Raw genomic sequence first — 225,922 nt, 5'->3', positions numbered from 1 at the left:
CTGGGCGCGATGCGAGGATGGCTGGTCCTGACCTTCCTGATGGGTCTGGGGTTCCTGTTCATGGAAATCCGCGAATTCTCGCATATGGTGGCTGAAGGCAACGGCCCGGATCGCAGCGCGTTCCTGTCGTCCTTCTTCACCCTGGTGGGAACGCACGGCCTGCACGTGACCTGCGGCCTGCTGTGGATGGCGGTCCTGATGGTCCAGTCGATGGGCCAGACCGTCCTGTCCGAGCGGATGATGAACAAGCTGACCTGCCTCAGCCTGTTCTGGCACTTTCTGGACATCGTCTGGATCTGTGTCTTCACCTTTGTCTATCTGATGAGTGTGATCTGATGGCTGACGCGCACACTGCCCATTCGGGCTCGAGCCACGGAAGCGTAGGGTCTTACCTTACCGGGTTCGTGATTTCCGTCGTGCTGACGGCGGCGGCCTTCGGCGTCGTCATGGCGCACAGCTTCTCGCCGTCCGGCACGATTGCCGCCATCGCCATCCTGGCGGCGGTGCAGGTCGTGGTTCATCTGGTGTTCTTCCTCCACATGAACACGTCGTCCGAGCAGCGTTGGAACGTGATGGCCTTCGTCTTCACGGTTACGGCGGTGCTGATCCTGATCGTCGGCACCGTGTTCATCATGCACGACACCGCGATCAACATGATGTCGCGGTAACAGCCATCATCCAGGTGCCCCCGGGCACCTGGGTCCTGGACTGTCCGCATGGAGAGCGTGACCGGGTTTCGGCCCGGTCACGTTTTTCATTGAAAAAGGCCGGTGAGGAGAAATCCTCACCGGCCTTTTCATGTGTCCGGGGCGGGCCCTGTGCCCCGCCGGGTATTATCCCGACGGGGTGTCGTCTTCTGCTCAGTCCTTGTGCGGCTCGGGGGACAGCAGGTCCTTCTTGCCCGGCTTGTCCTTCCATTCCTCGGCATCGGCCGGGGCGGTACCCTTGCGGGTGATGTTGGGCCATTTGGCGGAATAGGATGCGTTGATCTCGGCCCAGGCCGCGGCGCGGTCGTCGCTGTCGGGGACGATGGCTTCCGCCGGGCATTCAGGCTCACACACGCCGCAATCGATGCACTCATCGGGGTTGATGACCAGGAAATTTTCGCCGGCATAGAAGCAGTCGACCGGGCACACCTCGACACAGTCCATGAATTTGCAGCGGATGCAGTTTTCGGTGACCACGTAGGTCATCGCTCGTCTCCGATTATCTGATGCTGGGGATGGCATCGCCTGTTGATGACATCGGACCAGCCTGGGGCCGGCGAGGGGCCGTTTGCGGGTCCTCGCCTACGATGCGGGCAGGTATGAAAGCCTTTTGGCGCCATGGCAAGTCAAAGGGCGAGCCAAAGACGACCTGGATGGCGGGCCCGCTTATGGCACTATCCAGCCTCTGCCTGCTCGGGCACTATATCATAGAGCAGGCGGGCAAGCGTGGCCGATCCGCGTCGCGGTACCAGGCCCAGGACCCGCACGACCATCACGCCATGATCCCCCGCTCCCGGCAGGGTCAGGACGTCCCCCCGCCGCACCAGGGCGTGGGCTTTCTCGGTTCGCTGGCGGTTGATGCGTACCAGCCCATCCTGCGCCATGCGGGCGCAATCGGGGCGATGTCGCGCGAACCGGGCGCACCACAGCCACAAATCCAGCCGCTGCGCCGCGATCGCGGCGTCATCCGCCCCGCTGGCGGCTGGGTGGCGGTCTTCCTTCATGACCGGCGCTGTTTCAGCACCGCCAGTGCGGCGAAAGGGCCGTCCGGGACATGCGTCGCCGGCCGGCGCTCGCCGCCGGGCCGGGGCGCGGGGCGGGATCGATCCGCCACCGCGAATCCGGTGGCGGGCCCGGCGGGACGGTCCATTTCGACCGGGACGGGGCGTGTGCGCTGTTGCTGTTGCCGCTGGCGCCGTCGCGCGTCCTGGGTGACGGCCAGCATCGGCGGCGCGACGGGGCCGTATTCGCTGTCCTTCAGCGGGCGGGCCGCGCGGACGGGAATATCCAGCGCCTTCAGGATCGCGGCCACGGCCTCGGGCCGGACGCCCAGGCGCGACGACAGGCCGTCGGGCAGCGGGACCGGGCCGTTGCGCGCCCGCCAGCGCAATTCGGCGGACATCTTTTCGGCAATGTCCAGGCGCAGCCGCACCGGCCCCGCCACGATCCAGCCCAGCGGCGCCAGCAACAGGTCGCGCGGGTCGTCCACCGGCACCGACACCGCGCCAGCGGACGGGATGGCCGGGATCGGCCGGCCGGCGCGCACGGCCAGCAGGATAGCGCGCAGGCGCATGGCATGGGGGCGCAGCAGCGCGGGCATCAGCACCGCGTGCCGCCCGACCCGTACCCCCAGCGTCTTCAGCCGGGCCCGCAACACCGGGGACAGGGGGCCGACGTCCGCGACCACGCCGCCCTGTTCCATCAGGCGATGCATGACGCCGCGCAGCGCCGGGTCCTGCTCGACGGCGGCGCGTGCGGCGAACAGGGGTGCCATGACGTCCTGCACCTGGCGGTCCAACCAGGCGGCCAGGCGCGCGCGGACGCGTTCGCGCTGGACACCGTCCAGGAAGGCATTGTCCAGCACCTCGATCCGCGGGCGCAGCATGTCCTCGCCGCCGCGCAGCCGCGCAATGGGGGCATCGTCCCAGACCAGGAACCGCCCGTCGGCCGAAAAATCGAACTCGCCGTCATCCGCCGCCGTCAGGACGCGGACGCGACGGGGTATTTCGGACCGCAGGGCCCGGCGCGCGGCGCGCAGCAGCAGCCGCCGGTCCGGATGATCGCAGTCCGGGTCGGGCAGCAGGTCCAGGCCGGCGACGCGCCCCACCGGGTGGCCCTCGACCACGACCTCGCCTCGGCTGGTGACGGCGGACAGCAACTCGTCATCGCCCGACGATTCGTCCAGGCGGCGGATCAGCGATGCCGCCCGCCGGTCCACGAAGCGCGCCGTCAGCCGTTCATGCAGCGCGTCCGACAACTGGTCCTCGACCACGCGCGCACGCTCCTGCCAGCGCGCGGCATCGCGCACCCAGTCGCGGCGCGCGGCGATGTAGGAACAGACGCGAATGCCCGACAGGCGGTGCATCAGCGAATCGATATCGCCTTCGGGGCGGGCAAAGGCCGCGATCTGCGACTCCATCCAGGCCTCGGGAACATGTCCGTCGCGGATGACATGGGTGAAGATTCGGGCGCACAGCCTGGTGTGCGTCTCATCGCCAAGCTTGCGGAAATCCGGGATCTGGCAGGCGTCCCACAGCAGCCGTGTGGCGCGCGAGGACCGGACCAGCGCCCGGATGTCCGGCACCGACGCCAGGCTGGACAGGGTCATCACGTCCGATGCCTCATTGCCCGCCGTCAGGCCATGGGTCGGCGGGGGGCGGTTCAGGCTGGCCAGCAGCGCGTCGGGGCCGGCGAAATCCAGGTCGCTGTTCCGCCAGAACAGCCGCTCGATCGGGTCGAAACGATGGGTCTCCACCGCTTCGGCAATCTCGTCCGGCAGGGCGGGGCAGGTGCCCGTGGTGCCGAACGTGCCGTCGCGCATGCCCCGTCCGGCCCGCCCCGCGATCTGCGCGATTTCCGCCGGCGACAGCGGGCGGGCGCGGGCGCCGTCGAATTTCGACAGGCCGGCGAACGCCACATGGTTGACGTCCATGTTCAGCCCCATGCCGATCGCGTCCGTCGCCACCAGGTAATCGACCTCGCGATCCTGGTACAGCGCCACCTGCGCGTTGCGGGTGCGGGGCGACAACTGGCCCATGACCACCGCGCATCCGCCCCGGCGGCGGCGGATCAGTTCCGCAATGGCATACACTTCGGTTGCCGAGAACGCGACGATGGCCGATCGCGGCGGCAGGCGTGTCAGCTTGCTTCCGCCCAGATGGGTCAACTGGGACAGGCGCGGGCGGCTTTCGATTTCCACCCCCGGCACCAGCCGGCGCAGCAGGGGGCGAATCGTTTCCGCGCCCAGGAACATCGTTTCGACGAGTCCGCGGGCGTGCAGCAGCCGGTCGGTGAAGACATGCCCCCGATCGGGATCGGCGCAGAGCTGGATTTCATCGACCGCGACGAATTCCGCCATCTGGTCCAGGGGCATGGCCTCGACGGTACAGGAAAACCAGCGGGCGTTCGGCGGGACGATCTTTTCCTCGCCCGTGATCAGCGCGACGGAGGCGGCCCCCTTGGCGGCGACCATGCGTTCGTAATTCTCGCGCGCCAGCAGCCGGAGCGGAAAGCCGATGATGCCGCTGGAATGCGCCAGCAGGCGTTCGATGGCGAGGTGGGTCTTCCCTGTATTGGTCGGACCGAGAATCGCCCTGACACGCTGGGCGGTCATGGGGTTGGAGGAGCGTCGCACGGCGCGAAGGGGGCCAGCCCCCGAGGGTACACCCAGCATGGGTACATGCTCAGATGGCGCCGGACGGATTGCAAGCAAAACCCGCATGGGAAACGTGGAATTGCGCGCCGGCGGTTGCGTTGCCGCCGCCAGGGACGCACGCTGGCGGCCACTGGATCGCGGAGATCGCTGATGTCTATCGAGGAATTTCCCTGCCTGTTGCCCCCGACGCGGGGCCGCCGCGCCGGCGTGCGGACGATTCACGCCCTGCCGCAGGCCGAACTGGGCACCCTGGGCGAGCGAATCGGGGCAACGGGCGCCGCCTTCGCGCGGGATACCGGCTTTCAGGCCCGTCCCGGAGAACTGGCGCTGATTCCCGGTGCCAACGGCGTGGCGGCGGCGGTGCTGGGTGTGCGCACGGGGGCGGACGGCGGGGCGGCCGATCCGTTCCAGTTCGGCGGTCTGGCCGGGTCGCTGCCGCCCGGGGCGTGGAAGATCGCGCTGCCCGATGGTGTGGCGCCCGCGACGGCGGTCCTGGGCTTCTGCCTGGGGGCCTATCGCATGCCGGCCTTCGGACGGGCTGAGGCGTCGCCGCCGGGCAAGGACATCGCCCGCCTGATCGTGCCGGCGGGCGGCGGGGCAGGGGCCGAAGTGGCCCATGCGATCCGGCTGGGCAGGGACCTGATCAACACGCCGCCCAACCTGATGGGCCCGGCCGAACTGGCCCGCGCCGCCCGCCATATGCTGAATCCGCTGGGCGCGCGGGTCGAAACGGTCAAGGGGCGTGACCTGGCCCGCGCCTATCCCACCATCGCGCATGTCGGCGCCGGATCGGCCCGGGCACCGAAGGTCGTCATCGCGCGTTGGCAGGGCAGCGCCGCCGGTCCCGATGCCCCCCTGCTGTCGCTGGTGGGCAAGGGCGTGTGCTTCGATACCGGCGGGTACGACCTGAAGCAGCCATCGGGGATGCTGCGCATGAAGAAGGACATGGGCGGTGCGGCGGTGATGCTGTCGCTGGCGCACCTGATCCTGACCCGCGACCTGCCGATCCGCCTGGAACTGCGGCTGGGCTGCGTGGAAAACAGCGTGTCGGGCGAGGCGATGCGGCCCTCGGACGTGGTCGTGACCCGCTCGGGCCTGACGGTGGAAATCGGTAACACCGATGCCGAAGGGCGCCTGGTCCTGTGCGACCTGCTGACCGATGCCTGTGCCGCCGCCCCGGACCTGCTGATCGACGCGGCCACCCTGACCGGCGCCGCGCGGGTGGCGCTGGGTCCGGACCTGCCGGCCCTGTTCAGCCCCGACGACGCCGTCGCCCAGGCGATCCTGGAAGCCGGCACGGCCCAGTGCGATCCGCTGTGGCGGCTGCCGCTATGGGACGGATACGCCGACTGGCTGCGGAGTCCGGTGGCCGACCTGAACAACGTATCGGCCAAGCCGATGGCCGGATCCGTCACGGCGGCGCTTTTTTTGCGAAATTTTGTCAAAACAGACGTGCGCTGGGCACATATCGACCTCTACGGCTGGAACGATCATTACAAACCCGGACGGCCCGAAGGAGGGGAAACGCCTATTTTGCGGGCAGTTTATGCCTCATTGTTGCGAATCCTTAATGTCGCGGACAGGGTGTCACACTAAAGTAACGATTTAGGGAATGAACTATATGGCGGCTCGGACTTATATATGCCGCATTCTGAAACTATATAGAGCATTGGAATGACTGAGGGGCTCCGGCAGCGCCGGCCCTCAGGCTTGAACGTGGGGCCTTCCGACGGCCCGTCAGGAAAGGTTTTCATTATGGCCCAGAATTCGTCCACATCTGATCAATTGATCAGCACCCTGCGCGACACGGTGGTCGCGATGGTCCGCCGTGACGGGCCCGACCTGTCGGCTCGCCAGCTTGGCGTGTTCCTGACCTGCTACCTGCAGGAAGGGGCCCACACGGTGCGCGGCCTGGCCTCGACCCTGAACGTGTCGAAGCCCGCCATCACCCGTGCGCTCGACCGGCTGGGTGAACTGGATCTGGCCCGCCGCAAGGTGGACCCGATGGATCGCCGCTCGGTGCTGGTGCAGCGCACGCTCAAGGGCGCGGCCTACCTGCGCGAACTGCGCTCGATCATGAACGAAGCCGCCGGCGTCCCCGCGACCGCCCGTACCGGCAAGGTCGTCCGGGGCGAGGAACGCGCCCCGCGCCGCGCCGCCGGCTAAGAAATCCGGTCTGGCGGCTGTTCCCGCGGGGATGGCCGCCGGTTCCGGTCGGCTGGAACCATGGAATGGCGCGTGTATTCGCCGCCTGTCGTTGCCTTGAGGGCAGCGGTTGGCGAACTGTGCCCGAGACAATGCGCCCGGCACAGGCAGGTGCACATCGCAACGACGGGCCGCACGGGTCCGCCGCGTGGTTCCGCCCCTGTACCCCGAGTTATTCATCCGACAGACAAGGATAAGATCATGCGACTGGCAACACGCGTGGCTGCCGCAGCCGTTCTTGCGACTCCGTTTCTGGCGGCGTCCCTTCCCGGGTCGGCGGCACGGGCCGCCGACGACCTGGGGACGCCATCGGGGCATATTCGCCTCGTTGCCAAATCGGCCGATGTCGGCGTCGGCTGGACCTGGGGCAACGGCACCCTGACCTATGGCCACCATACCTATCATTTCACGGTCAAAGGCGGGTCGATCGCCGCTGTGGGCTATTCGTCCGTTGTCAGTACCGGCACGGTCTACAATTTGAAGCACCTGCATGATTTCGACGGGACCTATGTGGCCGCGAATGGCGAGGCGACGCTGGGCAACGGGGTCGGCGGCACGTTGATGCATAACGGCAATAACGTGACGATCCGCATCGAGACGCTGTCCAAGGGCGCACGCCTGGCCGGCGCGGCGCAGGGCCTGGAACTGACCCTGACCAAATAAGGCGGCGACCAGGCGGTCCTGGACCGTCCCGCCGCGCGATGCCGGATCAGGCGTCGCGCGGCGGCATGCGCCGTATCCGGCCCCGGACGATCCCGGTCCAGCCCAGTTGCGGCAACAGGACCAGGACCAGGGCGCCGGCGGGGCCGGTTCGCCCCTGCTGCATCAGCAGGGCCGCGACACCGCCCCACAGTACGAACGCCCATTGCACCAGCGTCACCACGACCGGTGACATCCCGGCCTGGGTGGCAAGCTGATAGAGATGTTCGCGGTGGCTTTCCACCAGCCGCGCGCCGTTCCGCCAGCGGCGCAGCAGGGTATAGCCGACATCGTAGAGCAGACCCGCCATCAGCAGCGGAACCGCCAGCCCCAGCCCGCCCCCGGTTCCCCCGGCGGCACCGGCCAGGCCGAAGGCGCCCATCAGCAGGCCGCAGCTCTGACTGCCGACATCCCCCATGAAAATTCGGGCTGCCGGGAAATTGAACGGCAGGAATCCGGCCAGCGCCGCCGCCAGGATCAGCGCCATGTCGCCCAGCCCGGCCCGATCCGCGCCGCCGGATGCCAGTCCGCCGATGACCAGGCAGGCCAGCAGGATCGATCCCGATGCCAGGCCGTTCAATCCATCCATGAAATTGACGGCATTGGTCATGAACACCAGCACCCCGACCGACAGCACGGCGCCCCCGATCGGCATCGCGATTCCCGTCGGATGCGGGCCGGTGGCCACCACCAGGATCGACGCGGCGAACTGCGCCGCCAGCTTCAGGCTGGGCGGCCATTGATAGACGTCATCCAGCCACGAGACCCCGCCCAGCAGGATGGTCGCGGCCAGCAGCCCCGCGACCGCCGGCGTCAGCATGGGCAGGCCGTGCAGCAGCCGCGCCGCCGGCACCGCCAGCACGAACGCGGTCACTACCCCGATTCCCCCGCCCTTGGGGGTGGGGCGGGTGTGCGAACTGCGATGGCCCGGATGGTCCAGAACCCCCAGGCGGATCGCACCGGCCACCATCAGCGCGGCGCCGGACCAGACGGCGAACAGCAGAAAAGCGAACGGGACGGAGGGGGGAAAAACGAAATGGTTCATGCGCCAGGGGTTTTTGTCGTCATGACTCTATCTAGCACGGAATGGGCTGGGCTATATGGTCGGGACAATGGCCTCGCAACGCCCTGATCCCCCTCTGCCGGCCGACAGGCGGCGCCCGGTCAACCGCATCGCCGTCAATGTCCTGCTGGACGGCCTTCTCGCCGCCCTGTCGGCGCCGCTGGCACGCTGGCTGGCCGACCCGCGCGGCGGCCTGCTGCATCCGCTCTGGTTCGTCGCGGGCGGCGCCATCACCCTGATCATCAGCGGCCTGCCGTTTCGTGTGCAGCAGCAATATTGGCGGTTTTCGGGGGTGGGCGACCTGCTGAACATCGCGGGTGCCTCGGTGGCCAGCGCCATCCTGTTCGCGCTGGGCCTGCATGTCACCGGCTTTCCGATCCCGACCCCGACCTTTCCCATCATCCATGCCCTGGTGCTGCTGACGCTGATGGGCGGGATACGGATCATCTACCGGCTATCCTATCGCCGCACGGCGCGGCGGCAGGCATCCAGCCAGGTGATCCTGGTCGGCTCGGACAATTCGGCCGACCTGTTCATCCGCGCGGTCGAACGCGCGCCCGATCCCGCCTTTCGCGTGGCCGGCATCGTCACCCAGGGGCGGCGGCAGGCCGGGCGGCGCATCCACGGCATTCCCATCCTGGGCCATGTCGAGGGAATGGACGACATCCTGGCCCGCCTGGACGGGCATGGCGGCCGGCCCGAGCGGCTGGTCATCACCGATGCCGCGTTCCGGGGCGAGGACCTGGCCGAGATCATGCAGGTGGCCGAGCGGCGGGGACTGACCGTCCTGCGGGCGCCGGTCCTGACCGACCTGACGCCCGCCGACCGGCTGGAACTGCGCCCCGTCGCGATCGAGGACCTGCTGAACCGTCCCCAGGTCGGGCTGGACCATGACGGCATGGCGGCCCTGCTGGGCGGCCGCACCGTCTTGGTGACCGGGGCCGGCGGCTCGATCGGGTCGGAACTGGCGCGGCAGATCGCGGAATACGAGCCCGGCCGCCTGCTGCTGCTGGACCATGGCGAATTCGCGCTGTGGCAGATCGACGTGGAACTGTCGGAACGCGCGCCCCGGCTGCGGCGCGAGACGATCCTGGCCGATATCCGCGACCGGGCGCGGATCGAACAGGTCTGCGCGCAGTACCGTCCCGAACTGGTGTTCCACGCGGCGGCACTGAAACACGTGCCGATGGTCGAGGCCAATCCGTGCGAGGGGGTGCTGACGAACGTCATCGGCACCCGGATCGTCGCGGACGCGGCGGCGCGGCATGGCGCCCGCGCCCTGGTCATGGTCTCGACGGACAAGGCGGTGAATCCGTCCAGCCTGATGGGGGCCTCCAAGCGCGCGGCCGAGATGTATTGCCAGGCCCTGGATGTCGAGGCCCGCACCGGCGACGAATCCGGCGTGATGCGGTGCGTCACCGTACGGTTCGGCAACGTCCTGGGTTCGACGGGATCGGTGGTGCCCCTGTTCCGCCGGCAACTGGAACGGGGCGGGCCGCTGACGGTTACCCACCCCGACATGCAGCGCTATTTCATGACGGTGTCCGAGGCCGTGGGGCTGGTGCTGCAGGCCAGCGTGCGCGGCACCATCCGCGCCCGCGCGGGCAGCGGCACGGACACGCTGCTGCGCAGCGGCGGCATCTTCGTCCTGGACATGGGCAAGCCGATCCGGATCGTCGACCTGGCGCGGCAGATGATCCGCCTGGCCGGCCTGCGCCCCGACCAGGACGTGCCGATCCGCTTCACCGGCCTGCGTCCGGGGGAAAAGCTGTTCGAGGAACTGTTCCATGGGCGCGAGGCCCCGGTCGCGACCGACCATCCGGGCCTGAAGATGGCGACCCCCCGCATGGTGGACCGTGGGGCCGTCGGCCTGGCGATCGACACGCTGGAAGCCGCCTGCCGCGCCGAGGATACTCCGGCCGTCCTTGCGCTGATCGGGAGCCTCGTTCCCGAATTCGCCCATAACCCGACCGGCGACGTGCGCGATAGGCTCGCGGACCCGACCGACGCCGAAAGGACCATGACCCCATGACCGCCTCCCCCGAGACGCTTTCCCCCATCGCGTTCCTCGACCTGCCCGCGCAGCAGGCGCGGCTGGGCGACGCCATCCGGCGGCGGGTGGATGCCGTCATGGCGCATTGCCGTTTCGTGATGGGACCCGAGGTGGCGGAACTGGAACAGGCCCTGGCCACCTATGCCGGCGCCAGGGAATGCGTCGGCGTGTCGTCGGGCACCGATGCGATCCAGATCGTCATGATGGCCGAGGGCATCGGACCCGGCGACGCGGTCTTCCTGCCGGCCTTCACCTATACCGCGACGGCCGAGGTGCCGCTGCTGCTGCACGCGACGCCGGTCTTCGTCGATGTCGATCCCCGGACGTTCCAGATCGACCCGGCCAGCCTGGAGAAGCGGATTGCCGATGTCCGCGCCGCCGGAACCCTGCGACCGCGTGCCATCGTGGGCGTGGACCTGTTCGGCCAGCCGGCCCCCTGGCCCGAATTGCGGGCCATCGCGGCGCGCGAGGGGCTGTTCCTGATGGACGATTGCGCACAATCGTTCGGTGGCGCGCTGACGGGACGCAAGCTGGGGCGCGAGGCCACGGCCACCACGCTGTCCTTCTTCCCGTCCAAGCCGCTGGGCGGCTACGGCGACGGCGGCGCGATCCTGACCGACGACCCCGAGCGCGCGGACGTCTACCGTTCGCTGCGTACCCACGGCGAGGGCAAGACGCGATACGAGGTCCTGCGGACCGGCATGAACGGCCGCCTGGATACGCTCCAGGCCGCGGTGCTGCTGGCGAAGCTGGAAGGATTCGACGCCGAACTGGCCCGGCGGGAGGAGATTGCCGGCGCCTATGATGCCGGCCTGGCCCACCATGTCACGACCCCCGCGCGCGTCCCGGATTCGCACAGCGCGTGGGCGATCTATGCCGTGCTGGTGGAAAGCGAGGCCGCACGCGCGGCGTTGCAGGAGCGGCTGCGCGCGAAGGGCGTGCCGTCGGCGATCTATTATCCCCGTCCCCTGCACCTGCAGCCCGCATATCAGGCCCATCACGACGGCACGTGCTTGCCTGTTGCCGAAGATCTGTCTTCCCGTATTCTCGCGCTGCCCATTCACCCCGAACTGACGGACGCGGACGTCGCGCGGGTCATCGCGGCGGTTCGCGGATAAGACGAGAGAGACCGAGACCATGAAACGGGAAAACGCGCTGCTGCTGGGGATTCTGGGATGCCTGGCGTTCGCGGTGGCCACTGCGACGGTGGTATGGTCGTTTGCGATCCCCAACTTCCGGCCGCTGACCATTCCCCACATGAACGCGGGCGTGATCAGCGTGGGGCCCATGCGCCAGCAGCGCGCGCTGTCGGCTGCCGAGATCCGGACCCTGAACGACTGGCTGCAGCAGCATCGTGGCGGCTGGGGCCCGCTGGGGCAGACGCCGCCGTCATCGGGTGACGCGACGATCACCCTGACCGCCGACCGCCCGGCCGGCCCGGACGGCAAGCCGGTGCCCTATGTCATCACCCTGTGGACCGGCATCAGCGCCGCCGACTGGAACGCCACCCTGTTCCTGGAGGACAGGCCCGGCGCCGTGATCCGGATCGAGAGGTTTCCGGAAAAGGATTTCGCCGTGCTGCGCCAGATGGTCGACCAGCAGCCCTATGAGCGAACCGCGTTTCCATGATCGTCGTCCCGCCCGATACGACGGCCCTGATCTTCGATTGTGACGGCACGCTGGTCGATTCCCTGCCGCTTTACCTGAAGGCGTGGCTGGGCGCCTTCGAAACCGTGGCCGACCACAGGATGGCGCCCGAGTGGTTCCATGGCCGGGGCGGCCTGTCCGAGCACATGGTGCTGGACCTGATCGAAGCGGAACTGGGCCGCACGCTGGACCGCGCCGCGATCGTGCGCGCCGCGCGGCAGGGCGTGCTGGCCACCATGGCGGAGCTGCGGGAAATCGGCATCGTCGCCGACCTGGCACGGCGCTATCGCGGCCAGTTGCCCATGGCGGTGGCGTCCAGCGGGTCGCGGGAAATCGTCACGGCGGCACTGAGCCATACCGGCCTGATGACGCTGTTCGACACGGTCGTGACCATCGACGACGTGGCCCGCCCCAAGCCCGCCCCCGACCTGTTCCTGGAGGCCGCGCGCCGCCTGGACGCGGCACCGCGCACCTGCCTGGTCCTGGAAGACAGCAACGAGGGACTGGCAGCGGCCGGACACGCCGGCATGCGCGGCCTGGATATCCGCCCCTTTCTATAGGTCAGACGCGGTCCTCCTCATCCAGCGGCGGAGTGGCGCGGTCCATCATGGCCAGCAGGGCCGCGGTCAGCGGCGAGGCCAGGACCAGGCCGGGCAGGCCCAGGATGGTGCCGAACACGGTCTGCGACAGGATGGTCAGGCCCGGCGGCATCTGGACTGCGTGGCGTTGGATCAGCGGCGCCATCACATTGCCTTCGAAAAACTGGATCGCGGCATACAGCGCCATGACCAGCAGCCCTTCGCGCGTGCCCTGCGACAGGCCCAGCAGGATGGCCGGCACCGCCCCGATGAAGGCGCCGATATAGGGGATGAAATTGGCCATGCCCGCGACGACGCCCAGCGCCAGCGCCAGCGGCACGCCGATGAACCACAGCCCCACCCCCGACAGGATGCCGACGACCAGCATGTCCAGCGCCTGTCCCGCCGTCCAGGCCCACAGGGTGCGGCCCGCGACCAGCAGCAGCGTCCGTGCCGCTGGCCGGTGCCCCGGTGGGATCAGCCGCAGCAGTCCGTTGACGTACAGCGCCGGCGACAGCGCGAAATACAGGCCCGCGATCAGGATCACCGCCAGCGTGCCCGCCGCGCCGAAGGCCGAGGACAGGACACCCGTCATCGATCCGGCAATCCGCGAGCCCATGCCGTTATCGCCGCCCCCGGCCTGGTTCCCGCCCAGGGATTGCGGCAGGTAGTCCAATACCGTGCGTCCCATCGTGCTGGCGTTCAACTGGCCGCGCAGCGAATGGGCCTGGGTGGTCAATGCGATGCGCAGCCGGGTCGCCTGTTCGGCAATCGCCGGGCCGCTGCTCCATCCCAGCCCGCCGATGGCGGCCAGCAGCACGACCACCACGAGGCTCAGCGCCAGCCAGTAGGGCAGGCGCGTCCGCCGTTCGACCATGGCCGCCAGATTATGCAGGATCACCGCGATCAGGGTCGCGGCGAACACCACCATCAGCACGTCGCCGATCAGCCAGATCGACAGGACCATCACGGCCAGCAGGATCGCGACCTGGAGCAGGTGATGGATGCGGGCCAGTTGCACGGCGCGCGGGTCCTGTTCCGGCCTGTCCTGTTCCGGTTCGCGCCTGATGGGGCGGGTGTCGGGTCGGCTTTCCGTTACGGCTTTGGTGGGCATGGTCCATCCAGGCTGTGGGGGCGATTGCGATCGTTGGCACATCTGCACGCCCGCGTCGATTCGGGCGACAGCCCCCGGGGGGCGCTTCGTCCCGTCATTCGCACACGCGACGCTTAATGACGGGTTTACCGGCGTGACGCCCACTCGGCATACCGGATGGCGTAACGGACAAGGATGCAGGAATGAACGCCGAAAACGGACAGGACGCGCCCATCGGGTATTACAACGCGCCACATGGCGTCGCGGCGGCGGAACGCGCGCTGGCCCTGGGCGCCTTCGCTATCGGAACCGGCGAATTCGCGATCATGGGCATGCTGCCGGACATGGCGCGCAATCGGTCGGCTGGGCCGGGGCGATCCTGTCGGCCGGCGGCCTGACCATCTTCCTTGGCGGCCTGATGGTGCAGGGGCTCGGGCGGCGGGCCCGGATGCGTCGCGACCGGAGATGGACCTGAGATTTCTGATACGTTAGGGTAACGCAATAGCCGTCAGCCGTCTTAACGCGTGGGGATTTGCGGTTATTTCATGACCTCGCATTCCGCTCCTCTTGCGCGTGTAGCGCCCGTTCTTTTCCTCGGTGGCTGCGCTGTGCGTGGCGCCCCGTCCTTTCCACTGGTCGGGGCCTATTTCCCGGGCTGGATGTTCTGCGCAATGGTGGGTATCGCCGCCGCCGTGGGTTTGCGGGTGGTATTCATTCAGACCGGTATCGACGCGATCCTGAGCTTCCGGCTGTTCACCTACGTATCGCTCGGCGTAATCGCGGCGCTCCTGGCCTGGCTGATCTGGTTCGGGCCATAGCGATGCGAAGGGTTTCCATGTCCGGCAGGAAGCCTGTCGGTCTCATCATCGCCGTGGCCTGCGTCGGGGCCGCTGTCCTGCTGGGCGTCCATGTCGCGAACGAGGACAGCGCCCATCCTTCCTCCGACAGCGGGTCGATCGACGCCGAAATCGTGCACATGGCCTCGACCGTCGGCGGCCGACTGGTCGATCTGCCCGTTCACGTCAATCAGGCGGTGCGCAAGGGCGACCTGCTCTATCGTCTCGATCCCGAACCGTACGAGCTGACCGTGCGGCAGGCGCAAGCCAATCTGGCGCTGGCACAGGCCGAGGTCGAAAACCAGCGACGGCTGGTCTCGGTCAAGACCGCCGACGCCGCCGTGGCACAGGCCCAGACCGCGCGCGCGCGAACCAACCGCGATCTCGCCGCGCGCACGGTCGAACGCCTCTCGCCTCTGGCCGGGCATGCCTATATCCCGTTGCAGCAATATGATCAGGCCCGGGTTGCCCTTCGCGATGCCGAGATATCGCTGGAGCAGGCGCATCGGCAGGAAGCGGCGGCGCAGACCGCAATCGGCGACCTGAACAGCACGCTGGCGGCGCGGGACGCGGCTGCGGCGGCGCTCGATCACGCGCGCTATGAACTCAGGCAGACAACGGTCGTCGCCCCTCTGGACGGCTACGTGACCAGCCTGCGCGTCAAGCCAGGCGAGATTCTGGCGCCGGCGCAAGTGCTCTTCACTCTGATCGCCAACGATGCATGGTATGCCAATGCCAATATCCGGGAGGTCGATCTGCGCCCCATCCGCCCCGGAGACTGCGCGACAGTCCATTCCATGATCGACCGGCACGTGGCCATTCGCGGTCATGTGGACAGCATCGGCTGGGGCGTCCTGTCCGCCGATTCGGCAGGGAGCGCACGCGCCCTTCCCGTCGTGCCGCGCGAAATGGACTGGGTGCACGTGGCGCAGCGGTTCCCCGTGCGGGTCAAGATCGATCGGGCCGACCCGAACCTGCTGCGCCTGGGTGCCACCGCCACCGTCGAGATCCGGCATGGCGCCGCCTGTCCCTGACCGACATATCGCCGATCCCGGGCGCCTGACGCTCGGGCGGGCCTGGAGGCTGGCGTGCGACCCGGAACCGGGGCGTCTCGGCTACGCCCTGCGCATGGCGGCAGCCTGCGCCACGACGGTCCTGGTGGGGGAAATCTGGCAGGTCCCCGACCTCGCCGTGCCCGCCCTGGTCACGATGGCGCTCTGGCAGAAGGACCGCGTGACCAATCTCGTCGCCGGCCTCGCCGTGAATGTGCTGATCCTCGTCATCCTCGCCATGCTGTACGGGCTGATTCGCCTGACGCTCGATCATCCGCTGGGCATCGTCGTCGGCGTGGCGATATTGTCCTTCTGCTTCTTCTTCCTCGGGTCAGCCAGCAAGCTCAAGCCGCTCGCCTATATGCTGGGGCTGATCACCGTCTATGGGCTGATCGCCGTCGATCAGGCGCCGGTCGGCGAGATCGCCACCCGCGCGCTGCTCTACACCGATCTGTTCCTCGCCATACCGGGCCTGGTCATGATCGGGCTCGGACTGATCATCTGCCCGTCGCCCAGGACCGTGCTGATGCGCGCCATCGCAGGCCGCCTGCGCATGGCCATGGCGCTGTTGCGTCATCCCGATGACGCGACGCGCGAGCGCGCCCAGGACATGCTGCGCCAGGGCGACGCGGGCATGATGGCGAACGTGAAGATGGCGGCGCTGGAAAGGATCTGGAACCGGCGCGACCTCGCCTGCCTGAAGCAGGCGGCCTATTCCAGCATCGGCGTCCTTGCCCTGGCCGACGCGGCGGTGCGAGAAGGCGGATCACCTTGCCCGTCTGCCCTGCTGGAAACATTGGAGGAGATGGCGGCGATGTTCGAGGCGGGCGATTATCCCGCCGATATCGCGCCCCCCGCCGTGCCCTCCAACGAACCGGCCCTTGCCGCAATGGCGGCACTGATCGCGATTTTCACGACCCCGGCACCGGAGGAAAAGCCCCCGGAGGAGAAAAAAAGCGGGGGCTTTTTTTTCCCCGACGCCTTCACGAACCCCGACCATGTCCGCTTTGCCGTGAAGGGCACGGCCGCGGTGATGACCAGCTATTTCATCTTCAAGATCCTCGACTGGCCGGGCATCCATACCTGCATCATCACGTGTTTCATCGTGGCCCAGCCGACGATGGGCGAGATGATTTCCAAGCTCATGCTGCGTATCGGCGGCGCACTGCTGGGTGCCGCGCTCGGCATCGGCTCGATCATCCTGCTGATGCCGCATCTGAACGATATCACCGGGTTCCTGGCTCTTGTCTTCGCGGGCGCGTTCATCGCAGCCTGGGTCAAGACCGGTGACGAACGCATTGCGTATGCGGGATTCCAGATCGGGCTGGCCTTCTTCCTGACGGACATCAAGGATTACGGCCCGACCACCGACATGACCGTGGCGCGCGACCGCGTGGTCGGCATCATGCTCGGCAATTTCATCACCTATGCGATGTTCACCAGTTTCTGGCCCGCCAGCGCCTGGGACAGGATCGCGGCGACGTTGCGGGGCGTCGTCAGGGCCCTTGCGGCACAGCGCGACAGTATCACGCCGCAGGCGCGCGTGACCCATGCGGCCGAGGTGTTGGGCGCGATCTCGGCCAGCCAGCGCACGCTTGAATTCGCGGCCACCGAACCCGTCCATATGCGCGCCGATACGGAAAGGATGTCCCAATGCGGCGAAGCCCTGCGGGATGCCTCCCGGCTGGCCGAAGACCTGCTGATTCCCGAACGCGATGCCCAGACGCGCGCACGTTTCGAACGGTTGGAGAGCCTGGCCTCGTGACCCGTCCCGCCTCCCTCGCAACCATCGGGTTCGCCATGCTCGGGCTGGCCGGTTGCGCCACCCAAGCCCTGCATTCGGCGCCGGACCGGCCCGACGCGCCCTGGCGCCCCAATGTCTCGGCTGCCGGCGAGATCATTCCCGGTCCATGCTGCGCGCGCGGGCTTGCGTTGCCCCCGGGCTACAGCCTGCCGTCCAACCGGAATATCCAGGGCCGTCCGGCGCCGCCCGAACTGCAAGGCGCGCATCCCTATTCGCTTGCCGAACTGATCGACATCGCGCAATCCACCAACCCGGACACCAGGCGCGCCTGGAATACGGCGCGCGACGCGGCGCTGGCGGTGGGCATCGCGCGCAGCACCTATCTGCCGCACCTGACGGCCACCGTGGTGGGCGGCTACAATCATGCGCACGATAGCGGCGCCAACGCGGCCATCGGCAACGTCGATATCGGCGGCACAAGCACGCGGGTGGGCAACGGCGAGGTGCAGACGCTCGGCCTGGAGTGGCTGCTGTTCGATTTCGGCAAGCGCGAGGCCACGATCGACGCCGCCAGACAGAGCCAGCTCGCCACCAACATCCTGTTCACGGGCGCGCATCAGAAACTGATCTACGCCGTAACGCTCGCCTTCTATACCCACGCCGCGGCGACCGCGCGGGTCACCCTGCTCCATCAGGCGCTGGACAATGCGCGCAAGGTCGAGGATGCCGCGGACATGCGGTTACGTCGCGGCCAGGGTACCGTCGTGGATGCGACCCAGGCGAGGCAGGCGACCGCCCAGGCCGAACTGCGGCTGGTTCAGGCCGAGGGCGGTGCGGAGAACACCTATCTCGACCTGATGACGGCCATCGGCATCCCGCCCGGCACGCACGTGCTGACGCAGGATATTTCCGACCGGCCGCTCAGCCTCGCCGACGCGCGCCTGACCGACGACATGATCCAGCGCGACGCCGCGCGACGGCCGGACGTCCTGGCCGCCTATGCCACTGCCCGCGCATCACGCAGCGCGGTCGCGGCGGCGCGGGCGGAGTTCCTGCCCAAGATCTTCGTCAGCGGCAATGTGGCATACGCGACCGGGCGTCTGGCCTTGTCCTCCGTGCCCGGAATCGGCGCGAATGCCGCGCCGACGCTCAATCTGTCGTCGAACAATTTCAGCAGCCTGATCCTGGGCGGCATCACCGTGCCAATCTTCGATGGCGGCATGCGTGCCGCGGCATTGAAACAGGCCAGGAATCGATTCGACAGCGCCGAGACGAATTTGCGCCAGACCCTGGATGAAGCGGTCAAGCAATTGGTTGTCGCCGAAAATGGTGTCCACACGAGCCTGAGCGCCTATGCCGCGTCCGGACGCCTGCAAACGGCGGCGCAGACGAGCTTCGACGCCACATTGTCCGCCTACCGCAACGGCGTCGGGTCCATCACCCAGGCCACGCTGGCGCAAAGCGGTCTGATCGATGCAAGGCTGGAGCGATCGGATGCCTATTACGCCGCCCTGATCGCCGCCTCCAGCCTCGCTTTCGCGGCGGGCGCATTGGGGGATGCGTCCCCAACCGAGCAGCCGTGACCGCGTCGGCGGACTGGTCGGCTCACTCGGCGGCGCTTTCCTCGATCGCCGCCTCGGCCAGCAGCCACTCCTCCTCGGCCTCTTCCTGCTCGCGCCCGATGGCGGCCAGCCGCGTGTTGATCGCCGTGACCTCGTCGGCGCCGCCGGCGGCATAGAGCGCGGGGTCGGCCAGCCGGGTTTCCAGCCGGCCGCGCTCGTCGGCCAGGCGGCTCATCCGGGCTTCGGCGTCCCGTGCCTTCCGGCGGAGGGGGGCGATGGCCTTGCGGGCTTCGGCGCGTTCGCGCCTGTCGTCGCGGCGGGGGGCCGCCGGGGTGGCCGGGCGGGTGGCCGCCCGGGCGCGTTCGGACAGCCATGTCCGATATTCCGCCATGTCGCCGTCGAAGGGCCGCACGGTGCCGTCGCCCACCAGCCACAGCCGGTCGGCGACCAGTTCGACCAGGTGCGGGTCATGGCTGATCAGCAGTACGGCCCCCTCGAATTCCGCCAGGGCGCGGATCAGGGCCTCGCGCGCGTCCAGGTCCAGATGGTTGGTCGGTTCGTCCAGGATCAGCAGGTGCGGTGCCTCACGCGTGGCCAGCGCCAGCAGCAGCCGCGCCTTCTCGCCGCCCGACAGGTCCCGCGTCACCGTGTCGGCGCGGTCGGCATCCAGCCCGAAGCGGGCCAGTTGCGCCCGCACGGCGGTGGGCGGTGCCTTGGGCATGACGCGGGTCATGTGATCGACCGGCGTTTCGCCGGGAACCAGTTCCTCCGCCTGATGCTGGGCGAAATAGCCGACGCGCAGGCGCGGACCATGCGCCACGGTGCCCGAAATCGGCGCCAGCCGTCCCGCGATCAGCTTGGCGAAGGTCGATTTGCCGTTGCCGTTGGCGCCCAGCAGGGCGATCCGGTCCTCCATGTCCAGCCGCAGGGTCAGGCCGGACAGGATCGGCCGGCCGCCATAGCCGACCGAAACCCGGTCCAGCGTCAGCATCGGCGGGGGCAGGGGCGCGGGTTCGGGGAAGGCGAAGCGGGTGGGCGCATCCTCGACCACGGTGTCCAGGACCGGCAGCTTCTCCAGCGCCTTCAGCCGTGCCTGGGCCTGCCGCGCCTTGGTCGCCTTGGCGCGGAAGCGGTCGACGAAGGATTGCATGTGGGCACGCTGCGCGGCGATCCGTTCCGCCGCCCGGGCCTGCTGCAGGGCCTGTTCGGTGCGGATGCGCACGAATTCGCTGTATCCGCCCGGCGTCAGCGTCAGCTTGCGTTGGTCCAGATGCGCGATGGCATCCACCGCCCGGTCCAGCAACCCGCGATCATGACTGACGATCAGCGCCGCCCCGGCAAAGCGGGACAGCCAGTTTTCCAGCCAGATCGTGGCTTCCAGGTCCAGATGGTTGGTCGGTTCGTCCAGCAGCAGCAGGTCGGGGTTGAGGAACAGCGCCGTGGCCAGCGCCACGCGCATGCGCCAGCCGCCGGAAAAATCCGACACCGGGCGGGCCTGGGCGTCGGCGTCGAAGCCCAGGCCCGACAGGATGGTCGCGGCGCGCGCGGGCGCGCTGTCGGCCCCGATCGCCCGCAGCCGTTCGTGGATGTCGGCCAGCCGCACCGGGTCGGGGGTCTGGTCGGCTTCGGCCATCAGGGCGGTGCGTTCGGCGTCGCCGGCCAGCACCGTGTCCAGCAGGTTGGCGTCGCCCGACGGGGCTTCCTGCCGGATGCGGGCCATGCGCGCGCGCGACGACAGGTGGATGGTGCCGCCGTCCGGTGCGATATCGCCCGCGATCGCGGCCAGCAGGGTGGATTTTCCGGCCCCGTTTCGCCCGACCAGGCCGATCTTGCGCCCCGGATCGACGGTCAGCGACGCGCCGTCCAGCAGGGTGCGTCCCGCGATGCGAAGGGTCAGGTCGGAAATGACGAGCAGGCTCACGGGATACGGGGCTCCGGAAGAACGGGCCGGCACGCCTGGCCAACCCTTTGATAGTTATGCAATCCCGTGCGTGGCGGGCGTCGTGCTCCGCCACGTGAACGGCGGACGGGACAGGATTCGTGACGCTGTACCTACCAGTCCGGGGGAATATGCTCTAGATGGCGCGCGTAAGGGGCGCCGGTCCGCAAGGGCGCAAGGGGTCCTGGCCACGCATTTCGAGCAATAAGAAGGAGCCATCCCATGGCGACCGAACGTACCCTGTCGATCATCAAGCCGGACGCGACCCGGCGCAACCTGACGGGCAAGATCAACGCGGTGTTCGAGGATGCGGGCCTGCGCATCGTCGCGCAGAAGCGCGTGCAACTGAGCGAAGCCGAGGCCGGCGCGTTCTATGCCGTGCACAAGGACCGTCCGTTCTACGGCGAGCTGGTGTCGTTCATGGTGTCCGGCCCGGTCGTGCTGCAGGTGCTGGAAGGCGAGAACGCCGTCCTGAAGCATCGCGACGTGATGGGCGCCACCGACCCGAAGAAGGCCGCGGCGGGCACCGTCCGCGCGCAGTTCGCCGAGAGCATCGAGGCGAATTCGGTCCATGGTTCGGACAGCCTGGAAAACGCGAACACCGAAATCGCGTTCTTCTTCGCCCAGACCGAAATCCTGCCCTGATCACGCCGGACGGGCACCCGCCAGGGTGCCCGTCATGCTGACCGGGTTCCTACAGGAACAGCAGCGACCCGATATCCGGCTGCGGCACGGCATCGGGCGTCAGGACCTTGCGCAGGGCCGCCGGATACAGGCGGTGTTCCTGTTCCAGCACCCGCGCCGCCAGCCGGTCCGGGGTGTCGTCCGCGTGGACGGGCACGGCGGCCTGGCCCAGGATCGGGCCGTCATCCATGATTTCCGTGACCAGATGCACCGTACAGCCGTGCAGCTTCACCCCGGCCTGCAGGGCGCGTTCATGCGTGTGCAGGCCCGGGAAGGCCGGCAGCAGGCTGGGATGGATGTTCAGCATCCGCCCCGCCCAGGCCCCGGTCAGGAACGGGGTCAGCAGGCGCATGTAGCCGGCCAGGCAGACCAGTTCGACCCCGGCCGCGCGCAGGGTGGCGTCGATCGCGTGTTCATGCGCCGCGCGGTCGCCGCGAAAGGGACGGTGATCGATCGCCTCGGCCCGCAGGCCCGCCGCGCGCGCGACCTCCAGCCCCGGCGCGTCGGGCCGGTTGCTCAGGACCAGGGCGATACGGGCCGGGAAGTCCGGCGCCGCGCAGGCATCGATCAGCGCGCGCATGTTGCTGCCGCGCCCGCTGATCAGAATCGCGATCGGCCGCCGGGCGGCGGCGTGGGTGTCGTGCGTCACAGGCTTATCCGGTGAAGTCGGGCCGGGTGGTGAAGCGCAGGCCGGCGGCGGCGCCGGGCGTGCCCTCTTCCAGCCGGCCGATGACGAACGCGTCCTGACCCGCCGCGCGCAGGGACTGCAGCGCCGCGTCCCCGTCGCGGGCGATCAGCACCATGCCGACGCCGCAATTGAAGACCTTCAGCATTTCGTCGGGATCGACCTGCCCGGTGCGGGCCAGCCAGCCGAACACCGGCGGAATGGGCCATGCGCCGCCGTCGATCAGTGCCGTCAGGCCCGCCGGCAGCACGCGCGGCAGGTTGCCCGGCAGGCCGCCGCCCGTAATGTGCGCGGCGCCCTGGATCAGCCCCTGGCGGTGCAGGTCCAGCACCGCCTTCACATACAGGCGCGTGGGCGCCATCAGCGCCTGCGCCAGCGTCTGGCCGGGCGCGAAGGGGCAGGGGGCGTCCCACGCCAGGCCGCTGCGCGCCACGATGGCGCGCACCAGCGAAAATCCATTGGAATGCACGCCGCTGGCCGGCAGGCCGATCAGCGTGTCGCCCGCCGCGATATCGGCGGGCAGCAGGGCCGCGCGTTCGGCGGCGCCCACGGAAAACCCGGCCAGGTCGTAATGGCCGGGACCATACATGCCGGGCATTTCCGCCGTTTCGCCCCCGACCAGGGCGCAGCCCGATTCGCGGCAGCCCTGGGCAATGCCGCGGACGACCTTGGCCGCGTCTTCCACCGCCAGGCGGCCGGTCGCGAAATAATCCAGGAAGAACAGCGGTTCCGCCCCCTGCACGACCAGGTCGTTGACGCACATCGCCACCAGGTCGATGCCCACCGTCTCATGCAGGCCGCTTTCGATCGCGACCATCAGCTTGGTGCCCACCCCGTCGGTGCACGAGACCAGGACCGGGTCGGTGAAACCGGCCGCCTTCAGGTCGAACAGCGCCCCGAAGCCGCCCAGGCCGCCCATGGTGCCGGGGCGGTCGGTCGCCCTGGCCGCAGGCTTGATGGCATCGACCAGCGCATCGCCGGCCGCGATGTCCACGCCCGCGTCGCGGTAGGTGGCGCCGGCCGCCGGCTGGGGCGGATGGAAAGGGGGGGCGGAGGTCATGTGTCGTGCCTTCGTCGTCGGTGCGCCCCGAATGTCGCCCCCGCGCGGTACGCAGGGGTCGAAGAACGAGGCAAGGTAGGGTAAACGCTCACCGGTTCCTTTACGGCAGGCAGGGCGGCGCGCAAAGCGGTGGTTGAACGGACGGCACAGAATCAGGACGAAACGGCGCCCCGCGATTCGTTCGGCCAGCTTGTGCTGCCCTTCGCGCACCGCACGCGCCATGCGCGGGCCGATTTCGTCGCCGCGCCTTCGAACGGCATGGCCCGGGCCTGGCTGCTGGGCGCCCCCGCATGGCCCGAACACCGGCTGGCGCTGTGGGGCGCCGCCGGAGCGGGCAAGACCCACCTGCTGGATATCTGGGCGCAGGAGCGTGGCGCCGTCCTGCTGACGGGCGCCGATCTGACGCAGGCCACGCTGGGGCGCCTGTTCGACGATGCCCCGGACATGCTGCGGGCCGTGGCGGTCGATGACGCGGACCGGGTGGAGGACCAGCGGGCGCTGCTGCATCTGCTGAATGCGGCGCGCGAGCACCGCGTGGCGGTGGTACTGGCGGCCCGCCTGTCGCCCGCGCGCTGGCCGGTGGTACTGCCGGACCTGGCCAGCCGGCTGCGCGCGACGATGGCGATCGAACTGCGCCAGCCCGAGGACACGCTGCTGCGCATCCTGCTGCTGCGTCACCTGGCCGACCGGCAGATCGTCGTCAGCCAGCCGGTGACGGAATGGCTGCTGCGGCGGTTGCCCCGCACGGCCTCGGCGATCCGCGAGGCCGCGATCCGGCTGGACCACGCGGGGCTGGCCGCCGGCCGGCGCGTCACCCGCGCCCTGGCGCTATCGGTGCTGCACGACATGCTGGCCCATGACGGGGCCCCCGACGAGGCCGACGCCAGGGCCCGATAACGGGCATGGCGGAATAACCGGCGTGACCCATAAACTTCATGGTGCGCCGCGTTGGCATTGCCCCCGTTTTCTGCCTAGTTTGGCAGAATGACGGCGGATTTGTGGTAGGAGACAGGATTGACCAGACCGACGCGCAAGACGCCCGCGCGCCAGCCCTCCGCGCGCCCCGCTCCCAAGCGCTCGGTCCCCAAGCGTACGGGGACGTCCGCGCGGCGGCGCGCCCCGGCATCCGACACGACGCCGCCCGTGCCGCCCCCGCCCGTGGACATGCAGTCACCCACGCGGTTCATCAACCGTGAACTCTCGTGGCTGGATTTCAACCAGCGCGTGGTCGAGGAAGCCGACAACCCCCGCAATCCGCTGCTGGAACGGCTGCGCTTCCTGTCGATCAGCGCCGGCAACCTGGACGAATTCTATTCCGTCCGCGTCGCCGGCCTGGTGGGGCAGGTGCGCGAGGGGCTGGTCACCAGTTCGCCCGATGGCCTGACCCCGGTCCAGCAGCTTGCCGCCGTGCGCACGCGCACGATCCGGCTGCTGCGCGAACAGCAGAGGATCTGGAAGGACCTGCGCGGCCTGCTGGCCGAGTCCGGGATCGTGGTGTGCAGCCTGGACACCATTTCCGACGCCGACCGCGACTGGCTGGACAGTTGCTTCATGGACCGGATCTTCCCCGTCCTGACGCCGCTGGCCATCGATCCGGCCCATCCGCTGCCCTTCATCCCGCATATGGGCCTGGCCCTGTCGCTGCGGCTGATGAGCCGGGACACCGGCCGTTTCGTCATGAGCGCGATGATCCTGCTGCCGGCGCAGATCGAGCGGTTCGTGCGGCTGCCGGCCAACCTGTCGCCGCCCGGCGTGACGCGCTTCATCCTGCTGGAAAACCTGATCGCGTTGTGCATCGACCGGCTGTTTCCCGGCATGGTGGCGGGCGAATGGGGCGTGCTGCGCGTGATCCGCGACACCGACGTGGAATTCGAGGACGAGGCCGAGGATCTGGTCCGGTCCTACGAATCCGCCCTGAAGCGCCGCCGCCGGGGGGTGGTCATCCACCTGGACATCGATTCGCGCATGCCGGCCGACCTGGGGCAGGCGGTGGCGACCGACCTGGCCGTTCCGCCCGACGAGGTCGAGATCCAGCCCGGGCTGATCGGCGTGGTCGACCTGAAGCAGTTGATCGTCGATGACCGGCCGGACCTGCTGTTCCCGCCCTATACCCCCCGCTTTCCCGAACGGGTCGTCGATTTCGGCGGGGACTGCTTCGCCGCCATCCGCGCCAAGGACATGATCGTCCATCACCCGTTCGAAAGCTTCGACGTGGTGATCCAGTTCCTGCGCCAGGCGGCCCTGGACCCGGCGGTGGTCGCGATCAAGCAGACCCTGTACCGCACATCGCGCGACAGCCCGATCGTCAAGGCGCTGATCGAGGCTGCCGAGGCCGGAAAATCGGTCACCGCGATGGTCGAACTGCGCGCCCGCTTCGATGAGGAAGCCAATATCCGCCTGGCCCGCGCGCTGGAGGCCGCGGGCGTGCAGGTCGTATTCGGCTTCGCGGACCTGAAGACCCATGCGAAGCTCAGCCTGGTCGTCCGGCGAGAGGGCGGGTCCCTGCGGTCCTACGCCCATTTCGGGACGGGCAACTACCACCCGATCACGGCCCGGATCTATACCGACCTGTCCTTCTTCACCTGCGATCCCGAGCTGGCACGGGATTCCGCGCGGCTGTTCAACTACATGACCGGCTATGCGCTGCCCACGCGGATGGAAGCCATCGCCTTCTCGCCGGTGACGATCCGCCGCACGCTGGAGGAACTGATCGAGGGCGAGATCGAGCATGTCCGCGCCGGCCGTCCCGGCCAGATCTGGCTGAAGATGAACTCGCTGGTCGATCCCGACCTGATCGACCGGCTGTACCGGGCGTCGTGTGCCGGGGTGCGCATCATGGGCGTGGTGCGCGGAATCTGCTGCCTGCGGCCCGGCGTGCCGGGCCTGTCGGAAAACATCCGCATCAAGTCCATCGTCGGGCGGTTCCTGGAACATGCCCGGATCTTCGCCTTCGGCGACGGGCACCGGCTGCCCTCGCGCCAGGCCCGCATCTATATCTCGTCGGCCGACTGGATGGTGCGCAACATGGACTGGCGGGTCGAAAGCATGGTGCCGATGCGCGACCCCACCGTCCATGCCCAGGTGCTGGACCAGATCATGGTCACGGACCTGAAGGATAACCTGCAATCGTGGATCCTGCAGCAGAACGGTGTATGGAGGCGGCTGGAGCCGGGTGCGAAACCGTTTTCGGCCCATGACTATTTCATGACCAATCCCTCGCTGTCCGGTCGCGGCCGGGCCGCGCAGGACAGCGCGATCCGGGTCAGCACTGCGCTGCCCCGCCACCAGGACCGGATTCTCGATGATTGAGGATGTCGCCATGACGCAGTTCCCGCATCAGGCCAGTTCCCTGCCGCCCGCCCCTCCGTCACCCGCCGCGCGCGCGTGCGGGGCCCGATGACCCGGGCCGGCAGCACCCATCGCCGGTCGGCTGTCGTCGATCTGGGGTCGAATTCCGTCCGGCTGGTCGTCTTCGACGGTATCACCCGCAATCCGATTCCCATCTTCAACGAAAAGGCCGTGCTGCGCCTGGGGCGCGGGCTGAACGCCACCGGACGCCTGAACGAGGAAGGCGTCGGCGCGGCCATACAGGTCATGGACCGGTTCTATGCCATTGCCCGGGGCATGGATGCCGATCCGTTCGAAATCCTGGCCACGGCGGCCGTCCGCGATGCCTCCAACGGGGGGGAATTCGTCGAGACCCTGCGCGCGCGGATGCCGGGCGTGCCGATCCGCATCCTGTCGGGCGAGGAAGAAGCCGATTATTCCGCCACCGGCGTGCTGTGCGGCCTGCCGGAGGCCGACGGGCTGGTGGCCGATATCGGCGGCGGCTCGCTGGAACTGATCCGCCTGTCCGGCGGGCAGAAGCTGGATGCCTGCACCCTGCGGCTGGGCGTGATCCGGCTGAACGACCGGTCCGAGAACGATCTGGCGAAGGCGCGTGCCATCGCGGATGCCGACATCGCGCAGGTCGGATGGCTGGACGACATGCAGGGGCGGCCGCTCTACCTGGTCGGCGGCGCCTTCCGCGCGCTGGCCCGGCTGCAGATCGCCCGCACCAATTACCCGCTGAATATCGTGCATCTTTACACGATGTCGGGCGACGGCGCGAAGGACATGGCCGACTGGGCCGCCAGCACGCCGCGCCGCACGCTGGAACGCCTGCCCGGCGCGCCGCGCAAGCGGCTGGACGACGTTCCGTTCGCCGCCACCGTGCTGCGCCGCCTGATCCGCCGCGTCCAGCCGACCTGCGTGGTGGTTTCGGTCGATGGCCTGCGCGAGGGCTGGTACATGCGCCGCGTCGCCGCATCGGTGAAGGCGCTGGACCCGCAGGAAGCCGTGGCGCATGAGATGTGTACCCGCCTGGGACGCAGCGAGACCCTGCCCGACCGGCTGATGACATGGACCGCGCCGCTGTTCGCCGACGAAGACCCGTCGATGCGCCGCTTGCGCCGTGCCGCCTGCCTGATGTCCGATATCGGTTCGTACGATCACCCGGAATATCGGGCTGAACAGACCTATCTGCGCGTGCTGCGCATGCAGGGGGTGGGGTTCGACCACCCGGCCCGCGCCTTCGTCGCCCTGACCCTGGCCGTGCGGTACGAGGCCGAACTGGGGCAGGAGTTCCTGCAGCCGTCGCGGCTTCTGCTGCCGCCCGAACAGTACGGGCGCGCGGTGGTGCTGGGGCTGGCGCTGCGCCTGGCCTATACGGTCTGCGGCGGGACCGAGGAACTGCTCGACGGAACCTGGGTGGGCATGTCGAAGCAGGGCCTGGCACTGCACCTGTCGGCCGGCCGTGGCGTGGTGCGGGGCGAGAGCGTACGCCGCCGCCTGGACCGGCTGGCCGACGCCCTGTCGCTGCCCGCCCGGATCGAGGAGGCCGCCACGGCATGAAGCGCGTCCTTCTGGGTGCCGCCGTTCCGGCCATGCTGGCGGCGGGCATCCTGCTGACGGTGGCCAGGGCCAGCGGTCCCGCACGGCTGAACAATGATCCGAACGTACTGTGGTCCATCGTCCATGACCGCTGCGTACCCAATCAGGTCGGCGAAAACACGCCCGCCCCCTGTGCCGCCGTCGATACCGATCGCGGCTATGCGGTGCTGAAGGACCGGCGTGGCCTGGCGCAATATCTGGTCATCGCGACCGACCGCGTCACCGGGATCGAGGACCCGTCCATCCTGTCCCCCGCGGCGCCGGATTATTTCGGCGCGGCCTGGCACCAGGTCGACCGGTCCCTGGCGCGGCTGGGCCATACCATGCCGCGCGAGACCATGGCGCTGGCGATCAATTCGCAATATGGCCGGTCGCAGAACCAGCTTCACATCCATATCGACTGCCTGGCCCCGAACATCCGTGTGGCCCTGCACTGGGCGCGGCCGCAGATCGGCCATGGCTGGACCAGGCTGGTATTGAACGACCATACCTATCGCGCGACGCGCATCGACGGGAACAGCCTGGACGGCGCCTATCCGTTCCGGCGCCTGGCGGCGTCGCTGGCCGACCCGGCGCGCGAAATGGGCGAACATACGCTGGTGGTGGTGGGGACCGTCTGGCCGGGCGGCCGACCGGGTTTCATCCTGCTGGACGACATGGTCAAACCCCTGTCGGGCGACCGCGCGGAGGGCGAGGAACTGCAGGACCATGCCTGCCGGATCGGCCATTTCGAACCCGGACGCGCCATCCAGGAGCAACCCTACCAGCAGGCCATGCTGCCGGATTGACCGGGCCCGAATTGACTGGGCGGCGTCACGCGTTTGACAGCGTTGCGGCGTCTTCCGCCGGGTGCGCATCCCGGCGGGGCGACAACGCCAGATAGAGCCCGGCACCGATGGCGACGCCCACGAACCACGCGACCGTATTCAGGCCGGCCAGACCCGGCACGACGTGGCCGGCCGACGCCACCGCGCCGCCGGCGGCGAAGGCGGCCAGGGCCGGGACGTTCCATCCGTTTCGGCCGTCGTACCGGCCGCCATGCCGGTACAGCGCCGGTACATCCAGCACCTGCCGCCGCACGATGTAGAAATCGGCCAGCATGATCCCCGTCACCGGGCCCAGAAGGCCGCTGATCAGGTCCAGCACGCGATAGATGCCGGCGGCTTCGTTGAACCACAGCCAGGGCATGAAGAACACGCCCAGCACCAGGACCAGCCGCGACGCCCGGTTGAAGTCCAGCCGCCGGGGCATCAGGTTCACCAGGTCGTAGCAGGCGGGCATGATGTTCGCGACGACGTTGACCGACAGCGTCGCCAGCACCAGCGTGGCCCCGCCCAGGACGGTCACGACAGGATGGTTCAGCGCCAGAAGCAGGTCCACCGGGTTCCAGATCGGGTGGCCGAACAAGATGATTGTGGCCGACGTGGTGATGATGCCCATCGGCGTGAAGACCAGCGCCGTGATCGGCAGGCCGATCGCCTGGCCGACCACCTGGTCGCGTTCCGAGCGTACGAACCGCGACAGGTCCGGAATATTGACGGCGAAGGTGGCCCACATGCCGATCATGCCGGTCACCCCCATGGCGAAGGTGGACCAGAATGCCGCCCCATGCAGGTGCGACGGCTGCGCGAACAGCGGCCCCAGCCCATGGCCGACGCGCAGCCCCCAGATCGTGGCCAGCAGGCCCACGATGATGACCAGCGGCCCGGCGACAAGCTCGAAATTGCGGATCCGGTGCACGCCGTGGCTGGCGATCCAGGCATGCAGCGCCCAGACCATGGCCATGGCCAGCCACATCCGCGCCTGCATGCCCAGCAGGGACGGGGTCATCGACGCCCAGGCGGGGCTGAGGGTGGACAGCACCGCATCCACCGCCTGCGCCGCCGCATAGGCCTGCACCGAAAACCAGAAGATGGCGCAGAATCCGCGCAGCACGACCGGAAGCTGCGCGCCGTACGGCCCGAAGGCCGAGCGGATCAGCACGCAGAACGGAATGCCGTAGCGCGTGCCGGCACGGGCGTTGAACCACATGGCCAGGAACAGCACCATGTAGGCGACGGCCACGACCTCCAGGCATTCCCAGGCCGACAGGCCCAGCGCCATCAGGCCCGACGCGGCCTCGTACACCACGATGTTGTGGACCATGCCCATCCACACCGTGGCCATGTTCACCCAGCTCCAGTCCCGCCGCTCGGCCGGAACCGGGGCCAGGTCCGCGTTATACAGGCCGGGATCGTAGCCGGCGGCCGTCGCAGGGGGCGGGGTGTCTGTCATTCGGGCCTCGCGTTCCGCGCTATTCGACGGCGTGGATGATGTCGGCCAGGGTGCCGAACACCTGGTCGATCTGCGATTTTTCGATGATCAGCGGCGGCGAGACGGCGACCACGTCGCCGGTGTAGCGGACCAGGATTCCCTTGTGGAACGCGCGGTCGAAGACCTCGTACGCCCTGGCGCCCACCGCGCCGGGACGGGACGCCAGTTCGATGCCGGCCACCAGCCCCACATTGCGGATGTCGATGACATGCGGCAGGCCGCGCAACGCGTGGACCGCTTCCTCGAAATAGGGCGCGATGTCGCCCGCGCGCTCGAACAGGTTCTCCTCGGCGTAGGTGTCCAGGGTCGCGATCGCGGCGGCGCAGGCCACGGGGTGGCCCGAATAGGTATAGCCGTGCGGCAGTTCGATCCCGGTTTCCGGCCCGGTCATGAACGCCGCGTGCACATGGTCGCGCGCGATGGCGGCGCCCATGGGGATGGTCCCGTTGGTCACGCCCTTGGCGCAGGCCAGGATATCGGGCAGCACGCCGAATTTCTCGGCCGCGAAGGGAGTGCCGCCCAGGCGGCCGAACCCGGTGATGACCTCGTCGAAGATCAGCAGGATGCCGTATTTGTCGCAGATCTCGCGCAGGCGCTTCAGGTAGCCGACCGGCGGCGGCAGCACGCCGGTCGATCCGGCCATCGGTTCGACCACCACGGCGGCGATGGTGGATGCGTCATGCAGCGCGACGATGCGTTCCAGGTTGTCCGCCAGTTCCGCGCCGTGGGCGGGCAGCCCCCTGGTGAACGCGTTCCGTTCGATATCCAGCGTGTGCGGCAGGTGGTCGACCCCGGTCAGCAGCGACCCGTACAGCTTGCGGTTGCCGGACAGGCCGCCCACGGAAATGCCGCCGAACCCCACGCCGTGATATCCGCGCTCGCGCCCGATCAGGCGCGTGCGCGCGCCCTCGCCCCGCACGCGGTGATAGGCGAGGGCGATCTTCAGCGCCGAATCCATGGCCTCGGAGCCCGAATTGCAGAAGAAGACATGGTTCAGGTCGCCGGGCGCCAGGGCCGCGATCCGGTCCGCGGCCTCGAAGGCCAGCGGGTGGCCCATCTGGAAGGTCGGCGCGAAATCCAGCGTCGCGATCGTCTTCTGCACCGCCTGGGTGATGCGCGGGCGGTTATGGCCCGCGTTCACGCACCACAGGCCGGCGCAGCCATCCAGCACCTTTCGCCCGTCGTCGGTGGTGTAATACATGCCGTCGGCCGCCACCAGCATGCGCGGCGTCTTGCGGAACTGGCGGTTGGCGGTGAACGGCATCCAGAACGCGTCGTGATTGGTCGGCGGCATCGCGCGAAGCTCCTGCGATCGATGATGGGGAACCGCTTGGCACAGAGAACCTGGCACAGAGAACCCTGTCACGGTTCCGAAATCGTCACGAGGATGGAACAAGGACGCCGCGCTGGACAGATGATTCTTCGAGGCCTCTTCGACTGCCCGATCAGGCATCCAGCCGTGCATCGGCGTCCAGCACCGCCCGCAGCAGCACGTTCGCCCCGGCGGTAACGTCGCCGGGTTCGGCGCTTTCGGCCTCGTTATGGCTCAGGCCGCCCGCGCAGGGGACGAAGATCATGGTGGTCGGCGTCACCCGGGCCAGATAGGCCGCGTCGTGGCCCGCGCCCGATACGATGTCGCGTGCCGGATAGCCGAACGATTCCGCCGCCCGGCGGACGGCGCCGATGCACGCCGGATCGAAATGCACCGCCGGGGAATCCCACACGCAGTCCAGCGCCAGGCCGACGCCGGATTCGGCGGCGATGGCCGCGACCTTCGCCCGCATCGCCTCCTCCATTCGCACCACCACCGTGTCGTCCGGGTGGCGCAGGTCGATGGTGAAGAAGACCTCGCCCGGAACCACGTTGCGGCTGTTGGGGCGGCTTTCGATCAGGCCGACCGTGCCCACCGCGTCCGGACCAAAGGCCAGGGCCACCTGGTTCACCGCCTCGATCATCCGGGCGGCGGCCAGCAGGGCGTCGGCGCGCATCGTCATGGGCGTGCTGCCGGCATGGGAATCGCGGCCGGTCAGCGTGACTTCGTACCACCGTATGCCCTGCACGCCGGTCACGATGCCGATCGTCTTGTGCTGGGCTTCCAGGATCGGTCCCTGCTCGATATGCAGTTCGAAATAGGCCGACACCGGATGCTGCCCGCAGGGCTCGCTGCCGCGATAGCCGATTCCGACCAGCGCGTCCTCGAAACGGATTCCCGCGCGGTCGGTCTTGTCCAGGGCTTCCTGTTCGGTGAACACGCCGGCGAACACGCCCGAGGCCAGCATGGCCGGGGCGAAGCGCGCCCCTTCCTCGTTCGTCCAGTTGATCAGTTCGATCGGATGCCGGGTCTCGTGGCCCGACGCATGCAGCGCCCGCAGCACGGCCAGGCCGCCCAGCACGCCGACGATCCCGTCGAACTTGCCGCCGGTGGGCTGGGTATCCAGATGGCTGCCGATCGTGATCGGCGGCAGGCTGTCGTCGCGCCCCGGGCGGCGGGCGAACTGGTTGCCCAGCGAATCATGGGTGACGGTGCAGCCGACCTGCCGGCAGGCCGCCTCGAACCACGCGCGGACCAGCCGGTCTTCCTCGGTCAGCGTCAGGCGCCTGATCCCGCCCTTGGGCGTGCCGCCGAACCGGGCGGTGTGCAGGATGTCGTCCCATAACGCCGCGCCATTCACGGTGATGTTGTCGCCCTTGCGAAGACCACCCGTGCCGCTCATCCTGTTCCTCCTGCTGGACACCAGCCAAATCAATATTTTAGTGGCCTGCTGATCTCCGAAATTCACATATTAATTTCGGAGGCAGGACACCAGCGTTACGTTTTCGGCAATCCGCCCGGCGCGCAAGCCGCAAAACCGTGAATGCCCGCCCGCGTCTTGTGACACAGAATGGAGGATCGCGATGCTTCTGGTGCGTGGTGGCACGGTCGTGACGGCGGAATGGTCGCGGCGGGCGGACGTGCTGTGCGACGACGCGGGGCGGATCGCCGCCGTCGGGCCGGCGCTGGACGTGCCCGTGGGCTGCGACGTCCTCGATGCCGGCGGGCTTCTGGTCATGCCGGGCGGGATCGACCCGCACACCCATATGGAAATGCCGTTCATGGGATCGGTCTCCAGCGACGATTTCCAGACCGGAACCGCCGCCGGGGTGGCGGGCGGCACGACGACCATCATCGATTTCGTGATTCCCGATCCGGGGACATCGCTGCTGGGCGCCTGGAAGGACTGGCGGGCCAAGGCCGAAAAGGCGGTCTCGGACTATTCGTTCCATGTCGCGGTCACGCATTGGGACCAGCGGGTGCATGACGAGATGGGCATCCTGACCCGGGATTGCGGGGTCAATTCCTTCAAGCATTTCATGGCGTACAAGGGGGCGCTGATGGTCGATGACGGGGTGCTGCTCCGTTCGATCGGCCGCGCGCTGGAACTGGGCGCGCTGTGCAACGTGCATGCCGAAAACGGTGACGCCGTCGCCTACCTGCAGCAGGATTTGCTGACGCGCGGCGTGACCGGCCCCGCCGCCCATCCCCGGTCCCGCCCGCCCGCGGTCGAGGGCGAGGCCGCGCAGCGCGTCATCGCCATTGCCGGCCTGCTGGGCGCGCCGGTCTATATCGTGCATGTCTCGACCGAGGAAGCCGCCGCCGCCATCGCCGCCGCCCGCGCCCGTGGCCAGCGCGTGTATGGCGAAGTGCTGGCCCAGCATCTGGTGATCGATGACGGTGTCTATGCCGACCCGGACTGGCTGGGCGCCGCCCGGCATGTCATGAGCCCGCCTTTCCGCCCGAAACATCACCAGCACGCCCTGTGGGCGGGCCTGGCCTCGGGCCAGTTGCAGACGACGGCGACCGATCATTGCTGCTTCTGCGCCGGCCAGAAGCAGCAGGGGCGCGACGATTTCTCTCAAATCCCGAACGGCACCCCGGGCATCGAGGACCGGATGAGCGTGCTGTGGCACCACGGCGTGCGTACCGGGCGTCTGACGCCGGAGGAATTCGTGGCCGTCACCTCGGCCAATGCCGCGAAGATCTTCAACATCCATCCCCGCAAGGGCACCGTCACGCCGGGCGCCGATGCCGACCTGGTCCTGTGGGACGCCGATTCCAGCCGTACCGTATCGGCCGCCACCCATCACCAGAACGTCGATTACAATGTCTATGAAGGCATGACCCTGACCGGCCTGGCGCGTCATACGATCAGCGGGGGCCGGGTGGTGTGGTCGGATGGCGACCTGCGCACGGTGCGCGGTGCCGGCCGTTACGTCGAACGGCCCTGCTTCGCCCCCGACATGGCGGCCCAGGCCAGGCGGAACGCCGTTGCGGCCGGGCGGTGAAGAGACATTCCTTGCCCTTCGGATTTTGACGCCTAGACTGGGCAGTCGGGCCGGTCTCGGGGGAGGCGGGCCTGATCTGAGTTCCGGTCGCCTGCCCTGAGGGGGACAGGGCGGCCGCAGCGTTACGGAACCGAACGATGCGCGACCATATCCGCTTTTACCTGGGCGACACGCTTTACGACCTGTCGGGCTTTTCCCCGACCCTGACGGTCCTGGACTGGCTGCGCGAGCAGCGCGGCCGGACCGGCACCAAGGAAGGCTGCAACGAGGGCGATTGCGGGGCCTGCACCGTGCTGGTGGCGCGGCTGGACGGCGGCCCCCCCGATGCCCCGCGCCTGGCCTGGCGGGCGGTGAATGCCTGCATCCAGTTCGTGTCCATGCTGGATGGCGCGCAGCTTTTCACGGTGGAGGATCTGCGCGCGTCGGACGGCACGCTGCATCCGGTGCAGCAGGCGATGGTGGACCTGCACGGATCGCAATGCGGGTTCTGCACGCCGGGATTCGTCATGTCGATGGTCGCCTACCGCAAGCAACCGGGCGCGGTGGCCGAGGACGGGCCGATCGACGACGCGCTGGCCGGCAATCTGTGCCGCTGTACCGGCTACGCCCCGATCGTCCGCGCCATGAAACAGGCGATGGCGGCGGGTTCCGACCGGTTCGACGCGCAGGCCGCGGCGATCGCCGACCGTCTGTCGGCCCTGCGGGACGGCCAGACGGTACACGTCTCGGGTCCAGCGGGCCGGCTGACCATTCCCGCCGACGCCGACGCGCTGGCCGCCACCCTGCTGGCCGATCCCGAGGCCACGATCGTGGCCGGGGCCACGGATGTCGGGCTGTGGGTCACCAAGGGGCTGCGCACCTTGCCGCATGTCGTCGCCATCGGCCAGGTCCCCGACCTGAAGCGGCTGGACCGCACGGCGGACGGGCTGCGGATCGGCGCGGCCGTCACATACGAGGACGCGCGCGACGCCCTGGCCGGCCTGCTGCCGGACGCGGGTGAAATCGTGCGGCGGATCGGCTCGACCCAGGTGCGCAACGCCGGGACGGTCTGCGGCAACATCGCCAACGGCTCGCCGATCGGGGACGGGCCGCCGGTCTTCATCGCGGCGGGGGCGACGCTGCACCTGCGCCGGGGCGATGTGCGGCGAAACATGCCGCTGGAGGATTATTTCCTCGCCTATGGCCAGCAGGACCGCCAACCCGGCGAATTCGTCGAGGGCGTGACCATTCCCGCCCTGCGCCAGGGACAGGTTTTCCGGGCCTACAAGGTCTCCAAGCGGTTCGACCAGGATATCTCGGCCCTGCTGGGCGCTTTCGCGCTGACGCTGGACGATGCGGGCACCATCACCGACGCCCGCATCGCCTTCGGCGGCATGGCGGCGACCCCCAAGCGGGCCCGCGCGACCGAGGAAGCCCTGCGCGGCCATCCGTGGTCCGAGGCGACGCTGCAGGCCGCGCGGGCCGCCATCGCTACCGATTTCGCGCCGATTTCCGACATGCGGGCCAGCGACTGGTACCGCCGCACGGTCGCGGCCAACCTGCTGACCCGGCTGTTCGCCGAGACCGCCCCCGGCGCGCGTCGGCCCGAAACCCGGCTGGCCGGACGGAGCGAGGCCGCGATCCATGCGTGATACGATATCGGCCCCCATTTCTGGCGCCCTTCCTGACGCCGTTCCCGGCACCGTCGTGACGGGCGGCGCGTCGCACAGCCTGCGGCACGAAAGTGCGGCGATGCATGTTGCCGGCGCCGCCGCCTATATCGACGACATGCCCGAACCGAAGGGACTGCTGCATGTCGTGCCGGGACTGAGCACGCGGGCGCATGCCCGGATCGTCTCGATGGACCTCGATGCCGTCCGTGCCGCCCCCGGGGTCGTGCGGGTGCTGACGGCGGCGGATATTCCCGGCCACAACCAGGTCAGCCCGGTGGGCCGCAATGACGAACCGCTGCTCGCGACGGACCTGGTGTCCTATTACGGCCAGCCGATCTTCGCCGTGGTGGCCGAAACCCGCCTGCAGGCCCGGCACGCGGCCAGGCTGGCGCGGATCGAGTACGAGGACCTGCCCGCCATCCTGGACATCGCGCAGGCCCGCGCGGCGGGTGGCGCCATGGTCTGGCGGCCCCTGACCATGCAGCGCGGCGATGCCCCGTCCGGCCTGGCCGCGTCGCCCCGCCGCGTGGCGGGGCGCATCACCATGGGTGGGCAGGAGCATTTCTACCTGGAAGGCCAGGCGGCCATGGCCCAGCCTGGCGAGGAGGGCGAGATGCGGGTCTGGTCCTCCACCCAGCATCCGACCGAAACCCAGCATATGGTGGCCCATGTGCTGGACCGGCCCAGCAATCTGGTGACGACGGAAATCCGCCGCATGGGCGGCGGTTTCGGCGGCAAGGAAACCCAGGCCAACACCCCGGCCTGCCTGGCGGCGCTGGCGGCGGAACTGACGGGGCGGGCGGCCAAGATCCGGCTGGACCGCGACGACGACATGATGATGACCGGCAAGCGGCATGATTTCGTGGTTGATTACGATGTCGGATTCGACGATGACGGCCGCATCCGGGCCGTGGACATGGTGCTGGCGGCCCGCTGCGGCTGGTCGGCCGACCTGTCCGGCCCGGTGACCGACCGCGCGCTGTTCCATGCCGACAACGCCTATTACTACCCCGATGTCCGGCTGCGGTCGGAACCGCTGAAGACCAACACCCAGTCCAATACCGCCTATCGCGGTTTCGGCGGTCCGCAGGGCATCGTCGCGGCGGAACGCGTGATCGAGGAAATCGCGTTCGCGACCGGTCTGGACCCGCTGGATGTCCGCCTGCGCAACGTCTACGGCACCGGCACGCGCGACCTGACGCCCTATCACATGACGGTCGAGGATTCGATTTCGGCCGACATCATGGCGAAGCTGGCCGATGACTGCGCCTATCGCGCGCGCCGCGCCGCCCTGCGCGCCGCCAATGAGGGCAGCCCGCATATCAGGCGCGGCATCGCGCTGACGCCGGTCAAGTTCGGCATTTCCTTCACCGCCACGCATTACAACCAGGCCGGCGCGCTGGTGCATGTCTATACCGATGGGTCGGTGCAGGTGAATCACGGCGGGACCGAAATGGGGCAGGGGCTGCACACCAAGATGGTGCAGATCGCCATGCGCGAATTCGGCCTGCCGGCCGACCGCGTCCGCATCACCGCGACGACGACCGGCAAGGTGCCCAACACATCCGCCACCGCGGCCTCGTCCGGCGCCGACCTGAACGGCATGGCGGTGCTGGACGCGGTGCGCCGGATCAAGGATCGGCTGGTGGAATTCGCGGCCGGCCATTGGGGCGTGGATGCCGCCCAGGTCCGGTTCCTGCCGGATGGCGTGCATGTCGGCGCGACCGTGGTGCCGTTCCCGGACCTGACCCGCGCCGCCTATTTCGCCCGGGTGTCGATGTCCTCCAGCGGGTTCTACAAGACGCCGAAAATCTCGTGGAACGCCGAGACCGGGCGGGGGCGGCCGTTCTTCTATTTCGCCTATGGCGCCGCCTGCGCCGAGGTCGCGATCGACCTGCTGACCGGCGAGACGCGGATCGAACAGGTGGACATCCTGCACGATGCCGGACAATCGCTGAATCCGGCGATCGATATCGGCCAGATCGAGGGCGGATTCGTCCAGGGCGCGGGCTGGCTGACGACCGAGGAACTGGTGTGGGACGCGTCCGGCCGCCTGCGCACCCACGCCCCCAGCACCTACAAGGTCCCGGCCTGTTCCGACCGGCCGCGCCGGTTCACGGTGAAGCTGCTGGACCACGCCCCCAATCGCGAGGACACGATCTTCCGGTCCAAGGCGGTGGGGGAGCCGCCCTTCGTGCATGGGGTGGCGGTCCTGCACGCCATATCCGACGCCCTGGCCAGCATCGATGGCTACCGCACCTGTCCCCGGCTGGACGCGCCCGCGACGCCCGAGACGATCCTGCGCACGACGGAGCGGATGCGCGGCCTCGCGGCACCCTGTCCCGTCGGCTGAGCGGTCCCGCGATGGACGAGATCCTGGCCGCGCTTGATCTCTGGCGGCCCGCCGGGCAGCCCATCGCCCGGATCGCGATCCGCGCCGCCCGCGGGTCCACCCCGCGCGAGGCCGGGTCGTTCATGCTGGTCACACCGGACGCGCAGGCCGGGACCATCGGCGGCGGCCATCTGGAATGGGACAGCGTGATCCGGGCGCGGGCCCTGCTGGCCGGACAGGGTCAGGCCGGGGAACATGACGTGCCGCTCGGCCCCGAAATCGGCCAGTGCTGCGGCGGGGTGGTGCGGGTGCGGATCGAACGCGCGGACGACGCGCTGCTGGATGCGCTGGTGCGCGACGGGCTGGCCGCGCGCGCGGCGCGGCCGGTGCTGCTGCTGTTCGGCGCCGGGCATGTCGGGCGGGCGCTGGCCCGCGCGCTGGCCCCGCTGCCGCTGCGCCTGGTCTGGATCGATCCGCGTGCCGCCGAATTCGGCACGGTCCCCGATAGTGTCGAAATCCGCGTCACCGCCGACTGGGAAAGCGCCATTGCCGCCGCCCCGCCCGGCGCCGGCGCCCTGGTGCTGACGCCCAGCCACGCGCTGGATGCGCTGATCGTCGGCGCGGCGCTGGAACGGGGTGATTTCCGGTATGTCGGACTGATCGGGTCGAAGACCAAGCGGCGGCGGTTCGAGGCCGGTTTTCGCAGCCTGGGCCTGGGCGAGGACCGCATCGAGACCCTGGTCTGCCCGATCGGCGATCGCGGCATCCGCGACAAGCGCCCCGAAATCATCGCCGCCCTGGTCGCCGCCGAAATTGTGGAACGATTGTTGCATGACAATGCCGGAATGGAAGAGAGCAACGGGGCGGAAGGGATCGGCATGAGGTACACGGCATGAGGGCATCGGGCCGGACCGCGCATATGTTGCGGCTGCATGCGCGCTGCATCGTGTATTTCAACGCGGTGCGCGATTTCGGGTCGATCCGCGAGGCCGCGCGCCGCCTGAACGTCACCCCGTCCGCCCTGACGCGCCAGATCGCGCAGATGGAGGACGAAATCGGGTCGCCGCTGTTCGACCGGCTGCCGGGCGGCATGGTGCTGACGGCGGTGGGCGAAATCGTCGCCCGCCATATCATCACCGTCATGCAGGACGCCGTGCGCACGGACGAGCAGATCGCGGCCCTGGCCGGCATGCGCGGCGGACGCGTCAGCCTGATGGCGGTCGAAGGCGTCGCGGGCGACCTGATGGCCCGCCTGCTGACGCGCATGACCGAAACCTGTCCGGACGTCCAGTTGCAGGCGGAAACCGGCTCGCCCGCCGCCATCATCGCGGCCCTGTCCGGGGGCACCACCGACCTGGGCATCGCCTTTTCGCTGGACCCGCCGGATGAACTGCGCCGGGTCGCGGTCGCGAATTTCCCGGTCGGCGTCATCATGCCCGCCAATCATGCGCTGGCCGGCCAGCGCCGCGTGCGGATCGAGGAGTGCATCGGCCACAAGCTGATCCTGCCCACCCGGTCGCTGTCGCTCCACCGGGTCATGGAACCCATGCTGCGACCCTGGCGCGACCGGCTGGACGTGGTGCTGGAAACCGGGTCCATCGAACTGACCAACCGCATGGTGGCGGCCGGGGCGGGGCTGGCGTTCCAGTCCCGGCTGGCGCTGGAATTCGACATCCAGCGCGGCGCCCTGGTCCATGTGCCGCTGGCCGATCCGCGTGCCGTGACCGACCTGGGCGTCTATGTCCGCGATGCCCGCTGGCTGCCGCCCGCGCTTGAACGGCTGATCGCCGAAATACGGGCAACGCTGCAGGCGATGTAAGTGGCTCTATCCGTTCCTGTTTCAGCAACGGATTGGTCTTTTTATTATACTGGACGAAACACCGGGCGATCCGGTTAGTTTCGGTTCCGGGATGGTGCGAGTTGGGGAACTCGGTCCGTGTCGGGGGACACGGACCATCCGCCCGGCACGTGGCATGCCTACCGGATCAATATCGACAGAAGGAGCCGAGGATGGCCGCCGACAGCAGTGCTCTTCCATCAGAAGAGGGGCTTGCGGCGCTGACCGCCGCGGTCCGACGCGACCTGGCCGTTATCGGCTACCCCCGTCACGACTGGACGCCGAATTTTTCGCGCAACGGTGAACCGGTGCTGGACGTCGCCATCATCGGCGCCGGGCAGGGCGGACTGGCCACCGCGTTCGCCCTGCAGCGCGGCAATATCACGAATGTCCGTATCTTCGATCGCGCGGCGCGCGGCGGCGAGGGGCCGTGGATCACCTATGCCCGCATGATCACCCTGCGGACGCCGAAATACGTCACCGGTCCCGACCTGGGCATTCCCAACCTGACGCCCCGCGCGTGGTACGAAGCCACCTACGGCGTGCAGGCGTGGGAAGACCTGGACAAGATTCCCCGCGGCGACTGGCAGGCCTATCTGGACTGGTATCGCGACACGCTGGGCCTGCCGGTCGAAAACGACCGGTCGTTCGAGCATGTGGAATGGGTGGACGGCCTGCTGCGCCTGACCTTCCGTGACGCGGCCGGGCGGGAATATCATCATCTGGCCCGCAAGCTGGTCCTGGCGACCGGCATCGAAGGCAACGGCGCGTGGAACGTCCCGGCCTTCATCCGCGAGAACCTGCCGCGCGAGCGCTTCGCCCACACGTCCGAAGACATCGATTTCGCGGCTCTGCGCGGCAAGCGGATCGGCGTGCTGGGGGCCGGGGCCTCGGCCTTCGACAACGCCGCGACCGCCTTGGAACAGGGCGCGGCGTCGGTCGCGCTGTGCCTGCGGCGGCGCGTCATTCCGTCGGTCAACCCGTACCGCTGGATGGAAAACACGGGTTTCCTGGCCCATTTCCCGTCGCTGCCGGATACGCTGCGCTGGCAGTTCATGCGCCATATCTACGAACTGAACCAGCCACCGCCGCAGGATACGTTCTGGCGCTGCCGCCGGCATCCGACCTTCTCGTACCATACCGGATGCGGCTGGACCGGGGCGGAGATGGATGGCGACGAAGTCGTCGTCCGCACCCCGGATGGCGAGAAGCGATTCGATTTCGTCATCATCGGCACCGGCTTCGCCACCGACCTGAACCTGCGTCCGGAACTGGCCTCCTTCGCCGGGTCGGTCGCCCTGTGGCGCGACCGCTTCACCCCGCCGGACGGCGAGGAAAGCGCGCTGCTGGGGGCCCATGCCTATCTGGGCGACGCCTATCAGTTCCAGCCCCGCGATCCGCGCGATCCGCTGGCGACGATGCTGGCGAACATCCATAATTTCACCTTCGGCGCGACGCCCAGCATGGGCCTGTCGGGAGCTTCGATCAGCGGCATGCGATTCGGCGTGGAGCGGCTGGCGCGCGGCCTGGGGCGCGACCTGTTCGTGGCCGACGGCGCCTGGCACCTGGACAATCTGCTCAGTTATGTAACGCCGGAACTGGTCAGCCTCGATCCTCCGGATGCATGATCCGTTGCAGGCCCTGCCGCACGCCATACGATGCGGCAGGGACCACGGAACGAGGACAAGTCGATGACCGACAACCAAGGCGATGCCCCCCCCAAGAGTGCACCTGACACGATACCGGATGCGGCGCTCGTCGCCGCCACGGCGCGCGAGGTCGGCCTGACCATCGCCGACGTCTGCATGCCGGGCGTGCTGGCCAACCGGGCCCTGCTGCGGCGCTATGCCGACCTGGTCCATGGCTTCGCGCTGCCGGACACGTGCGAACCCGCTTTCGAATACCGCCCATGAGCGCGCCCGTTGCGGCCGGTCCGGCCGATGCGCTGGCCATCGCGGCCGAAATCCGCCAGGGGCGGCGCAATGCCGTATCCTTCGTCACCGCCGCCATCGCGGCGATCGAGGTCCGTGACACGCGGGTCAACAGCGTAACCCGCATCTTCGGCCCCCGCGCGGTGGCCGAGGCCGAGAAGATCGACCGCCGCATCGCGGCCGGCGAAGACCCCGGCCCGCTGGCCGGCGTGCCCTTCGGCGTCAAGGACCTGTTCGATGTCGAGGGCGAGGTCACGACCGCAGGGTCCGTCGTCCTGCGCGAGGCGCGTCCGGCGGTGCAGGACGCCACCGTGATCGCGCGGCTGCGCGCGGCGGGGGCCATCCCGCTGGCCAGCCTGAACATGGACGAATTCGCCTACGGCTTCGCCACCGACAACGCGCATTACGGCATCACCCGCAACCCGCATGATCCGGCGCGGCTGGCCGGCGGGTCGTCGGGCGGGTCCGCCGCCGCCGTGGCGGCCGGCTTCCTGCCGTTCACCCTGGGGTCGGACACCAACGGGTCGATCCGCGTTCCGGCGTCGCTGTGCGGCGTGTGGGGGCTGAAGCCCACCTTCGGCACCGTCCCGCGAGAAGGGGCGTATCCCTTCGCCGCCAGCCTGGACGTGGTGGGACCGTTCGCGGGTACGCTGGCCGACCTGCGCGTGGTCCATGAAGCGATGAATGGCGCCCCGATGCCGGCCGTGCCGGTCCTGTCCGACCTGCGGGTGGCGCGGTTGGGCGGCTGGTTCGCCGAAAACGTGTCCGCCCCGCTGGCGGCGGCCATCGACGCCGTGGCGGGCCATCTGGGCCATGTTCCGGTGGTGGAACTGCCGGAGGTCGCGCGGGCGCGTGCGGCGTCGTTCCTGATCACGGCGGCGGAAGGCGGCATGCTGCACCTGCCGCGCCTGCGCCGCCGCGCCCTGCAATACGACCCGGCGACGCGCGACCGGCTGATCGCGGGCGCCCTGCTGCCCGCCGCGACGGTCCTGCAGGCCCATCGCTTCCGTGCGTGGTTCCGCGAACAGATCCACGCCGCGTTCCGCACGGCCGATGTGCTGATCGCCCCCGCCACGGTCGGCGAGGCCCCGCTGATCGACCAGCCGACCATCGTCGTGGACGGGCAGGCCGTTTCCGCCCGCACCAACCTGGGCCTGTATACCCAGCCGCTCAGCCTGGCCGGGGTGCCGATCCTCAGCGTTCCGCTGCTGGGCACCGGGGGTTTGCCGCTCGGCCTGCAATTGATCGCAGCCCCGGGGGGCGAGCCCGCGTTGTTTGCCGTGGCCGCGGCGCTGGAAGCCGCCGGCGTGGCCGGGAAGGTTCCGCTTCCGAAGGGACGATAGACCATGCTGCATACGCCACGTTCGCAGCGCGGGATGGTGACGTCCCCGCATCATCTGGCCAGCCAGGCCGGACTGGACGTGCTGCGCGACGGCGGCACGGCAATCGAGGCGGTGGTTGCGACCGCCGCCGCCCTGGCCGTCGTCTATCCCCACATGACCGGGATCGGCGGCGACGGGTTCTGGCTGGTCCTGTGGCCCGACGGCCGGACCGAGACGATCGACGCCTGCGGCGCGGCGGCCCGGCGCGCCGACCTGGATTTCTATCGCGCGGCGGGTCGGGACGCGATTCCGTGGCGCGGCCCGCTGGCCGCGAACACGGTCGCGGGCACGATCTCCGGCTGGGACCTCGCCCTGTCCTGGAGCCACGCGCAGCAGCCGGGGCTGAGCCTGCACCGGCTGCTGCGCGATGCCATCTATTACGCCGAACAGGGCGTGCCGGTGACCGAGGGCGGGGCCGCCCTGACCCAGGCGAAAATGGACGAACTGGCCGGCATTCCGGGCTTTCGCGATGTCTTCCTGCCGGGGGGGCGTGCGCCCCGGGCGGGTGACATGCTGCATAACCCGGCGCTGTCCCAGACCCTTCGCCGGCTGGCCTCGGACGGGCTGGATTCCTTCTATCGCGGCGCCCTGGCCCGCGACATGGCCCAGGACCTGCGCGTGCTGGGCAGCCCGCTGGACCTGGCCGACCTGAACACCCACCAGGCCCGCGCCCGGCCGCCGCTGCATGTCGATGTCACGGGCGCGCGCCTGTTCAACATGGCCCCGCCGACCCAGGGGGTCGCGTCGCTGCTGATCCTGGCCATCTTCGACCGGCTGCGCGCGGACCAGCCGGACGGGTTCGATCACGTCCACGGGCTGGTCGAAGCCACCAAGCAGGCCTTCCGCTATCGCGACGCCCATGTCGGCGATCCCGCCTTCATGTCCGTGGACGCGCAGGCGGTGCTGGACGACACGCTGGCGCTGGACGGCATGGCGCTGGCGATCGACCCGGCCCGGGCGGCGCCCTGGCCCCATCCGTCGCAGGCCGGCGATACGGTGTGGATGGGGGCGGTGGATGCCGACGGCGTGGCCGTCAGCATGATCCAGAGCGTCTATTTCGAATACGGGTCGGGCGTGGTCCTGCCGCGCACCGGGGTACTGTGGCAGAATCGCGGCGCCAGCTTCCGCCTGGCGGAAGATGGCTGGAACGCGCTGCGCCCGGGGCGCAAGCCGTTCCATACGCTGAACCCCGCCGCCGCCCGGTTCGATGACGGGCGCACCATGGTCTACGGCACCATGGGCGGCGAGGGCCAGCCCCAGACCCAGGCCGCGCTGTTCACCCGCTATGCCCGCTACGGCATCGGGTTGCAGCAGGCGGTGACCGCCCCGCGCTGGCTGCTGGGCCGCACCTGGGGCGAGGACAGCACCACCCTGAAATACGAGGACCGCTTCGCGCCGGAAGTCATCGCCCGGCTGGGCGAAGCCGGGCATGTGCTGGAGGCCATGCCGGCCTTTACCTCCACCATGGGCCACGCGGGCGCGCTGGTGCTGCACCCGTCCGGCCTGATCGAGGGCGCGACGGACCCGCGCAGCGACGGCATGGTGGCGGCATGGTAATTCCCCCGATGCGGGAGACGGCCTCCGGCATCCGCGCGGTCGTGCGGTGCGACGAACTGGGCACGGCCCCGTATTCGGACGACCCGGCGGGGCTTTTCCGCCCCTATCTGGGGGCGGGGCACGCCGCGACGCTGGACCGGATCGCGGCCTGGATGACCGAGGCCGGCATGACGGCGCGGATCGACGCCGCCGGCAATATCCTCGGCCGGTATGAAGGCCAATCACCCGACGCGCCGGCGCTGATGATCGGGTCGCATGTCGACAGCGTGCGCGATGCCGGCCGCTATGACGGCATGCTGGGCGTCATGCTGGGGATCGAGGCCGTCGCCTGGTTCGCCGAACGCCGCCGCCGCTTTCCCTTCGCGATCGAGGTGATCGGCTTCGGGGACGAGGAAGGATCGCGCTTTCCCGTCTCGATGCTGGCCACCCGCGCCGTTGCCGGCACGCTGGCGGGCCAGGACCTGGACCTGCTGGATGCGGACGGTACCAGCCTGGCCACGGCGCTGGAGATTTTCGGCCTGGACGTGGCACGACTGGACCATGCCGCGCGGCCGCGCGAGGACGTGCTGGCCTATGTCGAGGCCCATATCGAGCAGGGCCCGGTGCTGGAGGCCGAGGATCGCGCGCTGGGCGTCGTCAGCGCCATTGCGGCGCAGTTCCGCTTTCGCGCCACGGTGTGCGGGGTGGCGGGGCATGCCGGCACCATGGCCATGCGGCTGCGCCGTGACGCGCTGGCGGCGGCGGCCGAGATGGTGCTGGCCATCGAACGGATTGGCGGCGCCGGCACGGACGACCTGGTGGCGACGGTGGGCCGGATGGAGGTCCGTCCCGGCGTACCCAACGTGGTGCCCGGCGCGGTCGAATTCAGCATCGATATCCGTGCCGGGACCGGCGCGGTGCGCGACCGGGCGGCGGAGGCGGTCCGCGCGGCGCTGGCCGGGATCGCCGGGGCCCGGCAGGTGACGCTGGACCTGGAATTGCAGCAGGACCTGAAGGCGACGCCGTGCGATCCCGGCCTGACCCGCCTGATGGAACAGGCGGTGCAGCACGCCATGGGCATCGCGCCGCGCACCCTGGTCAGCGGGGCCGGGCACGATGCGATGGTGATGGCCGGGCTGGCGCCGATGTCCATGCTGTTCATCCGCTGCGCCGGCGGTATCAGCCATAACCCGGCCGAGGCCGTCCGGGTCGAGGATGCCGATCTGGCCCTGCGGGCGATGACGGATTTTATCGAACGGTTCGATGCCCGGGCAGCGGCTTCGGCACAACAGGGTACGCAGTGAAGACAATGGAGGATACGGGGACGATGTTCGGGCAGATCGATCCGCCGCAGCGGCTGCTGATGGGGCCGGGGCCGGTGAATGTGCATCCGCGCGTGCTGCGCGCGATGACGGCGGACATGCTGGGCCAGTTCGACCCGGAGATGACGGGGTACATGAACCAGACGATGGCGCTGTACCGCCAGGTGTTCATGACCGAAAACCGCTGGACCTTCCTGGTCGACGGCACGGCGCGGGCGGGGATCGAGGCCGCCCTGGTCTCGCTGGTCGAGCCGGGGGCGCGGCTGCTGATCCTGCGGGCGGGCCGGTTCGGGCTGCTGCTGTCGGAAATCGCGCAGCGCATCGGCGCCGAGATCCGCACCATCGACATCCCGTGGGGCGAGGTCGCGACCCCGGAGCAGATCGAGGCCGCGATCATCGAACACCGGCCGCAGGTCTTCGCCACCATCCACGGCGATACCTCGACCACCATGGCCCAGCCGCTGGACGGCGTGGGGGCGATCTGCCGGCGGCACGGCGTGCTGTCCTATGTCGATGCCACGGCGACGCTGGGCGGTATGGCGGTGGCGACCGACGCCTGGGGCGTGGATGTGGTGACGGGCGGATTGCAGAAATGCATGGGCGGTCCGCCGGGCTCGGCCCCCATCACCATCTCGGACCGGGCGGCGGCGCATATCATGGCCCGCCGGCATGTCGAGGCCGGGATCAGGGGCGCCGATGCCCAGGATGGCAGCCGGACGCGGATCGGATCGAACTATTTCGACCTGGCCATGATCATGGAATACTGGTCCGAGAAGCGGCTGAACCACCACACCGAAGCGACCTCCATGCTCTATGCGGCGCGCGAGGCGGCGCGGATCATGGTGGAAGAGGGGCTGGAGGCGCGCTTCGCCCGGCATCGCGCCGCGAGTGAGGCCATGGCCGCCGGATTGCGGGCGATGGGCCTGACGCTGTACGGCCAGGATGCGTACCGCATGGCCAACGTCACCGGCGTGTTCATCCCCGACGGCGTGGATGGTGAGCGCGCCCGCACCCGCATGCGCGACGAATTCGAGATCGAGATCGGCACCGCCTTCGGCCCGCTGGCGGGCCGGATCTGGCGCATCGGCGCCATGGGCTACAACGCCATGAAGCACAAGGTCCTGATCACCCTGGGCGCGCTGGAAGCCGTGCTGGCCGCCGAAGGCCACGCCCTGCCGCGCGGGGCCGGCGTGGATGCCGCCCGCGCGTCCTACGAGGCCATGCCCGGGGCCGCACCCGGGGCCGCGTCATGACGGACCCGTATCCCCGCGACCTGGTCGGCTATGCCGGCCATCCGCCCGATCCGCGCTGGCCGGGGCAGGCCCGGGTCGCCGTGCAGTTCGTCATCAATTACGAGGAAGGGGGCGAAAATTCGGTCCTGCATGGCGATGCGGGGTCCGAGGCCTTCCTGTCCGAGATGATCGGTGCCCGGTCCGTCCCCGGCGCGCGCGCCATGGCCATGGAAAGCCTGTACGAATACGGGTCGCGCGCCGGTTTCTGGCGCCTGCACCGGCTGTTCACCGAGCGGTCGCTGCCCGTGACGGTCTTCGGGGTGGCGGCGGCGATGGCGCGCAATCCCGACGCGGTGGCGGCCATGCTGGGGGCCGGGTGGGACATCGCCACCCACGGCCTGCGCTGGATCGATTACCAGGACATCCCCGAGGATGTGGAGCGCGCCCATATCCGCGACTGCATCGCGCTGCATACCGCCCTGACCGGATCGCGGCCGGTGGGGTGGTACCAGGGGCGCACCAGCCCGAACACCGCCCGCCTGGTCGCCGAGGAAGGGGGCTTCGCCTACGATGCCGATTCCTATGCCGACGACCTGCCCTATTACGACCGCAGGTACGGGCGACCGCAATTGATCGTCCCCTATACGCTGGACGCGAACGACATGCGCTTCGTCGCCCTGAACGGCTTTACCGAGGGCGAGCAGTTCTTCCGCTACCTGCGCGACACGTTCGATGCGCTGTACGAGGAAGGGGAATCGGCGCCCAAAATGATGTCGGTCGGCCTGCATTGCCGTGTCGCCGGCCGCCCCGGACGGGCGCGGGCGGTGGCGCGCTTCCTGGACCATGTCATGGCGCATGATCGCGTCTGGGTCGCCACCCGGCTGGATATCGCCCGCCATTGGCTGGAGGTTCACCCCGCATGACCATCGGCATCATGGACCGGGTCAACCGGCTGGACCCGGCGGATTTCGTCGCCCTGTTCGGCGCGCTGTACGAACATTCGCCCTGGGTCGCGGCACGGGCGGCGTCCCTGCGGCCTTTTCCGGACCCGGACGCGATGCTGGCGGCCATGAACCAGGTGCTGGATCGGGCCACCGACGCCGAGAAGCTGGCGCTGGTGCGCGCGCATCCCGAACTGGCGCGGCGGGCCGGGGTGGACCCGACCCTGACACAGGCCTCGGCCGCCGAGCAGGCATCCGCCGGGCTGGACCGTCTGTCGCCCGAGGAATACGCCCGGTTCAACCGCCTGAACGACGCCTACGCCGCGCGCTTCGCCATGCCGTTCGTGATCTGCGTGCGGTTGTCGGACAAGGATTTCATCCTGTCCGAGATGGAACGCCGCGTCGTCCACACGCCGGAGCAGGAGGTGCGGACCGCGATCGTGGAAATCGGCAAGATCGCCAGGCTGCGCCTGGCCGACGCCCTGGCGCGGCTGGAAAAGGAAGCCGTGATCACCCTGTCCAGCCATGTGCTGGACCTGGTCTCCGGCCGGCCGGCCGCCGGGATGGACATCACGTTGTGGTCGGGCGCCACACGCCTGTTCAGCGGGCGAACCAACGGGGATGGGCGTTGTCCGGACCTGGCCGGGATCGGTGCCCTGGCACCGGGCGCCTATCGTCTGGAATTCGGGGTTGCGGCGTATTTCCGGGGGCAGGGCGTGGCGCTGAGCGACCCGCCGTTCCTGGATATCGTGCCGATCGCCTTCGGCATCGCCCCGCCTGTGGACGGGAAGGGCGGGCACTATCATGTGCCGCTGCTGGTCTCCCCGTACGGGTTTTCGACCTATCGGGGAAGCTGAGAGAGGTTGCCGGCCCGGGAAAACCGGGCCGGCAATCCGGGTCAGACCAGCTTCTGCTTCAGCGCCGCGGTCAGTTCGCGCGTGCCGGCGGTGCCGCCCAGGTCGCGGGTGCGGACCGTGCCCTCGGTGATGACGGACTGGATCGCGCTTTCGATCCGGGTGGCCAGATCCGCGCGGCCGACATGCTTCAGCATCATGTTGGCGGCCATCAGCAGTGCCAGCGGGTTGGCGACGTTCTTGCCGGCGATGTCGGGCGCCGAGCCGTGAACGGCCTCGAACACCGCTGCCTTCTCGCCGATATTGGCGCCCGGGGCCAGGCCCAGGCCGCCGACCAGGCCGGCCGTCAGGTCGGACAGGATGTCGCCGAACAGGTTCGTGGTGACGATCACGTCGAACTGCCACGGGTCGATGACCAGCTGCATGGCGCACGCATCGACGATGCGCTCGTTGCACTCGACGCGGCCTTCATATTCCTTGGCGACCTTGCGGCCTTCTTCCAGGAACAGGCCGGTCAGCAGCTTCAGGATGTTGGCCTTGTGGACCAGCGTCACCTTCTTGCGGTTGTTCTTGACCGCGTATTCGAAGGCGAAGCGGACGATGCGGTTGCATTCGGCGCGCGAGTTGTAGCCGGCGCCGGTCGCGATCCCGTGCGGGTCGTCGCCCACCGGGATGTAGCTTTCCATGGCGGCGTAGTAGCCTTCCAGGTTCTCGCGCACCAGGACCAGGTCGATCTTGTCGAAGCGGCCGCCGGGGACGATCGTGTGCGTCGGACGAAGATTGGCGAACAGGCCGAACTCCTGCCGCAGCGTGACGTTGATCGACTTGAAGCCGCCGCCGACCGGCGTGGTCAGCGGGCCCTTCAGGGCCAGTCCGGTGCGATGGATGCTGGCGATCGTCTGCGGCGGCAGCGGATTGCCGGTGGCGTCGACCGCCGCCATGCCCGCGAGCTGGTTGTCCCAGTCGAACGGCGCGCCGACGGCCGCCAGGATCTCGGTCACGGATTCCGTGATTTCGGGGCCGATCCCATCGCCGGGGATCAGGGTAGCCGGAATGGTCTTTTCAGCGGACATTGTCGAACGTCTCCCTCTGTGCAGTCTGACAGGTCCGGGCCACGGACGATCCGTTCGCGAGGCGGAACCGCCATGCCGGAACCCGTATGGTCCCAGTGTCCCGCCAACGCATTCTTACGGGATATCCCGGATCGGCAGGCCACGTGACATAGTGACTAGGCCCGTGGCCGACGGGTGACAATTCCACTCCCCGCCGCCTCGGGTGCTTTCCCGGTCACATTATCCGGCGCTATCCCGCGCTATTCCGCGCCGATCGGGGCACATGCGGCATGCAGCCATGCCGTGGGTGCAGCCTCCAGATGCGGGGCAAGCGTTTCACAAACCCGTGCATGGTACGCATCGATCCATGCGGTTTCCTCCGCCGTCAGCAGGGACGCGTCGATCAGCCGCCGGTCGAACGGCGCCAGCGTCAGCGTCTCGAACTCCAGGAACGACCGGTTGGGCTCGGCCGGTGCCGGGCGGGCCAGCAGCAGGTTTTCCAGCCGGATGCCGAAGGCGCCGGGCCGGTAATATCCGGGCTCGTCGGACAGGATCATGCCGGCCTCGACCGCGACGGGCCGATAGACGGGCGAAATCGAACACGGTCCCTCATGGACCGACAGATAGCTGCCGATGCCGTGGCCGGTTCCATGGTCGTAATCCATTCCCGCCTGCCACAGCGCATAGCGCGCCAGCCCGTCCAGCGCGTGCCCGGTGGTGCCCACCGGAAAGCGGGCCCGCGCCAGGGCGATATGCCCCTTCAGCACGCGGGTGAAGGCGTGGCGCACATCCTCCGGCCCTCGGCCGGCGCCGGTCCAGATCGTGCGCGTGACGTCGGTGGTGCCGAACGGATACTGCCCGCCGCTGTCGATCAGATAGACCTCGTCCGTCCCGATCGTCCGGCTGCTTTCGGGGGTCACGCGATAATGGATGACCGCGCCGTTGGGGCCGGCCCCGGAAATCGCGGGAAAGCTTTCCTCGCGATAGTCCGGGCACAGGGCGCGGAACGCGTCCAGCCGGTTCGCGGCGTCCAGTTCTCCCGGCCTTATGCTATCCGGGCCCACGCCCTCGGTATCCATCCAGTGCAGGAAACGGCAGAGCGCGATCCCGTCCAGCAGATGCGCCCGCCGTGCGCCGTCCTGCTCGACATCGTTCTTCCGGGCGCGGGGCAGCACGCACGGGTCGCCGCCGCGCGCCACCGTCGCCCCGGCCGCCTCCAGCGTCTGGATGAACCATATGGCGGTCCCGACCGGATCGACGCGCACCCGCCGTCCGGCCAACGCCGCCAGTGCCGCCTCCAGCCCCGCCGGCTCCACGATCGTCACCTCGGGGCCCAGCCACGCCGCCGTATCCTGCGGCAGGCGCGCGGGGTCGATGAACAGGTCCACCCGCGCATCGTCATGCAGGATGGCGAAGGCCAGGCAGACGGGGGTGTATTGAACGTCATGGCCCCTGACGTTCAGCAACCAGGCAATGGCGGTGGGGTCGCCCAGCACGGCGGCATCCTGGCCGTCCGCCTTCAGGATGGCGGCCATCCGTGCCCGCTTGGCGGCGCTGTCCTCGCCCGCGAAGGCCAGGGGCTGCGGCATGCAGGCCGTGGCGGGTGCCGCCGGCCGGTCGGTCCAGATGCGGTCCACCGGGTTGGCCGCCATCGGCACCATGGTCAGCCCGCAATCGAGGAAGGGCTGCAACCCGGCCTCGCCGACCAGCCGGGGATCGTAGCCGATCCGCTGGCCCGCCCCGGCATGGGATGCCAGCCAGCGGGCCGGCGGCGTGTCGCGCAGATGCAGGCGCGACCAGGCCGCGCCGTCCACCTGCTGGTCCATCTGGGTGACATAGCGGCCGTCGGAAAACACCGCCGCCGGCCCGTCGCGCAGCACCACGGCCATGCCGGCGCTGCCGGTGAACCCGGTCAGCCAGGCCAGGCGTTCGGCACAGGGTGCGACATATTCCCCCAGATGCTCGTCACCGCGCAGCAGGATGAAACCATCCACGTCCATCTGCCCCAGCACGGTCCGCAGGGCAGGGAGGCGGGAAGCGATCGCCGTCATGTCGTCGTCCTCTTGCGCAGCACCAGGGTCGTCCAGTCGCCTTCGGTCAGGCGCCGTTCCAGTACCAGGCCCTGGCGCCGGTGGGCGGCCAGTACCATCCCGGCCTGGCTGTTCAGCAACCCGGCCAGGATCGCGGTGCCGCCAGGCGCCAGGTTCAGGGCCAGGTCCCGCGCCATCATGCAGAGCGGGCGGGCCAGGATGTTGGCGAAGACCAGGTCGAACGGCGCATACCGCTTCAGCCCGGGCGTGCGCCAGCCATTGCCCAGCCGCGCGGTGACCAGTCCGGACAGGCCGTTCAGGGCCGCGTTCTGCGCAGTAGTGCGCACCGACCAGGGTTCGATATCGACTGCCAGTACCGGGCGGTGCAGCAGCGCCGCCGCCGCCATGGCCAGGATTCCCGACCCGCAGCCCATGTCCAGGATGCGCTGCGGGCGGCGATGCGCCACGCTTTCCAGCGCCCGCAGGCAGCCCCGGGTCGATCCATGTTCGCCCGATCCGAACGCCATCCCGGCATCCAGCGTGATGGCGATGCGGCGTGACGCGGCAGGGGCGTCCAGATGCGTGCCGCGCACGACGAAGCGCCGCCCGACCGTCTGTTCGGGAAACGAATCATAGGTCCGGGCCAGCCAGCCCTCGGCCTCGGTCCGCACGCGTTCCAGTTCCGCCGCGTGGCCGGTCACGGTCGCGGCCAGTGCCAGCGCACCCGTCAGTTCGCTGTCGCCGTAGCCGACATCGCGTACGCCTTCGACCCGCCACAGGATCTGGCTGTCATCCAGTTCGAAAATGCCGATGGTGGTGCAGACGACCGACAGCGCGTCCTCGTACGCCATCACGGCCTCGGCCGGGACGGTGACGGCAATGGTTTCCAGTTCCGTCGCATGCCGACGGGTCAGAGATGTCATGGGATCTTCTCGACAAATGTATCCAGGACCCGTTTCGGGCCGGCTTTCTCGAACGCGACTTCCAGCCGGTTGCCCTCGACGGACGATATGGTTCCGTATCCGAATTTCTGGTGGAAGACCCGCGTTCCCACCGCCATCGCGGCAGTCGGGCCCTTTTCCCCCACATCGGTCACGCGCGGCCGCCGCGCCATGACCGGGAAGGCGGTGGAAGAGAGGGGCGCATGGCCGAACGTCCGCGACCGTGCCTGCGCCGCGCCCCCCGTGGTGGTGACGTGCTCGGCCGGCAGTTCCTCGATGAACCGGCTGGGGATCGCCGATTGCCAGTTGCCGTAGATGCGCCGGCTGGCGGCGTGGCTGATCACGGCCCGGTGCCGCGCCCGGGTAATGCCGACATAGGCCAGGCGCCGCTCCTCCTCCAGCCCCTTCAGGCCGCCCTCGTCCAGGGTGCGCTGGGACGGGAAGACCCCTTCCTCCCATCCCGGCAGGAAGACGGTGTCGAATTCCAGGCCCTTCGCGCCGTGCAGGGTCATGATGCTCAGGCGCTCGGCGCCGGCATTCTCCTCGTTTTCCATGACCAGCGCGACGTGTTCCAGGAAGCCGCCCAGGCTTTCGAAGTCCGCCAGGGCCCGCACCAGTTCCTTCAGGTTGTCCAGCCGTCCGGGCGCCTCGGGCGAGGTATCGGCCTTCCACATGTCGATATAGCCGCTTTCTTCCAGCAGCGTTTCGACCACCACCACATGCCCCTCGCGCGGCAGGGCCTCGCGTCCGCGCGCCAGGCAGGCCATCAGCGCGGTCATCTGCTCGCGCGCGCGGCCCTTCAGCGCGCCCCGCGCGATCAGGTCCATCACGGCGGCGGCCAGAGGCATCTGGCCCTCGCGCGCGGCAACATGGAATTTCTGCATCGCGGCCGCGCCGATGCCGCGCCGGGGCACGTTGATGATCCGCTCGAACGCCAGGTCGTCCGCCGGCTGGTTCAGCACCCGCATATAGGCCATGGCGTCGCGGATTTCCGACCGCTCGTAGAATCGCAGCCCGCCGACGACGCGATAGGGCAGGCCCAGGGTGATCAGCCGTTCCTCGAACGCGCGGGTCTGGAATCCGGCCCGCACCAGGATCGCGATTTCCGCCAGGGAATGCCCCCCGGCGCGCAGCCGCTCGACCTCCTCGCCCACCAGGCGGGCCTCGTCGTCCGAATCCCAGACCGACGCCACGCGCACCTTCTCGCCCGATGCGTCCTCGCGTCCCGGGCGCAGGGTCTTGCCCAGCCGCCCGTCATTATGCGCGATCAGGCCGGACGCCGCCCCCAGGATCTGGGCGGTGGAACGGTAATTGCGTTCCAGCCGCACGACGGCGGCGCCGGGGAAGTCCCGTTCGAAGCGCAGGATATTCTCGACCTCCGCCCCGCGCCAGGAATAGATCGACTGGTCGTCGTCGCCCACGCAGCAGATATTGGCGGGCTGGCCCTCGCGCTGGGCCAGCAGGCGCAGCCACAGATACTGGATCGTGTTCGTGTCCTGGTATTCGTCCACCAGGATATAGCGGAACAGCCGGTGATACTGGGCCAGCACGTCGGGCCGGGTCCGCAGGATCTCGGTCACGTGCAGCATCAGGTCGCCGAAATCGCAGGCGTTCAACTGGACCAGCCGCGCCTGGTAGGCGGCATAGATCGGGCGGCACTGCCCGCCGGCGAAGTCGCAATCCTCGGCCGGGGTCACGCGTTCGGGCGTCAGGCCCCGGTCCTTCCAGCGCTGGATGACGCCCAGGATACCCTGCGGCGGCCAGCGCTTGGTGTCGATGCGCAAGGGTTCGATCACCTGCTTCAGCAGGCGGAGCTGGTCGTCGGTGTCCAGGATGGTGAAGCCGCTGCCCAGGCCCACATATTCGGCGTGGCGGCGCAGCATGCGCGCGCACAGGGCATGGAACGTGCCCAGCCACAATCCCTCGACCGGCTCGCCCAGCAGGGCGCCGATCCGCTCGCGCATTTCACGCGCCGCCTTGTTGGTGAAGGTCACCGCCAGGATCTGGTATGGCCGCGCCCGGCCCGACAGCAGAATATGGGCGAAGCGGGTGGTCAGGACGCGCGTCTTGCCGGTGCCGGCGCCGGCCAGGACCAGCAACGGACCGTCGGTCGTCTCGATCGCCGCCCGCTGTTCGGGATTGAGCCGCTGAAGGTAGTCGGGACGATCAGCGGCGGGACGCTCGGGGAAGGGGGCTGGGGTCTGGGTCACGATTTCCGTATAGGGCGTCCGGAGATTATGACCAAGCTTATGCGCGCGCATTCGCGCGGGCAGGCGGGTCTGTGGCCAGGCGTGAAAGAGAGGATGGAATGACACGGACGGGCGGGGATGGGGGGAAAGCCCCCCGACAGAGTGCCCCGTTCAAGGAGACCGGCCCCACCGGGCACCGCGCCCGGATGCGCGCGCGCGTGCTGGCATCGGGCGCCGGGTCGCTGGCCGATTACGAAATTATTGAAATGCTGCTGTTTTCCGGCGTGCCGCGCCGCGATACCAAGCCGATGGCCAAGGCGCTGCTGAACCGGTTCGGCAGCCTGGGCGCCCTGCTGTCGGCGCCGGCCGATGCCCTGCGCGCGGCGGGCCTGTCGGACCGGGTGGCGCTGCCGCTGATGCTGCCGGCCAGCGTGGCCGAGCGTCTGTCGCGCCCCGACCCGCTGACGCGCACGCCCATGCGCGACTGGGATGCCGTGCTGGCCTATTGCGACACGGTCCTGACCGGCGCACCGCCCGGCCAGTTGCGGATTCTCTTCCTCGACAGCAGCAACCACATCATCGCCGACGAAGCCCTGGACGCCGCGCTGGATACGGGGGAACTGGACCTGGTGCAGCGCCATATCCTGCTGCGCGCGCTCGACCTGCACGCCACCGCCTTCGTCGGCATCCGCATCGCCCCGGTCTGGCCGCCCCCCGCGACGCTGGTCGAGCGTGATGCCGTGCTGATGCAGGCTATTTCCTACCATGCGCAGAACCTGTCCCTGACGGTGCAGGACCACCTGATCCTACACCATGGCCAGTGGCTCAGCCTGCGGCAGCAGCGGCGGCTATAGGATGGCCGTCATTCCGCAGCGGGGTGCAGGTGCGCCGCCGCAAGCTGGCTGCGGATCGCGGCCAGAAGCTCGCCGGGATCGGCCACCAGGGCATCCGCCCCGGCCTCGGTCAGTTCTTCCTCGCCGCCATAGCCCCAAAGCGCGCCCAGCGCCCGGACATGATTCGCATGCGCCCCGCTGATGTCGTAGCGACGGTCGCCGACCATGACGGCGCGGCCGGTCGCAATTGCGTGCTCGCGCAGCAACTGCCCGATCAGTTCCGGTTTTTCCGCCCCGCTGTCATCGGGCCGCGCGCCGTACAGGGCGGTGAAATATTTCGTCAGCCCGCGCAGATCCAGGATCGCGCGCGCCAGATGCACCGGCTTGGACGTCGCCAGGAACAGCCGCGCGCCGGATGCCGCCACCGTTTCGATGACATCCTGCATGCCGGCGAACACGGCACTGCGATGCATGCCGTGGCGTTCGTAGTGATAGCGATAGAGTCGGACAGCCTCTTCGGCCCGGTCGTCGCCATAATGTTGCAAGACCCGGGCGACCAGATCGTGCAGCGGGGGGCCGACCACCCAGGTCAGGTCTTCCTCGGGATCGGGTTCATGCCCAAGATCGCGCAACGAATCGTGCAGGGAGCCGATAATTCCGGCACGGGAATCGACGATCGTGCCATCGAGATCAAGAAGAACCGCATCGTGACGGTTCAAGGACGACAGGACATTCATACCGGCGATAATCCTTTAGGCTCCATGAGTATTCTATATACGCACGCAATCGAGCCGTTGCGACCGTCACCCGAGGCATCCGGCCCTGTACCAGGCGGGACCTGCCGATGAACCTGCCCCCCACGGACCGTGCGGGCGCCCCTGGCGGCTCCCCACACGACGCTGCGGACGATACCGCGCTGCTGGCCTCGATTCTGGCCCTGGCCCTGCCGCCCGGTGCCGATCCGGCGGATGCCGCCCGTGCGTTGCTGGCGCGTTTCGGCACCATCGGCGCGGTCTTCGCCGCCGACCCGGCGGAACTGGCCTCGGCCGTCGCGGGACGGTTGCAAATCCGCGTGATCGTCCCGCTGCTGCGCGAAGCCGCGATCCGCCTGATGCGCGCCCGCATCAGGCAGGGCGACCTGCTGTCCTGCCACGATGCGCTGATGGCCTATCTGCAGGCGTCGCTGGCGCGGGACACGGTCGAACAGTTCCGCGTCCTGTTCCTGGACCGTGGCACGCGGCTGATCGCCGATGAGGTCCTGGCCCAGGGCACGATCGACCAGACCCCGGTCTACCCGCGCGAGGTCATGCGCCGCGCCATTCAGTTGAAGGCCAGCGAACTGATCCTGGTCCACAACCACCCCGGCTGGAACCCGACCCCGTCGCGCGAGGATATCGCCATGACCCGCCGACTGGCGCAGATCGCCACCGTGCTGGGCCTGACGGTCCGCGATCACGTGATCGTCGGAAACGGCGCTTCGATCAGCTTCCGCCAAGCGGGCCTGCTTTAAAGGATGTGACATGACCGGAACGAACTTCGCTGCCAAACGCATTCTGCTGACCAACGACGATGGAATCGACGTGCCGGGCCTGCAGGTCCTGGAACAGGTCGCGGCCACGCTGGCGCCGGAGGTCTGGGTGGTCGCCCCCGAACACGACCAGAGCGGTACGTCGCACGCGCTGAGCCTGCACGACCCGCTGCGGATCAGCGAAAAGGGGGTGCGGCGTTATGCGGTGCTGGGAACGCCGGGCGATTGCGTCGTCATGGGCGTTTGGCACCTCATGGCCGGGCAGGGGCCGGACCTGATCCTGTCCGGGGTCAATCGCGGTGCCAACCTGGGGATCGAGACCGTCTTTTCCGGCACCGTGGGGGCGGCCATGACGGGAATGTTGCTGGGGATTCCCTCGATCGCGCTCAGCTAGGCGTTTACCGCCGGCCAACCGGTGCGCTGGGACACCGCGCGCACGCTGGCCGCCGGGGTGATCCGCCGCATGCTGCCGCTGGACTGGGCCACCGGCGCCTGCCTGAACGTCAATTTTCCCGATTGCCCGGCCGGCCAGGCCGGCGCGCCGATCCTGACCAGCCAGGGGACGGGCCTGCTGGACGGGGCTGATATCCTGCCGCGCACCGACCCGCGCAACGGGCAGGATCACTGGCTGACCCTGACGCGATCCCCCAGGGCGGACGAGGCCGGCACCGAAACGGCGGCCCTCGCCGCCGGCCACATCGCGGTCACGCCCCTGCGGTTCGAACGCACCGACGATGCCGTCCTGGCGCGCATGCGCGCCAGGTGGGACTCCGCCCCCAGGCCCTGAACGGGCGGTGGGATCAGAACGTGACCTTGACGTTACCGGTCAGGCCGCTGTCGGTGGAGTGGTCGCCATACTGCCCGACATAGGAGAGGCCGACATTCAGCCTGTCGGTCAGCTTCGCCTGCAGCCCCGCCTTCAGCACCGCCGCGTCGGTGGACAGCGGCACGCCCGCGACGTCGAACGCGTTGCCGCCGGCCAGGAACGCCTCGCGCGTGGTCGGCGTGGTCAGGCCGAAGGCGTGGCGATAGCCCAGCGTCGCATTGGGCGTCAGCGCGACGCCGCCCACCCGGACCGTGCCGGCGAACCGCGCCCCGAAGGTCGAGTAGGTGACGCCGGTATCCATGGCCCGGCCGGCCAGCGCCGCCGGGCCGCCATGCTCAATGTAGCCGTTGGTGTGCAGGTTGACATAGGCGACGTTCGCGAAGGGCTCGATCATCGCCGGGCCGGCATCGAGGCGATAGCCCAGGTCGCCGAAGGCCTGCGCGGTGCCGCCGTCATAGTCGGTGTTCAGCCGGTTGGAGAACCCGGTGAACCCGACATTGCGGGTGGTGGACAGCATGTTCCAGCTATAGGTCGCCCCCGTGCGCAGGGCCAGGCGGCCCCAGTGGGTGCCGGCATACAGGCCCAGGCTGACATTGCTGCTGTGCCCGTACGAGGACACCGCCCCGCTGTCGAACGAGGAATGGCCGTAGCCGACCAGGCCGCCGACCTGCCAGCCCAGCACCGGCGCATCCGCGCCCAGCACGAAGCCGCCGACCGAATGGCCCATCCCGGCGGCATTGCCGTTGCCGCCATTATGCCCGAACGAGCCGTAATCCTGCATCCACACCGATGCCCGGTCCGGCTGGCAGGCGCCGTCGGTGGGCTTTCCTCCGGCGGCGGTTTTCATGCCGCTGGCGGCACCCGGCGCGCACTCCACGCCGCGCAGCCGTTCGACCGCGGCGTCGCGCACGTAATAGCTGTCCTGGACCAACGCGGTGCGCGCCGAGGCGTGGAGTTCACCCGACAGGCTGTTCAACGCGTGCCGCGCCGTGGCCGCGTCGGTCTGCACCAGCGCGTCATACAGGGCACCGCTGGTCGTGCCGGACAGCCCGTTGCCGGCCGCGACCTCGTTGCGCGTGGTGGCGACGCCCGCGAAATCCAGCGTGTTGCGCCTCAGGCTCAGGAACACGTCGTCGGAATCATAGGCCAGGGTCGGTGTCAGGAAGGCCAGATTCGTCAGCACGCCGGCAAACTGTCCGGTTACCCCGCCGCCCGCCGTCAGGATGGTGTAGCGCGTGGTCGTCCAGTTTCCCGCACCCGCCGTGACCGCGACCGTGCCGCCCTGCAGCGTGGCGGCACCGGTGACCGCCACATGTCCCAGCGCCGCCGCCGGCGTCACGTCCACCTGATAGGTCGAGCCCGCTGCCATGGTCAGGTTGCCGTTCACATGCAGCGTACCCACGCCGGCATCACCCGGCGCCAGCGTGCCGGAGACGGTGGTGGTGCCGATGGTGCCGGCGCCCGCCAGCGTGCCCGCCGTATCCACAGTCACCGGACTGGCGATCGCGCCGTCGACCTGCAGCGTGCCGGCCGCGACTTCGGTGCCGCCGCTATAGGTGCTGTTGCCCGCGAGCACCAGCGTGCCGGCCCCGGTCTTGACCAGGTCCCCCGGCGTTGCGCCGTCGCTGATCGTGCCGGCCAGGGTGTCGGTGCCGCTGTCGATCTCGACCGTCGGGTCGCCGTTCAGGACGATCGCATTGCCCAGCGTCAGGCCATTCGTTCCGAAGGCCAGCGCCGTGCCCTGTGCCATGTCCAGCACCCCGGTTCCCAGGGCCGTATTGCTTCCCACCGTCAGGGTGCCGGCCTCGATCGTCGTGCCACCGCTGTAGGTGTTGGCACCGGTCAGCGTCTCGTTACCCCCCGCAATGGTCAGGCCGCCGGTTCCCTGGATGGTGCCGCTGAAACGATCGGCGGCGTTGGTCAGGGTCAGGATGCCGGCAAGATTGGCGGTGCCGGTACCGGCCAGCGAGGCGGCGGCGGCGCTGCCCCCGATGGTCAGGATTCCATTGTCGGTAAAGGTGCCCGCGAGCGATATGCCGGCGGCGCCGTTATCAAACTGGAGCGTTGCACCGTTGTTGATCTGCATCGACGCGGCGATGGAGACGGCATTCGTCGATCCGGTCAGCGTCCATACCGCCGAATCGGTCACAAGAAACCTGTCGAATCCGGAATATTGAACGGTTCCGGTCCAGGATGTCGGCGTTGTCGTGACGATCTGCGACAGGTTGAACGTGCCGTTGGCCGTGCCGCCCAATTCCAGGGTGTCGCCCCCATTCGTGGTGCCACTGGTGCTGACGACATTGCCGGTAAAGCCATACCCACTTTCCAGTTTCAGCGTGTTGCCGCCACCGCTGAGGTCAACGGCATCGGCCTGCACACCGGCAGCGGAGACACCGCCGCTGATCTGGCCGGAGGTGACGATCGTCGATCCCCCCGTGCTGGTCACGCCGACCCCGCCGCTTCCATCGATGCCCTTGCCGTCGCCGTCGCCACTGCCGCCATCGCCGCCCGTTATGGTACCCGTATTGGTCAGGGTGAAGCCGCTGCCGGTGACGCCGCCGCCGCCATGACCACCATTGCCGTTGCTGTTATGGCTATCCTGGCCATAGCTGTCATTGCCGCCGTCGCCGCCGTCGCCGCCGTCGCCGCCGTCGCCGCCGTTGCCGCCCGTTATGGCGCCGGAATTGGCCAGGGTGAAGCTGCTGCCGGCAACGCCGCTTCCGCCGTTGCCACCGTTGCCGCTGTCGAAGTCAAAGCCGCTGCTGCCATTGCCGCCTGTTACGGTGGCGGTGTTGGTCAGGCTGAAACCGCTGCCGGTAACGCCGGTTCCGCCGTTGCCGCCAGTGGGGGTAGGGGTGAAATAATTGCCATTGCCGCCCGTTATGGTGCCGGAATTGGTCAGGGTGAAGCCGCTGCCGGCAACGCCGCTTCCACCGCTTCCGCCGCCGAGGCCGCCTGCTATCGTGCCCGAGTTGGTGAGGGTGAAGCCGGAGCCCGCAACGCCGGTGCCACCAAGGCTGCCGTTGTAGCCATTGCCGCCTGTCACGTTGCCGGAGTTCGACAGGTTGAAGTTTGTACCGCCGACACCGTTGCCGCCGCTGCCGCCGGTGTAGCCGTATCCACCGCCGCCACCGGCTATGGTACCGGCGTTGGTCAGGGTGAAGTTGCTACCGGCAACGCCGGTTCCGCCGCCGCCGCCGCCGCCAATGCCCGTGGTGTTGACGCCGAATCCGGCGTACTCGCCGCCGAAGCCGCCCCGAATGGCCGCACCGGCATTATTGATCAACGTAACCGAACCAGAACCAGAGCCCGAGGCGTAGACGCCCGCGCCGCCACCGCCGCCGCCGCCGCTGTTCATGACCGGCGCGCCATTGCCGCCATTGCCGCCATAAGCACCGGAAACAGAGGAATTGTTGGTCCAGCTACCCGCCGTCACCGTCGTGCCGACGCCCCCGCCAGCACCCCCGCCAGCGCTCCCGTTACTGACGCTGCCGTCGAGGCCGCCACCGCCGCCGGCGCCATTGCCCTGATTGCCGATCTGGCCGCCCGCGCCGCCGCCACCACCACCGCCGAAGCCGGTCCCGCCATAGCCGGCGGAAGAACCACCGACGCTGCCCCCCGCGGCATTATTTCCAGAAGAAGATCCCCCCGTACCGCCGCCGACACCGGTGCCCGTGCCGCCGGCGCCTGACGTTCCGTCCGCACCACCGGCATTGAAGTTCGAAGCGCCCGTCAGGGGAGAGGTCACGACCACGGTCTGGGCCGACGCCTGATGGGGCAGGGCCAGCCGGAGGGCGCAGAGGATGGCCAGGCTGGAGACCGAGACACGCAACCGGGCGCTGGCGCCATGCGTGTGGCGCCCTGTTCGTGGCGTGGTGGCACGACGGATGAGCGCGAGAAACGATTCTGGTTCGGAAGAGGCTTGCTGGATAACGGTCATGGGTGTGGTGACGGTCTTTCTGAGGGTTGCGACCAGGGTGCGGCGGATCATATGACCCGAACCCCGTTCGGGTTGGCGTTGGGGTGGTTCCAGAACGCGTCGTCGGCGAAGCGGGCGATCAGGTTGGGGGGCAGCAGGTTCCGCCGCGGCTGCCAGCCGATGGCGGGACGGATCTGATGCAGCCCCGGCGTGCCCATGCGCCGGTCGAAGGCTTCGGCGTCGAAGCGGATATTCTTCAGGTCGTGGGCGAAATTCGTTTCCCCGATGAAATCGTAGACCGCCGACAGCACCCGTCGCGGGTCCTGGACCAGGGTTTCGTAACGGACCAGCATTAGCCGGTCGGTCTGCTCGCCATAGAAGGCTTCCTTCAGGGCGTTGTAGCCGTAGCCCAGCATGCCGTCGGCCCGTGCCACGGCCTCGGCCCGCGTATAGACCGAGCCGGCGGAATCGAAATTGAACATGCCCGACGCCGCCAGGCAGTTCCGGCGGACCAGCCGTTCGATACTGTCGAGGATCCAGGGCACGTCGCGGACGCAGGCGATGACCCGGCAGCCGGGAAACAGGTCGCCCAGCAGAGGCAGGCAGTTGCTCCACGCCCGGTTGGTATCGAACACGGTCCGGGACGTGAAATCGTCGCCATAATAATTCTCGAACACCCCGCGCAGGATGCGTCGGCGCTGTTCGTCGGTGATGAAGGACGCGAATTCGTTATTCGCGCTCATCCCGTCCAGCAGCTTGCGGACCAGGCCGCAGACAGGGCTGCTCATGGACGCGGTGAAGCGGGGATTCTGCCGCAGGATGGCCGCCAGCAGCGTCGAGCCCGAGCGGGGAAGTCCCGAGATGAAGTGCATTACGCCGCTATGGTCGGGAAGGATGGTTTGCAAAATGCCGTCATCGAAAATCTGCCCGTCGTACTCTGCTTGCCGCTCGTCGTGTCGTGGGACCGCGCCCCCACGCCGATGCCGGCGAAAGAGATAAGCAACGTAGGCTGGAAGAGGACGGTCAAAATATGATCGAGATCAAAACGCATGACCTATAGAACCGGGAATGCGACCTGATCGGAAGTATTGTCGGTAAATATATCTACGCTGTACCTATCCTGCAACTACCGTGGATTCTGCAACTACCATAGCGTCACCACATATTTTGTCCGGAATCGGTTTTTTCAGACACGCTTGCGATGTTTCCCACCTGTCAGGTTGCGGCAGGGGGAGGAATCGGGACGTAAAAAATATCGTATCCCCCAACAAGACTATTGCAAGGAACCATCTAATGATGGCTATCTTGCATAGACAGGTTCTGCGTTGGTGCGGGACCGGTCCGAGGATCGACACGCCGTGGACCCTAATCTTGTCCAATTCAAAAAGGGGGTGCTGGAACTCTGCGTCCTGGCGCTTCTCTCGCGCGCTGACTCGTACGGCTACGACATCGCCAGCCGTCTGTCGGATGCGATCGATATGGGGGAGGGTACGATATACCCGCTGATGCGTCGCATGCAGAAGGACGGGCTGGTGTCCACCTATCTGGTGGAATCGTCCTCGGGCCCGCCGCGAAAATATTACCGCCTGACTGAAGGCGGTCGGAAAAATCTGGATGCCCAAAAGGCTGCATGGAACGATTTCACGCGCTCTGTCGCCGCCGTCCTGGAGCAGGATCAGGAGAAGACGCCATGAATGAGCGACAAACGTTCCTCCGCCGCCTGAAGGCCGGCCTGAAGGGGATGCCGCGACCTGCCATCGACGACATCATGGCCGATTACGAAGGGCATTTCGATGCCGGCCTGGCCGCCGGCCGTAGCGAGGCCGATGTGGCCGCCGCCTTGGGCAATCCGTCGCGCCTGGCGCGGGAACTGCGTGCCGAAGCCGGCTTGCGCCGGTGGGAGGACGAACGCAGCCTGGCCTCCGCCCTGGGCGTGATCGTGGGCGTATTGGGGCTGGCGGCACTGGACCTGTTCATCGTCCTGCCGCTTCTGGTCGCGGCCGTGACCACCGTCTTCTCGTTCTTCATCGCCGGCGTGGGGATCTGCCTGGGGGGCAGCCTGGCGCTGCCGTTCGCCATCATCACAAATTTCCCGGGCTTCGCCGGCGACCGGTTGCAGGCGGTGTTGCTCAGCATGGGCCTGCTCAGTGGCGGGGCATCCCTGGTGGCGTTCTGCATCCTCTTCACCATCGGGCTGGTCAATGTCCTGGCCCGGTACGGGCGTGCGCACTATCGGCTGATCGCCGCAGATGCCTGACGGGCAATAAGTTTTAAAAACAATCGAATATAGCGCGATATCAATCCATACGCGCAGGAGGGCTCGATGATTCGCGGGATCATATTGGTGGCCGTGGGCGGTGCTGCATTGTCCATGGCCTGTTTCGGGGTCGCCTCCGTCCGGGGGCCGATGGGCTGGCATGTCCCCGATCTGGGCGTATTGATCGATGACGATGGGGACGCGCCCCAGTCACCGATGGCATCGCGCACCCTGGACTGGAAGGGCGGCGAGGCGCTGACCTTCGAACTGCCGGCCACCATCGTCTATACGCAGGGGCCGACATCCAGCATCACCGTCAGCGGCCCGAAACGGGCCATCGATCGGGTCACGCTGGATGACGACGTGATCGACCTGGATCATGAATCGACCCGAAGCTGGCATATCCATCACCTGCGGATCGTCGTGACCGCGCCGGGATTGAAGGCGTTGACCGTCCGTTCCGCCGGATCGCTGACCCTGCAGAACGTGGCGGTGGATCATCTGCGCCTGACCGTGGAAGGGGCCGCCGACGTGGTCGGCCATGGCAGGGCGGATGCGATCACGCTGAACGTGGCCGGCGCGGCCCATGCCGACCTGTCGGACATGGTCGTAAGGGACGCCGATATCGATATCGAAGGGGCAGGGCATGTCACGGCCGGCCCGACGGGACGCGCGTCCATCCACCTCAGCGGCATCGGCGCCGTGGAACTGATACCAACTCCGGTCCGCCCTGACTCATATGTGATTGCCTGACGGTATCGTTCTGGAACGAGCTGTGATTCACAGGATGCCGAACCGGGCGGGAGGCATCCGAATGGGCGGGGCGTTAGCGTTGCGTGAGGATTATGATGCGGCGGGACTGCGTGCTCTGGCGCGGACAACGAGGCATGCGGGCCAGGCGCGTCGGCTTCTGGCGCTGGCGGCGATCTACGATGGTGCGTCACGCGGAGACGCGGCACGACTGGCTGGGACGGATCGGCAGATTGTGCGGGACTGGGTGGTGCGTTTCAACGCCGAGGGCCCGGATGGCGTGCGGGATCATCATGGGGGCGGTGTCGTTCCCCGCCTGACACCAGCCATGTTGGAAGCGCTGATGCGCCGGATCGAGGACGGCCCGATCGCTGCCGTGCATGGGGTGGTGCGCTGGCGGCAGGCTGATCTGGGGCAATGGCTTTATGAGGAATTCGGCGTCTCTCTTTCGCGCAGCCGGCTGAGCGCCGTTATCCGGGGCCTCGACTTCCGCCTTCTGACGGGACGCCCCCGGCACCATGCCCAGGATCCCGAGGCCCAGGACGTTTTTAAAAAAGCTTCCCCGACGTCATGGCCGGGATCCGGGCCCGGCATCCCGGCAAGGCCATCGAACTCTGGTGGGGCGACGAGGCGAGGGTCGGCCAGAAAACGAAGCTGACGCGCCGCTGGGCCAGACGCGGCACCCGTCCACGCGCGCCTGCCGATCAGCGCACACGTTCGGCCTGGATCTTCGGAGCGATCTGTCCGGCGCTAGGCAAGGGAGCGGCCCTCGTCCTGCCCTGGTGCAACCTCCACGCCATGAACCGGCATCTCGACGAGATCTCGCAGGCCGTAGCGCCGGGCGCTCACGCTATCCTCATCGTCGATCAGGCAGCGTGGCATACCAGCCCGAAACTCGATATCCCCGCCAACATCACCATCCTGCCGCTCCCGCCACGCTCGCCCGAACTCAATCCGGTGGAAAACGTCTGGCAGTTCATGCGCAATACCTGGCTGTCGAACCGGATCTTCCGCACCTACGACGACATCGTCGATATCTGCTGCCACGCCTGGAACCAGCTCGTCGACCAGCCCTGGCGCATCATGTCCCTCGGGCTACGACAATGGGCACATGGGTTTTAACAAACAGGAGTTGGTATGACCAGACAGCCTGCCTCGCTGACGAAGGATATCGAGGGGCTGGGCACCGTGACGGTGGATGAGGCCGCGAAGGGAACCTCGCTGTAGGACAAGTCCCGGGGCAACCATGCCGCTTTTGGGGCGATCATGACCACATGGCGTTCCTGCCAGGGCCACGCATCGCGACCCGGCTATGAGGAGGCTGTGACATGACGATCCTGGTCATCGGGGGGACGGGCACGATCGGCTCCCAGGTTCTGGCTTATCTGGATGGGCAGGGCGGGGAGGTTCGCGTCCTGACGCGCGCACCCGACACGGCCCGGCTACCGGCCGGCACCGTCCCCGTGAAAGGCGATCTGTCCGACATCGATTCCGTGCGCGCCGCCATGGACGGCGTCGACACGCTGTTCCTGCTGGCGCCGAACGCCGCGGACGAGCTGACACAGGCCATGCTGACGCTGAACGTGGCGCGCGAGGCCGGCGTGAAGGGCATCGTCTATCTGTCTGTGTTCAAGGGGGAGGAATATGCCGATGTTCCCCACTTCATCGGCAAATACGCGGTCGAGCGGATGATCGCGGATTGCGATCTGCCGGCCACGGTGCTGCGCCCGGCTTATTTCTTCCAGAACGATGTCCGGCAGAAGGACGCGCTGCTGACGCAGGGGCTCTACGCCAGCCCGGTCGGCACCAAGGGCATCTCGATGGTCGATACGCGCGACATCGGCGAGGCCGCCGCCCCGCTGCCGCGCGAGACGTATGAACTGGTCGGGCCGGACGGGCTGACCGGTGCTGCGATCGCGGCGATCTGGAGCGAAATCCTGGATCGTCCGATCCGCTATGGCGGCGACGATCTGGATACGATGGAACAGCGTCTGCGGGCGTTCGCGCCGGCCTGGCAGGCCTATGACCTGAAGCTCATGTTCCGCCGCTATCAACAGGACGGCGCGACGGCGACGGCAGCGCAGATCGACCGCCTCACGACATTGCTCGGCCATCCGCCACGGTCCTATCGCGATTTCGCCCACGCGGTGGCGAGCGAATGGACCGCTCCATGACGACCGTTTCGATCTTCATGCCGGACGGCCGGACCAGGTGGCTGTCCGCGACTTTCCTGAAGCCGTATTTCTCGTAAAATCCCTGCGCGTTCAGTGTCGCGTCAAGAATTGCGGAACTGTTTCCAGCTTCCCTGATCCGATCCAGGGCGAAGTGAAGCAGAATCGTGCCAATCCCCTGGCCGGAGGCGGCACTCTGCACGAAAATCATGGAAATGCGGTTCGCGAACAGGCCTAAAAATCCGACGGGATCGTCCGCTTTATAGGCGATCCAGCAACTGCCCAGTTCCACTGCCGTCGTATAATCGTCCGATGCGCGTCCTTCGAACCACGCGGACATCTGCGTGTCGGAGTAATGCGATGCGCAAAGACCGAGGACGGAATCCTTGTGTATCGCGAATATCAGCGCGCAATCATCAGGCTTCGCCCGCCTGATATAAAGGGCCGCTTCCATTGGTTTCGATCCCAATCAGCTGCATGACGTTTCCCAAGCCTCTCCGCTCAGGTCAAAAAAGTCAAAGTGCCGGTCGGTTTTATTCTGGATCGGGAAGGGAACGATCCGCCCAAGAAAGGTAGAGCAGCCGGATGCATTGGTAGACGATGACTGTCGCCGTCAGGAGTAATATTATTTCTGTCGCAAGGCGGGGCAGCAGGAAATCTACCCGGCGTTGCGCGGCCGCGAGGAGTTGCCAAAGCAGAACGCCTAATCCGGTATATGTCAGCAATAGCGCCCCCATCAGTCCTTTCTCCCGCGCGGCACCTGCAAGCGCCTGCTGGCGCTCGTCCCATTCGAAGACGGGACCCAGAGCCTGCGCGAATTTGTAGACGAGTCCGCTCAACCATCCTGAGAGACCGATCTGGACATACATGAACAGTAACGGAGAGGGATGCGGGCTTATCGACAGCCAGGTCAGATTGACGATTGTCAGCAACAGGATCAGGGCAGGCCGCCAGCGATAACGGACGGACGCGGGATCGCGCTTCATGTCCGGATTGTCTGCGAGGACCGGCATGCCGATCCGGTCCATGCCCTGTGCGAAGGCTTTCGCCGGAACATCCAGGAACGCCGCGATCGAGCGGTCGGGCGTCGACCACGGATTGACGGGGACCATCTATACGTACCCACGATACATCATGAACCGTTCCTCATCGCACGCCGCATCTGTTCCGCAACGGATTCGAACGGTTCCAGCGAGAACACCATGTCCACCTCGACACCCAGGACGCGGCAAATCTTCAGGGCCAGTTCCAGGCTCGGCTTGTAGTCGCCGCGCTCCAGATAGCCGATGGTCTGAGGATTGACCTCGACCGCCTCGGCCAGGGCACGCCGTGTCAGACCGCGCTCCGCACGAAACATCGCAATCCGGTTATGCATCCAGTCAATCCTTGATCATGTTGTGCATACACAACATATGTATCCCTGTCAGCAAGAACTTGTTGTCGCGACGCGGGCAGTCGCCATCAGTTGGGCGGCGACTTTCGCGGGGCAGGCGCCGGACGGAAGTGTGACACTCGTGGGTGGGCCTCCCGGGCCCGCCCACACAGGAGTATCGTATAATATATATTATGCCAACAAGACTGCGCGTGGCAGTGTGCGGGATGGAGGAGGACGATCATCGCGCCGCCGGGGTTTCGCGTTGCGGTTTCTCGGCTACAACAGGTGCATACGGGGTTTTTCCGACGATTGGGACTGCATGACCATCTCCTGCGTGCTGGGGTTCGCCTTTTCCGGTATCGACGCGATCCCTGTCCGGGTCGAGGTGCAACTGGCGTCGGGGCTGCCGTCCTTCCTGATCGTGGGCCTGGCCGACAAGGCGGTGGCCGAGGCGCGGGAACGGGTCCGCGCCGCGCTGTCCGCCATGGGGCTGACGCTGCCGGCCAAGCGGATCGTCGTCAATCTGGCCCCCGCCAACATCGTCAAGGAAGGGTCGCATTTCGACCTGCCGATCGCGCTGGCTCTGCTGACGGCGATGGGCGTGGTCCCGTCCGAGGAAAGCGGCCGCTTCGCGGCCATCGGCGAACTGTCCCTGGACGGACGGATCAATCCCGTGCCCGGCGTCCTGCCGGCGGCGCTGTGCGCGGTGGACCAGTCGCGCGGCCTGATCTGCGGCGCGCAACAGGGGCACGAGGCCCGCTGGGCCGGTGACGGCCTGGACATCCTCGCCCCCGACTCCCTGCTGGCGCTGGTGAACCACATGACCGGGGAACAGGTCCTGCCGCCGGTCGAACTTCCCGAGCGCCTGCCGGTCGAATCCATCGGAACGGGGCCGGACCTCGCGGACGTGCGCGGCATGGAAACCGCCCGGCGCGCGCTGGAAATCGCGGCGGCGGGGGCGCATTCCCTGCTGATGACCGGGCCACCCGGCGCCGGCAAGTCGATGCTGGCGGCCCGCCTCCCCTCGCTCCTGCCCGACCTGACCAGCACCGAGATCCTGGAGATCAGCCGCATCCACAGTATTTCCGGGCACCTGCCGATGGGCCTGCCGGTCTTTCGTCCGCCCTTTCGCGACCCGCATCATTCGACCAGCCAGATCGCGCTGGTGGGCGGCGGCAACGGCAACCGCATCCGGCCCGGCGAGGTCAGCCTGGCCCATCGCGGGGTGCTGTTCCTGGACGAACTGCCGGAATTTTCCCGCGCCGCGCTGGAGGCCCTGCGCCAGCCGATCGAAACGGGTACCATCACGGTGGCGCGGGCCTCGGCGCATGTCACCTACCCTGCCCGCTTCCAGCTCGTCGCGGCAATGAATCCCTGCCGGTGCGGCTATCTGGGGGATGCGTCGCAGGAATGCCGCAAGGCGCCCCGCTGCGGCGAGGAATATCTGTCGCGCATTTCCGGCCCCATGCTGGACCGGATGGACATGGCCGTGCATGTCGAACCGGTCTCGCCGGCCGAATTGGCCGGCCTGCCGACCGGCGAAAACAGTGCCGCCGTCGCCGCCCGCGTCGCCGTCGCCCGCACGCGGCAGACCGCGCGCCAGGACGGGCTGACCAACGCCGAAGCCCCGCCTGACCTGTTCCCCACCAGCACGGCGGCGCGCGATTATGCGGTGCGCGCCGCCGACCGGCTGCGCCTGTCGGCGCGCGGATTCACGCGCCTGCTACGCGTCGCACGGACGATCGCCGACCTGGCGGGAGATGAGGAGACCGGCCAGCCCCACGTCGCCGAGGCCGTCAGCTATCGCCTGCGCCGGCCAGACCGGCGTTAGCGTCTTATGAAAAGACGCCATTTTCTATGGGGCGGTTCGACCTTTCTCGCCTCGCCGTCCCTTGCCCGGCCTGCCCCGCCTTCTGTGATCTCGGACTATGAAAACGGCACCGGGGGGCACATCGGTCTGTATGCGGAAAATGTGAAGACAGGCGCGAAGCTGACCTGGAGGGCACGGGAACGCTTCGTCATGTGCAGCACGGTCAAGGCGTCCCTTGCCGCCTGCGTGCTGTCGCGCGTCGATCGCGGTCGCGACAGGCTGGAGGACATCATTCCCTACAGCGCCAGCGATATACAGGATTGGTATGCCCCCGTGGCAAAGGCGAACCTGGCCAGGGGCGCGATGTCGGTCGGCGACATGTGCCAGGCGGCGGTCGAGCAAAGCGACAATACCTGCGCCAATATTCTCCTCGCCCGTATCGGCGGTCCATCGGCGCTGACGGCATTCTGGCGCGGGATCGGGGACCGGGAAACGCGCCTTGACGACCCAGAACCCTATCTGAATCGCACCCCGCCCGGCGGCGTACGAAACACGACTACGCCCGCGTCCATGGCCACGATAATGCGGTCTCTTGTTCTCGGGCGGGTTCTGTCCGACGCATCGCGGGCCATCTTCACGCGATGGCTGGTCGGGTGCCGAACCGGTGACGACCGGTTGCGCGCCGGCCTTCCGCCCCATTGGGTCATCGGTGACAAAACGGGCAATAACGGCCGCGATGCCGCCGGAGACATCGCAGTGGTCTGGCCCGAACGCGATGTCCCGATCATCCTGTGCGTCTACACGCGAGGCGGATCGCCAACGCAGCAGCAATTCCGCACGGCCTTCGCTGGCATCGCGCGTGTCGTGGGGACGCGGCTTTATCCCGGGATTTGACAGCCCTGCGCCTCACCACCCCTGCCCCTCCAGGTCGCCAACATGGTCGGCGATCTGGGACGACCGGCCACGCAAGCCTGGCCGACGGTAATTGTCAAAAATATATTATTTATTGATCGACCTACTCTTGGAGTATATACCCATTATTTATACGAATTGGCATAATATATATTAAACGGCTTTCATGTTATTCTATGCTTATCGGATACTTTATTTTAGTTTTATATTGAGAGAACGTGTCCTTGGGCTTCAACGTCATCACAGCCAGTCGCGCAAAAGCGGCCTCGATACCGGTTTCGCCCTATGCCCCGTACACGGCCCCGCCGGCCAGCACCTCCAGCCCGGCCGACAGGTCCGCGATCAGGTCCTCGGGGTTTTCCAGTCCGATATGCAGGCGGCAGGCCGGGCCGGTCTGCGGGCCGCATTCCTCGCCGGGCGGGCAGGACCGGGTAATGCCGCCCGTGGTCGGCAGGACCAGGCTTTCATATCCGCCCCAGGAGGCACCGATTCCGAACAGGGCCAGGGAATCGATCATCGCCGTCATCGCGGCCGCGTCGTATTCCGGCTGGAAGACCACGCCGAACAGCGCCGACGCCCCGGTATAATCGCGCCGCCATATCTCGTGTCCCGGACAGGACGGCAGGGCGGGATGCAGCACGCGCGCCACCTCGGGCCGGTCGGACAGCCACAGGGCGATGTCGATCGCGGCGCGGGATTGCCGCTCCAGCCGCGCCCCCATGGTCCGCAGCCCGCGCAGGGTCAGCCAGCAATCGTCGGGGCCCGCCACCTGCCCCAGTTGGATGCTGGTATCGCGCAGGGCCTGCCAGTCCTGTTCGTCGGCGACGGATACCGCGCCGATGATGCTGTCCGAATGGCCGGCCGGATATTTGGTCAGCGCCTGGATCGAGATATCGACCCCATGGTCGAACGGCTGGAACACGCCGATGCCCCAGGTATTGTCCAGCATCATCCGCGCGCCGTGCTCGTGCGCGATGTCCGCGATCATGCGGATGTCCTGGACCTCGAACGTATGGCTGCCCGGGCTTTCGGCGAAGACGACCTGCGTGTTCGGCCGCATGGCGGCGCGCAGCCCGTCCGCGTCGATCATGGGGGGGTAATAGGTCGTCTCGACCCCGAAGCGGCGCAGGACGGTATTGGCGAAGCGGCGGGTCGGGCCATAGACCGAATCCGGGATCAGGCAATGGCCATTCTTGCCCAGGAAGGCCAGCAGCGGCGTGGAGCACGCGGCCAGGCCGGACGAGACCACCTGCGTATGGCGCGCACCCTCCAGCGCCGCGATCGCGGATTCCAGCTGGTGCTGGATGGGCGTGCCCATGGCACCATAGATCAGTTCGTGATCATAGCGCCGCGTGCCGTTGCGGTTCATGTCCGCGACGGTGGGGAACAGCACCGTCGATCCGCGCGTGGAGGCCGGGTTGACCAGCGTGCCCTCCGCCGCCGGCGGCAGGTCGCGCGCCAGATGGACCAGCGTGGTGCCCATATGGCGCCAGCCGCGGGAGACGGCATGATGCAGGGCCTGACGGTCGGTCATGGGGATGTGCCCTCGCCCGTTTCCACCGGCGCGCCCGGGGTGGACCCCCATTCGGCCCACGATCCGTCATAAAGCGAGTCGCCGGTTCGCCCGCAGATGGCCAGCCCCAGGGACAGCACCGCGGCCGATACGCCGGAGCCGCAGGTGGTGACGACCGGCCGCCCATCGGTCACGCCCACATGGGCGAAGCGATCGCGCAGCGCCGCGGGCGGCAGGAACGCGCGATTGGCATCGAGCAGCGTGCCGAACGGCAGGTTGCGTGCCCCGGGCATATGGCCCGACGCCAGGCCCGGACGCGGTTCGGCCGCCGTTCCGGCAAAGCGGGCCTGCGCTCGGGCGTCCAGGATCAGCCGGTCGCCCCGCCCCACGTGGGCCCGCATGTCGCCCAGGCCGCTGACCCGGGCAAAGCGCGGTGCGGCACGGAATCCCCCTGCCGCCGCAGGTCCTTCCTCACCTTGCTCGACCGGGCCGCCGGCGCGCTGCCAGGCGGGCAGTCCGCCATCCAGCACCTGGACCCGGTCCAGCCCGAACAGGCCGGCAAGCCACCACCCCCGCGCGGCCGAGGCCGCATTGCCCTGGTCGTAGAAGACGACGTGCGCCCCGTCCGACAGGCCCAGGCCCCGCGCCAGATGCTCGAACCGCGCCTGGGTCGGGATCATGTGCGGCAGCGGGGAATCCGGGTCCGAGAACAGCTCGATATCGAACCGGCGGGCGCCGGGAATATGAGCCTGCGCGAAGCACCGGGCGGGATCGAACGTTTCGCCCGGCAATGCCATCGTGGCGTCCAGGACCACCAGGTCGGGCGCGGCCAGGCGCTCCTGTAGCTGGGCCGGCGAAATCAGCGGATGCATGGCAGGAATCCCTTCACGGTTCCGTGGTCCGGGGACGTCCCCGGCGGCCGGTACAGCCCCTGTCATTACCGGAGCGGCCCCGCACGGATCAACCGGGCCTATCATGTGATGGCGCCCGCTCCCGGGTAGGCCTTTACCGTCAGGGCGCTCTGCCACATCATCGCACGATGCCGGATGCTCTCCGGCGCCGCGAGCTATGGCGGGAGCGTATGGCCGAACGCATCATGATGGGGCTTTTGCTGGGCGGGGTGGCCTTCGGCTGTGGTGCCATCCTCTATCCCTTCATGTCCGCGCTGCTGTGGGCGGCGATCCTGACCTTCGCCACATGGCCGCTCTTCATCCGCCTGCGCCGGCGCACCGGCCCGGTGACCGCCGCCATCGGCATGACCGTCCTGTCCGCGCTGGTCGTGGCCCTGCCCCTGGCGGTCGTGGTCAGCACCAGCATCGCCGACCTGCCCGGCACGTTCGAAGGCCTGGCCGAAACGCTGGCGCGGCTGATCCACCTGCCCGCCCCGCCGCCCTGGCTGGCGCGGATTCCCCATTTCGGTCCCGACCTGGCAAAGATCTGGACGCAATGGGCCACCGACCTGGGCCATGCGGAACGGATGCTGCTGCCCTATACCGGCAGCATCGCGCAGTCGATGCTGGCCGGGCTGATGCAGGTGGCCAGCGGACTGGTGCATCTGGGCATGGCGCTGTTCATCGCCTTCTTCTTCTGGCTGGGGGGGGATTCGCTGGGCGGCACGTTCTCGGCGGTGATCCGGCGTATCGCCGGGTCCTATGCCGACCGGATCCTCAGCATCATCGGCCGCACCATCCGGGGCACGGTGTACGGCATCCTGGGCACCGCGATCGTGCAGGGCGTGCTGACCGGCCTGGGGTTCGCGCTGACCGGCCTGCCCGAACCGGTATTGTTCGGCCTGATCACCGCCTGCGTGGCCGTCCTGCCGATCGGCGCGCCCCTGATATGGATTCCGGGGGCGCTGGCGCTGATCCTGACGCACCATCCCGGCTGGGGAATCTTCCTGGTCGTGTATGGGGTCCTGATCATATCGGGCGCCGATCACATCATCCGGCCGATGTTCATTTCCCGGGGCGCGCAACTGCCCTACCTGCTGACGGTTCTGGGGGTCCTGGGCGGGGTATGGACCTTCGGGGGGCTGGGGATCTTCCTGGGGCCGGTGCTGCTGGGCGTGGGCTATACGCTGACGGCGGAATTCGCGGCCAACGGATCGGGCCATACGGGGAATGCCACCCCGATACAGGAGAATTTCATAGAACCATGAGCATCGTCCGCCCCTATCCCCCCTCGGCGCCGCACCTGCGGCCCGGGCAGCGGCCGCGACCGGCGCACCTGCCGGCGAATGCCGGCGGTTCGGAACGCAAGATCGTCAGCTGGAACCTGCTGCGGCTGGTCGGCGCCTCGCCGCGCGACGTCATCCATCTGATCGAACAGGAACGCCCCGACCTGCTGCTGATGCAGGAAGCGACGTCGGATTTCGACGCTCTGCCCCACCTGATCGGCGGTCATTACGCGCGCTCCCCTCTGCCCGGCCGTATCCACGGCGTGGCGTGCTGGAGCCCCAGCCCCTTTCGCCGCCAGCCGCTGACCTGCACCCTGCCGTCGGGTCCGCTGGTGCGGCGGGTGGCGCAGATGATCGAATGCGCGTCCTTCGCCTTCACCGTCGCCAACGTCCATCTCTCGCACGGCCAGATCATGAACCGGCGGCAGTTGCGGCGGCTGGGTGAAATCCTGCCGGCCCACGCCGCCGTGCTGGGGGATTTCAACTTGGTGGGGCCGACATTGATGCCCCATTTCCGCGATGTCGGGCCGCGCGCGCCTACCCACCGGATGGTCGACATGGTCCCGATCCGGATCGACCGCTGCCTGGTGCGCGGCCTGAGCTGCACCGAGGCCCGCGTCCTGGACAATTACACGTCCGACCATTGTCCCATCACGGTCAGGCTGGAACGATCGGGCTACAAATAGGGCAGGAACAGCCGCGCCCCCGCATCGCGCAGGCGTATCGGCAGTATGCGCCGGTCCAGGTCGTGATGCGTCAGGCGTTCATGCCGATGCCGGATGATGAACGCGTCGATCAGCCCGGCCATCGCGTCGTCGTACGCTTCCAGGTTGATCTCGAAATTCAGCCGCAGGCTGCGCACGTCCAGATTGGAACTGCCGACGAAGGCCCAGTGCTGGTCCACCACCATCAGCTTGGAATGGTTGAAAGGCGGACTGGCCCGCCACACCCGGCAGCCTGAATCGAGGAAGCGCGGCAGGTTGGCCGACCGCGCCCAGTCGATCAGCGTGTGGTTGCTGCGCCCGGGAATGACGATATCCACCTCGATCCCGCGCAGGGCGGCCAGCGCCAGTTCCGTCAGGAACCGCTCGCCCGGCAGGAAATAGGGCGTCATCAGCCGGACCGAATGCCGCGCCATGGTAATGGCCTGCAGCATGGTGAATTCGATCTTCTCCAGGTCGGAATCGGGGCCGGCGGTGACGATCCGGGCCAGGATATCTCCATGCTGGCTGACCTCGGGGAAGAACGGGTCGACCGGCAGGTCCTCGCCCGTGGTAAAGGACCAGTCTTGGGCGAAGGCTTCGGTCAATTGATGCACGATCGGGCCCTCGACCCGGAAATGCGTGTCCGATACCGGATGGGCGGGATGGCTGGCGACCACGTTTTCCGCACCGATATTCAGGCCGCCCATGAAGCCAAGTTGCCCGTCCACCACCAGGATCTTCTTGTGGTTGCGCATGTTGATGAACGGCATGCGCCACGGTAGCAGGGAATGCATGAACCGCCCCACGGGAACCCCGGCCCGGTGCAGCGCATGCGTCACGGGGCAGCGGAAATAGCCGCTGCCGACCCCGTCGACCAGGACGCGCACCGCGATACCCCGCTGATGGGCGCCGATCAGGGCGGCGATGAACCGGTCCCCGGCATCGTCACCACGAAAGATGTAGGACGACAGCAGTACGCTGCTGGTGGCGCCCCCGATGGCGTCGAGCATCTGGGGATAGGCCTGGTCCCCGTCATGGAGCATGCAAATGCCGTTGCCGCTCATCAACGGGCGGCCGGTCAGCTTGCCGACCATGTTGGACAGCGGCGCGAAATGACCCTGCTCGGCGCGTTTCCAGCGTGAGGACAGGGTCCGGCTGTGCCAGGACGACCGCCCGATCAGCTTGCGCGCGCGGCGATGCACGCGATTGATGCCGAACATGGCGTACAGCACCCCGCCCGTGAACGGCATCAGAATCGAGATGCCGATCCAGCCGATCGCGGCCCCGACATCGCGCTTGTTCAGCAGGACATGCACTGCCACGCTGAGCGCGACGACCACGCGCGACAGCAACACGAGCAAAAGAACGGTATGCCAGTACGTCAGCAGCATGAAATCATGTCGATCCCTGATATGACGGGGAAAACGGTGCGAAAGGATGACGATGCGGTCAAGCCGCGAGGATGACGGGATGATGGTGGAACCCACGCGCCGCCGGGTGCGCGGCGCCGCGTCCTATCAGCGCGGCTTGCAGGCAGAACAGGTCGCGGGCGCGTGGTTGCAGGAGCACGGCTGGACGATCCTGATGCATCGGGCCCGTACCCGTTGGGGGGAAATCGACCTGGTCGCGCAACGGGGCGCCATGATCGTGTTTTGCGAGGTCAAGTGCCGCCCCCACTACACCGCGGCGGCCGAAAGCTTGGGACGCGCCCAGATGCGGCGGCTGATGAATGCGGCGGCCTGGCTGTGCGCCGCCCATCCCGGCTGGATTTATGACGAAATGCGTTTTGACGTGCTTCTGGTTACGGCAGGCGACGCCGTGCACCACATCACGGATGCCTTCAGGATGGAATGACGGCGGGCAGGCCCGCCCTGCCCTGCGTCAGGTCCGGTGACGGCCCTTGTGCGCGACATGACGGCCGGACGACGCGGCATGGGCGGGATGATAGACCACGTTGCGGACCAGGCCATGCGTGCCTAGGCCGTGCGTGCCGGACGCCAGGGCGGTGCGATAGGCATGGACCGGCGCGGTGCGGACGGCGCGGCGATAGACGATATGCCGGACCGGCGGCGGCGGGGCGGTCAGCGCATCCAGGGTCAGGCGCCCGGCCTCGATATCCGTGACCATATGCTGCGCGTGCGCGGACGTCGTGCCGACGGCCAGCAGCGCCATCCCGGTTCCGAGCAGGCTGAGAGCGGCTTTCCTGATTGCGACCCGAAACATCATTGTCCTCATCACCAACCCCGATCTTCCAAGGCTAAGCGAAAGGCCGGGCCCGCGACAAGGGCCGCAATGAGCACGAGCATAAAAAAACGGCCCGGATCAACGATCCGGGCCGCCTTTTATCGGGAAGGCCGATGCGCGTCAGGCCGAAGCCGTCACGATGCCCTTTTCCACGAACAGCTTTTCCAGTTCGCCGGTCTGGAACATTTCGCTGACGATGTCGCAGCCGCCGATGAACTCGCCCTTGACGTAGAGCTGCGGCACGGTCGGCCAGTTGGTGAAATCCTTGACCCCCTGGCGCAGTTCCGCATCTTCCAGGACATTGGCCGCCTGGAACGGCACGCCCAGGTGGTTCAGGATCTTCACCACCTTGGCCGAGAACCCGCACTGCGGGAACTGGGCGGTACCCTTCATGTACAGCATGACGGGGTTGGTATCGATGTCGTTCTGAATACGCTGCGTGATGGTGTCAGCCATGGTTCGATCCTGTCAGAAAGGCGGCCGCCGGCGACCGCGTTGCGTCGTAGTCCGGTCCGATTACCGTTCGGGAACGTTGGTCTGCAATGCCAGGGCATGCAGCTTGCCACCCATATGACCCTGCAGGGCCGCATAGACAACCTGATGCTGCCGCACGCGGGACAGGCCGCGAAAGGCTTCGCTGACGACGGTGCAGGCGTAATGATCACCGTCCCCCGCCAGGTCCTCGATGCTGATCGAGGCATCCGGCAGGGCCGTCCGGATATAGGTCTCTATTTCCTGTGCCGTCATCGCCATCGGCAGTACTCCTGTGCGCGTTAGTTCTAGCGGTCCATCAAGGCAGGAAAGAACGCCGAATTGACTGCATTCAACCGCGCTGTCGATATTGTGGCGCCACTGGGCAAAGTCAAACCGTCGCCGCCCGACCGGCCCAGCACCCGCGTTTCGACCCCTGCCCCCGTGGCGGCAAGGGTAAAGGCGTCGGCATCGCGAACCGCCACAACATATCGTGACTGATCCTCGCCGAACCAGAAGGCCTCGGGGCGGATGCCCGATTGCGGCGCCGACAGGACGCAGCCGACATCGCCGGCCATGACCATCTCGGCCAGCGTGACCAGCAGCCCGCCATCCGCGACGTCATGACAGGCCACGACATGGCCGTCCTGGATCTGCCCGCGGACGAAATCGCCATTCCGCCGTTCCGCCGCCAGGTCCAGCGCCGGCGGCGGCCCGTCCTCGCGGCCATGGATCTCGCGCAGCCACAGCGACTGGCCCATCTCGCCCCGCGTGGTACCGACCAGGACCAGGATGCAGTCCGCCGGCATCGCCAGCCCGACGGCCTTCGTCACGTCTTCCAGCACCCCCAGGCCGCCGATGGCGGGCGTGGGCAGGATCGAGACCGAGGACCCGTCCGGCGCGCGGGTTTCGTTGTAGAGCGAGACGTTGCCGCTGACGACCGGGAAGTCCAGCGCGCGGCAGGCCTCGCCCATCCCCTCGATCGCCGCGACGAACTGGCCCATAACCTCGGGCTTCTCGGGTGATCCGAAATTGAGGTTGTCGGTCACCGCCAGGGGGCGCGCGCCGGTCGCGACGATGTTGCGCCAGGCCTCGGCCACCGCCTGCGCCCCGCCCAGGCGGGCGTCGGCGCGGCAATAGCGCGGAGTACAGTCGGTGGTCAGCGCCAGGCCCAGCGACGTGTCCTCGATCTTGACGATCGCGGCGTCGGCCCCGCCGGGGCGCTTGACGGTCTGGCCGCCCACCGTGCTGTCGTACTGGTTCCACACCCACGCGCGCGAGGCCAGGTCCGGGCAGCCGATCAGCCGGATCAGCGCCTGCTCGATCCCGACAGGGTCGGTCAGCGGGCCCAGCGGCGCCGGGACGGGCGCGGGGGCGGTCGGGCGGCGATAGATCGGCGCCTGGTCCGCCAGCGGGTCCAGCGGAATATCGGCCTCGACGCGGCCCTGGTGGCGCACGACGATATGGCCGGTCTCGGTCAGGTGGCCGATGACCGCGAAATCCAGTTCCCACTTCTCGAAGATCGCGCGCGCGACGTCCGTCCGGTCGGGACGGATGACGATCAGCATGCGCTCCTGGCTTTCCGAGAGCATCATCTCGTACGCCGTCATGCCGCGTTCGCGCTGCGGCACGGCATCCAGGTCCAGGTCGATGCCGACCCCGCCCTTGCCCGCCATCTCGACCGAAGACGAGGTCAGGCCGGCGGCGCCCATGTCCTGGATCGCCACGATGGCGTCGGTGGCCATCAGTTCCAGGCAGGCCTCGATCAGCAACTTTTCCACGAACGGGTCGCCGACCTGCACGGTGGGGCGCTTGGCCAGCGCGTCCTCGTCGAATTCGGACGAGGACATGGTGGCGCCATGGATGCCGTCGCGCCCGGTCTTGGACCCGACATAGATCACCGGATTGCCCACCCCCGCCGCGGCGGAAAGGAAGATCCGGTCCTGGCGGGCGATGCCCACCGTCATGGCGTTGACCAGCGGATTGCCGTCATAGGACGGGTGGAAATTGATTTCCCCGCCCACGGTCGGCACCCCGACGCAATTGCCGTATCCGCCCACGCCGCGCACCACGCCGTCGATGATGCGACGGGTCTGCGGGTTTTCGGGACTGCCGAAGCGCAGGGCGTTCAGGTTCGCCACCGGTCGCGCGCCCATGGTGAACACGTCGCGCAGGATGCCGCCCACGCCGGTCGCCGCCCCCTGGTAGGGTTCGATGAACGACGGATGGTTATGGCTTTCCATCTTGAAGATGGCTGCCAGGCCCTGGCCGATATCGACGACGCCGGCATTCTCGCCCGGTCCGTGGATCACCCACGGCGCCGTGGTCGGCAGCGTCTTCAGCCATACGCGCGACGATTTGTACGAACAATGCTCCGACCACATGACCGAAAAGATGCCCAGTTCGGTCAGCGAGGGCGTGCGGCCCATGATCGACAGGACGTTGCCGTATTCTTCCGCGGTCAGCCCGAATTCCTTCGCCAGGTCCTGATCGACAGGTCGCTGTCCCTTTTCGCTGCTCATCGGACCAGAGCCTCCACCAGCCCCTCGAACAGGGGTTTTCCGTCCTCGCCGCCCATCAGCGGGTCCACCAGGTCCTCGGGGTGCGGCATCATGCCGCAGATCCGCAGGTTGGCGCTGAATACGCCGGCAATCGCGTTCACGCTGCCGTTCGGGTTCGTCTGCCGGTCGCCCGCATCCACCCGCCCGTCGGGCCGGGCATAGCGGAAGGCCACGCGGCCCTCGTCTTCCAGCGCGTGGATCGTCGCGTCGTCGGCGATGTAGTTGCCGTCGCCATGCGCCATCGGGGTACGGAACACGTCACCCACCTGCCAGCGGCGGGTAAAGGGCGTGTCGTTGCGTTCGACGCGCAGATGGCAATCCTGCGACAGGAAGCGCAGCGCCGCGTTGCGCAGCAGCGCGCCGGGCAGCAATCCGGTCTCCGTCAGGATCTGGAAGCCGTTGCAGACCCCCAGGATATGCCCCCCGGCCTCGGCGAAGCGGCGGACGGCCGCCATGATCGGGGCGTGGGCCGCCATGGCACCGCAGCGCAGGTAATCGCCGTAGCTGAACCCGCCGGCCAGCACCACCAGGTCCAGGTCCGGCAGGTCGGTATCACGATGCCAGATCATGGCCGGTGCGCGGCCGGTCACGCTGCGCAGCGCGATCGCCATGTCCCTCTCCCGGTTCGTCCCCGGGAAGACGACGATGCCGGCCTTCATTTGCCGCCACCGCAGGGATAGGATTCGTGCAGCGCCGTGAAGACCAGTTCGCCGACCGGCTTGGACAACTGGTCGCTATGCCCATGCAGCCAGGTCACCACATGGCCGCGCATCTCGGCACTGGTCGCCCCCGGGGCGATGCAGAAACCCGTGGGCGTGGTCTTGTCGCCCTGGTTCTTGTCATAGACGTGCGTCAGGGCCACCGCATCCGCCAGACCCGACAGGTACGCGTCGCAGATCGCGACGCTGGGCGCCCGGCTGCAGAACTCCAGGAACCGCCCGCCCTTCAGGGTCGAGACGCGCTGCGCCATCGCGCTGGACGGCAGGCTGGCGACGGCACTACCAGCGGCCAGGGCGGCGGCCAGCAGGAAAACGGAACGCCGGGCCGTCATGCCACGACCTCGGTCACGAAATCCTCGATCACCAGGTTGGCCAGCAGGCCGCGCGCCATGGCATCGGCCTTCTCGCGCGCGGCGGCGGGATCGGTCTCGTCCAGTTCCAGTTCGATCACGCGGCCGATGCGGACCTCGCCCACGCCACCGAAGCCCAGGACATGCAGCGCATGGGCCACGGCCTTGCCCTGCGGGTCCAGCACGCCGTCCTTCAGCATGACCGTCACGCGTACCTTCATTGCATTACCTCCGGTCCCTTCATGTCGGAATTCGTGGCCTCGGGCAGGATGCCCAGCCGCCATGCCACTTCCTGATACGCTTCCTCGACGCGGCCCATGTCGCGGCGGAACCGGTCCTTGTCCAGCTTCTCGCTGGTCTTGGCGTCCCACAGGCGGCAATTGTCGGGCGAAATCTCGTCGGCCAGGACGATGCGCATGTCCTCGCCTTCCCACAGCCGGCCGAATTCCAGCTTAAAATCGACCAGCGTGATGCCGATGCCGACGAACAGGCCCGACAGGAAATCGTTCGTGCGCATGGTCAGCGCCACCATGTCGTCCAGGTCGTGCGTGCAGGCCCAGCCGAAGGCGGTGATGTGCTCCTCGCTGACCATCGGGTCGTTCAGGCTGTCGTTCTTGTAGTAGTATTCGATGATCGTGCGCGGCAGGCGCGTGCCCTCGGGAATGCCCAGCCGCTTGGCCAGGCTGCCGGCGGCGACGTTGCGCACCACGACCTCCAGCGGAATGATCTCCACTTCGCGGATCAACTGCTCGCGCATGTTCAGGCGGCGGATGAAGTGGGTCGGGATTCCGATGTCGTGCAGGCGCAGCATCAGATGTTCGCTGATGCGGTTGTTCAGCACACCCTTGCCGGTGATGATCCCCTTCTTCGCGCCGTTGCCGGCGGTCGCGTCGTCCTTGAAATACTGGACCAGCGTCCCGGGTTCCGGACCCTCGAAGAGGATCTTGGCTTTTCCTTCGTAGAGCTGACGGCGGCGGGCCATACTCGTCCTTCATACGGCTGGTGGAGGCCTGCGCGGGCATGCCTCCCGATGAGGGGTCCCATAAGGTCCCTGTAATGCGACAGCCTCATAGCAACGATTGGTTGCGGAAGATACCATTCCCTTGAAGGGGCGGAATGCGGGACGGGACCGCCGTCAGGCGGCCGGGCCACTCCTTAAATCCACAGGCGCGTAGCCCACGCGGTCGGGCGCCCCGGCGGCGAAATGCCATGACGGCGCGGCATCCGGCGCCGCCGGCAGGCCGATGACCGAGGAACTGCAGGTACCGAATCCCGCGCGCGGCGGAATGTTCAGCTCGCTCCCCGCGGGCAGCGACCGGTCGGACAGGATGCGGGTCCAGGGTGTCCAGTCCGGCGGGACGGGACGTGCGGGCTCGCGGAAGCGCGGCAGGTGGCGGCCGATCCGGGGAATCGACAGGTCGTCAGGCCCCGTCGTCGCCGCCATGTGGCAGCCGGGTTCCAGCCGCAGGATCTCGGGCGTCGCATAGCCCAGGCCGGAAATGAAATAGGCGCAGCGGCGGTCCGCCACCACCATGTTGAACGACCGCCACGCCCCGGCATCCAGCGTGGCCAGCGCGCGCATGGCATCGGTCGCGGTGGTGTGCTCCAGGGCCATCAGCGGCAGTTCCCCGCGCGAACGCTTGCCGGCGGCCGGCCCCAGGCTGCCGACCCGGTTCATCACCCCCGCGACGACCCCGGCATCGTTCAGCGCCAGCCAGGACCCGCCGGCCAGCCGGTCCCGCCCGCCGATGACCGATGGGCGATCGGGCCAGTGCCGGCCCGGAGCGTCCCAGGGGCGGTCCAGGCGTTCGTCACGATTGGCCGCCAGCAGCAGGGGCCATTCGGAACCGGGGGCCAGGGACAGGACGATGGTACACACGATCTTTCTTCCATCCTTGCGTCACGGCCCCGGCGCGCGGGTGCCGTGTATCAGCCCGCCCGGCCGGGCCCGGCTTCGCCGAACACGCGGGTATAGCTGTGGTCCAGCGCGCCCAGGTGGGAATCGCTGTTCATGGCGGCGTCCAGCACCGAGGCCGGGACCCGGCCCGCGACCTCGGGGTCGGCTTCCAGGTTCTCGCGGAACGAGCGGCCGCCGGGCTTGCCCAGCATGGTCCAGGTCGCCATCGCGTTGCGCTGGACGATGCGGTACGCATCCTCGCGCAGGATGCCGGCACGGGCCAGGGCCAGCAGGACCTCGCCGGAATGGACAACGCCGCCCAGGCTTTCCAGGTTCGCGATCATCCGGTCGGGATAGATCACCAGCTTGTCCATCATGCCGGCCAGCCGGGCCAGGGCGAAATCCAGGCCGATCGTGCCGTCGGGGCAGATGTTGCGCTCGACCGACGAATGGCTGATGTCGCGCTCGTGCCACAGCGCCACGTTCTCCAGCGCCGGGATGACATGCGCGCGCACCAGGCGGGCCAGGCCGGTCAGGTTTTCCGACAGGACCGGGTTCCGCTTGTGCGGCATCGCCGACGAACCCTTCTGGCCCGGATGGAAGAACTCCTCGGCCTCGCGCACTTCCGAACGCTGCAGGTGCCGGACCTCGACCGCCAGGCGCTCGATGCCGCTGGCGATCACCGCCAGCGCGCAGAAATAGGCGGCATGGCGGTCGCGCGGGATCACCTGGGTGGACACGCCCTCGGGCTCCAGCCCCAGCCGCGCGGCCACGAATTCCTCGACCCGGGGGTCGACATGGGCATAGGTGCCGACCGCGCCGGAAATGGCGCAGGTGGCGATTTCCGCGCGGGCGCGGACCAGCCGCTCGCGATTGCGGGCGAATTCGGCGTAATGGCCGGCCAGCTTCAGCCCGAACGAGGTCGGTTCGGCATGGATCGCGTGGCTGCGCCCGATGGTCAGCGTGTATTTATGCTCGAACGCCCGGCGCTTCAGCGCGTCCAGCACGGCATCCAGGTCCGCCAGCAGCATGTCGGTGGCCTGCACCAGCTGCACCGACAGGCAGGTGTCCAGCACGTCGGACGACGTCATGCCCAGATGGACGAAGCGGCTTTCGGGGCCGATCTTCTCGGCCAGCCAGGTCAGGAACGCGATGACGTCATGCCGGGTCTCGGCCTCGATCTCGTCGATGCGGTCCAGGTCGGCCTGCGAGAACGCGGCCATGGCGGCGTCGCCCTTCTCCCGCACCACTTTCGCGGCCTCGGCGGGCACGGCGCCGTACTGCGCCATGGCCTCGCACGCCATGGCCTCGATCTCGAACCAGATCCGGTACCGGTTCTCGGGGGCCCAGATGGCGGCCATGGCGGGGCGGGTATAACGCGGAACCATCGTGCTCGGCTTTCTCTCTATCGATGAAAAGGAGGGGGCGGCGAATGAAGGACGGGGTCGCCCCTTTAGCCGATTTCCGCCGCCGCGTCTCCCTTGGAAAACGCGCCCCCCTTGCGGCGGCGTCGCGCCGGTGGTCAACATCGCCCGTCGGGCGTCCGGGGGCGCCCCCTGATATCACAGGAGCGATGTCCTGGACCTTTCCGCACTTGCGTCGTTTCTCCAGGTCGTCCTGATCGACCTGACGCTGGCAGGCGACAATGCCGTCGTCATCGGACTGGCGGTTCGCGGCCTGCCTGCCACGCAACGGCAGCAGGCCATCCTGGTCGGCGTGGCGGCGGCGGCGCTGATCCGCGTCGGGCTGGCGCTGGTCGCCGTGCGGCTGCTGGCGATCATCGGCCTGACCCTGGCGGGCGGAATCCTGCTGCTGTGGGTCTGCTGGCGGATGTTTCGCGAACTGCGCGGGCCGCAGGGCACGCACGATGCCGAGGCGGCATCGCAGGGGACGGCGCGTCCCGGGGCGCTCCGTTCCGCCATCGTGCGCATCGTCGTGGCCGACCTGTCGATGAGCCTGGACAACGTCCTGGCCGTGGCCGGTGCGGCGGGCCGGCATATCTGGGTCCTGGTCAGCGGACTCGCGATTTCGGTGCTGATGATGGCGGTCGCGGCCGCGATGATCGCCCGCCTGCTGGAACGCTATCGCTGGATCGCCTGGGTCGGACTGCTGATCGTGCTGGGCGTCGCCGTCGAACTGATCGTCAAGGGGGGCGGCGAGGTCTGGCACTCCGTGTCATAATGGCGCACGATCGTTCCTGGTAACCGAAGCATATCCGGTCATGAGGCGTCTTCTCCCCTTCTTTCCCCTTCCCGTTCTCGCCTGCCTGGCGCTGCTGGGCGGGTCGGCGCGTGCCGATTCATCCGGCCTGCCGGAACCGCCCCGGTCGGTGCCGTCCGATGCGGTCGTCCCCCCTGCGGTGCCGGATGGGACATCGGATGCGGTCGCGGCGCGGGTGGATACGTATCTGCGCCTGCTCTCGCCCCTTGGTGGCGATATCGACGAGTACCTGTCCTTCCTGGACCAGACCCCGACCTGGCCGCGCCGCGCGGTCATGCTGGGCCGCCTGCAACGGCTGATGGCGGTGGCGGCCCCGGGCGTGCCCGGGATGGCGCAGGCCTGCGCCACCCTGACCCTGACCTATGCCCCCGCCCTGGCGGCCTGTGCCCGCCAGCCGGTTCCCGCCCCCGACCTGCCGGCCCGCGCGCGCCATGCCTGGACCGAGGGCGTCGACCAGATGGAGGACGAAGCCGCGTTTCTGGCCGCGTTCGCCCCCGTCCTGACCCCGGCCGACCAATGGCATCGCTTCATGCGGCAGGAACTGACGGGGCATCTGGATGCCGCCCAGCGACAGGTGGCGCGCGTGGATATCGGCCGTCAGGCCCTAGCCCGGGCGCGCCTGTCGCTACGGATGGGCTGGTCGGATACCCCCGCCCTGCTGGCGCTGGTTCCCCCTGCCCTGTCCGACGATCCGGTGCTGGTGCTGGACCGGATTCGCTGGCTGCGCCGGTCCGGGCAGGCCGACCTCGCCGCCGCGCTGTGGGCCCAGTCGGGGCCGGCGGCAGAGCAGCGCGTGGCGGATCCCGCCTTCGCGGCCGCCATAAAGGCCGCCTTCTGGGCGGAACGCGACGCCCTGGCCCACGACATGATGCTGGCCGGCCGGGACAAGGAAGCCCTGGCCCTGGCCACGGCTTCCGACGACATGGCGCCCACGGACCGTAACGCGGCGCGGTTCCTGTCGGGCTGGATCCTGCTGCAGCACGATCATGACCCGCATGCCGCGCTGGCCCGGTTCCGCCCGCTGTGCGACGCGTCGTCGCTGCTGACGCGCAGCCGGGGCCTGTACTGGACCGGCCGTGCCCTGTCGGACCTGGGCGACCGGGATGGTGCCCGCACCGCCTGGGGGCAGGCTGCCGCCCTGCCCGGCACCTTCTATGGCCAGATGGCGGCATCCCGGCTGGCAGGGGACACGGCCAGCCCCCTGCTGTTCCCCGAGCGATCGGGCGACCTGGTGCGGTCGCGGCTGGGCGCCATTCCGGGGCCGGTCTGGACCCCGGACGACAAGGCGCGTTTCGATGCCAGCGACCTGGTGCAGGCCGCCCGGCTGCTGGCCGCACGGCATGATTTGGGTCATGCGCGCGATTTCCTGCTGTTGCAGGATACGCGGACAGGCGGGACCGCCGGCCACGTCCTGGCCGCGACGCTGGCGCTGCAGCTCGGCCTGCCGGATGTCGCGGTGTCGATCGCCCGCCGCGCGGGGCGCGAGGGCACGGCATTGCTGCCCTTGGGCTGGCCCGTCCCGTTCTCACCAGCCTTGTCCTCGGTCCCTGGCGAGGGGCTGCCCCCCGGTTTCCTGATGGCCGTGATCCGGCAGGAAAGCGGGTTCGATCCCGGCATCGTCAGCCCGGCCGGCGCCTATGGCCTGATGCAGCTTATGCCGGCGGCGGCGCGGGACGTGTCGCGGCAGGCCCGGCTGGCGACCGGTCCGCTGACCGGCGCGCGCCTGACGGACCCGGACCTGAACATACGTATCGGCAGCGCCTACCTGGTGCGGCTGATGCAGAAATTCGGCGGCGCGGTGCCCTATGTGCTGGCGGCTTACAATGCCGGGCCCCACCGGGCGGACGAATGGCTGGCCCTGCTGGGCGATCCGGCACGAGGCACGCCCACGGCCGACGCCATGCTGGACTGGATCGAAAGCATTCCGTTCGCGGAAACCAGAAGCTATATCCAGCGCGTGGAAGAAAACATGGCCATCTACCAGGCGCTGGCCGCCTCCGCCCAGGCGGAGGCCGCGCCATGACCCCGTCCCGGCTGATCGCCAGCTTCGGCGGGTGCGGGTTTTCGCCCTTCGCGCCCGGCACGGTCGGGTCTTTGGCCGCGCTGGCGTGCGGGCTGGGGCTGCTGGCCCATCCGCTGGCCCTGGCCGTGGCGATCGTGCTGTGCTGCGCGATCGGATACGTCGCCACCGCCCGCGCCAGCGGGGGCGTGGACCATGGCTGGATCGTGATCGACGAGGTCGCGGGCATGTGGATCACCATGTTCCCCCTGTCCCTGCCCCCCACCCCGGTCCATCCCTGGACGCCCGACCGGATCGGCGTGCTCTGGCTGGTTCTGGCCTTCGCGCTGTTTCGCCTGTTCGACATCACCAAGCCCGGTCCGGTCGGCTGGTTCGACCGCCGCCACGACGCCGTGGGCATCATGGGTGACGATATCGTGGCCGGCCTGATCGGGGCCTTCATCCTGGCCGCGATACGCTGCCTGATCGTCATGACCTGAACGGGAAAGCGAGGACCCCATGACGTCCATGCTGGATGGCACCGTCCTGACCCAGGCGGCCGAAACGCTGGACCGGCTGCGGCAAGCGGGGCTGCAGGTCGTCACGGCCGAAAGCTGCACCGGCGGACTGGTCGCCGCCGCCCTGACCCATCACGCGGGGTCATCCGACATGGTCCAGGGCGGATTCATCACCTATTCCAACGATATGAAGACCGCCCTGCTGGGCGTGGCGCCGGCGCTGCTGGCGCGCCATGGCGCGGTCAGCGCCGAAGTCGCGGCCGCGATGGCCGAAGGCGCGTTGTCCCGCGCCCCCCATGCCGCGATCGCGGTGTCCATCACCGGCATCGCGGGCCCCGGCGGCGGTTCGGCAAGCAAGCCGGTCGGCCTGGTCTGGTTCGGGACGGCCCGCCGGGGCGGACAGACACGCACCCTGTCGCGTCATTTCGGCGGCGACCGGACCGCCGTTCGGCAACGGGCCGTAGTCCAGGCGCTGGACCTGATCCTGCAGCGCATCGGCACGGAATAATCGATAACGCGACTCGCCTTATGGAACAGAAGGCGGTGTCGAAAGACGAAATCGTGTCAAAAGCGACGCCATGACGACATACGCCAATATTGTCTGAGAACCGACAATGAAAGGGGCGTTTGTCGGTTTTGTTGCAGAGACGCCGGCCCTCCCGTCGTATCGGACAAGGATCGACCGGCCGGCACATCGATTGCGCCTTTGGCATGGCTATTGCGGTCGACCTGACAGTCGTCATGGGTGCGAAACCGATCGGCGATCATATCAGTATTCGCATCGCCACGTCGGTGGCCGGAGGAAGTTCGAGCGCAAAGACAAAAATAGTTGCAGAAAAACAAGAGGATCAGGGAATTGGGTAGGATATTTACCCAATAAATATCATGCCTTGCGATTCAATACAGAACAATAATGGTCCTGTTTGTATTGAAACTTCCAAATATTCGCGGTCGATAATATACGAACGGATATGGACATCCGGTTAACTCGTCTATATCCGTTCGTATATCGACATATGGCAAGCACCCGGGAGGCGCATGGGATGAGCAGGAAAGATCGAAAAGGCGGGCAACCATTTACCATGGCTGGAGTTGGCCTCGTCCTGCTCTCTTCCGTATCGCAGGCTGCTGAAAGTAAATCGACAACCAAGCCCCGTCCCGTCCTGTCCGGCCCGCAGCAGCATGCCTCGGCACCCAAATCCAAGCCCGCGGCTCCAGCCACACCTGTCCCGACGGCACAACATATCCTGGTTACGGGGCGCACCGTTTCCGGTGCCACAGCCGATTACAACAAGAAGACGGCCTATCTCGGTCCCCTTGGCAACAGGAGCATTTTGGATACGCCGATGTCGATCCAGTCCGTGCCGCACGATGTCATGGTCAATCAGCAGACGCGCAACCTGAACGACCTGATGGGCTACATGTCTTCGGTGCAGCTGGAAGTGCGCGGCGACCCGAACACCAGTCGCCCGCAATCGCGCGGTTTCGAGGCCGATGTCATCGCCAATACCCGCCTCGACGGGCTGAATATCGTTTCGACCACGCCGTACGCCGCCGAAATGTTCGAGGACGTGCAGGTTCTCAACGGTGTGGCCGGTGCGCTCTACGGGGCGCAGAACCCGGCCGGCACCTTCGCCTTCTCGACAAAACGTCCGACCGATACTCCGATCAATCGCCTGACCGTCGGCGTCGATTCAATCGGCACGCTGATGGAAAATGCCGACGTGTCCGGCCGGATCGGCAAGAACAAGTGGTTTGGTTACCGGATCAACCTGTTGCATGGCGACGGCACGACCTATGTGCAGAACAGTTGGATGCGCCGCAACCTGGTCAGCGCGGATTTCGACATCCATTTCGATCCGGACACGGTCCTGGAACTCGACGCTTCCCACTATACCTATGTTCAGCGTGGAACGACGCCGGGATTCAACCTTGCGTATAACGCGACGTCGCTTCCGCCGGCGCCCGATCTCAGCAAGCCCAACCTGGGGCAGGACTATGCCGGTTACAATATGGAAACGAACCTGTTCATGGCGAAGATAAAACATACCATCAACAGGGACTGGAGCTTCACCCTCGGGGGCAACTACGAGGATTCGATCCGCCAGGTCTTCAGCAACACCAATACCCTGACGACCGGGCCTGTCGGTGAATATACCCAGACCATCGCGGCGGCGGTCACCGCCAACGATTTCCGCTCCGGCGCCAATCTTGCCTACGTCAACGGGCACTTCCACACCGGTTTCATCACGCATGATATCGTGGCCGGCACGAACGGCTACATGATGGGCAATTACAATCCCACGCAGGGCGAGACGATTGCCCTGGGCAAGTCCAACATGTATTCGCCATCCGTCCTGTCCGGGTCGCAGCCCTATTATCACGGGCGTTATGAATCGGCCTATATCCGCAACCAGGCGATGATCCTGGGCGACACCCTGCACCTGGACCGCCACTGGTCCATCGTCGGCACGCTGACCTGGAACTGGCTGAGCCAGGATAATCGCTCAACGAAGTCAAGGACGGTCAAGGACGGCAACACCACCTATTCGTACACCACGCCGCTCGGCTGGACGAGCAAGCATATCGACGGGGCCTTCAGCCCGATGGCGAGCCTGGTGTACAAGCCCGCCGAAAACCAGACGGCCTATTTCACCTATGGCCGCGCCATCCAGGCGGGTGTCCAGGCACCGGCGTCCGCCGCGAATGCGAACCAGATGACCCAGCCGTTCCGCAGCGAGGAATATGAGGTCGGCTACAAGATCAGCTATCAGAAGATGCTGTTCAGCGTCGCGGGATTCCGCATGAATCGCCCTTACGCCTATCAGGACGCGAACGGATATTTCGGCACCTTCGGCATGCAGACCAACTATGGCGTCGAGGTCCAGGCGCAGGGACGCATCACGCCCGACCTGTCCGTCCTGGCCGGCATGACCTGGCTTGACGCCGAACTGGGCGGTACCGGCAATGCCGCCACCAATAACAAGGAGGTCGTGGGCGCCCCGCCGGTCCAGGCGAACATCCTGCTGGATTACCGGCTGCCCATCCCGCACGGTGCCTTTGCGTCCGGCCTGGCCGTCAACGCGAATGTCCATTACACCGGTCGTCGTGCCGCCACCATAACGAATTCGGCCTATGCCGACGCATACGCCACGCTGGACCTGGGCATTCGTTATCCCTTCTTCGCGGCGCATCACCCCTGGGCGGCCCGCTTCGGCGTGACCAATGTCGCGAATACGCAGTACTGGTCATCCCTCTATCCTGCGAGCAACAACGGTTCGCTGAACAACGACACCGGGGCCAGCAGTATTTATGCCGGCCTGCCGCGCATGTTCCACTTCACGTTGGAGGCCGATTTCTGACATCCTGTCTTCCTGGCCTCGCGTTGCGTATTTTCCCGGAACACGGGGCAGGTAGATAATCGAGCATCGTTCGTCAAAAATGCTTCTATAACAAAACGTTCGATGTAGAACTTTTCGGTTTTATCAATAAACGCCGGATTCGAATCCTGTCCGGAGGGGCTACTCCAATAGGCATTGATCTAAAACAAATTTGGAAAAAATATAATTACCGCCGCGCGTTAGCAACAGATGTTTCGAAATAGAAAAATTTGTATTGTTTACAAATAAAACGTGATGGTATGATTTAAGGAACTTACCACAAGCGATTGAATTAAGTCGTATTTTCTGGATCATGTAAATGTTGGAACCGGACACGCTTGCCGACCGCCTTCAGTTTGTCAAGCTTGACTCGAAGACCAGACAAAATCTGCGCGGTATCAAATCGATCATCATGCGTGCGTTGCCGGGCGCCCTGGATAAATTTTACGATCAGGTCCGGTCTTTTCCCAAGACACGTCATTTTTTTTCCGGCCAGGCGCATATCGATGCTGCCAAGAGCCGGCAGATTGCGCATTGGGGAACGATTTCCGACGCGCGGTTCGACCAATCCTATATGGAGGCGGCCACCAGGATCGGCGAGGTTCACGCACGGGTTGGCCTGGAGCCGCGCTGGCATATCGGCGGCTATGCGCTGCTGATCGAATCCATGTTGGGTGCCCTGCTGGAAGCACGCTGGCCCAAGGCCGGCCTTGCGGCCAGAATCGGCCTGGGCGGAGGTGCCGACGTCAGGCAGGTGGCGGAGGAAGCCGGCGCGCTGGTGAAGGCCGCCCTGATCGACATGGATTATGCCATTTCCGCTTACCTCGAAGCATCGGAAACCGCCCGGCAGAAGGTCGAGGCCGACGTCCTGGCCAGGGAGCGCGGAACGGTGGTGGACCGGGTGGGCGCGGGCATGGCGGCCCTGGCCACCGGTGACCTGACATTCCGCATGTCCAGCGACGTCCCCGAGGAGTACCGCAAGCTTCAGGAGGATTTCAACGGCGCGATCGAAAGCCTGCAGACCACGATGCAGGCGATCGACACCAACGCGCAGGCCGTTCGCACCGGATCGGACGAAATCCGGCAGGCGTCGGACGACCTGGCACGACGGACCGCGCAGCAGGCGGCCAGCCTCGAACAGGCCGCCGCCACGCTCGACGGCATCACCACCACGGTCCGCAGGTCGGCCGAGGATGCGGGCCAGGCGCGCCATATGGCGACGGTCGCGAAAACCGACGCCGAGCGTTCCGGGGACGTCGTGCGCCAGACCGTGACGACCATGAGCGGGATCGAGGCATCGTCCAGGCAGATCGGCAGCATCATCGGCATCATCGACGAGATCGCTTTCCTGACCAACCTGTTGGCGGTCAATGCCGGGGTCGAGGCGGCCCGGGCCGGAGATGCCGGCCGCGGCTTCGCCGTGGTGGCGACGGAGGTGCGTGCCCTGGCGCAGCGTTCCGCCGAAGCGGCAAAGGAAATCAAGGAGTTGATTTCGGCGTCCGGCCGGCAGGTGACGACCGGCGTGAAGCTGGTTGGCGAGACCGGCAAGGCGCTGGACCGTATCGTCGAACAGGTTAGCCGCCTGAACGTCCTGGTGACGGATATAGCGATCTCCTCCGCGAACCAGGCGACAGGGTTGAACGAGGTCAATGACGCCGTGAACCAGATGGACCAGGTGACGCAACAGAACGCCGCAATGGTGGAGCAATCCGCCGCTGCCAGCCGCAGCATGGCCAATGAGGCGGAAGATCTGGCGCGTCTGGTCGAGCAGTTCCAGACCGGTCACAGCCAGGCGTTTCAGACCGCCTCGCGGACCGGGCCCGCACCTGCGGCGAGCCTCTGGCAGGACGAGGAGTCATCGGCCTACATGCCGGCTGCGTCTTCCCGTTCCGCGGCGGGGGGCAATGTCCTGTCCTTTCCTGCTGCAAAAGGCGCGGATGGCTGGGACGAATTCTGAAAGCGGATTACATTCATGCCCTTCCATGAGATATCTAAGAGCCCGATCCGAAAGTTTTTGAACAATACCAGCCTGTTGTGATTCATCCGTCTTTGCGAAGAGATGGAGTGAATGGTGACATGGACTGGTATTGCCCGACGTGAACATAGCCGGGAAGGGTTGCGATATCCATCGGATATGACGGACGGGGAGTGGGCTTTGATCATGCCATTTGTACCCCCGGCGAAACGGGGCGGTCGCCCCCGCACTACGGATATGCGCGAGGTGGTCAACGCGATGCTCTACATAGCCTCGGCCGGGTGTGCGTGGCGCCTGCTGCCGAAATGCTTTCCGCCGGTCTCGACCGTCAGGCGCTATTTTTACGCCTGGCGTGGTGCCGGAGTGTTCGAAGTCATGAATACGGTGCTGGTCATGAGCCTGCGCGAGATCGAGGGGCGTGAAGCCTCTCCGAGCGCGGGCGTGATTGACAGCCAGTCGGTGAAAACCACGGAAAGTGGCGGGCTTTCGGGCTATGACGCGGGGAAGAAGGTCAAGGGCCGCAAGCGCCATATTGTGACGGATACCTGCGGCTTCCTGATCTTTCTCCTCGTTCATGCCGCCGACATCCAGGACCGTGATGGGGCTGTTGATGTCCTGGCAGCGATACGCAGGCGCTTTCCCTGGCTGCGCCACATCTTCGCTGATGGCGGCTATGCTGGCGACAAATTGCGATCCGCGCTCGCCTCCATGGGAAAATGGACCCTTGAAATCATCAGGCGGTCCGATACGGCGAAGGGCTTTCAGATCCTGCCGCGCCGCTGGGTGGTTGAACGGACATTCGCATGGCTGGGACGGTGCAGGCGGCTCGCCAAAGACTGGGAACAATCCATTGCTTCCTCAACCGCATGGACATTGATCGCCTCGATCCGAATGCTCACACGACGGACAGCAAGGCATTGTCACGGTTGAAGAACTTTCGGATCGGGCTCTAAGCAGGCTGTCGGGTTGGGGTACCTGGCTCTGGCGATCTGCGGTAAGCTTTCAGGATGAGCAGCTTCATTCCGTTTGATCGATCGCAGCCGTATCTTCTGCCGCCGGATCTGAAGTCATGGCTGCCGTCGGACGATGTGGCGCATTTCATCGTGGCGGCGGTAGAGCGGGTGCCGTTGAGGGCATTTTCCGTTCCTGTGCGGACTGGCGGCAAGGCGCAGTATCATCCGCGCCTGATGCTGGCGCTGCTGATTTACGCCTATGCGAACGGCGTGTTCTCATCGCGTCGGATCGAACGGGCGACATATCGTGATATCGGTATGCGCTTTGTGGCGGCGAACCTGCATCCTGACCATGACACGATCGCGACGTTCCGGCGCGGCAACCGCACGGCGATCGAGGCAGCGTTCATGCATGTACTCCTGCTGGCACGCGAGACGGGACTGGTGCGGCTTGGCACGGTGTCGATCGACGGCACGAAGATCGATGCCAATGCCTCGAAATACCGTTCCATTCGTTATGATCGCGCGAAAGAGCTGCGCGAGAAACTGGCCACCGATATCTCCACCCTGATGGAACGGGCAGAGGCGGCGGATACAACCGATGTGGATCATCAGGCGTTGCCGGAGGAACTGGCCCGGCGGGAGGCTCTGAAGGCAAAGCTGGATGAAGCCTGTGCGCGACTGGAGGCGGAAGCCCGCGAGCAGGCCAAGACCGCCCGACCAGAATATGAGCGCAAGAAGGCAGCTTTTGATGCGAAGCGGGGACGGCGCGGTCGGCCGCCGAAAGAACCGGACGATGAACCGCCACCAGACCGGCAGATCAACCTGACCGATCCGGACAGCAAGCTGATGCGCCGCTCCGACGCGCATGAATACCGGCAAGCCTACAATGCCCAGGCCGTGGTTTGTGCCGAGGGCAGCCAGTTGATCTTGGAAAATGGCGTCGTTGCGACGACGGCGGACGCGCCCAGCTTCGCCGCCACCATCCTGGGTATGGAGGAGAGGATCGGCCTGCCACGAACCGTCCTCGCCGACACGGGTTTCGCCAGCGGCAAAGCCGTCGAAACGTTGCAGGCCAGCGGCGTGGACCCGCTGGTCGCCATCGGACGCCCTGTGAATCGGCGCCCTTATGACTTCCGGCCAGAACCGCCACCCAGGGAGCCGCGCCGGATCACCGAGCCCTGGCGCCTGGAAATGAAGGCCAGGCTGCAACAGAACCCGGCAAAAGCCCTTTACGCCTTACGCAAGCAGACCGTCGAACCGGTCTTCGGTATCATCAAGAGCGCCATGGGCTTCACCCGTTTCCATCTCCGTGGCCTCCCCAACGTCGCAACAGAATGGACGCTCGTCGCCCTCGCATATAATTGCCGTAGGATCACGCGACTGACGGCCGCATAAACGCCGTCGTCGCCATCACTCATCACTACGGCAGCGCCCAATCCGACAGCCTGCTAAGAGCCTGTTTGGAAAGTCATGGATGAGCGTTTCTTCGGGTGAGATTGGCGCCCATGGCGACGAAGATCATGGCCTGTGAGACATCGATGCGACGCGGCTGTGTCCCGAGGTGTGGTGTAGGAGCGAGTCTGGCTGCTGAGGCGGCCATCGCCGGTCTTTGATAGGGTTCGGGTGCGAACTGAACCTGAAGGACCTGACGATGACCGACGAGAAGATGGCGCTGCTGGAGCTTGTGGAGCAAGCGTCGGATGGCGATTTTGTTCGTGAGATGCTGGCGTTCGCTGCCGATCGGATGATGGAGATGGAGGTTGAGGCCCGGACCGGTGCGCCGCTTGGCGCGCGTTCGGCCTCCCGCTCGACCCAACGCAACGGCTACCGCGCTCGGAACTGGGACACCCGGGCGGGCACGGTGGAGCTTGCGATCCCGAAGCTACGCAAGGGCAGCTATTTCCCGACCTTCCTGGAGCCGCGGAAAACGGCGGAAAAGGCACTGCTGGCGGTCATCCAGGAAGCCTACGTCCAGGGTATTTCCACGCGATCGGTCGATGATCTCGTCCGCGCGATGGGCGCCGGGGGCATCTCCAAAAGCCAGGTCAGTCGTCTGGTGGGCGAGATCGACGAACGGGTCAACAGCTTCCTGTCTCGGCCGATCGAGGGCGAATGGCCGTATCTCTGGATCGACGCCACCTATCTGAAACTGCGCCAGGGTGGCCGGATTGTCTCGATTGCCGTGATAATCGCCGTGGGCGTAAATACGGACGGCCGTCGTGAGGTGCTCGGCGTGGCGACGGGACCGTCCGAAGCGGAAGCGTTCTGGACGGATTTCCTGCGCTCCCTGGCCGATCGCGGCCTGCGCGGCGTGAAGTTGGTGGTGGCCGACGCGCATGCCGGACTGCGGGCCGCGGCCGGTCGCGTGTTCAATGCGACCCTGCAACGCTGCCGGGTGCACTGGCTGCGCAATGCGCTCGCCCATGCCCATGCGAAGCAGCGTCCTGCCATCTCGGCCCTGTTGCGCACGATCTTCACGCAGGAAACCGCCGAGGATGCGTCACGCCAATGGCGGCACGTCACCGACAAGCTGCGCGAAGGCTTTCCGAAGCTGGCCGAATTCATGAAGCGGACGGAAGTGGACGTGCTTGCCTACATGGGCTTTCCTCGGGAGCATTGGACGCAAATCTCGTCGACGAACCCGATCGAGCGGGTGAACAGGGAGATCAAGCGTCGCTGCGACGTCATCGGCATTTTCCCCAACGATGCCGCCATTATCCGCCTCGTCGGCGCGCTGATGCTCGAACAGAACGACGAGTGGGCGGTCTGCCGACGTTACATGACGCTGGAAGGACTGGCCGCCATCAGCCATAATCCCACAATCAGCCTGCCCGCCGTGGCCGCCTGATAACCTCGAACCCTTCGAGGAACGGTGCTCCTACACCACACCTCGGGACACAGCCTGCGACGCTCGTAATCGCGCACGAGGCGTCGCCATCGGGTCATCCATCCGAAGGTTCGCTCCACGACCCAGCGCCGGGGGAGAACCTCAAAGCCTTTCGCTCCGTCCCTGCGACGGATCACCTCGACGACGAAGTCCAGGTAGGCAGCCTTGTCCATCAACTGGAGCCGGTCATAGGCACCGTCCGCGAATAGATGCTTGACCCACGGCCAGCGCTTGCGGATCGCGTCCAGGATCATCTGCGCTCCGGCGCTGTCGGAGATGTCCGCCGGCGTCAGGTTGACCATCAGCAGGCGTCCGTCCGTATCCACGGCGATATGCCGCTTGCGCCCGACAATCTTCTTTCCAGCGTCGTAACCTCTTGTTTTCGCGTGCGGCGCCTTGATGCTCTGGCTGTCGATCACTCCGGCCGAAGGGCTGGCTTCACGGCCCGAGCGCTCCCGGTCAAGCATCAGTTCCACATCATGAATGGTCTGGAACAGGAACCGCCGGGCCAATTCCCTGAACCAACCATAGACCGTACGCCAATGCCCGAAATGGATCGGCAGCATTCGCCAGCCGCAGCCGGATCGAACCAGGTAACGAACCGCGTTGATCACCTCGCGGAATTCGATCTCGCGCGGACGCCCCGTGCGTCCCGGCTCGGGCATCAGTGGCGCGATGCGCGCCCATTCCTCCTCCGTCATATCAGACGGATAACGCTTCGTCTTGCGGGTAATCCTGGCCATGCGGCCTCTCTGCTCTGGCGTCCACATCCAGAGCTTGAATCACACTTCAGCGACTTTCCAAACAGGCTCTAAATACGTGGAATTAAATATCCTGATATTATTATGATTGATGGGGCTGTATTTTTTGGAATAAAATAAAGCGTATTCCAAGGGAGGAGACAGACGATGAAAATAAGTGCACGCAACCAGATTTCCGGCAAGATAACCGAGATCATCAAGGGTGCTACCACGTCGCATGTTGGTATCGACATCGGCGGAAAGGTCATTACGGCCTCGATTACCAACGAAGCCGTGGCCGACCTGAAGCTCAAGGTCGGCGAGCACGCAACGGCCATCATCAAGGCGTCCGACGTGATGGTCGGTGTCTAAAACACGTTGTGATCGGTTACTTTATGCGATTGGGTCGTCGACCCAATCGCAATCGGCTCCGGATGGAGCGTGAGGACCGCGCATACCGGTCACGGACCAGGATGCGCGGCCAGGATCAGTAACCGTTCGACGGATTGGGCATCGACGGCGCGGGGGCGGCCGGCGGGGCCGTGACGCCCGTTCCCGCCGGAACGGTGGGGGACGGCATGGCGGATGTGCCGCCCATGGGCGCGGCGGGTGACGTCGGCGTGCCGGCGCGGGCGGCGTCCAGGCTCTTGGCGTTCAGGTCTTCGGTCGTGTTGGACCCTTTTTGGTTCATTTTCATTTTATGGTCCGCATGGTGTTCCCCATGGCGGCCCTTGTGATGATGCGTGGCGGCAAACGCCGGGGCGGTGGCAACGACCACCACAGCGAGAAACGCAGCGCCAAGGGACATCTTCATCAGCATTGCTCCTTCAACCAGACGGACAGGTCCAGACGGAAATGCAACGTCCGTCAGGCACTTCCGGTTCCGGCGGGCTGCGCATGGGCCGGTTGCGCCAGCGTGGTGCGGGTGACGGGCGGACCGTACACCTCACGCGCGCGGCGAATGAAGGCCGAGACCATCAGGCGCACCGCCTCGTTGAACACCACGCCGATCGCGGCCTGCAGCAGGCGCGAACGGAATTCGAAATCGACGAAGAAATCGACCTGGCACCCCCGCTCGTCCGGGGTGAAGGTCCAGACATTGTTCAGGTAGCGGAACGGCCCCTTCTCGTAGCGCACGCGGATGCGCGACGGGCGTTCCAGATCCACCCGGCTGGTGAAGGTTTCGCGAAACGGACCGAAGCCGATCGTCAGGTCCGCGACCAGTTCGCTGGCGGTGCGGGTTCGCACCCGGGCATTGACGCACCAGGGCAGGAAATGCGGGTATTTGCCGACATCGGCCACCAGGTCGAACAATTGCTCCACCGAATAGGCAATCAGACGGCGTTCCGCATGTGTCGGCATCAGGGGGTCTCCGTCCCGACGCGCGATGCGGCCAGTCGGGCCTCGCGCGCGGCGCGCAGTTCCGCGAAGTCGGAATCGGCGTGATAGGACGACCTTGTCAGGGGCGAGGCGCTGACCTGCAGGAAGCCCTTGGCGCGCGCCATCGCGGCATAATCGGCAAATTCGTCGGGGGTGACGAAATCCCGGACCGCCGCATGCTTCACCGTCGGCTGCAGATACTGCCCCATGGTGATGAAATCGACATCGGCCACGCGCAGGTCGTCCATGACCTGCAGGATTTCCGCCCGTTCCTCGCCCAGTCCGACCATCAGGCCGGATTTGGTGAAGATCGACGGGTCCAGGCGCTTCACATCGTCCAGCAGGCGCAGGGACTGGTAATAGCGCGCGCCGGGCCGGATGCCCGGATACAGGCGCGGCACGGTTTCCAGATTGTGATTGAAGACATCGGGACGCGCCGACACCACGACCTCCAGCGCGCCGCGCTTGCGCAGGAAATCGGGGGTCAGGATCTCGATCGTCGTCTCGGGCGCCTGCGCGCGGATCGCGGCGATGACCCGGGCGAAATGCGCAGCCCCGCCATCGGGCAGGTCGTCGCGATCGACCGAGGTGATCACCACATGCCGCAGCCCCAGCTTGGCCACCGCGTCACCCACGCGGGCAGGCTCGTCGGCGTCCAGGGGGTTGGGCATGCCCGTGGTCACGTTGCAGAAGGCGCAGGCGCGGGTGCAGATCTCGCCCATGATCATCATGGTGGCATGCCGCTGCGACCAGCATTCGCCGATATTCGGGCAGGCCGCTTCCTCGCACACCGTCACCAGATTCTGCTCGCGCATCAGGGCACGGGTTTCCTGGTAGACCGGATGGTTCGGCGCCCTGACGCGGATCCAGTCGGGCTTGCGCGCGATCGGGTTGTCCGGCCGGTGCGCCTTTTCCGGATGGCGGACGGAAACCCCGCCCTTTCTATGGTCGATCAACAGGCGCGTTGGCATGGCGGCAAACCCAGAAAAACAGCAGACAAGCAGAAGTGGAACGTTGCGGGGAACGCGTCAAGCAAACATCCCCCTTGCCCGCCCGCCCGCGATCACAAGCACAGGAGCCCCCGGCGAGAGGAGGCCGGCGGAGCGCAGTTCAGAGCCTGACCGCAAATGTGGGCTGGCGAGTGAGAGCGGCCCGCCAGGGCCGCGCCCGGCGTGTGTTTCCGCGCACCGGAGCGGAGCGGCCTTGAAGGCCGTGAGCACCGGAGCACAGGAAACGCGCGTAGGATCGCCGCCAGCGCGCATTTGCGGGCAGGCTTTCAGATATGCAGCGCCCCGTCATAGGCCGCCAGAACCGCCTCGTGCATCGCCTCGGATATGGTGGGGTGCGGAAAGACCGTTTCCTTCAACTCGGCGTCGGTCAGCTCCGACGTCCGGGCGATGACGTAGCCCTGGATCATTTCCGTGACCTCGGCCCCGATCATGTGCGCGCCCAGCAATTCGCCCGTCTTGGCGTCGAACACCGTCTTGACCAGGCCCTCGGGCTCTCCCATCGCGATGGCCTTGCCATTGCCGATGAAGGGAAAGCGCCCGACGCGCACCGTATGGCCCGCCGCCTTCGCCGCGGCCTCGGTCATCCCGACCGAGGCGACCTGTGGACGGCAGTAGGTGCACCCGGGAATGTTCCGCGGGTCGATCGGGTGGACGTGGCGCCCGGCGATCGCCTCGACGCACATCACGCCTTCATGGCTGGCCTTGTGCGCCAGCCATGGCGGCCCCGCGATGTCGCCGATGGCATACACCCCGGGCTCGCCGGTCCGGCAATAGGCATCGACCTTGATGTGGGTGCGGTCGACCTGGATCGCCGTGCCCTCCAGGCCGATATTCTCCACATTGCCCACGATGCCGACCGCTGAAATCACGCGATCGACCGTGATGTCGTGGGTCTTGCCGCCCGCTTCGACCGACAGGCTGACGCTGTCACCGTTCTTGCGGATCGGGCCGATCTTCGCCCCCGTCAGCAAGGTGAAACCCTGCTTGACGAAGGCCTTGTGCGCCAGCGCGCTGATCTCTTCGTCCTCGACCGGCAGGATGCGGTCCAGGACTTCGACGACCGTCACCTCGGCGCCCATGTTGCGGTAGAAGGACGCGAATTCGATGCCGATCGCGCCCGACCCCACCACCAGCAGCCGTTTCGGCATTTCGGTGGGTACCATCGCTTCGCGATAGGACCAGATCAGCTTGCCGTCCGGCTCCAGCCCCGGCAGGACCCGGGCCCGGGCCCCGGTCGCCAGGATGACGTTCGCGGCGCTCAGCGTCGCGACCGGCTTGCCGTCCTTGGTGACCTCGATCTTGCGGCGGCCGCCGGACGTGCCCGCCAGCTTGCCGAAACCGTCGAACACCGGGACCTTGTTCTTCTTCAGCAGATGCGCGACGCCGGCCGAAAGCTGGCCCGCGACCTTGCGCGAGCGTTTGACCACCTTGTCCAGGTCGAAGCGGACATTGTCGGCGGCGAAGCCGAATTCGCCCAGATTATGCAGCAGGTGGTTGATTTCCGACGACCGCAGCAGCGCCTTGGTGGGAATGCAGCCCCAGTTGAGGCAGATGCCGCCCAGGTGGTTGGCTTCGACCACGGCGGTGCTGAGCCCAAGCTGGGCCGCCCGGATGGCGGCGACATAGCCACCCGGACCGCCGCCGATGACGACGATATCGAACTCTGTCTTGCTCATGAACTGCGTTCCTCAGACCACCAGGCTCAGCGGCGATTCGACCACCGAGCGGAAGGTCGAAACCCATTCGGCGGCCAGGGCGCCGTCGACGACGCGATGATCGACCGACAGCGTCACCGTCATCACGGTGGCGATCCGGATTGCGTCGTCCTTGACCACGGCGCGCTTCTCAGCCGCCGCGATGGCCAGGATGGCGGCCTGGGGCGGATTGATGATGGCCGAGAATTCCTTCACCCCATACATGCCCATGTTCGAGATCGAGAACGATCCGCCCTGAAATTCCTGCGGCTTCAGCTTGCCGGCACGGGCGCGGGTGATCAGATCCTTCGCGTCCTCGCTGATCTCGCGCAGCGACTTGCGGTCGGCCTGGCGCACGATCGGCGTGATCAGCCCATCGGCGATCGACACGGCGACCGAGACATCGACATCGTCGTACAGGATCGTCGCGTCCTCGGTATAGGATGCATTGACCTTCGGCACCCGGCGCAGGGTTACCGCCACCGCCTTGATCAGCATGTCGTTGACCGACAGCTTGAACGCTCCCGGCCCCTCGGCCGGCGAGGCCGCGTTCAGCTTCGCCCGCAGGTCCAGCAGCGCGTCCAGTTCCACATCCATCGCCACGTAGAAATGCGGGATGGTCGACTTCGCCTCGGTCAGCCGCCGGGCGATGACCTTGCGGATGGTCGAGTTCGGCACGGCGGTATGCGGCGCCTCGATCGCTGCGGCCGGGGCGGACGGTGCCGGGGATGGTACCGGGGCCGCCACGGGCGCCGCCGTCGCGGATTCGACGTCGCGACGCACGATCCGGCCATTCGGGCCGCTGCCCTTCACGCCGGACAGGTCGATCCCCTTCTGCGCCGCGATGCGCCGCGCCAACGGCGACGCGAAGACGCGCGTGCCCTGGGCCGGAGCCGGCGCCGCGCCCTGGGGCACGGCCGGGGCGGCCGCGATCGCCGGTGCCTTGGCCTCGGAAACCGGGGCCGCCGCCACGGGAGCCGCCGCCGGAGCAGCCGCCACGGGGGCTGCGTCATCGGGAACGCTCTCGCCTTCCGCCACCACGATGGCGATCGGCGCGTTGACCTTCACCCCTTCGGTGCCTTCGGAAACCAGGATGCGGCCCAGCAGGCCGTCATCCACGGCCTCGACCTCCATCGTCGCCTTGTCGGTCTCGATCTCGGCGATCACGTCGCCGGAATGGATCGCGTCGCCTTCCTTCTTCAGCCAGCGGGACAGCTTGCCCTCGGTCATCGTCGGCGACAGCGCCGGCATCAGGATATTCACGGACATCGCGCTGCTCCCTCAGACCAGCTTGCGGACCGCATCCACCACCCAGGTCGGGTTGGGAAGGGCCAGCTTCTCAAGATTGGCGGCGAAGGGCATCGGCACGTCGGCACCGGCGACCCGCGCAGGCGGCGCGTCCAGATAGTCGAACGCATGTTCGATGACCTGCATCGACACTTCGGCGCCGATCCCCGCGAACGGCCAGCCTTCCTCGACGCAGACCAGGCGGCTGGTCTTCTTCACGCTGGCCACGATGGTTTCGATATCCAGCGGGCGGATGGTGCGCAGGTTGATGACCTCGGCCTCGATCCCCTGCTCGGCCAGGATCGCCGCGGCTTCCAGCGCCGTGCCGACCATGATCGAGAAGGTGACGATGGTCACGTCCCTGCCCTCGCGCTCGACCTTGGCGCGGCCGATCGGCAGGATGAAATCCTCGTCCACCGGGCACGGGAACTTCTGGCCGTACAGGATCTCGTTTTCCAGCACGATGACCGGGTTCGGGTCGCGGATGGCGGCGCGCAGCATGCCCTTGGCGTCGGCCGCCGACCACGGCGCCACCACCTTCAGCCCCGGCACGTGGCCGTACCAGCTGGCATAGCACTGCGAATGCTGGGCACCCACGCGGGCCGCCGCCCCGTTGGGGCCACGGAAGACGATCGGGCAGGACATCTGGCCGCCGGACATGTAGCGGGTCTTGGCGGCCGAATTGATGATCTGGTCGATCGCCTGCATCGCGAAATTCATGGTCATGAATTCGACGATCGGCTTCAGGCCCGTCAGCGCCGCGCCGACCGCCATGCCGGTGAAGCCCTGTTCGGTGATCGGGGTGTCGATCACGCGCTTTTCGCCGAATTCGTCCAGCAGGCCCTGCGACACCTTGTAGGCGCCCTGGTACTGCGCGACTTCCTCGCCGATCAGGAACACGTCCTGGTCGCGGCGCAGTTCGGCGGCCATGGCGTCGCGCAGGGCTTCGCGCACGGTGATTTCGGCGGTCTCGCCCCAATCCTTCTCAGGCGCCGCGACGGGAGCCGCCACGGGCGAGACCGGCTGCGGCGCGGCCGGCGCCGCAGCGGCCTGGGGTGCCGGGGCCTTCGCGGCCGGTGCCGCCGCGGGGGCCGCGGCACCGCCCTCGGACTGCAGGGTTGCGATCGGCGTGTTGACCGGGACGTTCTCGGTGCCTTCGGGGATCAGGATATCGCCCAGCGTCCCCTCGTCCACGGCCTCGACTTCCATCGTCGCCTTGTCGGTCTCGATTTCCGCGATCACGTCCCCGGCGGCGACATGGTCGCCGGTCGTCTTCAGCCAGCGGGCCAGCTTGCCCTCGGTCATGGTGGGCGAAAGCGCCGGCATCAGGATCTGCGTCATCGCTCAGCCCTCCACCAGCACGTCGGTCCACAATTCCGCTGGATCGGGCTCCGGGCTGGTCTGCGCGAAATCGGCGGCGTCCACGACCACTTCCTTCACCTTGTCCTCGATCGTCTTCAGTTCGGCTTCCCCGACGCCCATGGCCAGCAGTTCCTTGCGTACCCGATCGATCGGGTCATGATTCTTCCGCATCTCGTCCACTTCGGAGCGGGGGCGGTACTTCGCCGGGTCGGACATCGAATGGCCGCGATAGCGATAGGTCGTCATCTCCAGCAGGTACGGTCCCTTGCCCTGCCGGCAATGTTCGATCGCCTCGCGCGCCGCGTCGCGCACGGCCTCGACATCCATGCCGTCGACCTGACGGCCCGGGATGCCCCAGGGCTCGCCATTGCGCCACAATTCCTTGGACGCCGACGACCGCTCGACGCTGGTACCCATGCCGTAATGGTTGTTTTCCAGCACGAATACGCAGGGCAGCTTGTGAAGGGCCGCCAGGTTGAAGCTTTCATAGACCTGACCCTGGCTGGACGCGCCCTCGCCGAAATAGGCGATCGAGACCTCGTCCGTGCCGCGATACTTGTTGGCGAAGGCCAGACCGATACCCAGCGACACCTGGGCGCCGACGATGCCGTGCCCGCCATAGAAATGCTTCTCGGACGAGAACATGTGCATCGACCCGCCCTTGCCGCGGGAATAGCCGCCCTCGCGCCCGGTCAGTTCGGCCATCACGCCGCGCGGGTCCATGCCGGCGGCCAGCATCTGCCCATGGTCGCGGTAGGAGGTGATGATCTTGTCCCCCTGCTTCAGCTCCATCTGCACGCCGACGACCACGGCTTCCTGGCCGATATACAGATGGCAGAAGCCGCCGATCAGCCCCATGCCATAAAGCTGGCCGGCCCGTTCCTCGAACCGGCGGATCAGCACCATGTCATGAAAGGCGCGCGTCAGGTCTTCCTTGCTCATCGACGGACTGTTGCGTCCGGCCTCTGTCGCGGATTTCCGAGTTTCGCCCATGATGAACGCTCCCTTGTTCTTGTTATAACATCTTTGATCGCAAGCCAGATCCCACCCGGGACGTCTGATCGCCCTTTGTCATGGCCAGGCCGTGCGCCTGCCGTTCGGATGGTTATGCCATGGGTGTCGGTGCCGCTCCCGCTTCGGGGCGTTCGTACGAGCCGGATTGCCCGCCCGTCTTGCGCGCCAGGTACACCGCCTCGATCGTCATGCCGCGATCGACCGCCTTGCACATATCGTACAGCGTCAGCGCCGCCACGCTGACCGCCGTCAGGGCCTCCATCTCCACCCCGGTCTGACCGGTGGTGCCGACGCAGGCCTCGATCTCCACCCCGGTCCGGTCATGGGACGCCGTCAGTTCCACCCGGACCGAGGACAATGGAAGCGGGTGGCAGAGCGGGATCAGGTCGGCGGTCTTCTTGGCCGCCATGATTCCCGCGATCCGCGATACCGCCAGCACGTCACCCTTCTTGATGGTGCCCGACAGGATCAGGTCCAACGTCTCCTCGCGCATCGACACCCGCCCGCGGGCGACGGCCTGCCGCGCCGTGGCCGGCTTGGTGGACACATCGACCATGACGGCATGGCCGTTGGCGTCCAGGTGAGACAATCCGCCGGCAGTCGCCATGTTCAGACCGTGCCCAGCAGCACGCGGGCCGCGTCGCCGGGGACATCGTGGCGCAGCAGGCTCTCGCCGACCAGGAAGCCGCTGGCGCCGATCTCGCTCAGCCGGACGATGTCCGCGTGCGTGCTGATGCCACTCTCCGACACCACGATCCGGTCCGGCGGCACCAGGGGGGTCAGTTGGATGGTTGTCTCAAGATCGGTCTTCAAGGTCTTGAGATTTCGGTTATTAATGCCAATCAGGGACGTATCCAGCGCCAGGGCGCGGTTCAGTTCGCCCTCGTCATGCACTTCCACCAGCACGTCCATGTCCAGTCCGCGCGCGATGTCCAGCAGCTCCGATGCCTCGGTATCCGTCAGGGCGGCCAGGATCAGCAGGATGCAGTCCGCACCGATCAGCCGGCTTTCATGGACCTGCCACGGGTCCAGGATGAAATCCTTGCGCAGGATCGGCAGGCTGCATGCCTTGCGAACCCGTTGCAGGTCCTCGGCGCAGCCGTGGAAGCAGGACCCTTCGGTCAGCACCGAGATACAGGCGGCGCCCGCCGTTTCATATTGCACGGCGATGCCGGCCGGATCGTAGTCCGGGCGCAGGATGCCCGCGGATGGCGATGCCTTCTTGATCTCCGCGATCAGGCCGATCTGCCGGTCCGCCGTGCGTTGCTTCAGCGCCTGGCCGAACCCCCGGGTGGGAGAGTCGACCTCGCGCGCGCGGGCGGTGATGTCCTTCAGCGGGGTGATCGTCGCCCGCTGGGCGACATCCACGCGGGTGCGGGCACAAATCCGCGCCAGGACATCGGGAATCCCGTCCTGGCCGGGCGTGTTACCGCAATCGATCGGCGCCTGGCTTGTCGGCATGTCGTTCATCATAAGCTTTGTGTAATCCCCTCCGGCGTATCCATGTGGCGACGGCGCGCGGAATTCAGCATGGCCAGGGCCGATCCGTCATCCAGCACGCGGGCCGCATCCGCCACCAGCGCCCGTAGCGACGCCGGTCTCAATCTCCCATCGTCATCCAGTGCCGCACCGCGTCCCGCCACATGCAGGCAGGCCGCCGCGTTCAGCAGCACGGTATCGCGATAGGCTCCATGGGCGCCCGCCAGCAAAGCCGTAAGGGCCGCCGCATTTTCCTCCGCCCCGCCACCCGCGATCGCCGTGATCGGCGCGGGGCGCAGGCCCGCATCCTCGGGCCGCAACGTCAGGTCGTAAATCCGTCCGTTCTGCAACGCCACGATCGCGGTAGGACCGGCCAGCGTCAGTTCGTCCACGCCCCGGCCGCCCGTCGCGCCTTCGCAATAGCCATGCACGGCCCACACGCGCTCCGACCCCAGAAGCTGCAACGTCTCCACCACCGGGCGCAGCCATGCCGGATCGAACACACCGACCAGTTGATGTGTGACGCCGGCCGGATTGCACAAGGGGCCGATCAGGTTGAACAGCGTGCGGATTCCCAGCGCGGCCCGCACCGGTCCGGCATGGCGCATGGCCGGATGGTGCGCCGGCGCCGCCATGAAAGCCAGGTTTCCGTCATTGATCCGCGCGGCGATCACCGACGGGTCGTCCGACAGATCCACGCCCAGCGCGCCCAGCACGTCGGTCGCGCCGGAACGCGACGACAGGGCCCGGTTGCCATGCTTGGCGACCGGAACACCCAGCGCGGCCAGGACGAAGGCGACGGCGGTCGAAATATTCAGTGTGCCCAGGCCGTCGCCGCCCGTGCCGCAGACATCGATCGTGCCCGGAGGAACGGGGCCGACCGCCCGCATGCGTGACCGCACGGCGCGCACCGCGCCCAGCAGTTCCGCGCGCTTCTCACCCCGGACCCGCAACGCCATCAGGAAGGCGGCGATCAGCGTGTCGGGCACGCCGCCGTCCATGATCAGGCCGAACGCGTCCTCGGCCTCGGTTTCAGTCAGTGTTTCGCCCCGCGCCAGGCGGTTCAGGATGGTCCGGAACGCACCCGCTTGGTCGGCAGACAGGGACGGCACGCCATCCATGATCGGCTCAGGCCGCTTTTCGCGGTGTGTTCAGGCCCCGCGCGATGGCCATGAAATTGGCCAGGATGTCGTGCCCGTGTTCCGACGCGATGCTCTCGGGGTGGAACTGGACGCCGAAGATCGGCAGCGTGCGGTGGCGCAGCCCCATGATGACGCCGTCCTCGGTCCGGGCGACCGGCACCAGGTCGGACGGCAGGTCGGCCGGATCGACGGTCAGGCTGTGATAGCGCGTGGCCAGGAACGGGTCGGGCAGGCCCGCGAATACGCCGCTCCCGTCATGGGTCACCGGGCTGACCTTGCCATGCATCGGGGTGGGCGCCCGCACGACCGTTCCGCCGAACACCTGCCCGATGGCCTGGTGCCCCAGGCAGACGCCGAAGACCGGAACGCGGCCGGCGGCCTTGCAGATCAGTTCGCAGCAGATCCCCGCCTGGTCCGGCGTGCCCGGGCCGGGCGACAGCACGATGGCGTCGGGGTTCAGGTCCATGGCCTGGTCGGCGGTCAGCGCGTCATTGCGGCGAACGTCGCACACCTCCCCCAGGTCGCCCAGATAGTGGACGAGGTTGAAGGTGAAGCTGTCGTAATTGTCGATCAGCAGGATCATGGCAATATGATGACCTCCCGTTTCGGCCCGGTCAAACAACAGATCAGAAATTAATCAAAATAATGTCTGGCGTTCAAAAATGGGGATTTTATTGCGCCACTCGTTAAGAACGGCGCAATTTTATGATCCCGCCGTGTTCTGCCCGCGGGCGAACTGCACAGCGTCCTCGGCCGCGCGGAACAGGGCACGCGCCTTGTGCCGGGTTTCCTCGTATTCCAGGTCGGGCACGCTGTCGGCCACCACGCCGCAGCCGGCCTGCACGTGCATCTGCCCGTCCTTGACCACGGCCATGCGCAGGCCGATGCAGGTATCCATGGCGCCGTTCGCCCCGAAATAGCCGATGCATCCGGCGTAGGTGGCGCGGCGGGTCGGCTCGACCTCGTCGATGATCTCCATCGCACGGATCTTCGGCGCGCCGGTCAGGGTCCCGGCGGGAAAGCCCGCGATCAGGGCATCCAGCGCCTCCAGCCCCGGCCGCAACTGCCCCTCGACGTTCGAGGAAATGTGCATGACGTGGCTGAAGCGCTCGATGACGAATTTCTCGGTCACCTGGACCGAACCCACGGTACAGGCCCGCCCGATATCGTTGCGCCCCAGATCGATCAGCATCAGGTGCTCGGCCAGTTCCTTGGGGTCGGCCAGCAGGTCCCGCTCCAGCGCCAGATCCTCCTCGTCCGTCCGGCCGCGCGGGCGGGTGCCGGCCAGCGGGCGCACCGTCATCTGCCCGTCGCGCAGCCGGACCAGGATTTCGGGCGACGAGCCCACCAGGCTGAATCCGTCGAACGCCAGGTTGAACAGGAACGGCGCCGGATTGATGCGGCGCAGCGCCCGGTACAGCGCCAGCGGCGGCAGCGTGAAGGCGGTCGAGAAACGCTGGCTGGGCACGACCTGGAAGGCATCGCCCGCCGCGATGTAGTCCTGAATGCGCCGGACCATGGCGCAGAAACCCTCACGCGTGAAGGTCGAGCGCGGCGCCTCGAGCGGCCCGGTATAATCCGGCGTGATCTCGTGCAGTTGCAGCGGCTCGGACAGGGTGCGCCGCGCCGTGGCCAGCAGGTCCTGCGCCGCCTGCCATGCCGCTTCGGGCGTGCGGTCGCTTCGGGGGCGCACGGGCGCCGCCAGGATCAGTTCGTCGCGCACCGTATCGAAGATCGCGAACAGCCCGGGGCGGATCATCACCCCTTCGGGCAGGTCCAGGTCGTCAGCCGGCATGTCCGGCAGATGCTCCATCTGCCGGACCATGTCATAGCCCAGATAGCCGAACAGCCCGGCCACCATGGGCGGCAGGCCGGACGGCAACGTCATCTGGCTGGCGCGGATCACGGCGCGCAGCGAATCCAGCGGCGGCACCCCGGCCGGCACGAACGCGGCCGGGTCCCGCGCCGCGTCGGTGTTGATCGTGGCCGCGCCGCCATGGCAGCGCCAGATCAGGTCGGGCAGCAGGCCGATCACCGAATACCGGCCGCGCGCCACCCCGCCCTCGACGCTTTCCAGCAGGAACGCGTTGCGCGGGGGCGCCGTGTCGCTGGCCCCGGCCAGGCGCGACAGGCGCATATAGGCGGCGACCGGGGTCAGCAGGTCCGCGGCCTCGATGCTCCAGACCACCGCGCCCTGTCCCTGCCGGAGCGTGGCCAGCACGTCGTCGCGCCCGGCCGGAACCGGGGCGGCGGAGGCGGAGGGGATGCTCACGGGCTGGATTCTCCGGCGGCGGGGCTGCCGGTCACCGACGACAGGGCGGATTGCAGCGCGCCCATGTTGGTCTTGGGCTTGACGGCCTGCTGCAGCGTTGCCGCGTAGGACAGGCCGATATCGTTGGCGATCGCCTGCGACAGGCCGGTGCGGATGCGGTCGACCTGCATCGGCTGGGTCGCGGGATCGGGATGGGTGATCGCGGTCAGGGTCGCGACATAGAACCCGTCCGGTTCGTCCAGCATGACGGTCTGCCCGGCAGCGCCCAGGCGGAAGACCAGGCGTGCCAGCTCATCGGGCACGCCCTCGATCTGCTGTCCGCGCCCCAGCGGCGCGGGGTGCAGGACCTGCTGCCCCGGGCCCGCCGCCGCCGCGACGCCGCCATGGGCCTTCGCGGCCAGGTAGAGCGCGGTGGCCTGCACATTGGCGGTGTGACGGCGGGATTCGTCCTCCCACGCGCTGCGTCCCTGGTCGGGCACGGCGTCGAAGGGGCGAAGCTGGCCCGGTTCCACGCTGTCCACGGCGACGGCGAACCAGGCATTGTCCGGCCCCTGCACCAGTGTCGGGTTCGCCCCCTTCGCCTGGGCGAAGATCCGCGCCACGATCGCCCGGCGCAGCGCGTCGCTTCCGGGAACCGGCGCGGGTTCGCCGGCCTGCGTCCGGCCCTGCTCGTCCAGCGTCCCGGCGATGGCCACGGCACCCAGATTGTCGGGAATGCGGTCCAGCCCGCCGCCGGCAATCGCGTCCTGCAGCTTCTGCACGCGCGGCCCCACCAGGTCGGCGGCCTGGGTCTGGGCCATCTGGTCGCGCAGTTCCTGCCGGGCGGTGGCGAAATCGGTGTCATGCGGCGGCGTGACCTGCGTCACCCTGAAGACGACCCAGCCGGTATCGGTCTGCACCGGTCCCTGCAGGACCGAAGCCGGGGCGGCGAAGACCAGCTTCGCCAGGCCGGGCGAGGGAATCGCGCTTTCGCGGACGTTGTCCATTCCCACCGCCGCGCTGTCCTTGGCGCCAGACTGGATTTTGGCCCAGTCGGCACCCGCCTGCCACTGGGCGGCAATGGCCTGGGCGCGGGCCTGGCTGGGCGCGGTCACGATCTGCACGCTGCGGGTCTCGGGCACATGGTATTTCGATTGCTGTGCGTCATAGAGACGGCGCAGCTCGGCATCCGGAATGTCGATCGACCGCGCGACCGTGTCGGGCGACAGTACGACGATGCGCGCATGCCGGAATTCCGGCAGCCGGAACAGCCACGGATGATTGTCGTAGAACCGGCGCAGCGTCGCCGTGTCGGGCGCGGGCGTCCCCTGGTCGCCCAGGGCGATGCGCACCAGGTCGATCGTCCGGGCCTGGGCGCCGAAATCGAACGCGCGGCGCACCATGACTTCCGGAGCGCGCGCGCCGCTCTGCAGCGGCTCGACCAGCGCGCGGACGGCCAGGTCCGTCCGCACGATGTCCAGCAACCGTGCCTCGGTCATGCCGATCTGACGCAGCCGCGAATCGAACAGCGCGCGGTCGAAGCGGCCATCCGGCCCCTTGAAGATCTGCAGGCCGAAGACCTCGTCGCGCAGCACGTCGTCGGGCACCGTCACGCCCAGCCGCCCGGCCGCCAGGATCATTTCGGACTGGGTCACCAGGCGCTGCAGGACCTGCTGCGCCGCCTGGCCACGGGCCGCGGCCGGGATCTGCGACGGGTCGCCGACGCCCATCTGGCGGGCAAGCTGCTGCAGTTCGTTCTGCACCGCCGAGAGGAACGAGTCCGTGGTGATGGTCTGGTCGCCCACCCGGGCGACGACATCCGCGCGTTCGCTGCCGATATTGGACAGCACGTCACCCACCCCCCAGCCGACGAAGGCGAGGAACAGCAGGCCGGCGATGATACGGCCCAGCCAGGAATCGACGAAGGCGTGGCGCAGGAAGGAAATCATTAAATGCAGGATCCGGACGAGAGCGGCACAGACGTCGGGGCCGCCTAGCGGCCCCCTTTTCGGCCGCGCACCATACGGACACGGCCGCCGCTTGACCAGAACCCTGTTCACGCCCCCGCCAGCAGGGTCCTGCGGCATTGCATGCGGGCGGGACGCATGGTGTAGGATGTTATAACCCGGTCGGCAGTACCCCTGAAAAAAACACAAGATCGCCCGAGACCCGACCGAAGGGCGGCGCGGAAACACAGGGATCGAGACACATGAGGCAGATGATCGTCGGCAACTGGAAGATGAACGGACTGGGCGCCCCTTCGCGCGACCTGGTCGGGGAGATCGCGGAGGGCCTGGCCACCATCCCCTCGCCTCCGCAGGTCGTGGTCTGTCCCCCGTTCACCCAACTGGCCGGGATCGGCCCCCTCCTGAAGGGCAGCGGCATCGCACTGGGGGCGCAGGACTGCCATCAGGCGGCGTCGGGCGCGCATACCGGCGACATATCCGCCGCCATGCTTGCCGACCTTGGCGTGGAATATGTCGTGCTGGGTCATTCCGAACGGCGCCGCGACCACGGCGAGCTGGACGAGACGGTGCGCGAGAAGACGCAGACCGCCCTGGCCGCCGGACTGACCCCGATCGTCTGCATCGGAGAGACCGGCGACCAGAAGGCGTCCGGCGAAAGCCGCGACGCGATCGGCTGGCAGATCCAGGGATCGCTGCCCGACGGTTTCAGCGGCGTCGTGGCCTACGAGCCCGTATGGGCGATCGGATCGGGCAACCCGGCCGCCAGCCAGGACATCGCGGACATGATGGGCTTCATCCGCGCCGAGCTGGTGCGTCAGTTCGGTGCGGCTGGAAAAACGATTCGGATCCTTTATGGTGGATCGGTCAACGGGCGCGACGCGGCGTCCATCCTGCCGATCGCCGAGGTCGGCGGCGCGCTGGTCGGCAGCGCAAGCCTGCAGGCCGACACGTTTCTGCCGATTGTGCGGGCCGCCGTGGACCTGTAAACGGTCCTTTTGCTGTACCTTGCACGGGCGGCGCCTTACCTGGAAGCGAGTATGATTACCGTCCTTCTTTTTCTGCATCTGTTCGTAACCCTGGCCCTGATCGGGACGGTCCTGATCCAGCGCAGCGAGGGCGGTGGTCTGGGAATCGGCAGCAGCCAGGGCATGGGAAGCTTCATGTCCGGGCGGGGAACCGCCAACCTGCTGACCCGCACCACGTCGGTCCTGGCCGGAATCTTCATGATCCTGTCGCTGACCCTGGCGGTCATGAACCGTGGGGCCTCGACCGGCAGCGGGCATGACATCCTGGCGCAGCCGCCGGCACCCGCCGCCCCTGCCACGCTGCCCGCCGCTCCGGCCACTCCGGCCGCGCCCGCGCCGACGCACTGATCGCCGCCCGCCCTCCCCGTCGCATGGCGGGGATGGTTTTTTATCGCCCCGATCGGACGGTCCGTCCGGTATGGACTTTTCACGGCGGGGCGAAACAGTGTAGGGAGGCCATCCATGACGCGGTTTGTATTCATCACTGGCGGCGTGGTCTCCTCACTCGGTAAAGGCATTGCCTCGGCAGCCCTCGCGGCCCTGCTGCAGGCGCGCGGATACCGGGTCCGGCTACGCAAGCTCGATCCTTATCTCAACGTCGATCCGGGCACCATGAGCCCGTATCAACATGGCGAAGTCTTCGTAACCGACGATGGCGCGGAGACCGATCTGGACCTTGGACATTATGAACGCTTCACCGGCGTCCATGCGACCAGGGCCGACAACGCCACAACCGGCCAGATCTATTCCGACGTGATCGCCCGCGAACGGCGCGGCGATTACCTGGGCGCGACCGTTCAGGTCATCCCCCACATCACGGACGCCATCAAGGAAGCCGTGGTCGCGGGGACCGAGGACCTGGATTTCGTGCTGGTGGAAATCGGCGGCACCGTGGGCGACATCGAAAGCCTGCCGTTCCTCGAGGCCATTCGCCAGTTGCGCAACGACCTGGGCGCCGGGCAGACGATGTTCGTCCACCTGACCCTGCTGCCGTGGATTCCCTCGGCCGGCGAACTGAAGACCAAGCCGACGCAGCATTCCGTCAAGGAACTGCAGAATGTCGGTATCCAGGCCCAGATGCTGCTGTGCCGGTCCGACCGGCCGATTCCCGACACCGAACGGCGCAAGATCGCCAATTTCTGCAATGTGCGCCCCGAGGCCGTGATCGCGGCGCTGGACGTCGACACCATCTATGCCTGCCCGGTCTCGTACCACGCCGAAGGCATGGATACCGAGGTCCTGCGCCATTTCGGCCTGCCCCATGACCAGGAACCCGACCTGTCGGCATGGAACCGGGTGCTGGACGCGATGCGCCACCCCGAGGGCGAGGTGCGGATCGCCGTGGTGGGCAAATACACGGCCCTGCTGGATGCCTATAAATCGCTGATCGAGGCGCTGCAGCATGGCGGCATCGCCAACCGGGTCCGCGTCAAGCTGGACTGGGTCGAGGCCGAGATCTTCGAGAAGTCGGAAACGGCGATCGAGGCGCTGCGCGACGCGCACGCGATCCTGGTTCCCGGCGGTTTCGGCGAACGCGGGTCCGAAGGCAAGATCCAGGCCGTACGCTTCGCACGGGAACACAACATCCCGTTCCTGGGCATCTGTTTCGGGATGCAGATGGCTGTCATCGAATGCGCCCGCAACCTGGCCGGCCTGCCCGATGCGTCTTCGACCGAATTCGGCCCGACGGAGGAACCCCTGGTCGGCCTGATGACGGAATGGGCGCGGGGCAACGAATTGCTGCGCCGGCGCGAGGGCGGCGAGATGGGCGGGACGATGCGCCTGGGCGCCTATGCCGCCAAGCTGGCCGAAGGCTCCCGCGTGGCCGAAATCTACGGCAAGACCGAGATCCGCGAACGCCACCGCCACCGCTACGAGGTGAACGTGCATTACCGCGAGGTGCTGGAGAAGGCCGGATTGCAGTTCTCGGGCATGTCGCCGGACGACATCCTGCCGGAAGTGGTGGAGTATCCGAACCATCCCTGGTTCGTCGCGGTGCAGTACCATCCCGAACTGCTGTCCAAGCCGTTCGATCCGCATCCGCTTTTCTCGGGCTTCGTCGGCGCGGCCGTGAAGAAGATGCGGCTGGTATGACCCATCCGAAATCCGTCTCGCTCGGCAGCCTGACCGTCGGCAACGATCGTCCCTTCGTCCTGATCGCCGGGCCGTGCCAGATCGAATCCGAAGCCCATGCGATGGAAACGGCCGACGCGCTGCACGGCATCGCACGGGAAACCGGGGTCGGCCTGATCTATAAAAGCTCGTTCGACAAGGCGAACCGCACCAGCCTGGGCGCCGCGCGTGGCGTGGGCATGGCGGCGGGGCTGGAAATCCTGGCACGGGTGCGCGAGCGATTCGGCGTGCCGGTGCTGACGGACGTGCATGCGGCGGACCAGTGCGCCCCCACCGCCGCCGCCGTGGACGTGCTGCAGATCCCGGCCTTCCTGTGCCGCCAGACCGACCTGCTGCTGGCGGCCGGGGAAACCGGGGCCGCGATCAACGTCAAGAAGGGGCAGTTCCTGGCGCCGTGGGACATGACGAATGTCGCGGCCAAGATCGCCTCGACCGGCAACGAGCGCATCATGCTGTGCGAGCGCGGGACCAGCTTCGGCTACAACACGCTGGTCAATGACATGCGCGGCCTGCCGATCATGGCGGCGACCGGCTATCCGGTCGTGTACGACGCCACCCATTCGGTCCAGCAGCCGGGCGGCCTGGGCGGATCGTCGGGCGGCCAGCGGGAATTCGCCCCCATCCTGGCACGGGGGGCGCTGGCGATCGGCGTCGCGGCGGTCTTCATCGAAACGCACCAGGACCCGGACAGCGCGCCCAGCGACGGACCGAACATGATCCCGATCCGGGACATGAAGGCCCTGGTCCAGCGCCTGGCCCAATATGACCGGCTGACCAAGGCCGGCACCCCGTAGGCCCCCCCCCTGGCCCGCGTCATATCGCGCGGGCCAGCAGCGCCACCGCCAGACAGGTCATGATGACGGCGGTCATGCACAGCCGCAGCGCCAGATAGCCGGACGGCAATTCGCCCCGGCGCCAGGCCGCGCGTTCGGCCAGGAACAGCCCGGCAAATCCTGCCAGCAGGATCGCCAGGCCCGCCCCCGCATGCCCCAGGAACGTCGCCAGGATGGCCAGCCAGCCTACGGGCAGCGGAACACCGCCGGTGAGCATGCGGCGGTTGTCGGTCCGCGTCGTGGGCGATGCCGTGACGACGGCCGGGCGGTCCAGTGCCAGCCCCCAATGGACCGCGCCGCTGAAGGCCAGCATCAGGGCCAGATACGCCACCAGCGCCATCGTCAGGCCCGGCAACGGCCGATCCGAAGGATAGAAGAGGAGCGCCGTCGCACAGACGATGGCTGGAAACGGGCTGGCGATCCCCATTATGATCGCCAGCAGAGGCAGGCGCTTCATGTTCTTCTCCGTCTGGTCCTGCTATGGTCCCGCCGTGACCGAAGGGGAGGGCCCGGTCGCGGTCGCACGTCCCGGTCGAACCTGCAACGGGCCCAATATCCACAAACCCCAATATCCACAAACCGAGGAAGCAGAGTCATGAGTGCTATCGTCGATATCGTCGCGCGCGAAATCCTGGACAGCCGCGGCAATCCGACTGTCGAGGTCGATGTCGAACTGGCGTCGGGTGCCAAGGGACGCGCCGCCGTTCCGTCGGGCGCATCCACCGGCGCGCATGAGGCCGTCGAGCTTCGCGACGGCGACAAGTCCCGATTCGGCGGCAAGGGCGTCCTGAAGGCGGTCGAGCATGTCGAGACGGAGATCCTGGAGGCCCTGCAGGGCGCCGAATCAATGGACCAGGTGGCGATCGACGAGGCGATGATCGACCTGGACGGCACGCCGAACAAGGCCCGCCTGGGCGCCAACGCCATCCTGGCGGTATCGCTGGCGGTGGCCAAGGCCTCGGCCGAGGAACTGCAGATCCCGCTCTATCGCTATGTCGGCGGCGTCTATGCCCGCACCCTGCCGGTGCCGATGATGAACATCGTCAATGGCGGCCAGCATGCCGACAACCCGATCGACATCCAGGAATTCATGATCCAGCCGGTGGGCGCCCCCACCCTGGCCGACGCGGTGCGCGTGGGTTCGGAAATCTTCGCCCAGTTGAAGAAGAACCTGTCGGCCGCCGGCCATAACACCAATGTCGGTGACGAGGGCGGCTTCGCCCCCGGCCTGAAATCCGCCGACGACGCGCTGGGCTTCATCACCAAGGCGGTCGAGGCCGCCGGTTACCGCCCCGGCGACGACGTGACCTTCGCGCTGGATTGCGCTGCGACCGAATTCTACCGTGACGGCCTCTATGTCATGGAAGGCGAAGGCAAGACCCTGGATTCCGCCGGCATGGTGGCCTACCTGGCCGACCTGGCCGCGCGCTACCCGATCGTGTCGATCGAGGACGGCCTGGCGGAAGACGACTGGGAAGGCTGGGCCGTGCTGACCGCGACGCTGGGCAAGACGGTGCAACTGGTGGGTGACGATCTGTTCGTGACCAATCCGGACCGCCTGCGCCGTGGCATCAAGGCCGGGGTGGCGAATTCGCTGCTGGTGAAGGTGAACCAGATCGGCACGCTGAGCGAGACGCTGGAAGCGGTCGAGACGGCGCAGCGCGCGGGCTATACCGCCGTGATGAGCCACCGTTCGGGCGAAACCGAGGATTCGACCATCGCCGACCTGGCCGTCGCGACCAATTGCGGGCAGATCAAGACCGGCTCGCTGTCGCGCTCCGACCGCACGGCGAAATACAACCAGCTGATCCGGATCGAGAACGAACTGGCCACTGCGGCCCGTTACGCTGGCCGGACGATCCTCAAGACGGCCTGATCGCGCGGAAAACGTACCGATCCGGCGGAAAGGGAGGGAAAAACTGTTCCCTCCCGCCACCGGATCGGGAATAGTTCGCGATGGAATTCGCTGAACGCGACAAGGGGGCGTACCAGACCATGCAGATCGGCCGGATGATTCGACGGGCAATCCGCATGGTCATTCCCCCTGCCCTGTTCATCGGCCTGACCGCCTATTTCGGCTGGAACGTCATGCAGGGCGACCATGGGCTGCAGAGCTACAAGGCGCAACTGCAACTGCTGGCCGAGGCCCGGGCCGCCCAGCAGGACGCCATGGCGGAACAGCAGGTCTGGGTCCGTCGGGTGCGTGGGCTGAAGGAAAGCGCGCTGGACAGCGACACGCTGGACGAACGGGCGCGGGCGATGCTGAACCTGTCCCGACCCGATGAACTGGTCGTCCCCTACGGGGCGCACGAACACCTCTACTAAAGGGGAAACCCAACGAAAAAAGCCGGGGGTCCGATGGACCACCCGGCTTTTTTGTGCCGATTCCACGGGACATGTCCCGTAGAGCCCGCCTGCTTATTTGATCTTCGCTTCGCGGAAAGCGACATGCTTCCGCGCGACGGGATCGTATTTGCGCATTTCGAGCTTGCCGGTCTGGGCACGGGCATTCTTCTTCGTGACGTAGAAATACCCGGTGTCCGCCGACGAGACGAGCTTGATCTGAATCGTGTTACTCTTGGCCATGGAATCCTCAGCACTGCTCCGCCGCTGCTGGAACAATCAGGTGCAGCAGTGGTTCAAGTCGGCGGAAAATGCGCATACACAGCCCCGAGGTCAAGCGTTAGTCGCACCGATCGTCCAGATATGTGTGATTCGCGCCAAAACGGGGGAGAACGGGACCAATGCTGAGCGTGTCCGAGGCCCAGGAGCGAATCCTGGCGGAACTGATTCCCATGGGGCCGGAACTCGTGCCCCTGGCCGAGGCCTGGGGGCGCGTCGCGGGGGCCGGCATTGCCGCGCGACTGGACAATCCGCCAGCCGATATTTCGGCCATGGACGGATACGCGGTCCAGGCGGCGCACTGCCGGGCCGGTACGACCCTGCCGGTGATCGGCGAGAGCCCCGCCGGCCACCCCTTCCCCGGCGTCGTCACCCCGGACGGGTGCGTGCGGATCTATACCGGCAGCGTGATGCCCAACGGGGCGGACAGCGTGCTGATCCAGGAAAACGCGACCGAATCGGACGGGCGGATGACCGCGAGCGCGGACGCCCAGGCGGGCCGGCACATCCGGCGGCGCGGCCAGGATTTCGCCCTGGGGCAGATCGTGGTGGCCCCCGGACGGCTGCTGCTGGCGCGCGAGGTCGGATTGATCGCGGCGGCCAATCACGCATGGGTTCCCGTCCACCGGAAGCCGACCGTCGCGATCCTGGCGACGGGCGATGAAATCGCGCTGCCGGGAGAGACGATCGCGCCGGGGGGAATCGCCAATTCCAACGCCCCGATGCTGGCGGCGCTGGTCCGGGCCTGTGGCGGAACGCCGGTGATGCTGCCGATCGCGCGCGATGACGAAGCCGAGATCGCGCGGCTGGCCCAGGGCGTCGAGAGTGCGGACCTGCTGCTGACCGTGGGGGGGGCGAGCGTCGGCCGCTATGATCTGGTGCAGCGGGCGCTGGAGCGGATCGGGCTGTCGGTCAATTTCTGGAAGATCGCGATGCGTCCGGGCAAGCCGCTGATGCATGGCCGAATCGGCCGGGTGCCGGTGCTGGGCCTGCCGGGCAATCCGGTGGCGGCCATGATCTGCGCCATCGTTTTCGCCATGCCGGCAATCCGGGTACTGGCGGGTCGCAGCGATCCGATGGTGGCGTACGACCTGGCGACACTGGGGGGCGACCTGCCGGCGAACGACCATCGGGCGGACCATCTGCGTGCCCGGCTGGACCGGGCGGCGGACGGCAGCCTGCTCGCCACCGCGTTCCCGCGACAGGATTCGGCCATGCTGCGCACCCTGGCGGACAGCCAGGCGTTGATCCTGCGCGCCCCCCACGCCCCTGCGGCCCGGACGGGCGAGCCGTGCCGGATCATCCGCCTGGATACGCTGTCCATCTGAAATGGCTGACCGGAAATGCGCGCTGCGCGGCACTCTCGCCCACCAGCCCACATTTCCGGGCAGCCTCCGAGGGCTGTTGACGGCGCAGGGGGAACCAATATAGAACATCGGCATTAGGTTTCCTGTTTGTTCCATGCCCTGGTAACGGATCGGCCAACCATCGGAACAGTACGATCACGGGGGTGCCAATGCTGACGCGCAAGCAACATGAACTGCTGCTGTTCATCGACCGGCATCTGAAACAGACGGGCTTTTCACCCTCCTTCGACGAAATGAAGGATGCGCTGAACCTGCGGTCGAAATCCGGCATCCACCGCCTGATTTCGGCGCTGGAGGAGCGGGATTTCCTCCGTCGCCGTCACCACCGCGCCCGCGCCCTGGAAGTCCTGCGCCTGCCGGAAACCATGCCGGCCGCCACCGGCAAGCCGCCCCTGGCGGAATCCGGTCCCCCGCCGGTCACCGCACCCGCCACCGACGAGTCCGCTGCTGCCGAATCCTTCGTGCCCAATGTCATCAAGGGCGATTTCGCCAACCGGCTGGCGGGGGCGTCCGTTGCGACCGAGGCCGGGGCGATTCACCTGCCCTTCTATGGTCGGATCGCCGCCGGCCAGCCGATCGAGGCCCTGCGTGAAACCGGGGCGCAGATCGAGGTTCCGATGAACCTGCTGGGCCATGGCGAGCATTATGCGCTGGAAGTCGCGGGCGATTCGATGATCGAGGCCGGAATCCTGGACGGCGATACGGTGATCATCCGCCGGGGCGACGTGGCGCAGAACGGACAGATCGTCGTCGCGCTGATCGACGACCAGGAAGTCACGCTGAAACGGCTGCGCCGGCGCGGCAGCACCATCGCGCTGGAACCGGCCAACGCGCGCTACGAGCCGCGCATTGTCCCGTCGGACCGGGTCAGAATCCAGGGCCAGCTCGTCGGCCTGCTCCGCCGGTATTGACCGGGACGGACGGGTTTCAGGGATAGCACCACAGATCGTCATAGGACGGCAGCAAGCCGGCCAGGTTCGCGACCTGTTCGGGACCGACCTGATCCAGATGCGGAAATTCCGCCAGGACGCGGGCCCCGCCGAACAGGGTGATCGCCCGCCGTGCCTCGCGCGACGGCTGTCCGTTCAGGATCACGCCGGCGACGGCCAGGCCGCGTGACCGCAGGGCCTGCAGGGTCAGCAGCGTATGGTTGATCGTACCGAGCTGGCTGCGGGCCACCACCACCACCGGCAGGGCGAAACGGACCATCAGGTCGATCATCATGCAGTCGCGCGTAATCGGGACCATGACCCCACCTGCCCCTTCGACCACCACGGGACGCGCGTCCCGGGCGGGCGGGAGTACGATCCGCGCGGCATCGAGCGTGATCCCGTCCTGCTCCGCCGCGTCGAAGGGTGACAGCGGGGCCGGAAGGACCACGGCGGGCCGGGCGATCCGGGCCGGGTCCACGCCGCACAGCGCGGCAATGGTGACGCTGTCGGCGGTGTCCTCGGCAATGCCGGTCTGTAGCGGCTTCCAGTAGGACGCATTCCAGGCCTGGACCAGGCACGCCGCCGCCAGTGTCTTGCCGACCTCGGTATCGGTACCGGTCACGAACACGCCCCGGCGCGACGGCGTGCGAAACAGGCCGTATCCGATCTCGTAGGTCGCGGTAACGCCGCCCCGGTTGTCCAGATCGCGCAACAGCCGGCGCATCGTGCCCGGCCCCGCGGGCCGTGCGCCGTCGCGCGGCAGGGATGCGCCGATCTGGCGCAGTTCGCGCACGAAATCCAGCGCGGATGCGGGATGGTCGATCAGCGTTTCGTGCCGCCATGACCCCACCCCGGCACCGGGCCAGTCGGCCTGCAGTTGCTCCAGGCCCGGATAGGACGGCACCGGGCAGTCCAGTCCCGCCGCCCGGTGCACCGCACGCCATTCCGCGAAGCTGCCGGCGCAGAGGGTGGAAAGCGCCATCATGCCGCCCGGCGCCAGCCGCGCGGCCAGGCGGTCCAGCGTTGCGGCGGGGTCCGTGAACCATTGCATCGACAGGCTGGAACAGATCAGGTCGAACCCCGTGCCGACCGATGCGGGATCTTCCGCGTCCACGACCGCATAGCGGACGTCCCCGCCCAGGGGCGTCAGGCGCGCGCGCGCGCGTTCGACCATTTCCGGCGCCAGATCGGTAACCGTCAGGATGGCATCGGGGAACAGGCGGCGCAGATGGGCGCTCAGGAAACCGGTGCCGCAACCCAGTTCGAGGATACGGGCCGGCGCCAGGCCACCGGCCGCATCGCAGGCGGCCCTGATCCGATCGGCCAGGCGCGCTGCCACCGACGCCTGGATGCGGGCGGCGGCGTCATAGGAGTCGGCACCGCCGAAACGGGCCGCGATCTGGTGCTTGCGCGGATTCATGGGGCGGCATCCATCATATGCGTAATCGCGGCGGCGCAGGCGTCGGGATGGGTCAGCGGCAGCAGATGGCCGCCATCCGCGATCCAGTCGACGGCAAGCCGGTCATGGAAACAGGCATCGGTCATGGCGGGCGAGACGATCGGGTCCACCCGCCCCGCCAGGACGGCGACGGGCGGCAGGGCGTCCGGGCTGGCCAGCAGCGGACGGGCATCGGCGTCGCGCAGGATCGCCAGGGCCCGGGCCAGCCGGCCGGGATCGGCCGCGCCCGGCGGTGGCGTGCCGATGCCCGCGCGGTCGCGAAAGGTGGCGACCACGCCGTCGGCGTTATGGTCCAGTCCCTGGACCATGCGGTCGATGACGCGGGCGGGAACGCCCTGCCGGTAATCCGCCGCCGCGCCGAACCGGGCGAAGCCGTTGATCAGTACCATGCCCAGGCAGGCCGCCGGCCGGTGCAGCAGCAGCCACAGCGCGCCCAGGGAATGGCCGACCGCGACGTAGGGTCGCGCGGGGCGCGCCTCCATGCAGGCGGGGCCGAAGAACCCGAAATCCAGCCTGACGGCATCCTGCCGCCCCAGCCTGTCCTGCACCGGTTGCCAGAAATCGGGCGTGAAGCCCCAGCCATGGACAAACAGCAGGCCGGGACGGAAGGCGGGCTCAGGGGGCAATGCCATGCTCCCGCGCCGCGTCCTCCAGCGCCGACAGCAGCCGGTCGACCATCGTTTCGTCATGCGCGGCGCTGAGGGCGACGCGAATGCGCGCGCTGCCCGCCGGTACGGTCGGCGGCCGGATGGCGGTGCCCAGCATGCCCCGCGCCGCCAGCGCCCGCGCCAGGGTCAGCGCCCGATCGGCCGCGCCGACGATGACGGGGACGATCTGCGTGCTGGACGGCCCGGTGGACCAGCCCAGCGCCCCTGCCCCCGCGCGCATCCGGTCGGCCAGGCCGGCCAGATGCGCCCGTTCGGCATCCAGCGTGGGAACCAGGTCCAGTGCCGCGTCGATTGCCCCCAGCACCCCGGGCGGCAGCGCCGTGGTGTAGATGAAGCCGGAACAGGTGCTGACCAGCCAGTCGCAGACGGCGCGCGATCCCGCGACATAGGCGCCGAATCCGCCCAGCGCCTTGCTGAACGTGCCCATCGCCAGATCCACCCCGCCGGCTTCGGCCGACAGGCCCCTGCCCTGCGGCCCCAGCACGCCGGTCGCGTGGGCTTCGTCCAGGTAGAGGAAGGCGCCATACCGGTCGGCCAGCGTCCGCAATCCGGCCACGTCGGCACGGTCGCCGTCCATGCTGAACACGCTTTCCGTCACGATGAAGCGCAGGCCGCGCTGCGCCTGCCGCTGGGCCAGCAGATGCTCCAGGTGCCCCAGGTCGTTATGCGCGAAGCGGATCTGCCGCACGCCGGCGGCCTGGCAGCCGTGATGCAGGCTGGCATGGTTCAGCCGGTCGGTGAAGACCAGGGCGGGTTCGCCGGTCTGGGCAGCCGAAATGCGCAGCAGCGCGGGCAGCACCGCCGCGTTGGCCTGCCAGCCCGAGGCCAGCAGCAGGGCCGCCTCGGTGCCCTTGAAGCGGGCCAGCCTGGCCTCGACCTGCCGGTACTGTTCGCTGGTTCCGGTGACGAGGCGGGATGCGCCGCTGCCGATGCCGAAGCGTTCGGTCCAGTCGATGGCGCGGGCCCGCAGCGCGGGGTGATGGGACAGGCCGAGATAGTCGTTGGACGAGAAATCCAGCAGGCTTGCGCCATCGCGGCGGACGATGACCGGTCCGTCCCGATCGACGGGCGACAGCACGCGCTTCAGGTGACGCCGGTCCAGGTCGTCCAGCGCGGTCTGGAAAAAGGGATCGAAACGGGTCATGAAGCGAAGTTTTCTGCCGGACCGCATGGGGCCGGTCAATTCCCATCTCTCGTTCGAAGGATGCGCCGATGACCGGACCGGACTGGTTTGACGCCGGGCTGCCCCATGTCTGGCTGCCCTACACGCAGATGCACACGGCATCGCCCCCCCTGCCCGCGACGGCTACCGACGGGTGCCGCATCCGTCTGTCGGACGGGCGGGAACTGATCGACGGCATCGCGTCGTGGTGGACGGCCTGCCATGGCTATAACCACCCCCACATTCGCCAGGCGGCGACCGACCAGCTTGCGCGCATGCCGCATGTCATGTTCGGCGGCCTGGTGCATGAACCGGCGCTGCGCCTGGCGCGGCGGCTGACCGACCTGCTGCCGGGCGACCTGGAGCGCGTGTTCTTCTCGGATTCCGGGTCGGTCGCGGTCGAGGTCGCGATGAAGATGGCCGTGCAATACTGGCTGAACCGGGGCCAGTCCGGACGGACCCGGCTGGTCGCGTTTCGTGGCGGCTATCATGGGGACACGCTGGCGACCATGGCGGTGTGCGATCCGGAAGAAGGGATGCACAGCCTGTTCGCCGGTGTCCTGCCCCAACATGTCATCACCGACCTGCCGTGCGACGCGGCATCGTGCGCCGCCCTGGACCATCTGATGGAGACCGAAGGCCAACACGTGGCGGCAATCCTGGTCGAACCGCTGGTCCAGGGCGCGGGCGGAATGCTCTTCCACGACCCGGCGACCCTGCGCGCGCTGCGCGAGATCGCCGACCGGCACGGGGTGCTGCTGATCCTGGACGAAATCTTTACCGGCTTCGGACGAACGGGCAGCCTGTTCGCCTGCCAGCAGGCCGGCATCGTCCCCGACATCATCACGCTGTCCAAGGCGCTGTCGGGGGGAACGGTCCCGCTGGCCGCGACGGTGGCGCGGCGCCACGTCTTCCAGGCGTTCCTGTCCGACGACCCGACGCATGCCCTGATGCACGGGCCCACCTTCATGGCCAACCCGCTGGCCTGTGCCTGCGCCAACGCGTCGCTGGACCTGTTCGAGCGCGAACCGCGCCTGGAACAGGTTGCCGCCATCGGCGCGCAGATGCGCGACGAACTGGAAGCCTGCCGCCACCTGCCCGCCGTGCGCGACGTACGAACCATGGGGGCGATCGGCGTGGTGGAACTGGAGCGGATCCGCGACATGAACCGCCTGAAGGCCCGTCTGGTCGATCAAGGCGTATGGGTGCGGCCATTCCGGACGATCGTCTACCTGACGCCGGCCTTTACCATCGCGCCGAAAGAACTGGCGCACCTGACGCAGGCCATTCGGACGGTCCTGTCCGATCCGCCATAGAACGCGCGCCGGATAAACGCCGGCGCGCATTCGTCAGCACATGATCAGGCTTCGGCCGGGGCGAGTTCCACATCCGGCTTGCCTTTTTCGGCCGGTTCCTCGCCCGGGGCATCGTCGCCGGGCTCACCGTCGTTCGTGTCCGCCACAGCGGTGGGGCGCTGTCGGGGCTGACGTTCCTGGCGGTCCTGCTGGTTCTGCTGGGCTGCCTGGGTCATGGCGTTGAGGATGCGGAAGTAATGCTCGGCATGCTGGAAATAGGCTTCCGCCATGACGCGATCGCCCGATCCGCTGGCATCACGGCCAAGCTGAAGATATTTTTCGAACAATTGCTGGGCCGTCCCGCGAATACGCAGGTCGGGACCATTGCTGTCGAACACATGGTTCCGGTTGAGCGGGATCTGGCCGTTCTGCTGGCGTATACTGCCGCCATTGCTGCCGCCCGAGCGATGGTGTCGGCCCCGCATGCGTTTCATGTTCATAAGCTGTCGCAGCACTTTCCTGTTAACGGTCGCCACTGGTCCGCGGCCGCCGGGACCACCAGTCCCCTATTGTCATCTTGGGTGCCTGGCCATCCGCCCGGCATGTGATCCCATCGCCCTACGCAACGATTACAGCTTCCCGCAGCCGTGGCGGTCATATCCGTTGTCATGCGTTCAGGATCGGCACGCGGCAGTTAAAGAGGGTCAATACCCCTGCCTGCATTCCTCGGCCAATTTATTCCCTTGTACACGGTCTGCCAAATGGTTTTTTGGCTCAGACCCGGCACTGTTGCATCAGTACAGCACGGGGAATACCACCCAGATCGGTACGGATTCCCACGATATCAAGTCCCGCCTGTCGGGCGAGGTCCGGCATGCTGCGTTCCTGGCCGATGCCGATTTCAAAAATTGCAATGCCGCCATGCGCCAGAAGCGAGGGCAAGGCCCCGGTCAGCAGCCGGTAGGCATCCAGCCCGTCCGTCCCGCCATCCAGGGCGCGGGCCGGCTCGTGATCACGGACATCCGGCATCAATCCCGCCAGATCGGCCCGGGGAATATAGGGCGGGTTGCTGAACACCACGTCGAAACGGCCCGCGATCGCCGTGGACCAGTCGGCCGCCAGCATTGCGCACCGGTCCCGCAGCCCGGTGCGGCGCGCATTGCGCGCGGCCAGATGCGCGGCATCCGGGTCGATATCCACGCCCAGGCCCCAGGCGTCGGGATACTCGCTCAGTGCCGCCAGCAGCAGGCACCCCGTCCCCGTTCCCAGGTCCAGGATCGTGCGCACCGCGCCCCGGTCGGGCCGCTGGGCCAGCAGGGCCTCGACCAGGGTTTCGCTGTCGGCACGGGGGATCAGCGTGGCGGGCGCGGTCTCGAGGTCCAGCGACCAGAATCCGGCCCGACCGGTGATATAGGCCATCGGTTCATGTGCGGCCCGCCGCGCGACCAGGGCCACGAAGGATCGGTGCTCGGCCGCGTCCATCGCCGATCTGGCCAGCAGGCCGGCCAGGTCGGTGCGCAGGACGTGCGCCATCAGCAGCCGGGCCTCGCGTCGCGGATGATCCAGGCCGGCCGCGGCCAGCCGGCCGGCCGCCCACGCCAGAAGGGATGCGATATCCGCCGGATCGTGGGGCGGGGCGGCGTCGAACCTCTTCATTTCAACGGCAATCCATCCTACGGTACCGCCATGGCATATCAGGTCCGTTCATGGGGAATCCTTGCGATTCTGGTGGCTTGCGCCACCGTGGCGGCGCCCGTATCCCGCGCCCGGGCGGGATCGTTCATCGTGGTGGACGGCCGCGCGGACGCCGAGATCTCGGAAACCTCCCGCTTCTATATCGACGACCAGCTTATGGCCACCATCCGGCTGGATGCCACCGTGCCGCAGCGGGCGGTGCGGATCGAAACACCCGAGGGACGGCTGAATCACACCTATGTCCTGTGTGGCGAAATCACCGTGCGCATGCCCGACGGCCGGGTCGAAACGCACGAGGTCAACGGCGAGGGCGTGCTGCATCATCCCGACGGGCATACGCTGAACGCGCTGGGCACGCGGAACTTCACCGAATTCTATCTGGCCGACCCCGAGGACCCTACCGTGGTGGAGCATCATCCGGGCCGGTCCAGCCTCTGCACGGTGCCGACCTCGTAAGCGGCTGCTGAAACTACAGCCCCTCCGCCGCCAGAAGGCTGGCCTGCTCGTCCTGGGTCAGCGCATCCACGAATTCGTCGAATTCGCCCATCATGACGCGATCGATCTTGTAGGCGGTCAGGTTGATCCGGTGATCGGTCACGCGGCCCTGCGGGAAATTATAGGTGCGTATCCGTTCCGAGCGGTCCCCGGTGCCGACCTGCGACTTGCGGTCGGCGGCGCGGGTGGCATGGGCCGCCGCGCGTTCGCGCTCGTACAGGCGCGCCATCAGGATCTTCATCGCCTTCGCACGGTTCTTGTGCTGGCTCTTTTCCTCCTGCATCGCCACCACCAGGCCGGTGGGCAGGTGGGTAATGCGCACGGCGCTCTCGGTCTTGTTCACATGCTGGCCGCCCGCGCCGGATGCCCGATAGACGTCGATGCGCAGGTCGCCGTCATTGATCTGCACGTCCACGTCGCCGGCTTCGGGCAGCACCGCCACGGTGACCGTCGAGGTATGGATGCGCCCCTGGCTTTCGGTCGCGGGCACGCGCTGGACCCGATGCACGCCGGATTCGTATTTCAGGCGCGCGAAGACGCCGCGCCCGGTGATGTTGGCAATGCCCTCGCGCAGGCCGCCCAGTTCGGATTCGTCGAATTCCATGATCTCGAACCGCCAGCCGCGCAGGGCGGCATAGCGGCGATAGGCGTCGAACAGCTCGGCGGCGAACAAGGCGGCCTCGTCCCCGCCGGCGGCGGGACGGATTTCCAGGATGGCGCTGCGCTCGTCCGCCTCGTCGCGCGGCAGCATGGCGATGCGGATATCCTGGCGCAGGACGGGAATGCGCGCGCGCAGATCTTCCAGTTCGGCCTCGGCCAGTTCGCGCATTTCCGGATCGGCCAGCAGCGCCTGCGACTGGCGCTCTTCCTGCTCCGCCAGGCGCAGTTCGCCGATGCGGTCGACGATCGGCTCAAGCTCGGCATATTCGCGCGAGGCCTTGGCGAACGCCTCCCCGACCAGCCCTTCGGCCAGCGCGGCCTGCAATTCCTCGGACCGGGCGACGATCCGGTCCAGCCTGTCGTCGAGCCCCATCGGTCTATCCGGCCAGCCCGGCCAGATAGGGCGTGACGGCGTCCAGGGCCAGTTCGGCCTGCGACCCGTCATCCAGCGCCTTGACCTGGGCCACGCCGCGCGCCACCTCGTCCTCGCCGATCAGCACGGCATGCGTGGCACCGATCCGGTTCGCCCGTTCCAGCCGCTTCTTGGTATTGCCGCGATAGGCGATTTCCGCCCGCACGCCGCCCGCGCGCAGGGCCTGCAGCAGCAGGATCGCGGCGCCCATGGCGCCCTCGCCCATCGGCACCACCGCGACCGGGCGCGGGGCCGCCGGCGTCGCGTCCAGCAGCATCGACAGGCGCTCGATCCCGCCCGCCCAGCCGATGGCCGGGGTGCGCGGGCCGCCCATTTCGGCGACCAGCCCGTCATAGCGGCCGCCGGCCAGGACCGTCCCCTGCGCGCCGAGGCGCTCGGTGACGAATTCGAAGGCGGTGTGCCCGTAATAATCCAGGCCGCGCACGATGCCCGGATTTTCGCGGAAGGGCACGCCCATCAGGTCCAGCGCCGAGCGCAGCCCATCCCAGAAGGCCACGGCCTCGGGCGTCAGGAATGCGCCGATCCGGGGCGCGTCGGCCACCAGCGCGCGATCCTGCGGCGCCTTGCTGTCCAGGATACGCAGCGGATTGCGCTCCAGCCGGGCGCGGCTGTCGTCGGACAACTGGTCGCGGCATTCCGTGAAATAGCCGATCAGCGCCGTGCGCCACGCGGCGCGGCTTTCGGTGTCGCCCAGCGTGTTCAGGTCCAGGATCGTCTCGTCCGCGATGCCCAGCGCCTTCAGCACGTCGCGGCCCATGGCGATCGCCTCGGCATCCGCCAGCGGCTCGGCCGCGCCGATCAGTTCCGCCCCGATCTGGTGGAACTGGCGGTAGCGTCCCTTCTGCGGCCGCTCGTAGCGGAACATCGGGCCGGCATAGAACACTTTCTGCGGCAGGGACTGGGTCAGCCCGTTGGTCACCAGCGCGCGGCACACGCCTGCCGTGCCCTCGGGCCGCAGGGTCAGCGATTCACCGCCGCGATCCTCGAACGAATACATCTCCTTCGACACGACGTCGGACGTATCGCCCAGCGAGCGGGCGAAGACGCGCGTGTCCTCGAAGATGGGGGTGGCCCATTCGTCGAAGCCGTAAAGCCCGGCAATCCGGCGCGCGGTCTCCACCACATGGGCGTGACGAAGCTGGGTCTCGCCGATCAGGTCATGGGTGCCGCGGACGGGTTGCAAGCTGCTCACGAAGACAAAATTCCTGGTTGATGGGAACAGGTGCCCCGGCGGCCGCGGCTCGGCGGCCCGCGGGGGCGTTGAAGGGACCCTTATTGCGCGGGGGCCAGCGCCGCTTCGGCCTCGGCCTTGGCGGCCGCTTCCTCGGCACGGAGGATCTCGGCCTTCTTCTCGACCAGCTCGACGATGTGCTCGATCATCGAATCGGCCGGAACGGTATGGTCCTGACGGCCGGCGGCGTAGACCATGTGGCGGCCCGATCCGCCGCCGGTCACGCCGATATCGGTCATCAGCGCCTCGCCGGGGCCGTTGACCACGCAGCCGATGATGGACAGCGTCAGCGGCGTCTGGATGTGCGCCAGGCGCTCCTCCAGGGTCTGCACGGTCTGGATGACGTTGAACCCCTGCCGCGCGCATGAGGGGCAGGAAATGATCTTCACGCCGCGATGGCGCAGGCCCAGGGATTTCAGGATATCCCAGCCCACCAGGACCTCTTCCTCGGGGTCCGCCGACAGCGAGACGCGCATGGTATCGCCCACGCCGGCCCACAGCAGGTTGCCCAGGCCGATCGAGGACTTGACCGTGCCGGCGCGCTTGCTGCCCGCCTCGGTGATGCCGATATGCAGCGGATGGTCGCAGACCTCGGCCAGTTGCTGGTAGGCGGCCACGGCCAGGAAGACGTCCGACGCCTTCACGCTGATCTTGAATTCATGGAAATCGTGATCCTGCAGGATCTTGGCGTGTTCCAGCGCACTTTCGACCAGCGCGTCGGGGTTGGGTTCGCCGTATTTTTCCAGCAGGTGCTTTTCCAGCGACCCGGCATTCACCCCGATGCGGATCGAGCAGCCATGCTCACGCGCGGCCTTCACGACCTCACGCACACGCTCGGCGCTGCCGATATTGCCGGGATTGATGCGCAGGCAGGCCGCGCCGGCCTGGGCGGCCTCGATCGCGCGCTTGTAGTGGAAATGGATGTCGGCAACGATCGGCACGTTGACCTCGCGCACGATCTCGGCCAGCGCGGCGGTGCTTTCCTCGTCGGGGCAGGAGACGCGCACGATATCGACGCCCGCCAGTTCGGCCCTGCGGATCTGCGCGATCGTCGCTTCGGCATCCGTCGTCAGGGTATTGGTCATGGTCTGCACCGAAATGGGTGCGTCGCCGCCGACCGGAACCTTGCCGACATGGATCTGCCGCGACTTGCGGCGCTCGATGGACTGATAGGGACGATAGCTGCTCATGATCTGCCCTCCGGATGAGGCAATTGTAACACGGTTCTATCCGACGGCCCGACGGTGCGCCGCCTTCCCGTGGGTGCTTCCTGCCAAAAACCGCCAAGTTTGGCCAGAGCCGGCCCTGCCAGGGCGCAGCATCCGGCGCACAAGGTCAATGGGCGATCGTCGGTGACGGCGGGGTCGCCTGCGGCACGGCCGGGGCGGATGCCGGCATGGCCGCCCCCGCCCCGCTGCCATGGGGTCGTGCCGCATGGGGCGCGGGCGTCGATGCCGCCGTCACGATGCTGCCGCTGCGAATGGCGTCGGGCGTCAGCGAAAGATTGCGCACGACCGCGCCGTTGCGGCCCAGCGGCTGCGTCGTCACCCCGTCGGCGCTCAGCACCAGGCCGCCGGCGTTGCCGACCGTCAGCAGCAGGTTAGTCCTGTCCGGGGGGACGGACCAGCTTTCACCGGGCTGCAGGATATGATCATAGATGACCGGCCCGCCCGCAACCCTGACCTGCACCCACGTCTGGGCTGAGGCCGTCAGCATCATCTGGCCCGCCGGGGCGGTCGGCGGCGCGGCGGCAACCGGCGCGGGCTGGGGCACAGGCTGCATAGCGGACTGTGACGGACCGGCCGGTGGCGGCACGGCAGCGTCCCCTACGCCCGGGGTTCCATTCCCCTGGGCCAGGGTGCCTTGGGTCACTGTACCCTGGGTCACTGCACCCTGGGGCGTGGTACCTTGGGGCGGTACGGCCGGCGTTGGTGCCGCCAGCGGCGCCGGCGCGGGCACGTCGCCGTCCGTGATGGCGGATCTTTCGGCATTGGACAGAGGCTGCGGCGGGCCGATGGGCCGCCCCGACGGCAGGACCGATGCCACCTGGGGCGAGGTCGGGGCCTGCCGCGTCATGCCGGGAATGGCCGAGTACACCGAGGGCACCTGCTGGGGCGGGACGGACTGCACGCCGGTCATGCGGTACCAGCCGACATAGGCGGCAATGATGACCACCCCGCCCAGCAGGGCCATGACACCGGCCGGCACGGCGCTGCCGGGCACCGGCGCGGGAAAGGACAGTTCGGGCTTGTAATCGATATTGTCCCGCGCCTCGGCCTTGAACCGGGCGACGAGGGATTCCGCGTCCAGCCCCAGCGCCTGGGCATAGGTGCGCAGGAACCCCACCGTATAGACATTCCCCGGCAGGTCCTTGACGCGTCCGTCCTCCATCGCTTCCAGGTAGGACAGGCGGATGCGCAGCCAGGTGGCCACGTCCGGCAGCGCCCACCCCAACTGTTCACGGCGGGCGCGCAGGGTCGGCCCCACACCGTTCGGGGCGCCTGCCCCCCTGGGGTCGGCGGCCGGATTGCGGGCGCTGGTGTCGTTCACGCATCCCCCGCCGGCATGTCGCGCCGAACCAGCGCATCGACCGCCTGTTCGACCAGTTCGGCGATGATGGCCGCGACCGGCTGGACGGAGGAGATCATGCCGACCGACTGGCCGGCCATGACCGAACCCTGTTCCACGTCGCCCTCGATCACCGCCCGGCGCAGCGACCCGGCCCAGAAATGCTCGATATCCAGTTGCGCGGCCTCACGCGTCAGTTCGCCGTCCAGGTAGCGGCGGATCGTTTCCGCCTGATGGCGCAGGAAGGCGCGTCCGCCCTCGTTCGACAGGCCACGCACCGGAATGACGGGGAAGCGTTCGTCAAGCTGGACCGACGTCACGGCGTCGCGGGCGTTGGCGCGGACGAACGCGGCCTTGAACCGTTCGTGGGCAATGCTTTCGGCCGACGCGGCGAAGCGGGTGCCGAGCTGCGCGCCGGCCGCCCCCTGCTCCAGATAGGACAGGATGGCCTCGCCCCGTCCCAGCCCGCCCGCGACGAAGACGGGAACCGAGCGGATATGGGGCAGCACTTCCTGCGCCAGGACGGTCAGCGAGACCGGGCCGACATGCCCGCCGGCCTCCGCGCCCTCGATCACCAGGGCATCGACGCCCATGCGCACCAGCCGCTTGGCCAGCACCAGGGCCGGCGCGAACGCCACGACCCGCGCCCCGCCATCCTTGATCGCGCGGATGGCCGGCCCCGGCGGAATGCCGCCGGCCAGCACGACATGCGTGACCCCGGCCGAAAGGCAGACCTGGATCAGGTCGTCCAGGCGTGGGTGCATGGTGATCAGGTTGACGCCGAAGGGGCGGCTGGTCAGCGCCTGGGTGGCGGCGATTTCCTCGGCCAGCCGGTCGGGTTCCATGGCGCCGCAGGCCAGCACGCCGAAGCCGCCGGCGTTGGAAATGGCCGATACCAGATGGCGCTCGCTGACCCAGGACATGGCGCCGCCCAGGATCGCGACCTCGCTGCCCAGGAAGGCCGTGCCGGCGGACCACAGGCGGTCCAGCCGCGCGCGCGCGGCGGTCCGAAACATTGCGTCATCCGACAGGGGCATGGCGAGGGTGTCCATCGGTTCAGGCCGCATCCAGGCCGTAGGCGGTGTGCAGCGCCCGGACCGCCAGTTCGGTATATTCCGCCGCGATCAGCACCGATACCTTGATTTCGCTGGTCGAGATGACCTGGATATTGATGTTGCGGTCCGACAGGGTGCGGAACATCGTGTTGGCCACCCCCGCGTGCGAGCGCATGCCCACGCCCACCACGCTGATCTTCACCACGTCGTCGTCGGTCGCCATTTCACCATACTGGATGACGTCCCGCGCGGCCTCCAGCGCCTGGATGGCGCGGGCCAGGTCGGTCTTGCCGGTGGTGAACGTCATGTTGGTCAGGCCGTCGGCCCCCGTGCTCTGCACGATCATGTCCACATTCACGTTCGCGGCCGTCAGCGGGCCGAAGATCGCCGCCGCGATGCCCGGACGGTCGGGAATGCGCCTGACGGACAGCTTCGCTTCGTCGCGCGAATAGGCAATGCCGGCGACCAGTTCCTTTTCCACGATCTCGTCCTCATCCACCACTAATGAACCGGGCAGGTTGTCTTCCGACGGGGCGGGGCCGTCGCTGAAGCTCGACAGCACCTGTACGCGCACCCGCTCCTTCATCGCCAGTTCGACGCTGCGGGTCTGGAGCACCTTGGCCCCGACCGACGCCAGTTCCAGCATCTCCTCGTACGTGATCTTATCCAGCTTCCGCGCCCTCGCAACAATTCGCGGGTCGGTCGTGTAGATTCCGTCGACGTCGGTATAGATATCGCACCGGTCGGCCTGCAGCGCCGCCGCCAGTGCCACGGCGGACGTGTCCGAACCGCCCCGCCCCAGGGTCGTGATCCGCCCGTCGGGGTCCACGCCCTGGAAGCCGGCGATGACCGGAACCTGTCCGGCCCGCATCCGCGTGATCAGGGCCTCGCCGTCGATCGAGTCGATCCGCGCCTTGCCGTGCGCGCCGTCGGTACGCAGCGGAATCTGCCACCCCAGCCACGACCGCGCCTCCAGCCCCAGAGTCTGCAGCGCGATGGCCAGCAGGCCGCTGGTCACCTGCTCGCCCGTTGCGACGACGGCGTCATATTCCTTCGCGTCATGCAGCGGCGACAGGGACTGGCAGTATCCCACCAGGCGGTTGGTCACCCCCGACATGGCCGAGACGACGACCGCGACCTCGCATCCCGCGGCAACCTGCTTGTGCACTTTTTCCGCCACCGCGCGAATTCGGTCCAGGTCGGCCACAGACGTGCCACCGAATTTCATGACGATCCGCGGGACGGTACGAGGCATGGACAGGGCTCTCCAGTTCGGCGCGGCGGCCGTTCCAGCCCGCCGGGCGCGCTGGGGCGCCGGACGGGGCATTGCGGTTATCTGCAAGGCGCGTCACATACCCTTCCACCGCTGCGCCGTCCAGCGGCAGATGGTCAGCGGAAAGGTGGTGAAGCCATGAATGTAAACGATTCGTCTTCTCGGGCGGCCCATCCAGCCGGGCATTCCGTCGCGCCGGACGAGATCGCGCGATTCAGTGCCCTGGCGGACCGCTGGTGGGACCCTTCCGGGCCGATGCGGCCGCTGCACGCCATGAACGGCCTGCGCCTGGACTGGGCCCGGCGCCACCTGCCCGCCCCCGGCACCCCCGGCGAGCCTGCCACCCGCCTGCTGGATATCGGCTGCGGCGCGGGCCTGGCCAGCGAGGGCCTGGCCCGGATGGGCTATGACGTGACCGGGCTGGATGCCTCGGACGCCGCCATCGCCGCCGCGCGCGCGCACCTGGCGGATCATCCCCTGCCCCCCGATGGCGGGTCCCTGGCCTATCGCGTCGGCAGCGCCGAGGAACTCCAGGCCGAAGGGGCGCGATTCGCGGCCATCACGGCACTGGAAGTGATCGAGCACGTGACCGATCCCGCCGCGTTCCTGCGCGTGCTGGCCGACATGGTGGCGCCGGGCGGGGTCATCATCGTCTCGACCCTGAACCGCACCCTGCGGTCGCTGGCGACGGCGAAGATCGGGGCGGAATACATCCTGCGCCTGCTGCCGGCCGGCACGCATGAATGGCGCAAGTTCATCACGCCCGCGGAACTGGGCGCCTTCGCCAGCCAGGCCGGATTGCGCGTGTCCGACATCGCGGGAATGGTCCCCGCCCTGGGCGGCTGGCGCGAAAGCCATGACCTGGGCGTCAACTACATCGCCAGCCTGTCCGCTCCTTAACTGCGCTGACCAGCCGCCATAATTCAGTTTCGGTTCGGAAACGTGGGCTAGTGAGCGGGAGCGGAACGCAGTGGAGCGCAGCAGACGCGCGTCGGATCGCCACCAGCGCGCGTTTGCGGACCGAGATTCAGATCTGGAGAAAGGCAAACGTGGTCGGGCTGCCGATCGCGGTGAAGTGCCAGTTGAAATCCAGCGCGCCGGTCTCGGGGTTGACGCGGAAGGACGTCACCGAATCGCTGCGCTGGTTGGCGCAATACAGGAACGTGCCCGAGGGGTCGAATACCATCGCCCGTCCGTAGTCGGCATGCATCCAGACCTCGTCGATCAGGGTCAGCGATCCGTCGGGGCCGACCCGGAAGATCGCCAGCGAATCGCCCAGCCGGTTCGAGGCATAGACATACCGCCCGTTCGGCGAGATCAGGATTTCCGCCGCCAGCGTGCTGCCCTGGAAATAGGAGGTCACGGTGCTGACCTTCTGCTGTGGGACCAGCGCGCCGGTGCGCGGATCGAACGATGCGACGACGACCTTCGAATCCTGTTCGCACAGGATATAGATCGTCCGTCCGTCCTTGCTGAACGCGAAATGGCGGGGGGCGGAGCCCGGGATCAGGTTGATGAACGGCGTGGCGGCGGGCCGCAGCTTGCCGCTCGCCAGATCCAGCGTCCAGACATAGACGCGGTCCAGCCCCGCATCGCAGGCCACGACGAAGCGGCCCGACGGATCGCTGGCGACCATATGCACGTGCGAACCGGAATGGTCGCTGATCGCGAAATTGCCGGGCGGATTGTCCTCGGCGCGTTCGGGCATATGCGGCCCCGTATTGTGCACGACGTCGGTGGGTTCACCCAGGCTGCCATCGGGGCGGATGGGCAGGACGCCGACACTGCCGCCGACATAGTTGGCGACCAGGACATGATGCCCGGCCCGATGGACGCTGAGATGCGCCGGCACGGCACCGCCGGATGAGACGACGTTCAGCCGGTTCAGTTCGCCGGACGTCCGGTCCACGGAAAAGGCGGTGACGCTGCCGTCGTGATCGGCGTTGAAATCGTCGATTTCGCTGAGCGCGTACAGGAAACGGCTATCGGCCGACATCGTGATGAAGGACGGGCTGGCGATGTCCATGAACGTGCTGACGGGAATGAGCCCGCCCGTCACGCGGTTCATTTCGAAAATTGCGATGCCCTGCCCGTTCCCGGCCCCGCCCGGAGGCGCGTGCTTGTTGTATCCGCCGATATAGCACAGCGTCCGCGACATGGCCGGGATCGCGGCGCGCGCCGGTCGCGGGCCGGTCAGGGAACTGGCTAGCGGGGCGGTACCGGAAGCCGCCAGCGCCAGGAGCAGATTGCGTCGCGAAAAGGGCATCGTCATTCTTGCTGTGCCTCGTTGTTTATCGTGTCGGGCAGCGATTACGCATCACGGCATCTGGCAGCGCTGGCCGATCGTGCCGGTATAGCGGGTCCAGGTATGTGTCTCGCCAAACAGCGGAATGCCGACATAGCCGCGAAGTTTCAGGACGCCGTCACGCGGGGACCAGATCTGGGCGTGATAGACCTTGTTCGTGTCGGGATCGAGGATATGGCCGTTCCACCGCCCCGGCTCGTCGGAATCCGGCGTGAAACCGGTCAGCATCAGCAGGCCGCATTCGGACCCGCCATCCCTGGCCTTCGGAACCTCGCCCGTATAGCGCATGCCCACCAGGTGACCGCAGAGCTGCCCGCCGCAGGATGCGATCCTGAAGACGCCATCATGTTCCCTGGTCTCCCACATGCCCAGGACAGACAACGTTCCGGTGCCGGCATCCGCATCCGGACCGGCGTCGGCACGGGCCGGGGCTGCCGCGATCCCGGCCAGAAGAGTAAGGCAGGCCAGCGCGGACACCCATCGTGCCGCGTTGTGGCGATGCCCCGTTCCCGAAGGGACGAAGGCGGCCGGCCTGTCTGTTCTGTCGTGCATGTCTGTTCTGTCGTGCATGCGTTTCATGTTTCCCGGTCCCTGTGCGGACCGTCCCCCCAACCATTCCGGCCGATCAACTGTCGGCGCGCCTGACCCACGGTATCGTCACGATTTCGACGCCCTCGTCGGTCAGGCGGTGATAATCCTCGTCCGATGCGTGGCCGTAGATGCCGCGTTCCTCCGCCTCGCCATGATGGATCTTCAACGCTTCCTCGGCGAAACGATCACCCACGTCTTCACATTGTTGTTCGACGTGCCGGCGAAGCGTCTGCAACGCCGCCGTCAGCGCGGCCGGCACGCCCGCCCCCTGCACCGAAGGTGGCGGGCCCGCCGGCATATGGGCCGCCGGGGCCGCCGCCGGCTGTTCCCTCACGACCTGCTGCCCTGCCGGCTGCGTCACAGGCGGCCGGGCCGGGCGGGTGCGGACCGCCGGGGCCATCAGCGCGCGGCCGACATCGGTCGTGCCGCATTGCGGACAGGACAGGAGATCACGTCGCACCTGATCGTCAAACGCGGCGCTGCCGGGGAACCAGCCATCGAACTCATGCCCCGCATCGCAACGCAGCAGATAGCGGATCACCGGCGCCCCCTGGTCTGGACCGGATGCTGGCGATCACGCCGCATGCAGCAGCGGGTCCAGCTTGCCGGCACGGTCCAGCGCCATGATGTCGTCACAGCCGCCGATATGCCGCCCGTCGATGAAGATCTGCGGCACGGTTGTCCGGCCACCGGAACGCTCCCGCGCCTCCGCGCGTTCGGCCGTGCCGAGCAGGGCGCGGATTTCGGTAAAAGCCGTGCCCTTCTGCTCCAGCAGGCGGAGTGCGCGGACGCAATAGGGGCATCCCGGCTGGGTATAGATCTCGATCCTGGGCATCCTGATCCTCGAATAGCGGCCTGTTATCAAGCATAGCGCATTTATGCCGGGGCAACATACCGTTACGGGTGCTGCCCCGTATCCTGGGACGGATCGCGGCCGGGATCGGGCGCGCGGGCCGCCACCAGCACGTCCACCGATGCCGCCCCGGCGGCAAGAAGGACCCGCGCGCATTCGCCCGTCGTCGCCCCCGTGGTCATGACATCGTCTACCAGGACGATTCGCCGGTTCGCGATCGCGGCCCGCCGCGACGGGCGGACCGCGATCGCGCCATGCAGGATATCGCGACGCGAGGCCGGGCCCAGCCGCGCCAGCGGCGGCGTCGCCTGCGGACGGATCAGCGCATCGGGCAGGGTCCGCAGCCCCACGGTCCGCCCCACCGCCCGCGCCAGGAGGGCGGCCTGGTTGTAGCGGCGGCGAAACAGCCGGCGACGGTGCAGCGGCACGGGCACCAGCAGGTCCGCCTGGCCCAGCATCCCCTGGCCGATCCGCGCCATGTGGCGGCCAAGCAGGGGCGCAAGCTCGGTCCGGTCGGCATATTTCAGGCGCAGGATCAGCGCACGCGACCATTCGTCATAGACCAGCGCCGCCCGCCCGGCCCGCCACGGCGGCCGCCGGTCCGCGCAGGATGCGCAGATGCGCCCCGCCCCACCCAGGACCGACCCGGCGAACCCCGCGCCGGCAAAGGGTTCGCCGCACGCATCGCAGCAGGGTTCGGAAATGAAGCGCATATGCCGGAAGCAGTCCGGACACAGCAGGCCCGCCCGCTCGACCGGCTGGTGACACAGGGGGCAGTCGGGTGGCAGAAGACCATCCAGCAGAAGCGACCCCAGGCGGCGCGCCATGCCCCCCGGTCCGGTCATCGTTGTCGTGCGTATCGCCCCATCCATCACGCAAAGGTGCCATTGGCATCCTCCATCCGGAAGAGCACATGCCGTCCATGAATGATCCCGTGATTTTCGACCGGCGCGCGGTGCGTCGGCACCGCGATCGCGCCGCCCCGATGGTGCATGAGATCGCCCCCGTCCTGGAGGAGGTCGCGGACCGGCTGCTGGACCGGCTGGACGACACGACCTATCGCTTCACCGCCGCGCTGGATATCGGGGGGCGCGGCGTGGTGGCCCCGCGCCTGCGCGCCCGGGGCATCGGCAGCGTCGTCTCCTGCGATCTGTCGCCGCGCATGGCGCGGATCAACGGCGGAACGGTCCTGTGCGCGGACGAGGAATGGCTGCCCTTCGGTCCGGGTTCGTTCGACCTCGTCGTCGCCAACCTGTCGCTGCATTGGGTCAACGACCTGCCCGGCGCGCTGGCGCAGATCCGTCACGCGCTGAAGCCGGATGGACTGTTCCTGGCCAGCCTGCCGGTCCTGCCCAGCCTGTCCGACCTGCGCCGCGCGCTGACCGAGGCGGAAGCGGCCCTGACAGGCGGGGCGACGCCGCGTGTCTCGCCCTTTCCGGACCTGCGTGACTGCGCGGCGCTGCTGCAACGCGCGGGGTTCGCCCTGCCGGTGGCCGACGCCGAAACGGTGACGCTGGCCTATCGCTCGCCCTTCCGCCTGCTGCAGGACCTGCGCGCGGCGGGCGAGACCAACGCGCTGGTGCTACGCAGCCGGCAATTCACCCAGCCGGACCTGTTTCCCGCCGCCTTCGCCGCCCTGGCATCCGCCGCCGGAGACGATCCGCTGTCCGTGCCGCTGCGCCTGGCCATCATGACTGGCTGGTCGCCCGATGCCAGCCAGCCCCAGCCGCTACGCCCCGGCCAGTTCACCGTGTCGTTGGAAGATGCGATCAAGAAAATATAATAACAGACTGATTATACAATATTGTCTGTCTATTTTACCCGCCGGTGACGCTCATGTGCCTGCGGATGGCGGCGGGGTCGTCTGCGTGGCGCCCGATCAGGAAGTCATGCCCTTTCGGCTTGCGCTGGATGGCCGCCTGGACCAGGCGCAGCAGGTCGGGATCGGTGGTGCCGTCGCGTAGCGGCTGGCGCAGGTCGGTGGCCCCTTCATGCCCCAGGCAGGTATAAAGCTGGCCGGTGCAGGACAGCCGCACCCGGTTGCAGCTTTCGCAGAAATTATGGGTCATCGGCGTGATCAGGCCGAGCTTGCACCCGGTCTCGCCCACCCGCAGGTAGCGCGCCGGCCCGCCCGTCCGGACCGTCAGCGGTTCCAGCGTCCAGCGCCGCGCCAGGTCCGCGCGGACGGTGGACAGCGGCAGGTAACGGTCGGACCGGTCCTCGCCCGTGTCCCCCATCGGCATGGTTTCGATCAGGCAGAGATCGGCGCCGATTTCCCCACACCACGCCAGCAGCGTGTCGAATTCGTCGTCATTCACGCCGGCCATCGCGACGGTATTGATGCGAATGGCCAGCCCGGCCGCCCGTGCCGCGCGGATTCCTTCCAGGGTCTGCTCCAGCCGACCCCGCCGGGTGATACGCTGAAATCGTTCAGAATCAAGAGAGTCCAGGCTGATATTCACACGTTGTACCCCCGCGCGGGCCAGGGCGTCGGCGTGGGTCGCCAGATGCGATCCGTTGGTGGTCAATGTCAGTTCGTCCAGATGGCCGTCGCCATCCGTCCGATGCAGCCACGTCCCCAGGGCCGCGAAGAACCCGTCGATATCCCGGCGAACCAGCGGCTCCCCGCCCGTGACGCGGATGCGCGTCACGCCGTTGCGGATGAAGGCGGCGCAGAGTCGCTCCATCTCCTCGAAGGACAGGATTTCGGCCTTGGGCAGGAAGGACATGGCCTCCGACATGCAATAGACGCATCGCATGTCGCAGCGGTCCGTTACCGAGATTCGCAAATAAGAGACTGTCCGGCCGAAGGAATCGACGAAAGGCTTACCCATGATCCGGCCTTCAGGAAATGACGGTCAGCATGATGACCGAGGCATCGATCAGGATCTTGCCCTGATGTTCGAAATTGACCGTCACCCGATGGGCAACGGCCGACTGCACCTGGCCCCGTCCCCATTCCGGATGGTCGGGATGGACCACGAACTGCCCCGGCTCGAGAAACGAACGGAAAGGTGGAATGACCGGCATCTGTCCTGCGGACCTCCACGGCGCGGCAGGATACCAAGCCACGCCCGAATGTTCAAAGCCCCAATAGTCTCCGGTCCCTGCCCGATCAATGCCCGGCATCGTCTCCGGAGAAATCGGGCGCCGCGACGCCGGATCGTTCAAGTTGCGCGACCAGCGCGGCCTTCAGGCGGTCCAGCCCGGCATGGGTGTTGCCTTCGGCGCGTGCGACGAGCGCCGGCTGGGTGTTGGAGGCCCGCAGCAGCCACCAGCCATCCGGGGTAGTCACCCGGACGCCGTCGATCATCGAGACAGCGCCGCCATCGACCTTCAGGCGCGCGGCGACGTCCTCGATCACCGAAAATTTGCGGGTGTCGGCGCACTCGAACCGCGTTTCGCGCGTCGAGATCGTCACCGGCAGCGCGGCCCGCACCGCCGAGAGCCTTGTTTCCATATGGGCCACGAGGCCCAGAAGCCGGATCGCGGCATACAGCGCATCGTCGAAGCCGTACCAGCGATCGGCGAAAAAGACGTGCCCCGACATTTCGCCGCCCAGCGGAGACCCGGTCTCCGCCATCTTGGACTTGATCAGCGAATGGCCGGTGCGCCACATCAGCGGTGTGCCGCCGGCCCGGGTGATTTCGTCGAACAGGGTCTGGCTGGCCTTGACGTCGGCGATGATCGTGGCGCCCGGATGATGACGCAGCATGTCGCGCGCCAGGATGACCAGGAGCTGGTCGGCCCACACGATCTCACCAGTGTCGTCGACAACGCCGATCCGGTCGGCATCGCCGTCGAAGGCGATGCCGATATCGGCCCCGGTCTCGCGCACCGTGGCGATCAGGTGTTCCAGGTTCCGCGCCACCGTCGGATCGGGATGATGGTCGGGAAACGTGCCATCGACGGCGCCGTTCAGCAGCACATGGTCGCCCGGCAGCCTGGCCAGCAGGTCGGCCAGGATGTCGCCGGCGGCGCCGTTGCCGTTGTCCCAGACGATTTTCAGCCGACGCCCGCCGCCGTCCCAATCCGCCATCAGCCGCGCGACATATGCCCGGCCGACATCGACATCGCGCACCGTGCCGGCCGAAGCCGCCACGACATCGCCCCGGGCCGCGAGATCGCCCAGTTCCGCGATCTGCGCGCCGAAGAACGGGCTGCCCGACAGCATCATCTTGAAGCCGTTATAGTCGGGCGGATTATGGCTGCCCGTGACCATGATCGCACCGTCCGTCTCCAGCGTGACGGCGGCGAAATAGAGCATGGGCGTCGGGCCGCGCCCCACCCGCAGGATTTCGAGACCCGAGGCCGCGGCGCCGCGAACCAACGCTTCCTCCAGCATCGGCGAGGACAGGCGGCCGTCATAGCCGACCGCGACGGTCCGGCCGCCCGAGCGGGCGACGATGCTGCCGAATGTCCGGCCGATCGCAAATGCGTCCTCGGGGCGCACCGTCCTGCCCACGATTCCGCGAATGTCATATTCGCGCAGGGTCGTGGGATCAAAACGATGCGTGAACGACACGGACCTCAGCCGGTATAGTTTTTCAGGAACGCGCGCACCGCGTCACCCAGGTCCGGACGGTCGATCGAAAAGGCGATCTGCGCCTCCAGGTAGCCGACCTTGTTGCCGCAATCGAAGCGGCGGCCCTCGTAGCGCAGGCCATGGAACGGCGCGTGGCCGATGACCTTGGCCATGGCGTCGGTCAACTGGACCTCGCCGCCCGCGCCGCGTTCCAGCTTCGACAGGTGCGGCATGACGTCCGCCGTCAGGATATAGCGCCCGATGATCGACAGGTTGGACGGCGCATCCTCGGGCTTCGGTTTTTCGACCAGTCCCTTGACCTCGACCAGGCGCCCGTCATCCTCGCCGGTCTTCAGGATGCCGTAGCGATTGGTGTGTTCGCGCGGGACCTCGGTTACCGCCAGCACATTGCCGCCGGTCTGGTTATAGACGTCGACCAGTTGCTTCAGGCACGGCACGTCACTCTTGACCACGTCGTCGGGCAGCAGGATGGCGAAGGGATCGTCACCGATGAAGCTGCGCGCGCACCAGATCGCATGGCCCAGGCCCAGCGGTTCCTGCTGGCGGACGGCGCTCAGCGCCCCGGCCTCGATGCTGGTGGGGCCCAGGGCTTCCAGCGCGTCCAGCTTGTTGCGCTCGCGCAGCGTCGTCTCCAGTTCGAAGGCGACGTCGAAATAATCGATCAGCGAATCCTTACCGCGACCGGTGATCAGGCAGAATTCCTCGATTCCGGCCGCGCGGGCCTCATCGATCGCATACTGGATCAGCGGTCTGTCGACGACGGGCAGCATTTCCTTCGGCATCGCCTTGGTCGCAGGAAGAAAGCGCGTACCAAGGCCGGCAACAGGAAGTACGGCTTTTCGCAAGGGTTTGATCACAAGCGTCACCTTCTATCCACGTTATGACTCAGAACATTCAAACGTTTCCGCCGTTTGCTGCGGCAAGGAGGCAATATCCGGTGAAACGGTCGCGTTTGAAATGCGTCCTGCCGTCAATTACGCAAGAAAAATGACATATATGAGGCAAAGCAGCGCCTTCGGCCGTTTTCCTGACCGGTCACCGTCAACAATTCAACGATGACACGCGGCACAACGTTTCCAGAATCGGAAAAAATTTTAAGATCCGCGCGCACGCTGGAACCTGTGGCGCAGCGATCCATATTTGCTTTTCCGGGGAATCAGGGCCGGCAGAACCGGATGTCTGGTGCGGTCGAGAAGACTCGAACTTCCACGGGGTTGCCCCCACAAGCACCTCAAGCTTGCGCGTCTACCATTCCGCCACGACCGCACCGTGACATCGGACATCGCCTGAGCGATACCGTGCGACGGAGGCCGTATAAACGATGCATGATCGACGGGCAATGACCGAAAAGACGATTCTCTGGAATTCCAGCCCCGGCCTGGTTCCCTATCCCGACGCGATCGCCGGGATGGAGCATCAGGTGGCGGGAATCCGCGACGGCAGCGCCCCGGAACGGGTCTGGCTGCTGGAACACCCCCCCACCTTCACCGCCGGAACCTCCGCCCGGGACGAGGATTTGTTCAATCCGCATCATTTCCCGACCTATGCGGCGGGCCGCGGCGGGCAATGGACCTATCACGGGCCGGGACAGCGGGTGGCCTACGTGATGCTGGACCTGACAGCCCCGCACGGCGTGGTGCCGGCCCGGGACCTGCGGGCCTATGTCCATACGTTGGAAGAATGGCTGATCCGTACCCTGCGCCGCTTCGACGTGACGGGCGAACGCCGCGCGGACCGGATCGGCGTGTGGGTCGTGGATGCGCGCACCGGGGCGGAAAACAAGATCGCGGCCCTGGGGGTGCGGGTTTCGCGCTGGACCTGCTGGCACGGCGTGGCGCTGAACGTGGCGCCGAACCTGGACGATTTCGGCGGCATCGTCCCCTGCGGGATTCGCGAACACGGCGTGACCAGCCTGCATGCGCTGGGCCACAAGGTGAGCCTGGGCGACGTCGACGAGGCCCTGCGCGCCACGTGGCAGGACCTGTTCGGTAGCGTGCCGACCCCGATCGGCACCGCCTGACGCTACAACTCCGCCGTCAGCGAGAAGAAATCCGCCGGAAATGCGGTACCGGTGCGCTGGTCGGTCAGATGCAGGCGCGTGCGGTTGTGGCGTTCGTCCAGGATGTCGATGGCGACCAGCGACAACTGCCCGGCGAAATCCGAAAAGCCCAGCGTCAGCAGGCCCTGGGACGGATTGGCGGTGCGGGCCAGCGAGACCTGCAGCACGTGGTCGCCATGCTGGATCGCGGTGACCGTGACCTCGCCGCCCAGATGCACCGGCGTGGCCAGAAGCAGGCCCAACGGCTGGCGCGACAGGTTCATGCGCGTGACCGACTGGCGCACCGCGTCGCGGAAGACCAGATGCCCGCCGGCCGCGACCAGCCGCATGCGGTGCGGCGTATCGTAATCCAGGCGCAGGTACCCGGGATCGTAGGACAGCGTCCCTTCCCCGACGCCGCCATCCGGCCACGTCTGCGCCACATGGGCGCTCAGGCCCCGCGTGGTGTTCAGGTAGCGCTCGATCCGCGCGACGTCCCGCCCGCCGACCGGCCCCGGCGCCGCCTGGCACGCCGCCAGGGCCAGCGGGGCCGTCAGGACCAGGCGCCGGGTGGGACCATTGCGCACGATCACGCCCCGGCGGTCCCGGCGGCCAGCGCGGCGTGTTCGTCGGGCGTGCGCAGGGTCAGCGACAGCGCATGCAGGCCGGACGCGAATTCGTCCGCCAGCAGGTCATGAACCAGGCGCGACCGCTGAACGCGCGAAATGCCGCCGAAAGCGCCGCTGACGAGCAGGATATTGTAATGGGTCTCGCCCGTCGTTTCAGGCCCCCGTCCCGCGTGACGCGCGCCGGCATGGCCGGCATGGCGGGCGCTGTCATCCTCGATTTCCAGGATCGCGGGCGTCAGGCGCGCATGCAGGGCCTGGCCGATTCGCGTCGCGCGGTTCCGTTCTGTGTCACTCACTGGTCTGTCCTCTTCCTGGCTGGCGCGCTTGGCTCTTGCACGAATACGGTCCGGACGCACATAACGCCAGATGATGACGAGAAGGAACACACGACACCGGGCCTTCGATCCCGATCCGGATGCGCCGGAACGGTGCTGCGACATGGCCGGCTGCGCCGAGGCCGCCGGATATCGCGCCCCCCGGTCGCGCGATGCCCTGAACGAGTATTTCTGGTTCTGCCTGCCCCATGTGCGCGAATATAATTCGCGGTGGGACTTCTATAAAGGCATGTCCCCCGGCCAGATCGAGGCGCATATCCGCGACGACGTTTCATGGAACCGGCCGTCATGGCGACTGGGACAGCGTGGCGCGCATTTCTCGGAAGAGGATATCCTGGACCCGCTGGACCTGATGAACGGCGGGCGCCGGCCGGCGGCGCGGCGCGCGGCCTCGGCCCGCCCGGAGGTGCCCGAAGCCCTGCGCCAGCCGCTGGACACGCTGGGCCTGGACTGGCCGCTGTCGATGGACGAGTTGAAACTGCGCTACAAGGACCTGGCGCGCCGGCACCATCCCGACACCAACGGCGGCGACCGCGAGGCGGAAGAGCGCCTGAAAAGCATCAACGTCGCCTATACCGCCCTGCGCACGCACCTGGCATCCGCGCGGGCCGCGGACCTGGAAAGAACCGCGTAGGCATGGCCACGCGGGCGATCCGGTCTATAGTGGACCCGGAGACGCCGAAGCCCCGAACCCGGACATCGAATTCCGGGACGCCGAAGACCATATGACACGGACCGTCGCCACGGCGCGCGGCGGGACCAACCAGCCGTGACGGATGCACCCCGATGAATGACCTCGCCACCCTGACCGCCGGATCGACTGCCGAAAACGGGGATGACCTGCCGCCGATCTCGGTCCTGTCCGCCCCCGACCGCACGGTCTCCGCCCGCGATGTCTTCGGCATCGACAGCGATCTGCAGGTGCCCGCCTTCTCGGTGCGGACCGATCACGTACCGGATGCCGATCCGACCTATCGCTTCGATCACGACACCACGCTGGCCATCCTGGCCGGCTTCGCCTTCAACCGGCGCGTGATGATCCAGGGCTATCACGGCACCGGCAAGTCGTCGCATGTCGAACAGGTGGCGTCGCGGCTGAACTGGCCGTGCGTGCGCATCAACCTGGACAGCCATATCTCGCGCATCGACCTGATCGGCAAGGATGCCATCGTGCTGCGCGACGGCAAGCAGGTGACGGAATTCCGCGAAGGGCTGCTGCCCTGGGGGCTGCAGCACCCCTGCGCCCTGGTGTTCGACGAATATGATGCCGGGCGGCCGGACGTCATGTTCGTCATCCAGCGCGTGCTGGAGGTCGAGGGCCATCTGACGCTGCTGGACCAGAACCGCGTGATCCGCCCGCACCCGTTCTTCCGCCTGTTCGCCACGGCGAACACGGTGGGCCTGGGCGACACCACCGGCCTGTATCACGGCACGCAGCAGATCAATCAGGGCCAGATGGACCGCTGGAACGTGGTCACCACCCTGAACTACCTGCCCCATGCCGAGGAAACGGCCATCGTCGTGGCCAAGATGGCCGTCGATCCCAGCGATGCCCCGGCCCGCAAGCGGATCGAAAGCATGGTCGCCCTGGCCGACCTGACGCGTTCGGGCTTCATCGCCGGCGACATCTCGACGGTCATGTCGCCGCGCACGGTCATCAGCTGGGCCGAGAATGCCAGGATCTTCAAGGATCTGGAATTCGCCTTCCGCGTGTCCTTCCTGAACAAGTGCGACGAGGCCGAGCGTCCGACGGTGGCGGAATATTACCAGCGCTGCTTCAACGTCGACCCCACCGGCACGGCGCCGCGCGCGCGCTGATCGGCCCGGGAAGCCATGCGCGACCGCAAGGACACCACCCAGTCCGCACGATTGGCCGCCGCCGAGCGGGCCGACGTCTTCAAGCGCGCGACCGTTGGCGCGCTGCGCGCGCTGGGCGGCCGGGCGACGGCCGAGGTCACGTTCCAGACCGGCCCGATTCCGCCTGCGGCGGCGGTCAGCGGCGATCACGTCCGCCTGCCGCAGCCCGCCCTGCAACTGGCCGAGGCCGATATCCGGCGCGTGCGCGGCGCGGCGGATGCCGTGGCGCTGCAACTGCGCCATCATGACGTGACGATCCACAACGCGACCCGGCCGGAGCAGGCCGATGCCCGGCTGGCCTATGACGCGCTGGAACAGGCGCGGGTCGAAAGCTTCGGCGCGCGCCACATGGCGGGAGTCGCCGCCAATCTGCGGAATCAGGCCGAGCGGGACTATCACGACAGGGGTTATGACCGGGCGCAGGCGCGCGACCAGATTCCCGTGCAGGTTGCGCTGTCGCTGCTGGCGCGCGAACGCATGACGGGCGAGCCCGTGCCCGAGAGCATGCGCGCGATGGCCGAACAGTGGCGTGCGCATCTGGGCCCCTCGGCACTGCGCGCGCTGGACGACATGGCCGCCCATCAGGACGACCAGATGGCGTTTTCGCGTGCCGCGAAGCGGCTGCTGGTCGCCTGCGAACTGATCGAGGGCGAGGCCGAGATCGAGGAGGACGAGGACGGCGACGACAGCGCCCCCTCGGACGAGACCGAGGAAGAACCGGGCGAAGCGCCCGAGAAGCCGCAGCCGCAGGACGAGGACGCCAGCGGCCAGCAGGAAGACGAGACCGGCCTGCAGCCCCAGTTGGCGCAAGGTGCGGGAGCCGGCGACGACAACCCCGACGAGTCCGAACCCGGCGGTACAGCGGGGTCCGAGGAAGCGGGCGGCCCACGCGGCACGGACGATCAGGAAGCGACCGATCCGGCGTCCCTGTATCATGCCTTCACCACCGCGTTCGACGAGGAAATCGCGGCCGAGGATCTGTGCGACGCCGACGAACTGGCCCGCCTGCGCCAGCAGTTGGACCACCAGTTGCTCAGCCTGCAGGGCGTGGTGTCGCGCCTGGCCAACCGGCTGCAACGACGCCTGCTGGCACAGCAGACGCGGGCGTGGGAGTTCGACCTGGAGGAAGGCATCCTGGATGCCGGCCGGCTGTCGCGGGTGGTGGTCAACCCGACGCTGTCGCTGTCCTACAAGCACGAACGCGACACCGATTTCCGCGACACGGTCGTGACCCTGCTGATCGACAATTCCGGATCGATGCGCGGCCGGCCGATTTCGGTGGCCGCGATGTGCGGCGACATCCTGGCCCGCACGCTGGAACGCTGCGCGGTGAAGGTCGAGGTCCTGGGCTTCACCACCCGGGCCTGGAAGGGCGGGCAGAGCCGCGAGCGCTGGGTGGCGCAGGGCAAGCCGGCCAATCCGGGGCGGCTGAACGATCTGCGGCACATCATCTACAAATCGGCGGACATGCCGTGGCGCCGGGCGCGGAAGAATCTGGGCCTGATGCTGCGCGAGGGGCTGCTGAAGGAAAATATCGACGGCGAGGCCCTGCTGTGGGCCTGGCGGCGCCTGCAGGGCCGGCCGGAAAGCCGGAAGATCCTGATGGTGATCTCGGACGGCGCGCCGGTGGATGACAGCACGCTGTCGGTCAATGCCGGGTCGTATCTGGAAACGCACCTGCGGCAGGTGATCGCCCAGATCGAAAACCGCAGCGGCGTCGAACTGGTGGCCATCGGGATCGGCCATGACGTGACGCGCTATTACCGCCGCGCGGTCACGATCTCCGACGCCGAGGAACTGGGCGGCACGATGATGCAGAAGCTCTCCGAACTTTTCGATGAAAAGGTCGCTGTCGCGGGTCGCCGCCGAATCGCCTGAAACAATAGGGTTTCCAAAGGGCTAGGCCCTTTGGCCGAGCCCTTGCCTTTCCTGGGCCAGCCGCAGCACCGCATCGACCATAAGGTCGACATCCGCCGCCACGGTGCGGTGATTGACGATCGCGGCGCGAATGGCCTTCACCCCACCCACCATCGTCGTGGAGGGCGCGGCGATGCCGGATTCGTGCAGGTCCTTGACCAGTTCGCCGTTCAGCCAGTCCAACTCCACGTCCGGAACGCGCACGCGAAAGCAGACGATGTTCAGCCCGACCGGTGCCAGGCGTTCCAGCAGCGGCTCGCGATCCACGCGCCGGGCCAGATGGGCCGCGACGGCGCAGCATTCGTCGACCATCTGCCCCAGGCGGACGGTGCCGTAGGTGCCCAGCGTCATCCAGACCTTCAGGGCACGAAAGCCGCGCGACAGGTCCGGCCCCAGGTCGCAGAACCAGGGCGCGTTGCCCGCCAGGCCCCGGTCCTCGCGCGACAGATAGGCCAGCGATTGCGCGAAGGCCGCCGCCTGGCGCCCGGGTTCGCGCACCAGGATGCAACCGGCATCGTACGGCACCTGGGCCCATTTGTGAAAATCGAATGCCAGGCTGTCCGCGCGATCCAGGCCGCGCAGATGCGGGCGCAGCGTGCGGGACAGCATGGCCAGCGCGCCGAAGGCGCCGTCGACGTGGAACCAGATGTCCTCTTGCCCCGCGATGTCGGCGATGGCGCCCAGGTCGTCGATCGAACCGGTATCGACCGTCCCGGCGGTGCCGATGACGATGAACGGCTCGAAACCCTGCTGCCGGTCGGATTCCACGGCGGCGCGCAGGGCCTGGATATCCATGCGATGGGTCGAATCCACGGGGATGATGCGCAGCGCGTCGGTCCCCAGTCCCGCCAGGTCGAAGGCGCGGGCGATGCAGCCATGGGCGGTGGCGGCGGCATAGCCGACCAGTTGCCGGCCGCCGACGCCGCGCTGCCGCAGGGTGATGCCGTCCGCGACCGCGCGGCTGGCGGTGATGACGGCGATCATGTTGGCCATCGAGGACCCGGTGACCAGCACGCCCGTCGCATCGGCGGGAAAGCCCATGATCTCGGCGGCCCAGCCGATGACCGTACGCTCGATTTCGACCGGCGCGTGGTCGCGGCCGCCGCAATTGGCGTTCAGCCCGCCGGCCAGCAGTTCGGCCAGCATCCCCACCCCCGTCCCGCCGCCATGGACCCAGCCCATGAAGCCCGGATGGGTGTTGCCGGTGGCATAGGGGGCGATCTGGTCGCGAAACCGGTCGTACAGCGCTTCGGGCGGCGTCGGGGCGGCCGGCAGGTCGGTATGCAGGGCGGTACGGATTTCCGGCGGCATCGGGCGCCAGACCGGCCCGTCACGCAGGGTCGCCAGCCGGTCGATCATGTCATCCACCATGCGGTGCCCCAGGCTCCGCAGGTCGTCCCAGTTGTCGGGGTCCAGTCCGGTCATAAGCGGCTTCGTTTCCTGTTACATCCTAGCGGCCCCGACTGGCATTGTCGGGCCGGCTCTGTCCAATAATCGACGATATCCCTATATGTGCCCCTATCGGCGCATCGTGTCTGCAATGGATCCCTGCATGTTTTTCGGGCAACTCGAACTGATGGAACTGGCGTGGGGGGCGGGACAGTGCCGCGCGCGCCTGGGCGGCAAGGGCCCGTTGCTGGTCTTCCTTCACGGCCAGGTGCAAAGCCACGTGGCGTGGCATGCCGTTGCCCCGGCCTTCAGCCGCACGCACACGGTGCTGTGTCCCGACCTGCCGCATCATTTCGATTTTTCGCAGCAGGCGCGCGACCTGCTGCGGGCAGCCCACGCGCTGGGGCATGACCGGCTGGCCATCGTCGGGCACGGAACGGGGGGGCATGTCGCCGCCCATGCCGCCGCCCAGGCGCCGCATCGGGTCACGCATGTGGCGGAAATCGAATGCATCCCCTCCCCCAGCCACCACGGGCGCACCGACCTGGCCTTCGAACTGTCGCAGTACCAGGCCTGCTGGTTCGCGCAGCTTCACCCCAAGCCCGAATCGGCCACGGTGACGATCCCCGAGGCCTGGACGCGGCCCGAACCGGATTCGGCCGGACCGTTCAACCGGTCCGCCGTGGCCGATTACCTGGACAAGGTGCCGCCGGGCCAGTCGCCGGGGGCCACCGGCCATTTCCGCATCCCGCCCTACCCGGCGGACCTGCGGATCGGCTGTCCCGTGCTGGTGGCATGGTCGCGCGACGGGCGGCTGGGCGGCTGGTACGATCCCACCGACCTGTGGCGCCCATACGCGACCGGACCGGTCACGGGCGTGGAACTCGCCTGCGGATATTATATCCCGGAAGAGGCCCCGCAGGCGCTGGCGGATACGCTGACATCGTTCCTGGCCCCGAAGGCCTAGGCGCGCTCCACCACCGCTTCGGCTTCGGCAAGCCGGTCATGGGCCGCGGCGTAGCGGCGGGCCAGGACGGCGCAGACGAAAAGCTGGATCTGGTGATAGATCATCAGCGGCAGGACCACGAGGCCGACGGTGGCCGGTGCGAACAGCACGTTGGCCATCGGCACGCCGGAGGCCAGGGTCTTCTTCGACCCGCAGAAGACGATCGCGATTTCGTCCTCGCGGGGGAAGCCCAGGACCCGGCTGCCCATCGTGGTGGCCAGCAGGACGGCGGCCAGCAGCACGCCATCCACCACCATGACCAGGCCGATCTGGGACAGCGGCAGCTTGTGCCACAATCCCTGGACCACGGCCTCGCTGAACGCCGTGTAGACGACGATCAGGATCGATCCCCGGTCGGTCATGGACAGCAGCCGCTTGTTGCGGTGGGCCCACGCCCCCAGCCAGGGCTGCAGCACCTGCCCCAGCACGAAGGGCAGCAGCAACTGCATCATGATCGCCAGCACCCCGCCATGGCCCGATGCCGCGCCCTGGCGTTCCAGCACCAGCCCGGTCAGGACCGGGGTGATGAAGATACCCGCGATGTTCGACGTGGTGGCGGCGCACACGGCGGCCGGAACATTGCCCCGCGCGATCGAGGTAAAGGCGATCGAGGACTGCACCGTGGAAGGCAGGCAGCACAGGAACAGGATGCCCAGCCAGACCGATTGATGCAGCAGATGCGGAAACAGCGCGTGCAGGCCCATCCCCAGCAGGGGAAACAGGGCGAACGTGCACAGCAGGATTGCCAGGTGCAGGCGCCAGTTCACGATGCCGCCCAGCACGGCCTGCCGCGACAGGCGCGCGCCCTGCAGGAAGAACATCACGGCGATGACCGCGATCGCCAGGTCCTGGAACATCGGGACGGCGGCGCCGTGGCACGGTACGATCGTGGCCAGCAGCACGGTGCAGATCAGGCTGAGCAGGAACGGGTCAGGCTTGAACATCGAAAGGGTCCCGGTAAAGCGGAAGAAACGCAGGCGGCACGCGGCCTCGCCTAAGCCACAGTCCCGTGCCAAAGAAGGAGGGAATAAAAGCGTAATGTGCGGGCTGAGGCGATGACCATGCGAATTCTTTCCCTCTCGGCGGTCCTGGCCGGCCTGCTGGCGGCAGCCGGTCCGGCCGGCGCGACCCCCCTGCCCGAGACCTGCGCGCAGGCCCGGACGGGCGGCCTGTCGGTCTCGGGGAACGTTGCCGCGGCCCGCGATTATGTCCTGCGCTTTTCCCCGGGGGGCGAGGCTCCCTCTCTTCATGCCCGCATGGTGACTGTCAAGGGCGGGGACGCTGCGGGGACCGACGCGCGCGATATCCTGAACGCGGCGTCGCTGGTGCTGCTGGGGGCGCTGACGAACCATCATGGCGCCGGATGCCCGTCCGAATATTTCGCCTCCAGCGTGGGCCCGCTCCTCAACGGGCTGAAGGCCGGACAGGGCTATGACGTGGCGTGGACGGCGCCGGTCGTGAACAATGGCGGCGCCCGCCTGTCCTTCGCCGCCCTGCACCTGCATCTGGGGGGCGCCGAACTGGGCGGGCCGGTCGTCGTCGCGCTGGATGTCAGGGACGCGCAGGCGAGCGGCAACACCGTGCTGGCCTCGCTCCTGCCGCAGCAGGCACGGTCGAACTTCTCGATTCCGGCGCAGTCGCTGGGCCCGCTGCTGGCGGCAACCGCCGGCCATCCCGCGCGCAGCGTGCTGGTGCCCGTCACCATCACCACCCTGATGGCCCAGCATGGCGACCTGCGGCTGAACGGTCGCGGCACCGCCATGCTGACCGGCAACGCGGACGCGAATTCCGCCGCCGGGCATCTCAGCCTGAGCAACCTGCCCGAACTGATCGCCACCCTGCGCGCGGCCGGTCAGGCCCGTGCCACGACCGCGCTGATCCTGGCCAACCTGGTCGGCCGCCACGCGGACGCGGACACGTCCTGGGATGTCGAGTGGCAGGGCGGGGTCCTGACCATCAATCAGATCCCTTTACCACTCCGCTAAGGGGCTGGCCGGAACTAACCCGGATGACGGAGCAGGCCGCCTTCGACGCGCAGGGTGGCGCCGGTGGTGGCCGAGGCCTGCGGCGAGCAGACATAGGCGACCATGCTGGCGATCTCCTCGGGCTCCGCCAGGCGGCGGATCAGCGAGGTGGGACGGTGCGCGGGAATGAATTCGTCCACGACATCCTGCACCGTGCGCCCGCTTTCGCGGGCCGCCTTCTCGAACATCTCCATCACGCCTTCGGTGCGCGTCGGGCCGGGCAGCACCGAATTGACGGTGACGCCGGTTCCCGGGACGCTCTCGGCGATGCCCCGGGCGATCGCGACCTGCGCGGCCTTGGTAAAGCCGTAGGCGATCATGTCGGCCGGGATGTTCAGCGCCGATTCGCTGGAAATGAACACCACCCGGCCCCATTTCCGCTCGACCATGCCGGGCAGGTAATGCCGGGTCAGGCGCACGCCGCTCATGACGTTGACGTCGAAGAAGCGCTGCCAGTCGGCGTCGGACGTCTTCAGGAAGTCTTCCTGCTCGAAGATGCCCAGATTGTTCACCAGGATGTCGGCCTGGGGGATGGTGCGGATGAAGCTGTCGATCCCCTCGCCGGTTCCCAGGTCGCCGGGAACCCCGCGCAGCCGGGCGGTGGGCATGCGGACGCGGATATGGGCCATGGCCTCGTCCACCCGGGCCTGGCTGCGGCCGTTGACGATGACTTCGGCCCCGGTTTCGGCCAGGGCCACGGCAATGGCCAGCCCGATACCGGCCGTCGAGCCGGTGACGATCGCGCTCTTGCCCGCCAGATCAATCTTCATCTTGCCTGTCCTTCAGTGTTGTCGTCGCGATGGTATGTCGTGATCAGGGGCCAGGGGGTCAGGCCGCCTTCTCCTGACCCGCGAGGCGGCCCAGCGTCTGGACCGTGTCCTTGGCCAGGCGAATGCGCTGCGCGTTCGTCATCTCCCGCACCAGGGCCAGCTTGTGGTCCGGGCGCAGGCGGACATTGCCTTCCTTATGTGCCGCGATCCAGGTCACCAATCCACCCGGGTTGGCGAAACTGTTACCGCGGAACTGGATCACCATGCCCTTCGGCCCGGCCTCCAGCCGCTCGACCCCGGCCTCGCGGCACAGGCGCTTGATCGCGACGACGTCCAGCAGGTTGCGCACCTCGTCCGGCATCGTCCCGAACCGGTCGACCAGTTCCGCCTCCATCGCCTCGATTTCGGCGTCATTGGCCAGCCCGGCGATGCGCCGGTACAGGCCCAGCCGGACCGGCAGGTCGGGCACGTAGGTTTCGGGGATCAGAACCGGCAGGCCCAGGATGATGTTCGGGGTCCAGTCGCGGTCCTGCGCCTTGCGCCGGCCCTTTTCGACCCGCAGTTCCGCGACCGCGTCCTCCAGCATCTGCTGGTACAGCTCGATCCCGACCTCGCGGATATGGCCCGATTGCTCGTCGCCCAGCAGGTTGCCCGCCCCGCGCAGGTCCAGGTCGTGCGACGCCAGGGTAAAGCCCGCCCCCAGCGTATCCAGGGTCTGCATGACCTCCAGCCGCTTTTCGGCGGCGGCCGACAGGACATGGGTCTGCGGCCAGGTCAGGTAGGCATAGCCCCGCTGCTTGCCGCGCCCGACGCGGCCGCGCAACTGATAGAGCTGCCCCAGCCCGAACATGTCCGCGCGATGGATGATCAGCGTGTTCACCGCCGGCATGTCCAGCCCGCTTTCCACGATGTTGGTGGACAGCAGGATGTCGTATTTGCCGTCGCTGAATTCGGTCATCACCCGTTCCAGCTCGGTCGGGGTCAGGCGGCCATGTGCCTGGACCAGGCGCGCGTCGGGCACGATGTCCTGCAGGCGGGCGGCCATGCGGTCCAGATCCTCGATCCGGGGCACGACGCAGAAGATCTGCCCGCCGCGAAACCGCTCGCGCTGGATCGCCTCGCGGATCACCACGCTGTCGAACGGCATGATGAAGGTCCGCACCGCCAGCCGGTCGGTGGGCGGGGTCGCAATCAGGCTCATCTCCCGCACGCCGGTCAGGGCCAGTTGCAAAGTACGCGGCAGCGGGGTGGCCGACAGGGTCAGCACATGCACGTCCTCGCGCAGCGCCTTCAGCTTCTCCTTGTGCGCGACGCCGAAATGCTGCTCCTCGTCGATGATCAGCAGTTCCAGGTCGGCGAACTGCACGCCCTTGGCCAGCAGCGCGTGGGTGCCGATGACGATGTTGATCGTGCCGTCGGCCAGCCCCTTGCGCACGGCGGTCGCCTCCTTGGGCGTGACCATGCGCGACAATTGCGCCACCGTGATCGGCAGGCCGGAGAAACGGGCCGAGAAGGTGCGGAAATGCTGTCGCGCCAGCAGCGTGGTCGGCACCACCACCGCCACCTGGGCGCCGGACAGGGCGGCGACGAAGGCCGCGCGCAGCGCGACCTCGGTCTTGCCGAAGCCCACATCGCCGCACACCAGCCGGTCCATCGGGCGGCCCGACCCCATGTCCTCCAGCACGTCGGCGATGGCGCGGGACTGGTCCTCGGTCTCGACGAAGGGGAAGCGCGCGCAGAACTCGTCCCACATCCCCTCGGCCGGGGTCATGCTGGGGGCCTCGCGCAACGCGCGCAGGGCGGCGGTGCGGATCAGTTCGCCCGCCATGTCGCGGATGCGCTGCTTCATCCGGGCCTTGCGGTTCTGCCACGAGGCCCCGCCCAGCTTGTCCAGCGCCACCCCCGCCTGGTCGGACCCGAAGCGGCTGAGCAGTTCGATATTTTCGACCGGCAGGAACAGTTTCTCGTTCCCGTCATAGATCAGGCGCAGGCAGTCATGCGGCGCGGTGCCGACGCCGATCGTCTCCAGCCCGTCATAGCGGCCGATGCCGTAATCCTGATGGACCACCAGGTCGCCCTCGGCGATTTCCGACGCCTCGGCAATGAACTGGTCGGCCTTCTTGCGCCGGCGCGGCGGGCGGGAAATCCGCTCGCCCAGCAGGTCCTGCTCGGACACGAAGGCCAGGTTGTCGGCGATGAAGCCACGTTCCAGGCCCAGCGTCAGCAGGCCCACGGTGCCGGGCGGCAGATCCTGCGCGCGGGCCCAGCCATCGAACGTCTCGACCCGCATGCCGTGCTCGCGCAGCAATGTCGCGATCCGCTCGCGCGATCCCCGGGTCCAGGCCGACACGTAGGCGCGGCGCCCGGTCTCGGCCCATTGCCGGACCTGCGTATCCAGCATCGCGAACACGTTCTCACGCGCCCCGCCCCCCGCGACGCTGGCGAACAGGATGCCCGGCCGCCCCCCGGCATCCACGCCCCCGGCATTGTCCGGACGGGCGAAGGGGCTGAACAGCATCACCGGGTGGCCGGACAGGATTCCGTCCCATCCCTTGCGGTCCAGGTACATCAGGTGGGGCGGCAGCGCGCGGTACGGGACTTCGCCCTCGCGCACCGGCTGGCGCCGGGCCTCGAAATGATCGGCGATCATCTCCAGCCGCGCGGCCAGGACGTCCTCGACCTGATGGGCCAGGATGATCGACACGCCCGGCAGGTAATCGACCAGCGTTTCCAGATGCTCGTGGAACAGCGGCAGCCAATGTTCCAGCCCGGCATGGCGCCGCCCGTCCGACACATGTTCATAAAGCGGATCGGAGGCCGCCGCCGGCCCGAACAGGTCGCGCCAGCCGGTCCGGAAGCGCGAGATGCTGGCCTGGTCCAGGGTGAAATCGGCCACCGGACGCATGACGAACCGGTCCAGCCGGTCCGACGAGCGCTGGGTGGCGGGGTCGAAGCGGCGGATGTTCTCGACCTCGTCCCCGAACAGGTCCAGCCGCACCGGCTCGGCCTCGCCCGAGGGGAAGATATCGAAGATGCCGCCGCGGGTGGCGAATTCCCCCGGTTCCATCACCGTGTCGGTGCGGTTGTAGCCGGCGGCCACCAGCAGGTCGATCAGCAGGGCCTGGTCCAGGCTGTCGCCGGCGGCCAGGGTCAGGGACTGGCCGCGAAAGGCGGCGCGGGGCGCCACGCGCTGGACCAGGCCGCCGACCGTGGTCAGCACGATGCGCGGCGCCGTCGCCGGTTCCAGCAGCCGCGTCAGGGTGGCGACGCGTTCGGCGACGATCGCCGGATTGGGCGACACGCGATCGTACGGCAGGCAGTCCCAGGACGGAAAACGCAGGATTTCGGCATTGGGGGCGACGAAGGACAGCAATTCGCCGATCCGCGCCATGCCGGCATCGTCCCGTGCGACATGCAGCACGGGCCCGTCATGCTCGCGGGCCCGGCGTGCCACCAGAAAGGCGTCGAATCCGTCCGGTGCCCCCCAGATGGTGGCCCAGCCGGCGTGTTCCGTCCCGGGTGCCCTCATCGTTCTCCCCGGATCGCGGCCTGCCGGGCGGGGTCGTTGGCGTCGGCCATGATGGCGCGCATCATCGGCCCGTCGACTTCGGCGGGCACCGGCTTGCGGCCGCTCAGCCAGTCGGCCAGGTCGGCGTCGGGCAGTTCCATCACCTCTTCCAGCGCGTCCATCTCGGCGTCCGTCAGGCCGGCCAGGCGCGGGGCGACGAAGCCGCCGATCAGGATGTCGGTTTCATGCGTGCCGCGATGCGTGGCCCGGAAATAGAGCCGGCGACGGCGCGGATCGAGGTTCGTAAGGTCGGGACTGTCGATGGACATGGTACCTGCCCTGATATGGTTTCGTTTTGTTCCTTCGCGTCGCTGTCCTATAGCCCTCCATCAGGTTCCTGTCAGCCCGCCCATCGACGCAACGACCGAAGGGCCGCCCCAGGACACGAAATCGGGAAGTGAAAGCGGTCGAACACCACGTGTCTGGCATCATCCTTCAGGACGAAAGGGGCGACAACCTCGGCCCGCTTCTGGCTCCTCTGGGCAGCCTGCCCGGGGTCGGCCCTGCCCTGGCCAAGCTGCTGGCGCGGGCCGTGCGGGGCCAGCGGGTCATCGACCTGCTGTTCCATCTGCCGGAATCGGTGGTCGATCGCCGCTATCGCCCCAGCCTGCGCGACGCCGTCCCCGGGCGGGTCGCCACGATGCAGGTCACGGTGCGGCGCATCGACGCGCCCGCGCGGGGAACGCGCCAGCCCTGGCGGGTGCTGGTGTCGGACGGCGCCGGCACGGCCGAACTGGTGTTCTTTTCCTCCTACCAGGCCCGGCGGATGCGGGTGGGATCGGCCGTCGCGGTATCGGGCACGCTGGATGCGTTCGGCGACCGGCTGCAGATGGCCCACCCCGACCATATCGTGCCGGGCGGCGACATCGACCGCATTCCGGCGCTGGAACCGGTCTGGCCGCTGACGGCCGGTCTTTTCCCCCGCCACGTGCGCGCGGCGCTGCACCAGGCGTTCCTTCCCTTTCCCCCATTGCCGGAATGGCTGGATTCCGTGCTGGTGGCCCGTCGGCACTGGCCGAATTTCGAAACCGCGCTGCGTCAACTGCACTGCCCCGAGGCCTTCCCCGACCTGCTGCGCGGCGATGCCTGGCAGGCCGCCGGCGAGCGCGCGCGCCAGCGGCTGGCCTGCGACGAACTGCTGGCCGAACAGGTCGCGATGTCCGAGGCACGGCGCCGCAACCGCAACCGCCCCGGCCGGTCCATCGTCGGCACGGGCACCCTGCGCGCCGAGGCGCTGGCCCGGTTCGGCTATACCCCGACCAGGGCCCAGCACCGCGCGGTGCGCGAAATCGATTCGGACCTCGCCGCGTCATATCCGATGATGCGCCTGCTGCAGGGCGATGTCGGGGCGGGCAAGACGCTGGTGGCGATGCTGGCCATGCTGGCGGCGGCCGAGGCCGGACACCAGGCGGTGTTGATGGCCCCCACGGAAATCCTGGCCCGCCAGCACCTGGCCACGTTCCAGAAGCTGGCGCCGGTGCCGGTGGCGTTCCTCAGCGGCAGCGTCAAGGGACGCGCGCGCAGGACCGTGCTGGAAGACATCGCATCCGGCCGCGCGCCGCTGGTCGTGGGCACGCACGCGCTGTTCCAGGACAAGGTCGTGTTCGACGACCTGGCCCTGGCGGTGATCGACGAACAGCACCGGTTCGGGGTCGAGCAGCGCCTGCTGCTGGGTGAGAAGGGCGACCGGGCCGATATCCTGGTCATGACCGCTACCCCCATTCCGCGCACGCTGCTGCTGACCCAGTGGGGCGAGATGCAGGTCAGCCGCCTGAACGAAAAACCGGCCGGACGCCTGCCCGTACGGACGTCCCTGCACGCCATGGCGTCATTGGGCGATGTGCTGGACGGAATCGGGCGCGCGATCGCACGCGGCGCCCTGGTCTTCTGGGTCTGCCCGCTGGTCACGGAAAGCGAGGCGATGGACCTGGCGGCGGCGGAGGCGCGCTTCGCCGCACTGACCGAGCGCTTCGGGCCGATCGTGGGCCTGGCGCACGGCCAGCAGGACATCGCGGTGCGCGAGGCCGCGATCGCGGATTTCGCGGCGGGGCGGACGAAGATCCTGGTCGCGACGACGGTGATCGAGGTCGGCGTGGACATCCCCGCCGCCACCATCATGGTCATCGAACACGCCGAACGGTTCGGCCTGGCGCAACTGCACCAGTTGCGCGGGCGCGTGGGACGCGGCCGCGACGAATCGTTCTGCCTGCTGCTGCATGACGACGCGCTGGGCAGCACGGCCCGGCGCCGGCTGGCCCTGCTGCGCGATACCGAGGACGGGTTCCTGATCGCGGACGAGGATTTCCGCCTGCGCGGCGGCGGCGACGTCACCGGCCGCCGCCAGTCCGGACTGCCGGACCTGCGGCTTGCGACCGGTGCGCGGCTGGACCTGCTGCTGACGATCGCGGCCCAGGACGCGCAGCGGGTCGCCGAAGGGGGCGCCAGCGAATCGCGCCGCAACGCGATCGCCCAGTTGCTGGAACTGTTCGACCGGCACGATGCCGCCCGAATCCTGCGCTCGGGGTAGTAGGCTTAGAATTTCCCGGACAGGGCCAGCGATCCGTAATTGAACAGGCCGCTGCGCGCGCCACGGAATTCCTGCGTCTGCCAGACCTGGCTGTAGGACAGGCGCATGCCGTGCCACATGATGGCGACGCCGGCGTGGATTTCGCCGACATCCCAGTTCATCGGAACATGCGGCGAGCCGCTGCGCAGCGTGTTGCCCTGCAGCGTCGCGTCATAGGCGACCGCCGATCCCGTGACGTTGCCGAAGACGTACCAGGCGACCGGGCGGGTCAGCCGGTAGGCATCGGTGCCGTCGGTGCCCGGCCCGATGGTCGGAATGCCGAAATCGCTGCGCAGCCCCTGCCCGATGCGGAACGTGTCGGCCACCGTGCCATAGATCCGGTAATCGCCGATCGCGGCCGAGGTCGCGGGCATCATGTCCATCTCGACGCCATATATATTGGCCATCGGAAGCCGCCATGTCCGGCCGCCCTGCACCTGGAACACCGGCTGGTTCGCCAACTGGTGTTTCCAGCCCAGGTTGGACGTATCCCCGATCGCGCTGTGGAATCCGTTCTGCAACTGCCGCCCCATGGCGTCGGGCCCCATGACGCCGAACTGGATTCCGAAGACAGACCGCGACAGGTCCGTGTCGTTGATCAGGTTCACGGTGCCCAGCAGCAGGCCGGCATAGGGGCGGTCGCTGGGCGACGGTGTCGCGAGCTGGGTATCGTGCGGGGTGAAGATCAACTGCTGCACGCCCAGGCTGATGCGGGTCACGCCCTTGCCCATGATCGCGTGGTTGATCGTCTCGATCGGCGCGGGCTGGTTGTCGGTGCCCGATGTCCAGTTCACGCGCAGGCCGCTGGTGTAATACTGGTCCGACGTGCCGTTGAGCGTGCTGACGGCGTCGTTTTCACCCTGGACGGTCCAGGTGCCGTACGGGTCCTGCAGCGGCGTCGCGCGGGCTGGCTGGGCTGCCATCGCCAGGCTGCCGATCCCGGCCAGCGTCCCGGCCCGCACCATCCAGCCGGTCCTCTTCCACGTCTTCGCCTGGCTCATCAGCTTCCCTTCCACCTGCTGCCCCTGCCCCTTCGAAATCCATACCCGGATTTCACGAAGCGGCATCACGACATAACGGCCTCTTTTGAACTGTGTAGATCGTTCGTCCGATCCACGAAAGCCCACCGGAAAATTCGTGATGGCCGATCCGGAAAAATTCTCATGATCACGAACGGTCATTTACGTGAAATGACGATGGAACCCCCGGCCGCGGATATGCTTATCTGTATCGGACACCGGCGCATACGTGCTAGGGTCCGTGCGGGGAAAGGACGCTGTCCGCGCCATCCGTGAAAACGGTTGGATTACGGCTTTGTAATTCCTTGATCCAGCAAGATTTCTTCATCCGGTGGCTCCTGGGACAGGACCCGCCAACTAGACCTCGGGATTACGACCGTTGAGAAGTAACAGGACCGACCGCAGCCCCCGTTCCCCGCGCCGCGGCGGATTTGACGACGATTTCATGTCGTCGCCCTCGTTTGGTGACCGCAGCGGCGGCGGTGCCCCGCGCCGGCCGATGGGCGGTGGCGCTCCGTCCCAGGTCATCGCCTCGGGCCCGGAAATCAGTGCCGCCGTCAAGTGGTTCAACAGCGAGAAAGGCTTCGGCTTCGTCGAGCTGTCCGATGGCTCGGGAGACGTCTTCCTCCACGCCAACGCGCTGGCGACCAGCGGACATGATTCCGTCTCGCCCGGAACGACGCTGGTCGTCCGCATCGGCCAGGGCCCCAAGGGCCGTCAGGTCGCGTCCGTGGTCTCGGTGGACGACAGCACCGCGCAGCCGGAACGTCCGCGCGGCTTCGGCGCCCCGCGTGCCGCCGCCGGCGGCTTTGGCGGCCGTCCGTCCCGCCCGGCCCCCGACCTGTCGCAGGCGCAGGAAATGCGCGGCGTGGTCAAGTGGTACAACGCCACGAAGGGCTTCGGCTTCATCACGCCGGAATCCGGCGGCAAGGACATCTTCGTCCACGCCTCGGCGCTGGAGCGTTCGGGCCTGACCGGCCTGACCGAAGGCCAGACGGCGAACGTGCAGGTCGTCCAGGGCCAGAAGGGTCCCGAGGCCGCGTCGATCAGCGTCGACTGACCTCCCGGTTTCCCACCGGAACACCAGACAGGGCCGCCTTCGGGCGGCCCTGTTTCGTTTGCGGCTATTCCCTGCCCTTGTTGCGCAGCAGCCGCGCCTTGTCCCGCTGCCAGTCGCGGTCGGCAATGGCCTGGCGCTTGTCCGCCTTCTTGCGCCCCTCGCCGATACCCAGCGTCACCTTGGCAACCCCACGGGCGTTGAAATGGATATCCAGCGGCACCAGGGTCACGCCATCGCGCGCGACGGCGCCCAGCAGCTTGTCCACCTGCTTGCGGTGCAGCAGCAATTTGCGGGGCGCGCGGGTTTCGAACCGCGACAGCACACCGCCCTGGTACTCGGGGATATAGCTGTTGAACAGCCAGATCTCGCCGTCCCGGTCGCCGGCATAGGCCTCGTTGATCGTGGCGCGGCCCAGGCGCAGGCTCTTGACCTCGGGGCCCTTCAGCACCATCCCGGCTTCCAGCGTTTCCAGGATCGTGTAGTTGAAGCGGCCCTTGCGGTTCTGCGCCGCGATCCCGGTCGAAATCATGCCGCTCTTTTTCTTTTCCGCCATGATGCTAGTTCAACAGCCCCGCGCCGGTCAGCGCCTCACGCACCCGCATGCGGGAGTCCTCGGCCAGCGGGGCCAGCGGCAGGCGGCAGGTCTCGCCGGCCAGGCCCAGCAGGCTGGCGGCGTATTTCACCGGGCCCGGATTGCTCTCGCAGAACAGGGCATCATGCACCGCCGACAGCCGGTCCTGGATGGCCATGGCGTCGGCCACCCGCCCGTCCTGCCAGGCGCGATGCAGTTCCGCGCACAGGCGCGGTGCGATGTTCGAGGTGACGCTGATGCACCCTTCCCCTCCGGCGGCCAGGAACGACACCACGGTCCCGTCCTCGCCCGACAACTGGGTGAACGGCTTGTGGCGGATCGCGCGGCGCACCTGCAGCGGGCGCAACAGGTTGGCCGTCGCGTCCTTGACGCCCACGATGCGCGCATGCTGCGCCATGCGGGCCATGGTCTCGACCGAGATATCGACGACCGACCGTCCGGGAATGTTGTAGATGATCAGCGGCAGGTCCGTGGCGTCGGCCACCGTCATGAAATGGCGATACAGCCCTTCCTGCGTCGGCTTGTTGTAGTACGGCGCCACGACCAGCACGCCGTCCGCGCCCACGCTCTTCGCATGCCGCGCCATGCCGACGGCCTCGGCCGTGCTGTTCGATCCGGCGCCCGCGATGACCGGGATCCGGCCCGCCACGACCTGGACGGTGTATTCGACGATGCGGGCATGTTCCTCGTGGGTCAGGGTCGGGCTCTCGCCCGTCGTGCCCACCGGGACCACGCCGGACGACCCTTCGGTGACCTGCCAGTCGACAAAGCGACCGAAGCCCGAAAAATCCAGCGATCCGTCGTCGTTCATCGGCGTAATCAGGGCCGTGATCGAACCCTTGAACATGGTCGTTTCCACTCGAATCTCGCAGTCTGAAAAATGGGCCGTTCCCGGCAGATGGCCGTCCTGCCTGTTCTGTTAATGCCGGGCGACATGGCAAGGCAACCATCCATCGCCCTCGCCCCGCCCTGCCCGGCGTCCCGGCCGGTCACTGCCCGGCCGTCTGCCCCTGGGCGTGTTCGGCCCGGAAGGGCGATCCGGGATAGACCCCGAGGATCGTCGATGTTTCGGAAAAGAACGCCAGTTCCGCCAGCGCCCCGCGCAAGGGCGCGTCGTCGGGGTGGCCTTCGACCTCCATCAGGAACTGCGTCGCGGCGAACGATCCGTCCAGCATGTAGCTTTCCAGTCGCGTCATGTTGACGCCGTTGGTCGCGAAGCCGCCCAGCACCTTGTACAGCGCCCCGGCCACATTGCGGACGCGGAACAGGACCGTGGTGATCGTGCCGGGCCGGCCCGCCGGCGGCCGCAGGGCCGTGCGCGACGCGACATAGAAGCGGGTGGTGTTGTGGGCCGCGTCCTCGACATTGCCGCGCAGGACCACCAGCCCGTTCAGTTCGGCCGCCAGCGACGACGCCACGGCCACGTCTTCGGGGTTGCCCCATTGCGCGATCAGTTCGGCCGATCCGGCGGTGTCGAATTCCACCACCGGGGTCAGGTTCAGTTCGGTGATGATGCCCCGGATCTGGGCCATGGCGACCGGATGGGTATGGACGCGCCGCGCACCGGCCAGCGTGCTGCCGGGGACGCCCATCAGGCAGTGCTCGACCCGCTGGAAATGCTCGCCGATGATGTTCAGCCCTGCCTGGGGCAGCAGGGCGTGGATATCCGGCACCCGTCCCGCCAGGCTGTTCTCGCACGCCAGCATGGCCAGGTCGGCCTGTCCGTCATGGACGGCGGCGATCGCGCCGGCGAAGGTTTCGCACGGCAGGGTGGTCCATCCCGGATAGGCCTGCCGGCAGGCCAGGTCGGAATAGGCCCCGGGCCGCCCCTGGAAGGCGATGACGCCGCTCATGCCGCCTCCGCCATGACACGGCGCGCGCGGTCCAGGTCGTCGGGGGTATCGACGCCGAACGGCGCGGTTCCGATGCGGCAGCACCCGATCGTCATTCCAGCCTCCAGGGCCCTGAGCTGTTCCAGCCTCTCCCGCCGCTCCAGCGCCGCTTCCGGCAGGCTGACGAAGCGGGCCAGCGCCGCGCGACGATAGGCATAGATCCCGACATGGTGCCACAGCGCGCCCGCCCCCCACGGCACGGCGGCGCGCGAGAAATACAGCGCCCGGGCCACCGTTCGCGCATCGTCGTCGGCAAAGGCGCAGGCGACCTTCACCACCGAATCGCGCGCGGCCTCCCCGGCGTCGGCCACCGGGCAGACCAGCGTGCCGATATCGGTCGCGGGATCGGCCAGCGGCAGCAGGGACGCGGCCAGCGTCGGCGGCGCCACCCCGGGCAGGTCGCCCTGCAGGTTCACGACGACATCGTGCCGCCCGGCCGGATCGGCCGCCCGCACCGCCTGCCACACCCGGTCGGACCCCGAGGGCAGCGCCGGGTCGGTCAGGACCGCCGTGCCGCCCGCGTCCTCGACAACGCGCGCCAGTTCGGTTTCCGCCACCGCGACGATGACGGGCCCGATATCGGCCGCCCGGGCCCGCGCCAGGACATGCAGGATCATGGGCAGCTTGCCGATCATGGCCAGCGGCTTGCCCGGCAGCCGTGTAGAGGCCATGCGGGCGGGAATGACGACGATCGGGTTCATGCGGAAAGCGAAGGCCTTATGGAAAAATGCCGGTGCGGGCACGAGACCTCGCAGACATGGGATGCGATCCTGACGGAACGATCCGGCAATGCTTCACACAAGGCGGCCCGCAGTCTAGTGTCCTGCCTCCGAAATTCATAGGCGATTTTCGGAGAAGGAGCATCGAGGCCTGGATGGACAGCAAGGACGTCAACCGTATCGGAGCCGCCATCCTGGTGGCCGCCCTGGCGCTGGGGGCAAGTGCCTGGGCCGGCTATGTGGCCATTCCGTCCGGCACGCCCGGACACCCCGCCTTCGTCCTGCCCCAGCCGGCGGTGGCGGCCGATGCCTCCGGTCCGGCGGCTGCCCCGCCCTCGATCGCCGATGCCGTCGCCCACGCCGACCCCAAGGCCGGGCAGGCCCTGGCGGCACGCATGTGCGCGATGTGCCACAGCTTCGCCAAGGACGGACCGGCGATGATCGGCCCGGACCTGTACGGCGTGCCGGGGACCGCGATCGGCGACATGCCGGGCTATGAATTTTCGGCGGCGCTGGCGGCGCACAAGGCCGAGCGCTGGACCGACGACGCCCTGTCGTCCTGGCTGGAAGGGCCGGGCCGCTTCGCCCCCGGCACCCGCATGGCCTTCCCCGGCGTGGCGGATGCCGCCGACCGGGCCGCGATCATCGCCTTCCTGCACACGCTTTCGGACGGAGCCCACTGACCATGTCCCTGGCCACGCCCCTGCCCCCGCATGACGCCGACCGGCTGGTCGCGGCGGCCATGGCCGCGGCCGACGTCGCGGGCTGCGTCATCCGCCCGTTCTTTCGCATGGGCGTCGCCGCCGACGACAAGAGCGACCAGAGCCCCGTGACCATCGCCGACCGCACGGCCGAGCGCGCCATTCGCGCCGTGCTGGCCGAACGCCTGCCGGACCACGCAGTCCTGGGCGAGGAATTCGGCCTGGAACGCGGTGGTGCGCGTTATTGCTGGGTGATCGACCCGGTGGACGGCACCCGCGCCTTCCTGACCGGGCGGCCGATCTTCGGCACGCTGATCGCGTTGCTTCAGGACGGGGAGCCGGTGCTGGGCATCATCGACCAGCCCGTTACCGGGGAACGCTGGATCGGCGTGCGGGGCCGGCCCACGCGTTATGAATCCCGCTGGCCCGGCACCGCCGGCACCCGCGAATGCCCCGAAATCGGCCTGGCGGAACTGTCCTGCACCTCGCCCGAGATGATCGCCGACGCGCCCACACCGCATTGGGATGCCCTGCGCCGGCACGCAAAGCGTGTCACGTGGGGTGGAGACTGCTACAGTTACGGCCTGCTGGCGCTGGGACAGGTCGACATCATCGCGGAATGCACGATGAAGATCTGGGACTGGGCCGCGCTGGTCCCGGTGATCGAGGGCGCGGGCGGCCGCGTCACCGACTGGCACGGCAGGCCCCTGCACGCCGACAGCGACGGCACGGTACTGGCGGTGGGCGACCCGGCGCTGCTGCCCGGCGTGGTGTCGCTGCTGACCACGGGCAGCCCCAAGCACGCATGATGGCGCCGGCCTGACGGCCGCACCACATGGCACCGATGTCCACGTCGCCCCTAGGCATTTATCCGTCGATCGGATAGGAGCGACATCTTCTTCGAATAGGCGCGAGTATTCGACATGAGCAGCGAGACCACCAGCCACCTGTCCCTTCCCAAGGACAAGATCCGCATTCTGCTGCTTGAAGGCATTCATGACAGCGCCGTGGCGCTGCTGAAGGCCAATGGGTACGAAAACGTCACGCGCCTGTCCAAGGCGCTGGAGGGCGCGGCCCTGCGCAAGGCGCTGGAAGGTGTTCACATCGTGGGAATCCGCTCCCGCACCCAGTTGACCGAGGACATGATCGCCGCCGCCGATCGCCTGATCGCCGTGGGGTGCTTCTGCATCGGGACCAACCAGGTCAACCTGCCCGCCGCGCGCGCCCATGGCATTCCGGTCTTCAACGCCCCGTTCAGCAACACCCGCTCGGTCGCCGAACTGGTGATGGGCGAGATCGTGATGCTGATGCGGCGGATCTTCCCCAAATCCGTGCAGTGTCATGCCGGCGACTGGAACAAATCGGCCGCCAATAGCTGGGAAGTCCGCGGCAAGACGCTGGGTATCGTGGGCTACGGCTCCATCGGCTCGCAATTGTCCGTCCTGGCCGAGGCGTTCGGCATGCGGGTGATCTATTTCGACGTGATCGACAAGCTGGTGCACGGCAACGCCAGCCCGGTGGAAACGCTGAACGACCTGCTGGCGCAGAGCGACGTGGTCAGCCTGCATGTCCCGCAATTGGCCAGCACCGCGAACCTGATCGGCGCGGAGCAGATCCGCGCGATGAAGCCCGGTTCGTTCCTGATCAACAATGCCCGGGGCAATGTCGTGGACCTGGAGGCGCTGGCGGCGGCCCTGCGCGACGGCCATCTGCTGGGTGCCGCGATCGACGTATTCCCCGTCGAACCCAAGGGCGCCGGGGACAAGTTCGTCTCGCCGCTGCAGGGCCTGGAAAACGTGATCCTGAGCCCGCATATCGGCGGCTCCACCGCCGAGGCGCAGGAGCGGATCGGCGTCGAGGTGGCGCGCAAGCTGATCGAATATTCCGATGTGGGCTCGACCCTCGGCGCGGTCAATTTCCCGACGGTGCAACTGCCCGAAAGCCCGCGCGGCACGCGCTTCATGCACGTCCACAGCAATGTTCCCGGCATCATGCTGCAGATCAACGAGATCTTCATGAGCGAGAACAGCAACATCACCGCCCAGTACCTGCAGACCGACGGCGAGCTGGGCTATGTGGTGGTCGAGGCCGATACCGGCCGGGATATCGACAAGGACAATCGCATCCTCGGCCGGTTGCGCAACCTCAAGGGCACGATCCGCGCCCGGCTGCTGTACCAGCAGCCCTGACGCAAGCCCCCCCTAAGTCCGCCGCCCTGATTCAGCAGCCCTGGTCCGGGCGGCCCCGCCGCTTCAGGACCCGGCGGAAATGCAGGCCCACCGCGTGGCGCAGCGCCGCCAGGTCCGGCAGGACCTGGTTGTGCAGCGCGCGGACGCTGTCATGAACGGCATAGAACCGCAGAAGGCGGCTACCGGCGACCAGGATCGCCGTGCCCAGGAAAATGCCATCGATTTCGATGATTGTCGAATTCAGCATCATTAGAAATCCAGAATACTCGTCTCAGTCGCGGGCCGGGTTCGACCCGGCCTCCAGTTTCAAAAAACGGCGCAGCGGCCTTCCGGTTTCCCGGAGACGACGCCCCTTTTCCCTGCGCCCCTTCCAACAGGATAAAACCGGCATGAATATGGCAGGCGCCCGACCCAACCCTTGACCCATGGCGGCGGGAAAGGCAGAAAGGCGCATACGGGAACACGATCGCGCCCTGCCGCCGGTCGACAGATCTCGCATCGCGACGATCCCGCGTTCCCGTTCATGTCGTTGCCGGGTTAGCACAGCGGTAGTGCAGCGGTTTTGTAAACCGAAGGCCGGGGGTTCAAATCCCTCACCCGGCACCACCGACCCTCCAGAAATCCATTGATATCTCTGGACTTTACCATACTCGCACTGCCATGCGGGCCATGATTGGGTAAAGCCGACCTTGCACTCCAAGTCTTTATTTTCAAATCATTTTTATACGGTGAGATGAGTCCGTCTCGTCACGATCCGTTCCAGACAGAAGCGTGAGAGATCCAGATTATGTTCGGATGGCCGAAGAAGAAAAATCTTTCCCGTCATGGAACACCTGACGGGCGCAGCAAGATTCTTATTACCGGTACCGGACGCGCGGGCACGACAATGCTTATGCAGCTCTTTACTGCGCTCGACTTCCATACGGGCTATACTTTCGAACAGGCCATGAAAGAGGTGGATCCCATCTCGCATGCCGGACTTGAGAACCTGGATTTTGGCCCTGAAAGCCCTTACGTCCTCAAATCTCCGAACTATGCGGACCTGCTGCTGCCGATGGTGCAGGAGGGTCAGGTCAAAATCCATGCCGCGATCGTGCCGATGCGAAATCTCTACTCCGCCGCGGAAAGCCGACGCCGTGTGACGAGAGATGCGGCCCGGACCGGCTTCGACCCCGAAATCGAATATCCGGGAGGGCTGTGGCTCACACGCACGCACGACGAACAGGAATCCATACTTGCCATCCAGTTCTACAAGATCATGTGGGGCCTGACCCTGTTCGGCGTGCGGCCCTACATGGTGGAATTCCCGAAATTTGCCGAAAAAAGCGACTATCTGTGGACACAGCTTGAACAGCTCATGAATGAACACGGCGTAACCGAGAGCGAATTTCGCGCAGCCTTCGGACGCATCTTACGAAAAGACCTGATCCACACTTTCCAACCCGTGACGGCCTCCCCTCCCATGGAGATTACGGGCGAACTCTCCGATAAGAGAAAAACATAGGGATTGTCCCGGCGCGATGGGGCCACGGCACCGGCCGCCATTCCCCGCCGCCATGCACGTCCTGCGGGTCGCCGGCCATGGCCCGGCGACGGACGATCTGGTTCTCTTCCAGGGGAATACCCATTGACTCGGGGTTCGGGGCGGGTTCGCCGGACCTTTCCGGCGGTTCGATGCCTTGGACGGAATTCCAGGCAAGGCCTGTAGGATGTGAGTCATGACAATTCCAGCATGGATGGCCGGGGCGACACGCAAGGAATGCGGCACCATTGGCACGCCCGCCACGCAGCGCCCGCATCGCAGGGGTGTGGGGATCGGCCTGTCTCTTCTGATGGGGGTACTGCCCCTCGCCCTGCCGCATGGGACCAGAGCCCAGGACAACGCGGCGAACGCCGAACGCGTCACGGTCGAGGGGGAAATCCGCCGCGTGCCGGTCTTCTTCCATCGGGCGGACGTGGAGACGCTGTGGCGCGCGCGGCACCTGGTTACCCGCCTGGACCGCGCGGCGCTGGAGGCCTGTGGCGACAACAATGCGATCGCCGAGGAGATGCGCCGTGCCATCGAGCGATCGGACTGCCGGCGCGACGCCGTCATGCGGGCGGTCAAGGACGTGAATGCCGTGACGCTGGACCGCGCCGTGGCCCGTTACGGGCTGCCGCAATAGGCCCGCGATCGGGGTGACCCGTCCGTCATGGCGTGATGCCCGTCGTCCGGTTGCGCATGCCCCCGCAGCCGGACGAGCGATGCGCGTAACGAGTATACCCGGGTCGCGTCTCGACAGGATATTTCCGATCCTGTCCCTCATTTTTCGGAAATGGTTTTGGTGATATTACGAAAGGAAGCATGATCGGGTCGTGAAAGATGACGGGCGTCTTTTTTATCAGGAACACACTATCGACCCTGCTGTTCTGCGTCATCTGGAGTATCTGCGCGCTCGCCAGCGTCACCTGGACCCGTCACGGCGGAAGCGTCTCGATGATCTGGCCGGCCAATGCGATCCTGGTCATGGCCATCCTGCGCATGCCCGCCTTCGACCACCGGATCTATCCCCCGCTGCTGTTTGTGCTGTCCAGCCTGGTCAATCTGCTGGATGGCCGGGGATGGACCACCAGCGTCGGTTTCAGCGTGGCGAACACGGTCGAGGTCATGATGGCGGCCGTCCTGGTCCACCGGATCAGTCCGGTGTCGGGCTTCTTCGAACAGGTCGACTGGGCGTTCCGGTTTGCGATCGCGATCTTCGTGTCCGTCGCATGCTCGTCGGTCATTGCCGGAGGGGCGCTGTTCCTTGGCGAAGGGCGCGACTGGCTGGGGGGAAGCGCCATCTGGATGATGGCGCACCTGCCCGGCCTGCTGATCACGGTTCCCATGCTGCTGGCCCTCATGCCCGACGGCGAAGGGCGTGAAATCCGGCGCAACGCCCCCCGGCGATTGACGGTACTGGGCCTGATGGTCCTGGTGGCCTGCATGTCGGTGGTCGTATTCGGGCAGTCGCGCTTTCCGCTGCAGTTCCTGCTGCTGCCGCCCCTGTTGCTGGCGACCTTCCATCTCTACGCCAAGGGGGCCGCGATGTCGGTCGCCATCATTACCATGATCGGCAGTTTCTTCATGTTTACCGGCGCGGGGGCCGTTACCATGCTCCACGGGCCGGCCGCACTGAAGGTCTATGTCTTCCAGCTCGACCTGGCGACGATCTTCTTCTGTGCGTTGCCCCTGGGCGCCGTGCTGACCCAGCGCGACCAGAAGGCATCGCTGGCCCAGCAGCGGCTGCAGGATTTCCATCATCTGGCCGACCGGGTCGGCGACGTACTGTTCCGCGTCGACGACGCGGGATGCTGGAGCTATCTCAACCCGGCCTATGAACAGATGTCCGGCATTTCGGTGGACAAGCGGCTGGGTCAGCCCATGCTGGACGCCGTCGTGATCGAGGACCGCGCCGCCCTGGCCCAGGCGCAGGCCGAATTGCAGTCCGGCAGCCGCGACGACCTGCGCCAGGTCGTCAGCATCTATCGCCGCGACGGAACCGTCCGGCATGTCGAAATCCTGGCCCACCGGCTGGGCGAGGGCGAAGGGTTTGGCGGCCTGATCCGCGACGTGACGGACCAGTTGACGCTGGACGCGCACAATCGCCAGATCGCCGCCGCCTATGAACAGGCCGCCAACACCGACGAACTGACCGGCCTGCCCAATCGACGCGCCTTCTTTCAGGTGCTGGACGGGCAGATGGCTGCGGCATCCTCGGTGGTCGCGGCGGCGATGCTGGACCTGGACCATTTCAAGTCGATCAACGACAAGTACGGCCACCCCATCGGAGACATCGTCCTGCGCCGCGTCGCCACGGTGGTGCGTGCGACCCTGCGGGACACCGACATGGTCGCACGGATCGGCGGCGAGGAATTCGCGGTCCTGATCACGAGCGAAAGCCGCGACCGGGCGATCAGCCTGATCCGCCGGGTGGTGCGCGCGGTATCGGCGGAATCGATCGACCTGCCGACCGGGGTGCGGTTGCAGGTCACGATCAGCGCGGGCATTGCCTGCCGCGAGGCGGGGGAAGACCGCAACGCCCTGATGTCCCGCGCCGACCAGGCCCTGTATGTCGCCAAACGGACCGGCCGCAACCGGCTGACCATCGCCGATGCATCCACGGCGGCAACACAGGCCGCGACCCCGTAAGCCACGCGGATCGCGTCGGGGCTGAGGTCTCGACCATCTGAAAAAGGAATCCGGTGGCATGGTCATGACCATGCGCCCCGATAAAATCCAAGACACCGTTTCCGGTGTCGCCATCGCGCTGAACTGGATTATCAGGAAAAATTTGGCTGGGGGACCTGGATTCGAACCAGGGCTGACCGGGTCAGAGCCGGTAGTTCTACCGCTAAACTATCCCCCAACATGACCTGTTCGGACATGGTGCCGTGCGGTGAGGGGCTGATAGCATCGGCTGTGAGGCATGACAAGCGCCTTTATGCCGAACTTTGTCTCCTCGGGCATATTTGTCTTGCCCTGCACGCGGCTGAGAACCCACTATATGCCTATTCAGCGGCAAAGGACCGTCCGATGGACAACACTATGTCCTGGCGCGATGGCCAGGAGGGACCACGACTCCCCCATGCCACGGGGTACAAGGCGAATCAGGGCGTGCCCGGCATGTACGGCGCCATCGACCTCGGAACCAACAATTGCCGGCTGATGATTGCCGCCCCCCACGAGGGCGGGTTTCGCGTCGTCGACAGCTTCAACCGCGTCGTCCGCCTGGGCGAGGGCCTGCAAAGCACCGGGCAACTCAGCGGCGATGCCATGGACCGCACGATCGAGGCCCTGCGCATCTGCGCCGCGCGGATGGGCCGCCGCCGGCTGCGCCGCTATCGCGCCGTGGCGACCGAGGCCTGCCGCCGCGCGGGTAACGGCGCCGCGTTCATCGCCCGTGCGCGCCGGGAAACCGGGCTGGACATCACCGTCATCTCGCCGCGCGAGGAAGCCGAACTGGTGATGGAAAGCTGCGGGGCGCTGCTGCATGACGACCGGCTGTCGCCTGCCCGCACCCGCGCCATGCTGTTCGATATCGGCGGTGGCTCGACCGAAATCGCCTGGGTCCGCACGGACCACCGATCGCGCCGGCAGGACCTGAACGGCTATCTCAGCCTGCCCGCCGGCGTGATTACGCTGGCCGAACAGTTCGGCGACGCCGCCTTTTCCGAGGACGGCTACCAGCGGATGGTCGACCTGGTCACGCGCCAGTTGCACGCGTTCGAACGCGTGCATTGCATCGGGCGTGAAATCAGCCGGGGCAATGTCAGCCTGATGGGGACCAGCGGCACCGTCACCACGCTGGCCAGCATCGCCCTGTCGCTGACCCGCTACAGCCGCACGGCGGTGGACGGCACCATCCTGCAATCCGGCCCGGCCCTGGGGGCCATCCGGACCCTGGCCGCCATGGGGCCCATGGGCCTGCGCCAGCATCCTTGCGTCGGTCCGGACCGGGCGGCCTATGTCCTGCCCGGATGCGCGATCTTTGAGGCGATTCATAAAATCTGGCCGGTATCCGATATCGTCGTGGCGGATCGCGGCCTGCGCGATGGTATGCTGCTGCGCATGATGCACGATTCGACCGCGATGGCTCTTCCCTCGCTGCCTTCCTCCCTTCCCTTCGCCCCGTCCTCGCTATCCTCGGTGGGCGTGTCGCATCCATGAAGCGTCGCCCCCCCGCCGGTGGCGGCAAGAAGCGGGTTCCCGGCAAGGCACTGACCAGCAGCACGACCCCTGGCGGCGCCAGCGCCCAGGCGGATTCCGGTGCCGCGCAATCGACCCGCAACCAGGCCGTTTCGCTGCGCACGGCACGCGGCCGCACGACCGCGCAGCAGCGGTGGCTCAACCGCCAGTTGAACGATCCGTATGTGCAGGCGGCCCGCAAGCAGGGCTGGCGGTCCCGCGCCGCGTTCAAGCTGATCGAACTGGACGACCGGTTCCACCTGATCCGCCCCGGCATGCGCGTGATCGACCTGGGCGCCGCCCCCGGCGGCTGGACCCAGGTCGCGGTGAAGCGCGGCGCGGCTTATGTGGTCGGCGTCGATCTGCTGCCGGTCGATCCGGTGGCCGGCGCCACGATCATTGAGGGCGATTTCAACGACCCCGACATGCCGGCCCGGCTGATCGACCTGCTGGGCGGTCCGGCCGACCTGGTCCTGTCGGACATGGCGCCCAACACGACCGGCCACGCCCCGACCGACCATCTGCGCATCATCGGGCTGGCGGAACTGGCGCTGGATTTCGCGGTGAAGGTCCTGGCCCCCGGCGGCGGGTTCGTCGCCAAGGTCTTCCAGGGCGGGTCGGAGAAGCAGATGCTCGCCCCGATGAAACAGGCCTTCGCCACCGTCCGCCACGCCAAGCCCCCGGCCAGCCGGAAGGAATCAAGTGAACTCTACGTGGTCGCCACCGGCTTCCGCCCCGAGCGGATCAGCCAGGACGACGTGGAGGCACCCTAGCCCCGGCACGCCCAGGCGCGCCTCAGATTACACCCCGGTGTTGGTCCGGCGTGGGTCTGCGAGCACCGGAGCGGAGCGGCCTGATGGGCCGTGAGCACCGGAGCGCAGCAAATCCGCGTCGGATCGCCACCAGGGCGCGTTTACGGGCCGACACCCTCGTCTCCCGACCATAGCCAGGCCGCGCCTCGCACGCCGGAGCTGTCGCCGTGGCGGTTGCGCACGATCGGCGTATTGCAGCGCGGCGTGATGACGTAGCGCGGCATCAGCAGCGGCACGCGGTCATAGATCGATTGCAGGTTGGATACGCCGCCCCCCAGCACGATGACGTCGGGGTCGAGGAAGTTGATCGCCATGGCGCAGGCCCGCGCCATGCGGTCCATATAGCGGTCCAGCGCCCCGATCGCCGTCTGGTCCCCGTCCTCGGCCGCGCTTTCGATCCCGGCGGTGCTGCGGTTGCCCGGTCCCTTCCAGTCCTGGGCCAGGGCCGACCCGCTCAGATAGCGTTCCAGGCAGCCCTCGTTGCCGCAGAAGCATTTGGGCAGCGGCATTTCCTCGATTCGCGGCCAGGGCAGCGGCACGTGTCCCCATTCCCCGGCAATGTGATGGGCGCCGATCAGCAGCTTGCCGTTCACGATGATGCCGGCACCCATGCCGGTGCCGATGATCACGCCAAGGACCACGCCGAATCCCGCGCCCGCGCCGTCCACGGCCTCGGACAGGGCGAAGCAGTTGGCGTCGTTCTCGACCCGGACCTCGCGCCCCACGGCGGCGGTCAGGTCGCGGCCGAACGGCTGGTTGTTCAGCCACGTCGCGTTGGCGTTCTTGATGACGCCGGTGTCTGGGCTGATCGAACCCGGAATGCCGATCCCGACGGTCCCCTGGCCGCCCAGTTCCGTGTCCACGCCCGCGACGAGGTCGCGGATGGCGGTGATCGCGCCGTCATAATAGCCCGGGTTGACGATGCGCCGCCGGACGAGTTCCTGCCCGTCCTTACGGGCCAGAGCTGCAATCTCGATCTTGGTCCCGCCGAAATCGATCCCGATCCGATAGTCGGTCATGTCCATCCCGTAATCCGTGATATTTTCTATGGAGGCTGATTCTTTTATGGTGTGTCGGTCCATGTCGTAAAGACAGCCGGTAAGCGGGCGTTTCCACCCTCCCCCGGCGCCCTTGCCTCCGGAGATTCCATGTCATGAGCGAGACCGTGCTCGACGTCAAAGGGCTGAGCTGCCCCCTTCCCGTACTGAAGGCCAACCGGGCCCTGCGCGGCATGCGGCCCGGCGACCGGCTGCGCGTGGTGGCCACCGACCGCGCCAGTGTGGCGGATTTCCAGGCTTTTTGCCGCGAGACCGGCCATGCGCTGATCGCGTTCGGCGAGGATGCGGGCGTGCTTTCCTTCGTCATCCGCCGCCGTCCCGAGCAGGCACCGGCCACCGATCCCGGCAGTTAGACGGCTTATTTTCGCATTCGTTCCAAAGACGTGGCCCAAATGCCACAAGCTGCACAAATTCATGTCATATCCCCTACGCCCTTGGCAGAAGCGCCCGGCAGGGAGTAATTCCTCCGCCTCATGATGGAAGTATCGCACCCATGACGGAAGACCTGTCCCAGCTCTCCTTCGAAGACGCCCTCGCCCAGTTGGAAGAGATCGTGCGTCAGTTGGAAGGCGGGCAGTTGCGGCTTCAGGACGCCATCGCGTCCTATGAGCGGGGTGCGGCCCTGAGACGATATTGCGACACCAAGCTGAACGAGGCCGACGCCCGCGTTCAGGCGATTATCCAGCGCGCCGATGGCGCGCTGGAGACGAAATCTATGGATTGATGCGCCGATGAGCCAGACAACTGCGACAGCCCACATGGAGAACTCCGCGGATCGCGCCAGCCTGCTGCGGTCCTCCCTGTCGAACAGGGCGACGGCCATCGAGGCCGCGATCGACAGCCTTCTTCCGCCGGTGCCGGGCGCCGAAGGCCGGGTGGTGGACGCGATGCGCTATGCGACGCTGGGCGGCGGCAAGCGGCTGCGCGGCTACCTGACGGCGGAGGTCGCAAGCCTGTTCGGCGTGGAGCCCGCCCGGGCCTATCGGGTCGCCGCATCGGTCGAGATGCTGCATGCCTATTCACTGGTGCATGACGACCTGCCGGCGATGGATAATGACGACCTGCGCCGCGGCCAGCCTTCGACGCACAGGAAATTCGACGAGGCCACCGCCATCCTGGCCGGTGATGCCCTGCAGACCATGGCCTTCGAGATCCTGACGGACACCGCGACCCACCCCAGCGCCACCATCCGCATCGGCCTGGTCGCGGCGCTGGCCGCCGCGTCGGGCGCCGCCGGCATGGTCGGCGGCCAGATGATCGACATGGATGGCGAGGGCCGCGCCCTTTCGCTGCCCGAGGTCGAGCGCCTGCACGCGCTGAAGACCGGCTGCCTGATCCGCTACGCGGCGGAAGCCGGGGCGATCCTGGGCGACGCGGACCTGCCGGCGCGCGCGCGCATCGCGGCCTATGGGCGCGACCTGGGCGCCGCCTTCCAGATCGCCGACGACGTGCTGGACGCCACGGCCAGCGCCGAGGAACTGGGCAAGACCGCCGGCAAGGACCAGGCCGCGGGCAAATCCACCTATGTCGCCCTGCTGGGCGTCGACGGCGCCGCGCGCGAGGCGCGGCGTGTGGCCGAACAGGCCGAATCGCATCTTGATGTTTTCGGTGCCGAAGCCGACAGGCTCCGGAATCTCGTCCAGTACGTGGTCGATCGCAGGAGCTGAGTATCATGTCCGAACAGAACACAGGCGCACAGCCGGGGGGCTCGGTTCCGACGCGTGGCCGCTTTCCGCTGCTGGACCGGGTGGCGTATCCCGAGGACCTGCGGAACCTGTCGGTGGAGCAGCTGAAGCAGCTGGCCGAGGAATTGCGGGCCGAGACGGTGGACGCGGTATCCACCACCGGCGGGCACCTGGGCGCGTCGCTGGGCGTGGTGGAGCTGACGGTGGCGCTGCACGCGGTGTTCGACACCCCGGCCGACCGGGTGATCTGGGATGTCGGCCACCAGGCCTATCCGCACAAGATCCTGACCGGACGGCGCGAGCGCATCCGCACCCTGCGCCAGCCCGGCGGCCTGTCGGGCTTCACCCGCCGGTGCGAGAGCGAATACGACCCGTTCGGCGCCGCCCATTCCTCGACCTCGATCTCCGCCGGGCTGGGCATGGCGGTGGCGCACCACCTGCGCGCCGAGCACGACCCCGCCTATCGCGAGCGCAACGTCGTCGCCGTCATCGGTGACGGCTCGATTTCCGCCGGCATGGCCTACGAGGCGATGAACAACGCCTCGGTCGCCGGCCCCGGCGCCGGGCGGCTGATCGTGGTGCTGAACGACAACGAGATGTCGATCGCGCCCCCGGTCGGCGCCATGTCCAACTACCTGTCGCGGCTGATGTCCTCGCGCCAGTTCCTCGGCCTGCGCGACCTGGCCGGCAAGGTGGCCCGCCGCCTGCCCGAGCGGCTGGAGCGCACCGCCAAGAAGGCCGATGAATATGCCCGCGGCATGATCACCGGCGGCACGCTGTTCGAGGAGCTGGGCTTCTACTACGTCGGCCCGGTCGACGGCCACGACCTGAACCAGCTGGTGCCGATCCTGCGCAACCTGCGCGACGCCGACGACAAGGGCCCGATCCTGCTGCACATCCTCACCGAGAAGGGACGCGGCTACCGCCCGGCCGAATCGGCGGGTGACAAGTACCACGCGGTGGCCAAGTTCAACGTGGTGACCGGCGAGCAGAAGAAGGCCCCGCCGGGACCGCCCAGCTATACCTCGGTGTTCAGCCGCGAGCTGGTGCGCCGGGCGAAGCAGGACGACACCATCGTCGCCGTCACCGCCGCCATGCCCTCGGGCACCGGGCTGGACGCCTTCGCCCGCGCCTGCCCCGACCGCTTCTTCGATGTCGGCATCGCCGAACAGCATGCGGTGACGTTCGCCGCCGGCATGGCGACCGAGGGGCTGCGGCCGTTCTGCGCCATCTATTCCACCTTCCTGCAGCGCGCCTACGACCAGGTGATGCATGACGTGGTGCTGCAGAACCTGCCGGTGCGCTTCGCCATCGACCGCGCCGGGCTGGTCGGCGCCGACGGCGCCACCCATGCCGGGGCGTTCGACATCAACTATCTGGGCTGCCTGCCGGGCATGACCATCATGGCCCCCAGCGACGAGCTGGAACTGCTGCACATGACGGCGACCGCCTGCGCCTTCGATGCCGGGCCGATCGCCCTGCGCTACCCGCGCGGCAACGGGCTGGGCCTGGCGCTGCCCGAGGCCGGCGAGATCCTGGAGATCGGCCGCGGCCGCATCATCCGCGAGATGGGCCGCCAGTCGGGGCGCGAGACCGGCGGTATCGCCATCCTGTCGCTGGGCACCCGCCTGGCCGAGGTGCTGAAGGCCGCCGACATGCTGGCCGCCCAGGGGCTGGCCCCCACCGTCGCCGACGCCCGCTTCGCCAAGCCGCTGGATACCGCGCTGATCGAGAACCTGGCCCGCAACCACGCCGTGCTGCTGACCATCGAGGACGGCGCCGAGGGCGGTTTCGGCGCCTATGTCATGCACCACCTGGCCCGCACCGGGCTGCTGGACACCATCCGCTTCCGGCCCATGACCCTGCCGGACCGCTTCATCGACCACAACACCCAGGACGCCCAATACCACCAGGCCGGCCTGGACGCCCCAGCCATCGCCGCATGCGCCATGCAGGCCCTGGGGGTTGCCGCGTCCCAACAGACGGCCTGACCGCCCCCGGAAAGGAACGAAGGGGCGCACAGGTGGCCAAGCAACGCGCGGACCAGATGCTGGTCGACCGGGGACTGGTGGAAAGCCGTACCCGCGCCCAGGCGCTGATCCTGGCCGGCCTGGTCTTTTCGGGCGACCGGCGCGTGGCCAAGGCCGGCGACCAGTTGCCCGAGGACGCGCCGCTGCGGCTGAAGGGACAGGATCATCCCTGGGTGTCGCGCGGCGGCATCAAACTGGCGCATGCGCTGGCGCATTTCGGCCTGTCGCCCGAAGGCGGCATCTGCCTGGATGTCGGCGCGTCGACCGGCGGCTTCACCGACGTCCTGCTGACGCACGGCGCGGCAAAAATCTATGCCGTCGATGTCGGGCATGGCCAACTGGCCTGGAAGCTGCGCAGCGACCCGCGCGTGACGGTGCTGGAAAAATGCAACGCCCGCGCGCTGGATGCGACGACGATCCCCGACCCGATCGACGTGCTGGTCTGCGATGCCAGCTTCATCGGCCTGCGCACGGTCCTGCCCGCCGGGCTGGCGTTGTGCCGTCCGGGCGCCGGGGCCGTGGCCCTGATCAAGCCGCAATTCGAGGCCGGGCGCGACGCGGTGGGGCCAAAGGGCGTGGTGCGCGACCCCGCGATCCATGACGCGGTCTGCGCCACCATCCGCGACTGGTGGTCCGCCATGCCCGGCTGGACGGTGCTGGGGATCGAACCCAGCCCGATCACGGGCCCGGAAGGCAACCGCGAATTCCTGATCGCCGCGCGGCGGGACGGATAGTAATTCCCCCATTTGCGTCCGGATGTGATAGGCAGCGCGGATTCCGCCCTTCGCCCACGTCCGTTGCATGAGTACCTGTCCATGACCGCCGTTCCCGCCCCCGCCCAGCAGCCCGCCGAAACCGGACTGGCGGCCTCGATGACCGAGGTCGAACGAAAGCGGATTCTGGCAAAATCCGCGCTGTTCGCCCCACCGGCCGGCGTGCTGCCCGACGGACGGCGCGAACTGGTCGGCCTGTCGCGCGAAGAACTGACGCAGGCGCTGGTGGAAATCGGCGAGAAGCCCTTTCGTACCAAGCAGTTGTGGCACTGGATCTATCACCAGGGCGTCACGGATTTCGCACGCATGTCCTCGATCGCCAAGCCGTTGCAGGCGAAGCTGGCCGAGCGTTTCGTCGTCGGCCGGCCCGATGCGGCGATGGTGCAGACCTCGACGGACGAGACCCGCAAGTTCCTCTTCCGCTTCCGCGACGGGCAGGAGGCCGAGACGGTCTATATCCCCGACCGGCGCGAGGATCGGGGCGCTGTCTGCATTTCCTCGCAGGTCGGCTGCACGCTGTCCTGCACCTTCTGCCATACCGGCACGCAGAAGCTGGTGCGCAACCTGGGGGCGGCGGAAATCGTCGGCCAGTTCATGGCGGCACGCGACAGCTACGGCGAATGGCCCAGCCCAAAGGGCGACACGCCGCGCCTGCTGTCGACCATCGTGCTGATGGGCATGGGCGAGCCGCTGTATAATTACGAGAACATCGCCAAGGCGATGAAGATCATCATGGATGGCGAGGGCATCGGCCTGTCGCGCCGCCGCATTACCCTGTCCACCTCGGGCGTGATCCCGATGATGGACCAGTGCGGGTCCGAACTGGGAATCAACCTCGCGATCTCGCTGCACGCGGTGCGCAACGACCTGCGTGACGAGATCGTCCCGCTGAACCGCAAATATCCGATCGAGGACCTGATCGCGGCGTGCCGCCGCTATCCCACCGCCAGCAACGCACGGCGCATCACGTTCGAATACATCATGTTGCGCGGCGTGAATGACAGCGAGGCCGAAGCCCGCGAACTGGTCCGCCTGATCGCCGGCATCCCCGCGAAGGTCAACCTGATCCCGTTCAACCCGTGGCCCGGCAGCGCCTACAAGCCGTCCACGCGCGAACAACTGGCGAAATTCGCCCAGATCGTGATGGATGCGGGCTTCGCCTCGCCGATCCGCATGCCGCGCGGGCGCGACATCCTGGCCGCGTGCGGCCAGTTGCGGACGGAAAGCGAGCGCGAGCGCCGGAACGCCACGGCCTGAGCCCCGGACACAGGCACGCCGCCGAATTGGCGGCGCGCCCGCTGGCACCGGCGGCGATCCGGTGCTAGGACCCGGAACATCGGTGCGGAACGCCGCATCATCGCGCAGCCTCGACGACAGGAGTGTCCTCCCCATGGCCGTAAAGGACGTCAAGAAGGTCGTGCTCGCCTATTCCGGCGGGCTCGATACATCGGTAATTCTGCGCTGGCTGCAGACCACCTACGGGTGCGAGGTCGTCACCTTCACCGCCGACCTCGGCCAGGGCGAGGAACTGGAACCCGCCCGCAAGAAGGCCGAAATGTTCGGCGTGAAGGAAATCTTCGTCGAGGACCTGCGCGAGACCTTCGTCAAGGACTTCGTCTTCCCGATGTTCCGCGCCAACACGCTGTATGAAGGCCAGTACCTGCTGGGGACCTCCATCGCGCGTCCGCTGATCGCCCAGCGCCAGATCGAAATCGCCGAGGCCGTGGGTGCCGACGCCGTGGCCCATGGCGCGACGGGCAAGGGCAACGACCAGGTGCGCTTCGAACTGGCCTATTACGCGCTGAAGCCCGACGTGACGGTCATCTCCCCCTGGCGGGAATGGGACCTGACCTCGCGCACGCGGCTGCTGGCCTTCGCCGAGGAACATCAGATCCCTATCGCGAAGGACAAGCGCGGCGAGGCCCCGTTCTCGGTCGATGCCAACCTGCTGCACTCCTCGTCCGAAGGCAAGCTGCTGGAAGACCCTGCCGTCGCACCCGATGAAATCGTCTTCCAGCGCACGATCTCGCCCGAGGCCGCGCCGGACGTCGCGACCGAAATCGCGATCGATTTCGTCTCGGGCGACCCGGTGGCGCTGAACGGCGTCACCCTGTCCCCCGCCACGCTGCTGGCGCGGCTGAACGAACTGGGCAAGGCCAACGGGATCGGGCGGCTGGACCTGGTGGAAAACCGCTTCGTCGGCATGAAGTCGCGCGGCATCTACGAAACGCCGGGCGGCACCATCCTGCTGGCGGCGCATCGCAGCATGGAAACCATCACGCTGGACCGCGAGGCCGGGCACCTGAAGGACAGCCTGATGCCCCGCTATGCCGAACTGATCTATAACGGCTTCTGGTTCTCGCCCGAGCGGCGCATGCTCCAGGCCCTGATCGACGAAAGCCAGCATTCCGTGACCGGACGCGTGCGGCTGAAGCTGTACAAGGGCAATGTGATCTGCGTCGGGCGGGAAAGCCCCCATAGCCTGTACGATACCCGCGTTGTGACATTCGAAGACGACGAAGGGGCGTATAATCAAAGCGATGCACTGGGCTTCATCAAGCTGAACGCCCTGCGTCTGCGTCTGGGCGCGCAGATCGGACGGCGCGGCGGCGCGCTGTAGGATCGCGTCCCGCATGTCGTTCCATTCGTCCTGTCTGACCGAGGTGTCATGAAACGTCTGTCCCGCTTCATTCCCCTCCTTCTCGCTTCTTCCCTGGCCCTGCCGCTGGCGGCCTGCGGGGGGAGCCGCCCCGAGGAATACAAGCCGGAGATGACCCCGGCGCAATTCATGGCCAAGGTCCGGGCCGAGCCCGGCGTCCAGTCGCTGCCCGACGGCCTGGCCTACAAGGTCCTGAAATCCGGCCCCAAGGACGGGCAGAGCCCCGTTCCGGGCGATGTCATGATGGTGATCTACGAAGGCCGCCTGCCCGAAGGCGGCATCTTCGACAGTTCGGACCAGCACGGCCAGGGCGCCTATATGCAGATGCCGCTGGACGGCGTCATCAAGGGCTGGATGGAAGGCCTGCCGCTGATGCATGTCGGCGATATCTGGATGCTCTACGTTCCGCCGGAACTGGGGTATGGCCATCGCTCGATGGGCATCATCCCGGCGGACAGCCCGCTGGTCTTCAAGATCCAGCTTCTGGGTGTCTCCAAGCCGCAGTAGCCGGCATGTCCCCCCGGACCGGACGGCTTGACCGGACGGGGGGAAACGCCTGAAAAGAACGGCCATGCAACGCATCTTTTCCGGCATTCAGCCGACCGGCATTCCGCAATTGGGCAACTATCTGGGCGCGATCCGCAACTGGGTCGCGCTGCAGCAGGACCATGAGTGCATCTTCTGCCTCGTGGACCTGCACGCCATCACGGTGTGGCAGGACCCTGAGGCGCTGCGCCAGCAGACGCTGGCCCAGACCGCCGTGCTGTTGGCGGCGGGGATCGACCCCAAGGCCCATATCCTGTTCAACCAGTCCGCCGTCAGCGCCCATGCCCGGCTGGGCTGGATCTTCAACTGCGTGTCGCGCCTGGGCTGGCTGAACCGGATGACGCAGTTCAAGGACAAGGCCGGCAAGGACCGCGAAAACCATTCGGCCGGCCTGTATATCTACCCCAACCTGATGGCGGCCGACATCCTGGCCTACAAGGCGACGCGGGTGCCCGTCGGGGACGACCAGCGCCAGCATCTGGAACTGGCTAACGACATCGCACAGAAATTCAACCACGATTACGGCGTGGACTTCTTCCCGGCGATCGAGGCCCTGATTCCTGCCGGCGCCGCGCGGGTCATGAGCCTGCGCGACGGCACCAAGAAGATGTCCAAATCCGATCCGTCGGCCCAGAGCCGGATCGAGATGACCGACGACGCCGACGCGATCGCGCTGAAGATCCGCCGGGCCAAGACCGACCCCGAACCCCTGCCCACCGACCCCGCCGACCTGCAATCACGCCCCGAGGCCCGGAACCTGGTGGAGATCTATGCCGTTCTGAGCGGCATGACGGTGGCGGACGTGCTGGCCCGCCATGGCGGCACGGGGTTCGGGCCGTTCAAGGCGGCGCTGACCGACGTGCTGGTCGCGGCCGTGACGCCCATCGGGGCGGAAACCAGGCGCCTGCTGGACGCCCCGGAGCACCTGCAGGCCGTGCTGCGCGAAGGGGCCGCACGCGCGAACGCCATTGCCGAGCCGATCGTCAGCGAGGTCGAACGCCTCGTCGGCTTCCTGAAATAGAGACACATTATCGGGAGCATCCCCATGCGCCAGGCCCTGCATCGCCTCAGCATCGCCACCCACGGCAAGGGCCTGGTGATGTTCACGCGCGACGTCCTGCACTGGGTCGCGGATACCGGGATCGAAACCGGCCTGCTGACGCTATGGTGCCGGCATACCTCGGCCTCGCTGACCGTGCAGGAAAACGCCGACCCGACGGTGCTGGAGGACATCAAGCGCTATTTCGAGGCGCTGGTCCCCGAGGCGCCCGGCCGCTACATTCATGACGACGAGGGACCGGACGACATGCCGGCCCATTTGCGCAGCATGCTGACCCAGACCCAGCTTTCGATCCCGGTTGCCGACGGGCGGCCGGTCCTGGGCACATGGCAGGGGCTTTACCTGTTCGAACACCGCCGCCAGCCCCATCGACGCGAAATCATCCTGCACCTTATAGGCGAATAGGCCCCTATCGCCGCAGGATCGCCGCGTGATGGGTCAGGTGATCCTGGATGAAGGACTGGATGAACCAGTAGGAATGATCGTATCCGGCGTGGCGGCGCAGGATCAGGCCCTGCCCTGCCGCCTTCGCGGCCTCTTCCAGATGCCACGGCTGCAACTGTTCGGGCAGGAACGGGTCGGCCTCGCCCTGGTCCACCAGGATGGTGGTCGGATGCGTCCGTCCCGCCCGCAGCAGCAGGGTGGCGTCATGCGCCGCCCAGGTGGCGCGGTCCGGGCCCAGATAACCTGAAAACGCCTTTTCGCCCCACGGCACGGCGGCGGGGTGCACGATGGGCGCGAACGCCGAGACCGACTTCCAGCGGTCGGGCGCGCGCAACGCATGGACCAGCGCCCCGTGGCCGCCCATGGAATGGCCCATGATTCCCCGCCGGGTACCGTCCAGCGGAAAATGGGCCTCGGTCAGCGCGGGCAGTTCCTCGGCGACGTAGCGTCCCATCCGGTAGTGCGCCGCCCACGGCGCCTGGGTCGCGTCCAGGTAGAATCCGGCCCCGCTGCCGAAATCGTAGCTGTCGTCCTCGCCCGCGATGCCGGCACCGCGCGGCGAGGTGTCGGTGGCCACCAGCGCGATCCCGTATTCGGCGGCGAAGCGGATGGCGTTCGCCTTGATCAGGAAGGTTTCCTCGGTGCAGGTCAGGCCGGCCAGGACATGCAGGACCGGTACCCGCGCCGCATCGGACGCGCCATCGGGAACGAAGACGGCGAAGCGCGCCTCCAGCCCCAGGCTGTCGGACAGATGGCTGTAATATCCGACCGTGCCGCCGCAGCACGCATGCGTCTCGCGGGTGGTAATCGGCATCGGATCAGAATTCGACGACGGTGCGGATGCTCTCGCCCCGCGCCATCAGGTCGAATCCCTCGTTGATGCGCGACAGCGGCAGCGTGTGGGTGATCAGGTCGTCGATGTTGATCTTGCCCTCCATGTACCAGTCCACGATCTTCGGCACGTCCGTGCGCCCGCGCGCGCCGCCGAAGGCCGAGCCGATCCACCGCCGGCCGGTGACGAGTTGGAACGGGCGGGTGCTGATTTCCTGCCCCGCACCGGCCACGCCGATGATGGTCGAAAGACCCCAGCCGCGATGGGAACATTCCAGCGCCTGGCGCATCAGCGTCGGGTTGCCCACGCATTCGAACGAATAATCCGCGCCGCCGCCCGTCAGTTCGACCAGATGGCCGACGATGTCGCCGTCGGGCCCCAGGTCCTTCGGATTGACGAAATGCGTCATGCCGAACTTGCGCGCCATCGCCTCGCGCGCCGGATTGATGTCGACGCCGACGATCATGTCGGCCCCCACCATCCTGGCCCCCTGGATGACGTTCAGACCGATCCCGCCCAGGCCGAACACCACGACGGTCGATCCCGTTTCCACCTTGGCGGTAAACAGGACCGCGCCGATGCCGGTGGTGACGCCGCAGCCGATATAGCAGACCTTGTCGAACGGCGCGTCGGGGCGGATTTTCGCCAGCGCGATCTCGGGCAGGACCGTGTAGTTCGCGAAGGTCGAGCAGCCCATGTAATGACGGATCGGCCGCCCCTTGTAGGAAAAGCGCGACGTGCCGTCGGGCATCAGGCCCTTTCCCTGCGTCGAGCGGATCGCGGTACACAGGTTGGTCTTGCGCGACAGGCAGGATTTACATTCGCGGCATTCGGGGGTGTAGAGCGGGATCACGTGGTCGCCGGGCTTCAGGTGCGTCACCCCCGGCCCGACCTCGACCACCACGCCGGCGCCCTCGTGCCCCAGGATGGCGGGGAACAGCCCCTCGGGGTCCGCGCCGGACAGGGTGAACTTGTCGGTATGGCACAGGCCCGTGGCCCTGATCTCGACCAGGACCTCGCCCGCGCGGGGGCCTTCGAGCTGGACGGTTTCGATTTCAAGGGGTTTGCCTGCCTCGAAGGCGACAGCCGCTCTGACATCCATGACTACGATACTCCCCGTGTCGGATCTGGAATCGTCTGGGCCATAAAGCCCCCTGGTATTGGCATGGTCAATGGCGCGGATCGGGCCCGTGCCCCGCGCCGACTGCGACAGAAGATGTCCCGTTCGTCACAAATTTCATCTTTCCCGGCAGGACATTGTCTTTCCGGTCATGCCATGTCAGCCACTATGGTCCACGTGAATCCGACCCATCGAAAGGGAGAGAACTGCGATGATTGTCGACCGGCGGATCGGATTGTTCATTCTGATGCGCGAAAGCCTGCTGGCGCTGGCCATCCTGGGCGCGTGGGACGTCTTCGTCGTCATCATGTTCCAGGTCTATCACCAGGACTGGATGGAACAGCCCACGCTGCCGGTCTCGCTGATCGGTTCGGCGGTCGTGCTGTTCCTGAGCGTGCGGAACACCGCCGCCTATAATCGCTGGTGGGAGGCACGGACCCTGTGGGGCGCCATCACCAACAATTGCCGGTCCTTCGGGCGGCAGGCGGGCTCGCTGCTGGGCGGGCGGCCCGACCTGGCGCGGGCCATGGCGGCCTATCCCTATGCCCTGCGCGGCGCGCTGGGCCGCCTGGACTGCGCCGAGGACGTGGAGCGCCTGCTGCCGCCCCCGATGCAGCAGGCCATCGCCGGCTGGACGAACCAGCCGAATGCGATCCTCTACCAGATCGGCCTAGCCGTGAACCAGGAGGTCGCACGGCAGGGAATCGACGGGGCCGTCCACGGCCAGATCGACCGCATCCTGTCCGACCTGGCCAATGCCCAGGGGGGGCTGGAGCGCATTCGCAACACGCCGCTGGCGATCCAGTTTTCCCTGATTCCCCGGCTGGTGGCGAATGTGTTCTGCGTCGTGCTGCCGCTGTCGATGGTGCAGACGCTGGGCTGGATCACGCCCCTGGGGTCGTCCCTGGTCGGCCTGCTGTTCGTGGCGCTGGACAAGATCGGCAGCGACCTGCAGGAACCGTTCGTCCGCTCGCCGCACGCCATGCCGATGCTGACCATGGCCAGGACGATCGAAATCGACCTGCTGCAGCCGGCGGGCCAGCCGGTCGGCGGCCCCATTGCGCCGGTGCGCGGCGTGCAATCCTGACCACACCCCCACCCGGCGGGGGACCGAGACATGTTACGAAAAATGTGATATACAGTATTGCATGAGCATGTTCAGAACGACCCCGAAGGGCGGCGTGACCGATGCGATGGCCCGCACCGCCGCTGCCGCAACCGCCGCGCAGGCCAAGACCAAGGTCAAGGATGAGGACCCGTTCCGCGAAGGCGACGCCATCGTCTATGCCGCGCATGGCGTCGGACGGGTGGATCGCATCGGCATTGACGAGATCGCGGGCACCAAGCTGGAAATGATCCAGATTTCGTTTCCCGGCAACCAGATGACCCTGCGCATTCCGCTGGCGAAGGCGCGCAAGGCGGGATTGCGCAAGATCGTGTCGCGCGAAATCGTGGACAAGGCGATGGCGATCATCAAGGGAAAGCCGCATGTCAGCCGTGGCATGTGGGCCCGCCGCGCCGTCGCCTACCAGGAAAAGATCAATTCCGGCGACCTGGTGCAGATCGCCGAGGTGCTGCGCGACCTGCGCCGCAATGTCGACAGCCTGGACGGCAGCTTCAGCGAGCGCAAGCTGTTCGAAGCCGCCCAGGAACGCTTCGTGGCCGAGGTCGCGGTGCTGGAGGGCAAGGAACCCACGGCGGTTCTGGAAGCCCTGACGGCGGCGATGAAGGCGGCCTGACGCCCCTCCCCGGGATGATGGAAAAAGGCCCTGAAAGCGCGTCTTCCAGGGCCTTTTTCATGCCCGGCCGCCGTGCGGAAGGGCTGCGGCCGGAACGGGAAAGACGATGTCGTAGGCCCAGGTGAAGGCGAAATTGTACACCAGGTAGAACAGGGTCAGGCTGATATTGGCCACGAACGCGGACAGCAGCCCCTGGCCCAGATACAGGGCGATCGCGGGCACCAGCATCACGATCAGCCCGACCTGGTACAGCACGGCATGCGCCAGACGGTCGGCCAGCACCTTGTGCGTCGTGCCCTTCAGCGCCAGCAGCGCACGGTCGAACCCCCGGTTGAAGATGTAGTTCCACAGGACCGCGACACTGGTCGAGCCGAGCCCGATCGCGCCCATGTCGGCGGCACGGATGCCCAGTACCGCCTGCCCGCCCGGCACCACCATGGCCAGCCCCAGGGTTTCGAACAGCAGGACGTAGCGGATCCGGTCCCGGGTCGTGCGCATCGTCACCGTGCCGTGGGGCTGGACGAACCGGCGGCCCCTGCCCGCCGCCAGCGCCGGGTCGCCAGACGCCAGGACAGCCGCAGCCCGGCCGCCTGCTGGGCCAGCCAGCCGCCGCTGACCAGGGCGGCCTCGGCCTTCGGGTCCCCGGTCTCCACCACGCTGTGCGAGAAATTCGCGGTGCGCAGGATCATGTCCCACCAGGGAAAGACCGAGCCGTAATTGCAGGAATTGCGCCCGGCCGAGCGCAGGCCGTGATGCACGCGGTGGAACTGCGGCGAAACCAGAAGCCGTTCGCCCAGCCAGCCGAAACCCACCCGCGTATTGGCATGCGACAGGCTTTCGACCAGGCGCAGCACCAGGATCAGCAGCGGAAACTGCAGCGGCGGCACCCCGATCAGCAGGCCCACGGCGATCGCCCAGACATACGAGATGACGTCGTCCACCAGGTGGTTGCGATCATCCGACCAGAAGGTCATCTGCGTCTGGGCATGGTGCAGCGCATGCAGCCCGTACCACCAGGCAAAGACATGCGACAGCCGGTGCCGCCAGTAATCGGCGAAATCCAGGATCACCGCGTACAGGAAGAAGGTCGCGACCGGCCAGTCCATCAGCGTGGGAAAGGTGGATTCCAGGGTGGGCGGAATATAGCCGTGATCGGTCAGGACCCCGTTCATCCAGGTCTGGATCTCGTAGAATCCGAAGAACGTCACCAGCGGGAAGATGCCGATCCGCGCGATCAGGGTATAGACGACATCCATCGTCACATTGTCGCGGTTTTCCCATGTCCGCAGCGGCCAGAACCGTTCCAGCGGCATGCAGATCGCCAGGTTCAGCACGACCTGCAGCACGCCATAGATCGCGAACATCGCCCACAGGAAGGACGTGTCCTCCCACTCCATCCATCCGAAACGGTAGAGGATCGGGATCAGCCAGTTTTCCTGGATCCATCCGGCAAGCCATGTAAACGGGTCGATCATTCCGGCCATCCTGTTGTCGCGTGACGCGCCCGGCAGCTTATCGCATCAGCGCAGGTCTGTTCAGCCATCCCGGGCACCCGCCATGAACCGTCCCCGGTCCGGTGCGTTGGAACAGCCCATGACTCACCTGACACCGACACATCTGCCCGATGCCGTGCCCATGGATAAAGCCCCGATCCTGCTTGTCGAGGACGATTTCCTGATTCGCATGGCCCTGGCCGCCTATCTGCGCGAGCGTGGCGGCTTCACGGTCGTGGAGGCCGACGATACCGCCACCGCCCTGGCCGCCATCGATGCCCAGCCCTGCCTGTCGATCCTGCTGACCGACATGCGGATTCCCGGTCCGATGAGCGGATCGGACGTGGCGGCGGCGGCCCGGGCCAAATGGCCGGACCTGCCGGTGCTGTACGTGACCGGCACCGCCGCGCGGGGCGACGGATCGGCCGTAAGCGCGAACCGCGATAGCTATGTGGGCAAGCCCTTCGAGCCCTCGGCGGTCCTGAAGCAGGTTCACGCCATGCTGGACCCGCCGCACGGTTCCGCGCCATGAAGTCTTCATGAAAACGATCGCCGACCCGGATTCCCCGCCTGCCGACCTGAATGCCCCCCTGCGGCAGGCCCTGGACTGGATCAGGGCCGGGCGGTTCGCCGACGCGCGGGCGCTGCTGGAACCCCTGGCGGCCCGGCCCGGCATCCGCCCCGGCGAACACCCCGACGAGCGGCTGAACCTGCTGCTGGCCTATGCGCTGGGCGGCAGCCATGAACCTGTTCGCGCGGCGGCGCTGTTCTGCGCCCTGGCCCTTCGCTACCCCGCCGCCGTCCATCCGGCCTACGACCTGGTCACGCTGCTGGTCGCCCAGAACCGCCGCGCGGATGCCGAACCCGTGCTGCAGGAAGTCGTCGCCCGCACGCCGCATGACGGGCGCGCCCATGAATCGCTGGGCGACCTGCTGATCCAGCTCGGGCGCTTCCGCGATGCCGAGGCCCGGTTGCGGACGGCCATCGACCTGCGCCCCGACAGCCTGTCCGCGCAGAACCTGATGGCGGCGTGCCTGTCGGAACAGGGCCGCAATGCCGAAGCCGACGCCATCTTCCGCCGCGTGCTGGCAGCCCATCCCGACGATGCGACGACCCATGCCAACCGCGGCCACCTGCTGGCGGCCGAAAACACGTTCGACGCCGCGCTGGACCATTTCCGCCAGGCCATCGCGCTGCGCCCCGACGACGCCCGCGTCCGGCTGAACCACTCGATCGCGCTGCTGAAGGCCGGGCGCTACGCCGAGGGGTGGACCGAGCATGAATGGCGCTTCCGCCTGCCGGGCCATGCCAGCGTGTCGGCCGCCACCCTGATGCCGTCGCTGACCCCGGACCTGGACATCGCCGGCACACATATCCTGCTGACGCACGAGGAAGGGCTGGGCGATACGCTGATGTATCTGCGCTATCTTCCCCCGCTGGTCCGCCGGGGGGCGCGCCTGACCGTACGGGTGCCCGAGACTTTGGCGCCCCTGGTCCGGCGCATCGCCGGCCTGCATCGGGTCATCACCGGCGACCAGCCGGCCCCGGCCCCGGTGCCAGCCTATGACTGGCATTGCCCGCTGATCAGCCTGCCCCGGGTCTTCGCCGCGACCGCCGAGGCGATGGGCGACCCGCCGCCCTACCTGACCGCCTCGCCCGAACTGGTCCGGGCACTGGCGGCCCTATCTGCCGTCCAACGGGCGGCTGAATGTCGGCGTGGTCTGGGCAGGCTCCTCCCGCCCCGACGTGACGAAGGCCTATATGACCGACCGCCGGCGGTCGATGAAGCTGGCGGCGCTGGCACCGCTGGGCCGCGTCGCCGGCATCAATCTGGTCAGCCTGCAGAAAGGGCCGGCGACCGCCCAGATGGCCGACCTGCCCGACGACATGCGGCTGTACGACCCGATGGAGGACGTGCGCGACATGGACGACACGGCGGCGCTGGTCGCGTCGCTGGACGTGGTGGTGTCGGTCGATACGTCGATCGTGCATCTGGCCGGCGCGCTCGGCCGGCCGGTTATCATGCTGGACCGCTACGACAATTGCTGGCGCTGGCTGTCGGGGCGCGAGGACAGCCCGTGGTATCCGACCCTGCGCATCATCCGGCAGCCACGCCCGCACGCCTGGGACGACGTCGTGGCCGGGACCGCCGCCATCCTGGAACAGATGGCGGCCGGCATGCCTGAGAGGCTGTTTCAAAAGTCCTGATGCTGAGCGAGATCGGCCCGAAGGGCCGCGTCCGTCGTGTGTTTTTGAGCACCGAAGCGGAGCGGCCTTACGGGCCGTGAGCAGCGGAGCGCAGGAAACGCGCGTCGGATCGCCAGCAGCAGGACTTTTGAAGCAGCCTCCGCGTTCAGTATCGATACTGGTACGACAGGCCGACACTGCTGCCGGGATCGTTCTCGGGCGTGGTGAAGCCGGTGACGTTCCCCCCGGTCCCGACCGTCGTGTTCAGCTTCAGCCGCCGTGTCAGGTCCACCTGGACCTGCGCCTGCGTGCCGGAACCGGACGTGGCCTGCTTGGCGCCGACATAGACGCCACGCATCACGTATTTCCCGGCCTCGACGCTGGTGCCGGTGCCCTTGCCGACGCCGGAGCCGCCGGCCAGTTGCAGCCGGTCCAGCCCCAGCGTGTTGCGCACCTTGGCCAACGGGTCGAAGGCCGATCCGCCGGTCAGGGTCGCAACGGCACCCGCGATCTCGGCCATCTGGGTCGGTGACAGCGACTGGGCATCCGTCCCGAACAGCAGCATCGCCATGATCTGGTCCTGCGACAGGGGCGGCGAGGAGGAAAAAGTGATCTTCGGCGCGCTGGCATATCCGCCCACGACCAGCCGGGCCGTGCCGGCATTCGTCGCGCGTTCGGCCTCGAAATCCAGGGTTGGGTCGATCGCCTGCGTGACGCCGGACCCGTTGAAGGCCACCCGCCCCTTGGTGAAGTCCAGCGAGATTCCCGCCAGGTTGAAATTGCCGCGCCGCATGTCGAACCCGCCGGTAATGGCCGGCGCGTCGGCCGTGCCGCCGACATGCAGCCGTCCCTGCATTTCCGCATCCAGCCCATGTCCGCGCACGAACATCTGGCCCGGCGAGGACGCGGTGACGTCCAGCCCGACGACAAGGCTGCTGCCGGTATCCTGCGGCACCTGCCCGTCCGCGCCGGGGCGGATGACGTCAAGCCGGGCGATCGACGGCGGCAGGGAATTGGGAATGTTGATTTCGGCATGCGGGATGACCACCCGCCCGGCCACGTCGATCCGCGAGGCCAGCCTGCCCCGGATCGTCATGTCGGTGTTGATTTCGGCGGTAACCAGGTCGCTGGACAGCGGCCGGGCATGATCGGCGGTAATCCGCAGGTCGATCGGCAGGCCGGGCTGGAAGGCCCCCAGCGTTCCGTTCACCGTGATCCGGCCCGGCCCGGCCGAGGCCGAGAAATTGTCGATCGCAAGCACATCCTTCCGCGCCACGATCGTGCCCGCCATGTTCGAAAGCTGCACCCCCTGGGCGTAATCATGGATCTGACCCCCTGCCAGCGTGAGGGTGCCGGAAGCCTGGGGTGCCGAAAACGGCCCACCGACGCCCAGCGCCAGTTGCACCGTGCCTTCGACCTGCCGCCCCTGGGCACCCAGATAGGCATTCGCCGCCGCCAGGTTGATCCGCCCGCTGGTCTGGAGCGCCATCGCGCCCGACGCCCCGGTCGGCACCGTCCCGCGCACCGCCAGGTCGACCATCGCGCCGGCCCGCGCGGTCGCGTCGATCCGCGCCTGCGTGCCCGAGAGCTGCGCCGTGGCGTCCAGGCTGGCCGGCGGCAGGGCGCCGCTGAAATCGGCGTTGTATTTCATGTTGCGGGCCGCCACCGTCACCGTTCCCTGCGGGCTGGCCAACGTGCCGCGCAGGACGGCGCGGGCCGTCATTGTCCCATCCGCGCGAAGCGACGGCATGAACGGCCGGGCGATGGCGGGGGTCAGGTTGTCGATCGTGGCGGTCAGGGCCAGGGCGGGCTTCACCGTGCCGGCAATGTCGATCTGCGCGGGCGCGACGCCGGGGGGCGCCAGGGTCGCACGCAGGCGGTCGACCCCGATCGCCTTGCCGAAGCCGATCCGCGCCGGGGCCAGCAGGCGTACGGATTCGCCCCGCGCATTCGCCTGCAGGGTACGGAGCGCGACCGATCGCCCGGGCACGTCCAGGACCATGGCGGTGGTCAGCGCGGCCGGCGCACCCATCAGGTCGGGCAATGACGCCGTGGCTGCGATCGCCAGCGCGTCCTGCGGGCCACGGGCGGTTATGCTGGCGTTGCCCGCCGCACCCTTCATCGCCAGTCCGTCGAGCTTGAGCGCCATGTCGGTGCGCATCGCGCCCAGCGGGTCGGCGACGGTGCCCGCCAGCGTCACCCGGCGCAGGCTGGCCCGCGCGCTGGCCAGGCTGCCGTCAAGATGCAGCGTCACGACCGGCGGCGAAGCGTCCTGTCCGCCCTTCGGCGTGTCCGACGTACGGACCGAGGCCACCACCGAACCGGATACATCCTGCCCGACCAGGCGCGACAGGTCGGCCAGGCGCGTCATCTGCAGGTCCAGCGTGCCCAGCGGTACCACTTTGCCGGGATTCAGGACCAGGCGCCCCTTTCCCGACGCGCTCTTCCAGTCCAGGTGCCCCAGGTCCAGGGTGCGCCTGCCCTCCGCGTCCTGTTCCAGGTCGGCCGCGACCGACAGGGGCGCACCGTCCAGGCTGCCCTGCGCCAGCACCGTGCCCTGCGGGGTCGCGGGCAGATGGTGGAACACCGCATCCAGCATGATCGGCCCCGCCGGCATCCCGGTGGTGCCCAACTGCCCCTGAAGGTGCGCGGTAGCGGACAGGTCGTTCATCGGCCCGTTGACGGCCAGGTTCAGCGCCGCCTGCCCCCGCAGCGCGGGCAGTGCGCGTTGCAGGTCGTCCACCGCCAGATGCACCGTGGCGTCCAGCATTCCGCCGGCTTCCCGCACTGGCGAACCGGCCGCCCGCGCCCCCGTCTGGCTGCCCGTCACGGCCAGGTGCACGGCCTGCCCGTCCAGGGTCAGCCGGTCGATGCGCATCACGCGCGGGCTGTCGCCATGGCCGCGCGTGATCGCGGCGCGCAGGGCCAGCTTGCCATCCGGCCCCACCAGATCGGCCGCTTGCCGTATGCCGCCGGTGATGCCCAGATCGCCATCCAGCGCCAGGCCGATCTCGCCCTCGGGCCGGGTCGGCATGGCGAACGATCCGTGCAGGCCCAGCCGGCCGGCCAGCGCCACCGGGGCCGCCGCCGCCAGCGGCCCCAGTTGCGGCACCGTCAGGTCGAAATCCCCATGCGCCGGCTTGGCGGTCATGACCCGGCCCGTCAGATGCAGCAGGGTATGGGTTCAGGCCGATATCCAGCGGCCAGTCGGCCTCATCGGGATGCAGCGCCAGATCCAGCGTCAGCGGATCGGCGGCGAATACGGTCGGCCGGGCGCCGGGGATCGACAGCCCGTCGATCGCGGCATGCAGGCGGGCCAGGGCCGGCTGGCCCGCCGCCGATTCATGCCCGTCGAACGTCACCAGCACCCGGCTGGCGGCGACCCCGGACGCGGCAAGCTGGTCCAGCGTCAGTTGCCCCTGGCCGACCGGATGATGCACGTCGCCCGACAGGTGGGCATCCAGCGCGATACCCTGCCAGCCGATGCCGTCCCGCACCGTCATGGCCGGCGCATGAACGCCGATCGACAGTTGAGTCTTGACGTGAATGAAGTCGATCAAGCCACTTATTTTAGAAGTTAATTCCCCCGATTTCAGTGCAAAATCCAGGTGGTTCGCATCACGCGGACCATCCAGGTCCAGCACCAGGTGCAACGGGTCCAGGGGCTCCAGCCCGGCCGTGGAGGCGAAGCCGCCCGGTCCCTCATCGGCCGTCAGATGCAATCCCAGGCGCCGGGGCACGATGTCGGTGCGCAGGGCCAGCGTCCCGTCGCGGTCCAGGCGCTTCAGGCGCAGGTCGATCCGCGCGTCGGGCAATGTCGCGACGCTGACCCCGTTCAGCACCGGGGCGATATGGGCCAGACGCGCCTGGCCATCCAGGGCGAAGTCCGCCGCCACCCCGGCGATATCGGCCCCGACCTCGATCCGGGCGATGTGGACGGCGCGGATATCGATGCCGAGATCCAGCCCGCCCTTGCGGCCGGTCGAGGGCGCGGACGGTGTGGTGGACGCGGCCTGCAACCGGGGAATGGCCAGGCGGTCCATCGCGATCCGGTCGATGCGCGCGCGCCTGGCCAGCAGATAGGTCGGCCGCCAGTCCAGCACCAGCCCGTCGATGGCAAGCCACGTCCCGTTGCGGTCGTTCAGGGCGATATGGCCGATCCTGAGCGCATCGGGAAACCGGCCCGACACCCCCTGGAGCGTCACGGTGCCGCCGGTCAGCGACGCGGTCTGCCGTTCGATGGCATGGCGGCCCCAGCCGGTATTGGCGGCGACCAGGATGCCCAGCGTGGCGATCAGGACCAGGCCCAGCGGCACGCCCACCACCATGCCGGCGGTCCATGCGGCGATCCGGCGCCAGCGGCGCCCCGGCACGCGGGCGGATGGCGGGGTCGGAGCGGGACTGTCGGGCGCCATCAGAAGGTTTCCCCCAGGCCGATATAGAGTTCCCACGTATCGCCTTGCGCCGGCCGGTTCAGCGGGAACGCGACGTCCACCCGCACCGGGCCGATCGGCGTATAGTACCGCACCCCTGCCCCTGCGCCGACGCGCAGCGTGCCATGCAGGGGGCTGCTGCCGGTGTCGACCTGGCCGGCATCGGCGAACAGCGCCGCGCCGAAGCTGCGGAACAGGCGCTGGCGGAATTCCACGGTGCCCGCATCCATCGACGTGCCGCCGATCGCGTATTTGCTGTTGGGAAATTGCGGCCCCACGCCCTGGTAGCGGAAGCCGCGCACGGTCGCGCTGCCGCCGGCATACAGGCGTTGATCAGGCGGAATCTCGAACGTCGAAGCCCCCTGCACGCTGCCGACGACGCCGCGAAACGCGAAGACGCTGCGCCCGGGCCGCGAAAGGCCCACATGCGACAGGTCGAAATAGGTGGATGCCGTCGCCTGCAGGATGGTGAAGAACGACGTGCCGCTGATCAGGGAGGCCGAGGGCGTCGCGCTGGCGGCGATGCGCACCCCGTGGGTCGCGGGGTCGATCGGGTTGGTCAGCCCCGTGCTGTCATAGGTCGCGGACAGGGGCAGGGACACGATGGTGTAGTCGTTGGACATCCCCATCTGTTCGATATGTTCCTGTTCGGCCTCGCCGCCGAAAGACACCGTCCATCGCCGCCCCAGATGGCGGACGATGCCCGCGCGGACCAGCAGCGCCGTCTGCCGGTAGGAATAGAGCAACTGGCGGATTCCCTCGACCCGCACGCTCAGGTTCTGGTCGCGGTCACCGAAATCCGGCTTCAGCAGGTCGGCATATACGTCATAGCCCAGCCCCTGCTGCGCCGAACCGCCCAGTCCCGTCACCAGGGTGGTCAGGCGCAGGCGCTCGGCATTGCCGAAGATGTTGTTGTGCGTCCAGCTTACGCCGCCCCGGCCGCCCAGGTCGGTGGAATATCCGCCCTCCACCTCCGCCATCCGCTGCTTGCCCTCGGTGAAGGCGAAGTTCAGCGGCATTTGCCGGCCAGCCGTCAGCGGCGGCGCGTCGCTGGCCTGCACGTCGGAAAACACGCCGAGCGACGCCAGGTCCTGCCGCGCCGCCTCGATGTGTGACGGCTGGTAAAGCTGGTCGGGGTGCAGGGTGATCCGCCGCGCGATATAGGCGGGATGGGTCCGCTTCAGCCCGGACAGCGCGATGGCGCCGATCGTCACGATCGGCCCGCGCCGCACGGTGTATTCGACGTCCAGCGTATGGGTCTGGGGCCGCAGCCAGGCCTTGGGCGTGCCGACCTGCGCCAGGGCGTGGCCTTCCTCCTTCAGTTCCGCCTGCAGGTTCACCCCGCCCGCCAGCACGTCGGACGCGATGGCCGGATGGCCCGAGGCCACGCCCAGGGCGGTGCGTTCCGGGGCGTTGAGGACGATCGGGGCCGTGCCGTCCTCCGGCGACGGCTTCAGCGTCACCTGCCCCAGATGGAAGATGTCGCCCCGGACCGGCGTGATGGTGACCTGCACGGCCTGCCCCTTGGGAACCGCCAGCAGCCATTCCGGCAGGCGCGGGTCCTGGCCATCCATCGTCGCCGGCGGCGCCGACGGCGCGGCGTGCCCCCCGGCGCGCAGTCCGACGGCGATGCGGATCGTCGCGGCGTAGTAGCCGTAGCTTTCCAGGGCGGTGCGCAGGCGGTCGTAATCGTTGCGGATGCGGCCGGCGAGCGCGAACGGGCTGACGGCCTTGGTCTTCTGCAGGGACAGCAGGCTGGAGGACGCGCTGATCGCCGCGTCCAGGTCGCCCTGGCCGGTCGGGCGGATCACGGTGACGTAGGATTGCGGGTCCGCGCCGCGAACGGGCGGCGGCATCCAGCCCACGAAGACGACCAGCCCCACGACCAGGACGGCCCGACGGGACGCGGTGCGTCCGGCCCCGGCACGATCTTCTCCGGCACGATCCGCCCTGCTCGCCCTTCCCCGCGATGTCGCACGGGGCCGCCGTGACCCTGTCAATGTGTCCCTGTCCCGCCTTTGTCTTCGTTCCTGCTAACGGGCCGGCCGGCCATCCGTTCACCCCGCCTTCGGACGCGCGCGCGTCCGAATGATCCGTATGCCTCGTATATAAGGCAATGGTTTGACAAGACGATAAAAAAAAGCCGTGCGGCGACGCATCGGCACAGGGCGTCATATGGGGGACGCCGGTTTTTTTGATTCGGGACTCGGAGAGTTGCCTTGACAATATCCCCGCTTCCTTTGCCAGATTGCGGAGACAGACGACGCCACGCCCGGCATTGCCCGAGGAGAGGTCAGCCCGCACGATGATGCTGTCGTACCCCGGTTCGGCGGGCCATAGGCCCGGCAGAAGGCCTTGACCCGAAGCGCCACACATATGATGTGTTCCCGCGACCGCGCGGGATGGTCCGGCGGCGCGCCCAGGAAGTCTCAGCCGTGACCGATCAGCCTGCCTGCCCCCCCGCCATGGATCTGGCCCCCGCGTCAGGATCGCGGGGCCTGCACGTCATCACGTGGGGCTGCCAGATGAATGTGTACGACAGCGCGCGGATGACCGACGTGCTGCGCCCGCTGGGCTATCACCCGGTGGACACGCCCGATACCGCCGACATGGTCATCCTCAATACCTGCCATATCCGCGACCGCGCGGCGGAAAAGGTGTTTTCCGAACTGGGACGCCTGCGCCTGGTCAAGGAAGCCCGGGCGACGGAGGGACAGCAGACCGTGCTGGCCGTCGCCGGCTGCGTGGCGCAGGCCGAAGGCAAGGAGATCCTGGCCCGCGCGCCCTTCGTCGATATCGTTCTGGGTCCGCAGACCTATCATCGCCTGCCGGAGATGGTGGCGCGCGCGGCGCGCGCCGCCGGCGCCGTGATCGACACCGACTTCCCGGCGGAACAGAAATTCGACTTCCTGCCGGATGCGCAGGCCCCGCAGAGCCCCGGCGGCATCACGTCGTTCCTGACCATCCAGGAAGGCTGCGACAAGTTCTGCTCGTTCTGCGTGGTGCCCTATACGCGCGGTGCCGAAGCCAGCCGCCCGGTGGCGTCGGTGCTGCGCGAGGCCCGGCGCATGGTGGAATGCGGCGCGCGCGAGATCACGCTGCTGGGCCAGAACGTCAACGCCTATCATGGCGAAGGGCCGGACGGCCGCGTGTGGGGCCTGGCGCGCCTGGCCGAGGCCCTGGCCGCCATCCCCGGCCTGGCGCGCATCCGCTACACCACGTCGCACCCGCGCGACATGGATGCGGACCTGATCGCCGCCCATCGCGACCTGCCGGCGCTGATGCCATTCCTGCACCTGCCGGTGCAGTCGGGGTCCGACCGTATCCTGGATGCGATGAATCGCGGCCATACCGCCGCCGATTATCGCGACCTGGTGCTGCGCCTGCGCGACGCCCGGCCGGATATCGCGCTGTCGTCGGATTTCATCGTCGGCCATCCGGGCGAAACCGACGCCGATTTCGAGGCGACCCTGCAACTGATCCGCGATGTCGGCTTCGCGCAGGCCTTCTCGTTCAAATATTCCCCCCGCCCCGGCACGCCGGCCGCCGGCGCGCCGCTGCAAGTCGCGGAAGACGTCAAGGACGCCCGCCTGCAGGCGCTGCAGGCCCTGCTGCGCACGCAGCAGGACGCGTTCAACGACGGGACGGTGGGACACGTGGTTCCGGTGCTGTTCACAGGGCACGGGCGCAAGGCGGGGCAGCTTTCGGGCCGTTCCCCCTACCTCCAGCCCGTGCATGTGGAAGGGCCGGACAGCCTGATCGGCCAGATCGCAAATGTGGAGATCCGTGAGCGCTACACCAATTCGTTGAGTGGAACCCTCGTACAGGAGAGAGCCTTCGCTTGAGAGAACAGACGGTATCAGCAATCCTGACCGGCCGGCGCCCCGCACGGGCGCAGGACCATCACGATCCGTCCCGGCATGGCGGCATGGACGCCATGCGGACGATCACGCTGCAATTCGACGACAACGCCCTGCTGGCGCGACTTGTCGGAGATCATGACCGTCACCTGCTTCATCTCGAACGTGGATTCGGCATCCGCCTGTCCTGCCGGGGCAATCGCGTCGCCGTCAGCGGCACCCCGGACCGGGTGGAAATCGCCCAGGCGGCGCTGAACAGCCTGTATCGCAGGCTGGAAGGCGGCACCGACCTCGATACCGCGGAAATCGACGCCGCGATCCGCATGGCTGCCGCCCACCACACCCTGCCCCGCCTGCCATCCGAAGGACGGTCCGCCATGCCCCATGACAGCGCGCACCTGCCCCAGCCGCACAGGTCGGAATCGCACCGGCTGTCGCTGCCCGAACTGCCGGCCATCCGCACCCGGCGCGGCGCCATAGCACCCCGCTCGGCAGGCCAGGCGACGTATATGGAAATGCTGGCCCAGGCCGAGATGGTCTTCGGCATCGGGCCCGCCGGCACCGGCAAGACCTATCTGGCGGTGGCGCAGGCGGTGGCGATGCTGCAGGCCGGCCAGGTCGACCGCATCGTGCTGTCGCGCCCGGCGGTCGAGGCCGGCGAGCGCCTGGGCTTCCTGCCCGGCGACATGAAGGACAAGATCGACCCGTACCTGCGCCCGCTCTACGACGCGCTGCACGACATGCTGCCCGGCGACCAGGTCGTGCGCCGCATGGCCACGGGCGAGATCGAGGTCGCCCCCCTGGCCTTCATGCGTGGCCGCACGCTGGCCCACAGTTTCGTCATCCTGGACGAGGCCCAGAACACCACCTCGGCGCAGATGAAAATGTTCCTGACCCGCATGGGCAGCGGCACCCGCATGGTCGTGACCGGCGACCTCAGCCAGGTGGACCTGCCGTCGGGCGTGACCTCGGGCCTGCGCGACGCGGTGGATACGCTGGAAGGACTGCCGGGAATCGGCATCACGCGCTTCGAATCCCGCGATGTCGTGCGGCACCCGCTGGTCGCGCGCATCGTGGACGCCTATGATCAGCGGGCGGCGGCCGAACGGGACATGTCCCGCAGCAGGGCGCGCCGGGAGAACAATGGAACCGCGAAGTAGCCAGAATCCCGCCGAATCCGGCGGGGTCCTTACGATAGAGCCGACGGCCGGACGCGCCGTCGGCCTTCCCCCTGTTCCGCTCCACGAGTGGGACGTCCCGGCCGGGGACGGCGGCGATGACTGCGATGTCGTCGTGACCGACGCGCGCTGGCATGGCGCCGTGCCGGGCATTGCGGCCCTGGTCCGGCGCACCGCGCGCGCGGCCTGGGGCGGTGACGCACCGGGGCCCGTCACGATCATGCTGGACAATGACCGCGCGATCCGCCGGTTGAACGCCCGGCATCGCGACCGGAACAAGCCGACCAACGTCCTGACCTTCGACTATCCCGGCGGCCTGCCGGGGGGCGACATCATGATCGCGCTGGAAACCGTGCGGCGCGAGGCCCAGGCGGCCGGCCGGCCCATCCGCCACCACCTGATGCACCTGGTGGTGCACGGCATCCTGCACCTGCGCGGCCACGACCATCACCAGGCCGGCGAGGCCCGGCGGATGGAAATGGAGGAAGCCCGGATCCTGGGCCGCCTGTCGGTGCCCAATCCCTGGAAATACCGCCCCGGCGCACCGTCGGGGCTGATGGGGGACGGGCAGTGAACCGCCCCCTGCCCGTTTCCGCGACGTCGGACGCCGCGCCGCATCGCACCGATGCCCCCAAGGCGGAGACGGCCCGCCCCCCCGATGAGGTCCCCCCGTCACGCCCGCGCGGCCGTGGACTGCTGTCGCTGTTCGGACGCAGGCGCGTCGAACAGGGATTGCGCCATTCCATCGCCGCGCTGGTGCAGGAAGCCAACGACGCCGAGGGCGACGGCGCCGACCCCAATTCGGAACTGGACCGCCAGGAACGCGCGCTGATCGCCAATGTGCTGCGCCTGCGCGGGATCACCGCCGACGACGTGATGGTGCCGCGCGCCGACATCGTGGCCATGCCGGTCTCGCTGAGCCTGGACGAGGCCCTGGCCCTGATGCGGCGGGAAAACCATTCGCGCATGCCGGTCTATCGCGAGCAGCTCGACGACATCGTGGGCATGATCCACGTGAAGGACCTGATCGCCTATGTCGGCACCAGCGAAGGATTCAACGTGGAATCGCTGCTGCGCCAGCCGCTGATGGTGGCGCCGCAGATCCCGGTGCTGGACCTGCTGCTGCAGATGCGCCAGCGGCGCGTGCACCTGGCCCTGATCATCGACGAATATGGCGGCATCGACGGGCTGGTGACGATCGAGGACCTGGTGGAAACCATCGTCGGCGACATCTCGGACGAACATGACGAACCGACGGCGGTCCTGATCCAGGAACGGCCGGACGGCACGTTCGACGTCGATGCCCGCCTGCCGGTCGAGCAATTCGAATCCCGCCTGGGCCCGCTGCTGACCGATGCCGAGCGCGAGGCCGAGATCGAGACCGTGGGTGGCCTGGTCTTCTACCTGGCCGGGCATGTGCCCACGCGCGGCGAGGTGCTGACCCATGACAGCGGCCTGGTCTTCCGGGTGCTGGACGCGGATTCGCTGCATATCCGCAAGGTTCGCGTCCGCCCGCCGCCACCGCCGCCCGCGCCAGCCGCCTGATCCCCTATCCTTGTCGGTCCTGACCCGCCTCTTCCCCCTGTGGGCGATCCTGGTCTCGGCCTCGGCCATTCGCTGGCCGGGGCCGTTCCTGGCGCTGTCGCCCGCCATCACGCCGTTGCTGGCGTTCGTGATGTTCACCATGGGCGTCACGCTGACCGTGGCGGATTTCCGCCGTATCGCCCGGCGACCGGCCCCGGTCCTGGCCGGGATCGTGCTGCATTACACCATCATGCCGCTGGCGGCGTGGCTGGTCGCGCGCATGCTGGGCCTGCCGCCGGCGCTGCGGGTGGGCATGATCCTGGTCGGCAGCGTCTCCAGCGGCACGGCGTCCAACGTGATGATCTACCTGGCGCGGGGGGACGTGGCGCTGTCGGTCAGCATCAGCACGCTGTCGACCCTGGTGGGCATCGTGGCCACCCCGCTGCTGACGCGGCTCTACGTCTCGGCCGACGTCGCGGTCGACACATGGGCGCTGTTGCGCAGCATCGTCGAACTGGTGGCCCTGCCGGTCGTGGGGGGCCTGGCGGTCAACATGCTGGCCCATCGCGCCGTGCGGCGCATCGAACCCGCGCTGCCGCTGGTGGCGATGATCGCGATCATGGCCATCATCGGCTCGATCGTCGCGTCGGTCCGTCCGTCCCTGGCCTTCGCCGGGCCGATCGTCCTGCTGGCCGTGATGCTGCATAACGGGATGGGCCTGCTGGGCGGCTATTGGGGCGGCCGCCTGCTGCGGCTGGACGAAAGCGCCTGCCGCACCCTGGCCATCGAGGTCGGGATGCAGAATTCCGGCCTGGCGGCCACGCTGGGGCGGCTTTATTTCGGCCCGCTGGCGGCCCTGCCGGGGGCGATCTTCTCGATCTGGCACAATATCTCGGGCTCGGCCCTGTCGGCATGGTGGGCCGGGCGGCCGGTGCGCGACACGGCGCCCCGATCCTCTTGACGCCTGCGCGCTTTGCGGGCTTTTTCGCCATTCCCGCGACCCGTTCGATCCAGCATGCCGGAGACCGTTCAGCCATGCCCGTTACCCGCCGCACCCTGATCGCGACCGCCCCCGCCCTGCTGGCGCCGGGCCTGGCCCCGCGCGCCGCACGGGCGGCCGACACCGATCCGCGCATGAGCGTCCGCGCCGCCGGCAACCCGGCCGCGAAGGTGCATGTCGAGGAATGGTTTTCGCTGACCTGCACCCATTGCGCCCGGTTCGCGGGCGAGGTGTTCCCGGAAATCCGCACCAGGCTGATCGAGACCGGCAAGGTCTATTACATCTTCCGCGACTTCCCGCTGGACCAGCTTGCCCTCGCGGCGGCGATGATCGCCCGCACCCTGCCGCCCGAGCGGTACGAGCCCTTCGTGCTGTCGCTGCTGTCCAGCCAGGATCGCTGGGCGTTCGCCCGCGACGTGAACCCGCAGGACGAATTGCAGAAGATGGCGGCCCTGGCCGGCATGCCCGCCGACCTGTTCCAGAAGACGATCGCCGACGACACGCTGCGCCAGGCCATCATGGACGAGGAAAACCGCGCCCAGGCCCAGTACAAGATCGAGGGCACGCCGACCTTCCGCTTCAACGACAAGGTGCAGGTGGGCCAGGAAATGACCTACGACGATTTCGCGCAGAAGGTCGCCTCGTTGGCCTGATTCCGACGTCCCTGATCCGGTCCGTGCCCCCATGACCGCCCGTTTCGTCCGCCTGCGCATCGCGGGATTCAAGAGCTTCGCCGACCCCGTCGCGGTCGATATCCTGCCCGGCCTGACCGGGATCGTCGGCCCGAACGGGTGCGGCAAGTCGAACGTCGTCGAGGCGCTGCGCTGGGCCATGGGCGAAAGCTCCGCCCGGTCGCTGCGCGGGGGCGAGATGGACGACCTGATCTTCGCCGGCACCGCCGCGCGGGCGGCGCGCAACCTGGCCGAGGTGACCCTGACGCTGGAAGGCACGACGGGCATCGCTCCGCCGCCGCTGCACGACCAGGACGAACTGCAGATCAGCCGCCGCGCCGAACGCGGCGCCGGCAGCGACTATCGCGTCAACAGCAAGCCGATCCGCGCCCGCGACGTGCAGACGCTGTTCGCGGACCTGGCATCGGGCGCCCGGTCCTCGGCCATGGTCAGCCAGGGCCGGGTCTCGGCCCTGGTCAACGCCCGGCCCGAGGAACGGCGGTCGATCCTCGAGGAAGCCGCCGGCATCACCGGCCTGCACGCCCGCCGGCACGAGGCCGAGCTGAAGCTGCGCGCGACCGAATCCAACCTGGCGCGGGCCGACGATCTGCGCGTCCAGCTGGAAGGCCATCTGGACAATCTGCGCGGCCAGTCGCAGCAGGCCCGGCGCTATCGCGAGATCTCGGCCGCGCTGCGCGAAGCCGAGATCACCCTGCTGGCCCTGCTGCATGCGCGGGCGCGGCTGGCGGTGGAGCGCGCCGGCCAGGCGGCACGCCAGGCCCGGCACGCGATGACGCAGGCCGAGGAAGCCGCCGAAACCGCGGTGGTGACGGAATTCGAGGCCAATCGCGACCTGCCGGCCCTGCGCGTCCGGTCGGACGAAACCCGCACGGTCCTGGAACGGCAGAAGATCCTCGCCGAAGGCATCGCGCGCGAGGAACAGCGCGCGGCCGAAGCCGCATCGGACGCCGCCGCCCGCTTGCAGCAGGCCGAGGCCGACCATCAGGCGGCGGAAGCCCGCCATGCCGACGCCGGCGAAAACGTGGCCCGCCTGCAGGCGGAGCAGGCCGCGCTGGACACGCGGCTGGCGGCGCTGCCGCAGGACGTCGCCCAGGCGCAGGCCGACCTGGCCACGGCCGGCGAATCGGTTCAGGCGCAGGAACGGGCGCTGGAACAGGCCACATCCGACGCCACGGCGGCGCGGGCCCGGGCGGAACAGGTGGAAGCCGCGCATCGCGAGGCCCAGGCCCGCCACGCCCGGCTGTGCGACCAGCATGACCGGCTGGCCGCCGAACTGGACGCGTTGCGTGCCGCCCTGCCCGGCCAGGCGGACATGGAGGCCCAGGCCGCCGCGCTGGCCGCGTCGTCCGAACATCTGGCCCGGACCCGCGCGGCGCTGGATCACGCCGCGCAGGAACAGTCCGACGCCACGCTGGCCGTGACCCTGGCCCGCAACCACGCCACCGAGGCCCGCCGCCGGCAGGAGGAAGCACAGCGCGCCCTGGCCCAGGCCACCGAACGCGCGACCGCCCTTCGCGCCGCCCGGCAGGCCCTGCAACGGCGACAGGATGATACCAACGCCCATCTGGTGGCGCCGGAACGCCGCGAGGCGCTGCGGACCGGACTGGCCGAGGCGCAATCCGCGCTGGCCGCCGCCCGCGCCGCGCTGGAACAGGCGGAACTGGACCGCCAGGCAGCCTCCGCCGCGCAGATCGAGGCCCGAGCCCGCCTGCAGGAAGGGGTGACCCGCCGCGCCGCCATCGGCACCGCCCTGCGCACCGCCGAATCCACCCAACAGCGCGCGCAGGCGCGGCTTCAGGCCCTGCAGGGCGATCTGGCCCGGGCCCGCGCCGCCGCCATCGCCCCCGACCGGGTGGACGCCGCCCGCGCGGCGCGCGAATCGGCGGAACGGGACCTGGCGGCGTCCGGCCTGGCGCTGGAGGGCGCCGAATCCGGCCTTGCCGCCGCCCTCGCCGCCCGCGATGCGGCCACGCACCATCTGGCGGAGGTGAAAGCCGACCTGTCCCGCCTGACCGCCGAGATCGAAGGGCTGACCCAGGCGCTGGCGACCGGCCACGGCGAATCGGGCTGCCGCCCGGTGGTGGACGACATCCTGGTGCCGGACGGGCTGGAAGCGGCCCTGGCCTCGGCCCTGGCCGAAGGGCTGGAAGCGTCGGTCGAGCCCGAGGCCCCGCGCCTGTGGCACCGGTTGGACGACCTGCCCGCCCCCGCCCTGCCGGGTGACGGCACCGTTGCGCTGTCCGGGCTGGTGACGGCCCCCCCGGCCCTGACCCGCGCGCTGACGGCCATCGGCCTGCTGGCGGACGGCGTGGATGGCGCGGCGTTGCAGGCCGGCCTGCGCCCCGGGCAAAGCCTGGTAGACCGGACCGGCGCCCTGTGGCGCTGGGACGGCTACCGCGTGGCGGCCGGCCTGCCTAGCCGTGCCGCCCTGCTGCTGCAACAGCGCAACCGGCTGCGCGAGACCGAGGCCGCACGCGACATCCGGCGCGCCGACCTGCCGGTGGCGGAGGCCGCGCTGGCCGAGGCCGAGCAGGCACGCGCCCAGGCCGCCGAATCCGTGACCCAGGCCCGCGCCGCCCGCACCCGGATCGAAACCGTGCTGCGCCAGGCCCGCGCGGACGAGGCCGAGATCGGCCGGCTGGACAGCGCGGCGCGCGCGCGCCTCGACACCGTCCAGCCGCAGCACGATCAGGCGGTGCAGGCCCTGGCCGAGGCCGAATCGGCCCTGGCCGCCGCGCGGGACGAGGCCACCGCCCTGCCCGACGAGGCGCAACTGGCCCAGGCGCATGAGGCCGCGCGCCGGCACGAACAGGCGGCCCAGGCGGCGGAAGCCGTCGCGCGCGAGACACGGCGCCGTGCCGAAGCCGCGCAGGAAGCCGCGCGGCGCGAGGACGACGCGACCGCCGCCCGCCATGGCGAGGCCGAGGCACGGCTGGCGACCATCGTCCCCGAATTGCAGCGCATCACCCGCGAAGCCGAACAGGCCGAAGCCGCGCTGGGGGATGCGGAAACGGCCCTGTCCGCCCTTCCGCCCGTCCAGGACGCCGAATCCGCCCTGGCCGCCGCCGAGGCCCGCGCCCGCGATGCGGCACAGGCGCACGACGCCGCGCGGCAGGCCCGGCAGCAGGCCGAATCCGCGCTGGAACAGGCCCAGGCCGCGCATGCCGCCCGGCAGACCGCACAGATCGAAACCCGCAGCGCGCTGGACGCCCAGGCGCCGCGCCTGGAATCGCTGGGCCAGGAGCGGGACGAGGCCGCCGCCCATCTGGCCCGCGTGACGGCGGAGCGCGAGTCCCTGCCCGACCTGGAGGCCATCGCCACCCACGTGCAGCAGATGCGCGAGGCAATGGCCGCCGCAAGGCAGGCCGAGGACGCCGCACGCCAGCAGGGCACGGCGCTGGCCGGCGAACAGCAGGCGGCCCGGGCGCGGCTGGACGGCCTGGTCGCCGCGCTGGCCGACTGGACCGCGCGACAGGCGGCCGCCGCCGCCGAACGGGACGGCAGCATCGCCCGGCTGGAAGCCGCCCGGGCCGACCATGCGCGACTCGCCGCCCTGCCGGACGAGGTGACGCGCACGCGGGCGACCACACACGACGCGCTGCACCGGGCCGAATCCGACCACGCCGACGCGGCCCGCACCCTGGCGGAGGCCGAGGACGCCCTGGCCCGGGCCCAGACCGGACGCCGCGATGCCGAGGGCGCGCTGGCCGCGGCGCGCGAAGCCCTGTTGCGGGCCGAAGGACGGCACGAGCAGGCCGAAGCCATCCTGACCCAGTTGCTGACCGAAACGCCGGAACCGCCTGGCATCGTCCCCCCCGACCTGACCGAGGCGGCGGAGAGCAGCCTGCGCCGCAAGATCGCCCGCCTGGTCCGCGAGCGCGAGGAAATGGGGCCGGTCAATCTGCGGGCCGAGCTGGAGGCCGACGAGGCCGAGACCCGCATCGCCACCATCCGCAACGAAAAGGACGAACTCGAATCCGCCATCGCGCGCCTGCGCGGCTCGATCGGGGCACTGAACCGCGAGGGCCGCGAGCGCCTTCTGGCGGTGTTCACCGAGGTGGACCAGCATTTCCAGTCCCTGTTTTCGCGCATGTTCAATGGCGGGCGGGCGCATCTGGGCATGGTGGGCAACGACGATCCGCTGCAGGCGGGGCTGGAGATCTACGCCCAGCCGCCGGGCAAGAAGCTGGCGACGCTGTCGCTGCTGTCGGGCGGCGAGCAGGCGCTGACCGCCCTGTCGCTGATCTTCGCGGTGTTTCGCTGCAACCCCGCGCCGATCTGCGTGCTGGACGAAGTCGACGCGCCGCTGGACGACGCCAATGTCGGGCGGTTCTGCGCGCTGCTGGCCGACATGGTGGCCGAGGCCGGCACCCGCTTCCTGGTGGTGACGCACCATCAGTTGACGATGGCGCACATGGACCGGCTGTACGGGGTGACGATGCAGGAACGCGGCGTCAGCCGCGTCCTGTCGGTCGATCTGGACCACGCCGCGACGATGGCGGGTCAGTCCCGCGCTGAAACAGTCTGAAAAAAGAAGGCCGGGACGATGCCCGGCCTTCCGTGACGATCCGAGACGATCAGGTCGGCAGCATCGAGCCGGTTTCGATGAAGCGCTGATGCCAGGACAGCGATTCGGTCAGCAGATGCGGCGATTGCAGGCCGTAGGACCCTTCCTTCGCCCGCTTGAAGTAATCCTGCAGCCCCGGACGGTAATCCGGATGCGCGCAGTTCTTGATGATCACTTCGGCGCGCTGCTTGGGCGACAGGCCGCGCAGGTCGGCCAGGCCCTGTTCCGTCACCAGCACCTGCGAATCCTGCGTGATGTGATCGACGTGCGACGCCATCGGCACGATGGCCGAGATCTTGCCGCCCTTGGCCGTCGAAGGCGTCATGAAGACCGAGATATAGGCGTTGCGCGCGAAATCGCCCGAACCGCCGATGCCGTTCTGGATGCGCGAGCCCATGATCTGGGTCGAATTGACGTTGCCGTAGATGTCGGATTCGATCAGCCCGTTCATCGCGATGCAGCCCAGGCGGCGGATCAGTTCGGGATGGTTGCTGATATCCTGCGGCCGCAGGATGATCTTGGACCGGAATTCGGCCATCCGGGCATTCAGCGATTCCGCGGCCTCGGGGCTCAGCGAGAACGCCGTGGCCGACGCGACGCGCATCTTGCCGGATTCCAGCATGCCCAGCATGCCGTCCTGGATCACTTCGGTGAAGGCGGTCAGGTCCTCGAACGGACCCTCTTCCAGGCCGCTCATGACCGCGTTGGCTACATTGCCCACGCCGGACTGCAGCGGCAGCAGCGATTGCGGCAGGCGGCCGCGCGCGACCTCGTGGCGGAAGAATTCCATCAGGTGGCCGGCAATGGCCTTGGCCGAGGCATCGGGCGGCGTGAACGGGGCGTTGCGGTCCGGCGCATGGGTTTCGACCACCGCCACGACCTTGGACGGATCGACGCGCAGGGTCGCCTGGCCGATCCTGTCATCCGGGCGCAGCAGGGGAATGGGCTGGCGCTCGGGCGGCAGGGCCGCGCCGTACCAGATGTCGTGCATCCCCTCCAGCGCCGCGTCCTGCCAGCTATTGACCTCGATGATGACCTGGCGTGCCGATTCCAGCCACGTCTTGTTGTTGCCGACGGACGAGGACGGGACGATCGTGCCGTCCTCGCGGATCGCCACGGCCTCGATGACCGCGGTGTCCATCTCGCCGAAGAAGCCCTGCCACACCATCGGCGCCACGTGGCTCAGATGCATGTCCAGATATTCGGTTTCGCCCTTGTTGATCCGGCCGCGCAGCGTGGCGTCGGAATTATAGGGCATGCGGAACGCGATGCCGTCCGCCTTGGCCAGCGCGCCATCCAGTTCCGGACCGGTGGACGCGCCCGTGAACAGGCGGATGCGGAACGAATTTCCCTTCGCCTTCTCGGCTTCCATGATCGCGGCCAGTGCCTGCGGCACGGCTTTCGGATAGCCCGAACCGGTAAAGCCGCTCATGCCGACCATGGAACCGGGACGGATGTAGTAGGCAGCTTCCTCGGCAGTCGTGACTTTTGCCCGGAAGGCCGCATTCCGGATTCGGTTATGATCGATCATGGAACCTTTCCTCGTGTCTTCTCATTATCTTGTGTCGCGGGTTCGTTCATACCGGCCGGTCGCCACAGGCCGATCCCGATACGCCATCTCTTCTCTTTCCCGGTCGACCCGTCACAACAAAAGAGTGTTACACCATGGCCGGTCCCCTCGTTCCCGATACCCGACGCGACCACGACCGGCATGTGAGCGCGCTGCTGGACCGGCTGCCGCCCCGCATGCGCGCGGCCATCGAGTGGCTGCGCGTCCCCTCCCGCCGGCCGGTGCGCCTGGTGGCCGGCGGGCTGCTGTGCATGGGCGGTTTCCTGTTCTTTCTGCCGGTTCTGGGCCTGTGGATGCTGCCGCTGGGCCTTCTTCTGCTGTCCGAGGACGTTCCCCTGCTGCGCCGTTTCATGGACCGTATCCTGATCCACATCGCGCGGAAGCATCCGGACTGGCTGGAACCGAAAGACGAAAAATGACTGTCTGGCATGCAATTCAGGAAACCCGGCGCCAAGGGGCCGGTGCCCATGGCGAAGTCCGTACCGCATCCCCATATCCAGAAGCTGACAACTTCATTCCATGACCCACGGACATGCCATTGGAACGTCCCCACCCATCCGGCCCAGCATGGACACCGCCCATCGCCGATGCGCGGGCGCCGGACGGGCCGTACCTGCCCCCGGACGGCCATGCGGACGACCATGCCGCCCTCGATTCCGTCACGGACGTCCCGGCGTTTTATGACCCGGTCGCGGTGGAACGGCTGATCGACGGGCGGCCGATTCGCGTCGTGGGGGACGTCCATGGGGACCTGCGGGCGTTCGAGCACGCGGTGGCCACCGACCGGTTCGTCATCCAGTTGGGCGACCTGGTCGATCACGGGCCGGACAGCGCCGGCACGTTCCGCCTGATGCAGCGCCTGCTGGATGACGGGCGCGGCCTGTTCATCCTGGGCAACCACGACCGCAAGCTGGCCCGCGCCCTGGCGGGGCGGAAGATGCGCCAGGACGCCCCGCTGATCCAGACCATGCGCCAGTTCCAGGCACCGGAGAACGAGGACGTCCGCACCCGGGCCTGGCAGGACATCGCCCATGCCCCGCCCTGGATCGTGCTGGGCCGGCGCATCTTCGTGCATGGCGGCTTCCATTCGCGGATGCTGAACGAACCGCCGCCGCCGGGCCTGGGCACGGTGACCCCGCTGCTGTCCCGCGCGCTGTTCGGCGAGACCACCGGGCGCATGCAGAAGGACGGCTATCCGGAACGGCGCCTGAACTGGATCGACCATATTCCGCCCGGCTATACCGTCTATTGCGGCCATGACCGCCGTTCGACCGACGGGCGGCCCTGGATCAGGGTCGGCCGGGCCGGCGGCACGTCCGTCTTCACCGACACCGGGGCGGGAAAAGGTGGCCATCTGGCCTGGATCGACCTGCCCGACGACGCATGAAACCCTGTATAACGGTCGCGACCGACAGACAGGAGCATGACGTGAACGATATGACGGCCATCGACAGGACCCTTGCGACGCCGGAGGCGCAGGCGACCCTGCAGGCGCTGCGCCAGAGCATCGACAATATCGACGCCGCCCTGATCTACATGCTTGCCGAGCGGTTTCGCCACACCCAGGCGGTCGGCGAACTGAAGGCCCGTCACGACATGCCCCCCGCCGACCCGGCGCGTGAGGCGCAGCAGGTCAGCCGCCTGCGCGACCTGGCCGGGGCGGCGCGGCTGGACCCCGATTTCGCCGAGAAGTTCCTGGCCTTCATCATCAAGGAGGTCATCCGCCATCACGAGGCCATCGCCCGCAAAACCGGCGCGAACGGAACCGCCTGATGCCACGGCCGCCCAAAGCGGACGGGAATGCGGCGGCCAGGCGGACGCTGGTGCTGATGCGCCACGCCGAAGCCTTTCCCGCGCGGCACGGCGATCCCGGCCCCTCCGGCGACCTGGAGCGCCCGCTGACTCCCTCCGGACGCCGCAAGGCGCATGAACGCGGAACACAACTGCGCGAGATCGGGTTCGTTCCGGACCTGGTCCTGATCAGCCCGGCGCGGCGCTCGGGCGAAACCTATGCCGCCCTGGGCCCCTTTTCGACCACGGATGCGCCCCACGTGCGGCAGGAGGCCGGCCTGTATGAGGCCGGCGCGGGAAGCATCCTGGAAATCCTGCGCGAGATTCCGGAAACCGCAAGCAATATCATCGTCGTAGGTCACAATCCCGACCTGTATCACCTGGTGCTGGACCTGGCGGGTGACGCCATCGACGACCCGGACAAAACCATCCTGAACCGGGGGTTCCCCACCGCCTCCGCCGCATGGTTCACGGTGGAGGGTCCGTGGCACGAACTGGCCCGCAGGCGGGTCGCCCTGGCGCGCGTGCTATGCACCTGACGGCATGACGCCCCCCGCCCGGGCGGAGTTGCCACAATTGCCGTTTCGTCCTTATCTCGGCCCATGCCGATGGGCCACGCCATGAACTGTCACGCAGAGGACAGCGGCCCGCAGGTTGGGGATGAGATCGGCCGCATCGCAGGGCGGCGAACGACCAAGAGGAGAGTTTGATGACCGAGCCAGGAAAAGTGGCCACCGTCTCGCTAGAGGGCAAAACCGCCAGTCTGCCGGTCCTTTCCGGGACGCTGGGCCCGGACGTTCTGGACGTCCGCAGGATCGCCGCCGACATGGGCGTCTTCACCTTCGACCCGGGCTATGGCGAAACGGCGTCGTGCGAAAGCAAGATCACGTTCATCGACGGCGGCAAGGGCGTCCTGCTGCATCGTGGCTACCCGATCGCGCAGCTTGCCGAGCAGGGCACGTTCCTCGAGGTCGCGTACCTGCTGCTGAACGGCGAACTGCCGACGACCGCGCAGCACGAGGCATTCGTCTCGACCATCAAGTCGCACACGCTGCTGCATGAACAGATCCGCAATTTCTTCAACGGGTTCCGCCGCGACGCGCATCCGATGGCGATCCTGTGCGGCACCGTCGGCGCGCTGTCGGCCTTCTATCACGAAGGCACGGACATCTCGAACGAGGCCAGCCGCTCGCTGTCGGCGATGCGCCTGATCGCCAAGCTGCCGACGATCGCGGCCTGGGCGTACAAATACACGCAGGGCGAGCCGTTCGTGTATCCGCGTAACGACCTGAATTACGCGGAAAACTTTCTGTCGATGATGTTCGCGCATCCGTCGGAGCCCTACGTCATCAACCCGGTGCTGGCGCGGGCGATGGATCGCATCCTGATCCTGCATGCCGACCACGAACAGAATGCCTCGACCTCGACCGTGCGCCTGGCGGGCTCGACCGGCGCCAATCCGTTCGCGTGCATCGCCGCCGGCATCGCGGCGCTGTGGGGACCCGCCCATGGCGGCGCGAACGAGGCCGTGCTGAAAATGCTGGCCGAAATCGGCAACAAGGACAACATCCCCGACTTCATCGCCAAGGTGAAGGACAAGAACAGCGGCGTGCGCCTGATGGGCTTCGGCCATCGCGTGTACAAGAATTTCGATCCGCGCGCGAAGATCATGCAGGCCACCTGCCATGAAGTGCTGGGCGAACTGGGGATCAAGGACGATCCGCTGCTGGACCTGGCGGTCGAACTGGAAAAGATCGCGATCAACGACGAATATTTCGTCAAGCGCAGCCTGTATCCCAACGTCGATTTCTATTCGGGCATCATCCTGAAGGCGATGGGCATTCCCACCAGCATGTTCACGGTCCTGTTCGCCGTCGCGCGCACGGTGGGCTGGATCAGCCAATGGAAGGAAATGATCGAGGAACCGGGCCAGCGCATCGGCCGTCCGCGCCAGCTCTATACCGGCGCCCCGCAGCGCGACTTCACGCCGTTCGCGCAGCGCGGCTGACCGGACCGGCAGGCCCGGGCGGACACGCCCGGGCAGCCCCGTGCCGCCCGCCGGGCATGAAAAAGCCGGCCATCCCGCAGGGGTGGCCGGCTTTTTCATGGGGTCAGGTTCGCAGGGTCGGCAGTGCCCTCAGTCGCAATCGCAACCGGGCGTCGGTCCATTGTCGCGGCGGACGACATGATGGTCGATCCATTCCGAAACCAGGCGCCGTGCCTCGTTGAGCGAGGCATCGGGGTGATGGATGCGGTACAGGGTGGTGCAGGCGTGGAACGCCGAGACATCGCTCGTCCCGACCTCACGCAGTTCCCGATACGCGGTTACGACCGCACGCTCGCAGTTTCGTACAATCCCGCCGGTTTCGAGAGCCACTATTCCCACCCCTAGTTGCGAACGATTTGCAATTATATAATACTAGCGATTCTCAAGGAAACGGGCAAGAAAAACCCCCCGGATCTGTCGGGAACATTCCGGCTGCCCGATATGCGTACCACGGGCTGGACGCCTGCGGGGTCCATACAGCGTCCCAATTGGCGGACGATGGATTTTCCCGCCCGATCCGGCTAAGGCTCATGCACCTCAATGCAATGATACCAGACCGGAGAGATACGCGGCATGAACGATTCGACAGGATATGGCACGGGCGCCTCGTCGGGCTCCACGGCCTGGGACCGCGACGCCGCGCTGACGACGGCGAAGCTGCTGCTGGAAATCAAGGCGGTCAATTTCCGGCCCGAGGAACCCTACACCCTGACGTCGGGCTGGAAGTCGCCGGTCTATATCGACTGCCGGCGCATCATCTTCTTCCCCCGCGCCCGCGCCAAGATCGTGGAACTGGGGGTGGAAAAGATCGGCCGCCATATCGGTTATGAAAGCATCGACGCCGTGGTGGGCGGGGAAACGGCGGGCATCCCCTTCGCCGCCTGGATCGCGGACCGGATGATGGCCCCCATGGCTTATGTCCGCAAGAAGCCCAAGGGGTTCGGTCGCAACGCGCAGATCGAGGGCGACGTGCCCGAGGGCATGCGCACCCTGCTGGTCGAGGACCTGACGACCGACGGATCGTCCAAGATCCGCTTCGCCCGCGCCCTGCGCGACGCCGGGGCGATCGTCGACCACACCTTCGTCGTCTTCTTCTACGGCGTGTTCCCGGGCTCGCTGCGCACGCTGGCGGACATGAACATCTCGCTGCACGCGCTGTGCACCTGGTGGGACGTGCTGGAAGCCTGCGCGGGCCAGCCCTATTTCTCGGAAAAGGCGGCATCCGAGGTCCGGCGCTTCTTGGAAGACCCCTGCGAATGGTCGGGCCGCCATGGCGGCGTTTCCAGCCAGGAGGAAGCCCTGGCGTTCAAGGGCGCGAACCAGACCCAGGGCTGATGCACGACCAGGGCTGACTTTTCATCATGGCGCGGCGAATCCTGGCGTTCGATTCCGGCATCGGCGGTTTCGGGATCGTCCGGGCCCTTCGCACGCGGCTGCCTGGCGTGTCGCTCGACTACCTGGCCGATAACGCGGTCTATCCCTACGGCGAGCAGCCGGATACGGACCTGATCCGCCGCATCGTCGCCCTGATCGGCCAGGCGATCGACGCCCTGGACCCCGATCTGGTCGTCATCGCCTGCAACACCGCCAGCACCCTCGCCCTGCCCGCCCTGCGCGAACGCTATGCCCTGCCGTTCGTGGGATGCGTACCCCCCATCAAATGGGCCGCGGAGTTAAGCCGGACACGGACCATCGGCCTGCTGGCAACGCGGGCCACGGTGCGGCGCCCCTATCTCGGCGATCTGCAGCGCCGCTACGCCCCGGACTGCACCCTGCTGGCGCACGGCGCGCGCGGCCTGGCCGACCTGGCCGAATGCGCGTTTCGCGGCCATGCCATCGCCACCGACGCCATCGACCGTGAACTGGACGCCCTGTTCGGGCAGCCCGGCGGCGCGGCGATCGATGTCGTGGGCATCGGTTGCACCCACTATACGTTCCTGATGGACCGGCTGCGCGCGGCGTCACCGCCCGGGACGATCTGGCTGGACCCGGCCGAGGCCGTCGCGCGCCAGGCCGCCACGGTACTGGGGCCGCTGGGCACCGCCGCCCCTGCGCGGCCTGCCCGCGCGTTCTTTACTGCGGCCCCGGCGGAGCCTGAGCGTCTTGCGGCGGCCATTGCTCCGCTGGGCTATGGGGCGCCGGTCTTGTTCGAAAATGTCGCGCAAGGGCTTTGCCCTTGACCCACCAAAGGGCCGAGCCCTTTGGAAACCCGGTCGCTTTTATCGGCCGCGACTGACCGTGTAGGCCGCCGTATCCTGCAACAGGCGGCGCAGGCGGCTGTCGGGGAAGATTTCCAGCGCGTCGCGGGCCGCCTGGGCGTAGAGCGCGGCCCGGTCCAGCGTCACCCCGATCGCATCGGTCTTGGCGATCAGGGCCAGGGCACGGTCCAGGTCTTCCGGCGCCTGCTCGCTCTGCTCGATGACCCGGCGCCAGAAGACGCGCTCCTCCTCGTCTCCGGCGGCATAGGCGGCCAGGACCGGCAGGGTGATCTTGCCCTCGCGGAAATCGTCGCCCACCGTCTTGCCCAGCACTGCCTGGTCGGCGGCATAATCCAGCGCGTCGTCCACAAGCTGGAACGCCATGCCCAGATTGGTGCCGAAGGATTCCAGGGCCAGTTCCTCGGCTTCCGGCCGTTCGGCGACGACGGCGCCGACGCGGCATGCCGCGGCGAACAGGGCCGCCGTCTTGCCGTGGATGACCTCCAGATACTGTTCGACCGAGGTCGAGAGATCGTTCTGCGTGGACATCTGCAGGACTTCGCCCTCGGCGATCGTCGCCGAGGCCGAGGACAGGATGGCCATCACCTTCAGCGACCCGTCATCGGTCATCAACTGGAACGACCGGGCGAACAGGAAATCGCCCACCAGCACCGACGCCTTGTTGCCGAACACGGCGTTCGCGCTGGCCAGGCCGCGCCGAAGCAGGCTTTCATCCACCACGTCGTCATGCAGCAGCGTGGCCGTGTGGATGAATTCCACGCACGCGGCCAGCGAGACATGGCGCTGGTGCTCCGGTCCGGCCGGATAGTCGCACAGCCGCGCCGCCGCCAGGGTCAGCAAGGGCCGCAGCCGCTTCCCCCCGGCCGCCACCAGGTGGGCGGCCAGTTGCGGAATCAGGGCGACCGGACTGTCCATCCGTTCGACGATCGCGCGGTTGCACGCCGCCATGTCGTCGCCAAGATAGTCCGAGAGGTCCCGCAGCGCCGTTTCCGCGCTCTCCGTCACCGGATCGCTGGATTCCGCGTTCTTCGCGCTTGCCGTTCTCTCGGATTCCGGCAGAGTGACTGCAACGCCCAAAAGGTTAAGCTCCCCGGCTCCGTAGGGTTGGTCTTCAGAACATATGAGCGGCGCGGGAATGACGGTCAAGCCGAAGGACACGATGCATGAGGCGATGCCGGATCAGCCCTGCGCCCCCGACGACGCGAATCCGGACGCGCTGAGCCACGGAACCCTGCTGAACGGCCGTCTCCGCTACCGGCAATTCCGCCACGGCTACCGCACCGGCCTGGAACCCGTCCTGATGGCAGCCTACGTCCCCGCCCGCCCCGGCGCGCGGGTGCTGGAGGGCGGATGCGGCGCCGGCGCGGGCCTGATGTGCCTGGCCCACCGCGTTCCCGCCATCTCCGGCGTGGGGCTGGAACGTGACGAGCGGACCGCCGCCCTGGCGCAGGCCAATTTCGCCGATAACGGATTCGATCGCCTGGCCGTGGTCCGCACCGCCCTGCCCGACCTGCCCGGCCCGCCGGTCTTTCCGCCCGATGGCGGCGGCTTCGACCATGCCTTCGCCAATCCCCCCTGGCATCACAACGCCGCCAGCGCCTCGCCCGACGCCCGGCGGGACCTGGCGCGGCGCGTGGGCTCGCCCGACATGATCGCGCTGTGGATCCGCGCCCTGGGGCGCCAGGTGCGCCATCGCGGCACGCTGACCCTCGCCCTGCCCGCGGGATTGCTGGATATGGCCGTGGCCGCGATGCGCGCGCACGGAATCGGGGCGATCTCGCTCTTCCCCTTCTGGCCCAAGGCCGGGCGGGCTGCCCGGATCATGCTGATCCAGGGACGCGTCGGCGCGCGCGGCGAGGCCGTCCTGATGCCGGGCATGACCCTGCACCGCGACGACGGCAGCTTCACCCCGCAGGCCGAAGCCGTCCTGCGCGACGGCGCGCCGATCGCCTGACGGTCAGCCCGCGTTTCCGTTCTGGAAAACGCTTTCCTCGAACGCCTCTTCCCACGACCCCGTGGTCGAGGCGCGGCTGTATTCCGTGGAGCGGTTTTCGAAGAAATTGGTGTGCTCGACGGCGTTCAGCATGTCGTCCACCCACGGCAGCGGATTGCTGGGCACGTCATAGATCCCGTCCAGCCCCAGCAGGTTCAGCCGCCGGTCCGCGATGAAGCGGATATAGGTCTTGACCAGGTCGCCATCCAGCCCTTCGACCGGCCCCATCTCGAAGCACAGATCGATGAAGGCGTCCTCGTGCTCGACGATGTCGCGGCAGATCTGGACGATGTCCGCGCGCAGGGCGTCGGTCCAGATTTCGGGATTTTCCTGGATGAACACGCGGAACAGCCGGGCCATGGACAGGCAGTGCAGCGTTTCGTCGCGCACCGACCACGACACGATCTGCCCCATGCCCTTCAGCTTGTTGAAGCGCGGGAAGTTCAGCAGGATGGCGAAGGACGCGAAGAGCTGCAGCCCCTCGGTGAACGCGCCGAAGGCCGCCAGCGTGCGGGCGATCTCGGGCTTGCTGTCCACCGAGAAGCCCTGCATGTAGTCATACTTGTCCTTCATCTCCTTGTATTTGAGGAAGGCCGAGTATTCCATCTCGGGCATGCCGATGGTGTCGAGCAGATGACTGTAGGCGGCGATATGGATCGTCTCGATGTTCGAGAAGGCGGACAGCATCATCAGCACTTCGGTCGGTTTGAATACCCGGCTGTAGTGCTTCATGTAGCAGTTGTTCACCTCCACGTCCGACTGCGTGAAGAAGCGGAAGATCTGCGTGACCAGATGCTGCTCGCTCTCGGTCAGGGTGCGGTGCCAGTCCTTGACGTCATCGGCCAGCGGCACTTCCTCGGGCAGCCAGTGCACGCGCTGCTGCGTCAGCCACGCATCGTACGCCCAGGGGTAGCGGAACGGCTTGTAGATCGGATTGGACGTCAGCAGGTCGAGGCGCGCCTCGACCCCTGTCGGCTGGGGCGCGCTCTCCGGTGCCGTGCCGGTCGCGTTGGTGATGTCGGTCATGTCGTCTCTCACTGGCAGGCCAGGCATTCGTCGTAATTGTTGGAAGATGCCGGCGGGCTGGCGGGAGCGGGAGCAGGAGCGGAAGGTTCGTCGGCCATGACATCAACCTTGCCCAGCACGTTGCTGACCGTGTCCGCCCGCTGGATGGACAGCGAACGGCAATAGTACAGCGACTTCACCCCCCGCTTCCACGCCAGATAATGGATCTGGTGCAGGTCGCGCTTATGCACGTCCGCCGGCAGGAACAGGTTGATCGACTGGGCCTGGCAGATATAGCCCGCCCGGTCGGCCGCATGCTCGACCACCCAGCGCTGGTCGAGTTCGAAGGCGGTCTTGAACACGTCCTTTTCCTGCTGGGTCAGGAAATCCAGATGCTGCACGCTGCCCTTGGTCAGGGTGATCGACGACCAGACCTCTTCGGTATTCTGTCCCTTGTCGATCAGCAGCTTCAGCAGGTGCCGGTTGCGCACGGTGAACGATCCCGAAAGGGTCTTCTGCAGGAACACGTTGGCCGCGATCGGCTCGATCCCCGGGCTGGCATTGCCGGCGATGATCGAGATCGACGCCGTGGGCGCAATGGCCAGCTTGTTGGAAAACCGTTCCATGAAGCCGTATTCCGCCGCATCCGGGCACGGACCGCGCAGTTCGGCCAGCTTGCGCGAGGCAAGGTCCGCCTGTTCGCGGATATGCTTGAAGATCCGCTTGTTCCAGACCTTGGCGATCACGCTTTCGAAGGGAATGTTGTTCGCCTGCAGGAAGGAATGGAACCCCATCACCCCCAACCCGACCGACCGTTCGCGCGACGCCGCGTATTTCGCGCGCTCCATGTCATCGGGGGCGCGGTCGATGAAATCCTGCAGCACGTTGTCCAGGAACAGCATCACGTCTTCGATGAAGCGCGGATCGTCCTTCCACTCGTCCCAGGTTTCCAGGTTCAGCGACGACAGGCAGCAGACGGCGGTTCGTTCGTTGCCGTGATGGTCCATGCCGGTCGGCAGGGTGATTTCCGCGCACAGGTTCGAGGTCTTGACCTCCAGCCCCGCCATCTTGTGGTGTTCCGGCCGCGCGTTGTTCACATGGTCGGAATAGATGATGTAGGGCTCGCCCTGCTCCATCCGCGCCGTCAGGATGCGAATCCACAGCGACCGCGCCGAAATCTTGCGGATATGCGCGCCGTCCTTGGGCGACAGCAGAGCCCATTCCCCGTCCTCGGCCACCGCGCGCATGAACGCGTCGGACACCAGAACGCCGTGATGCAGGTTCAGCGCCTTGCGGTTCGGATCGCCGCCGGTCGGACGGCGCAGTTCGATGAATTCCTCGATCTCGGGATGCCAGACCGGCAGGTAGACGGCGGCCGAGCCGCGCCGCAGCGACCCCTGGCTGATCGCCAGCGTCAGGCTGTCCATGACGCGAATGAACGGAATGACACCCGACGTCTTGCCGTTGCGGCCCACATTCTCGCCGATCGAGCGCAGGTTGCCCCAGTACGAGCCGATGCCGCCGCCCTTGCTGGCCAGCCACACATTCTCGTTCCACAGGTCGACGATGCCGCGCAGGCTGTCGTTCGCCTCGTTCAGGAAGCAGGAAATCGGCAGGCCGCGCGTGGTGCCGCCATTGGACAGGACCGGCGTGGCCGGCATGAACCAGTGGCGCGACATATAGTCGTACAGCCGCTGCGCGTGGCCCGGATCGGCGCCGTAATAGGACGAGACACGGCCGAACAGGTCCTGATAGCTCTCGCCTTCCAGCAGGTAGCGGTTATCCAGCGTCGCCTTGCCGAACGGCGTCAGCAGCGCGTCGCGCGACCGGTTCACCCGAACCGGATGATGGCCGGGCAACTGCACGACATCGTCGAACATGTCCTGCATCTGGGCGGGGGACTGCGGGGTGGAAGATTGCTGGCTGGAGGGCTGGCCTGATGACTGGGCGGGGTCGCGGTCCTGGAACAGGTCTCGCTCGCCGGCGGAATGATCAGACACAGTTCCGGATACGTCGTCCAGGGTCATCCATCATCTCCGTGAATCGCCGGACATGGCAGCGATGCGCCCTATGCCCGTATCGTGATTA

General features: G+C 67.7%; 211 protein-coding genes, 3 tRNA genes and 2 pseudogenes (1 of these 216 running past the window's edge). 119 read left to right on the top strand and 97 right to left on the bottom strand.

Annotated elements, in window-relative coordinates; all coding sequences use genetic code 11:
* Together cyoC and cyoD are read left to right on the top strand one after the other, a co-directional pair.
* Window positions 1-336, top strand: the 3' portion of a protein-coding gene (cyoC, locus tag GDIA_RS01320) for a cytochrome o ubiquinol oxidase subunit III (protein ID WP_012225729.1). The gene continues 270 nt to the left of window position 1, outside the view; the window shows 336 of its 606 coding nt (coding positions 271-606); its start codon lies off the left edge, out of view; its stop codon occupies window positions 334-336.
* Window positions 336-668 (top strand): cytochrome o ubiquinol oxidase subunit IV, encoded by a 333-nt coding sequence (gene cyoD / locus GDIA_RS01315; RefSeq protein ID WP_012225728.1) that lies wholly within the window; start codon window positions 336-338, stop codon window positions 666-668. The genes cyoC and cyoD overlap by 1 nt, the downstream gene beginning before the upstream one ends.
* 192 nt (window positions 669-860) lie before the next feature.
* Here the strand turns inward: cyoD and fdxA are convergent, their stop codons facing one another.
* The 3 genes from fdxA to GDIA_RS01300 all read right to left on the bottom strand — a co-directional run bounded on the left by fdxA (window position 861) and on the right by GDIA_RS01300 (window position 4,380).
* Window positions 861-1,193, bottom strand: coding sequence for a ferredoxin FdxA (fdxA, locus tag GDIA_RS01310; RefSeq protein ID WP_012225727.1), 333 nt, complete (start codon window positions 1,191-1,193; stop codon window positions 861-863).
* Window positions 1,194-1,381: 188 nt separating this feature from the next.
* Window positions 1,382-1,711: an RNA-binding S4 domain-containing protein gene (locus tag GDIA_RS01305; RefSeq protein ID WP_012225726.1), complete on the bottom strand. Its 330-nt coding sequence runs from the start codon at window positions 1,709-1,711 to the stop codon at window positions 1,382-1,384.
* Complete coding sequence (locus tag GDIA_RS01300) at window positions 1,708-4,380, bottom strand: helicase-related protein (protein WP_012225725.1); 2,673 nt, start codon at window positions 4,378-4,380, stop codon at window positions 1,708-1,710. Before GDIA_RS01300 ends, GDIA_RS01305 begins: the two co-directional genes overlap by 4 nt.
* A gap of 132 nt (window positions 4,381-4,512) precedes the next feature.
* On the opposite strand from GDIA_RS01300, the gene GDIA_RS01295 reads away from it, so the two are divergent.
* The 3 genes from GDIA_RS01295 (at window position 4,513) to GDIA_RS01285 (ending at window position 7,230) form a co-directional block, all read left to right on the top strand.
* Window positions 4,513-5,958 carry a leucyl aminopeptidase family protein gene (locus GDIA_RS01295; protein ID WP_012225724.1) on the top strand — a complete coding sequence of 482 codons (1,446 nt, stop codon included), beginning with the start codon at window positions 4,513-4,515 and terminating at the stop codon, window positions 5,956-5,958.
* Window positions 5,959-6,117: 159 nt separating this feature from the next.
* Window positions 6,118-6,528, top strand: a complete 411-nt coding sequence (locus GDIA_RS01290; RefSeq protein WP_012553038.1) for a MarR family transcriptional regulator — start codon at window positions 6,118-6,120, stop codon at window positions 6,526-6,528.
* Window positions 6,529-6,768: 240 nt separating this feature from the next.
* Window positions 6,769-7,230 carry a hypothetical protein gene (locus GDIA_RS01285; protein ID WP_012225722.1) on the top strand — a complete coding sequence of 154 codons (462 nt, stop codon included), beginning with the start codon at window positions 6,769-6,771 and terminating at the stop codon, window positions 7,228-7,230.
* Between the two features lie 46 nt (window positions 7,231-7,276).
* Here the strand turns inward: GDIA_RS01285 and GDIA_RS01280 are convergent, their stop codons facing one another.
* The gene (locus GDIA_RS01280) at window positions 7,277-8,311 is read right to left on the bottom strand and encodes a glycosyltransferase family 4 protein (RefSeq protein ID WP_012225721.1); all 1,035 of its coding nucleotides are present in this window, start codon (window positions 8,309-8,311) and stop codon (window positions 7,277-7,279) included.
* 67 nt (window positions 8,312-8,378) lie between these two features.
* Between GDIA_RS01280 and GDIA_RS01275 the strand changes: the two genes are divergently transcribed.
* From GDIA_RS01275 to GDIA_RS01260, 4 genes are read left to right on the top strand one after another with little or no spacing between them, the layout of a single operon-like run.
* Window positions 8,379-10,361 carry a polysaccharide biosynthesis protein gene (locus GDIA_RS01275; RefSeq protein ID WP_244455078.1) on the top strand — a complete coding sequence of 661 codons (1,983 nt, stop codon included), beginning with the start codon at window positions 8,379-8,381 and terminating at the stop codon, window positions 10,359-10,361.
* Entirely contained in the window at window positions 10,358-11,500 is a 1,143-nt protein-coding gene (locus tag GDIA_RS01270) for a DegT/DnrJ/EryC1/StrS family aminotransferase (RefSeq protein ID WP_012553036.1), read from the top strand. The genes GDIA_RS01275 and GDIA_RS01270 overlap by 4 nt, the downstream gene beginning before the upstream one ends.
* Window positions 11,501-11,519: 19 nt before the next feature.
* Window positions 11,520-12,011, top strand: a complete 492-nt coding sequence (locus tag GDIA_RS01265) for a hypothetical protein (RefSeq protein ID WP_012225718.1) — start codon at window positions 11,520-11,522, stop codon at window positions 12,009-12,011.
* Complete coding sequence (locus tag GDIA_RS01260; protein WP_012553035.1) at window positions 12,008-12,589, top strand: HAD family hydrolase; 582 nt, start codon at window positions 12,008-12,010, stop codon at window positions 12,587-12,589. The genes GDIA_RS01265 and GDIA_RS01260 overlap by 4 nt, the downstream gene beginning before the upstream one ends.
* 1 nt (window position 12,590) lies before the next feature.
* Here the strand turns inward: GDIA_RS01260 and GDIA_RS01255 are convergent, their stop codons facing one another.
* Window positions 12,591-13,721 carry an AI-2E family transporter gene (locus GDIA_RS01255; protein ID WP_012553034.1) on the bottom strand — a complete coding sequence of 377 codons (1,131 nt, stop codon included), beginning with the start codon at window positions 13,719-13,721 and terminating at the stop codon, window positions 12,591-12,593.
* A 182-nt stretch (window positions 13,722-13,903) separates the two neighbouring features.
* Here GDIA_RS01255 and GDIA_RS01250 point away from each other — a divergent pair, with 182 nt between their 5' ends.
* The 5 genes from GDIA_RS01250 (at window position 13,904) to GDIA_RS01230 (ending at window position 18,915) form a co-directional block, all read left to right on the top strand.
* Window positions 13,904-14,098, top strand: a complete 195-nt coding sequence (locus GDIA_RS01250) for a hypothetical protein (protein ID WP_012225715.1) — start codon at window positions 13,904-13,906, stop codon at window positions 14,096-14,098.
* Between the two features lie 147 nt (window positions 14,099-14,245).
* Window positions 14,246-14,518, top strand: coding sequence for a YtcA family lipoprotein (locus tag GDIA_RS01245; RefSeq protein WP_012553033.1), 273 nt, complete (start codon window positions 14,246-14,248; stop codon window positions 14,516-14,518).
* 17 nt (window positions 14,519-14,535) lie between these two features.
* Complete coding sequence (gene mdtN / locus GDIA_RS01240) at window positions 14,536-15,570, top strand: multidrug transporter subunit MdtN (RefSeq protein WP_012553032.1); 1,035 nt, start codon at window positions 14,536-14,538, stop codon at window positions 15,568-15,570.
* Window positions 15,551-17,353: an FUSC family protein gene (locus GDIA_RS01235; RefSeq protein WP_012553031.1), complete on the top strand. Its 1,803-nt coding sequence runs from the start codon at window positions 15,551-15,553 to the stop codon at window positions 17,351-17,353. Before mdtN ends, GDIA_RS01235 begins: the two co-directional genes overlap by 20 nt.
* Before the next feature lie 35 nt (window positions 17,354-17,388).
* Window positions 17,389-18,915 (top strand): TolC family protein, encoded by a 1,527-nt coding sequence (locus GDIA_RS01230; protein WP_012225712.1) that lies wholly within the window; start codon window positions 17,389-17,391, stop codon window positions 18,913-18,915.
* A gap of 22 nt (window positions 18,916-18,937) precedes the next feature.
* Here the strand turns inward: GDIA_RS01230 and GDIA_RS01225 are convergent, their stop codons facing one another.
* Window positions 18,938-20,815 (bottom strand): ABC-F family ATP-binding cassette domain-containing protein, encoded by a 1,878-nt coding sequence (locus tag GDIA_RS01225; protein ID WP_012553029.1) that lies wholly within the window; start codon window positions 20,813-20,815, stop codon window positions 18,938-18,940.
* A 240-nt stretch (window positions 20,816-21,055) separates the two neighbouring features.
* On the opposite strand from GDIA_RS01225, the gene ndk reads away from it, so the two are divergent.
* A complete protein-coding gene (gene ndk, locus GDIA_RS01220; RefSeq protein ID WP_012553028.1) occupies window positions 21,056-21,478 on the top strand; it encodes a nucleoside-diphosphate kinase in 423 nt (140 codons plus the stop codon).
* A 49-nt stretch (window positions 21,479-21,527) separates the two neighbouring features.
* On the opposite strand, the gene purN is transcribed toward ndk, so the two are convergent.
* Window positions 21,528-22,097 (bottom strand): phosphoribosylglycinamide formyltransferase, encoded by a 570-nt coding sequence (gene purN / locus GDIA_RS01215; RefSeq protein ID WP_231854319.1) that lies wholly within the window; start codon window positions 22,095-22,097, stop codon window positions 21,528-21,530.
* A 73-nt stretch (window positions 22,098-22,170) separates the two neighbouring features.
* Complete coding sequence (gene purM / locus GDIA_RS01210) at window positions 22,171-23,262, bottom strand: phosphoribosylformylglycinamidine cyclo-ligase (protein WP_012553027.1); 1,092 nt, start codon at window positions 23,260-23,262, stop codon at window positions 22,171-22,173.
* Between the two features lie 129 nt (window positions 23,263-23,391).
* Here purM and GDIA_RS01205 point away from each other — a divergent pair, with 129 nt between their 5' ends.
* The 4 genes from GDIA_RS01205 to GDIA_RS01190 all read left to right on the top strand — a co-directional run bounded on the left by GDIA_RS01205 (window position 23,392) and on the right by GDIA_RS01190 (window position 28,982).
* Entirely contained in the window at window positions 23,392-24,159 is a 768-nt protein-coding gene (locus tag GDIA_RS01205; RefSeq protein ID WP_012225707.1) for a DnaA/Hda family protein, read from the top strand.
* Window positions 24,160-24,426: 267 nt separating this feature from the next.
* Window positions 24,427-26,571, top strand: coding sequence for an RNA degradosome polyphosphate kinase (locus GDIA_RS01200; RefSeq protein ID WP_390614199.1), 2,145 nt, complete (start codon window positions 24,427-24,429; stop codon window positions 26,569-26,571).
* An 87-nt stretch (window positions 26,572-26,658) separates the two neighbouring features.
* Window positions 26,659-28,155 (top strand): Ppx/GppA family phosphatase, encoded by a 1,497-nt coding sequence (locus tag GDIA_RS01195; RefSeq protein ID WP_012553026.1) that lies wholly within the window; start codon window positions 26,659-26,661, stop codon window positions 28,153-28,155.
* On the top strand, window positions 28,152-28,982 hold the full coding sequence (locus GDIA_RS01190; RefSeq protein ID WP_012553025.1) for a CDP-diacylglycerol pyrophosphatase: 831 nt from the start codon (window positions 28,152-28,154) through the stop codon (window positions 28,980-28,982). The genes GDIA_RS01195 and GDIA_RS01190 overlap by 4 nt, the downstream gene beginning before the upstream one ends.
* A 25-nt stretch (window positions 28,983-29,007) precedes the next feature.
* Here the strand turns inward: GDIA_RS01190 and GDIA_RS01185 are convergent, their stop codons facing one another.
* From GDIA_RS01185 to GDIA_RS01175, 3 genes are all read right to left on the bottom strand, one after another.
* Window positions 29,008-30,468, bottom strand: a complete 1,461-nt coding sequence (locus tag GDIA_RS01185) for an NCS1 family nucleobase:cation symporter-1 (RefSeq protein ID WP_012553024.1) — start codon at window positions 30,466-30,468, stop codon at window positions 29,008-29,010.
* 19 nt (window positions 30,469-30,487) lie between these two features.
* A complete protein-coding gene (locus tag GDIA_RS01180) occupies window positions 30,488-31,801 on the bottom strand; it encodes an omega-aminotransferase AptA (RefSeq protein ID WP_012225702.1) in 1,314 nt (437 codons plus the stop codon).
* 151 nt (window positions 31,802-31,952) lie between these two features.
* Entirely contained in the window at window positions 31,953-33,221 is a 1,269-nt protein-coding gene (locus GDIA_RS01175; protein WP_012553023.1) for a M20 family metallo-hydrolase, read from the bottom strand.
* A 181-nt stretch (window positions 33,222-33,402) separates the two neighbouring features.
* On the opposite strand from GDIA_RS01175, the gene hydA reads away from it, so the two are divergent.
* From hydA to uraH, 14 genes and pseudogenes are all read left to right on the top strand, one after another.
* Entirely contained in the window at window positions 33,403-34,830 is a 1,428-nt protein-coding gene (gene hydA, locus GDIA_RS01170; protein WP_012553022.1) for a dihydropyrimidinase, read from the top strand.
* Between the two features lie 137 nt (window positions 34,831-34,967).
* On the top strand, window positions 34,968-36,461 hold the full coding sequence (gene xdhA, locus GDIA_RS01165) for a xanthine dehydrogenase small subunit (protein WP_012553021.1): 1,494 nt from the start codon (window positions 34,968-34,970) through the stop codon (window positions 36,459-36,461).
* Entirely contained in the window at window positions 36,454-38,835 is a 2,382-nt protein-coding gene (gene xdhB, locus GDIA_RS01160) for a xanthine dehydrogenase molybdopterin binding subunit (RefSeq protein ID WP_012553020.1), read from the top strand. The genes xdhA and xdhB overlap by 8 nt, the downstream gene beginning before the upstream one ends.
* A gap of 11 nt (window positions 38,836-38,846) precedes the next feature.
* Window positions 38,847-39,710: a xanthine dehydrogenase accessory protein XdhC gene (gene xdhC / locus GDIA_RS01155; protein ID WP_012553019.1), complete on the top strand. Its 864-nt coding sequence runs from the start codon at window positions 38,847-38,849 to the stop codon at window positions 39,708-39,710.
* Window positions 39,707-40,633, top strand: a complete 927-nt coding sequence (locus tag GDIA_RS01150; protein WP_012225693.1) for a LysR family transcriptional regulator — start codon at window positions 39,707-39,709, stop codon at window positions 40,631-40,633. The genes xdhC and GDIA_RS01150 overlap by 4 nt, the downstream gene beginning before the upstream one ends.
* A gap of 191 nt (window positions 40,634-40,824) precedes the next feature.
* Entirely contained in the window at window positions 40,825-42,279 is a 1,455-nt protein-coding gene (locus GDIA_RS01145) for a SidA/IucD/PvdA family monooxygenase (RefSeq protein ID WP_012225691.1), read from the top strand.
* 63 nt (window positions 42,280-42,342) lie between these two features.
* Entirely contained in the window at window positions 42,343-42,564 is a 222-nt protein-coding gene (locus GDIA_RS01140) for a DUF4089 domain-containing protein (protein ID WP_012225689.1), read from the top strand.
* Complete coding sequence (locus tag GDIA_RS01135) at window positions 42,561-43,925, top strand: AtzE family amidohydrolase (RefSeq protein ID WP_012553018.1); 1,365 nt, start codon at window positions 42,561-42,563, stop codon at window positions 43,923-43,925. The genes GDIA_RS01140 and GDIA_RS01135 overlap by 4 nt, the downstream gene beginning before the upstream one ends.
* Window positions 43,926-43,928: 3 nt before the next feature.
* On the top strand, window positions 43,929-45,521 hold the full coding sequence (locus tag GDIA_RS01130) for a gamma-glutamyltransferase family protein (protein ID WP_012553017.1): 1,593 nt from the start codon (window positions 43,929-43,931) through the stop codon (window positions 45,519-45,521).
* Window positions 45,515-46,804: an allantoate amidohydrolase gene (locus GDIA_RS01125; protein WP_012553016.1), complete on the top strand. Its 1,290-nt coding sequence runs from the start codon at window positions 45,515-45,517 to the stop codon at window positions 46,802-46,804. Before GDIA_RS01130 ends, GDIA_RS01125 begins: the two co-directional genes overlap by 7 nt.
* A gap of 23 nt (window positions 46,805-46,827) precedes the next feature.
* Entirely contained in the window at window positions 46,828-48,075 is a 1,248-nt protein-coding gene (locus GDIA_RS01120; RefSeq protein ID WP_012553015.1) for a pyridoxal-phosphate-dependent aminotransferase family protein, read from the top strand.
* Window positions 48,072-48,977: an allantoinase PuuE gene (puuE, locus tag GDIA_RS01115; RefSeq protein ID WP_012553014.1), complete on the top strand. Its 906-nt coding sequence runs from the start codon at window positions 48,072-48,074 to the stop codon at window positions 48,975-48,977. Before GDIA_RS01120 ends, puuE begins: the two co-directional genes overlap by 4 nt.
* A gap of 11 nt (window positions 48,978-48,988) precedes the next feature.
* Window positions 48,989-49,498 (top strand): annotated as a pseudogene (uraD, locus tag GDIA_RS19610) (2-oxo-4-hydroxy-4-carboxy-5-ureidoimidazoline decarboxylase); the annotation flags it as partial.
* Between the two features lie 3 nt (window positions 49,499-49,501).
* The gene (uraH, locus tag GDIA_RS19605) at window positions 49,502-49,852 is read left to right on the top strand and encodes a hydroxyisourate hydrolase (protein ID WP_244455150.1); all 351 of its coding nucleotides are present in this window, start codon (window positions 49,502-49,504) and stop codon (window positions 49,850-49,852) included.
* A gap of 41 nt (window positions 49,853-49,893) precedes the next feature.
* Here uraH and GDIA_RS01105 read toward each other — a convergent pair whose 3' ends face one another.
* The 4 genes from GDIA_RS01105 to GDIA_RS01090 form a co-directional block, all read right to left on the bottom strand.
* Window positions 49,894-50,922, bottom strand: a complete 1,029-nt coding sequence (locus GDIA_RS01105; protein ID WP_012225675.1) for an isocitrate/isopropylmalate dehydrogenase family protein — start codon at window positions 50,920-50,922, stop codon at window positions 49,894-49,896.
* 239 nt (window positions 50,923-51,161) lie between these two features.
* Entirely contained in the window at window positions 51,162-52,952 is a 1,791-nt protein-coding gene (locus GDIA_RS01100; protein WP_012553012.1) for an aminopeptidase P family protein, read from the bottom strand.
* Complete coding sequence (locus tag GDIA_RS01095) at window positions 52,949-53,854, bottom strand: 50S ribosomal protein L11 methyltransferase (RefSeq protein WP_012225671.1); 906 nt, start codon at window positions 53,852-53,854, stop codon at window positions 52,949-52,951. The genes GDIA_RS01100 and GDIA_RS01095 overlap by 4 nt, the downstream gene beginning before the upstream one ends.
* Window positions 53,851-56,133, bottom strand: coding sequence for an ATP-dependent helicase (locus tag GDIA_RS01090; protein ID WP_012553011.1), 2,283 nt, complete (start codon window positions 56,131-56,133; stop codon window positions 53,851-53,853). The genes GDIA_RS01095 and GDIA_RS01090 overlap by 4 nt, the downstream gene beginning before the upstream one ends.
* Before the next feature lie 47 nt (window positions 56,134-56,180).
* Between GDIA_RS01090 and GDIA_RS01085 the strand changes: the two genes are divergently transcribed.
* A complete protein-coding gene (locus GDIA_RS01085) occupies window positions 56,181-56,915 on the top strand; it encodes a JAB domain-containing protein (RefSeq protein WP_012553010.1) in 735 nt (244 codons plus the stop codon).
* Window positions 56,916-56,923: 8 nt separating this feature from the next.
* On the opposite strand, the gene GDIA_RS01080 is transcribed toward GDIA_RS01085, so the two are convergent.
* Window positions 56,924-57,631, bottom strand: a complete 708-nt coding sequence (locus tag GDIA_RS01080; RefSeq protein ID WP_012553009.1) for an HAD hydrolase-like protein — start codon at window positions 57,629-57,631, stop codon at window positions 56,924-56,926.
* A gap of 107 nt (window positions 57,632-57,738) precedes the next feature.
* Here GDIA_RS01080 and GDIA_RS01075 point away from each other — a divergent pair, with 107 nt between their 5' ends.
* From GDIA_RS01075 to GDIA_RS19595, 3 genes are read left to right on the top strand one after another with little or no spacing between them, the layout of a single operon-like run.
* Window positions 57,739-58,404: a JAB domain-containing protein gene (locus tag GDIA_RS01075; RefSeq protein ID WP_012225665.1), complete on the top strand. Its 666-nt coding sequence runs from the start codon at window positions 57,739-57,741 to the stop codon at window positions 58,402-58,404.
* A gap of 10 nt (window positions 58,405-58,414) precedes the next feature.
* Window positions 58,415-58,816 (top strand): 5'/3'-nucleotidase SurE, encoded by a 402-nt coding sequence (gene surE, locus GDIA_RS19600; RefSeq protein WP_244410160.1) that lies wholly within the window; start codon window positions 58,415-58,417, stop codon window positions 58,814-58,816.
* A 21-nt stretch (window positions 58,817-58,837) separates the two neighbouring features.
* Complete coding sequence (locus GDIA_RS19595) at window positions 58,838-59,209, top strand: SurE domain-containing protein (RefSeq protein ID WP_231854086.1); 372 nt, start codon at window positions 58,838-58,840, stop codon at window positions 59,207-59,209.
* A gap of 13 nt (window positions 59,210-59,222) precedes the next feature.
* Here the strand turns inward: GDIA_RS19595 and GDIA_RS19765 are convergent, their stop codons facing one another.
* Together GDIA_RS19765 and GDIA_RS01060 are read right to left on the bottom strand one after the other, a co-directional pair.
* Window positions 59,223-63,188 carry an autotransporter outer membrane beta-barrel domain-containing protein gene (locus GDIA_RS19765; protein WP_280110222.1) on the bottom strand — a complete coding sequence of 1,322 codons (3,966 nt, stop codon included), beginning with the start codon at window positions 63,186-63,188 and terminating at the stop codon, window positions 59,223-59,225.
* A gap of 47 nt (window positions 63,189-63,235) precedes the next feature.
* Window positions 63,236-64,072 (bottom strand): sulfotransferase family protein, encoded by an 837-nt coding sequence (locus GDIA_RS01060; RefSeq protein ID WP_012225658.1) that lies wholly within the window; start codon window positions 64,070-64,072, stop codon window positions 63,236-63,238.
* A 486-nt stretch (window positions 64,073-64,558) separates the two neighbouring features.
* Here GDIA_RS01060 and GDIA_RS01050 point away from each other — a divergent pair, with 486 nt between their 5' ends.
* The 5 genes from GDIA_RS01050 to GDIA_RS01025 all read left to right on the top strand — a co-directional run bounded on the left by GDIA_RS01050 (window position 64,559) and on the right by GDIA_RS01025 (window position 68,348).
* Window positions 64,559-64,861, top strand: a complete 303-nt coding sequence (locus GDIA_RS01050; RefSeq protein WP_244410159.1) for a PadR family transcriptional regulator — start codon at window positions 64,559-64,561, stop codon at window positions 64,859-64,861.
* Window positions 64,858-65,424, top strand: a complete 567-nt coding sequence (locus GDIA_RS01045) for a DUF1700 domain-containing protein (RefSeq protein WP_012225650.1) — start codon at window positions 64,858-64,860, stop codon at window positions 65,422-65,424. Before GDIA_RS01050 ends, GDIA_RS01045 begins: the two co-directional genes overlap by 4 nt.
* A gap of 66 nt (window positions 65,425-65,490) precedes the next feature.
* Complete coding sequence (locus tag GDIA_RS01040) at window positions 65,491-66,177, top strand: GIN domain-containing protein (protein WP_012553006.1); 687 nt, start codon at window positions 65,491-65,493, stop codon at window positions 66,175-66,177.
* 61 nt (window positions 66,178-66,238) lie between these two features.
* Window positions 66,239-67,296 (top strand): IS630-like element ISGdi4 family transposase gene (locus tag GDIA_RS18135; protein ID WP_157864088.1). Its coding sequence is split into 2 segments (ribosomal slippage): window positions 66,239-66,731 and window positions 66,731-67,296, totalling 1,059 coding nucleotides; the frame shifts between segments, so codons are not numbered across the junction.
* 206 nt (window positions 67,297-67,502) lie between these two features.
* Window positions 67,503-68,348, top strand: a complete 846-nt coding sequence (locus GDIA_RS01025; RefSeq protein WP_012225646.1) for an SDR family oxidoreductase — start codon at window positions 67,503-67,505, stop codon at window positions 68,346-68,348.
* Here GDIA_RS01025 and GDIA_RS01020 read toward each other — a convergent pair.
* The 3 genes from GDIA_RS01020 to GDIA_RS01010 all read right to left on the bottom strand — a co-directional run bounded on the left by GDIA_RS01020 (window position 68,269) and on the right by GDIA_RS01010 (window position 69,720).
* Entirely contained in the window at window positions 68,269-68,799 is a 531-nt protein-coding gene (locus GDIA_RS01020) for a GNAT family N-acetyltransferase (RefSeq protein ID WP_012553004.1), read from the bottom strand. The two genes, GDIA_RS01025 and GDIA_RS01020, sit on opposite strands and share 80 nt — an antisense overlap.
* Window positions 68,800-68,878: 79 nt before the next feature.
* Window positions 68,879-69,457: a hypothetical protein gene (locus tag GDIA_RS01015; RefSeq protein WP_012225644.1), complete on the bottom strand. Its 579-nt coding sequence runs from the start codon at window positions 69,455-69,457 to the stop codon at window positions 68,879-68,881.
* 20 nt (window positions 69,458-69,477) lie between these two features.
* Window positions 69,478-69,720, bottom strand: a complete 243-nt coding sequence (locus GDIA_RS01010; RefSeq protein ID WP_012225643.1) for a helix-turn-helix transcriptional regulator — start codon at window positions 69,718-69,720, stop codon at window positions 69,478-69,480.
* Window positions 69,721-70,039: 319 nt separating this feature from the next.
* Between GDIA_RS01010 and GDIA_RS01005 the strand changes: the two genes are divergently transcribed.
* Window positions 70,040-71,551, top strand: a complete 1,512-nt coding sequence (locus GDIA_RS01005) for a YifB family Mg chelatase-like AAA ATPase (RefSeq protein ID WP_012553003.1) — start codon at window positions 70,040-70,042, stop codon at window positions 71,549-71,551.
* A gap of 6 nt (window positions 71,552-71,557) precedes the next feature.
* A complete protein-coding gene (gene bla / locus GDIA_RS01000) occupies window positions 71,558-72,424 on the top strand; it encodes a class A beta-lactamase (protein ID WP_012225639.1) in 867 nt (288 codons plus the stop codon).
* A gap of 301 nt (window positions 72,425-72,725) precedes the next feature.
* On the opposite strand, the gene metC is transcribed toward bla, so the two are convergent.
* Together metC and GDIA_RS00990 are read right to left on the bottom strand one after the other, a co-directional pair.
* Window positions 72,726-73,976, bottom strand: a complete 1,251-nt coding sequence (metC, locus tag GDIA_RS00995) for a cystathionine beta-lyase (RefSeq protein WP_012225635.1) — start codon at window positions 73,974-73,976, stop codon at window positions 72,726-72,728.
* Window positions 73,973-74,827 carry a sulfurtransferase gene (locus tag GDIA_RS00990; protein WP_012553002.1) on the bottom strand — a complete coding sequence of 285 codons (855 nt, stop codon included), beginning with the start codon at window positions 74,825-74,827 and terminating at the stop codon, window positions 73,973-73,975. The genes metC and GDIA_RS00990 overlap by 4 nt, the downstream gene beginning before the upstream one ends.
* Window positions 74,828-75,036: 209 nt before the next feature.
* Here GDIA_RS00990 and GDIA_RS00985 point away from each other — a divergent pair, with 209 nt between their 5' ends.
* Both GDIA_RS00985 and GDIA_RS00980 read left to right on the top strand, forming a co-directional pair.
* Window positions 75,037-76,113: an AI-2E family transporter gene (locus GDIA_RS00985; protein WP_012225631.1), complete on the top strand. Its 1,077-nt coding sequence runs from the start codon at window positions 75,037-75,039 to the stop codon at window positions 76,111-76,113.
* Window positions 76,110-76,817 carry an endonuclease/exonuclease/phosphatase family protein gene (locus GDIA_RS00980; protein ID WP_012225629.1) on the top strand — a complete coding sequence of 236 codons (708 nt, stop codon included), beginning with the start codon at window positions 76,110-76,112 and terminating at the stop codon, window positions 76,815-76,817. The genes GDIA_RS00985 and GDIA_RS00980 overlap by 4 nt, the downstream gene beginning before the upstream one ends.
* Here GDIA_RS00980 and cls read toward each other — a convergent pair.
* Window positions 76,808-78,226, bottom strand: a complete 1,419-nt coding sequence (gene cls, locus GDIA_RS00975) for a cardiolipin synthase (RefSeq protein ID WP_012553001.1) — start codon at window positions 78,224-78,226, stop codon at window positions 76,808-76,810. The genes GDIA_RS00980 and cls overlap by 10 nt on opposite strands.
* Window positions 78,227-78,305: 79 nt before the next feature.
* On the opposite strand from cls, the gene GDIA_RS00970 reads away from it, so the two are divergent.
* On the top strand, window positions 78,306-78,689 hold the full coding sequence (locus GDIA_RS00970; RefSeq protein WP_012553000.1) for a YraN family protein: 384 nt from the start codon (window positions 78,306-78,308) through the stop codon (window positions 78,687-78,689).
* 27 nt (window positions 78,690-78,716) lie between these two features.
* On the opposite strand, the gene GDIA_RS00965 is transcribed toward GDIA_RS00970, so the two are convergent.
* From GDIA_RS00965 to purB, 10 genes are all read right to left on the bottom strand, one after another.
* Window positions 78,717-79,061 carry a hypothetical protein gene (locus GDIA_RS00965; RefSeq protein WP_157864086.1) on the bottom strand — a complete coding sequence of 115 codons (345 nt, stop codon included), beginning with the start codon at window positions 79,059-79,061 and terminating at the stop codon, window positions 78,717-78,719.
* 138 nt (window positions 79,062-79,199) lie between these two features.
* Complete coding sequence (grxD, locus tag GDIA_RS00960) at window positions 79,200-79,535, bottom strand: Grx4 family monothiol glutaredoxin (protein ID WP_012552998.1); 336 nt, start codon at window positions 79,533-79,535, stop codon at window positions 79,200-79,202.
* A gap of 60 nt (window positions 79,536-79,595) precedes the next feature.
* Window positions 79,596-79,832 (bottom strand): BolA family protein, encoded by a 237-nt coding sequence (locus GDIA_RS00955; RefSeq protein WP_012225620.1) that lies wholly within the window; start codon window positions 79,830-79,832, stop codon window positions 79,596-79,598.
* Between the two features lie 26 nt (window positions 79,833-79,858).
* Window positions 79,859-82,072 carry a phosphoribosylformylglycinamidine synthase subunit PurL gene (purL, locus tag GDIA_RS00950; protein WP_012552997.1) on the bottom strand — a complete coding sequence of 738 codons (2,214 nt, stop codon included), beginning with the start codon at window positions 82,070-82,072 and terminating at the stop codon, window positions 79,859-79,861.
* On the bottom strand, window positions 82,069-82,770 hold the full coding sequence (purQ, locus tag GDIA_RS00945) for a phosphoribosylformylglycinamidine synthase subunit PurQ (RefSeq protein WP_012552996.1): 702 nt from the start codon (window positions 82,768-82,770) through the stop codon (window positions 82,069-82,071). Before purQ ends, purL begins: the two co-directional genes overlap by 4 nt.
* Window positions 82,767-83,162 (bottom strand): Rap1a/Tai family immunity protein, encoded by a 396-nt coding sequence (locus tag GDIA_RS00940; RefSeq protein WP_012552995.1) that lies wholly within the window; start codon window positions 83,160-83,162, stop codon window positions 82,767-82,769. The genes purQ and GDIA_RS00940 overlap by 4 nt, the downstream gene beginning before the upstream one ends.
* Window positions 83,159-83,401, bottom strand: coding sequence for a phosphoribosylformylglycinamidine synthase subunit PurS (gene purS, locus GDIA_RS00935; protein WP_012225612.1), 243 nt, complete (start codon window positions 83,399-83,401; stop codon window positions 83,159-83,161). Before purS ends, GDIA_RS00940 begins: the two co-directional genes overlap by 4 nt.
* The gene (gene purC / locus GDIA_RS00930; RefSeq protein WP_012225610.1) at window positions 83,398-84,162 is read right to left on the bottom strand and encodes a phosphoribosylaminoimidazolesuccinocarboxamide synthase; all 765 of its coding nucleotides are present in this window, start codon (window positions 84,160-84,162) and stop codon (window positions 83,398-83,400) included. The genes purS and purC overlap by 4 nt, the downstream gene beginning before the upstream one ends.
* Before the next feature lie 153 nt (window positions 84,163-84,315).
* On the bottom strand, window positions 84,316-85,059 hold the full coding sequence (locus GDIA_RS00925; protein ID WP_012552994.1) for an NRDE family protein: 744 nt from the start codon (window positions 85,057-85,059) through the stop codon (window positions 84,316-84,318).
* 50 nt (window positions 85,060-85,109) lie between these two features.
* Window positions 85,110-86,465 (bottom strand): adenylosuccinate lyase, encoded by a 1,356-nt coding sequence (gene purB / locus GDIA_RS00920; RefSeq protein WP_012552993.1) that lies wholly within the window; start codon window positions 86,463-86,465, stop codon window positions 85,110-85,112.
* Between the two features lie 190 nt (window positions 86,466-86,655).
* Between purB and GDIA_RS00915 the strand changes: the two genes are divergently transcribed.
* The 10 genes from GDIA_RS00915 to GDIA_RS00875 all read left to right on the top strand — a co-directional run bounded on the left by GDIA_RS00915 (window position 86,656) and on the right by GDIA_RS00875 (window position 98,973).
* Window positions 86,656-87,258 (top strand): YjbE family putative metal transport protein, encoded by a 603-nt coding sequence (locus GDIA_RS00915; protein ID WP_043458581.1) that lies wholly within the window; start codon window positions 86,656-86,658, stop codon window positions 87,256-87,258.
* A gap of 40 nt (window positions 87,259-87,298) precedes the next feature.
* Entirely contained in the window at window positions 87,299-89,320 is a 2,022-nt protein-coding gene (locus GDIA_RS00910) for a lytic transglycosylase domain-containing protein (RefSeq protein WP_012552992.1), read from the top strand.
* Window positions 89,317-89,796: a phosphatidylglycerophosphatase A family protein gene (locus GDIA_RS00905; protein ID WP_012552991.1), complete on the top strand. Its 480-nt coding sequence runs from the start codon at window positions 89,317-89,319 to the stop codon at window positions 89,794-89,796. The genes GDIA_RS00910 and GDIA_RS00905 overlap by 4 nt, the downstream gene beginning before the upstream one ends.
* Window positions 89,797-89,824: 28 nt before the next feature.
* Window positions 89,825-90,322, top strand: a complete 498-nt coding sequence (locus tag GDIA_RS00900) for a CinA family protein (protein ID WP_186440593.1) — start codon at window positions 89,825-89,827, stop codon at window positions 90,320-90,322.
* A gap of 203 nt (window positions 90,323-90,525) precedes the next feature.
* Complete coding sequence (locus tag GDIA_RS18920) at window positions 90,526-90,678, top strand: hypothetical protein (protein WP_012225596.1); 153 nt, start codon at window positions 90,526-90,528, stop codon at window positions 90,676-90,678.
* Window positions 90,679-90,857: 179 nt separating this feature from the next.
* Window positions 90,858-93,176: a TonB-dependent receptor gene (locus GDIA_RS00895; RefSeq protein WP_012552989.1), complete on the top strand. Its 2,319-nt coding sequence runs from the start codon at window positions 90,858-90,860 to the stop codon at window positions 93,174-93,176.
* A gap of 337 nt (window positions 93,177-93,513) precedes the next feature.
* Window positions 93,514-95,151, top strand: a complete 1,638-nt coding sequence (locus GDIA_RS00890) for a methyl-accepting chemotaxis protein (protein WP_012552988.1) — start codon at window positions 93,514-93,516, stop codon at window positions 95,149-95,151.
* Between the two features lie 111 nt (window positions 95,152-95,262).
* On the top strand, window positions 95,263-96,099 hold the full coding sequence (locus GDIA_RS00885) for an IS5-like element ISGdi1 family transposase (RefSeq protein WP_012222260.1): 837 nt from the start codon (window positions 95,263-95,265) through the stop codon (window positions 96,097-96,099).
* A gap of 77 nt (window positions 96,100-96,176) precedes the next feature.
* Window positions 96,177-97,520 carry an IS1182-like element ISGdi13 family transposase gene (locus tag GDIA_RS00880; RefSeq protein ID WP_012223140.1) on the top strand — a complete coding sequence of 448 codons (1,344 nt, stop codon included), beginning with the start codon at window positions 96,177-96,179 and terminating at the stop codon, window positions 97,518-97,520.
* A 256-nt stretch (window positions 97,521-97,776) separates the two neighbouring features.
* Window positions 97,777-98,973, top strand: a complete 1,197-nt coding sequence (locus GDIA_RS00875; protein WP_012226942.1) for an IS256-like element ISGdi8 family transposase — start codon at window positions 97,777-97,779, stop codon at window positions 98,971-98,973.
* Here GDIA_RS00875 and GDIA_RS00870 read toward each other — a convergent pair.
* Complete coding sequence (locus tag GDIA_RS00870) at window positions 98,901-99,782, bottom strand: IS5 family transposase (RefSeq protein WP_407635497.1); 882 nt, start codon at window positions 99,780-99,782, stop codon at window positions 98,901-98,903. The two genes, GDIA_RS00875 and GDIA_RS00870, sit on opposite strands and share 73 nt — an antisense overlap.
* 138 nt (window positions 99,783-99,920) lie before the next feature.
* Between GDIA_RS00870 and GDIA_RS00865 the strand changes: the two genes are divergently transcribed.
* Window positions 99,921-100,124: a TOBE domain-containing protein gene (locus GDIA_RS00865; RefSeq protein ID WP_012552987.1), complete on the top strand. Its 204-nt coding sequence runs from the start codon at window positions 99,921-99,923 to the stop codon at window positions 100,122-100,124.
* Between the two features lie 115 nt (window positions 100,125-100,239).
* On the opposite strand, the gene GDIA_RS00860 is transcribed toward GDIA_RS00865, so the two are convergent.
* From GDIA_RS00860 to GDIA_RS00800, 13 genes are all read right to left on the bottom strand, one after another.
* Window positions 100,240-100,566: a hypothetical protein gene (locus tag GDIA_RS00860; protein ID WP_012552986.1), complete on the bottom strand. Its 327-nt coding sequence runs from the start codon at window positions 100,564-100,566 to the stop codon at window positions 100,240-100,242.
* Window positions 100,567-100,619: 53 nt separating this feature from the next.
* Entirely contained in the window at window positions 100,620-101,114 is a 495-nt protein-coding gene (locus GDIA_RS00855; protein WP_012225586.1) for a type II toxin-antitoxin system RatA family toxin, read from the bottom strand.
* The gene (lipA, locus tag GDIA_RS00850; protein ID WP_012552985.1) at window positions 101,114-102,103 is read right to left on the bottom strand and encodes a lipoyl synthase; all 990 of its coding nucleotides are present in this window, start codon (window positions 102,101-102,103) and stop codon (window positions 101,114-101,116) included. The genes GDIA_RS00855 and lipA overlap by 1 nt, the downstream gene beginning before the upstream one ends.
* A 305-nt stretch (window positions 102,104-102,408) precedes the next feature.
* Window positions 102,409-103,818 (bottom strand): dihydrolipoyl dehydrogenase, encoded by a 1,410-nt coding sequence (lpdA, locus tag GDIA_RS00845; RefSeq protein WP_012225582.1) that lies wholly within the window; start codon window positions 103,816-103,818, stop codon window positions 102,409-102,411.
* Window positions 103,819-103,830: 12 nt separating this feature from the next.
* On the bottom strand, window positions 103,831-105,105 hold the full coding sequence (locus tag GDIA_RS00840; RefSeq protein WP_012225580.1) for a pyruvate dehydrogenase complex dihydrolipoamide acetyltransferase: 1,275 nt from the start codon (window positions 105,103-105,105) through the stop codon (window positions 103,831-103,833).
* Between the two features lie 12 nt (window positions 105,106-105,117).
* The gene (locus GDIA_RS00835) at window positions 105,118-106,464 is read right to left on the bottom strand and encodes a pyruvate dehydrogenase complex E1 component subunit beta (RefSeq protein WP_012552984.1); all 1,347 of its coding nucleotides are present in this window, start codon (window positions 106,462-106,464) and stop codon (window positions 105,118-105,120) included.
* 3 nt (window positions 106,465-106,467) lie between these two features.
* On the bottom strand, window positions 106,468-107,478 hold the full coding sequence (pdhA, locus tag GDIA_RS00830) for a pyruvate dehydrogenase (acetyl-transferring) E1 component subunit alpha (RefSeq protein WP_012552983.1): 1,011 nt from the start codon (window positions 107,476-107,478) through the stop codon (window positions 106,468-106,470).
* Window positions 107,479-107,590: 112 nt separating this feature from the next.
* Complete coding sequence (gene moaC / locus GDIA_RS00825) at window positions 107,591-108,106, bottom strand: cyclic pyranopterin monophosphate synthase MoaC (protein ID WP_012225575.1); 516 nt, start codon at window positions 108,104-108,106, stop codon at window positions 107,591-107,593.
* A gap of 2 nt (window positions 108,107-108,108) precedes the next feature.
* Entirely contained in the window at window positions 108,109-108,969 is an 861-nt protein-coding gene (gene trpC, locus GDIA_RS00820) for an indole-3-glycerol phosphate synthase TrpC (protein ID WP_081434754.1), read from the bottom strand.
* Complete coding sequence (gene trpD, locus GDIA_RS00815) at window positions 108,969-110,099, bottom strand: anthranilate phosphoribosyltransferase (protein ID WP_012225571.1); 1,131 nt, start codon at window positions 110,097-110,099, stop codon at window positions 108,969-108,971. The genes trpC and trpD overlap by 1 nt, the downstream gene beginning before the upstream one ends.
* A gap of 7 nt (window positions 110,100-110,106) precedes the next feature.
* Window positions 110,107-110,703 carry an anthranilate synthase component II gene (locus GDIA_RS00810; protein ID WP_012225568.1) on the bottom strand — a complete coding sequence of 199 codons (597 nt, stop codon included), beginning with the start codon at window positions 110,701-110,703 and terminating at the stop codon, window positions 110,107-110,109.
* Window positions 110,704-110,823: 120 nt separating this feature from the next.
* The gene (trpE, locus tag GDIA_RS00805) at window positions 110,824-112,392 is read right to left on the bottom strand and encodes an anthranilate synthase component I (RefSeq protein ID WP_012225566.1); all 1,569 of its coding nucleotides are present in this window, start codon (window positions 112,390-112,392) and stop codon (window positions 110,824-110,826) included.
* The gene (locus GDIA_RS00800) at window positions 112,389-114,320 is read right to left on the bottom strand and encodes a peptidylprolyl isomerase (protein WP_012552981.1); all 1,932 of its coding nucleotides are present in this window, start codon (window positions 114,318-114,320) and stop codon (window positions 112,389-112,391) included. Before GDIA_RS00800 ends, trpE begins: the two co-directional genes overlap by 4 nt.
* A gap of 260 nt (window positions 114,321-114,580) precedes the next feature.
* On the opposite strand from GDIA_RS00800, the gene tpiA reads away from it, so the two are divergent.
* From tpiA to kdsA, 4 genes are all read left to right on the top strand, one after another.
* Entirely contained in the window at window positions 114,581-115,324 is a 744-nt protein-coding gene (gene tpiA, locus GDIA_RS00795; protein WP_012225564.1) for a triose-phosphate isomerase, read from the top strand.
* Window positions 115,325-115,375: 51 nt separating this feature from the next.
* Entirely contained in the window at window positions 115,376-115,711 is a 336-nt protein-coding gene (gene secG, locus GDIA_RS00790; protein ID WP_012225563.1) for a preprotein translocase subunit SecG, read from the top strand.
* Between the two features lie 114 nt (window positions 115,712-115,825).
* Entirely contained in the window at window positions 115,826-117,457 is a 1,632-nt protein-coding gene (locus GDIA_RS00785) for a CTP synthase (protein ID WP_012225562.1), read from the top strand.
* Window positions 117,454-118,290, top strand: a complete 837-nt coding sequence (kdsA, locus tag GDIA_RS00780; RefSeq protein WP_012225561.1) for a 3-deoxy-8-phosphooctulonate synthase — start codon at window positions 117,454-117,456, stop codon at window positions 118,288-118,290. The genes GDIA_RS00785 and kdsA overlap by 4 nt, the downstream gene beginning before the upstream one ends.
* Window positions 118,291-118,309: 19 nt before the next feature.
* On the opposite strand, the gene GDIA_RS00775 is transcribed toward kdsA, so the two are convergent.
* Window positions 118,310-118,786, bottom strand: coding sequence for a DUF3429 domain-containing protein (locus GDIA_RS00775; RefSeq protein WP_012552980.1), 477 nt, complete (start codon window positions 118,784-118,786; stop codon window positions 118,310-118,312).
* A 138-nt stretch (window positions 118,787-118,924) separates the two neighbouring features.
* Here GDIA_RS00775 and eno point away from each other — a divergent pair, with 138 nt between their 5' ends.
* Together eno and GDIA_RS00765 are read left to right on the top strand one after the other, a co-directional pair.
* Window positions 118,925-120,205, top strand: coding sequence for a phosphopyruvate hydratase (eno, locus tag GDIA_RS00770; RefSeq protein WP_012225559.1), 1,281 nt, complete (start codon window positions 118,925-118,927; stop codon window positions 120,203-120,205).
* A gap of 119 nt (window positions 120,206-120,324) precedes the next feature.
* A complete protein-coding gene (locus GDIA_RS00765; RefSeq protein ID WP_012225558.1) occupies window positions 120,325-120,654 on the top strand; it encodes an FtsB family cell division protein in 330 nt (109 codons plus the stop codon).
* Window positions 120,655-120,747: 93 nt separating this feature from the next.
* On the opposite strand, the gene rpmG is transcribed toward GDIA_RS00765, so the two are convergent.
* A complete protein-coding gene (gene rpmG, locus GDIA_RS00760; RefSeq protein WP_012225557.1) occupies window positions 120,748-120,915 on the bottom strand; it encodes a 50S ribosomal protein L33 in 168 nt (55 codons plus the stop codon).
* Between the two features lie 158 nt (window positions 120,916-121,073).
* Here rpmG and GDIA_RS00755 point away from each other — a divergent pair, with 158 nt between their 5' ends.
* Both GDIA_RS00755 and lexA read left to right on the top strand, forming a co-directional pair.
* Window positions 121,074-122,279, top strand: a complete 1,206-nt coding sequence (locus tag GDIA_RS00755; RefSeq protein WP_012552979.1) for a molybdopterin molybdotransferase MoeA — start codon at window positions 121,074-121,076, stop codon at window positions 122,277-122,279.
* A gap of 188 nt (window positions 122,280-122,467) precedes the next feature.
* The gene (lexA, locus tag GDIA_RS00750; RefSeq protein ID WP_012225548.1) at window positions 122,468-123,229 is read left to right on the top strand and encodes a transcriptional repressor LexA; all 762 of its coding nucleotides are present in this window, start codon (window positions 122,468-122,470) and stop codon (window positions 123,227-123,229) included.
* A gap of 16 nt (window positions 123,230-123,245) precedes the next feature.
* On the opposite strand, the gene bioD is transcribed toward lexA, so the two are convergent.
* The 3 genes from bioD to GDIA_RS00735 are packed head-to-tail and all read right to left on the bottom strand — an operon-like array spanning window position 123,246 to window position 126,521.
* Window positions 123,246-124,670, bottom strand: coding sequence for a dethiobiotin synthase (gene bioD, locus GDIA_RS00745; RefSeq protein WP_012225546.1), 1,425 nt, complete (start codon window positions 124,668-124,670; stop codon window positions 123,246-123,248).
* Window positions 124,667-125,341, bottom strand: a complete 675-nt coding sequence (locus GDIA_RS00740; protein WP_049762846.1) for an alpha/beta fold hydrolase — start codon at window positions 125,339-125,341, stop codon at window positions 124,667-124,669. The genes bioD and GDIA_RS00740 overlap by 4 nt, the downstream gene beginning before the upstream one ends.
* Entirely contained in the window at window positions 125,325-126,521 is a 1,197-nt protein-coding gene (locus GDIA_RS00735; protein WP_186440569.1) for an aminotransferase class I/II-fold pyridoxal phosphate-dependent enzyme, read from the bottom strand. Before GDIA_RS00735 ends, GDIA_RS00740 begins: the two co-directional genes overlap by 17 nt.
* A gap of 68 nt (window positions 126,522-126,589) precedes the next feature.
* Here GDIA_RS00735 and GDIA_RS00730 point away from each other — a divergent pair, with 68 nt between their 5' ends.
* Window positions 126,590-127,855 carry an adenosylmethionine--8-amino-7-oxononanoate transaminase gene (locus GDIA_RS00730; RefSeq protein ID WP_012225539.1) on the top strand — a complete coding sequence of 422 codons (1,266 nt, stop codon included), beginning with the start codon at window positions 126,590-126,592 and terminating at the stop codon, window positions 127,853-127,855.
* A gap of 44 nt (window positions 127,856-127,899) precedes the next feature.
* Here GDIA_RS00730 and GDIA_RS00725 read toward each other — a convergent pair whose 3' ends face one another.
* The gene (locus GDIA_RS00725; protein ID WP_012552976.1) at window positions 127,900-128,334 is read right to left on the bottom strand and encodes a DUF4167 domain-containing protein; all 435 of its coding nucleotides are present in this window, start codon (window positions 128,332-128,334) and stop codon (window positions 127,900-127,902) included.
* 274 nt (window positions 128,335-128,608) lie between these two features.
* Window positions 128,609-129,490: a peptide chain release factor N(5)-glutamine methyltransferase gene (gene prmC / locus GDIA_RS00720; protein ID WP_012225537.1), complete on the bottom strand. Its 882-nt coding sequence runs from the start codon at window positions 129,488-129,490 to the stop codon at window positions 128,609-128,611.
* A gap of 30 nt (window positions 129,491-129,520) precedes the next feature.
* Between prmC and GDIA_RS00715 the strand changes: the two genes are divergently transcribed.
* Window positions 129,521-129,985 (top strand): T-complex 10 C-terminal domain-containing protein, encoded by a 465-nt coding sequence (locus tag GDIA_RS00715; RefSeq protein ID WP_012225536.1) that lies wholly within the window; start codon window positions 129,521-129,523, stop codon window positions 129,983-129,985.
* A 13-nt stretch (window positions 129,986-129,998) separates the two neighbouring features.
* Here GDIA_RS00715 and prfA read toward each other — a convergent pair whose 3' ends face one another.
* The 6 genes from prfA to GDIA_RS00685 form a co-directional block, all read right to left on the bottom strand.
* A complete protein-coding gene (gene prfA / locus GDIA_RS00710; RefSeq protein ID WP_012225534.1) occupies window positions 129,999-131,057 on the bottom strand; it encodes a peptide chain release factor 1 in 1,059 nt (352 codons plus the stop codon).
* A gap of 4 nt (window positions 131,058-131,061) precedes the next feature.
* Window positions 131,062-132,309: a histidine--tRNA ligase gene (gene hisS, locus GDIA_RS00705; protein WP_012225532.1), complete on the bottom strand. Its 1,248-nt coding sequence runs from the start codon at window positions 132,307-132,309 to the stop codon at window positions 131,062-131,064.
* 80 nt (window positions 132,310-132,389) lie between these two features.
* Window positions 132,390-133,538, bottom strand: coding sequence for a flavodoxin-dependent (E)-4-hydroxy-3-methylbut-2-enyl-diphosphate synthase (ispG, locus tag GDIA_RS00700; protein WP_012225530.1), 1,149 nt, complete (start codon window positions 133,536-133,538; stop codon window positions 132,390-132,392).
* Window positions 133,539-133,683: 145 nt separating this feature from the next.
* The gene (locus GDIA_RS00695) at window positions 133,684-134,898 is read right to left on the bottom strand and encodes a helix-turn-helix domain-containing protein (RefSeq protein WP_012225526.1); all 1,215 of its coding nucleotides are present in this window, start codon (window positions 134,896-134,898) and stop codon (window positions 133,684-133,686) included.
* On the bottom strand, window positions 134,895-135,968 hold the full coding sequence (locus GDIA_RS00690; protein ID WP_012225524.1) for an NAD(P)H-dependent flavin oxidoreductase: 1,074 nt from the start codon (window positions 135,966-135,968) through the stop codon (window positions 134,895-134,897). The genes GDIA_RS00695 and GDIA_RS00690 overlap by 4 nt, the downstream gene beginning before the upstream one ends.
* Before the next feature lie 4 nt (window positions 135,969-135,972).
* The gene (locus GDIA_RS00685; RefSeq protein WP_012552974.1) at window positions 135,973-137,226 is read right to left on the bottom strand and encodes an aspartate kinase; all 1,254 of its coding nucleotides are present in this window, start codon (window positions 137,224-137,226) and stop codon (window positions 135,973-135,975) included.
* Window positions 137,227-137,382: 156 nt separating this feature from the next.
* Here GDIA_RS00685 and ubiG point away from each other — a divergent pair, with 156 nt between their 5' ends.
* Window positions 137,383-138,144, top strand: a complete 762-nt coding sequence (gene ubiG / locus GDIA_RS00680; RefSeq protein ID WP_012225521.1) for a bifunctional 2-polyprenyl-6-hydroxyphenol methylase/3-demethylubiquinol 3-O-methyltransferase UbiG — start codon at window positions 137,383-137,385, stop codon at window positions 138,142-138,144.
* Between the two features lie 127 nt (window positions 138,145-138,271).
* Here the strand turns inward: ubiG and GDIA_RS00675 are convergent, their stop codons facing one another.
* The 5 genes from GDIA_RS00675 to GDIA_RS00655 all read right to left on the bottom strand — a co-directional run bounded on the left by GDIA_RS00675 (window position 138,272) and on the right by GDIA_RS00655 (window position 141,838).
* The gene (locus GDIA_RS00675; protein ID WP_012225520.1) at window positions 138,272-139,516 is read right to left on the bottom strand and encodes a lactonase family protein; all 1,245 of its coding nucleotides are present in this window, start codon (window positions 139,514-139,516) and stop codon (window positions 138,272-138,274) included.
* A 45-nt stretch (window positions 139,517-139,561) separates the two neighbouring features.
* A complete protein-coding gene (locus tag GDIA_RS00670; protein ID WP_144880177.1) occupies window positions 139,562-140,101 on the bottom strand; it encodes a DUF2147 domain-containing protein in 540 nt (179 codons plus the stop codon).
* A 73-nt stretch (window positions 140,102-140,174) separates the two neighbouring features.
* Window positions 140,175-140,681, bottom strand: coding sequence for a DUF1178 family protein (locus tag GDIA_RS00665; protein WP_012225516.1), 507 nt, complete (start codon window positions 140,679-140,681; stop codon window positions 140,175-140,177).
* A gap of 33 nt (window positions 140,682-140,714) precedes the next feature.
* Window positions 140,715-140,975 (bottom strand): glutaredoxin 3, encoded by a 261-nt coding sequence (gene grxC / locus GDIA_RS00660; protein ID WP_012552972.1) that lies wholly within the window; start codon window positions 140,973-140,975, stop codon window positions 140,715-140,717.
* Window positions 140,976-141,037: 62 nt separating this feature from the next.
* Window positions 141,038-141,838 carry a ComF family protein gene (locus GDIA_RS00655; protein WP_041249760.1) on the bottom strand — a complete coding sequence of 267 codons (801 nt, stop codon included), beginning with the start codon at window positions 141,836-141,838 and terminating at the stop codon, window positions 141,038-141,040.
* A 68-nt stretch (window positions 141,839-141,906) separates the two neighbouring features.
* On the opposite strand from GDIA_RS00655, the gene GDIA_RS00650 reads away from it, so the two are divergent.
* The gene (locus tag GDIA_RS00650; protein ID WP_012552970.1) at window positions 141,907-142,776 is read left to right on the top strand and encodes a methyltransferase domain-containing protein; all 870 of its coding nucleotides are present in this window, start codon (window positions 141,907-141,909) and stop codon (window positions 142,774-142,776) included.
* A gap of 34 nt (window positions 142,777-142,810) precedes the next feature.
* Here the strand turns inward: GDIA_RS00650 and moaA are convergent, their stop codons facing one another.
* From moaA to GDIA_RS00625, 5 genes are all read right to left on the bottom strand, one after another.
* On the bottom strand, window positions 142,811-143,827 hold the full coding sequence (moaA, locus tag GDIA_RS00645) for a GTP 3',8-cyclase MoaA (protein ID WP_012552969.1): 1,017 nt from the start codon (window positions 143,825-143,827) through the stop codon (window positions 142,811-142,813).
* 10 nt (window positions 143,828-143,837) lie between these two features.
* Complete coding sequence (locus GDIA_RS00640) at window positions 143,838-144,023, bottom strand: DUF3553 domain-containing protein (RefSeq protein ID WP_012225506.1); 186 nt, start codon at window positions 144,021-144,023, stop codon at window positions 143,838-143,840.
* An 85-nt stretch (window positions 144,024-144,108) separates the two neighbouring features.
* A complete protein-coding gene (gene pgmG, locus GDIA_RS00635) occupies window positions 144,109-145,518 on the bottom strand; it encodes a phosphoglucomutase/phosphomannomutase PgmG (RefSeq protein WP_012552968.1) in 1,410 nt (469 codons plus the stop codon).
* A 5-nt stretch (window positions 145,519-145,523) separates the two neighbouring features.
* Window positions 145,524-146,396, bottom strand: a complete 873-nt coding sequence (gene galU, locus GDIA_RS00630) for a UTP--glucose-1-phosphate uridylyltransferase GalU (protein ID WP_012552967.1) — start codon at window positions 146,394-146,396, stop codon at window positions 145,524-145,526.
* A 323-nt stretch (window positions 146,397-146,719) separates the two neighbouring features.
* Window positions 146,720-146,805, bottom strand: a tRNA-Leu gene (locus GDIA_RS00625).
* Window positions 146,806-146,860: 55 nt separating this feature from the next.
* Between GDIA_RS00625 and lipB the strand changes: the two genes are divergently transcribed.
* Complete coding sequence (lipB, locus tag GDIA_RS00620) at window positions 146,861-147,559, top strand: lipoyl(octanoyl) transferase LipB (RefSeq protein ID WP_012225500.1); 699 nt, start codon at window positions 146,861-146,863, stop codon at window positions 147,557-147,559.
* Window positions 147,560-147,561: 2 nt separating this feature from the next.
* Here the strand turns inward: lipB and GDIA_RS00615 are convergent, their stop codons facing one another.
* Together GDIA_RS00615 and GDIA_RS00610 are read right to left on the bottom strand one after the other, a co-directional pair.
* A complete protein-coding gene (locus tag GDIA_RS00615) occupies window positions 147,562-148,170 on the bottom strand; it encodes a LolA family protein (RefSeq protein ID WP_012552966.1) in 609 nt (202 codons plus the stop codon).
* Window positions 148,167-148,502, bottom strand: a complete 336-nt coding sequence (locus GDIA_RS00610; protein WP_390614205.1) for a BolA family protein — start codon at window positions 148,500-148,502, stop codon at window positions 148,167-148,169. Before GDIA_RS00610 ends, GDIA_RS00615 begins: the two co-directional genes overlap by 4 nt.
* Window positions 148,503-148,572: 70 nt before the next feature.
* On the opposite strand from GDIA_RS00610, the gene GDIA_RS00605 reads away from it, so the two are divergent.
* The 3 genes from GDIA_RS00605 (at window position 148,573) to cobT (ending at window position 152,276) form a co-directional block, all read left to right on the top strand.
* Complete coding sequence (locus GDIA_RS00605) at window positions 148,573-149,175, top strand: J domain-containing protein (RefSeq protein WP_173363370.1); 603 nt, start codon at window positions 148,573-148,575, stop codon at window positions 149,173-149,175.
* 152 nt (window positions 149,176-149,327) lie between these two features.
* Window positions 149,328-150,359 carry a cobaltochelatase subunit CobS gene (gene cobS, locus GDIA_RS00600; RefSeq protein WP_012552965.1) on the top strand — a complete coding sequence of 344 codons (1,032 nt, stop codon included), beginning with the start codon at window positions 149,328-149,330 and terminating at the stop codon, window positions 150,357-150,359.
* Between the two features lie 15 nt (window positions 150,360-150,374).
* Window positions 150,375-152,276 (top strand): cobaltochelatase subunit CobT, encoded by a 1,902-nt coding sequence (cobT, locus tag GDIA_RS00595; RefSeq protein ID WP_012225481.1) that lies wholly within the window; start codon window positions 150,375-150,377, stop codon window positions 152,274-152,276.
* 21 nt (window positions 152,277-152,297) lie between these two features.
* Here cobT and GDIA_RS00590 read toward each other — a convergent pair whose 3' ends face one another.
* Window positions 152,298-153,740, bottom strand: a complete 1,443-nt coding sequence (locus GDIA_RS00590) for a pyridoxal phosphate-dependent decarboxylase family protein (protein ID WP_012552964.1) — start codon at window positions 153,738-153,740, stop codon at window positions 152,298-152,300.
* 127 nt (window positions 153,741-153,867) lie between these two features.
* On the opposite strand from GDIA_RS00590, the gene GDIA_RS00585 reads away from it, so the two are divergent.
* Window positions 153,868-154,671, top strand: a complete 804-nt coding sequence (locus GDIA_RS00585) for an alpha/beta fold hydrolase (RefSeq protein ID WP_012552963.1) — start codon at window positions 153,868-153,870, stop codon at window positions 154,669-154,671.
* On the opposite strand, the gene GDIA_RS00580 is transcribed toward GDIA_RS00585, so the two are convergent.
* Window positions 154,668-155,654 carry a bile acid:sodium symporter family protein gene (locus GDIA_RS00580; protein ID WP_012552962.1) on the bottom strand — a complete coding sequence of 329 codons (987 nt, stop codon included), beginning with the start codon at window positions 155,652-155,654 and terminating at the stop codon, window positions 154,668-154,670. The genes GDIA_RS00585 and GDIA_RS00580 overlap by 4 nt on opposite strands.
* Window positions 155,655-155,771: 117 nt before the next feature.
* On the opposite strand from GDIA_RS00580, the gene GDIA_RS00575 reads away from it, so the two are divergent.
* Window positions 155,772-156,695: a hypothetical protein gene (locus tag GDIA_RS00575; RefSeq protein WP_012225473.1), complete on the top strand. Its 924-nt coding sequence runs from the start codon at window positions 155,772-155,774 to the stop codon at window positions 156,693-156,695.
* 14 nt (window positions 156,696-156,709) lie between these two features.
* Here the strand turns inward: GDIA_RS00575 and GDIA_RS00570 are convergent, their stop codons facing one another.
* The 3 genes from GDIA_RS00570 to GDIA_RS00560 are packed head-to-tail and all read right to left on the bottom strand — an operon-like array spanning window position 156,710 to window position 161,341.
* Complete coding sequence (locus tag GDIA_RS00570; protein WP_012225471.1) at window positions 156,710-157,504, bottom strand: SDR family NAD(P)-dependent oxidoreductase; 795 nt, start codon at window positions 157,502-157,504, stop codon at window positions 156,710-156,712.
* 58 nt (window positions 157,505-157,562) lie between these two features.
* Window positions 157,563-161,033 (bottom strand): transcription-repair coupling factor, encoded by a 3,471-nt coding sequence (mfd, locus tag GDIA_RS00565; protein WP_012552961.1) that lies wholly within the window; start codon window positions 161,031-161,033, stop codon window positions 157,563-157,565.
* Window positions 161,030-161,341, bottom strand: coding sequence for an FAD assembly factor SdhE (locus GDIA_RS00560; protein WP_012225465.1), 312 nt, complete (start codon window positions 161,339-161,341; stop codon window positions 161,030-161,032). Before GDIA_RS00560 ends, mfd begins: the two co-directional genes overlap by 4 nt.
* 128 nt (window positions 161,342-161,469) lie before the next feature.
* On the opposite strand from GDIA_RS00560, the gene recG reads away from it, so the two are divergent.
* The gene (gene recG / locus GDIA_RS00555) at window positions 161,470-163,599 is read left to right on the top strand and encodes an ATP-dependent DNA helicase RecG (protein WP_012552960.1); all 2,130 of its coding nucleotides are present in this window, start codon (window positions 161,470-161,472) and stop codon (window positions 163,597-163,599) included.
* 5 nt (window positions 163,600-163,604) lie between these two features.
* Here the strand turns inward: recG and GDIA_RS00550 are convergent, their stop codons facing one another.
* Window positions 163,605-164,603, bottom strand: a complete 999-nt coding sequence (locus GDIA_RS00550) for a lipid A deacylase LpxR family protein (protein WP_144880178.1) — start codon at window positions 164,601-164,603, stop codon at window positions 163,605-163,607.
* A gap of 433 nt (window positions 164,604-165,036) precedes the next feature.
* On the opposite strand from GDIA_RS00550, the gene GDIA_RS19760 reads away from it, so the two are divergent.
* Window positions 165,037-165,717, top strand: coding sequence for a cold-shock protein (locus GDIA_RS19760; protein ID WP_012225451.1), 681 nt, complete (start codon window positions 165,037-165,039; stop codon window positions 165,715-165,717).
* A gap of 64 nt (window positions 165,718-165,781) precedes the next feature.
* Here GDIA_RS19760 and smpB read toward each other — a convergent pair whose 3' ends face one another.
* The 4 genes from smpB to GDIA_RS00525 form a co-directional block, all read right to left on the bottom strand.
* Entirely contained in the window at window positions 165,782-166,270 is a 489-nt protein-coding gene (gene smpB / locus GDIA_RS00540; protein ID WP_012552957.1) for an SsrA-binding protein SmpB, read from the bottom strand.
* A 4-nt stretch (window positions 166,271-166,274) separates the two neighbouring features.
* Window positions 166,275-167,156 (bottom strand): 4-hydroxy-tetrahydrodipicolinate synthase, encoded by an 882-nt coding sequence (gene dapA / locus GDIA_RS00535; RefSeq protein ID WP_012552956.1) that lies wholly within the window; start codon window positions 167,154-167,156, stop codon window positions 166,275-166,277.
* Window positions 167,157-167,298: 142 nt separating this feature from the next.
* Window positions 167,299-168,162, bottom strand: coding sequence for a prephenate dehydratase (locus GDIA_RS00530; protein ID WP_012225445.1), 864 nt, complete (start codon window positions 168,160-168,162; stop codon window positions 167,299-167,301).
* Window positions 168,159-168,902, bottom strand: coding sequence for a 3-deoxy-manno-octulosonate cytidylyltransferase (locus tag GDIA_RS00525; protein ID WP_012552955.1), 744 nt, complete (start codon window positions 168,900-168,902; stop codon window positions 168,159-168,161). The genes GDIA_RS00530 and GDIA_RS00525 overlap by 4 nt, the downstream gene beginning before the upstream one ends.
* 173 nt (window positions 168,903-169,075) lie before the next feature.
* Here GDIA_RS00525 and GDIA_RS00520 point away from each other — a divergent pair, with 173 nt between their 5' ends.
* The 3 genes from GDIA_RS00520 (at window position 169,076) to serA (ending at window position 171,810) form a co-directional block, all read left to right on the top strand.
* Window positions 169,076-169,603, top strand: a complete 528-nt coding sequence (locus GDIA_RS00520) for a c-type cytochrome (protein WP_012225440.1) — start codon at window positions 169,076-169,078, stop codon at window positions 169,601-169,603.
* Between the two features lie 2 nt (window positions 169,604-169,605).
* Entirely contained in the window at window positions 169,606-170,430 is an 825-nt protein-coding gene (locus GDIA_RS00515) for an inositol monophosphatase family protein (protein ID WP_012225439.1), read from the top strand.
* Between the two features lie 114 nt (window positions 170,431-170,544).
* Complete coding sequence (serA, locus tag GDIA_RS00510) at window positions 170,545-171,810, top strand: phosphoglycerate dehydrogenase (RefSeq protein WP_012552954.1); 1,266 nt, start codon at window positions 170,545-170,547, stop codon at window positions 171,808-171,810.
* A 31-nt stretch (window positions 171,811-171,841) separates the two neighbouring features.
* On the opposite strand, the gene GDIA_RS00505 is transcribed toward serA, so the two are convergent.
* Window positions 171,842-172,057, bottom strand: a complete 216-nt coding sequence (locus GDIA_RS00505; protein WP_049762973.1) for a hypothetical protein — start codon at window positions 172,055-172,057, stop codon at window positions 171,842-171,844.
* A 284-nt stretch (window positions 172,058-172,341) separates the two neighbouring features.
* Here GDIA_RS00505 and GDIA_RS00500 point away from each other — a divergent pair.
* The 4 genes from GDIA_RS00500 to GDIA_RS00485 all read left to right on the top strand — a co-directional run bounded on the left by GDIA_RS00500 (window position 172,342) and on the right by GDIA_RS00485 (window position 175,981).
* Window positions 172,342-172,416, top strand: a tRNA-Thr gene (locus GDIA_RS00500).
* A 181-nt stretch (window positions 172,417-172,597) separates the two neighbouring features.
* Window positions 172,598-173,314: a hypothetical protein gene (locus tag GDIA_RS00495; RefSeq protein ID WP_012225435.1), complete on the top strand. Its 717-nt coding sequence runs from the start codon at window positions 172,598-172,600 to the stop codon at window positions 173,312-173,314.
* A gap of 214 nt (window positions 173,315-173,528) precedes the next feature.
* On the top strand, window positions 173,529-173,975 hold the full coding sequence (locus tag GDIA_RS00490; RefSeq protein WP_012225431.1) for a UrcA family protein: 447 nt from the start codon (window positions 173,529-173,531) through the stop codon (window positions 173,973-173,975).
* A gap of 197 nt (window positions 173,976-174,172) precedes the next feature.
* Window positions 174,173-175,981: a sensor domain-containing diguanylate cyclase gene (locus GDIA_RS00485; protein ID WP_012225429.1), complete on the top strand. Its 1,809-nt coding sequence runs from the start codon at window positions 174,173-174,175 to the stop codon at window positions 175,979-175,981.
* 143 nt (window positions 175,982-176,124) lie between these two features.
* On the opposite strand, the gene GDIA_RS00480 is transcribed toward GDIA_RS00485, so the two are convergent.
* Window positions 176,125-176,198: transfer RNA gene (locus GDIA_RS00480), tRNA-Gln, on the bottom strand.
* A gap of 167 nt (window positions 176,199-176,365) precedes the next feature.
* Here GDIA_RS00480 and GDIA_RS00475 point away from each other — a divergent pair.
* Complete coding sequence (locus GDIA_RS00475; protein WP_012225428.1) at window positions 176,366-177,499, top strand: Ppx/GppA phosphatase family protein; 1,134 nt, start codon at window positions 176,366-176,368, stop codon at window positions 177,497-177,499.
* Window positions 177,496-178,290: an RlmE family RNA methyltransferase gene (locus GDIA_RS00470; protein WP_012225427.1), complete on the top strand. Its 795-nt coding sequence runs from the start codon at window positions 177,496-177,498 to the stop codon at window positions 178,288-178,290. Before GDIA_RS00475 ends, GDIA_RS00470 begins: the two co-directional genes overlap by 4 nt.
* 140 nt (window positions 178,291-178,430) lie before the next feature.
* Here the strand turns inward: GDIA_RS00470 and GDIA_RS00465 are convergent, their stop codons facing one another.
* A complete protein-coding gene (locus tag GDIA_RS00465) occupies window positions 178,431-179,348 on the bottom strand; it encodes an ROK family protein (protein WP_012225426.1) in 918 nt (305 codons plus the stop codon).
* A gap of 134 nt (window positions 179,349-179,482) precedes the next feature.
* On the opposite strand from GDIA_RS00465, the gene GDIA_RS00460 reads away from it, so the two are divergent.
* The 10 genes from GDIA_RS00460 (at window position 179,483) to GDIA_RS00415 (ending at window position 188,545) form a co-directional block, all read left to right on the top strand.
* A complete protein-coding gene (locus GDIA_RS00460) occupies window positions 179,483-179,740 on the top strand; it encodes a sulfurtransferase TusA family protein (RefSeq protein WP_012225425.1) in 258 nt (85 codons plus the stop codon).
* A 140-nt stretch (window positions 179,741-179,880) separates the two neighbouring features.
* Window positions 179,881-180,111 (top strand): exodeoxyribonuclease VII small subunit, encoded by a 231-nt coding sequence (locus GDIA_RS00455; protein ID WP_012225424.1) that lies wholly within the window; start codon window positions 179,881-179,883, stop codon window positions 180,109-180,111.
* Window positions 180,112-180,118: 7 nt separating this feature from the next.
* The gene (locus GDIA_RS00450) at window positions 180,119-181,054 is read left to right on the top strand and encodes a polyprenyl synthetase family protein (RefSeq protein ID WP_012225423.1); all 936 of its coding nucleotides are present in this window, start codon (window positions 180,119-180,121) and stop codon (window positions 181,052-181,054) included.
* Between the two features lie 5 nt (window positions 181,055-181,059).
* Window positions 181,060-183,063, top strand: a complete 2,004-nt coding sequence (dxs, locus tag GDIA_RS00445; protein WP_012225422.1) for a 1-deoxy-D-xylulose-5-phosphate synthase — start codon at window positions 181,060-181,062, stop codon at window positions 183,061-183,063.
* Window positions 183,064-183,095: 32 nt separating this feature from the next.
* The gene (locus tag GDIA_RS00440) at window positions 183,096-183,836 is read left to right on the top strand and encodes a TlyA family RNA methyltransferase (protein WP_012225421.1); all 741 of its coding nucleotides are present in this window, start codon (window positions 183,096-183,098) and stop codon (window positions 183,834-183,836) included.
* Between the two features lie 81 nt (window positions 183,837-183,917).
* On the top strand, window positions 183,918-185,132 hold the full coding sequence (gene rlmN / locus GDIA_RS00435) for a dual-specificity RNA methyltransferase RlmN (RefSeq protein WP_012225420.1): 1,215 nt from the start codon (window positions 183,918-183,920) through the stop codon (window positions 185,130-185,132).
* A 133-nt stretch (window positions 185,133-185,265) separates the two neighbouring features.
* The gene (locus GDIA_RS00430) at window positions 185,266-186,495 is read left to right on the top strand and encodes an argininosuccinate synthase (protein WP_012225419.1); all 1,230 of its coding nucleotides are present in this window, start codon (window positions 185,266-185,268) and stop codon (window positions 186,493-186,495) included.
* Between the two features lie 48 nt (window positions 186,496-186,543).
* On the top strand, window positions 186,544-187,041 hold the full coding sequence (locus tag GDIA_RS00425; RefSeq protein ID WP_012225418.1) for an FKBP-type peptidyl-prolyl cis-trans isomerase: 498 nt from the start codon (window positions 186,544-186,546) through the stop codon (window positions 187,039-187,041).
* Between the two features lie 64 nt (window positions 187,042-187,105).
* The gene (gene trpS / locus GDIA_RS00420; protein WP_012225417.1) at window positions 187,106-188,101 is read left to right on the top strand and encodes a tryptophan--tRNA ligase; all 996 of its coding nucleotides are present in this window, start codon (window positions 187,106-187,108) and stop codon (window positions 188,099-188,101) included.
* A 24-nt stretch (window positions 188,102-188,125) separates the two neighbouring features.
* Complete coding sequence (locus GDIA_RS00415; protein WP_012225416.1) at window positions 188,126-188,545, top strand: secondary thiamine-phosphate synthase enzyme YjbQ; 420 nt, start codon at window positions 188,126-188,128, stop codon at window positions 188,543-188,545.
* Between the two features lie 4 nt (window positions 188,546-188,549).
* On the opposite strand, the gene fghA is transcribed toward GDIA_RS00415, so the two are convergent.
* Together fghA and GDIA_RS00405 are read right to left on the bottom strand one after the other, a co-directional pair.
* Complete coding sequence (gene fghA, locus GDIA_RS00410) at window positions 188,550-189,398, bottom strand: S-formylglutathione hydrolase (RefSeq protein ID WP_012225415.1); 849 nt, start codon at window positions 189,396-189,398, stop codon at window positions 188,550-188,552.
* Between the two features lie 4 nt (window positions 189,399-189,402).
* Window positions 189,403-190,518: an S-(hydroxymethyl)glutathione dehydrogenase/class III alcohol dehydrogenase gene (locus tag GDIA_RS00405; RefSeq protein WP_012225414.1), complete on the bottom strand. Its 1,116-nt coding sequence runs from the start codon at window positions 190,516-190,518 to the stop codon at window positions 189,403-189,405.
* A gap of 229 nt (window positions 190,519-190,747) precedes the next feature.
* On the opposite strand from GDIA_RS00405, the gene GDIA_RS00400 reads away from it, so the two are divergent.
* Window positions 190,748-191,623, top strand: coding sequence for a bestrophin family protein (locus GDIA_RS00400; RefSeq protein WP_012225413.1), 876 nt, complete (start codon window positions 190,748-190,750; stop codon window positions 191,621-191,623).
* Between the two features lie 61 nt (window positions 191,624-191,684).
* A complete protein-coding gene (locus tag GDIA_RS00395; protein WP_012225412.1) occupies window positions 191,685-192,275 on the top strand; it encodes a CarD family transcriptional regulator in 591 nt (196 codons plus the stop codon).
* A 57-nt stretch (window positions 192,276-192,332) separates the two neighbouring features.
* Here GDIA_RS00395 and GDIA_RS00390 read toward each other — a convergent pair whose 3' ends face one another.
* Together GDIA_RS00390 and GDIA_RS00385 are read right to left on the bottom strand one after the other, a co-directional pair.
* A complete protein-coding gene (locus tag GDIA_RS00390; RefSeq protein ID WP_012225411.1) occupies window positions 192,333-192,773 on the bottom strand; it encodes a PACE efflux transporter in 441 nt (146 codons plus the stop codon).
* A 2-nt stretch (window positions 192,774-192,775) separates the two neighbouring features.
* The gene (locus GDIA_RS00385) at window positions 192,776-193,750 is read right to left on the bottom strand and encodes a sterol desaturase family protein (protein WP_012552952.1); all 975 of its coding nucleotides are present in this window, start codon (window positions 193,748-193,750) and stop codon (window positions 192,776-192,778) included.
* A 118-nt stretch (window positions 193,751-193,868) separates the two neighbouring features.
* Here GDIA_RS00385 and GDIA_RS00380 point away from each other — a divergent pair, with 118 nt between their 5' ends.
* The 3 genes and pseudogenes from GDIA_RS00380 (at window position 193,869) to GDIA_RS19810 (ending at window position 195,976) form a co-directional block, all read left to right on the top strand.
* Window positions 193,869-194,300 (top strand): response regulator, encoded by a 432-nt coding sequence (locus GDIA_RS00380; protein ID WP_012552951.1) that lies wholly within the window; start codon window positions 193,869-193,871, stop codon window positions 194,298-194,300.
* Window positions 194,301-194,307: 7 nt separating this feature from the next.
* Window positions 194,308-194,973: pseudogene (locus GDIA_RS19575) on the top strand (tetratricopeptide repeat protein); the annotation flags it as partial.
* A gap of 556 nt (window positions 194,974-195,529) precedes the next feature.
* The gene (locus GDIA_RS19810; RefSeq protein ID WP_322785797.1) at window positions 195,530-195,976 is read left to right on the top strand and encodes a glycosyltransferase family 9 protein; all 447 of its coding nucleotides are present in this window, start codon (window positions 195,530-195,532) and stop codon (window positions 195,974-195,976) included.
* Window positions 195,977-196,121: 145 nt separating this feature from the next.
* On the opposite strand, the gene GDIA_RS00370 is transcribed toward GDIA_RS19810, so the two are convergent.
* The gene (locus GDIA_RS00370; RefSeq protein WP_244410155.1) at window positions 196,122-199,106 is read right to left on the bottom strand and encodes a translocation/assembly module TamB domain-containing protein; all 2,985 of its coding nucleotides are present in this window, start codon (window positions 199,104-199,106) and stop codon (window positions 196,122-196,124) included.
* Between GDIA_RS00370 and GDIA_RS19565 the strand changes: the two genes are divergently transcribed.
* Both GDIA_RS19565 and GDIA_RS19560 read left to right on the top strand, forming a co-directional pair.
* Window positions 199,105-199,536, top strand: coding sequence for a hypothetical protein (locus GDIA_RS19565; RefSeq protein ID WP_244410154.1), 432 nt, complete (start codon window positions 199,105-199,107; stop codon window positions 199,534-199,536). The genes GDIA_RS00370 and GDIA_RS19565 overlap by 2 nt on opposite strands.
* A gap of 27 nt (window positions 199,537-199,563) precedes the next feature.
* A complete protein-coding gene (locus GDIA_RS19560; RefSeq protein WP_244410152.1) occupies window positions 199,564-200,397 on the top strand; it encodes a hypothetical protein in 834 nt (277 codons plus the stop codon).
* Here the strand turns inward: GDIA_RS19560 and GDIA_RS00365 are convergent.
* Entirely contained in the window at window positions 200,370-202,244 is a 1,875-nt protein-coding gene (locus GDIA_RS00365) for an autotransporter assembly complex protein TamA (RefSeq protein WP_144880023.1), read from the bottom strand. The genes GDIA_RS19560 and GDIA_RS00365 overlap by 28 nt on opposite strands.
* A gap of 609 nt (window positions 202,245-202,853) precedes the next feature.
* On the opposite strand from GDIA_RS00365, the gene miaB reads away from it, so the two are divergent.
* From miaB to GDIA_RS00330, 7 genes are all read left to right on the top strand, one after another.
* Window positions 202,854-204,233 (top strand): tRNA (N6-isopentenyl adenosine(37)-C2)-methylthiotransferase MiaB, encoded by a 1,380-nt coding sequence (gene miaB, locus GDIA_RS00360; protein WP_041249370.1) that lies wholly within the window; start codon window positions 202,854-202,856, stop codon window positions 204,231-204,233.
* Window positions 204,234-204,316: 83 nt separating this feature from the next.
* On the top strand, window positions 204,317-205,408 hold the full coding sequence (locus GDIA_RS00355; RefSeq protein WP_012552948.1) for a PhoH family protein: 1,092 nt from the start codon (window positions 204,317-204,319) through the stop codon (window positions 205,406-205,408).
* Window positions 205,392-206,000: an rRNA maturation RNase YbeY gene (ybeY, locus tag GDIA_RS00350; RefSeq protein ID WP_012552947.1), complete on the top strand. Its 609-nt coding sequence runs from the start codon at window positions 205,392-205,394 to the stop codon at window positions 205,998-206,000. Before GDIA_RS00355 ends, ybeY begins: the two co-directional genes overlap by 17 nt.
* A 119-nt stretch (window positions 206,001-206,119) precedes the next feature.
* On the top strand, window positions 206,120-206,971 hold the full coding sequence (locus tag GDIA_RS00345) for a hemolysin family protein (RefSeq protein WP_231854312.1): 852 nt from the start codon (window positions 206,120-206,122) through the stop codon (window positions 206,969-206,971).
* 10 nt (window positions 206,972-206,981) lie between these two features.
* Complete coding sequence (gene panS, locus GDIA_RS00340) at window positions 206,982-207,911, top strand: ketopantoate/pantoate/pantothenate transporter PanS (RefSeq protein WP_012225391.1); 930 nt, start codon at window positions 206,982-206,984, stop codon at window positions 207,909-207,911.
* A gap of 74 nt (window positions 207,912-207,985) precedes the next feature.
* Complete coding sequence (locus GDIA_RS00335) at window positions 207,986-208,603, top strand: thioredoxin domain-containing protein (protein ID WP_012225390.1); 618 nt, start codon at window positions 207,986-207,988, stop codon at window positions 208,601-208,603.
* A 31-nt stretch (window positions 208,604-208,634) separates the two neighbouring features.
* Entirely contained in the window at window positions 208,635-213,170 is a 4,536-nt protein-coding gene (locus GDIA_RS00330) for an AAA family ATPase (protein ID WP_012552946.1), read from the top strand.
* A gap of 49 nt (window positions 213,171-213,219) precedes the next feature.
* Here GDIA_RS00330 and GDIA_RS00325 read toward each other — a convergent pair whose 3' ends face one another.
* Window positions 213,220-214,740 carry a succinyl-CoA:acetate CoA-transferase ScpC gene (locus GDIA_RS00325; protein WP_012225388.1) on the bottom strand — a complete coding sequence of 507 codons (1,521 nt, stop codon included), beginning with the start codon at window positions 214,738-214,740 and terminating at the stop codon, window positions 213,220-213,222.
* A gap of 134 nt (window positions 214,741-214,874) precedes the next feature.
* On the opposite strand from GDIA_RS00325, the gene GDIA_RS00320 reads away from it, so the two are divergent.
* The 5 genes from GDIA_RS00320 to gltA all read left to right on the top strand — a co-directional run bounded on the left by GDIA_RS00320 (window position 214,875) and on the right by gltA (window position 218,578).
* Entirely contained in the window at window positions 214,875-215,198 is a 324-nt protein-coding gene (locus GDIA_RS00320; RefSeq protein ID WP_012552945.1) for a hypothetical protein, read from the top strand.
* Window positions 215,199-215,311: 113 nt separating this feature from the next.
* Window positions 215,312-216,166: a metallophosphoesterase gene (locus GDIA_RS00315; RefSeq protein ID WP_012225385.1), complete on the top strand. Its 855-nt coding sequence runs from the start codon at window positions 215,312-215,314 to the stop codon at window positions 216,164-216,166.
* Between the two features lie 50 nt (window positions 216,167-216,216).
* Window positions 216,217-216,552: a chorismate mutase gene (locus GDIA_RS00310; protein WP_012225384.1), complete on the top strand. Its 336-nt coding sequence runs from the start codon at window positions 216,217-216,219 to the stop codon at window positions 216,550-216,552.
* Window positions 216,552-217,109 carry a SixA phosphatase family protein gene (locus GDIA_RS00305; RefSeq protein WP_012225383.1) on the top strand — a complete coding sequence of 186 codons (558 nt, stop codon included), beginning with the start codon at window positions 216,552-216,554 and terminating at the stop codon, window positions 217,107-217,109. The genes GDIA_RS00310 and GDIA_RS00305 overlap by 1 nt, the downstream gene beginning before the upstream one ends.
* Window positions 217,110-217,279: 170 nt before the next feature.
* The gene (gene gltA / locus GDIA_RS00300) at window positions 217,280-218,578 is read left to right on the top strand and encodes a citrate synthase (RefSeq protein ID WP_012552943.1); all 1,299 of its coding nucleotides are present in this window, start codon (window positions 217,280-217,282) and stop codon (window positions 218,576-218,578) included.
* 129 nt (window positions 218,579-218,707) lie between these two features.
* Here gltA and GDIA_RS00295 read toward each other — a convergent pair whose 3' ends face one another.
* Window positions 218,708-218,947 (bottom strand): hypothetical protein, encoded by a 240-nt coding sequence (locus GDIA_RS00295; RefSeq protein WP_012225381.1) that lies wholly within the window; start codon window positions 218,945-218,947, stop codon window positions 218,708-218,710.
* A 243-nt stretch (window positions 218,948-219,190) separates the two neighbouring features.
* Between GDIA_RS00295 and GDIA_RS00290 the strand changes: the two genes are divergently transcribed.
* Both GDIA_RS00290 and GDIA_RS00285 read left to right on the top strand, forming a co-directional pair.
* A complete protein-coding gene (locus tag GDIA_RS00290; protein ID WP_012225380.1) occupies window positions 219,191-219,952 on the top strand; it encodes an orotate phosphoribosyltransferase in 762 nt (253 codons plus the stop codon).
* A gap of 26 nt (window positions 219,953-219,978) precedes the next feature.
* Window positions 219,979-220,797: a glutamate racemase gene (locus GDIA_RS00285; RefSeq protein WP_012552942.1), complete on the top strand. Its 819-nt coding sequence runs from the start codon at window positions 219,979-219,981 to the stop codon at window positions 220,795-220,797.
* A gap of 39 nt (window positions 220,798-220,836) precedes the next feature.
* Here GDIA_RS00285 and GDIA_RS00280 read toward each other — a convergent pair whose 3' ends face one another.
* Window positions 220,837-221,913: a polyprenyl synthetase family protein gene (locus GDIA_RS00280; protein ID WP_012225378.1), complete on the bottom strand. Its 1,077-nt coding sequence runs from the start codon at window positions 221,911-221,913 to the stop codon at window positions 220,837-220,839.
* Between the two features lie 58 nt (window positions 221,914-221,971).
* Between GDIA_RS00280 and GDIA_RS00275 the strand changes: the two genes are divergently transcribed.
* Window positions 221,972-222,790: a tRNA1(Val) (adenine(37)-N6)-methyltransferase gene (locus GDIA_RS00275; protein WP_012552941.1), complete on the top strand. Its 819-nt coding sequence runs from the start codon at window positions 221,972-221,974 to the stop codon at window positions 222,788-222,790.
* A gap of 3 nt (window positions 222,791-222,793) precedes the next feature.
* Here the strand turns inward: GDIA_RS00275 and GDIA_RS00270 are convergent, their stop codons facing one another.
* Both GDIA_RS00270 and GDIA_RS00265 read right to left on the bottom strand, forming a co-directional pair.
* On the bottom strand, window positions 222,794-223,855 hold the full coding sequence (locus GDIA_RS00270) for a ribonucleotide-diphosphate reductase subunit beta (RefSeq protein ID WP_012225376.1): 1,062 nt from the start codon (window positions 223,853-223,855) through the stop codon (window positions 222,794-222,796).
* 8 nt (window positions 223,856-223,863) lie between these two features.
* Entirely contained in the window at window positions 223,864-225,723 is a 1,860-nt protein-coding gene (locus GDIA_RS00265; protein ID WP_390614176.1) for a ribonucleoside-diphosphate reductase subunit alpha, read from the bottom strand.
* Window positions 225,724-225,922 lie beyond the last annotated feature (199 nt).

The sequence above is a fragment of the Gluconacetobacter diazotrophicus PA1 5 genome, assembly GCF_000021325.1.
In the GTDB taxonomy this organism is placed as follows: domain Bacteria; phylum Pseudomonadota; class Alphaproteobacteria; order Acetobacterales; family Acetobacteraceae; genus Gluconacetobacter; species Gluconacetobacter diazotrophicus.
Note: the sequence above shows the minus strand (reverse complement) of the source record. Positions and strands in the feature narration are given on the sequence as shown.

Coding starts and splice junctions, on each gene's coding strand:
- GDIA_RS00490 (WP_012225431.1), top strand. CDS start 173,529: ATGACAATTCCAGCATGGATGGCCGGGGCGACACGCAAGGAATGCGGC.
- ndk (WP_012553028.1), top strand. CDS start 21,056: ATGGCGACCGAACGTACCCTGTCGATCATCAAGCCGGACGCGACCCGG.
- GDIA_RS01285 (WP_012225722.1), top strand. CDS start 6,769: ATGCGACTGGCAACACGCGTGGCTGCCGCAGCCGTTCTTGCGACTCCG.
- GDIA_RS00985 (WP_012225631.1), top strand. CDS start 75,037: ATGGCCGAACGCATCATGATGGGGCTTTTGCTGGGCGGGGTGGCCTTC.
- GDIA_RS00495 (WP_012225435.1), top strand. CDS start 172,598: ATGTTCGGATGGCCGAAGAAGAAAAATCTTTCCCGTCATGGAACACCT.
- GDIA_RS01190 (WP_012553025.1), top strand. CDS start 28,152: ATGAAGCGCGTCCTTCTGGGTGCCGCCGTTCCGGCCATGCTGGCGGCG.
- GDIA_RS01140 (WP_012225689.1), top strand. CDS start 42,343: ATGACCGACAACCAAGGCGATGCCCCCCCCAAGAGTGCACCTGACACG.
- prfA (WP_012225534.1), bottom strand. CDS start 131,057: ATGGGGCTCGACGACAGGCTGGACCGGATCGTCGCCCGGTCCGAGGAA.
- GDIA_RS01175 (WP_012553023.1), bottom strand. CDS start 33,221: ATGAGCGGCACGGGTGGTCTTCGCAAGGGCGACAACATCACCGTGAAT.
- purB (WP_012552993.1), bottom strand. CDS start 86,465: ATGGTTCCGCGTTATACCCGCCCCGCCATGGCCGCCATCTGGGCCCCC.
- GDIA_RS00735 (WP_186440569.1), bottom strand. CDS start 126,521: ATGACCCGTTTCGATCCCTTTTTCCAGACCGCGCTGGACGACCTGGAC.
- lpdA (WP_012225582.1), bottom strand. CDS start 103,818: ATGAGCAAGACAGAGTTCGATATCGTCGTCATCGGCGGCGGTCCGGGT.
- GDIA_RS01235 (WP_012553031.1), top strand. CDS start 15,551: ATGGCGCCGCCTGTCCCTGACCGACATATCGCCGATCCCGGGCGCCTG.
- GDIA_RS00550 (WP_144880178.1), bottom strand. CDS start 164,603: ATGGTGCGGGCCGGGACGCTGGCCGGGATCGGCAGCCTGGCGATGGCA.
- dxs (WP_012225422.1), top strand. CDS start 181,060: ATGTCCGAACAGAACACAGGCGCACAGCCGGGGGGCTCGGTTCCGACG.
- GDIA_RS19565 (WP_244410154.1), top strand. CDS start 199,105: ATGACCCGGCCCGTCAGATGCAGCAGGGTATGGGTTCAGGCCGATATC.
- GDIA_RS00320 (WP_012552945.1), top strand. CDS start 214,875: ATGGCCGGTCCCCTCGTTCCCGATACCCGACGCGACCACGACCGGCAT.
- GDIA_RS00835 (WP_012552984.1), bottom strand. CDS start 106,464: ATGACGCAGATCCTGATGCCGGCGCTTTCGCCCACCATGACCGAGGGC.
- smpB (WP_012552957.1), bottom strand. CDS start 166,270: ATGGCGGAAAAGAAAAAGAGCGGCATGATTTCGACCGGGATCGCGGCG.
- mdtN (WP_012553032.1), top strand. CDS start 14,536: ATGTCCGGCAGGAAGCCTGTCGGTCTCATCATCGCCGTGGCCTGCGTC.
- GDIA_RS01075 (WP_012225665.1), top strand. CDS start 57,739: ATGAACCTGCCCCCCACGGACCGTGCGGGCGCCCCTGGCGGCTCCCCA.
- GDIA_RS01120 (WP_012553015.1), top strand. CDS start 46,828: ATGTTCGGGCAGATCGATCCGCCGCAGCGGCTGCTGATGGGGCCGGGG.
- GDIA_RS01245 (WP_012553033.1), top strand. CDS start 14,246: ATGACCTCGCATTCCGCTCCTCTTGCGCGTGTAGCGCCCGTTCTTTTC.
- GDIA_RS00560 (WP_012225465.1), bottom strand. CDS start 161,341: ATGTCCATCGACAGTCCCGACCTTACGAACCTCGATCCGCGCCGTCGC.
- pdhA (WP_012552983.1), bottom strand. CDS start 107,478: ATGGGCGAAACTCGGAAATCCGCGACAGAGGCCGGACGCAACAGTCCG.
- GDIA_RS00415 (WP_012225416.1), top strand. CDS start 188,126: ATGCGCCAGGCCCTGCATCGCCTCAGCATCGCCACCCACGGCAAGGGC.
- GDIA_RS00575 (WP_012225473.1), top strand. CDS start 155,772: ATGCGAATTCTTTCCCTCTCGGCGGTCCTGGCCGGCCTGCTGGCGGCA.
- bioD (WP_012225546.1), bottom strand. CDS start 124,670: ATGAATCCGCGCAAGCACCAGATCGCGGCCCGTTTCGGCGGTGCCGAC.
- GDIA_RS00755 (WP_012552979.1), top strand. CDS start 121,074: ATGCTGAGCGTGTCCGAGGCCCAGGAGCGAATCCTGGCGGAACTGATT.
- GDIA_RS00395 (WP_012225412.1), top strand. CDS start 191,685: ATGAGCATGTTCAGAACGACCCCGAAGGGCGGCGTGACCGATGCGATG.
- GDIA_RS00885 (WP_012222260.1), top strand. CDS start 95,263: ATGGTGACATGGACTGGTATTGCCCGACGTGAACATAGCCGGGAAGGG.
- GDIA_RS01265 (WP_012225718.1), top strand. CDS start 11,520: ATGAAACGGGAAAACGCGCTGCTGCTGGGGATTCTGGGATGCCTGGCG.
- trpC (WP_081434754.1), bottom strand. CDS start 108,969: ATGAACGACATGCCGACAAGCCAGGCGCCGATCGATTGCGGTAACACG.
- serA (WP_012552954.1), top strand. CDS start 170,545: ATGAGCAGCGAGACCACCAGCCACCTGTCCCTTCCCAAGGACAAGATC.
- GDIA_RS00685 (WP_012552974.1), bottom strand. CDS start 137,226: ATGCCTCGTACCGTCCCGCGGATCGTCATGAAATTCGGTGGCACGTCT.
- GDIA_RS00460 (WP_012225425.1), top strand. CDS start 179,483: ATGAGCGAGACCGTGCTCGACGTCAAAGGGCTGAGCTGCCCCCTTCCC.
- xdhC (WP_012553019.1), top strand. CDS start 38,847: ATGGACGAGATCCTGGCCGCGCTTGATCTCTGGCGGCCCGCCGGGCAG.
- gltA (WP_012552943.1), top strand. CDS start 217,280: ATGACCGAGCCAGGAAAAGTGGCCACCGTCTCGCTAGAGGGCAAAACC.
- GDIA_RS00265 (WP_390614176.1), bottom strand. CDS start 225,723: ATGCAGGACATGTTCGACGATGTCGTGCAGTTGCCCGGCCATCATCCG.
- GDIA_RS01290 (WP_012553038.1), top strand. CDS start 6,118: ATGGCCCAGAATTCGTCCACATCTGATCAATTGATCAGCACCCTGCGC.
- GDIA_RS00355 (WP_012552948.1), top strand. CDS start 204,317: ATGGACGCCATGCGGACGATCACGCTGCAATTCGACGACAACGCCCTG.
- GDIA_RS00290 (WP_012225380.1), top strand. CDS start 219,191: ATGAACGATTCGACAGGATATGGCACGGGCGCCTCGTCGGGCTCCACG.
- rpmG (WP_012225557.1), bottom strand. CDS start 120,915: ATGGCCAAGAGTAACACGATTCAGATCAAGCTCGTCTCGTCGGCGGAC.
- GDIA_RS01230 (WP_012225712.1), top strand. CDS start 17,389: ATGCTCGGGCTGGCCGGTTGCGCCACCCAAGCCCTGCATTCGGCGCCG.
- xdhA (WP_012553021.1), top strand. CDS start 34,968: ATGCGCGACCATATCCGCTTTTACCTGGGCGACACGCTTTACGACCTG.
- GDIA_RS00740 (WP_049762846.1), bottom strand. CDS start 125,341: ATGGCATTGCCCCCTGAGCCCGCCTTCCGTCCCGGCCTGCTGTTTGTC.
- GDIA_RS01195 (WP_012553026.1), top strand. CDS start 26,659: ATGACCCGGGCCGGCAGCACCCATCGCCGGTCGGCTGTCGTCGATCTG.
- GDIA_RS00515 (WP_012225439.1), top strand. CDS start 169,606: ATGTCCCTGGCCACGCCCCTGCCCCCGCATGACGCCGACCGGCTGGTC.
- fghA (WP_012225415.1), bottom strand. CDS start 189,398: ATGCCGATTACCACCCGCGAGACGCATGCGTGCTGCGGCGGCACGGTC.
- GDIA_RS00965 (WP_157864086.1), bottom strand. CDS start 79,061: ATGATGTTTCGGGTCGCAATCAGGAAAGCCGCTCTCAGCCTGCTCGGA.
- ispG (WP_012225530.1), bottom strand. CDS start 133,538: ATGAGCAGCTATCGTCCCTATCAGTCCATCGAGCGCCGCAAGTCGCGG.
- GDIA_RS00325 (WP_012225388.1), bottom strand. CDS start 214,740: ATGATCGATCATAACCGAATCCGGAATGCGGCCTTCCGGGCAAAAGTC.
- GDIA_RS00900 (WP_186440593.1), top strand. CDS start 89,825: ATGCTGGATGGCACCGTCCTGACCCAGGCGGCCGAAACGCTGGACCGG.
- grxD (WP_012552998.1), bottom strand. CDS start 79,535: ATGGCTGACACCATCACGCAGCGTATTCAGAACGACATCGATACCAAC.
- GDIA_RS00270 (WP_012225376.1), bottom strand. CDS start 223,855: ATGACCGACATCACCAACGCGACCGGCACGGCACCGGAGAGCGCGCCC.
- GDIA_RS00505 (WP_049762973.1), bottom strand. CDS start 172,057: ATGCTGAATTCGACAATCATCGAAATCGATGGCATTTTCCTGGGCACG.
- GDIA_RS00365 (WP_144880023.1), bottom strand. CDS start 202,244: ATGCCGCCGCCCGTTCGCGGCGCGGACCCGCAATCCTACGTCACCGTG.
- GDIA_RS00580 (WP_012552962.1), bottom strand. CDS start 155,654: ATGTTCAAGCCTGACCCGTTCCTGCTCAGCCTGATCTGCACCGTGCTG.
- GDIA_RS00330 (WP_012552946.1), top strand. CDS start 208,635: ATGACCGCCCGTTTCGTCCGCCTGCGCATCGCGGGATTCAAGAGCTTC.
- kdsA (WP_012225561.1), top strand. CDS start 117,454: ATGACCCATCCGAAATCCGTCTCGCTCGGCAGCCTGACCGTCGGCAAC.
- GDIA_RS01200 (WP_390614199.1), top strand. CDS start 24,427: ATGCAGTCACCCACGCGGTTCATCAACCGTGAACTCTCGTGGCTGGAT.
- GDIA_RS00380 (WP_012552951.1), top strand. CDS start 193,869: ATGACTCACCTGACACCGACACATCTGCCCGATGCCGTGCCCATGGAT.
- GDIA_RS01295 (WP_012225724.1), top strand. CDS start 4,513: ATGTCTATCGAGGAATTTCCCTGCCTGTTGCCCCCGACGCGGGGCCGC.
- GDIA_RS00725 (WP_012552976.1), bottom strand. CDS start 128,334: ATGAACATGAAACGCATGCGGGGCCGACACCATCGCTCGGGCGGCAGC.
- metC (WP_012225635.1), bottom strand. CDS start 73,976: ATGACCGACCGTCAGGCCCTGCATCATGCCGTCTCCCGCGGCTGGCGC.
- cls (WP_012553001.1), bottom strand. CDS start 78,226: ATGCTGCTGACGTACTGGCATACCGTTCTTTTGCTCGTGTTGCTGTCG.
- GDIA_RS00640 (WP_012225506.1), bottom strand. CDS start 144,023: ATGCCGGTCATTCCACCTTTCCGTTCGTTTCTCGAGCCGGGGCAGTTC.
- GDIA_RS01095 (WP_012225671.1), bottom strand. CDS start 53,854: ATGACATCTCTGACCCGTCGGCATGCGACGGAACTGGAAACCATTGCC.
- tpiA (WP_012225564.1), top strand. CDS start 114,581: ATGAGGCAGATGATCGTCGGCAACTGGAAGATGAACGGACTGGGCGCC.
- cobT (WP_012225481.1), top strand. CDS start 150,375: ATGCGCGACCGCAAGGACACCACCCAGTCCGCACGATTGGCCGCCGCC.
- GDIA_RS00785 (WP_012225562.1), top strand. CDS start 115,826: ATGACGCGGTTTGTATTCATCACTGGCGGCGTGGTCTCCTCACTCGGT.
- GDIA_RS00525 (WP_012552955.1), bottom strand. CDS start 168,902: ATGAACCCGATCGTCGTCATTCCCGCCCGCATGGCCTCTACACGGCTG.
- cobS (WP_012552965.1), top strand. CDS start 149,328: ATGAATGACCTCGCCACCCTGACCGCCGGATCGACTGCCGAAAACGGG.
- GDIA_RS01105 (WP_012225675.1), bottom strand. CDS start 50,922: ATGTCCGCTGAAAAGACCATTCCGGCTACCCTGATCCCCGGCGATGGG.
- GDIA_RS00465 (WP_012225426.1), bottom strand. CDS start 179,348: ATGACCGACTATCGGATCGGGATCGATTTCGGCGGGACCAAGATCGAG.
- trpS (WP_012225417.1), top strand. CDS start 187,106: ATGCAACGCATCTTTTCCGGCATTCAGCCGACCGGCATTCCGCAATTG.
- GDIA_RS00650 (WP_012552970.1), top strand. CDS start 141,907: ATGCCGTCCATGAATGATCCCGTGATTTTCGACCGGCGCGCGGTGCGT.
- GDIA_RS01125 (WP_012553016.1), top strand. CDS start 45,515: ATGGTAATTCCCCCGATGCGGGAGACGGCCTCCGGCATCCGCGCGGTC.
- GDIA_RS01275 (WP_244455078.1), top strand. CDS start 8,379: ATGGCCTCGCAACGCCCTGATCCCCCTCTGCCGGCCGACAGGCGGCGC.
- GDIA_RS01025 (WP_012225646.1), top strand. CDS start 67,503: ATGACGATCCTGGTCATCGGGGGGACGGGCACGATCGGCTCCCAGGTT.
- GDIA_RS00655 (WP_041249760.1), bottom strand. CDS start 141,838: ATGACCGGACCGGGGGGCATGGCGCGCCGCCTGGGGTCGCTTCTGCTG.
- GDIA_RS01145 (WP_012225691.1), top strand. CDS start 40,825: ATGGCCGCCGACAGCAGTGCTCTTCCATCAGAAGAGGGGCTTGCGGCG.
- GDIA_RS00475 (WP_012225428.1), top strand. CDS start 176,366: ATGGACAACACTATGTCCTGGCGCGATGGCCAGGAGGGACCACGACTC.
- GDIA_RS00370 (WP_244410155.1), bottom strand. CDS start 199,106: ATGACCGCCAAGCCGGCGCATGGGGATTTCGACCTGACGGTGCCGCAA.
- GDIA_RS00865 (WP_012552987.1), top strand. CDS start 99,921: ATGAAAATAAGTGCACGCAACCAGATTTCCGGCAAGATAACCGAGATC.
- GDIA_RS00470 (WP_012225427.1), top strand. CDS start 177,496: ATGAAGCGTCGCCCCCCCGCCGGTGGCGGCAAGAAGCGGGTTCCCGGC.
- GDIA_RS01085 (WP_012553010.1), top strand. CDS start 56,181: ATGACACGGACGGGCGGGGATGGGGGGAAAGCCCCCCGACAGAGTGCC.
- GDIA_RS01185 (WP_012553024.1), bottom strand. CDS start 30,468: ATGACAGACACCCCGCCCCCTGCGACGGCCGCCGGCTACGATCCCGGC.
- puuE (WP_012553014.1), top strand. CDS start 48,072: ATGACGGACCCGTATCCCCGCGACCTGGTCGGCTATGCCGGCCATCCG.
- GDIA_RS18920 (WP_012225596.1), top strand. CDS start 90,526: ATGGCTATTGCGGTCGACCTGACAGTCGTCATGGGTGCGAAACCGATC.
- GDIA_RS01130 (WP_012553017.1), top strand. CDS start 43,929: ATGCTGCATACGCCACGTTCGCAGCGCGGGATGGTGACGTCCCCGCAT.
- GDIA_RS00425 (WP_012225418.1), top strand. CDS start 186,544: ATGAAACGTCTGTCCCGCTTCATTCCCCTCCTTCTCGCTTCTTCCCTG.
- GDIA_RS00520 (WP_012225440.1), top strand. CDS start 169,076: ATGGACAGCAAGGACGTCAACCGTATCGGAGCCGCCATCCTGGTGGCC.
- GDIA_RS00405 (WP_012225414.1), bottom strand. CDS start 190,518: ATGGATGTCAGAGCGGCTGTCGCCTTCGAGGCAGGCAAACCCCTTGAA.
- GDIA_RS00315 (WP_012225385.1), top strand. CDS start 215,312: ATGCCATTGGAACGTCCCCACCCATCCGGCCCAGCATGGACACCGCCC.
- ybeY (WP_012552947.1), top strand. CDS start 205,392: ATGGAACCGCGAAGTAGCCAGAATCCCGCCGAATCCGGCGGGGTCCTT.
- GDIA_RS00450 (WP_012225423.1), top strand. CDS start 180,119: ATGAGCCAGACAACTGCGACAGCCCACATGGAGAACTCCGCGGATCGC.
- eno (WP_012225559.1), top strand. CDS start 118,925: ATGAGTGCTATCGTCGATATCGTCGCGCGCGAAATCCTGGACAGCCGC.
- mfd (WP_012552961.1), bottom strand. CDS start 161,033: ATGAGGGCACCCGGGACGGAACACGCCGGCTGGGCCACCATCTGGGGG.
- GDIA_RS01040 (WP_012553006.1), top strand. CDS start 65,491: ATGATTCGCGGGATCATATTGGTGGCCGTGGGCGGTGCTGCATTGTCC.
- GDIA_RS01270 (WP_012553036.1), top strand. CDS start 10,358: ATGACCGCCTCCCCCGAGACGCTTTCCCCCATCGCGTTCCTCGACCTG.
- GDIA_RS00605 (WP_173363370.1), top strand. CDS start 148,573: ATGATGACGAGAAGGAACACACGACACCGGGCCTTCGATCCCGATCCG.
- GDIA_RS00880 (WP_012223140.1), top strand. CDS start 96,177: ATGAGCAGCTTCATTCCGTTTGATCGATCGCAGCCGTATCTTCTGCCG.
- lexA (WP_012225548.1), top strand. CDS start 122,468: ATGCTGACGCGCAAGCAACATGAACTGCTGCTGTTCATCGACCGGCAT.
- trpD (WP_012225571.1), bottom strand. CDS start 110,099: ATGGATGGCGTGCCGTCCCTGTCTGCCGACCAAGCGGGTGCGTTCCGG.
- GDIA_RS01135 (WP_012553018.1), top strand. CDS start 42,561: ATGAGCGCGCCCGTTGCGGCCGGTCCGGCCGATGCGCTGGCCATCGCG.
- ubiG (WP_012225521.1), top strand. CDS start 137,383: ATGAATGTAAACGATTCGTCTTCTCGGGCGGCCCATCCAGCCGGGCAT.
- purS (WP_012225612.1), bottom strand. CDS start 83,401: ATGAAGGTACGCGTGACGGTCATGCTGAAGGACGGCGTGCTGGACCCG.
- GDIA_RS00390 (WP_012225411.1), bottom strand. CDS start 192,773: ATGCGCACGACCCGGGACCGGATCCGCTACGTCCTGCTGTTCGAAACC.
- GDIA_RS01150 (WP_012225693.1), top strand. CDS start 39,707: ATGAGGGCATCGGGCCGGACCGCGCATATGTTGCGGCTGCATGCGCGC.
- grxC (WP_012552972.1), bottom strand. CDS start 140,975: ATGCCCAGGATCGAGATCTATACCCAGCCGGGATGCCCCTATTGCGTC.
- GDIA_RS01280 (WP_012225721.1), bottom strand. CDS start 8,311: ATGAACCATTTCGTTTTTCCCCCCTCCGTCCCGTTCGCTTTTCTGCTG.
- lipA (WP_012552985.1), bottom strand. CDS start 102,103: ATGCCAACGCGCCTGTTGATCGACCATAGAAAGGGCGGGGTTTCCGTC.
- GDIA_RS01045 (WP_012225650.1), top strand. CDS start 64,858: ATGAATGAGCGACAAACGTTCCTCCGCCGCCTGAAGGCCGGCCTGAAG.
- GDIA_RS00590 (WP_012552964.1), bottom strand. CDS start 153,740: ATGACCGGACTGGACCCCGACAACTGGGACGACCTGCGGAGCCTGGGG.
- purQ (WP_012552996.1), bottom strand. CDS start 82,770: ATGAAGGCCGGCATCGTCGTCTTCCCGGGGACGAACCGGGAGAGGGAC.
- GDIA_RS01300 (WP_012225725.1), bottom strand. CDS start 4,380: ATGCTGGGTGTACCCTCGGGGGCTGGCCCCCTTCGCGCCGTGCGACGC.
- GDIA_RS01020 (WP_012553004.1), bottom strand. CDS start 68,799: ATGGAAGCGGCCCTTTATATCAGGCGGGCGAAGCCTGATGATTGCGCG.
- purN (WP_231854319.1), bottom strand. CDS start 22,097: ATGCGCGCGCTGATCGATGCCTGCGCGGCGCCGGACTTCCCGGCCCGT.
- GDIA_RS00385 (WP_012552952.1), bottom strand. CDS start 193,750: ATGATCGACCCGTTTACATGGCTTGCCGGATGGATCCAGGAAAACTGG.
- cyoD (WP_012225728.1), top strand. CDS start 336: ATGGCTGACGCGCACACTGCCCATTCGGGCTCGAGCCACGGAAGCGTA.
- GDIA_RS00910 (WP_012552992.1), top strand. CDS start 87,299: ATGAGGCGTCTTCTCCCCTTCTTTCCCCTTCCCGTTCTCGCCTGCCTG.
- GDIA_RS00585 (WP_012552963.1), top strand. CDS start 153,868: ATGTTTTTCGGGCAACTCGAACTGATGGAACTGGCGTGGGGGGCGGGA.
- GDIA_RS00670 (WP_144880177.1), bottom strand. CDS start 140,101: ATGCACGACAGAACAGACAGGCCGGCCGCCTTCGTCCCTTCGGGAACG.
- GDIA_RS00810 (WP_012225568.1), bottom strand. CDS start 110,703: ATGATCCTGCTGATCGACAATTACGACAGCTTCACCTTCAACCTCGTC.
- GDIA_RS00570 (WP_012225471.1), bottom strand. CDS start 157,504: ATGAAGATTGATCTGGCGGGCAAGAGCGCGATCGTCACCGGCTCGACG.
- fdxA (WP_012225727.1), bottom strand. CDS start 1,193: ATGACCTACGTGGTCACCGAAAACTGCATCCGCTGCAAATTCATGGAC.
- purL (WP_012552997.1), bottom strand. CDS start 82,072: ATGAGCAGCGAAAAGGGACAGCGACCTGTCGATCAGGACCTGGCGAAG.
- GDIA_RS00675 (WP_012225520.1), bottom strand. CDS start 139,516: ATGACGATGCCCTTTTCGCGACGCAATCTGCTCCTGGCGCTGGCGGCT.
- GDIA_RS00485 (WP_012225429.1), top strand. CDS start 174,173: ATGACGGGCGTCTTTTTTATCAGGAACACACTATCGACCCTGCTGTTC.
- GDIA_RS19810 (WP_322785797.1), top strand. CDS start 195,530: ATGACCGACCGCCGGCGGTCGATGAAGCTGGCGGCGCTGGCACCGCTG.
- GDIA_RS00310 (WP_012225384.1), top strand. CDS start 216,217: ATGACGGCCATCGACAGGACCCTTGCGACGCCGGAGGCGCAGGCGACC.
- GDIA_RS01100 (WP_012553012.1), bottom strand. CDS start 52,952: ATGACGGCGATCGCTTCCCGCCTCCCTGCCCTGCGGACCGTGCTGGGG.
- GDIA_RS00990 (WP_012553002.1), bottom strand. CDS start 74,827: ATGCATCCGCTGATTTCGCCGGCCCAGCTACAGGAGCGCCTGGCCGCG.
- hydA (WP_012553022.1), top strand. CDS start 33,403: ATGCTTCTGGTGCGTGGTGGCACGGTCGTGACGGCGGAATGGTCGCGG.
- GDIA_RS00430 (WP_012225419.1), top strand. CDS start 185,266: ATGGCCGTAAAGGACGTCAAGAAGGTCGTGCTCGCCTATTCCGGCGGG.
- purM (WP_012553027.1), bottom strand. CDS start 23,262: ATGACCTCCGCCCCCCCTTTCCATCCGCCCCAGCCGGCGGCCGGCGCC.
- GDIA_RS19765 (WP_280110222.1), bottom strand. CDS start 63,188: ATGACCGTTATCCAGCAAGCCTCTTCCGAACCAGAATCGTTTCTCGCG.
- GDIA_RS00730 (WP_012225539.1), top strand. CDS start 126,590: ATGACCGGACCGGACTGGTTTGACGCCGGGCTGCCCCATGTCTGGCTG.
- moaC (WP_012225575.1), bottom strand. CDS start 108,106: ATGGCGACTGCCGGCGGATTGTCTCACCTGGACGCCAACGGCCATGCC.
- GDIA_RS00800 (WP_012552981.1), bottom strand. CDS start 114,320: ATGATTTCCTTCCTGCGCCACGCCTTCGTCGATTCCTGGCTGGGCCGT.
- GDIA_RS00905 (WP_012552991.1), top strand. CDS start 89,317: ATGACCCCGTCCCGGCTGATCGCCAGCTTCGGCGGGTGCGGGTTTTCG.
- GDIA_RS01305 (WP_012225726.1), bottom strand. CDS start 1,711: ATGAAGGAAGACCGCCACCCAGCCGCCAGCGGGGCGGATGACGCCGCG.
- GDIA_RS00285 (WP_012552942.1), top strand. CDS start 219,979: ATGGCGCGGCGAATCCTGGCGTTCGATTCCGGCATCGGCGGTTTCGGG.
- secG (WP_012225563.1), top strand. CDS start 115,376: ATGATTACCGTCCTTCTTTTTCTGCATCTGTTCGTAACCCTGGCCCTG.
- prmC (WP_012225537.1), bottom strand. CDS start 129,490: ATGAAGAGGTTCGACGCCGCCCCGCCCCACGATCCGGCGGATATCGCA.
- xdhB (WP_012553020.1), top strand. CDS start 36,454: ATGCGTGATACGATATCGGCCCCCATTTCTGGCGCCCTTCCTGACGCC.
- GDIA_RS01250 (WP_012225715.1), top strand. CDS start 13,904: ATGAACGCCGAAAACGGACAGGACGCGCCCATCGGGTATTACAACGCG.
- GDIA_RS01080 (WP_012553009.1), bottom strand. CDS start 57,631: ATGAATGTCCTGTCGTCCTTGAACCGTCACGATGCGGTTCTTCTTGAT.
- GDIA_RS00305 (WP_012225383.1), top strand. CDS start 216,552: ATGCCACGGCCGCCCAAAGCGGACGGGAATGCGGCGGCCAGGCGGACG.
- GDIA_RS01260 (WP_012553035.1), top strand. CDS start 12,008: ATGATCGTCGTCCCGCCCGATACGACGGCCCTGATCTTCGATTGTGAC.
- GDIA_RS00840 (WP_012225580.1), bottom strand. CDS start 105,105: ATGTCCGTGAATATCCTGATGCCGGCGCTGTCGCCGACGATGACCGAG.
- GDIA_RS00400 (WP_012225413.1), top strand. CDS start 190,748: ATGATTGTCGACCGGCGGATCGGATTGTTCATTCTGATGCGCGAAAGC.
- moaA (WP_012552969.1), bottom strand. CDS start 143,827: ATGGGTAAGCCTTTCGTCGATTCCTTCGGCCGGACAGTCTCTTATTTG.
- GDIA_RS00455 (WP_012225424.1), top strand. CDS start 179,881: ATGACGGAAGACCTGTCCCAGCTCTCCTTCGAAGACGCCCTCGCCCAG.
- purC (WP_012225610.1), bottom strand. CDS start 84,162: ATGGCCCGCCGCCGTCAGCTCTACGAAGGAAAAGCCAAGATCCTCTTC.
- GDIA_RS00765 (WP_012225558.1), top strand. CDS start 120,325: ATGCAGATCGGCCGGATGATTCGACGGGCAATCCGCATGGTCATTCCC.
- bla (WP_012225639.1), top strand. CDS start 71,558: ATGAAAAGACGCCATTTTCTATGGGGCGGTTCGACCTTTCTCGCCTCG.
- GDIA_RS00890 (WP_012552988.1), top strand. CDS start 93,514: ATGTTGGAACCGGACACGCTTGCCGACCGCCTTCAGTTTGTCAAGCTT.
- GDIA_RS01005 (WP_012553003.1), top strand. CDS start 70,040: ATGACCATCTCCTGCGTGCTGGGGTTCGCCTTTTCCGGTATCGACGCG.
- GDIA_RS00690 (WP_012225524.1), bottom strand. CDS start 135,968: ATGGACACCCTCGCCATGCCCCTGTCGGATGACGCAATGTTTCGGACC.
- GDIA_RS01090 (WP_012553011.1), bottom strand. CDS start 56,133: ATGCGCGCGCATAAGCTTGGTCATAATCTCCGGACGCCCTATACGGAA.
- GDIA_RS01180 (WP_012225702.1), bottom strand. CDS start 31,801: ATGCCGCCGACCAATCACGACGCGTTCTGGATGCCGTTCACCGCCAAC.
- GDIA_RS00775 (WP_012552980.1), bottom strand. CDS start 118,786: ATGAAGCGCCTGCCTCTGCTGGCGATCATAATGGGGATCGCCAGCCCG.
- GDIA_RS00530 (WP_012225445.1), bottom strand. CDS start 168,162: ATGAGCGGCGTCATCGCCTTCCAGGGGCGGCCCGGGGCCTATTCCGAC.
- GDIA_RS00940 (WP_012552995.1), bottom strand. CDS start 83,162: ATGACGGCCCGGCGTTCCGTTTTCCTGCTGGCCGCCGCCCTGGCCGCT.
- GDIA_RS00895 (WP_012552989.1), top strand. CDS start 90,858: ATGAGCAGGAAAGATCGAAAAGGCGGGCAACCATTTACCATGGCTGGA.
- GDIA_RS00980 (WP_012225629.1), top strand. CDS start 76,110: ATGAGCATCGTCCGCCCCTATCCCCCCTCGGCGCCGCACCTGCGGCCC.
- GDIA_RS00335 (WP_012225390.1), top strand. CDS start 207,986: ATGCCCGTTACCCGCCGCACCCTGATCGCGACCGCCCCCGCCCTGCTG.
- miaB (WP_041249370.1), top strand. CDS start 202,854: ATGGATCTGGCCCCCGCGTCAGGATCGCGGGGCCTGCACGTCATCACG.
- GDIA_RS00860 (WP_012552986.1), bottom strand. CDS start 100,566: ATGAAGATGTCCCTTGGCGCTGCGTTTCTCGCTGTGGTGGTCGTTGCC.
- GDIA_RS01010 (WP_012225643.1), bottom strand. CDS start 69,720: ATGCATAACCGGATTGCGATGTTTCGTGCGGAGCGCGGTCTGACACGG.
- rlmN (WP_012225420.1), top strand. CDS start 183,918: ATGACCGCCGTTCCCGCCCCCGCCCAGCAGCCCGCCGAAACCGGACTG.
- GDIA_RS00275 (WP_012552941.1), top strand. CDS start 221,972: ATGACGGTCAAGCCGAAGGACACGATGCATGAGGCGATGCCGGATCAG.
- dapA (WP_012552956.1), bottom strand. CDS start 167,156: ATGTTCAAGGGTTCGATCACGGCCCTGATTACGCCGATGAACGACGAC.
- GDIA_RS00870 (WP_407635497.1), bottom strand. CDS start 99,782: ATGTGGACGCCAGAGCAGAGAGGCCGCATGGCCAGGATTACCCGCAAG.
- GDIA_RS01255 (WP_012553034.1), bottom strand. CDS start 13,721: ATGCCCACCAAAGCCGTAACGGAAAGCCGACCCGACACCCGCCCCATC.
- GDIA_RS00715 (WP_012225536.1), top strand. CDS start 129,521: ATGGCATATCAGGTCCGTTCATGGGGAATCCTTGCGATTCTGGTGGCT.
- GDIA_RS00970 (WP_012553000.1), top strand. CDS start 78,306: ATGATGGTGGAACCCACGCGCCGCCGGGTGCGCGGCGCCGCGTCCTAT.
- GDIA_RS01015 (WP_012225644.1), bottom strand. CDS start 69,457: ATGGTCCCCGTCAATCCGTGGTCGACGCCCGACCGCTCGATCGCGGCG.
- GDIA_RS00955 (WP_012225620.1), bottom strand. CDS start 79,832: ATGGCGATGACGGCACAGGAAATAGAGACCTATATCCGGACGGCCCTG.
- GDIA_RS00855 (WP_012225586.1), bottom strand. CDS start 101,114: ATGCCGACACATGCGGAACGCCGTCTGATTGCCTATTCGGTGGAGCAA.
- surE (WP_244410160.1), top strand. CDS start 58,415: ATGACCGGAACGAACTTCGCTGCCAAACGCATTCTGCTGACCAACGAC.
- lipB (WP_012225500.1), top strand. CDS start 146,861: ATGCATGATCGACGGGCAATGACCGAAAAGACGATTCTCTGGAATTCC.
- GDIA_RS00875 (WP_012226942.1), top strand. CDS start 97,777: ATGACCGACGAGAAGATGGCGCTGCTGGAGCTTGTGGAGCAAGCGTCG.